Source organism: Zestomonas insulae (genome assembly GCF_016901015.1).
GTDB lineage: Bacteria > Pseudomonadota > Gammaproteobacteria > Pseudomonadales > Pseudomonadaceae > Aquipseudomonas > Aquipseudomonas insulae.
In genome coordinates this window covers 56,164-279,098 of sequence record NZ_JAFEUP010000005.1, presented here as the reverse complement: position 1 = coordinate 279,098, position 222,935 = coordinate 56,164, and the positions used below count along the sequence as shown (strand labels likewise).

Annotated in this window: 204 protein-coding genes, 1 pseudogene and 1 riboswitch (1 of these 206 running past the window's edge); of the genes and pseudogenes, 108 read left to right on the top strand and 97 right to left on the bottom strand. The window is 67.8% G+C overall.

Going from position 1 to position 222,935, the window contains the following annotated elements; translation table 11 throughout:
* Positions 1-104: 104 nt before the first annotated feature.
* Both JQX08_RS17170 and JQX08_RS17165 read left to right on the top strand, forming a co-directional pair.
* A complete protein-coding gene (locus tag JQX08_RS17170; protein WP_205349633.1) occupies positions 105-602 on the top strand; it encodes a 2-thiouracil desulfurase family protein in 498 nt (165 codons plus the stop codon).
* Between the two features lie 80 nt (positions 603-682).
* The gene (locus tag JQX08_RS17165) at positions 683-1,117 is read left to right on the top strand and encodes a DUF4399 domain-containing protein (RefSeq protein WP_205349632.1); all 435 of its coding nucleotides are present in this window, start codon (positions 683-685) and stop codon (positions 1,115-1,117) included.
* 68 nt (positions 1,118-1,185) lie between these two features.
* Here JQX08_RS17165 and serA read toward each other — a convergent pair whose 3' ends face one another.
* Positions 1,186-2,415, bottom strand: a complete 1,230-nt coding sequence (serA, locus tag JQX08_RS17160; protein ID WP_205349631.1) for a phosphoglycerate dehydrogenase — start codon at positions 2,413-2,415, stop codon at positions 1,186-1,188.
* A gap of 182 nt (positions 2,416-2,597) precedes the next feature.
* Between serA and JQX08_RS17155 the strand changes: the two genes are divergently transcribed.
* The 5 genes from JQX08_RS17155 (at position 2,598) to JQX08_RS17135 (ending at position 7,260) form a co-directional block, all read left to right on the top strand.
* The gene (locus JQX08_RS17155; RefSeq protein WP_205349630.1) at positions 2,598-3,992 is read left to right on the top strand and encodes an FAD-binding oxidoreductase; all 1,395 of its coding nucleotides are present in this window, start codon (positions 2,598-2,600) and stop codon (positions 3,990-3,992) included.
* An 82-nt stretch (positions 3,993-4,074) separates the two neighbouring features.
* Positions 4,075-4,740 (top strand): fumarylacetoacetate hydrolase family protein, encoded by a 666-nt coding sequence (locus JQX08_RS17150; protein ID WP_205349629.1) that lies wholly within the window; start codon positions 4,075-4,077, stop codon positions 4,738-4,740.
* Positions 4,741-4,854: 114 nt separating this feature from the next.
* On the top strand, positions 4,855-5,811 hold the full coding sequence (locus JQX08_RS17145; protein WP_205349628.1) for an SdiA-regulated domain-containing protein: 957 nt from the start codon (positions 4,855-4,857) through the stop codon (positions 5,809-5,811).
* A 61-nt stretch (positions 5,812-5,872) separates the two neighbouring features.
* Positions 5,873-6,223 (top strand): NirD/YgiW/YdeI family stress tolerance protein, encoded by a 351-nt coding sequence (locus JQX08_RS17140; protein ID WP_205349627.1) that lies wholly within the window; start codon positions 5,873-5,875, stop codon positions 6,221-6,223.
* 119 nt (positions 6,224-6,342) lie between these two features.
* A complete protein-coding gene (locus JQX08_RS17135) occupies positions 6,343-7,260 on the top strand; it encodes an SdiA-regulated domain-containing protein (protein ID WP_205349626.1) in 918 nt (305 codons plus the stop codon).
* Here JQX08_RS17135 and JQX08_RS17130 read toward each other — a convergent pair whose 3' ends face one another.
* Complete coding sequence (locus tag JQX08_RS17130; protein WP_205349625.1) at positions 7,261-7,593, bottom strand: YegP family protein; 333 nt, start codon at positions 7,591-7,593, stop codon at positions 7,261-7,263.
* Between the two features lie 90 nt (positions 7,594-7,683).
* Positions 7,684-8,355, bottom strand: a complete 672-nt coding sequence (gene rpiA, locus JQX08_RS17125) for a ribose-5-phosphate isomerase RpiA (protein WP_205349624.1) — start codon at positions 8,353-8,355, stop codon at positions 7,684-7,686.
* Between the two features lie 133 nt (positions 8,356-8,488).
* Between rpiA and ilvA the strand changes: the two genes are divergently transcribed.
* The gene (gene ilvA / locus JQX08_RS17120) at positions 8,489-10,009 is read left to right on the top strand and encodes a threonine ammonia-lyase, biosynthetic (RefSeq protein ID WP_346727606.1); all 1,521 of its coding nucleotides are present in this window, start codon (positions 8,489-8,491) and stop codon (positions 10,007-10,009) included.
* A 53-nt stretch (positions 10,010-10,062) separates the two neighbouring features.
* The gene (locus JQX08_RS17115) at positions 10,063-10,512 is read left to right on the top strand and encodes a DUF2269 family protein (protein WP_205349622.1); all 450 of its coding nucleotides are present in this window, start codon (positions 10,063-10,065) and stop codon (positions 10,510-10,512) included.
* Here JQX08_RS17115 and JQX08_RS17110 read toward each other — a convergent pair whose 3' ends face one another.
* The gene (locus JQX08_RS17110) at positions 10,513-11,166 is read right to left on the bottom strand and encodes a histidinol-phosphatase (protein ID WP_205349621.1); all 654 of its coding nucleotides are present in this window, start codon (positions 11,164-11,166) and stop codon (positions 10,513-10,515) included.
* Positions 11,167-11,309: 143 nt separating this feature from the next.
* On the opposite strand from JQX08_RS17110, the gene JQX08_RS17105 reads away from it, so the two are divergent.
* Genes JQX08_RS17105 through JQX08_RS17095 form a run of 3 tightly spaced genes read left to right on the top strand, consistent with a single transcriptional unit; the run spans position 11,310 to position 14,951 of the window.
* A complete protein-coding gene (locus tag JQX08_RS17105; protein ID WP_205349620.1) occupies positions 11,310-11,789 on the top strand; it encodes an RNA pyrophosphohydrolase in 480 nt (159 codons plus the stop codon).
* A gap of 11 nt (positions 11,790-11,800) precedes the next feature.
* Positions 11,801-14,080: a phosphoenolpyruvate--protein phosphotransferase gene (ptsP, locus tag JQX08_RS17100; RefSeq protein WP_205349619.1), complete on the top strand. Its 2,280-nt coding sequence runs from the start codon at positions 11,801-11,803 to the stop codon at positions 14,078-14,080.
* A gap of 13 nt (positions 14,081-14,093) precedes the next feature.
* Positions 14,094-14,951, top strand: a complete 858-nt coding sequence (locus JQX08_RS17095; RefSeq protein ID WP_205349618.1) for a DUF6929 family protein — start codon at positions 14,094-14,096, stop codon at positions 14,949-14,951.
* Here the strand turns inward: JQX08_RS17095 and JQX08_RS17090 are convergent.
* Positions 14,948-15,694 (bottom strand): NRDE family protein, encoded by a 747-nt coding sequence (locus JQX08_RS17090; protein WP_205349617.1) that lies wholly within the window; start codon positions 15,692-15,694, stop codon positions 14,948-14,950. The genes JQX08_RS17095 and JQX08_RS17090 overlap by 4 nt on opposite strands.
* Positions 15,695-15,917: 223 nt before the next feature.
* Between JQX08_RS17090 and JQX08_RS17085 the strand changes: the two genes are divergently transcribed.
* The 10 genes from JQX08_RS17085 to JQX08_RS17040 all read left to right on the top strand — a co-directional run bounded on the left by JQX08_RS17085 (position 15,918) and on the right by JQX08_RS17040 (position 25,724).
* Entirely contained in the window at positions 15,918-16,700 is a 783-nt protein-coding gene (locus JQX08_RS17085) for a sulfite exporter TauE/SafE family protein (protein WP_205349616.1), read from the top strand.
* Positions 16,701-16,711: 11 nt separating this feature from the next.
* Complete coding sequence (gene lgt / locus JQX08_RS17080; RefSeq protein ID WP_205349615.1) at positions 16,712-17,512, top strand: prolipoprotein diacylglyceryl transferase; 801 nt, start codon at positions 16,712-16,714, stop codon at positions 17,510-17,512.
* Positions 17,509-18,303: a thymidylate synthase gene (locus JQX08_RS17075; RefSeq protein ID WP_205349614.1), complete on the top strand. Its 795-nt coding sequence runs from the start codon at positions 17,509-17,511 to the stop codon at positions 18,301-18,303. The genes lgt and JQX08_RS17075 overlap by 4 nt, the downstream gene beginning before the upstream one ends.
* A 4-nt stretch (positions 18,304-18,307) precedes the next feature.
* The gene (locus tag JQX08_RS17070; RefSeq protein ID WP_205349613.1) at positions 18,308-19,165 is read left to right on the top strand and encodes a LysR substrate-binding domain-containing protein; all 858 of its coding nucleotides are present in this window, start codon (positions 18,308-18,310) and stop codon (positions 19,163-19,165) included.
* Between the two features lie 120 nt (positions 19,166-19,285).
* On the top strand, positions 19,286-20,341 hold the full coding sequence (locus tag JQX08_RS17065; RefSeq protein WP_205349612.1) for a putative 2-aminoethylphosphonate ABC transporter ATP-binding protein: 1,056 nt from the start codon (positions 19,286-19,288) through the stop codon (positions 20,339-20,341).
* Complete coding sequence (locus tag JQX08_RS17060; protein WP_430472545.1) at positions 20,341-22,053, top strand: putative 2-aminoethylphosphonate ABC transporter permease subunit; 1,713 nt, start codon at positions 20,341-20,343, stop codon at positions 22,051-22,053. Before JQX08_RS17065 ends, JQX08_RS17060 begins: the two co-directional genes overlap by 1 nt.
* Before the next feature lie 10 nt (positions 22,054-22,063).
* Positions 22,064-22,891 (top strand): phosphonoacetaldehyde hydrolase, encoded by an 828-nt coding sequence (gene phnX, locus JQX08_RS17055; protein ID WP_205349611.1) that lies wholly within the window; start codon positions 22,064-22,066, stop codon positions 22,889-22,891.
* A 37-nt stretch (positions 22,892-22,928) separates the two neighbouring features.
* Positions 22,929-23,951: a putative 2-aminoethylphosphonate ABC transporter substrate-binding protein gene (locus JQX08_RS17050; RefSeq protein WP_205349610.1), complete on the top strand. Its 1,023-nt coding sequence runs from the start codon at positions 22,929-22,931 to the stop codon at positions 23,949-23,951.
* 52 nt (positions 23,952-24,003) lie between these two features.
* The gene (locus tag JQX08_RS17045; RefSeq protein WP_205349609.1) at positions 24,004-25,164 is read left to right on the top strand and encodes a TIGR03364 family FAD-dependent oxidoreductase; all 1,161 of its coding nucleotides are present in this window, start codon (positions 24,004-24,006) and stop codon (positions 25,162-25,164) included.
* Complete coding sequence (locus tag JQX08_RS17040; protein ID WP_205349608.1) at positions 25,161-25,724, top strand: HD domain-containing protein; 564 nt, start codon at positions 25,161-25,163, stop codon at positions 25,722-25,724. Before JQX08_RS17045 ends, JQX08_RS17040 begins: the two co-directional genes overlap by 4 nt.
* A gap of 141 nt (positions 25,725-25,865) precedes the next feature.
* Here JQX08_RS17040 and JQX08_RS17035 read toward each other — a convergent pair whose 3' ends face one another.
* The gene (locus JQX08_RS17035) at positions 25,866-26,777 is read right to left on the bottom strand and encodes a LysR family transcriptional regulator (RefSeq protein ID WP_205349607.1); all 912 of its coding nucleotides are present in this window, start codon (positions 26,775-26,777) and stop codon (positions 25,866-25,868) included.
* Positions 26,778-26,868: 91 nt separating this feature from the next.
* Between JQX08_RS17035 and JQX08_RS17030 the strand changes: the two genes are divergently transcribed.
* Entirely contained in the window at positions 26,869-27,753 is an 885-nt protein-coding gene (locus tag JQX08_RS17030; RefSeq protein WP_205349606.1) for a DMT family transporter, read from the top strand.
* Positions 27,754-27,846: 93 nt separating this feature from the next.
* On the opposite strand, the gene JQX08_RS17025 is transcribed toward JQX08_RS17030, so the two are convergent.
* The gene (locus JQX08_RS17025) at positions 27,847-29,220 is read right to left on the bottom strand and encodes a GTPase/DUF3482 domain-containing protein (protein ID WP_205349605.1); all 1,374 of its coding nucleotides are present in this window, start codon (positions 29,218-29,220) and stop codon (positions 27,847-27,849) included.
* A 156-nt stretch (positions 29,221-29,376) separates the two neighbouring features.
* Positions 29,377-30,762, bottom strand: coding sequence for a DUF2868 domain-containing protein (locus JQX08_RS17020; RefSeq protein WP_346727602.1), 1,386 nt, complete (start codon positions 30,760-30,762; stop codon positions 29,377-29,379).
* A gap of 147 nt (positions 30,763-30,909) precedes the next feature.
* On the opposite strand from JQX08_RS17020, the gene JQX08_RS17015 reads away from it, so the two are divergent.
* From JQX08_RS17015 to JQX08_RS17005, 3 genes are all read left to right on the top strand, one after another.
* Positions 30,910-31,926 (top strand): hypothetical protein, encoded by a 1,017-nt coding sequence (locus tag JQX08_RS17015; RefSeq protein WP_205349604.1) that lies wholly within the window; start codon positions 30,910-30,912, stop codon positions 31,924-31,926.
* A complete protein-coding gene (locus tag JQX08_RS17010; protein ID WP_205349603.1) occupies positions 31,923-32,969 on the top strand; it encodes a hypothetical protein in 1,047 nt (348 codons plus the stop codon). Before JQX08_RS17015 ends, JQX08_RS17010 begins: the two co-directional genes overlap by 4 nt.
* A gap of 64 nt (positions 32,970-33,033) precedes the next feature.
* On the top strand, positions 33,034-33,555 hold the full coding sequence (locus JQX08_RS17005) for a dihydrofolate reductase (protein WP_205349602.1): 522 nt from the start codon (positions 33,034-33,036) through the stop codon (positions 33,553-33,555).
* Positions 33,556-33,562: 7 nt separating this feature from the next.
* Here JQX08_RS17005 and JQX08_RS17000 read toward each other — a convergent pair whose 3' ends face one another.
* The 3 genes from JQX08_RS17000 to JQX08_RS16990 form a co-directional block, all read right to left on the bottom strand.
* Positions 33,563-34,015: a metallophosphoesterase family protein gene (locus JQX08_RS17000; RefSeq protein ID WP_205349881.1), complete on the bottom strand. Its 453-nt coding sequence runs from the start codon at positions 34,013-34,015 to the stop codon at positions 33,563-33,565.
* Positions 34,016-34,252: 237 nt separating this feature from the next.
* Positions 34,253-36,091 carry a dihydroxy-acid dehydratase gene (gene ilvD, locus JQX08_RS16995; protein ID WP_205349601.1) on the bottom strand — a complete coding sequence of 613 codons (1,839 nt, stop codon included), beginning with the start codon at positions 36,089-36,091 and terminating at the stop codon, positions 34,253-34,255.
* 261 nt (positions 36,092-36,352) lie between these two features.
* The gene (locus tag JQX08_RS16990) at positions 36,353-37,693 is read right to left on the bottom strand and encodes a dicarboxylate/amino acid:cation symporter (RefSeq protein WP_205349600.1); all 1,341 of its coding nucleotides are present in this window, start codon (positions 37,691-37,693) and stop codon (positions 36,353-36,355) included.
* 251 nt (positions 37,694-37,944) lie between these two features.
* Here JQX08_RS16990 and JQX08_RS16985 point away from each other — a divergent pair, with 251 nt between their 5' ends.
* Both JQX08_RS16985 and JQX08_RS16980 read left to right on the top strand, forming a co-directional pair.
* On the top strand, positions 37,945-39,780 hold the full coding sequence (locus JQX08_RS16985) for a sensor histidine kinase (RefSeq protein ID WP_205349599.1): 1,836 nt from the start codon (positions 37,945-37,947) through the stop codon (positions 39,778-39,780).
* Between the two features lie 8 nt (positions 39,781-39,788).
* Positions 39,789-41,144, top strand: a complete 1,356-nt coding sequence (locus tag JQX08_RS16980; RefSeq protein WP_346727604.1) for a sigma-54-dependent transcriptional regulator — start codon at positions 39,789-39,791, stop codon at positions 41,142-41,144.
* Between the two features lie 222 nt (positions 41,145-41,366).
* On the opposite strand, the gene JQX08_RS16975 is transcribed toward JQX08_RS16980, so the two are convergent.
* The gene (locus JQX08_RS16975) at positions 41,367-42,563 is read right to left on the bottom strand and encodes a class I SAM-dependent rRNA methyltransferase (protein ID WP_205349597.1); all 1,197 of its coding nucleotides are present in this window, start codon (positions 42,561-42,563) and stop codon (positions 41,367-41,369) included.
* Between the two features lie 65 nt (positions 42,564-42,628).
* Positions 42,629-43,168: a type 1 glutamine amidotransferase domain-containing protein gene (locus tag JQX08_RS16970; protein ID WP_205349596.1), complete on the bottom strand. Its 540-nt coding sequence runs from the start codon at positions 43,166-43,168 to the stop codon at positions 42,629-42,631.
* Between the two features lie 155 nt (positions 43,169-43,323).
* On the opposite strand from JQX08_RS16970, the gene JQX08_RS16965 reads away from it, so the two are divergent.
* The 5 genes from JQX08_RS16965 to JQX08_RS16945 all read left to right on the top strand — a co-directional run bounded on the left by JQX08_RS16965 (position 43,324) and on the right by JQX08_RS16945 (position 48,048).
* Positions 43,324-44,190 carry an HDOD domain-containing protein gene (locus tag JQX08_RS16965; RefSeq protein WP_239482216.1) on the top strand — a complete coding sequence of 289 codons (867 nt, stop codon included), beginning with the start codon at positions 43,324-43,326 and terminating at the stop codon, positions 44,188-44,190.
* Positions 44,191-44,195: 5 nt separating this feature from the next.
* A complete protein-coding gene (mutM, locus tag JQX08_RS16960) occupies positions 44,196-45,008 on the top strand; it encodes a bifunctional DNA-formamidopyrimidine glycosylase/DNA-(apurinic or apyrimidinic site) lyase (RefSeq protein WP_205349595.1) in 813 nt (270 codons plus the stop codon).
* Between the two features lie 125 nt (positions 45,009-45,133).
* Positions 45,134-45,658 carry a lysophospholipid acyltransferase family protein gene (locus tag JQX08_RS16955; RefSeq protein ID WP_205349879.1) on the top strand — a complete coding sequence of 175 codons (525 nt, stop codon included), beginning with the start codon at positions 45,134-45,136 and terminating at the stop codon, positions 45,656-45,658.
* Positions 45,659-45,742: 84 nt separating this feature from the next.
* Positions 45,743-46,108, top strand: a complete 366-nt coding sequence (locus tag JQX08_RS16950; protein ID WP_205349594.1) for a multidrug transporter — start codon at positions 45,743-45,745, stop codon at positions 46,106-46,108.
* A 98-nt stretch (positions 46,109-46,206) separates the two neighbouring features.
* Positions 46,207-48,048 (top strand): Na/Pi cotransporter family protein, encoded by a 1,842-nt coding sequence (locus JQX08_RS16945; RefSeq protein ID WP_205349593.1) that lies wholly within the window; start codon positions 46,207-46,209, stop codon positions 48,046-48,048.
* Between the two features lie 4 nt (positions 48,049-48,052).
* Here the strand turns inward: JQX08_RS16945 and ggt are convergent, their stop codons facing one another.
* The 7 genes from ggt to JQX08_RS16910 all read right to left on the bottom strand — a co-directional run bounded on the left by ggt (position 48,053) and on the right by JQX08_RS16910 (position 55,103).
* A complete protein-coding gene (gene ggt, locus JQX08_RS16940) occupies positions 48,053-49,783 on the bottom strand; it encodes a gamma-glutamyltransferase (RefSeq protein ID WP_205349592.1) in 1,731 nt (576 codons plus the stop codon).
* 186 nt (positions 49,784-49,969) lie between these two features.
* Complete coding sequence (locus JQX08_RS16935; RefSeq protein WP_205349591.1) at positions 49,970-50,221, bottom strand: YfhL family 4Fe-4S dicluster ferredoxin; 252 nt, start codon at positions 50,219-50,221, stop codon at positions 49,970-49,972.
* A 101-nt stretch (positions 50,222-50,322) separates the two neighbouring features.
* Complete coding sequence (gene coaD, locus JQX08_RS16930; protein WP_205349590.1) at positions 50,323-50,802, bottom strand: pantetheine-phosphate adenylyltransferase; 480 nt, start codon at positions 50,800-50,802, stop codon at positions 50,323-50,325.
* Positions 50,803-50,899: 97 nt separating this feature from the next.
* Positions 50,900-51,271 (bottom strand): phosphopantetheine adenylyltransferase, encoded by a 372-nt coding sequence (locus tag JQX08_RS16925; protein ID WP_205349589.1) that lies wholly within the window; start codon positions 51,269-51,271, stop codon positions 50,900-50,902.
* A 15-nt stretch (positions 51,272-51,286) separates the two neighbouring features.
* Entirely contained in the window at positions 51,287-52,879 is a 1,593-nt protein-coding gene (locus tag JQX08_RS16920; protein WP_205349588.1) for a GMC family oxidoreductase, read from the bottom strand.
* A gap of 186 nt (positions 52,880-53,065) precedes the next feature.
* On the bottom strand, positions 53,066-53,611 hold the full coding sequence (locus tag JQX08_RS16915; RefSeq protein WP_205349587.1) for a twin-arginine translocation pathway signal protein: 546 nt from the start codon (positions 53,609-53,611) through the stop codon (positions 53,066-53,068).
* 61 nt (positions 53,612-53,672) lie between these two features.
* Positions 53,673-55,103: a coniferyl aldehyde dehydrogenase gene (locus tag JQX08_RS16910; protein ID WP_205349586.1), complete on the bottom strand. Its 1,431-nt coding sequence runs from the start codon at positions 55,101-55,103 to the stop codon at positions 53,673-53,675.
* Positions 55,104-55,325: 222 nt separating this feature from the next.
* Between JQX08_RS16910 and JQX08_RS16905 the strand changes: the two genes are divergently transcribed.
* The gene (locus JQX08_RS16905; RefSeq protein ID WP_205349585.1) at positions 55,326-55,991 is read left to right on the top strand and encodes a TetR/AcrR family transcriptional regulator; all 666 of its coding nucleotides are present in this window, start codon (positions 55,326-55,328) and stop codon (positions 55,989-55,991) included.
* Positions 55,992-56,060: 69 nt separating this feature from the next.
* Here the strand turns inward: JQX08_RS16905 and JQX08_RS16900 are convergent, their stop codons facing one another.
* The 7 genes from JQX08_RS16900 to JQX08_RS16870 form a co-directional block, all read right to left on the bottom strand.
* Positions 56,061-57,050, bottom strand: coding sequence for a hydrolase (locus JQX08_RS16900; protein ID WP_205349584.1), 990 nt, complete (start codon positions 57,048-57,050; stop codon positions 56,061-56,063).
* 125 nt (positions 57,051-57,175) lie between these two features.
* Positions 57,176-59,257, bottom strand: coding sequence for a molybdopterin-dependent oxidoreductase (locus JQX08_RS16895; RefSeq protein ID WP_205349583.1), 2,082 nt, complete (start codon positions 59,255-59,257; stop codon positions 57,176-57,178).
* Positions 59,258-59,310: 53 nt separating this feature from the next.
* Positions 59,311-59,793 (bottom strand): hypothetical protein, encoded by a 483-nt coding sequence (locus JQX08_RS16890; RefSeq protein WP_205349582.1) that lies wholly within the window; start codon positions 59,791-59,793, stop codon positions 59,311-59,313.
* Between the two features lie 73 nt (positions 59,794-59,866).
* Positions 59,867-61,345 carry a DUF1254 domain-containing protein gene (locus tag JQX08_RS16885; RefSeq protein ID WP_205349581.1) on the bottom strand — a complete coding sequence of 493 codons (1,479 nt, stop codon included), beginning with the start codon at positions 61,343-61,345 and terminating at the stop codon, positions 59,867-59,869.
* A gap of 305 nt (positions 61,346-61,650) precedes the next feature.
* Positions 61,651-62,256 (bottom strand): 16S rRNA (guanine(966)-N(2))-methyltransferase RsmD, encoded by a 606-nt coding sequence (gene rsmD, locus JQX08_RS16880; protein ID WP_205349580.1) that lies wholly within the window; start codon positions 62,254-62,256, stop codon positions 61,651-61,653.
* Entirely contained in the window at positions 62,256-63,779 is a 1,524-nt protein-coding gene (locus JQX08_RS16875) for a M16 family metallopeptidase (protein ID WP_205349579.1), read from the bottom strand. Before JQX08_RS16875 ends, rsmD begins: the two co-directional genes overlap by 1 nt.
* Positions 63,772-65,127 (bottom strand): M16 family metallopeptidase, encoded by a 1,356-nt coding sequence (locus JQX08_RS16870; protein ID WP_205349578.1) that lies wholly within the window; start codon positions 65,125-65,127, stop codon positions 63,772-63,774. Before JQX08_RS16870 ends, JQX08_RS16875 begins: the two co-directional genes overlap by 8 nt.
* A 128-nt stretch (positions 65,128-65,255) precedes the next feature.
* Here JQX08_RS16870 and ftsY point away from each other — a divergent pair, with 128 nt between their 5' ends.
* The 5 genes from ftsY to JQX08_RS16845 all read left to right on the top strand — a co-directional run bounded on the left by ftsY (position 65,256) and on the right by JQX08_RS16845 (position 69,984).
* The gene (ftsY, locus tag JQX08_RS16865) at positions 65,256-66,653 is read left to right on the top strand and encodes a signal recognition particle-docking protein FtsY (RefSeq protein WP_205349577.1); all 1,398 of its coding nucleotides are present in this window, start codon (positions 65,256-65,258) and stop codon (positions 66,651-66,653) included.
* Positions 66,650-67,318 (top strand): cell division ATP-binding protein FtsE, encoded by a 669-nt coding sequence (gene ftsE, locus JQX08_RS16860; protein ID WP_205349576.1) that lies wholly within the window; start codon positions 66,650-66,652, stop codon positions 67,316-67,318. The genes ftsY and ftsE overlap by 4 nt, the downstream gene beginning before the upstream one ends.
* Positions 67,318-68,331, top strand: coding sequence for a permease-like cell division protein FtsX (gene ftsX, locus JQX08_RS16855; RefSeq protein ID WP_205349575.1), 1,014 nt, complete (start codon positions 67,318-67,320; stop codon positions 68,329-68,331). Before ftsE ends, ftsX begins: the two co-directional genes overlap by 1 nt.
* Positions 68,332-68,462: 131 nt before the next feature.
* Positions 68,463-69,317, top strand: a complete 855-nt coding sequence (gene rpoH / locus JQX08_RS16850; protein ID WP_205349574.1) for an RNA polymerase sigma factor RpoH — start codon at positions 68,463-68,465, stop codon at positions 69,315-69,317.
* A gap of 61 nt (positions 69,318-69,378) precedes the next feature.
* Entirely contained in the window at positions 69,379-69,984 is a 606-nt protein-coding gene (locus tag JQX08_RS16845; RefSeq protein WP_205349573.1) for a hypothetical protein, read from the top strand.
* A 7-nt stretch (positions 69,985-69,991) separates the two neighbouring features.
* Here JQX08_RS16845 and mtgA read toward each other — a convergent pair whose 3' ends face one another.
* Complete coding sequence (gene mtgA, locus JQX08_RS16840; RefSeq protein WP_205349572.1) at positions 69,992-70,720, bottom strand: monofunctional biosynthetic peptidoglycan transglycosylase; 729 nt, start codon at positions 70,718-70,720, stop codon at positions 69,992-69,994.
* A gap of 71 nt (positions 70,721-70,791) precedes the next feature.
* On the opposite strand from mtgA, the gene JQX08_RS16835 reads away from it, so the two are divergent.
* The 5 genes from JQX08_RS16835 (at position 70,792) to JQX08_RS16815 (ending at position 74,697) form a co-directional block, all read left to right on the top strand.
* The gene (locus JQX08_RS16835; RefSeq protein WP_205349571.1) at positions 70,792-71,169 is read left to right on the top strand and encodes a DUF423 domain-containing protein; all 378 of its coding nucleotides are present in this window, start codon (positions 70,792-70,794) and stop codon (positions 71,167-71,169) included.
* Between the two features lie 113 nt (positions 71,170-71,282).
* On the top strand, positions 71,283-71,483 hold the full coding sequence (gene thiS, locus JQX08_RS16830; protein ID WP_205349570.1) for a sulfur carrier protein ThiS: 201 nt from the start codon (positions 71,283-71,285) through the stop codon (positions 71,481-71,483).
* A gap of 58 nt (positions 71,484-71,541) precedes the next feature.
* Positions 71,542-72,336, top strand: coding sequence for a thiazole synthase (locus tag JQX08_RS16825; RefSeq protein ID WP_205349569.1), 795 nt, complete (start codon positions 71,542-71,544; stop codon positions 72,334-72,336).
* 109 nt (positions 72,337-72,445) lie between these two features.
* Entirely contained in the window at positions 72,446-73,156 is a 711-nt protein-coding gene (trmB, locus tag JQX08_RS16820; RefSeq protein ID WP_205349568.1) for a tRNA (guanosine(46)-N7)-methyltransferase TrmB, read from the top strand.
* Between the two features lie 200 nt (positions 73,157-73,356).
* Complete coding sequence (locus tag JQX08_RS16815) at positions 73,357-74,697, top strand: DUF1329 domain-containing protein (RefSeq protein WP_205349567.1); 1,341 nt, start codon at positions 73,357-73,359, stop codon at positions 74,695-74,697.
* A gap of 54 nt (positions 74,698-74,751) precedes the next feature.
* On the opposite strand, the gene JQX08_RS16810 is transcribed toward JQX08_RS16815, so the two are convergent.
* The 12 genes from JQX08_RS16810 to JQX08_RS16755 form a co-directional block, all read right to left on the bottom strand.
* A complete protein-coding gene (locus JQX08_RS16810; RefSeq protein WP_205349566.1) occupies positions 74,752-75,006 on the bottom strand; it encodes a hypothetical protein in 255 nt (84 codons plus the stop codon).
* Between the two features lie 40 nt (positions 75,007-75,046).
* Complete coding sequence (locus JQX08_RS16805) at positions 75,047-75,370, bottom strand: DUF3392 domain-containing protein (protein WP_205349565.1); 324 nt, start codon at positions 75,368-75,370, stop codon at positions 75,047-75,049.
* A 15-nt stretch (positions 75,371-75,385) separates the two neighbouring features.
* Entirely contained in the window at positions 75,386-76,582 is a 1,197-nt protein-coding gene (gene hemW / locus JQX08_RS16800; RefSeq protein WP_205349564.1) for a radical SAM family heme chaperone HemW, read from the bottom strand.
* Positions 76,579-77,175, bottom strand: a complete 597-nt coding sequence (gene rdgB / locus JQX08_RS16795; protein WP_205349563.1) for an RdgB/HAM1 family non-canonical purine NTP pyrophosphatase — start codon at positions 77,173-77,175, stop codon at positions 76,579-76,581. The genes hemW and rdgB overlap by 4 nt, the downstream gene beginning before the upstream one ends.
* Positions 77,172-77,591, bottom strand: coding sequence for a DUF4426 domain-containing protein (locus tag JQX08_RS16790; RefSeq protein ID WP_205349562.1), 420 nt, complete (start codon positions 77,589-77,591; stop codon positions 77,172-77,174). The genes rdgB and JQX08_RS16790 overlap by 4 nt, the downstream gene beginning before the upstream one ends.
* A 25-nt stretch (positions 77,592-77,616) precedes the next feature.
* Positions 77,617-78,237 (bottom strand): methionine biosynthesis protein MetW, encoded by a 621-nt coding sequence (gene metW, locus JQX08_RS16785; protein WP_205349878.1) that lies wholly within the window; start codon positions 78,235-78,237, stop codon positions 77,617-77,619.
* Between the two features lie 2 nt (positions 78,238-78,239).
* The gene (gene metX / locus JQX08_RS16780) at positions 78,240-79,379 is read right to left on the bottom strand and encodes a homoserine O-succinyltransferase MetX (protein ID WP_205349561.1); all 1,140 of its coding nucleotides are present in this window, start codon (positions 79,377-79,379) and stop codon (positions 78,240-78,242) included.
* Between the two features lie 116 nt (positions 79,380-79,495).
* The gene (locus JQX08_RS16775; protein ID WP_205349560.1) at positions 79,496-81,478 is read right to left on the bottom strand and encodes a dynamin family protein; all 1,983 of its coding nucleotides are present in this window, start codon (positions 81,476-81,478) and stop codon (positions 79,496-79,498) included.
* Between the two features lie 158 nt (positions 81,479-81,636).
* Entirely contained in the window at positions 81,637-81,930 is a 294-nt protein-coding gene (locus JQX08_RS16770; RefSeq protein WP_205349559.1) for a DUF167 domain-containing protein, read from the bottom strand.
* A gap of 2 nt (positions 81,931-81,932) precedes the next feature.
* Positions 81,933-82,526 carry a YggT family protein gene (locus tag JQX08_RS16765; RefSeq protein ID WP_205349558.1) on the bottom strand — a complete coding sequence of 198 codons (594 nt, stop codon included), beginning with the start codon at positions 82,524-82,526 and terminating at the stop codon, positions 81,933-81,935.
* A gap of 9 nt (positions 82,527-82,535) precedes the next feature.
* Positions 82,536-83,354, bottom strand: a complete 819-nt coding sequence (proC, locus tag JQX08_RS16760) for a pyrroline-5-carboxylate reductase (RefSeq protein ID WP_205349557.1) — start codon at positions 83,352-83,354, stop codon at positions 82,536-82,538.
* A 10-nt stretch (positions 83,355-83,364) separates the two neighbouring features.
* A complete protein-coding gene (locus JQX08_RS16755; protein ID WP_205349556.1) occupies positions 83,365-84,075 on the bottom strand; it encodes a YggS family pyridoxal phosphate-dependent enzyme in 711 nt (236 codons plus the stop codon).
* A gap of 63 nt (positions 84,076-84,138) precedes the next feature.
* Here JQX08_RS16755 and pilT point away from each other — a divergent pair, with 63 nt between their 5' ends.
* Both pilT and JQX08_RS16745 read left to right on the top strand, forming a co-directional pair.
* Entirely contained in the window at positions 84,139-85,173 is a 1,035-nt protein-coding gene (gene pilT, locus JQX08_RS16750) for a type IV pilus twitching motility protein PilT (protein ID WP_205349555.1), read from the top strand.
* Between the two features lie 39 nt (positions 85,174-85,212).
* Positions 85,213-86,358 carry a PilT/PilU family type 4a pilus ATPase gene (locus tag JQX08_RS16745; RefSeq protein ID WP_205349554.1) on the top strand — a complete coding sequence of 382 codons (1,146 nt, stop codon included), beginning with the start codon at positions 85,213-85,215 and terminating at the stop codon, positions 86,356-86,358.
* 51 nt (positions 86,359-86,409) lie between these two features.
* Here the strand turns inward: JQX08_RS16745 and JQX08_RS16740 are convergent, their stop codons facing one another.
* Positions 86,410-86,988 carry a C40 family peptidase gene (locus tag JQX08_RS16740; protein ID WP_205349553.1) on the bottom strand — a complete coding sequence of 193 codons (579 nt, stop codon included), beginning with the start codon at positions 86,986-86,988 and terminating at the stop codon, positions 86,410-86,412.
* A 287-nt stretch (positions 86,989-87,275) separates the two neighbouring features.
* Between JQX08_RS16740 and JQX08_RS16735 the strand changes: the two genes are divergently transcribed.
* The 3 genes from JQX08_RS16735 to JQX08_RS16725 all read left to right on the top strand — a co-directional run bounded on the left by JQX08_RS16735 (position 87,276) and on the right by JQX08_RS16725 (position 90,416).
* Positions 87,276-87,677, top strand: a complete 402-nt coding sequence (locus JQX08_RS16735) for an NINE protein (protein WP_205349552.1) — start codon at positions 87,276-87,278, stop codon at positions 87,675-87,677.
* A 181-nt stretch (positions 87,678-87,858) separates the two neighbouring features.
* Positions 87,859-89,232 (top strand): pyridoxal-phosphate dependent enzyme, encoded by a 1,374-nt coding sequence (locus JQX08_RS16730; protein ID WP_205349551.1) that lies wholly within the window; start codon positions 87,859-87,861, stop codon positions 89,230-89,232.
* Positions 89,229-90,416: a trans-sulfuration enzyme family protein gene (locus JQX08_RS16725; RefSeq protein ID WP_205349550.1), complete on the top strand. Its 1,188-nt coding sequence runs from the start codon at positions 89,229-89,231 to the stop codon at positions 90,414-90,416. Before JQX08_RS16730 ends, JQX08_RS16725 begins: the two co-directional genes overlap by 4 nt.
* A 69-nt stretch (positions 90,417-90,485) precedes the next feature.
* On the opposite strand, the gene JQX08_RS16720 is transcribed toward JQX08_RS16725, so the two are convergent.
* The 7 genes from JQX08_RS16720 to gshB all read right to left on the bottom strand — a co-directional run bounded on the left by JQX08_RS16720 (position 90,486) and on the right by gshB (position 96,371).
* Positions 90,486-91,757, bottom strand: coding sequence for a dihydroorotase (locus tag JQX08_RS16720; RefSeq protein WP_205349549.1), 1,272 nt, complete (start codon positions 91,755-91,757; stop codon positions 90,486-90,488).
* Entirely contained in the window at positions 91,757-92,767 is a 1,011-nt protein-coding gene (locus JQX08_RS16715; RefSeq protein WP_205349548.1) for an aspartate carbamoyltransferase catalytic subunit, read from the bottom strand. The genes JQX08_RS16720 and JQX08_RS16715 overlap by 1 nt, the downstream gene beginning before the upstream one ends.
* A gap of 11 nt (positions 92,768-92,778) precedes the next feature.
* Positions 92,779-93,294: a bifunctional pyr operon transcriptional regulator/uracil phosphoribosyltransferase PyrR gene (gene pyrR, locus JQX08_RS16710; protein WP_205349547.1), complete on the bottom strand. Its 516-nt coding sequence runs from the start codon at positions 93,292-93,294 to the stop codon at positions 92,779-92,781.
* Positions 93,295-93,360: 66 nt separating this feature from the next.
* Complete coding sequence (gene ruvX, locus JQX08_RS16705) at positions 93,361-93,789, bottom strand: Holliday junction resolvase RuvX (protein WP_205349546.1); 429 nt, start codon at positions 93,787-93,789, stop codon at positions 93,361-93,363.
* Positions 93,789-94,355, bottom strand: coding sequence for a YqgE/AlgH family protein (locus tag JQX08_RS16700; protein ID WP_205349545.1), 567 nt, complete (start codon positions 94,353-94,355; stop codon positions 93,789-93,791). Before JQX08_RS16700 ends, ruvX begins: the two co-directional genes overlap by 1 nt.
* A 63-nt stretch (positions 94,356-94,418) precedes the next feature.
* Positions 94,419-95,312 (bottom strand): energy transducer TonB, encoded by an 894-nt coding sequence (locus JQX08_RS16695; protein WP_205349544.1) that lies wholly within the window; start codon positions 95,310-95,312, stop codon positions 94,419-94,421.
* Between the two features lie 87 nt (positions 95,313-95,399).
* Complete coding sequence (gshB, locus tag JQX08_RS16690) at positions 95,400-96,371, bottom strand: glutathione synthase (RefSeq protein ID WP_205349543.1); 972 nt, start codon at positions 96,369-96,371, stop codon at positions 95,400-95,402.
* A gap of 248 nt (positions 96,372-96,619) precedes the next feature.
* Here gshB and pilG point away from each other — a divergent pair, with 248 nt between their 5' ends.
* The 10 genes from pilG (at position 96,620) to JQX08_RS16640 (ending at position 111,990) form a co-directional block, all read left to right on the top strand.
* Positions 96,620-97,027, top strand: a complete 408-nt coding sequence (gene pilG / locus JQX08_RS16685) for a twitching motility response regulator PilG (RefSeq protein ID WP_205349542.1) — start codon at positions 96,620-96,622, stop codon at positions 97,025-97,027.
* Positions 97,028-97,072: 45 nt separating this feature from the next.
* A complete protein-coding gene (gene pilH / locus JQX08_RS16680) occupies positions 97,073-97,438 on the top strand; it encodes a twitching motility response regulator PilH (RefSeq protein ID WP_205349541.1) in 366 nt (121 codons plus the stop codon).
* 45 nt (positions 97,439-97,483) lie between these two features.
* On the top strand, positions 97,484-98,020 hold the full coding sequence (locus tag JQX08_RS16675) for a chemotaxis protein CheW (RefSeq protein WP_205349540.1): 537 nt from the start codon (positions 97,484-97,486) through the stop codon (positions 98,018-98,020).
* Positions 98,021-98,101: 81 nt separating this feature from the next.
* Positions 98,102-100,150 carry a methyl-accepting chemotaxis protein gene (locus tag JQX08_RS16670; RefSeq protein ID WP_205349539.1) on the top strand — a complete coding sequence of 683 codons (2,049 nt, stop codon included), beginning with the start codon at positions 98,102-98,104 and terminating at the stop codon, positions 100,148-100,150.
* Positions 100,151-100,210: 60 nt separating this feature from the next.
* Positions 100,211-101,071, top strand: coding sequence for a CheR family methyltransferase (locus JQX08_RS16665; protein WP_205349877.1), 861 nt, complete (start codon positions 100,211-100,213; stop codon positions 101,069-101,071).
* 24 nt (positions 101,072-101,095) lie between these two features.
* Positions 101,096-108,985: a hybrid sensor histidine kinase/response regulator gene (locus JQX08_RS16660; protein WP_205349538.1), complete on the top strand. Its 7,890-nt coding sequence runs from the start codon at positions 101,096-101,098 to the stop codon at positions 108,983-108,985.
* Positions 108,982-110,001, top strand: a complete 1,020-nt coding sequence (locus JQX08_RS16655) for a chemotaxis protein CheB (RefSeq protein ID WP_205349537.1) — start codon at positions 108,982-108,984, stop codon at positions 109,999-110,001. The genes JQX08_RS16660 and JQX08_RS16655 overlap by 4 nt, the downstream gene beginning before the upstream one ends.
* Positions 110,002-110,032: 31 nt before the next feature.
* On the top strand, positions 110,033-110,503 hold the full coding sequence (locus JQX08_RS16650) for a chemotaxis protein CheW (protein WP_205349536.1): 471 nt from the start codon (positions 110,033-110,035) through the stop codon (positions 110,501-110,503).
* 9 nt (positions 110,504-110,512) lie between these two features.
* Positions 110,513-111,304 (top strand): helix-turn-helix domain-containing protein, encoded by a 792-nt coding sequence (locus tag JQX08_RS16645; protein WP_205349535.1) that lies wholly within the window; start codon positions 110,513-110,515, stop codon positions 111,302-111,304.
* A 74-nt stretch (positions 111,305-111,378) separates the two neighbouring features.
* Entirely contained in the window at positions 111,379-111,990 is a 612-nt protein-coding gene (locus JQX08_RS16640; RefSeq protein ID WP_205349534.1) for a LysE family transporter, read from the top strand.
* A 4-nt stretch (positions 111,991-111,994) separates the two neighbouring features.
* Here the strand turns inward: JQX08_RS16640 and JQX08_RS16635 are convergent, their stop codons facing one another.
* From JQX08_RS16635 to JQX08_RS16625, 3 genes are all read right to left on the bottom strand, one after another.
* Positions 111,995-112,717: a 16S rRNA (uracil(1498)-N(3))-methyltransferase gene (locus JQX08_RS16635; RefSeq protein WP_205349533.1), complete on the bottom strand. Its 723-nt coding sequence runs from the start codon at positions 112,715-112,717 to the stop codon at positions 111,995-111,997.
* Positions 112,718-112,782: 65 nt separating this feature from the next.
* Entirely contained in the window at positions 112,783-114,741 is a 1,959-nt protein-coding gene (locus tag JQX08_RS16630) for a methyl-accepting chemotaxis protein (RefSeq protein WP_205349532.1), read from the bottom strand.
* Positions 114,742-115,051: 310 nt separating this feature from the next.
* Positions 115,052-116,458 (bottom strand): adenosylmethionine--8-amino-7-oxononanoate transaminase, encoded by a 1,407-nt coding sequence (locus JQX08_RS16625; RefSeq protein ID WP_205349531.1) that lies wholly within the window; start codon positions 116,456-116,458, stop codon positions 115,052-115,054.
* A gap of 193 nt (positions 116,459-116,651) precedes the next feature.
* On the opposite strand from JQX08_RS16625, the pseudogene JQX08_RS16620 reads away from it, so the two are divergent.
* The 3 genes and pseudogenes from JQX08_RS16620 to JQX08_RS16610 form a co-directional block, all read left to right on the top strand.
* A pseudogene (locus tag JQX08_RS16620) lies at positions 116,652-118,124 on the top strand (flavin monoamine oxidase family protein); the annotation flags it as partial.
* Positions 118,125-118,259: 135 nt separating this feature from the next.
* Positions 118,260-118,811 carry a cytochrome b gene (locus tag JQX08_RS16615; RefSeq protein ID WP_205349529.1) on the top strand — a complete coding sequence of 184 codons (552 nt, stop codon included), beginning with the start codon at positions 118,260-118,262 and terminating at the stop codon, positions 118,809-118,811.
* Positions 118,812-118,840: 29 nt separating this feature from the next.
* Positions 118,841-119,419, top strand: a complete 579-nt coding sequence (locus JQX08_RS16610; protein ID WP_205349528.1) for a YceI family protein — start codon at positions 118,841-118,843, stop codon at positions 119,417-119,419.
* A 68-nt stretch (positions 119,420-119,487) separates the two neighbouring features.
* Here the strand turns inward: JQX08_RS16610 and rhlE2 are convergent, their stop codons facing one another.
* The 4 genes from rhlE2 to ahcY form a co-directional block, all read right to left on the bottom strand.
* Positions 119,488-121,419 (bottom strand): RNA helicase RhlE2, encoded by a 1,932-nt coding sequence (rhlE2, locus tag JQX08_RS16605; protein ID WP_205349527.1) that lies wholly within the window; start codon positions 121,417-121,419, stop codon positions 119,488-119,490.
* 234 nt (positions 121,420-121,653) lie between these two features.
* Positions 121,654-123,027 carry a nucleotide 5'-monophosphate nucleosidase PpnN gene (ppnN, locus tag JQX08_RS16600; RefSeq protein ID WP_205349526.1) on the bottom strand — a complete coding sequence of 458 codons (1,374 nt, stop codon included), beginning with the start codon at positions 123,025-123,027 and terminating at the stop codon, positions 121,654-121,656.
* A 245-nt stretch (positions 123,028-123,272) separates the two neighbouring features.
* Entirely contained in the window at positions 123,273-124,118 is an 846-nt protein-coding gene (metF, locus tag JQX08_RS16595) for a methylenetetrahydrofolate reductase [NAD(P)H] (RefSeq protein ID WP_205349525.1), read from the bottom strand.
* A gap of 62 nt (positions 124,119-124,180) precedes the next feature.
* Complete coding sequence (gene ahcY, locus JQX08_RS16590) at positions 124,181-125,590, bottom strand: adenosylhomocysteinase (RefSeq protein WP_205349524.1); 1,410 nt, start codon at positions 125,588-125,590, stop codon at positions 124,181-124,183.
* Positions 125,591-125,613: 23 nt separating this feature from the next.
* Positions 125,614-125,764, bottom strand: a riboswitch (S-adenosyl-L-homocysteine riboswitch).
* Between the two features lie 179 nt (positions 125,765-125,943).
* Between ahcY and JQX08_RS16585 the strand changes: the two genes are divergently transcribed.
* The 3 genes from JQX08_RS16585 to JQX08_RS16575 all read left to right on the top strand — a co-directional run bounded on the left by JQX08_RS16585 (position 125,944) and on the right by JQX08_RS16575 (position 127,374).
* Positions 125,944-126,351, top strand: a complete 408-nt coding sequence (locus tag JQX08_RS16585; RefSeq protein ID WP_205349523.1) for an acyl-CoA thioesterase — start codon at positions 125,944-125,946, stop codon at positions 126,349-126,351.
* Positions 126,352-126,442: 91 nt separating this feature from the next.
* Positions 126,443-126,829 (top strand): MAPEG family protein, encoded by a 387-nt coding sequence (locus JQX08_RS16580; protein WP_205349522.1) that lies wholly within the window; start codon positions 126,443-126,445, stop codon positions 126,827-126,829.
* Positions 126,830-126,924: 95 nt separating this feature from the next.
* The gene (locus JQX08_RS16575) at positions 126,925-127,374 is read left to right on the top strand and encodes a c-type cytochrome (protein WP_205349521.1); all 450 of its coding nucleotides are present in this window, start codon (positions 126,925-126,927) and stop codon (positions 127,372-127,374) included.
* 34 nt (positions 127,375-127,408) lie between these two features.
* Here the strand turns inward: JQX08_RS16575 and JQX08_RS16570 are convergent, their stop codons facing one another.
* The 3 genes from JQX08_RS16570 to JQX08_RS16560 form a co-directional block, all read right to left on the bottom strand.
* Entirely contained in the window at positions 127,409-127,798 is a 390-nt protein-coding gene (locus JQX08_RS16570; protein WP_205349520.1) for a DUF1090 domain-containing protein, read from the bottom strand.
* A gap of 163 nt (positions 127,799-127,961) precedes the next feature.
* The gene (metK, locus tag JQX08_RS16565; RefSeq protein ID WP_205349519.1) at positions 127,962-129,152 is read right to left on the bottom strand and encodes a methionine adenosyltransferase; all 1,191 of its coding nucleotides are present in this window, start codon (positions 129,150-129,152) and stop codon (positions 127,962-127,964) included.
* 17 nt (positions 129,153-129,169) lie between these two features.
* Positions 129,170-130,180 (bottom strand): ArsR/SmtB family transcription factor, encoded by a 1,011-nt coding sequence (locus JQX08_RS16560; protein ID WP_205349518.1) that lies wholly within the window; start codon positions 130,178-130,180, stop codon positions 129,170-129,172.
* 230 nt (positions 130,181-130,410) lie between these two features.
* Here JQX08_RS16560 and tkt point away from each other — a divergent pair, with 230 nt between their 5' ends.
* The 6 genes from tkt to fba all read left to right on the top strand — a co-directional run bounded on the left by tkt (position 130,411) and on the right by fba (position 136,539).
* Complete coding sequence (tkt, locus tag JQX08_RS16555; protein WP_205349517.1) at positions 130,411-132,411, top strand: transketolase; 2,001 nt, start codon at positions 130,411-130,413, stop codon at positions 132,409-132,411.
* A 72-nt stretch (positions 132,412-132,483) separates the two neighbouring features.
* Positions 132,484-133,554: an erythrose-4-phosphate dehydrogenase gene (gene epd / locus JQX08_RS16550; RefSeq protein WP_205349516.1), complete on the top strand. Its 1,071-nt coding sequence runs from the start codon at positions 132,484-132,486 to the stop codon at positions 133,552-133,554.
* Positions 133,555-133,558: 4 nt separating this feature from the next.
* On the top strand, positions 133,559-134,722 hold the full coding sequence (locus JQX08_RS16545; RefSeq protein WP_205349515.1) for a phosphoglycerate kinase: 1,164 nt from the start codon (positions 133,559-133,561) through the stop codon (positions 134,720-134,722).
* 78 nt (positions 134,723-134,800) lie between these two features.
* On the top strand, positions 134,801-135,007 hold the full coding sequence (locus JQX08_RS16540; protein ID WP_205349514.1) for a hypothetical protein: 207 nt from the start codon (positions 134,801-134,803) through the stop codon (positions 135,005-135,007).
* Between the two features lie 30 nt (positions 135,008-135,037).
* Positions 135,038-135,370, top strand: coding sequence for an MliC family protein (locus JQX08_RS16535; RefSeq protein WP_205349513.1), 333 nt, complete (start codon positions 135,038-135,040; stop codon positions 135,368-135,370).
* Positions 135,371-135,474: 104 nt separating this feature from the next.
* On the top strand, positions 135,475-136,539 hold the full coding sequence (fba, locus tag JQX08_RS16530) for a class II fructose-bisphosphate aldolase (protein ID WP_205349512.1): 1,065 nt from the start codon (positions 135,475-135,477) through the stop codon (positions 136,537-136,539).
* A gap of 65 nt (positions 136,540-136,604) precedes the next feature.
* Here fba and JQX08_RS16525 read toward each other — a convergent pair whose 3' ends face one another.
* The 3 genes from JQX08_RS16525 to JQX08_RS16515 all read right to left on the bottom strand — a co-directional run bounded on the left by JQX08_RS16525 (position 136,605) and on the right by JQX08_RS16515 (position 138,087).
* Positions 136,605-136,883 carry a PAAR domain-containing protein gene (locus JQX08_RS16525; protein ID WP_205349511.1) on the bottom strand — a complete coding sequence of 93 codons (279 nt, stop codon included), beginning with the start codon at positions 136,881-136,883 and terminating at the stop codon, positions 136,605-136,607.
* A gap of 156 nt (positions 136,884-137,039) precedes the next feature.
* Positions 137,040-137,717, bottom strand: a complete 678-nt coding sequence (locus JQX08_RS16520; protein WP_205349510.1) for a polysaccharide lyase family 7 protein — start codon at positions 137,715-137,717, stop codon at positions 137,040-137,042.
* Between the two features lie 175 nt (positions 137,718-137,892).
* On the bottom strand, positions 137,893-138,087 hold the full coding sequence (locus JQX08_RS16515; protein WP_205349509.1) for a hypothetical protein: 195 nt from the start codon (positions 138,085-138,087) through the stop codon (positions 137,893-137,895).
* 90 nt (positions 138,088-138,177) lie between these two features.
* On the opposite strand from JQX08_RS16515, the gene JQX08_RS16510 reads away from it, so the two are divergent.
* The 3 genes from JQX08_RS16510 (at position 138,178) to JQX08_RS16500 (ending at position 142,458) form a co-directional block, all read left to right on the top strand.
* Entirely contained in the window at positions 138,178-138,672 is a 495-nt protein-coding gene (locus JQX08_RS16510) for a YgjP-like metallopeptidase domain-containing protein (RefSeq protein ID WP_205349508.1), read from the top strand.
* A 160-nt stretch (positions 138,673-138,832) separates the two neighbouring features.
* Entirely contained in the window at positions 138,833-140,557 is a 1,725-nt protein-coding gene (locus JQX08_RS16505) for a methyl-accepting chemotaxis protein (RefSeq protein WP_205349507.1), read from the top strand.
* Between the two features lie 164 nt (positions 140,558-140,721).
* Positions 140,722-142,458 (top strand): methyl-accepting chemotaxis protein, encoded by a 1,737-nt coding sequence (locus JQX08_RS16500; RefSeq protein WP_205349506.1) that lies wholly within the window; start codon positions 140,722-140,724, stop codon positions 142,456-142,458.
* Positions 142,459-142,461: 3 nt separating this feature from the next.
* On the opposite strand, the gene JQX08_RS16495 is transcribed toward JQX08_RS16500, so the two are convergent.
* A complete protein-coding gene (locus tag JQX08_RS16495; RefSeq protein WP_205349505.1) occupies positions 142,462-142,932 on the bottom strand; it encodes a GreA/GreB family elongation factor in 471 nt (156 codons plus the stop codon).
* Between the two features lie 355 nt (positions 142,933-143,287).
* Here JQX08_RS16495 and JQX08_RS16490 point away from each other — a divergent pair, with 355 nt between their 5' ends.
* Positions 143,288-144,673, top strand: coding sequence for an amino acid permease (locus JQX08_RS16490; RefSeq protein ID WP_205349504.1), 1,386 nt, complete (start codon positions 143,288-143,290; stop codon positions 144,671-144,673).
* Positions 144,674-144,836: 163 nt separating this feature from the next.
* Here the strand turns inward: JQX08_RS16490 and JQX08_RS16485 are convergent, their stop codons facing one another.
* Positions 144,837-145,805, bottom strand: coding sequence for an alpha/beta hydrolase (locus tag JQX08_RS16485; protein WP_205349503.1), 969 nt, complete (start codon positions 145,803-145,805; stop codon positions 144,837-144,839).
* A 73-nt stretch (positions 145,806-145,878) separates the two neighbouring features.
* Positions 145,879-148,053, bottom strand: a complete 2,175-nt coding sequence (yccS, locus tag JQX08_RS16480) for a YccS family putative transporter (RefSeq protein WP_205349502.1) — start codon at positions 148,051-148,053, stop codon at positions 145,879-145,881.
* Between the two features lie 213 nt (positions 148,054-148,266).
* Between yccS and JQX08_RS16475 the strand changes: the two genes are divergently transcribed.
* From JQX08_RS16475 to JQX08_RS16455, 5 genes are all read left to right on the top strand, one after another.
* Positions 148,267-149,676, top strand: coding sequence for a DUF2252 domain-containing protein (locus JQX08_RS16475; RefSeq protein ID WP_205349501.1), 1,410 nt, complete (start codon positions 148,267-148,269; stop codon positions 149,674-149,676).
* A 96-nt stretch (positions 149,677-149,772) separates the two neighbouring features.
* Positions 149,773-151,155: an NfeD family protein gene (locus JQX08_RS16470; protein ID WP_205349500.1), complete on the top strand. Its 1,383-nt coding sequence runs from the start codon at positions 149,773-149,775 to the stop codon at positions 151,153-151,155.
* Between the two features lie 2 nt (positions 151,156-151,157).
* Positions 151,158-151,916 (top strand): slipin family protein, encoded by a 759-nt coding sequence (locus JQX08_RS16465; protein ID WP_205349499.1) that lies wholly within the window; start codon positions 151,158-151,160, stop codon positions 151,914-151,916.
* Between the two features lie 209 nt (positions 151,917-152,125).
* A complete protein-coding gene (gene ald / locus JQX08_RS16460) occupies positions 152,126-153,247 on the top strand; it encodes an alanine dehydrogenase (RefSeq protein ID WP_205349498.1) in 1,122 nt (373 codons plus the stop codon).
* Positions 153,248-153,476: 229 nt separating this feature from the next.
* Positions 153,477-154,112, top strand: coding sequence for a dioxygenase family protein (locus tag JQX08_RS16455; protein WP_205349497.1), 636 nt, complete (start codon positions 153,477-153,479; stop codon positions 154,110-154,112).
* A 12-nt stretch (positions 154,113-154,124) separates the two neighbouring features.
* Here JQX08_RS16455 and JQX08_RS16450 read toward each other — a convergent pair whose 3' ends face one another.
* A complete protein-coding gene (locus JQX08_RS16450; RefSeq protein ID WP_205349496.1) occupies positions 154,125-155,309 on the bottom strand; it encodes an aminoacetone oxidase family FAD-binding enzyme in 1,185 nt (394 codons plus the stop codon).
* Positions 155,310-155,487: 178 nt separating this feature from the next.
* Here JQX08_RS16450 and JQX08_RS16445 point away from each other — a divergent pair, with 178 nt between their 5' ends.
* A complete protein-coding gene (locus JQX08_RS16445; protein WP_205349495.1) occupies positions 155,488-156,231 on the top strand; it encodes a substrate-binding periplasmic protein in 744 nt (247 codons plus the stop codon).
* Here the strand turns inward: JQX08_RS16445 and dbpA are convergent.
* On the bottom strand, positions 156,212-157,546 hold the full coding sequence (gene dbpA / locus JQX08_RS16440; RefSeq protein ID WP_239482233.1) for an ATP-dependent RNA helicase DbpA: 1,335 nt from the start codon (positions 157,544-157,546) through the stop codon (positions 156,212-156,214). The two genes, JQX08_RS16445 and dbpA, sit on opposite strands and share 20 nt — an antisense overlap.
* Positions 157,547-157,800: 254 nt before the next feature.
* Positions 157,801-159,225 carry a multidrug transporter subunit MdtD gene (gene mdtD, locus JQX08_RS16435; protein ID WP_205349493.1) on the bottom strand — a complete coding sequence of 475 codons (1,425 nt, stop codon included), beginning with the start codon at positions 159,223-159,225 and terminating at the stop codon, positions 157,801-157,803.
* Between the two features lie 190 nt (positions 159,226-159,415).
* Between mdtD and torT the strand changes: the two genes are divergently transcribed.
* A complete protein-coding gene (gene torT, locus JQX08_RS16430) occupies positions 159,416-160,444 on the top strand; it encodes a TMAO reductase system periplasmic protein TorT (RefSeq protein ID WP_205349492.1) in 1,029 nt (342 codons plus the stop codon).
* A 127-nt stretch (positions 160,445-160,571) separates the two neighbouring features.
* Here the strand turns inward: torT and choV are convergent, their stop codons facing one another.
* From choV to JQX08_RS16395, 7 genes are all read right to left on the bottom strand, one after another.
* The gene (gene choV / locus JQX08_RS16425; RefSeq protein WP_205349491.1) at positions 160,572-161,756 is read right to left on the bottom strand and encodes a choline ABC transporter ATP-binding protein; all 1,185 of its coding nucleotides are present in this window, start codon (positions 161,754-161,756) and stop codon (positions 160,572-160,574) included.
* Positions 161,753-162,601, bottom strand: coding sequence for a choline ABC transporter permease subunit (gene choW / locus JQX08_RS16420; protein ID WP_205349490.1), 849 nt, complete (start codon positions 162,599-162,601; stop codon positions 161,753-161,755). Before choW ends, choV begins: the two co-directional genes overlap by 4 nt.
* Positions 162,602-162,605: 4 nt before the next feature.
* Positions 162,606-163,547, bottom strand: a complete 942-nt coding sequence (locus JQX08_RS16415) for a choline ABC transporter substrate-binding protein (RefSeq protein WP_205349489.1) — start codon at positions 163,545-163,547, stop codon at positions 162,606-162,608.
* Positions 163,548-163,627: 80 nt separating this feature from the next.
* Positions 163,628-163,813, bottom strand: a complete 186-nt coding sequence (locus tag JQX08_RS16410; RefSeq protein WP_205349488.1) for a hypothetical protein — start codon at positions 163,811-163,813, stop codon at positions 163,628-163,630.
* On the bottom strand, positions 163,810-164,370 hold the full coding sequence (locus JQX08_RS16405) for an HdeD family acid-resistance protein (protein WP_205349487.1): 561 nt from the start codon (positions 164,368-164,370) through the stop codon (positions 163,810-163,812). Before JQX08_RS16405 ends, JQX08_RS16410 begins: the two co-directional genes overlap by 4 nt.
* 157 nt (positions 164,371-164,527) lie before the next feature.
* Positions 164,528-166,366 (bottom strand): multicopper oxidase family protein, encoded by a 1,839-nt coding sequence (locus JQX08_RS16400; RefSeq protein ID WP_205349486.1) that lies wholly within the window; start codon positions 166,364-166,366, stop codon positions 164,528-164,530.
* Between the two features lie 486 nt (positions 166,367-166,852).
* On the bottom strand, positions 166,853-168,634 hold the full coding sequence (locus JQX08_RS16395; RefSeq protein ID WP_205349485.1) for a multicopper oxidase family protein: 1,782 nt from the start codon (positions 168,632-168,634) through the stop codon (positions 166,853-166,855).
* Between the two features lie 538 nt (positions 168,635-169,172).
* Here JQX08_RS16395 and JQX08_RS16390 point away from each other — a divergent pair.
* Positions 169,173-170,096, top strand: a complete 924-nt coding sequence (locus tag JQX08_RS16390) for a c-type cytochrome domain-containing protein (protein WP_346727601.1) — start codon at positions 169,173-169,175, stop codon at positions 170,094-170,096.
* 10 nt (positions 170,097-170,106) lie between these two features.
* On the opposite strand, the gene JQX08_RS16385 is transcribed toward JQX08_RS16390, so the two are convergent.
* Entirely contained in the window at positions 170,107-170,724 is a 618-nt protein-coding gene (locus JQX08_RS16385; protein ID WP_205349483.1) for an SCO family protein, read from the bottom strand.
* Between the two features lie 557 nt (positions 170,725-171,281).
* On the opposite strand from JQX08_RS16385, the gene JQX08_RS16380 reads away from it, so the two are divergent.
* From JQX08_RS16380 to JQX08_RS16360, 5 genes are all read left to right on the top strand, one after another.
* Positions 171,282-171,944 (top strand): TetR/AcrR family transcriptional regulator, encoded by a 663-nt coding sequence (locus tag JQX08_RS16380; RefSeq protein WP_205349482.1) that lies wholly within the window; start codon positions 171,282-171,284, stop codon positions 171,942-171,944.
* The gene (locus JQX08_RS16375) at positions 171,934-172,896 is read left to right on the top strand and encodes an HlyD family secretion protein (RefSeq protein WP_205349481.1); all 963 of its coding nucleotides are present in this window, start codon (positions 171,934-171,936) and stop codon (positions 172,894-172,896) included. The genes JQX08_RS16380 and JQX08_RS16375 overlap by 11 nt, the downstream gene beginning before the upstream one ends.
* Entirely contained in the window at positions 172,886-173,848 is a 963-nt protein-coding gene (locus JQX08_RS16370) for an ABC transporter ATP-binding protein (RefSeq protein WP_205349480.1), read from the top strand. Before JQX08_RS16375 ends, JQX08_RS16370 begins: the two co-directional genes overlap by 11 nt.
* Positions 173,845-174,930 (top strand): ABC transporter permease, encoded by a 1,086-nt coding sequence (locus JQX08_RS16365; RefSeq protein WP_205349479.1) that lies wholly within the window; start codon positions 173,845-173,847, stop codon positions 174,928-174,930. The genes JQX08_RS16370 and JQX08_RS16365 overlap by 4 nt, the downstream gene beginning before the upstream one ends.
* Positions 174,931-175,003: 73 nt before the next feature.
* The gene (locus JQX08_RS16360) at positions 175,004-175,555 is read left to right on the top strand and encodes a DUF2780 domain-containing protein (protein ID WP_205349478.1); all 552 of its coding nucleotides are present in this window, start codon (positions 175,004-175,006) and stop codon (positions 175,553-175,555) included.
* Between the two features lie 3 nt (positions 175,556-175,558).
* On the opposite strand, the gene JQX08_RS16355 is transcribed toward JQX08_RS16360, so the two are convergent.
* Complete coding sequence (locus tag JQX08_RS16355) at positions 175,559-177,388, bottom strand: multicopper oxidase family protein (RefSeq protein WP_239482215.1); 1,830 nt, start codon at positions 177,386-177,388, stop codon at positions 175,559-175,561.
* Positions 177,389-177,711: 323 nt separating this feature from the next.
* Positions 177,712-178,608, bottom strand: coding sequence for a 1-acylglycerol-3-phosphate O-acyltransferase, YihG family (gene yihG / locus JQX08_RS16350; protein WP_205349477.1), 897 nt, complete (start codon positions 178,606-178,608; stop codon positions 177,712-177,714).
* Positions 178,609-178,719: 111 nt separating this feature from the next.
* Between yihG and JQX08_RS16345 the strand changes: the two genes are divergently transcribed.
* Positions 178,720-179,961, top strand: a complete 1,242-nt coding sequence (locus JQX08_RS16345; RefSeq protein ID WP_205349476.1) for a DUF3391 domain-containing protein — start codon at positions 178,720-178,722, stop codon at positions 179,959-179,961.
* Positions 179,962-179,992: 31 nt separating this feature from the next.
* Here JQX08_RS16345 and JQX08_RS16340 read toward each other — a convergent pair whose 3' ends face one another.
* Complete coding sequence (locus JQX08_RS16340) at positions 179,993-180,361, bottom strand: DUF4189 domain-containing protein (protein ID WP_205349475.1); 369 nt, start codon at positions 180,359-180,361, stop codon at positions 179,993-179,995.
* Positions 180,362-180,553: 192 nt separating this feature from the next.
* Between JQX08_RS16340 and rloA2 the strand changes: the two genes are divergently transcribed.
* The 6 genes from rloA2 to JQX08_RS16310 all read left to right on the top strand — a co-directional run bounded on the left by rloA2 (position 180,554) and on the right by JQX08_RS16310 (position 185,773).
* Entirely contained in the window at positions 180,554-181,060 is a 507-nt protein-coding gene (gene rloA2 / locus JQX08_RS16335) for a retropepsin-like aspartic peptidase RloA2 (RefSeq protein ID WP_205349474.1), read from the top strand.
* Between the two features lie 68 nt (positions 181,061-181,128).
* Entirely contained in the window at positions 181,129-181,815 is a 687-nt protein-coding gene (gene creB / locus JQX08_RS16330) for a two-component system response regulator CreB (RefSeq protein WP_205349473.1), read from the top strand.
* The gene (gene creC, locus JQX08_RS16325; RefSeq protein WP_205349472.1) at positions 181,815-183,245 is read left to right on the top strand and encodes a two-component system sensor histidine kinase CreC; all 1,431 of its coding nucleotides are present in this window, start codon (positions 181,815-181,817) and stop codon (positions 183,243-183,245) included. The genes creB and creC overlap by 1 nt, the downstream gene beginning before the upstream one ends.
* A gap of 189 nt (positions 183,246-183,434) precedes the next feature.
* Complete coding sequence (locus JQX08_RS16320) at positions 183,435-183,869, top strand: CBS domain-containing protein (RefSeq protein ID WP_205349471.1); 435 nt, start codon at positions 183,435-183,437, stop codon at positions 183,867-183,869.
* Between the two features lie 219 nt (positions 183,870-184,088).
* Positions 184,089-185,444: a cell envelope integrity protein CreD gene (creD, locus tag JQX08_RS16315; protein ID WP_205349470.1), complete on the top strand. Its 1,356-nt coding sequence runs from the start codon at positions 184,089-184,091 to the stop codon at positions 185,442-185,444.
* Complete coding sequence (locus JQX08_RS16310) at positions 185,444-185,773, top strand: hypothetical protein (RefSeq protein ID WP_205349469.1); 330 nt, start codon at positions 185,444-185,446, stop codon at positions 185,771-185,773. Before creD ends, JQX08_RS16310 begins: the two co-directional genes overlap by 1 nt.
* A gap of 59 nt (positions 185,774-185,832) precedes the next feature.
* Here JQX08_RS16310 and JQX08_RS16305 read toward each other — a convergent pair whose 3' ends face one another.
* From JQX08_RS16305 to JQX08_RS16255, 11 genes are all read right to left on the bottom strand, one after another.
* Positions 185,833-186,465: a glutathione S-transferase gene (locus JQX08_RS16305; RefSeq protein ID WP_205349468.1), complete on the bottom strand. Its 633-nt coding sequence runs from the start codon at positions 186,463-186,465 to the stop codon at positions 185,833-185,835.
* A gap of 28 nt (positions 186,466-186,493) precedes the next feature.
* On the bottom strand, positions 186,494-186,679 hold the full coding sequence (locus tag JQX08_RS16300) for a hypothetical protein (protein WP_205349467.1): 186 nt from the start codon (positions 186,677-186,679) through the stop codon (positions 186,494-186,496).
* Positions 186,676-187,809 (bottom strand): PepSY-associated TM helix domain-containing protein, encoded by a 1,134-nt coding sequence (locus tag JQX08_RS16295; protein ID WP_205349466.1) that lies wholly within the window; start codon positions 187,807-187,809, stop codon positions 186,676-186,678. Before JQX08_RS16295 ends, JQX08_RS16300 begins: the two co-directional genes overlap by 4 nt.
* A 69-nt stretch (positions 187,810-187,878) precedes the next feature.
* Positions 187,879-190,254, bottom strand: coding sequence for a TonB-dependent siderophore receptor (locus JQX08_RS16290; RefSeq protein ID WP_205349465.1), 2,376 nt, complete (start codon positions 190,252-190,254; stop codon positions 187,879-187,881).
* Between the two features lie 140 nt (positions 190,255-190,394).
* Positions 190,395-191,363: a FecR domain-containing protein gene (locus JQX08_RS16285; protein ID WP_205349464.1), complete on the bottom strand. Its 969-nt coding sequence runs from the start codon at positions 191,361-191,363 to the stop codon at positions 190,395-190,397.
* A complete protein-coding gene (locus JQX08_RS16280; RefSeq protein WP_430472544.1) occupies positions 191,360-191,884 on the bottom strand; it encodes an RNA polymerase sigma factor in 525 nt (174 codons plus the stop codon). Before JQX08_RS16280 ends, JQX08_RS16285 begins: the two co-directional genes overlap by 4 nt.
* Before the next feature lie 106 nt (positions 191,885-191,990).
* Positions 191,991-192,698 (bottom strand): 3'-5' exonuclease, encoded by a 708-nt coding sequence (locus tag JQX08_RS16275; RefSeq protein WP_205349462.1) that lies wholly within the window; start codon positions 192,696-192,698, stop codon positions 191,991-191,993.
* Entirely contained in the window at positions 192,695-194,632 is a 1,938-nt protein-coding gene (locus JQX08_RS16270) for a DUF294 nucleotidyltransferase-like domain-containing protein (protein ID WP_205349461.1), read from the bottom strand. Before JQX08_RS16270 ends, JQX08_RS16275 begins: the two co-directional genes overlap by 4 nt.
* 179 nt (positions 194,633-194,811) lie before the next feature.
* Positions 194,812-196,368: an alkyl hydroperoxide reductase subunit F gene (gene ahpF, locus JQX08_RS16265; protein ID WP_205349460.1), complete on the bottom strand. Its 1,557-nt coding sequence runs from the start codon at positions 196,366-196,368 to the stop codon at positions 194,812-194,814.
* 255 nt (positions 196,369-196,623) lie between these two features.
* Complete coding sequence (gene ahpC, locus JQX08_RS16260; protein ID WP_205349459.1) at positions 196,624-197,187, bottom strand: alkyl hydroperoxide reductase subunit C; 564 nt, start codon at positions 197,185-197,187, stop codon at positions 196,624-196,626.
* 312 nt (positions 197,188-197,499) lie between these two features.
* On the bottom strand, positions 197,500-199,677 hold the full coding sequence (locus JQX08_RS16255; protein WP_205349458.1) for a malate synthase G: 2,178 nt from the start codon (positions 199,675-199,677) through the stop codon (positions 197,500-197,502).
* Positions 199,678-199,981: 304 nt separating this feature from the next.
* Here JQX08_RS16255 and JQX08_RS16250 point away from each other — a divergent pair, with 304 nt between their 5' ends.
* Together JQX08_RS16250 and JQX08_RS16245 are read left to right on the top strand one after the other, a co-directional pair.
* Positions 199,982-200,434 carry a GNAT family N-acetyltransferase gene (locus JQX08_RS16250; protein WP_205349457.1) on the top strand — a complete coding sequence of 151 codons (453 nt, stop codon included), beginning with the start codon at positions 199,982-199,984 and terminating at the stop codon, positions 200,432-200,434.
* A 29-nt stretch (positions 200,435-200,463) separates the two neighbouring features.
* Entirely contained in the window at positions 200,464-200,982 is a 519-nt protein-coding gene (locus tag JQX08_RS16245) for an ACT domain-containing protein (RefSeq protein ID WP_205349456.1), read from the top strand.
* 517 nt (positions 200,983-201,499) lie between these two features.
* On the opposite strand, the gene rarD is transcribed toward JQX08_RS16245, so the two are convergent.
* From rarD to JQX08_RS16220, 5 genes are all read right to left on the bottom strand, one after another.
* Positions 201,500-202,384, bottom strand: a complete 885-nt coding sequence (gene rarD / locus JQX08_RS16240; RefSeq protein ID WP_205349455.1) for an EamA family transporter RarD — start codon at positions 202,382-202,384, stop codon at positions 201,500-201,502.
* A gap of 89 nt (positions 202,385-202,473) precedes the next feature.
* Complete coding sequence (gene osmE / locus JQX08_RS16235; RefSeq protein ID WP_205349454.1) at positions 202,474-202,815, bottom strand: osmotically-inducible lipoprotein OsmE; 342 nt, start codon at positions 202,813-202,815, stop codon at positions 202,474-202,476.
* Positions 202,816-202,887: 72 nt separating this feature from the next.
* Entirely contained in the window at positions 202,888-203,862 is a 975-nt protein-coding gene (locus JQX08_RS16230) for a serine/threonine protein kinase (RefSeq protein WP_205349453.1), read from the bottom strand.
* Between the two features lie 52 nt (positions 203,863-203,914).
* Complete coding sequence (locus JQX08_RS16225; protein ID WP_205349452.1) at positions 203,915-204,679, bottom strand: TOBE domain-containing protein; 765 nt, start codon at positions 204,677-204,679, stop codon at positions 203,915-203,917.
* A 55-nt stretch (positions 204,680-204,734) separates the two neighbouring features.
* Positions 204,735-205,469: a ComFC family protein gene (locus JQX08_RS16220; protein WP_205349451.1), complete on the bottom strand. Its 735-nt coding sequence runs from the start codon at positions 205,467-205,469 to the stop codon at positions 204,735-204,737.
* A gap of 84 nt (positions 205,470-205,553) precedes the next feature.
* Between JQX08_RS16220 and bioB the strand changes: the two genes are divergently transcribed.
* The 10 genes from bioB (at position 205,554) to JQX08_RS16170 (ending at position 217,933) form a co-directional block, all read left to right on the top strand.
* The gene (gene bioB / locus JQX08_RS16215) at positions 205,554-206,609 is read left to right on the top strand and encodes a biotin synthase BioB (protein WP_205349450.1); all 1,056 of its coding nucleotides are present in this window, start codon (positions 205,554-205,556) and stop codon (positions 206,607-206,609) included.
* A gap of 103 nt (positions 206,610-206,712) precedes the next feature.
* Positions 206,713-207,894: an 8-amino-7-oxononanoate synthase gene (gene bioF, locus JQX08_RS16210; RefSeq protein WP_205349449.1), complete on the top strand. Its 1,182-nt coding sequence runs from the start codon at positions 206,713-206,715 to the stop codon at positions 207,892-207,894.
* On the top strand, positions 207,887-208,612 hold the full coding sequence (locus JQX08_RS16205; RefSeq protein ID WP_205349448.1) for an alpha/beta fold hydrolase: 726 nt from the start codon (positions 207,887-207,889) through the stop codon (positions 208,610-208,612). The genes bioF and JQX08_RS16205 overlap by 8 nt, the downstream gene beginning before the upstream one ends.
* Positions 208,605-209,438: a malonyl-ACP O-methyltransferase BioC gene (bioC, locus tag JQX08_RS16200; protein WP_205349447.1), complete on the top strand. Its 834-nt coding sequence runs from the start codon at positions 208,605-208,607 to the stop codon at positions 209,436-209,438. The genes JQX08_RS16205 and bioC overlap by 8 nt, the downstream gene beginning before the upstream one ends.
* Before the next feature lie 99 nt (positions 209,439-209,537).
* Positions 209,538-210,224 carry a dethiobiotin synthase gene (bioD, locus tag JQX08_RS16195; RefSeq protein ID WP_430472543.1) on the top strand — a complete coding sequence of 229 codons (687 nt, stop codon included), beginning with the start codon at positions 209,538-209,540 and terminating at the stop codon, positions 210,222-210,224.
* A 71-nt stretch (positions 210,225-210,295) separates the two neighbouring features.
* Positions 210,296-210,547 (top strand): hypothetical protein, encoded by a 252-nt coding sequence (locus JQX08_RS16190; protein ID WP_205349445.1) that lies wholly within the window; start codon positions 210,296-210,298, stop codon positions 210,545-210,547.
* Positions 210,548-210,818: 271 nt separating this feature from the next.
* The gene (locus JQX08_RS16185) at positions 210,819-212,624 is read left to right on the top strand and encodes a phenylacyl-CoA dehydrogenase (protein ID WP_205349444.1); all 1,806 of its coding nucleotides are present in this window, start codon (positions 210,819-210,821) and stop codon (positions 212,622-212,624) included.
* A 137-nt stretch (positions 212,625-212,761) separates the two neighbouring features.
* On the top strand, positions 212,762-214,066 hold the full coding sequence (locus JQX08_RS16180) for a diguanylate cyclase (protein ID WP_205349443.1): 1,305 nt from the start codon (positions 212,762-212,764) through the stop codon (positions 214,064-214,066).
* Between the two features lie 106 nt (positions 214,067-214,172).
* The gene (locus JQX08_RS16175; RefSeq protein ID WP_205349442.1) at positions 214,173-215,966 is read left to right on the top strand and encodes an acyl-CoA dehydrogenase C-terminal domain-containing protein; all 1,794 of its coding nucleotides are present in this window, start codon (positions 214,173-214,175) and stop codon (positions 215,964-215,966) included.
* Positions 215,967-216,154: 188 nt separating this feature from the next.
* Entirely contained in the window at positions 216,155-217,933 is a 1,779-nt protein-coding gene (locus JQX08_RS16170; RefSeq protein WP_205349441.1) for an acyl-CoA dehydrogenase C-terminal domain-containing protein, read from the top strand.
* 62 nt (positions 217,934-217,995) lie between these two features.
* Here the strand turns inward: JQX08_RS16170 and JQX08_RS16165 are convergent, their stop codons facing one another.
* Both JQX08_RS16165 and hmpA read right to left on the bottom strand, forming a co-directional pair.
* Positions 217,996-218,652, bottom strand: a complete 657-nt coding sequence (locus JQX08_RS16165) for an endonuclease (RefSeq protein ID WP_205349440.1) — start codon at positions 218,650-218,652, stop codon at positions 217,996-217,998.
* Positions 218,653-218,994: 342 nt separating this feature from the next.
* The gene (gene hmpA / locus JQX08_RS16160; protein ID WP_205349439.1) at positions 218,995-220,176 is read right to left on the bottom strand and encodes an NO-inducible flavohemoprotein; all 1,182 of its coding nucleotides are present in this window, start codon (positions 220,174-220,176) and stop codon (positions 218,995-218,997) included.
* Between the two features lie 176 nt (positions 220,177-220,352).
* Between hmpA and norR the strand changes: the two genes are divergently transcribed.
* Complete coding sequence (gene norR / locus JQX08_RS16155) at positions 220,353-221,909, top strand: nitric oxide reductase transcriptional regulator NorR (protein WP_205349438.1); 1,557 nt, start codon at positions 220,353-220,355, stop codon at positions 221,907-221,909.
* Between the two features lie 78 nt (positions 221,910-221,987).
* Here norR and JQX08_RS16150 read toward each other — a convergent pair whose 3' ends face one another.
* Positions 221,988-222,935 carry the end of a cation-transporting P-type ATPase gene (locus tag JQX08_RS16150; protein WP_205349437.1) on the bottom strand. It continues 1,755 nt past the right edge of the window, so only the last 948 of its 2,703 coding nucleotides appear in the window; the start codon falls outside the window, past its right edge; the stop codon is at positions 221,988-221,990.

Here is a 222,935-nt window from a genome sequence, read left to right as displayed (position 1 = left end):
AGCGGCGGCCCGTTGTGCGCCAATCGACAGCGACCCTACCTTCGGTGGGCGTGCCCGGCGGCAGACTGTTACGGCGGGTGACTCCGCCAGCATGAGGAAACGCGATGCAGAAGATCCTGGTCAGTCGCTGCCTGCTCGGCCATCCGGTGCGCTATGACGGAGGCGCGCACGGGCCGTTCGACCCGCTGAGCCTGTGGCAGGCGCAGGGGCGGGTGGTCGCGCTGTGTCCGGAAGTCGCCGGCGGCCTGTCGACGCCACGCCCGCCGGCGGAAATCCCCGGCGGCCAGGGCGCGGCGGTGCTCGATGGTCAGCAGCCGGTGCTTACCGTGGACGGCGCCGATGTCAGCGCGGCGTTCCTCGCCGGCGCCGAGCAGGCGCTGGCGCTGGTGCGTGCGCACGGCATCCGCATCGCCGTGCTCAAGGCGCGTAGCCCGTCGTGCGGCAATCGCGAGAACTACGACGGCAGCTTCAGCGGCCGCAAGGTCGCCGGCGAGGGGGTCACCGCCGCGCTGCTGCGCCGTGCCGGGGTCCGGGTATTCAACGAAGAGGAACTGGACGCCGCGCTTCAGGCGCTCGCCGCGCTGGACGCCGAAACAGCCTGAAACGCTCAAGCGCGCAGGTTTGCGGAACCGTAGCGGTGATCGCCGGTCTGTGCAGGATCAACCCTGCAAGGAGCACCACCATGTCGCGTCTTCTGTCTTCCCTGGGCCTGGCCGCCGCGCTGTTCGGCGCCGCCGCTGCGGTGCACGCCGAAACGCCGCGCACCGCCGCACCGAAGGAGGCTCAGGTGTACTTCATCGAGCCGGCCGACGGCGCGGTGGTCGGCCAGACCTTCACCGTCAAGTTCGGCCTCAAGGGCATGGGCGTGGCCCCGGCCGGCATCGACGCCCCGGCGACCGGTCACCACCACCTGCTGATCGACCTGACGGAAGCGCCGGCGATGAGCCTGCCGCTGCCGATGACCGACAAGATCCGCCACTTCGGCAAGGGCCAGACCGAGACCGAGCTGACCCTGCCGCCGGGCGAGCACACCCTGCAGCTGCTGGTCGGCGACAAGAACCACGTGCCGCTGGACCCGCCGGTGATTTCCAAGAAGATCACCGTCACGGTGAAATAAGCCGTAGGAGCAACCGCAGCAACGAAAAAGGGAGGCCGAAGCCTCCCTTTTTCATGCCCGCGTTGCGCTTAGAACAGCACGCGGCTGCGGATGGTGCCTTTGACGTGCTGAATCTTCTCCAGGGCCAGGTCGGAGTATTCGGCGTCGACGTCGATCACCACGTAGCCGACCTTGTCGTTGGTCTGCAGGTACTGGCCGGAGATGTTGATGCCGTTCTCGGCGAACACCTTGTTGATCTCGCTCATCACGCCCGGGATGTTCTCGTGGATGTGCAGCAGGCGGTGCTTGCCCGGGTGCGCCGGCAGGGCCACTTCGGGGAAGTTGACCGACGACACCGAGGTGCCGTTGTCGCTGTACTTGACCAGCTTCTCGGCGACTTCCAGGCCAATGTTGGCCTGTGCTTCGGCGGTCGAGCCACCGATGTGCGGGGTGAGGATCACGCGATCCAGGCCACGCAGCGGGCTTTCGAACTCTTCGTCGTTGGACTTCGGCTCGACCGGGAACACGTCGATCGCCGCGCCGATCAGGTGCTCGTCCTTGATCGCGTCGGCCAGGTGATCCAGCTCGACCACGGTGCCGCGCGCGGCGTTGATCAGGATGCCGCCCTTCTTCATCGCGCGGATTTCCTTCTCGCCGATCATCCACTGGGTGGACGGCAGCTCCGGCACGTGCAGCGAGACGATGTCGGCCATGCCGAGCAGCTCGTGCAGGTTGCCGACCTGGGTGGCGTTGCCCAGCGGCAGTTTGGTCACCACGTCGTAGAAGTACACCTGCATGCCAAGCGCTTCGGCGAGTACCGACAGCTGGGTGCCGATCGAGCCGTAGCCGACGATGCCGAGCTTCTTGCCGCGGATCTCGAAGGAGTTGGCCGCCGACTTGATCCAGCCGCCGCGGTGGCAGGAGGCGTTCTTCTCGGGGATGCCGCGCAGCAGCAGGATGGCTTCGGCGAGCACCAGCTCGGCCACCGAGCGGGTGTTCGAGTACGGCGCGTTGAACACCGCGATGCCGCGTTCGCGGGCGGCGTTGAGGTTGACCTGGTTGGTGCCGATGCAGAAGCAGCCGACCGCGATCAGCTTCTTCGCCGCGTCGAACACTTCCTCGGTCAGCTGGGTGCGCGAGCGGATGCCGATGAAGTGCACGTCGGCGATCTTTTCCTTCAGCTCGTCGTCGGACAGCGCGCCCTTGAGGTACTCGATATTGCTGTAGCCAGCGGCTTTCAGAGTGTCCACGGCGTTCTGGTGGACACCTTCCAGCAGAAGGAACTTGATCTTGCTCTTGTCGAGAGAGGTCTTGCTCATCGGAGTACCTGTGAATCCTGGAAGAAAAATCGGAGTGGGGCAGCGCTGCTGCGGGCCCCGCTAATCAGCGCCGGAGCACGATTCATGGGGGGCGTATGCTAGCATACGGACCCCGCGAAACACCCACCCCTGGCCGATGAAGCGTGCTCAGGGTGACCATGAATCGTTTGAGAGTTGCGCCGATGACCCACGCTGCCCAGATCGAAGTGCTGAAGACCCTGGTCGACCCCGGCAAGGTCCTGACCGATGCCGATTCCCTGAACGCCTACGGCAAGGATTGGACCAAGCATTTCGCCCCGGCGCCGCTGGCCATCGTGTTCCCCAAGACCACCGAGCAGGTGCAGGCCATCGTGCGCTGGGCCAATGAGCACGGCATCGCCCTGGTGCCGTCCGGCGGCCGCACCGGGCTGTCCGCCGCGGCGGTGGCGGCCAACGGCGAAGTGGTGGTGGCTTTCGACTACATGAACCAGATCCTCGCCTTCAACGAGTACGACCGCACCGCGGTGTGCCAGCCGGGCGTGGTGACCAAGCAGCTGCAGCTGTTCGCCGAGGACAAGGGCCTGTATTACCCGGTCGACTTCGCCTCCAGCGGTTCCAGCCAGCTGGGTGGTAACATCGGCACCAATGCCGGCGGGATCAAGGTGATTCGCTACGGCATGACCCGTAACTGGGTGGCCGGCCTGAAAGTGGTCACCGGCACCGGCGAGCTGCTCGAGCTGAACCGCGACCTGATCAAGAACGCCACCGGCTACGACCTGCGCCAGCTGTTTATCGGCGCCGAGGGGACGCTAGGGTTTGTGGTCGAAGCGACCATGCGCCTCGAGCGCGCGCCGAAGAACCTCACCGCGATGGTCCTTGGTACCGCGGACTTCGACTCGATCATGCCGGTGCTGCATGCCTTCCAGAACAAGCTCGACCTGACCGCCTTCGAGTTCTTCTCCGACAAGGCACTGGCCAAGATCATGGCGCGCGGTGACGTGCCGCCGGCGTTCGACACCGACTGCCCGTTCTACGCGCTGCTGGAGTTCGAGGCGACCACCGAGGAAGTTGCCAACGAGGCGCTGGCGACCTTCGAGCACTGCGTCGAGCAGGGCTGGGTGCTGGACGGCGTGATGAGCCAGAGCCAGCAGCAGCTGGAAAACCTGTGGAAGCTGCGCGAGTACATCTCCGAGACCATCAGCCACTGGACGCCGTACAAGAACGACATCTCGGTGACTGTCGGCCAGGTGCCGGCGTTCCTCCACGACATCGATGCGATCGTCGCGGCCAACTACCCGGACTTCGAAGTGATCTGGTTCGGCCACATCGGCGACGGCAACCTGCACCTGAACATCCTCAAGCCGGAGAACCTGTCCAAGGACGAGTTCTTCGCCAAGTGCGCGATCGTCAACAAGTGGGTGTTCGAGACCGTGCAGAAGTACAACGGCTCGATCAGTGCCGAGCACGGTGTCGGCATGACCAAGCGCGATTACCTGCACTACAGCCGCTCGGAAGCCGAGATCGGCTACATGAAGGCGATCAAGGCGGTGTTCGATCCCAACGGCATCATGAACCCCGGCAAGATCTTCCCGGTCTGAATCCACCCGATTGGGGTTATCCCCAATATCAACCCGGGGCGGGCTCCGCTACTGTTGGCGTCCGCCCTTCAGGAGTCGCCCCATGAGTTACCAGCACCGCTACGTCGACGGCACGCCGATCCACTTCCCGCTGGGCAAGGTGGTCTGCGTCGGCCGCAATTACGCCGAACATGCGCGCGAGCTGAACAACCCGGTGCCGACCGAGCCGCTGCTGTTCATCAAGCCGGGCAGCTGCACGGTGCCGATGGACGGCGGCTTCGCCATTCCCCACGACCGCGGCGCGGTGCACTTCGAGGCGGAGATCGCCGTGCTGATCGGCAAGCCGCTGTCGCGCCAGCCGAGCGTCGAGGAAGTGCGTGACGCCATCTCCGGCTTCGCCCCGTCGCTCGACCTGACCCTGCGCGACGTGCAGGACGGCCTCAAGGCCAAGGGCTGGCCGTGGGAAGTGTCGAAGTGCTTCGACGGCGCCTACGTGCTGGCGCCGTTCGTGCCGGGCGATGCCTTTGAGGACCTCACCGACATCGGCATTCGCCTGACCATCAACGGCGAAGTGCGTCAGGACGGCAACAGTCGCGACATGCTCAACCCGATCATTCCGGTGATCCAGCACATCGCCGGACACTTCAGCCTGCAGCCCGGCGACGTGATTTCCACCGGCACCCCGGTCGGCGTCGGCCCGTTGCGCAAAGACGACGAATTGTTGCTGGAACTGGTTGGCCACTCGCAGGTTAGTGGCCAAGTGCTGTAAGTTCACTGCAGGCGGCGCACCGATGCGCCGCCCGGTGTTCTTTTCAGGGATGAGGCAAGGGAACTGTCATTTGTGACGGCTAGTCTGACCGTCTTCACTGTCCCGTGGTCTGCCATGTCCCTATCCTTCCTGCCCCGCCCACGCTGGTTGCTGGCCTTGCTTCTGCTGCTGGTGGTGGCCATCTTCGCCAAGAGTTGGCACCTCGATGACCGCGCCTGGTTCTGGCTCAAGGAAAGTGGCGTGGCCCAGGCCGAGCGCGATGCGAGCATCTGGCTGCCGAACTATCAGGCGGTGATCCAGGCCAAGCCGCTGGCCGGCCTGGATGACGACGAGCCCTCCGACCTCACTTACAACCCGCAGACCCGCACGCTGTTCACCGTCACCGGCATGGACCCGCAGCTGGTCGAGCTGAGTCTCGATGGCGAGGTGCTGCGCAACATCCCGCTGCACGGCTTCAGCAATCCGGAAGGGGTGGCGGTGATGGCCGACGGCAACATGGCGATCACCGACGAGCGGCGGCGCACCCTGTCGCTGTTCAAGCTCAGCCCGCTGACCCTCGAGCTGAATGCCCCGGACACCCGCGAGTTCGACCTCGGTCCGTCCGCCTCGGGCAACAAGGGCTTCGAAGGCATCGCCTGGGACCCGGCCCAGCAGCGCCTGCTGCTCGGCAACGAGCGTTCGCCACTGGCGCTGTACAGCTGGCACAGCGACGGCAGCGCCGAGCTGGCCGGCACCATGCAGGCCCTGCCCAGCGACCAGCTGTACATGCGCAACCTCTCCGCGCTCAGCGTCGACCCGCGCACCGGGCATACCCTTGTGCTCTCGGCGCAGTCCAACCTGCTGCTGGAGATCGACGAGCAAGGCGAGCCGGTCAGTTTCATCAGCCTGATCGGCGGCCTCAACGGCCTGGACGCGAAGATCCCGCGCGCCGAAGGCGTGGCCATCGACGAGCAGGGCACCATCTATATGGTCAGCGAGCCGAACCTGTTCTACGTGTTCCGCCCGGAAACCCCGGAGACCCCGGAGACCCCGGCGCTCGAGCGAATTCAGCCTGGTTTAAGCGGCAATTAAGCCTCAGTTCAGCTGCGCTGCCTAAGCTGATCCCGTCAACCACTGTTACGGGAACTCGCCGATGAAACGCCAATTGCTCACCCTGCTGCTCGTACCGCTGCTGTCCACCGCCGCCCTGGCCGCGAACGGCTACACCGGTCCCGGCAGCACCCCGCAGGTGACCACGGTCAGCGCTGCCCAGGCCGCCGCCGACGACACGCCGGTGGCGCTCACCGGGCAGATCGTCAAGCGCATCAAGGGCGACAAGTACGAATTCAAGGACGCCACCGGCAGCATTCAGGTCGAGATCGACGATGATGAGTGGCCGGCCAACAGCGTCTCGGAAACCGCCAAGGTGCGCCTGACCGGCGAAGTCGAGCACGAGCTGACGGGCCGCGAAATCGACGTTGACCGCCTCGAGCTGCTGCAGTAATCAATGGGGGTGGCCGGCGCCCGATTGCCGGCCTGGGGCCCGGGCGACCTGCGTGTCGGCCGGGCCGTCGTTGCTGCGGACCTGCCATGTCTTCATTCTTTGCTGCCCGAGTGCACCCCATGCCGTCATGGTTTACCTTCAAGCGTCTGCTCGCCGTGCTGGCCCTGGCGCTGGTAATGGTGCTGGCCGGGCTGGCCCATGAATTCCGCCTGTTCGAACGCGCCTGGTTTCCGATCCAGGAATGGCGGCATGCCGCGCAGTGGCGCGACAAGTCGCTGTGGCTGCCGGACTACCGGGTGGTGATCGACGCGCAGGCGATCGACGGGGTCAAGGACCTCTCCGCGCTGACCTACGACCCGCAGCGCAAGAGCCTGTTCACCGTCACCAACAAGAATTCGCAGATCATCGAGCTGTCACTGGACGGCCGGGTGCTGCGGCGCATCCCGCTGCAGGGCTTCGGCGACCCGGAAGCCATCGAGTACATCAGCCCCGGGGTGTACGTGATCACCGACGAGCGCGAGCAGCGCCTGATCAAGGTGCGCCTAGGCGAGGGCGAGGCGCCCTTGAGCAGTGAAGCGGCGCAGCAGCTGTCGCTGGGCATCGGCCTGAACGGCAACAAGGGCTTCGAAGGGCTGGCCTACGACGCGGTGGGCAAGCGCCTGTTCGTCGCCAAGGAGCGCGACCCGGTGCGCATCTACGAGGTGCGCGGCTTCCCGCACACCAACCCCGATCTGCCGTTCGCGGTGCACGTGGTCGACGACCCGGCGCGCGACGCCGGGCTGTTCGTCCGTGACCTGTCCAGCCTCGACTACGACGCGCATACCGGGCACCTGCTGGCGCTGTCCGACGAGTCGCGCCTGGTGCTCGAGCTGAACGCCGACGGCCGGCCGATCAGCAGCCTGTCGCTGCTGCGCGGCCAGCACGGCCTGAAGCGCTCGGTGCCGCAGGCCGAAGGCATCGCCAGCGACGACGACGGCAACCTCTACCTGATCAGCGAGCCGAACCTGTTCTACGTGTTCCGCAAGCAGGCCGACTGATCAGCTTTCGTCGACCAGCGTGGCGCCCGGCGCATTGTTGATCACCGACTGGATGCCGGCGGCGCAACTGGCGCTGTTGGCGTACTTCTCGCTGTGGCCGATGACTTGGCCGTTGGTGGCCTTGAGCACGAAGTAGGGCTGCCCGCCGCTGCCTTCCTTGGTTTCGAAGGCGCCTTCGCGGGTGGCGTTCTTGCGCACCGACTCAATGCCGTTGAGCGCGCCATCCTTGCCCTGGTACAGCTCGCTGGTGAGGATGATCTCGCCGTTGCCGGCGTGCAGGTTGAAGTGAAACTGGCCGTCTTTGGCCTTCTTCAGCAGGAATTTGCTGGCCATCGGTATTCTCCTGGCGTGGCGGGGGCGGTGCGCGTTCGCACCGTCCCGCTAACGCTAGCCAGTCGAATCCGCCGGCGCGGCGGCAGCCGATCAGCGGCGCAGGGTCTGCACGCCTTCGGCGGTGCCGAGCAGCAGCAGGTCGGCCGGGCGCGCGGCGAACAGGCCGTTGGTGACCACGCCGACGATGGCGTTGATCTGTGCTTCCAGTTGCGGCGGATTGACGATCGACAGGTTGTGCACGTCGAGAATGATGTTGCCGTTGTCGGTCAGCACGCCCTCGCGGTACACCGGGTCGCCGCCCAGTTTGACCAGCTGGCGGGCCACGTGGCTGCGCGCCATGGGGATCACTTCGACCGGCAGCGGGAAGGCGCCGAGCACCGACACCAGCTTGCTGCCGTCGGCGATGCAGATGAAGGTCTTGGCCACCGCGGCGACGATCTTCTCGCGGGTCAGTGCAGCGCCGCCGCCCTTGATCAGGTTGAGGTGCGCATCGCTCTCGTCGGCGCCGTCGATGTAGAACTCCAGCTCGCTCACCGTGTTCAGGTCGTAGACCGGGATGCCGTGGCCCTTGAGGCGCGCCGCGGTGGCTTCCGAGCTGGCCACCGCGCCGTCGAACTCGGCCTTGTGCTTGGCCAGCGCGTCGATGAAGAAGTTGGCGGTGGAACCGGTGCCGACGCCGATCACGCTCTTGCTGTCGAGGTGCGGGAGGATATGGTCGACGGCGGCCTGGGCGACGGCCTGCTTGAGCTGGTCCTGGTTCATGACGGAGTTCCGGGCGGGAAGGAGGAAGAGAGGCGCGAATTATAGCGGCGGATGCCGCGCCGAGGGCGGATTGCCAACCAACCGGCGTTTGCCTTGCGGTAGACTGCCGGCTCCCCGCCCGACCGTCAGCGATATCGCCATGCTTGAACAGTACGTGAAGAAGACCCTCACCTCGCGCGTCTATGACGTCGCGGCCGAGACCCCGCTGCAACCTGCCCGCCAGCTGTCCGAACGGCTGAACAACCAGATTCTGCTCAAGCGCGAGGATCTGCAGCCGGTCTACTCGTTCAAGATTCGCGGCGCCTACAACAAGCTGGCGCAGCTCAGCGCCGAGGAGCAGGCACGCGGCGTGGTCACCGCCTCGGCCGGCAACCATGCGCAGGGCGTGGCGCTGGCCGCCAAGCACCTGGGCATCAAGGCGACCATCGTCATGCCGCGCACCACCCCGGAGCTCAAGGTCCAGGGCGTGCGTTCGCGCGGCGGCAAGGTGGTGCTGCACGGCGACGCCTTCCCCGAGGCGCTGGCCTACTCGCTGAAGCTGGTCGAGGAAAAGGGCCTGGTGTACATCCACCCCTATGACGATCCGGACGTGATCGCCGGCCAGGGCACCGTGGCCATGGAGATCCTCTGGCAGCAGCCCAGCCAGCTCGACGCGATCTTCGTGCCGGTCGGCGGCGGCGGGCTGGTCGCCGGCATCGCCGCCTACGTCAAGTACCTGCGTCCGGAGATCAAGGTGATCGGCGTCGAGCCGGACGACTCCAACTGCCTGCAGGCGGCGATGGCCGCCGGCGAGCGCGTGGTGCTGCCGCAGGTCGGGCTGTTCGCCGACGGCGTGGCGGTGGCGCAGATCGGCCAGCACACCTTCGACATCTGCAAGGATTACGTCGACGAAGTGATCACCGTCAGCAGCGACGAGATCTGCGCGGCGATCAAGGACATCTACGACGACACCCGCTCGATCACCGAGCCGGCCGGCGCCCTGGCGGTGGCCGGGATCAAGAAGTACGTCGAGCGCGAAGGCGTCAGCGGCCAGGTGCTGGTCGGCATCGACTCCGGCGCCAACATCAACTTCGACCGCCTGCGCCATGTCGCCGAGCGCGCCGAACTGGGCGAGAAGCGCGAGGCGATCATCGCCGTGACCATCCCCGAGCAGCCGGGCAGCTTCAAGGCCTTCTGTGAAGCGATCGGCAAGCGGCAGATCACCGAGTTCAACTACCGCTACCACACCGACCGCGAGGCGCACATCTTCGTCGGCGTGCAGACCCACCCGGAGCTCGACCCGCGCGAGAAGCTGGTCGGCAGCCTGCGCGAGCAGGGCTTCCCGGTGCTCGACCTGACCGACAACGAGCTGGCCAAGCTGCACATCCGCCACACCGTCGGCGGGCATGCCGCGGCGGTGCCGGACGAGTGCGTGTTCCGTTTCGAGTTCCCCGAGCGGCCGGGTGCGCTGTTCAACTTCCTGACCAAGCTCGGCGGGCGCTGGAACATCACCATGTTCCACTACCGCAACCACGGCTCGGCCGACGGCCGGGTGCTCGCCGCCCTGCAGGTACCGGACGACGAGCGTCACCTGATCCCCGCGGCGCTGGCGGAAATCGGCTACCCGTACTGGGACGAGAGCGACAACCCGGCCTACAAGCTGTTCCTCGGCTGAGCCACGCCACGCGGCTCTGCTAGGCTGGGCGGAAAGCCTTACGGAGATCGCCGATGGACAGCTTACAGATGCTCAATCTGGCCTTGATCGGCGGCACCGCCGTGCTGCTGCTCGGCGCCCTGGCGCTGGCCGGCTATCTCTGGCAGGGCTGGCGCAGCGGCGACGCGGCGGGCGTCGAGCGGCAGGTGCGCTGGGTCGGGTGGGGCGGTTGGGCGCTGGCCTCGCTGAGCATTCTCAGCCTGCCGGTGAGTGCCTGGTGGCTGGCTCACCTGCAGCCCTGGCCGCTCAGCGCGCGCTGGCTGCTCGGCGGCGCGCTGCTGTACATCCCGGCGTTCTGCGCCTGGCTGCTGCTCGCCGGGCGCCTGCAGCGCCTGCGCCTGGCGGTGCAGGGCGGCTTCGGCGAAGCGGTGACCGCGCCGCTGCGCGCCACTCAGGTGCTGGCGGCGCTGACCCTGCTGCTGTTCGCCCTGCTGTGGCTGCTGGTGATCCTCAAGCCGCTCTGATCAGCGTAGCGAGATGACCGGCCAGCCGCGCCGTTCGGCTTCGGCACGCAGCTTGGGATCGGGGTCGACCGCGCAGGGCTGGGCGACCAGCTCGAGCAGCGGCAGGTCGTTCAGCGAGTCGCTGTAGAAGCACGCACCGTCCAGGCTCACATCGTTCTCCGCGAGCCAGCGGTTCAGACGGGTCACCTTGCCTTCACGGAAGCACGCCACATCGGTGGTGCGCCCGGTGTAGCGGCCGTCGGCCATCTCGCACTCGGTGGCGAGCAGGGTCTCGACGCCGAGCCGCGCGGCGATCGGCGCGGTGACGAAGCGATTGGTCGCGGTGATGATCAGGATGCGGTCACCGGCGGCGCGGTGCTCGGCGAGCAGCGCCTCGCCCTTGGCGAGGATCATCGGCTCGATGCAGTCGCGCATGAACTCGCGGTGCCACTGGTCCAGCTGGGCCATCTCGGTACGGCCGAGGATCTCCAGGCTGAAGTTCAGGTAGGCGGTGACATCCAGGGTGCCGGCCAGGTAGTCCTGGTAGAACTCGTCGTTGCGTGCCTTGTAGGCGTCGACGTCGAGGATGCCGCGTTGGCACAGGTAGTCGCCCCAGGCGTGGTCGCTGTCGCCGGCCAGGAGGGTGTTGTCGAGATCGAATAACGCCAGACGCACGGTATTTACTCACTGCAGAGACTGAAATCGGCGGTCAGGATACGGGCTTTTGCGCGGCCTGCCCACAAGCCGGGACGTCGCGTTGCCGCTGTCACGAGCTTTATGGAACAATGCCGCGACATGCGCTTGCGAGGTTGTCTGCCGTGATCGATTCCGATGGTTTCCGCCCCAATGTCGGCATCATTCTGACCAATGATGTCGGCCAGGTGCTGTGGGCGCGCCGAATCAATCAGGACGCCTGGCAGTTCCCCCAGGGTGGGATCAACCCCAACGAAACCCCGGAACAGGCCCTGTATCGCGAGCTCAACGAGGAAGTCGGGCTCGATCCGGAGGATGTCCAGGTGCTCGCCTGCACCCGTGGCTGGTTGCGTTACCGCCTGCCGCAGCGCCTGGTGCGCACGCACAGCCAGCCGCTGTGCATCGGCCAGAAGCAGAAGTGGTTCCTGCTGCGCCTGCGCTCCCATGACGAACGGGTGCGCATGGATCTCAGCCCCAAGCCGGAGTTCGACGGCTGGCGCTGGGTCAGTTACTGGTACCCGCTGGGCCAGGTGGTGACATTCAAGCGCGAGGTCTACCGTCGCGCCCTCAAGGAATTGGCGCCGCGCCTGCCGGTGCGCGACTGACGGAAGCCCCCATGCTCAACACGCTGCGCAAGATCGTCCAGGAAGTGAACGCCGCCAAGGATCTCAAGGCGGCGTTGACGATCATCGTGCAGCGGGTCAAGGAAGCCATGGGCAGCCAGGTCTGCTCGGTCTACCTGCTCGACCCGGAGACCAACCGCTTTGTGCTGATGGCCACCGAGGGCCTCAACAAGAAAGCCATCGGCAAGGTCAGCATGGCGCCCAGCGAAGGCCTGGTCGGCCTGGTCGGCAGCCGGGAAGAGCCACTCAACCTCGAACACGCCTCCGAACACCCGCGCTACCGCTACTTCGCCGAGACCGGTGAGGAGCGCTACGCCTCCTTCCTCGGCGCGCCGATCATCCACCACCGGCGGGTGATGGGCGTACTGGTGATCCAGCAGAAGGAGCGCCGCAAGTTCGACGAAGGCGAAGAAGCCTTCCTGGTCACCATGAGCGCGCAGCTCTCCGGAGTCATCGCCCACGCCGAGGCGACCGGCTCGATCCGCGGCCTCGGCCGTCAGGGCAAGGGCATCCAGGAAGCGCGCTTCGTCGGCGTCCCCGGTTCGCCCGGCGCCGCGGTCGGCACTGCGGTGGTGGTGCTGCCGCCGGCTGACCTGGAAGTGGTGCCGGACAAGCCGGTCAGCGACATCGACGCCGAACTCAAACTGTTCAACAACGCCCTCGAGGGCGTGCGCGCCGACATGCGCCAGCTGTCTGCCAAGCTGGCCACCCAGCTGCGCCCGGAAGAGCGCGCACTGTTCGACGTCTACCTGATGATGCTCGACGACGCCGCCCTCGGCAGCGAAGTGACCAAGGTGATCAAGACCGGCCAGTGGGCCCAGGGCGCGCTGCGCCAGGTGGTCAACGAGCACGTCAAACGCTTCGAGCTGATGGACGACGCCTACCTGCGCGAGCGCGCCTCCGACGTCAAGGACCTCGGCCGCCGCCTGCTCGCCTACCTGCAGGAAGAGCGCAAGCAGAACCTGGTGTACCAGGACAACACCATCCTGGTCAGCGAGGAGCTGTCGCCGTCGATGCTCGGCGAGGTGCCGGAAGGCAAGCTGGTCGGCCTGGTCTCGGTGCTCGGCTCGGGCAACTCGCACGTCGCCATCCTCGCACGCGCCATGGGCATTCCCACGGTGATGGGCGCGGTCGACCTGCCGTACTCCAAGGTCGACGGCATCGAGCTGATCGTCGACGGTTACCACGGCGAGGTGTTCACCAATCCCAGCGAGGTGCTGCGCAAGCAGTACGCCGAGGTGGTCGAGGAGGAACGCCAGCTGGCCCAGGGCCTGGATGCCCTGCGCGAACTGCCGTGCGAGACGCTCGACGGTCACCGCATGCCGCTGTGGGTCAACACCGGCCTGCTCGCCGACGTCAAGCGCGCCCAGGAGCGCGGCGCTGAGGGTGTCGGCCTGTACCGCACCGAAGTGCCGTTCATGATCAAGGAACGCTTCCCCAGCGAAAAGGAGCAGCTGGCGATCTACCGCGAGCAGCTCGCCGCCTTCCACCCGCTGCCGGTGACCATGCGCAGCCTGGATATCGGTGGTGACAAGGCGCTGTCCTACTTCCCGATCAAGGAAGACAACCCGTTCCTCGGCTGGCGCGGCATCCGCGTCACCCTCGACCACCCGGAAATCTTCCTGGTGCAGACCCGCGCGATGCTCAAGGCCAGCGAAGGCCTCGACAACCTGCGCATCCTGCTGCCGATGATCTCCGGCACCCACGAACTGGAAGAGGCGCTGCACCTGATCCACCGCGCCTGGGGCGAGGTGCGCGACGAAGGCACCGACGTGCCGATGCCGCCGGTCGGGGTGATGATCGAAGTGCCGGCGGCGGTCTATCAGGTGCGCGAGCTGGCGCGCCAGGTCGACTTCCTGTCGGTCGGCTCCAACGACCTGACCCAGTACCTGCTGGCGGTTGACCGCAACAACCCGCGTGTCGCCGACCTCTACGACTTCCTCCACCCGGCGGTGCTGCAGGCCCTGCGCCTGGTGGTCGACGGCGCGCACGCCGAAGGCAAGCCGGTGAGCATCTGCGGCGAGATGGCCGGCGACCCGGCCTCGGCGGTGCTGCTGATGGCGATGGGCTTCGACAGCCTGTCGATGAACGCCACCAACCTGCCCAAGGTCAAGTGGCTGCTGCGCCAGATCAGCCTGACCAAGGCCCGCGAGCTGCTCGCCCAGCTGATGACCATGGACAACCCGCAGGTCACCCACAGCACCCTGCAACTGGCGCTGCGCAACCTCGGTCTCGGCCGGGTGATCAACCCGGCGGCGACCATCCAGGTCTGAGCGGAGGCGGGCGATGCACCAGCAGCCTGCACCAAGCCTGACCCTCACCCATCTCGCCGACCTGCGCGTGTCGGCCGCCAGCGCGTTGGTCTGCGCCGACGAGCAGCTGTGGCTGGTCGCCGACGACGCCCTGGTCCTGCAGCGCTATCAGCTGAACGGCAATTACGCCGGTGAGCTGACCCTGCTGCCCGGCGCGCTGCCGGCCGATGCCGCGGCGCGCAAGGCGCGCAAACCGGACTTCGAGGCGCTCGCCCGCTTGCCGGACGGCGCCCTGCTGGCGCTCGGCTCCGGCTCCACCGTGCAGCGCCGGCGCGGCTGCCTGGTGCGCGGCGGCGAAGTGCAGGTGATCGACCTTGGCCCGCTGTACCGGCACCTGGAGCAGGCGTTCGCCGAACTGAACATCGAGGGCGCCGTGGTGCGCGGCGAACAGCTGCTGCTGGCCCAGCGCGGCAATGGGGCGGCGGCGCAGAACGCCCTGGTGCTGCTCGACCTGGCGCGGGTGCTCAGCGACCTGGCGGCCGGCCAGCTGAGCGCCGCCGCGGTGCAGCGGCTGATTGCCGTGCCGCTCGGCGAACTGGACGGCGTGCCGCTCGGCCTCACCGACCTGGCGCTGGATGCGCGGGGCCGCCTGTATTGCAGCGCGGCGGCCGAGGCCAGCGCGTCGACCTACCTCGACGGCGCCTGCAGCGGCAGCCTGCTGGCGCGCTTCGACGAGGAGTTCCAGCTGGTCTGGCAGGCGCGCCTGCAGCCGGCGGTGAAGATCGAGGGGCTGGCCTGCCACGCCGATGGCCACTGGCTGCTGGTCGCCGATGCCGACGACCCGCAGCGCCCGGCGTCGCTGTTCCGCCTGGCGGCAGACGCGCTCGGCTAAAGCTCGACACGCACCTCGCCGAGCTGCGCGCCGTAGGGCCCGAAGCTGCGCTCGACCAATACCTGATGACCATCGGCGTGACGGATCAGCGCAGTGCTGGCGCGCGTGCCGTAGTTCGGGCTGGCGATAAACAGGCTGGACAGCAGACGCTCGGTGGCCAGGCCGACGCCGGTCTCCGGCAGACTGCTGTCGCTTGCCGGTTCGGCGTCGCCGAGCAGCGCCAGCAGCGTCTCCGGGCTCGGCGCGGGCAGGCGCTCGGCGAGCGCCGCCTTGACCTTGCGCAGCTTCGGCCAGGGGGTGTCCAGTGCGGCGTTGGACAGCCCGTAGAGCCCCGCGGGGAGCAGTTGCGGCAGCGCCTCGCGGGCGTTCAGGTAGGCCAGTTCGGTGCGCGTGCCGACCAGCAGGTTGAAGCCGGAGTAGTGCCCGGCCTGGTCGGCGATCTGCTGCAGGTAGGCCAGCGGGCTCAGGCTGCCGCGCAGGAAGCCGGCGACCAGCTCGCCGCGCGAGCGACTGCCGAGCTTCTGCCCGGGATCGCGGATGTTGGTCAGCGCGGCGAAGCGTCCATCGCGGGTGACTCCCAGCCAGCTGCCGCCGGCTTCCAGGTCGCGGCCGGCGTACAGACCGGGGGCGTCCGGCCATTCGCCCAGCGGGCGACTGGGGCGGGCATAGAATTCGTCGCGGTTGGCGGCCAGGACCAGCGGCAGGGCGTGGTCGGGGCGCCAGGCGAAGGCGATCAGGCACATCGGGCAAGTTCCCAAAGGGGCAAAGCACTGAGCTTAAAGGCTCGGCCGGCTTTTCTGTAGGCGCGAATTGATTGGCGATGAGCCGCTACCGCGCCACAGCGGTCGCGGATGAATTCGCGCCTAGATGTTTCTGCAGGGGCAAGTGCCAGGGATGATCGACCACCTGCGGTGGAGGGGGTGGGGCGCATCCGTTACCATGCGCCCTTGGTCTTGGGGGGTAGTGATGGAATTCCTGCTGTATCTGTTGCTCGGTGCCGGCGCCGGGGTGCTGGCCGGGCTGTTCGGGGTCGGTGGCGGCATGATCATCGTGCCGGTGCTGGTGTTCAGCTTCACCGCGCATGGCTTCGATCCGCACATTCTCACCCACATGGCGGTCGGCACCTCGCTGGCCAGCATCATCTTCACCTCGCTCAACTCGATCCTCGAGCACCACCGCAAGGGCGCGGTGAACTGGACGGTGTTCGTCTGGATGGCGCTGGGCATCCTGGTCGGCGCCGGCCTCGGCTCGCTGACCGCGGAAGCGATCTCCGGGCCGGTGCTGCAGAAGATCATCGGCACCTTCGCCATCTGCATCGCCATCCAGATGGCCTTCGATCTACGCCCCAAGGCCAGCGGCGGCCTGCCCGGCAAGCCCGGCCTGAGCGCCGCCGGCGGCGTGGTCGGCTGGGCCTCGGCGATCTTCGGCATCGGCGGTGGTTCGCTGACCGTGCCGTTCCTGGTCTGGCGCGGGCAGAGCATGCAGCAGGCGGTAGCCACCTCGGCGGCCTGCGGGCTGCCGATCGCCATGATGGGCGCGGCCAGTTTCATGCTGATCGGCTGGCGCAGCCCGGGGCTGCCGGAGTGGAGCCTGGGCTTCGTCTACCTGCCGGCGCTGGTTGGCATCGCGGTCACCAGCATGCCGTTCGCCCGTGTCGGGGCGCGCCTGGCGCATCGCCTGCCGCAACGTATTCTCAAGCGCCTGTTCGCCCTGCTGCTGCTGTGCGTCGGCCTGAATTTCCTGCTCTGAAGGAGTGATTGATGCTGCCTTATCCGCAGATCGACCCGGTGGCGCTGGCCATCGGTCCGCTGAAGATCCACTGGTACGGCCTGATGTACCTGATCGGCATCGGCGGCGCCTGGCTGCTGGCCAGCCGCCGGCTGCACGCGTTCGACCCGAGCTGGAGCAAGGAGAAGCTCTCCGACCTGGTGTTCTGGGTGGCGATGGGGGTGATCCTCGGTGGCCGCCTCGGCTACGTGCTGTTCTATGACCTGTCCGCCTACCTGGCCAACCCGCTGCTGATCTTCGAGGTGTGGAAGGGCGGCATGTCGTTCCACGGCGGGCTGATCGGCGTGATGCTGGCCACCTTCTGGTTCGGCAAGCGCCACGGCAAGAGCTTCTTTGAGCTGATGGACTTTATCGCCCCTCTCGTCCCCATTGGCCTGGGGGCTGGCAGGATCGGCAACTTCATCAACGCCGAGCTGTGGGGCAAGGTCAGCGACGTGCCCTGGGCCATGGTGTTCCCCACCGGCGGCCCGCTGCCGCGCCACCCGTCGCAGCTCTATCAGTTCGCCCTGGAAGGCGTGGCACTCTTCCTGATCCTCTGGGCGTACTCGCGCAAGCCGCGGCCGACCATGGCGGTGTCGGGGATGTTCGCGCTGTTCTACGGGCTGTTCCGCTTCATCGTCGAATTCGTCCGCGTGCCGGACGCCCAGCTCGGTTACCTGGCCTTCGGCTGGCTGACCATGGGCCAGGTGCTGTGCCTGCCGATGATCCTCGGCGGCATCGCGCTGATCGTGATTGCCTACAAGCGCCAGACGGCGCCAGGAGTTGCCGGATGAAACAGTACCTCGACCTGATGCGCCTGGTGCGCGAGACCGGCACCTTCAAGAGTGACCGCACCGGCACCGGCACCTACTCGGTGTTCGGCCACCAGATGCGCTTCAACCTGGCCGACGGCTTCCCGCTGGTGACCACCAAGAAGTGCCACCTGCGCTCGATCATCGTCGAGCTGCTGTGGTTCCTGCAGGGCGACACCAACATCAAGTACCTCAAGGACCACGGCGTCAGCATCTGGGACGAGTGGGCCGATGACAACGGCGACCTCGGCCCGGTGTACGGCTACCAGTGGCGCAGCTGGCCGGCGCCGAACGGCGCGGCGATCGACCAGATCAGCAAGGTGGTCGAGATGATCAAGCAGAGCCCGGACTCGCGGCGCCTGATCGTCAGCGCCTGGAACCCCGCGCTGGTCGACGAGATGGCCCTGCCGCCGTGCCACGCGCTGTTCCAGTTCTACGTCGCCGACGGCAAGCTCTCCTGCCAGCTGTACCAGCGCTCGGCCGACATCTTCCTCGGCGTGCCCTTCAACATCGCCAGCTACGCGCTGCTGACCCTGATGGTCGCCCAGGTCTGCGGCCTGCAGCCTGGCGAGTTCATCTGGACCGGCGGCGACTGCCACCTGTACGCCAACCATATCGAGCAGACCGACCTGCAGCTGACCCGCGAGCCGCTGCCGCTGCCGACCATGCGGGTCAATCCCGAGGTCAAGGACCTGTTCGCCTTCAAGTTCGAGGACTTCGAGCTGCAGAACTACCAGGCGCACCCGCACATCAAGGCCCCGGTCGCGGTGTAACGCGATGCTGGCCGAGCTGAAGGCCTTCTACACCGTGGCCCGCCTGGGCAGCGTGACCCAGGCGGCGAAGAAGCTCGGCCTCAGCCAGCCGACGGTGACCACGCAGATCCGCCAGCTGGAGAGCCAGTACGGCGTCGAGTTGTTCTACCGCGGCGGCCGCGGCCTGAGCCTCAGCGAGGAGGGCGTGCGTCTGCTGCCGCTGGTCAAGGAGCTGCTACAGCGCGAGGCCGACATCGACTTCCACTTGCGCAACGCCGGCCAGTTGCAGGGCCGCCTGCGCATCGGCGCCACCGCGCCGTACTACGTGCTCGACCTGATCAAGCGCTTTCGCGAGGTGCATCCGCAGATCGTGGTGTCGGTGGAGATCGGCAACTCGCAGCAGGTCATCGAGGCGCTGGAAGACTACCGCGTCGACCTCGCCGCCTCCTCGCAGCCGCTCGACGATGCGCGCCTGACCCGCCTGCAACTGGGCCGCGATCCGCTGGTCCTCGCCGTGCACCGCGAGCACCCGCTGGCGGCCCTGCAGCGCGTGCCGCTGAGCGCGCTGAGTGGGCACTGCCTGCTGCTTCGCGAAGCCGGCTCGACCACCCGCCAGCTCAGCGAGGCGATGCTCGCCAACGCCGGCGTGCAGCCCGGCGCGCGCCTGGAGATCGGCAGCCGCGAGTCGATCCGCGAGGCGGTGCTGCGCAACATCGGCGTGAGCATCATCGCCCGCCACGAAGTGCCGGATCACCCGGCGCTGCGCGTCATCGAACTGGACGACGCGGCGGAGATCGGCGAATACCTGTACTGCCTCAAGGAGCGCCGCCAGGCGCGGCTGCCGGCGGCGTTCCTGGCGCTGGCGCGGCAGGCGACGGGCTAGCCATCTGGGCGCGCAAAAATCCCAATAGCCCTATCGTCAGCTTTTGCCTCGCTGCCACATAGTCTTCGCATTCGCTCCCTAGGATGACCTCGTTGCCCAACGCTGCACGAGGTTGTCCCCATGTCCGCTGCCGTTTCCGCCACGCACCTGCAGGTGCGCGATCTGCACAAGCGCTTCGGCGCCTTCGCCGCGCTCGACGGGGTCTCGCTGGACGTCGCCCAGGGCGAGCTGGTCTGCCTGCTCGGCCCCTCCGGCTGCGGCAAGACCACCCTGCTGCGCTGCATCGCCGGCCTCGAGCGGCAGGACGCCGGCCAGCTGTTCAGCGCCGGCCGCGACATCTCCGGCCTGCCGCCGCAGGCGCGTGACTACGGCATCCTGTTCCAGTCCTACGCGCTGTTTCCCAACCTTACCGTGGCGCAGAACATCGGCTATGGGCTGAGCAATCGCAGCCGCGACGAGCAGCGCGCGCGCATCGCCGAGATGCTCGAGCTGGTCGGCCTGAGTGGCAGCGAGGCGAAGTACCCCGGCCAGCTCTCCGGCGGCCAGCAGCAGCGCGTCGCCCTGGCCCGCGCGCTGGCCCCGGCGCCTTCGCTGCTGCTGCTCGACGAGCCGATGTCGGCGCTCGATGCGCGGGTTCGCGAGCACCTGTGCGGCGAACTGCGTGCGCTGCAGAAGCGCCTCGGCATCACCACCCTGATGGTCACCCACAACCAGGACGAGGCGATGCTGATGGCCGATCGCATCGCGGTGATCAACCACGGTCGCGTCGAGCAGTACGCCCGCGCCGAGGAAATCTACCGGCAGCCGGCCACGCCCTTCGTCGCCGAGTTCGTCGGCCAGGGCAACTGGCTGCCGTTCGAGCGTGACGGCGCCGGCCAGGCTTGCGTCGGCGGCCGGCCGGTGCAGCTCAGCGACCCGCGCGGCGGCATGCGCGGACGGCTGTTCTGCCGCCCCGAGGCGGTCAGCGTGAATCCCGCCGAGGCCAGCGATAACCGCTTCCGCGCCCAGGTGCGCGACATCACCTTCCTCGGCAACCGCTGCCGGATGAGCTTCGAGCTCAACCACCTGCCCGGCCATCCGCTGCTCGCCGAACTGGCCCCCGAGGACATGCCGCGGCTGCTCACCCCGGACATCTGGGTCGCCCTGCCACCGCGCAGCCTGCAGGTGTTCGCCTGATGAGCGTGCTGCTCGGCACGGCCACCCCGATGCTGGCCGCCGCGCCACGTCGCGACTGGGCCGACCGGCTGTTCGTCGGCGGCGGCAAGTGGCTGCTGCTGGTGCTGCTCTGCGGTGCGGTACTGCTGCCGCTGGCGGCGATCTTCTGGCGTGGCTTCAGCGGCGAGGCGGGCCAGGGCGGTGGGCTCGCCGCCGCCAGCGCACTGCTGGGCAGTGCCAACTTCCGCTGGCTGCTCGGCAACAGCCTGAGCACCGCACTGAGCGTCGCCGCCATCGTGGTGCCGCTGGCCTACGCCTTCGCCTACGCCCTGCAGCGCACGCTGATTCCAGCCAAGGGACTGTGGCGCGGCATCTCGCTGCTGCCGCTGCTGGCGCCGTCGATGCTGCCGGGCATCGCGCTGATCTACCTGTTCGGCAACCAGGGCGTGCTGCGCGGGCTGTTCGCCGACAACATCTACGGCTTCTGGGGCATCGTCCTCGGCCAGGCCATCTACACCTTCCCGCATGCGCTGATGGTGCTGCTCTCGGCGCTGGCGCTGGCCGACGCGCGGCTGTTCGACGCCGCGGCGAGCATGGGCGCCTCGCCGTGGAAGCGCTTTCGCAGCATCACCTGGCCGGCCACCCGGCAGGCGGTGTTCGCCGCCGGCTGCCTGGTGTTCACCCTGTGCATCACCGACTTCGGCGTGCCGGTGGTGGTCGGCGGCGACTATCAGGTGCTGGCGCTGGAGGCCTACAAGGCGGTGGTCGGTCAGCAGCAGTTCGGCCGCGGCGCGCAGATCGGCATGCTGCTGTTGCTGCCGGCACTGCTCAGCTTCGCGGTCGACAGCTGGCTGCGCCGCCGCCAACGCGACGCCATGAGCGGCCGCGCGCAGGTCTTCCATCCGGCGCCGGATCGCCGCCGCGACGCCGCCTACCTGCTCCTCGTCGGGCTGCTCTGCGGCGTGCTGCTGCTGGTGTTCGGCATGGCGATCTACTCCTCGCTGGTCAAGTTCTGGCCGTACAACCTCAGCCTGTCGCTCGACCACTACGCCTTCTCCGAGCTGCCCGGCGGCTGGCTGGCCTACCGCAACAGCGTGACCCTGGCGCTGTGCAGCGCGCTGTTCGGCAGCCTGCTGATCTTCGTCGGCGCCTACCTGATCGAGAAGACCCGCCAGGACTGGCTGACCCGCCTGTTGCGTCTGCTCGGCTTCGTGCCGATGGCGGTGCCCGGCTTGGTCCTCGGCCTCGGTTACGTGTTCTTCTTCAACCTGCCGGGCAACCCGCTGCACGGCCTCTACGGCAGCCTGGCCCTGCTGGTGGTGTGCACCGTCGCGCATTTCCTGACCACCGCGCAGATGACCGCGAGCAGCGCGCTGCGCCAGCTCGATGGCGAGTTCGAGGCCGCCGCGCTGTCGCTCAAGGTGCCACTTTGGCGCCACTTCTGGCGGGTCAGCCTGCCGCTGTGCCTGCCGGCGCTGCTGGACATCTGCCGCTACCTGTTCGTCTCGGCGATGACCACGGTGTCGGCGGTGATCTTCCTCTACAGCCCGGACAGCCTGCTCGCCGCGATCGCCGTGTTGAACATGGACGACGCCGGCAACGTCGGCGGCGCGGCCGCCATGTCCACCCTGATCCTGCTCACCTCGGCCGCCGTGTCGCTGCTCCTCGCCGGCGCCTCGCGCGGCGTGCTGCGCCGCGCCCAGGCCTGGCGCGCGGCCACCGATAGACCCTAAGGAGACTGCCATGCACTACCTCACGCCCACCTGCCTCAGCGCCGCGATCCTCGACTGGGCCGGCACCGTGGTCGATTTCGGTTCCTTCGCGCCGACCCACATCTTCGTCGAGGCGTTCGCCAGCTTCGACGTCGAGCTCAGCCTCGCCGAGGCGCGCGGGCCGATGGGCATGGGCAAGTGGGATCACATCCGCCACCTGTGCGACCAGCCGGCAGTCGCCGAGCGCTTCCAGCGCCGCTTCGGCCGGCTGCCCAGCGATGCCGACGTCACCGCGATCTACGAACGCTTCATGCCGTTGCAGCTGGAGAAGGTCGGCGCCCACTCGGCGCTGATCCCCGGCGCCCTCGAGGCGATCGCCGGGCTGCGCCAGCGCGGCCTGCAGATCGGCAGCTGCTCGGGCTATCCGAAGTCGGTGATGGACCGCGTGGTGGCGCTGGCCGCCGCCGACGGCTACCGCCCCGACCATGTGGTTGCCACCGACGAGGTGCCGCGTGGCCGGCCGAGCCCGGCGCAGGCACTGGCCAACGTCATCGCCCTGGGCGTCGCCGACGTCGCCGCCTGCGTCAAGGTCGACGACACCGAGCCGGGCATCCTCGAAGGCCGCAGCGCCGGGATGTGGACCGTGGCGCTGCGCTTCTCCGGCAACTTTCTCGGCCTCGACTGGACGCAGTACCAGGCGCTCTCGGCGGCGCAACGGGCCAGCGAACGCGAGCGCATCGACGCGCTGTTCGCCGCCAGCCGGCCGCACTACCTGATCGACACCATCGCCGAACTGCCGCTGGTGGTCGACGCGATCAACGCCCGCCTGGCGCGTGGCGAAACCCCGCAATCCGCCTGACCCCGTGCTTTGCCCCCTTCGACACAGGAGCCTCACCATGTTCAAACGCACCGCTGCCCTCGCCGCCGGCCTGCTCGCCGCCGGCGCCCTGCAGGCCCAGGCCAACACCGAACTGACCGTCTACACCGCGCTGGAGGTCGAGCAGCTCAAGCCCTACCAGGAGGCCTTCGAGCAGCAGCACCCGGACATCACCATCAAATGGGTGCGCGATTCCACCGGCATCGTCACCGCCAAGCTCCTCGCCGAGAAGGCGCGGCCGCAGGCCGACGTGGTCTGGGGCTTGGCCGGCTCGAGCCTGGCGGTGCTCAAGCAGCAGGACATGCTCGAGCCCTACGCGCCGGCCAACCTCGCGCAGATCGGCGCGCACTACCGCGACAGCGCCAACCCGCCGGCCTGGGTCGGCATGGACGTGTGGGCGGCGACCATCTGCTTCAACACCGTGGAAGCCGAGAAGCAGGGGCTGAGCAAGCCGCACAGCTGGGAAGACCTGACCAAGCCGGAGTACAAGGGCAAGGTGGTGATGCCCAACCCGGCCTCCTCGGGCACCGGCTACCTCGACGTCAGCGCCTGGCTGCAGACCTTCGGCGAGGCGCAGGGCTGGGCCTACATGGACCAGCTGCACGAGAACATCGGCCAGTACACCCACTCCGGCTCCAAGCCGTGCAAGCTGGCCGCCGCCGGTGAATTCCCGATCGGCATCTCCTTCGAGTACCCGGCCGTGCAGCTCAAGCGCAAGGGCGCGCCGCTGGACATCGTGCTGCCCAAGGAAGGCCTGGGCTGGGAGATCGAGGCGACCGGCATCGTCAAGGGCACCAGCAAGCTGGAAGCGGCGAAGAAGCTCGCCGACTTCGCCGCCAGCCGCGCGGCCATGGACCTGTACAAGGCCAACTTCGCCGTGCTCGCCCAGCCGGGCATCGCCGAGCGCTTCCAGGAACTGCCGGCCGACTACGAGCAGCGCCTGATCAAGAACGACTTCGCCTGGGCCTCGAGCAACCGCGACAAGATCCTCGCCGAGTGGCGCAAGCGCTACGACGGCAAGTCCGAACCGGTCAGCCAGTAAGCGGCGTTTTGCTGCGAGGGGCGCGCCCCTCGCCACCACCAGGAGTTTCCCCATGCACCACTACGACTGTGACCTGCTCGTCGTCGGCGCCGGCATGCTCGGCCTCGCCCATGCCTGGGCGGCGGCCAAACGCGGCCTGCGCGTCAAGGTCTGCGAACGCAGCCACACCCCGCTCGGCGCCTCGGTGCGCAACTTTGGCCAGGCGCTGGTCACTGGCCAGGCACCCGGCCCGATGCTCGACCTGGCACGCCAGGCCCACGGCCTGTGGGGCGAACTCGGCGCGGCCGCCGGGCTGGCCCTGAAGCAGCAAGGCTCGCTGCTGTTCGCCCGCAGCGAGGCCGAAGAAGCGCTGCTCGAGGCGTTCTGCGCCGGCCGCGCGCGCGAGCTCGACTACCGCGTCGAGCTGCTCCGCGGCGCGCGGCTGAACCAGCTGTACGACGGGCGCTTCGAGCACCACCGCGCGGCGCTGCACGGCCTCGACGACCAGCAGCTGTACTCGCGCGAGGCGCTGCCGCAGATCATCGCCTACCTGGCCCGCGAGCTGGGCGTCGACTTCCACTTCTCGACCCTGGTGCGCGACGTGGAAACCGGCTGGGCGCACACCACCGCCGGGCGTTTCAGCGCGCGGCAGATCCTGGTCTGCTCCGGCCACGACTACCAGACCCTGCTGGCCGAACCGCTGGCCGCGCTGCAGCCGCAGGTCTGCCGCCTGCAGATGCTGCGTGCGCGCCTCAAGCGCCCGCTCGACCTGCAGCACGCGCTGCTCACCGGGCTCAGCTGCGTGCACTACGGGGCGTTCGCCGACCTGCCGGAATCGGCGGCGATCCGCGCGCAGATCCGCCGCGAACAGCCGGCCCTGGAAGCCCACGGCATTCACCTGCTGATCAGCCCGACGCCGTATGGCGAGCTGATCATCGGCGACTCGCACGACTACGGCAGCGACGCCAGCCCGTTCAACGCCGAGGCGGTCGACCGCCTCTTGCTCGAGCTGGCCGAGCACACCCTGGGTGGCGAACTGGAGGTGCTGGAGCGCTGGCAGGGCGTCTACGGCGCACGCGGCCCGGCGCCGTTCAGCGTGCTCAAGGTGAGCGACGGGGTCACTGCGGTGCTGATGCACACCGGCCTCGGCATGAGCGTCGGCCTGGCGCTCGGCGAACGCACCGTCGCCGCGCTGCTCGGCGACGGCGAATGGCCGCGGGCGCTGGCCGCGTGAGTCCGCAGCAGGCGGTCGCCGAGCTGTTCGCCCTGTGCGCGACGCAGGGCGACGGTGACTACTTCGGCGAACCGCTCAGCCAGCTGGCGCACATGCACCAGGCCGCCGAGCTGGCCGCCGCCGAGGGTGCCGACGAGGAACTGGTGCTGGCCGCGTTCTGCCACGACCTCGGGCACTTCTGCGCGCCGCTGACCGCGCACAACAGCATGGCCGGCCTCGGCCGCCGCGGCCACGAGCGGGTCGGCGCGCAGTGGCTGCTCGACCGCGGTTTCTCCGCGCGGCTGGCCGGGCTGGTGGCGCGGCATGTCGACGCCAAGCGCTACCTGTGCTGGCGCAACCCGTCGTACCTGGCGGGCCTCAGCCCGGCCAGCTGGCAGACCCTCGACTGGCAGGGCGGGCCGATGGATGACCGCGAAGCCGCCGCCTTCGCGACCGACCCGCTGTTCGCCGACAGCCTGCGCCTGCGCCGCTGGGATGAGGCCGCCAAGGTGTCCGGCGGCGCACCGGTCGACCTCGGCAGGTGGCAGGCGCTGGCCTTGCGGGTGCGTGGCGCCGGCTAGGCGCGGCTCGGGTCGCGGTCATGGACCGCTCCTACGGCGCCGGCCGATGGCCGCGCTCGCGGTTGCTGTAGGAGCGAATTCATTCGCGATGCCGGCAGCTCCGATCGCGAATGAATTCGCTCCTACCGTCCAGCGGCTTGCTTAGCCGGCCAGGCGCTCGGCGAGGAAGTCGATCAGCACGCGCAGCTTCGGCGGCAGGTGGCGGGTCGGCTGGTAGAGCAGCCAGGCGGTGCCCTGGTAGGAACCGGTGTAGCGCCAGTCGCGCAGCACCTCGAGCAGCGCGCCGCTGGCCAGCGCCTCGGCGGCGGTGAAGTGCGGCAGGCAGGCGATGCCCAGGTCGCGCAGCGCGCCGTTCAGGCGCACCTCGCTGTGGTTGCTGGCCAGCCGGCCGTGCACCGCCACCACGCACTGCTGTTTGCCGTCGCTGAAGTGCCAGCGCTGGTCGTCGACCACCTCGTCGAGGTACAGGCAGGCGTGGCGCACCAGTTCTTGCGGATGCTGCGGCGTGCCGTGCGCGGCCAGGTAGGCCGGGCTGGCGCACAGCAACTGGCGCACCTCGCACAGCGGCCGGCCGGCGAGCCCCGCTGGCGGCTGGTCGGTGATGCACACCAGCAGGTCGAACTGCTCGGCGATCAGGTCGGGGCGCCGGTCGCTGAGGTTGAGGCTGACGTCGACCTCCGGGTAGCGGGCGAGGAACTCGGCGAGCAGCGGGCTGATCAGGAACTTGCCGAACGCCTTGGGCACCGACAGGCGCACCTGGCCGCGCGGATGGCTCATCAGCCGCTCGCCGACCGCCACCGCCGCCTGCGCCGCGGCGAGCATCTCGCGGCAGCGCTCGAACACCTCGGCACCCGCGGCGCTCAGGCGCAGGCGCCGGGTGGTGCGCTCCAGCAGGCGCAGGCCAAGCGCCTGCTCCAGCGCGGCGATCTGTCGGCTCACCGCCGAGGCGGTGCTGCCCTGCTGGCGCGCGGCGGCGGAGAAGCTGCCGCACTCGACCACGCGGACCAGCTGGGCCATGTGCGGCAGCAGGCTGGCGGGAAGATTCGTGCTCATGGCGAACAAGTCCTGTGCGAAGTGACTGGATTATCACGATCAGCGCGGCAATGGACAATCCATGCCGTCCTTGTCCGTGCCGGAGCCCGCCATGACCACCCTGACCCAGACCACCCGCCTGCGCCTGCTGCAGGGCAGCGATCTGCTGCTGCTCGGCGTCGCGCTGATCTGGGGCACCAGCTACGGGGTGGCCAAGCAGGCGCTGGTCTTCTACCCGGTGCTCGGCTTCCTCGCTGTGCGCTTCTGCCTGACCTTTCTGATCCTCCTCCCGCAGCTGCGCGGCGCCGGGCGCCGCGCCTGGGCGCCCGGCCTGCCGCTGGGCGGCGTGCTGCTGGCGATCTTCCTCGCCGAGACCTACGGCGTGCAGCTGACCACGGCGAGCAACGCCGCCTTCCTGATCAGCCTGTGCGTGGTGCTCACCCCGTTCGTCGAATGGCTGCTGCTCGGCCAGCGCCCGGAGCGCCGCGTGCTGCCGGCGGTGGCGCTGTCGCTGCTCGGCACCTGGCTGCTCAGCGGCGGGGTGAACCTGGCTTTCAACCTCGGCGACGGCCTGATGCTGCTTGCCGCGCTGCTGCGCGCGCTGCTGGTGTGCCTGACCCGCCGGCTGACCGCGGCCAGCGAGGTGCCGGCGCTGGCGCTGACTGCGGTGCAGACCGGGGTGGTCGGCGGCGGCTGCCTGCTGCTCGGCTTCACCCTGCTGCCCGGCGGCCTGCCGCCGCTGCCGCAGGCGCCGGCGTTCTGGATCGGCAGCCTGTACCTGGTGCTGTTCGCCACGCTGCTGGCCTTCTATGTGCAGAACCACGCGCTGCGCCGCAGCAGCCCGACCCGTGTGGCGCTGCTCATGGGCAGCGAGCCGCTGTTCGGTGCGCTGTTCGCGGTGCTCTGGCTGAGCGAGCAGTTGAGTGCGCAGGCCTGGCTGGGCGGCCTGCTGATCGTCGCGGCGACGCTGTGGACCGGGCTGTTGCGCCGCCAGTGACGGTGGCGGGCGAGCGTCGCGCGGCGCCCATGGCGGCCATGGGCCGCGAGAACTGCCTCAGCCCGAACGAAGCGGCAACAGCCTGGCGCGCCGTTAGGCCTGCGCCAGGCTGTCGGCGAGCTGCGCCACCTGCGCCTGGCGTTCGGCCTGGCCGAGCTTGGCGGCCGGGTTGAGCGCCGACCACTCAGGGTGCGCGCGGGCTTTCTTCAGCGCCTCGGGCAGCTGGCCGTCGCGCCACGCCTGGTCGTGCGGCGCGCTCAGCTGGATCGCCGTGGTCGCCGCGTGGCCGCGGCTCTCCAGGGCGCCGAGCAGCTGGCGCTGGCGTAGCGCGAGCAGGCGCAGCACGGCGTCGTCGATGGTCAGTTCGCGCTGCCCCTTGAGCTTGCCGAGCAGCCGTCCGCCGTAGTTGCGCGCGGTCTGCAGGCCGCCGCCGGCCAGCGCGCCGAGCAATGCCGCGGCGCCCAAGGTCACCCCGCCGACCAGCAGGTCGATGCCGGCGCCGGCCGCTGCGCCGGCCGCCATGCCGCCGCCGAGGCTGACGCCGAGCTGCTTGAGGGTTTCCGGGTTGAACAGGTCGTCGCCCCAACGGCCGTCGGCGAGCGGCAGGTCGCCGGCGCGCGCGTCGTCCTTGCGAAACGCATAGAGGCGCAGCAGCGCTTCGACGCACTGCTGTTCGCGCTGGCGGATCGCCTGGTGCAGCTCGCGCACCGCCGACTGCTCGCGACCCGCCTCGGCCGCCACGCTGCGCCGGCACGCCGCGGCATCCAGCAGCAGTTCGGCGATCAGCCGCGCGCCGGCCTGGCGGCGTGCCGTGACCTGCGCCTCGTGGTCGGCGATCAGCCGTTCCAGGCGCGGCCGCGCCGGCTCGATCAGCAGCGCCAGGCTCTCGTACAGGCGCCGCTCGCCGTCCAGCGGCGGCGCCACGGTATCGAAGCGCACCAGCGCGTGCAGGCCCAGGCGGGCCAGCGCCTCGCGCCACTCGCCCTCGCGCTGCTGCGGTGCGGCGCTGAAGTTGAGCACTGGAAGCAGCGGCTTGCCGCAGCCGGCGAGCACTGCCAGTTCGTCGCGGTACTTGGCCAGCACCGGCTCGCGGGCGTCGATCACGTACAGTCCGGCATCGCAGGCGAGCAACTGGCGCAGTACCTTGGCCTCCTGCTCGTAGCGCTGGCGCGCCTCGGCGCCGTCGAGAAATCGACTAAGCCGCGCCGGTCCGTCGAGGCGCTCGCCGGGGCGTTCGAGGCGCTCCAGGTAGTCAAGCAGGGCGATCGCGTCTTCCAGACCGGGGGTGTCGTACAGCTCGAGCAGCGCCTCGCCGTCCACCGACAGCCGCGCGCCCTCGACGTGGCGGGTGGTGCTCGGCCGGTGCGAGACCTCGCCGAAGCCGACGTCGCGGGTCAGGGTGCGCAGCAGCGAGGTCTTGCCGACGTTGGTGTGGCCGACCACGGCGAGTTTCAGCGGCTGGGTCATGGGCGCGGCTCCACCGGGATTGGTGCGGCGGGGGAGGTTCGGTCCCTCACCCCAGCCCTCTCCCGGAGGGAGAGGGAGGTAAAGGCACGCGGCCAAGGGATGGCGCGGAGCAGTTCCCTCTCCCCTTGGGAGAGGGCTAGGGTGAGGGACGGTCTCTCAATCATGCCCACTCTCCAACCACGCCAGCGGCGAGCTGTCGCTCCACGCCAGACCGAGCTTCTCTAGAGCCGAGTGCCAGTCGCCCAGGCGTTCGCTGTCGAGCGCCTCGCCGGGCGGCGGGGTGAGCAGCCAGACCCGCGTGTGCGCGGCGCTGCGCGCCAGTTCGCCGAGCAGCGCCAGGGTGCCGCGGTCCGGCGAGCGGCGCGGGTCGCAGGCGATCACCAGGCGTTCGGCGGGGAACCGCGCGAGCTGCTCGAGCAGGCGCTGGCGCTGTTCGCGGCTGTCGACCACCCCGGCGTCGGCGACCCCCGCGGGCAGCGCCGGCGGCCAGGCGCGCTGCGGGTCGAGTTCGACCGCCACCAGCAGTGCGCCGGCGCTGGGCGCCAGGGTGCCGGCGGCCGGCGCGCCGGCCGGCAGGTCGGGGGCCGGGTCAAGTACGCCGAGGCGTTCGCTGGACGGCAGCAGGCGCTCGCGCAGCAGGCTGTAGCCGGGCAGGCCGAAGTCGAGGCGCAGGCGTTGCTGACCGCGCCACCAGCGCCAGGCGCACAGCGCGGCGAGCAGCAGGCGCGGCAGCAGGCCGTAGACCAGCAGCACGCCGAGCAACCAGCTCGACCAGGCCTGGCGCGCGCCGGCCTCGCCCAGCACCGCGTCGCCGCTGGCGCGGATCAGCGCCGGTTCCGGCACGGCGAAGCCGAGTAGCGCCGGCAGTGCGCCGAGCGCTTGGGTGAGGGCGACGAACACTTGATCGCCGAGGATGGTGGTCTCCCAGACGAAGCCGTAGCGGCGCGTGGCGAGCAGCGCCAGCAGCACCAGCAGCGCGCTGCCCAGCACCAGCAGCCACAGGCCGTGCACCAGGCTGCCGAGCGCCCAGCGCGCCAGGCGCTCGCGCTGCAAGGTGAGCAGCAGCGCCGGGGCCAACTGGGCGACCTGCGCGTCGCGCGCCAGCTTGCCGCTCAGCCACAGCCACAGGCGGCCGAGCAGCGCGCCGCTGTCGCCGAGCAGCACGAAGCTCAGCGCCCAGCCAAGCAGGGTCAGCAGGTGCAGGCCGAGCAGGCTGCCCAGCGCCCAGAACACATTGACCGGCCGCTGTCCGTCGCCGAGCGCGGCGACCGCCAGCCCGGCGCCGCTGAGCAGAGCCAGCACCGCGAGCAGCAGCAGCGCCAGGCGCGCGCCCTGGCGCCAGTGCTGCAGGCCGGCGAGCTGGCCGTCGCGTTCGGCGAGCAGCAGTGCGCGGCGCTCGAGGCGCTGGCGGAAGTCGCCGCCGTCGGCGATCACCCGGCGATTGACCTCGGCGTCGTCGAGCGGCCCGCTCTGGTCTTCGCGCAGGCGGATGGTTTCGCACAGCCAGAGGCGGTCGAGCGGGGAAAGGTGCACAGCGCTCACGAGGTCTCCGCGGGTCTAGGTCGGGCCTTGAGCATAGCCGCTACGGTTTCCCGGTAACACCGCGGCGCCAGCGCCAAACCAAGGGAAGGGCGCGCCGCGGGGGGCGTGGCGCTAGGGTGGCGGGCATAACAACAAGAGGATTTGCCCATGCGCTACTGCCTGGCGTTGCTCCTGGCGCTGCTCGGCGCCCTGGCCGCGGCCGCCGAAAATCCGCCGCCGCGCGCCTCCGACTGGGGCCAGCCGGCGGTCGACCTGATGGCTGCGGTGCCGCCGCGCCAACTCGACAGCACGGTCGGTCCGCGCGACTCGGGCTCGGCCACCTCGCGGCTGTGGATCGCCAACACCGACTTCCGCCTGCACGACGACATCGGCTTCTTCATCCGCCAGATGCTCATCGAGATGCGCCCGCTGAGCGCCGGCACGCCGCTGCTGCTCGACGACCCGACGGCGATGGAGGCGCGCATCGAGGCCGGCGACATCTTCGTCGCCGACGCCACCCTGGCCACCCTGCTCAACCAGGACCTGCGCCGCGCCGCCGCGCCGGTGCGCAACCTGCGCCTGAGCACCCGCCACGACGGCCAGGAAGTCAGCGGCGAGCTGCTGCGCAAGGGGCGCTGGCGGCCGTTGCGGATGCTCACCGGGATCGAGCTGGCCGGGCCGCTGAAGGTCGCCCTGGTGCCGCGGCAGATTTTCGTCGACGGCGTCGACGTCACCCCGTCGCTCTCCGCCGCGTCGATCGACATGAGCGAGGTGCTCAGCCTGCAGACCCGGCACATGCAGCTGACCGGCAACCGCATCCTGGTCGACCTCGACGGGCTGTTCCCGCCACCACGCCTGGATTTCGCGGTGCGCAGCCTGCGCCTGGCCGACGGTGGCATGGACCTGCAACTGGGTGGCGAGCTGAGCGCGCTGCAATGGCCTTCGCTACGCGCGCCGGACAGCTACATGTTCATCGAGGGCGGCGACATCAAGATGGCGCGCACCGTGCTGGTCAAGGCCTACGCGCTGTTCACCAGCCTCAGTCCGCGCGAGCCGCTGCTGTTCAACCTCTACGACTATCGGCGCCAGTTGCAGTACGGCGAAATCCGCCTGCGCGAGGACGGCATGGTGCACATCGCGGTGTCGCCGGTGAAGGCGCCGGCACCCCAGGAGGCCGCGCTATGAAACGACTGATCAGCCTGGCGCTGGGCGCCCTCGGCCTGCTCGGCGGGCTGGCCCAGGCTGACGGCGCGCTGGAGCGCCAGCAACGCGAACTGGCCCTGCTGCGCCACGGCTGGTTCCAGCAGAGCCCGCCGGCGCCCGGCCATGCGGCGCAGCGGCCGGCCGGGGTGCGCGACTCCGGGCAGGACGGCGTCGGCCTGTTGCTGCACAACGTCGACATGTATTTCCAGGGCGGCATCGGCTTCCACGCGCCGCAACTCAAGGGCTGGCTGGTGCCGCTCGAGGCCGGCGCACCGATCGACTTCGACCACCCCGAGGCGATGCGCATCGAGGTAGTCGAGGGCGAGGTGATCCTCAGCCCGCAGCAGCTCGCCAACCTGTTCAACCAGCACATCCTCGCCTACCCGCAGAGCATGCTGCGCGACTTCGCCATGCACAGCGCCGGCGGGCGTCTGCAGGTGAGCGGCGAGGTGCGTCCGCTGGGCGTCGGCCCGTGGCTGCCGTTGCGTCTGGACGGCGCGGTAAGCCTCGACGCGCAGGCCGGGCTGATCGACTACCAGCCGGATCAGCTCAAGGTGCTCGGCGTGCCGAGCTATGGCGCGATGAGCCTGGTCGGACTGCAACTGGCCACCCTGGTCGAGTTGCAGCGCCCCGGCGCGACGCTGGACGGCAATCGCATGCGCCTGGATTACCGTAAGGTGTTCCCGCTGCTCGGCATCGACGGCCAGGTCGACGCCAGCTGGCTCGACGAGCAGGGCCTGCACCTGCGCTTCGCCCCGCCGCCGGGCAGCGCGCCGATGCGCTTCAGCCCGCCGGCGCAGGCCGGGCAGTCGTACATCCGGCTGCAATCCGGCGACCTGAAGATCTTCGAGATCCTTATCACCTACGCCCAGGTGTTGCTCAAGGCGCAGGCCGCCGACACGCCGCTGACCTTCAGCCTGCGCGATTACCGCAAGGTGCTGGCCACCGGGCTGACCCAGGTGAACGAGGACGGCACCTTCTTCATGAGCGTGCCGCCCTATGCGGTGGCGTCGCCACCGTTGTGACGCAGCGGCCGGCGCGGCTGGTATGCTGCGCCGGTCCCGTTTTTTTCGACTTTCTGGAGCCCCCATGACTGCAGCCCGACTGCCGCTGGCGATGATCGCCGCGCTGGCCGAGAACCGCGCGATCGGCATCGACAACCGCATGCCCTGGCACCTGCCGGCCGACCTTAAGCACTTCAAGGCGCTGACCCTCGGCAAGCCGATCATCATGGGCCGCAAGACCTGGGACTCGCTGGGGCGGCCGCTGCCGGGGCGCCTCAATCTGGTGGTCAGCCGCCAGCCGGGCCTGCAGCTGGAGGGCGCCGAAGTGTTCGCCTCGCTGGAGGATGCGCTGCTGCGCGCCGAGGCCTGGGCGCGCGCCGAGGAGGCCGAGGAACTGATGCTGATCGGCGGTGCGCAGCTGTACGGCGAGGCGCTGCCGCTGGCCGAGCGGTTGTACCTGACCCGCGTCGGCCTGAGCCCGGCCGGTGACGCGTTCTTCCCCGAGGTGCCGGCTGGCGAATGGCACCTGGCGTCGAGCATCGAGCACGTCGCCCAGGGCGAAACGCCGGCGTATGCCTTCGAGGTGTGGGAGCGCCGCGCGCCGTAAGGCGCTCCTACAACTCGATCAACTCAGCGCGCAGCTGATCGCCGTCGAGGTGCAACAGCCCTAGCGTGATCGGCAGCTTGAAGCGTCGCGGCCCGGCACTGCCCGGGTTGATGTGTAGCAGGGCGCCGCGCTGCTCGATCAGTGGTTGGTGCGAATGGCCGCAGATCACCACCTGCACACCGCGCGCCGCTAGGTCGTCCGGCACATGCGCCGGTTCATGTACGACGAACAAGCGCACTCCTTCGAATTGCAGGTCCAGGCTATGTGGCAGCGCAGCGGCCCAGTCGCCGTGGTCGTTGTTGCCACGCACCGCATGCAGCGGAGCGATCTCGGCCAAGCTGGCGAGGATTTCCGGCTTGCCGATATCGCCGGCATGGATGATCTGCACGCAGCCGGCCAGCGCCGCCAGCGCCTCGGGGCGCAGCAGGCCGTGGGTGTCGGAAATCAGGCCGATCTTCATGGGCATGGGGCTCGCAATGGGCATGTTCCCTCACCCTAGCCCTCTCCCAGTGGGAGAGGGAGCCGCGCGGTGCCACGCAGTGACATTCGGCCGTCCGCCTGACACGGACAGCTCCCTCTCCCTCCGGGAGAGGGTTGGGGTGAGGGGCGGGGGCACCTGGGGCGCAGCGATAGCCAGGATGGGCGCAACAAAAAGCCCGGCACTGGGCCGGGCTTTCGTTGACGCAGGCGCAGCGGCTTAGCCGTCGAGCAGCGCCTTGTCGCGCACCGCGCCCTTGTCGGCGCTGGTGGCCAGCAGGGCGTAGGCCTTCAGGGCAGTGGTCACCTTGCGCGCGCGCGGGGCGACCGGCTTCCAGCCCTTCTTGTCCTGCTCGACGCGGCGCGCGGCCAGGTCGTCATCGGAGATCAGCAGGTTGATGCTGCGGTTGGGGATATCGATCAGCACCTTGTCGCCGTCCTGCACCAGGCCGATGGCGCCGCCCGCGGCGGCTTCCGGCGAGGCGTGGCCGATCGACAGGCCCGAGGTGCCGCCGGAGAAGCGCCCGTCGGTGAGCAGCGCGCAATCCTTGCCCAGGCCCTTGGACTTCAGGTAGCTGGTCGGATAGAGCATTTCCTGCATGCCCGGGCCGCCTTTCGGACCTTCGTAGCGGATGATCACGATGTCACCGGCCTTCACTTCGTCGGCGAGGATGCCGCGCACCGCGCTGTCCTGGCTTTCGAATATCTTCGCCGTGCCTTCGAACACGTGGATCGACTCGTCGACGCCGGCGGTCTTCACCACGCAGCCGTCTAGGGCGATGTTGCCGTACAGCACGGCCAGACCGCCTTCCTGCGAGTAGGCGTTGGCGACGCTGCGGATGCAGCCTTCGGCGCGGTCGTCGTCGACGGTGTCCCAACGGGTCGACTGGCTGAACGCGGTCTGCGTCGGGATACCGGCCGGGCCGGCCTTGAAGAAGGTGTGGACCTTCTCGTCGCTGGTCTGGGTGATGTCCCACTGGGCGATGGCATCGAGCATCGACGGGCTGTGGATGGTCGGCACGTCGGTGTGCAGCAGGCCGCCACGCGCCAGCTCGCCGAGGATCGAGAAAATCCCGCCGGCGCGGTGTACGTCTTCCATGTGGTACTTCTGGATGTTCGGCGCCACCTTGCACAGCTGCGGCACCTTGCGCGACAGGCGATCGATGTCGCGCAGGTCGAAGGCCAGCTCGGCCTCCTGGGCGGCGGCCAGCAGGTGCAGGATGGTGTTGGTCGAGCCACCCATGGCGATGTCCAGGGTCATGGCGTTTTCGAACGATTTGAAGTTGGCGACGTTGCGCGGCAGCACTGACTCGTCGTTCTCGCCGTAGTAACGCTGGCACAGCTCGACGGCCAGACGCCCGGCGCGCAGGAACAGCTGCTCGCGGTCGCTGTGCGTGGCCAGGGTCGAACCGTTGCCCGGCAGGGCCAGGCCGAGGGCTTCCATCAGGCAGTTCATCGAGTTGGCGGTGAACATGCCGGAGCAGGAACCGCAGGTCGGGCAGGCGCTGCGCTCGTACTCGGCGACCTTCTCATCGGAGCAGGAATCGTCAGCGGCAACGACCATCGCGTCGACCAGGTCCAGACCATGGCTGGCCAGCTTGGTCTTGCCGGCTTCCATCGGCCCGCCGGAGACGAACACCACCGGGATGTTCAGGCGCAGGGCGGCCATCAGCATGCCGGGGGTGATCTTGTCGCAATTGGAGATGCAGACGATGGCGTCGGCGCAGTGCGCGTTGACCATGTACTCCACGGAGTCGGCGATGATCTCGCGGCTCGGCAGCGAATAGAGCATGCCGTCGTGGCCCATGGCGATGCCGTCGTCGACCGCGATGGTGTTGAATTCCTTGGCCACGCCGCCGTGCTTCTCGATCTCGCGGGCGACCAGCTGGCCGAGGTCCTTCAGGTGCACGTGGCCGGGCACGAACTGGGTGAAGGAGTTGGCGATGGCGATGATCGGCTTCTTGAAGTCTTCGTCCTTCATCCCGGTGGCGCGCCACAGGGCGCGGGCGCCGGCCATGTTGCGGCCGTGGGTGGAGGTTTTCGAGCGGTAATCAGGCATGACGGTTTCCTGCGGCTAATCAGGGAAGCATTGATGTGTTGCGAGCGGGTCGGCGGTGGATCGTCGCGCGACACGAGGGGCGTTGGTCGAGACGGGATCACCGTCCGCACCGCCCGGGCTCACAAGCCCGCCGGAGGATGATTGGCGAGAGATAGCCCGATTCTACGCCGCCGGCGGCCACCGGGGAAAGGCTGGCGGTCGGCAAGCCAGACAGCACAACGCCCGAGCGAGTCGGGCGTTGGCGGTAGGGCGAGGGAGGGGTCAGGCCGCTTGCGACAGCGCGGCGTTGACCGGGGTGGCCGGCAGCGCGGCCGGGCGGCGCATGGCGTGGGCCAGTTGGTCCTTGTCCAGCTCGCCTTCCCAGCGCGCCACGACGATGGTCGCTACGGCGTTACCGACCAGGTTGGTCAGTGCGCGGCACTCGGACATGAAGCGGTCGATGCCGAGGATCAGCGCCATGCCGGCGACCGGCACCGCCGGCACCACCGAGAGGGTCGCGGCGAGGGTGATGAAGCCGGCGCCGGTGATGCCCGCTGCGCCCTTGGAGCTGAGCATGGCGACCAGCAGGAGGAGGATCTGGTCGCTCAGCGCCAGCGGCGTGTCGGTGGCCTGGGCGATGAACAGCGCGGCCAGGGTCATGTAGATGTTGGTGCCGTCGAGGTTGAACGAGTAGCCGGTGGGGATCACCAGGCCGACCACCGAGCGCTTGCAGCCGGCCTTCTCCATCTTGTCCATGAGGGTCGGCAGCGCCGCTTCCGAGGAGCTGGTGCCGAGCACCAGCAGCAGTTCTTCCTTGATGTAGCGGATCAGCGCGAAGATCGAGAAGCCGTTGTAGCGCGCCACCGCACCGAGCACCACGACCACGAACAGCAGCGCGGTGAGGTAGAAGGTGGCGATCAGCATGGCGAGGTTGGCCACCGAGCCAATGCCGTACTTGCCGATGGTGAAGGCCATGGCGCCGAACGCGCCGATCGGTGCGGCTTTCATGAGGATCGCCACCAGCTTGAACACCGGCGCGACCAGGGCCTGGAGGAAGTTCACCACCGGGGTGCCCTTGTCGCCGACCAGCGCCAGGGCGATGCCGAACAGCACCGAGAAGAACAGCACCTGGAGGATGTCGCCGGAGGCGAAGGCGCCGACGATGGTGGTCGGGATGATGTTGCTGAGGAAGCCGACGATGCTCTGCTCATGCGCCTTGGCGGCGAAATCGGCGACCGCCTTGGGATCCAGCGAGGCGGCGCTGATGTGCATGCCGGCGCCCGGCTGCACCACGTTGCCGACCACCAGGCCGACCACCAGGGCCAGCGTCGAGAAGGTCAGGAAGTACAGCATCGCCTTGCCGGCGACGCGACCGACCTTCTTCATGTCGCTCATCCCGGCGATGCCGGTGGCGATGGTCAGGAAGATCACCGGGGCGATGATCATCTTCACCAGCTTGATGAAGGCATCGCCGAGCGGCTTCATCGCTTCCCCGAGCTGCGGGTAGAAATGCCCGAGCAGGATGCCGATGAAAATGGCCAGCAGGACCTGGAAGTACAGGTGGGTGTAGAGAGGCGCTTTCTTGGCCGGCGGAAGGTCGGCAGCGAGTTGCACAGGGCTCATTGTTATATCTCCGGGGGCCTGCCAGGCCCAGGTAGTCGAACGGTGACGAAGCCGCAGACTTCGTTGCCCAAGCCCAGAGCAAGCCGCGCGCCAGCTTTGCGCTAATCACATAACTGATTGATAAATAACGATAAGTATTCGTCAGGAAGACTGCTTTGTCGGGGCGTTTGGGCGAATATCCGCACAGGGCAGTTGAGCTGTGTGCGGAATTCGGCGCAGACTTTCCTTCCCCCATCCACGGCGGCAGGCGCATGAGCGGATTCGACCCGAGTACCCGGCACGGGCGCCGACGCGCCTGGTGGCTGTTCGGCCTGTTCGCCGTGCTGCTCGCCGTGCTGAGCCTGTGGCTGGCCGGCGAGCACGGCCGCCGCCAGGCCTACGACGAACTCGCCGAACGCGCGCGTCGCGATGCCGACCTCAACAGCGTGGTGCTGCGCACCGTGCTGGAGAAGCAGCGCTCGCTGCCCTTCGTGCTGGCCCAGGACCGCGACATCCGCGATGCCCTGGTGTCGCGCAACGCCGCCGCGCTGCGGCGCATCGACCAGAAGTTCGAGAGCCTGCTGGCCGGCACGCGCGCCTCGGTGATCTACCTGCTGGACGCCGGCGGCCTGGCCGTGGCGTCGAGCAACTGGCGCGAGCCGACCAGCTTCGTCGGCAGCCGCTACGACTTCCGCGCCTACTACCGCCAGGCCGCCGCCGAAGGCAGCGCCGAGCACTACGCGCTGGGCAGCGTCAGCAAGCGCCCCGGGCTGTACATCTCGCGGCGCGTCGAGGGGCCGGCGGGGATGCTCGGCGTGGTGGTGGTCAAGCTCGAGTTCGACGACGTCGAGCACGACTGGCAGCGCGCCGACGACAGCAGCTACGTCACCGACACGCGCGGCATCGTGCTGATCACCAGCCGCCCGGCGTGGCGCTTCATGACCCTGGCGCCGGTGGCCGCCGAGCAGCAGGGGGCGATCCGCGAGAGCCTGCAGTTCGGCGACGCCTCGCTGGCGCCGCTGCCGATCGAGCCGCGCACCCCGCAAGGCGAGCCGGATGTGGTGCGCGCGCAGCTGCCGGGCGCCGCCGCGCCGGCCGAGTTCCTGCGCGTCAGCACTGCGGTGCCGGCCACCGGCTGGCGCCTCAACCTGCTGGTGCCGACCGCCCAGGCGGTGCAGGGGGCGATGCGCGAGAGTCGCAGCCTGGCGCTGTTCGGCCTCGGCCTGCTGCTCGGCCTCGCCGCGTTCGTCCTCTACCGCCGGCAGAAGGCGATTCAGCGCGCCACCGAGCAGGAGCAGGCGCGCCTGGAACTGGAGCGCCGGGTGATCGAGCGCACCCAGCAGCTGAGTCGCGCACGCGACGAGTTGCAGGAGCAGATCGACGAACGCCTGAAGGCCGAGGCCAGCCTGCAGTCGGTGCAGCAGGAGCTGGTGCAGGCCAACCGCCTGGCGATCCTCGGGCAGGTCGCCGCCGGCGTGGCGCACGAGATCAACCAGCCGGTGGCGGCGATCCGCAGCTACGCCGACAACGCGCGGACCTTCCTCAGCCGCGACAACGGCGAGCAGGCCGGGCGCAACCTGGAACAGATCGCCAGCCTCACCGAACGCATCGGCACCATCACCGACGAGCTGCGCAGCTTCTCCCGCAAGGGCCAGCGGGCGATCGAGCCGATCCCTTTGGTGGAAGTCATCGACGGCGCGCTGCTATTGCTCGGCAGCCGCTTCCGCCAGCGCTACGGGCGCATCGACGTGGTTAAGCCGGCGGCCGAGTTGCGCGTGATGGGCACGCGCATTCGCCTCGAACAGGTGCTGATCAACCTGCTGCAGAACGCTTTGGAGGCGGTGGAGAACCATCCGGACGGGCGCGTCGAAGTCAGCGTCAGCGAGCAGGAAGAGGGTGTGGCGCTGATCGTCAGCGACAACGGCGGCGGCATTCCCGAGGCGATCATGGCGGCGCTGTTCACCCCCTTCAACACCTCCAAGGAAGGCGGTCTGGGCCTCGGCCTGGTGATCTCCAAGGACATCATCGGCGAGTTCGGCGGGCGTATCGAAGTTGCCAGCAGCGTCGCCGGAACCCGTTTCACCGTGTATTTGCAGAAGGCCGTCTAAGCATGGAAATTCGCCCCCCCGTGGCCTTCGTCGACGACGATGCCGAGCTGCGTGCCGCCAACCAGCAGAGCCTGGAACTGGCTGGCTTCGAGGTGCTGCCGTTCGCCGACGCGGAGAGTGCGCTGGCCGCCCTGGATCGCGACTTTGCCGGGGTGGTGGTCAGCGACGTGCGCATGCCGCGCATCGACGGCCTGGAATTGTTCGCCCGTCTCAAGGCGCTGGATCCCGACCTGCCGGTGATCCTCATCACCGGGCATGGCGACATCCCCATGGCGGTGGAAGCGCTGCACAACGGCGCCTACGACTTCATCGCCAAGCCCTACGGCGCCGAGCGTCTGGTACAGAGCGTGGCGCGCGCCGCCGAGAAGCGCCGCCTGGTGCTGGAGAATCGCGCCCTGCGGCTGGCCGCCGAGAGCGCCGAGGAGAGCCTGCCGCTGCTCGGCCAGACCCCGGCCATGCAGCACCTGCGCCGTACTTTGCGGCACATCGCCGACACCGACGTCGACGTGCTGATCGCCGGCGAGACCGGCAGCGGCAAGGAGGTGGTGGCGCGCCTGCTGCACGACTGGAGCCGGCGCAGCCGCGGGCACTTCGTCGCGGTGAATTGCGGCGCGCTGCCGGAGACCATGATCGAGAGCGAGCTGTTCGGTCACGAGGCCGGCGCTTTCACCGGCGCGCAGAAGAAACGCATCGGCCGCATCGAGCATTCCAGTGGCGGCACGCTGTTCCTCGACGAGATCGAGAGCATGCCGGCGGCGGCGCAGGTGCGCCTGCTGCGCGTGCTCGAACAGCGCGAGGTGGTGCCGCTGGGCAGCAACGAGCACCGCGCGCTGGACCTGCGGGTGGTCGCGGCGGCGAAGATCGACCTCGGCGACCCGGCGCAGCGCGGCGATTTCCGCGAGGACCTGTACTACCGGCTGAACGTGGTGACCCTGAGCATCCCGCCGCTGCGCGAGCGCAAGGAGGACATCCCGCTGCTGTTCGCGCATTTCAGTCAGCGCGCCGCGGCGCGCTTCAAGCTCGGTGCCCCGGAGCTGACCGCCGACCTGCGCCGTCAGCTGTTCCAGCACGATTGGCCGGGCAACGTGCGCGAGCTGGCGCATTTCGCCGAACGCTGCGTGCTCGGCCTCAATCCCAGCGAGGCACCCAGCGCGGCGCTGCCGCTGGCGGCGGTGGAAGCCAGCTTGCCGGAACGCCTGGAAGCCTACGAAGCCGAACTGATCCGCCAGGCGCTGGCCGCCAACGCCGGCGACGTGCGCGCCAGCCTGGAAGCGCTGGGTATCCCGCGCAAGACCTTCTACGACAAGCTGGCCCGCCACGGCATCGACCGCGCCGAGTATGCGGCGCGCAAGGATGGCGAGTAGGCCGTCAGTGCGGAATGCTGACGGCGGTAGGAGCGAATTCATTCGCGATGGCGGAGGGGCGGAATCGCGAATGAATTCGCTCCTACACAGGCCGGCGCCGACCATGTAGGAGCGGCCCATGGCCGCGAATGGTGAGTAGGGTGGAAAACCGCGCAGCGTTTTCCACCGGGGGGCCATCTCGGTGGTGGATGGATAAGGCGCCATCCACCCCGCGATGCGCCGTCAGGCGTTAGGCAGCAAACGCACGGTCAGGCTCTTGATGTAGCGCGTCTCCGGGATCGCCGGGTGCACCGGGTGGTCCGGGCCCTGACCGCCGCGTTCGAGCAGCTGGATGTTGCGGTCGAGGTGGCGCGCGCTGGACAGCAGGATGTTCTGCAGGTCGTCTTCCGGCAGGTGCATCGAGCAGCTGGCGCTGACCAGGATGCCGTCCTTGCTGAGCAGGCGCATGGCCTGTTCGTTGAGACGCCGGTAGGCCGCCTCACCGTTCTTCAGGTCCTTCTTGCGCTTGATGAACGCGGGTGGGTCGGCGATCACCACGTCGAAGCGCTCCTCGGCGGCCTTCAGCTCCTTGAGCGCCTCGAACACGTCGCCTTCGATGCAAGTGACCTGCTCGGCCACGCCGTTGAGGGTGGCGTTGCGCTCGACGCCGTCGAGGGCCAGCGCCGAGCCGTCGACGCAGAACACTTCACTGGCGCCGAACGCCGCGGCCTGCACGCCCCAGCCGCCGATGTAGCTGAACAGGTCGAGCACGCGCTTGCCCTGCACGTAGGGCGCCAGGCGTGCGCGGTTCATGCGGTGGTCGTAGAACCAGCCGGTCTTCTGCCCGCCGACCACCGGCGCCTCGAACTTCACGCCGTTCTCTTCCAGCGCGACCCACTCGGGAACCACGCCGAAGGCGGTCTCGACGTAGCGCTCGAGGCCCTCGGCGTCGCGCGCCGCGGAGTCGTTCTTGAGCAGGATGCCGCGCGGCTGGAGGACCTGGATCAGCGCGGCGAGCACGTCGTCCTTGTGGCGTTCCATGGTCGCCGAGGCGAGCTGCACCACCAGGATGTCGAAGAAGCGGTCGACCACCAGGCCCGGCAGCAGGTCGGAGTCGCCGTACACCAGGCGGTAGCACGGCTGGTCGAACAGCCGCTCGCGCAGGCTCAGAGCGACGTTGAGGCGGTGCACCAGCAGCGACTTGTCGAGTACGTGCTTGAGGTCGCGCGACAGCAGGCGCGCGCAGATCAGGTTGTTCGGGCTGATGCCGACGATGCCCAGCGGCTTGCCGCCGGCGGCCTCGAGGATCGCCTGGTCGCCGGCCTGGAACGCCGCCAGCGGGGTGGCGGCGACGTCGATCTCGTTGCTGTAGATCCACAGGTGGCCGGCGCGCAGGCGGCGGTCGGCATTGGCTTTGAGGCGCAGGCTGGGCAGGGTCATGGCGACGCTCCGGAAAAATAGCGCGCGAGTATAGCCCAGTGCGCCGCCGCGCTGGCGCCGGCCGGTCAGGCGGCGAGCAGCTCCAGCAGGGCCTGGTTGAAGGCCGGCAGGTCGTCCGGTTTGCGGCTGCTGAGCAGCGTGCCGTCGCGCACCACCACCTGGTCCTGCCAGTGGCCGCCGGCGTTGCGGATGTCGTCCTGCAGCGACGGCCAACTGGTCAGCGTGCGGCCCTTGAGCAGCCCGGCGGAGACCAGCAGCCAGGCGCCGTGGCAGATCACCGCGATCGGCTTGCCGGCCTTATCCGCCGCCTGCACCAGGCGCAGCGCGCCGGGCAGGCGGCGGATGCTGTCGGCGTTGACCACCCCGCCGGGCAGCACCAGCGCGTCGTAGTCGACGATGCGCGCCTGGTCGAAGGTCGCGTCGACGGCGAACTGTTCGCCCGGTTGCAGGTGGTTCCAGCCCTGCACCTGGCCGAGTTCGGCGGACAGCAGCGTGGTGCGCGCGCCGGCCTGCTGGAGGGCGTGCCGTGGGGCGGTCATCTCGACCTGCTCGAAGCCGTCGGTGACCAGCAGGGCGACGCGTTTACCGTGCAGGGAAAGGCTCATGGCGGCGGCTCCATCGGACGAATGCGGGGGCTTACTGAATTTCCGACCGCAGCCGCCGATAAAGTTTCAGCCTGTTTTTCCACCGCTGGCCGGCACGGCCATGCCGGCCGAATCGCGTGCGGGTTACACTGCGCGCTCAACGTTGAGCAGTCGTTATGAGCCAGGAAATCTCCGCGGAACAGATTCAACAAGTGCTGCAGGGCATCAGCGTGCCGCCGCAGCCGCAGATCATGGTCGACCTGCAGATGGAGCAGGTCATGCCCAATCCCGACCTCAAGGCGATTGCCCGCCTGATCGGCCAGGACCCGGGGCTGTCCGGGGCACTGCTGAAGATCGTCAACTCGCCGTACTTCGGCCTGGCCAACAAGGTCAGTTCGATCCAGCGCGCGGTCAACCTGCTCGGCAGCCGCTCGGTGATCAACATGATCAACGCGCTGTCGATCAAGGGCGAGATGAGCGACGAGACCATCGTCACCCTCAACCGCTTCTGGGACAACGCCCAGGACGTGGCGATGACCTGCCTGACCCTGGCCAAGCGCATCGGTTGCGAGGCGGTCGACGAGGCCTACACCCTCGGCCTGTTTCACAACTGCGGCATCCCGCTGATGCTCAAGCGCTTCCCCAACTACATGACGGTGCTCGAAGAGTCCTACGCCAGTGCCAGTGACGAGCGGCGCATCGTCGACACCGAGAACCGCCTGCTGAACACCAACCATGCGGTGGTCGGCTACTTCACGGCGAAGTCGTGGAACCTGCCGCAGCACCTCTGCGAGGCGATCGCCAGTCACCACAACTGCCTGTCGCTGTTCACCGACGATTCATCGCGCGATATCTCGCTGAAGAACCTGCTGGCGATCCTCAAGATGGCCGAGCACATCTGCGAGTCGTACCGCGTGCTGGCCGACCAGGAAGTCGACCTCGAGTGGGAAACCCTGCGCGCGCCGGTGCTGGAATACGTCGGCCTGTCCGGCTACGACTTCGACAACCTCAAGGAAAGCATCCGCGACCTCGGCCGTTACTGATCCCCATGCCTGAACTCCCAGAAGTCGAAACCACCCGCCGCGGCATCGAGCCCTACCTCAAGGGCCAGCGGGTCAGTCGCGTGGTGGTGCGCGAGCGCCGCCTGCGCTGGCCGATCCCCGAGGACCTCGATGTGCGCCTGTCCGGGCAGCGCATCGTCAGCGTCGAACGGCGCGCCAAGTACCTGCTGATCGGCGCCGAGGTCGGCACACTGATCAGCCACCTGGGCATGTCCGGCAGTTTGCGGCTGGTCGAGCAGGGGTTGCCGGCGGCCAAGCACGAGCACGTCGACATCGAGCTGGAGTCCGGCCTGGCGCTGCGCTACACCGATCCGCGACGCTTCGGTGCGTTGCTGTGGAGCCAAGACCCGCTCAACCACGAACTGCTCGTGCGCCTCGGCCCCGAGCCGCTCGGCGCGCTGTTCGACGGCGAGCGCCTGTACCAGCTGTCGCGCGGCAAACAGGTCGCGGTCAAACCGTTCATCATGGACAACGCGGTGGTGGTCGGGGTGGGCAACATCTACGCCAGCGAGGCGCTGTTCGCCGCCGGCATCGACCCGCGCCGCGCCGCCGGCTCGATCTCGCGGGCGCGCTATCTGCAGCTGGCGCTGGATATCAAGCGCATCCTCGCGCATGCCATCGAACGCGGCGGCACCACGCTGCGCGACTTCGTCGGCGGCGACGGCCAGCCCGGCTATTTCCAGCAGGAGCTGTTCGTCTACGGGCGCGGCGGCGAGTTCTGCAAGAGCTGCGGCAGCACCCTGCGCGAGGTCAAACTGGGCCAGCGCGCCAGCGTCTACTGCCCGCGCTGCCAGCGCTGAGAACCTCCCTCGAGACGCGGTCCTGCGCCGCGCCTCGCGTATTCACTTCAACCGACAAGAACAAGATCGTGGACAACTCCAACTACCTGCCTCCCAACCCCTTCGCCGAATGGGTCGGCCACAGCATGCTCAAACTGCTCGGCTGGCGCATCGAAGGCGCGCTGCCGCCGCTCGACAAGTTCGTGGTGATCGGCGCGCACCACACCTCCAACTGGGACTTCGTGCTGTTTCTCGCCGCCAAGTTCGTGCTGCGCCTGAACGCCCGCTGGTTCGCCAAGCACAGCATCTTTTGCTGGCCGTTCGGCGCGCTGCTGCAGCGCTGGGGTGGCGTGCCGATCCGTCGCGACCGCCAGGGCAACATGGTCGAGCAGGCGGTGCAGCAGTTCCGCGAGCAGCGCCAGTTCATGCTGGTGATCTCCCCGGAAGGCACGCGCAGCAAGGTCGAGCGCTGGAAGATGGGCTTCTACCACATCGCCCGCGGCGCCGAGGTGCCGGTGGTGCTGGCGGCGCTCGACTATGTGCAGCGGCGCATCGTGCTCGGGCCGCCGTTCACCCCGAGCGGTGACGAGGCCGCCGACCTGCGGCAGATGCTGGCGTTCTACCGCGAGTTTCCGCCGAAAAAGCCGCAGTACGCCTTTCACGGCGATTGATGGCGATCACGCTGACATCTGCCAAGGCGCTGTTATAGTTATCGGCACTGCCATCCAATAAAACCAACTCGAAGGACCGCTTCCATGAACCTGTTCCGTGCAACCGCTGTTGTCCTGGCTCTGACCACTGGCCTGCTGGCGTTGCCGGCGCAGGCGCAACAAGGTGTGCAGAACACCAGTGGCGATCCGTTCTACACCGCAGACGCGCCACCGGCCTACGCGATGGTCGGCGACCTGCTGATTGCCCGTCCGCTGCTGATCGCCGGCACCATCATCGGCGCCGGGCTGTTCGTGGTCAGCCTGCCGTTCAGCGCGCTGGGTGGCAACATCAAGGAAGCCGGCCAGGCACTGGTGGTCGATCCGGGCAAAGAGGCCTTCGTGCGCTGCCTGGGCTGCACCATCAGCGGCTACCAGCACGGCGACAGTTACCAGGCGAGCAGCAGCTACTAAGCTCCCCCGGCTCCACGAAGCCCCTGCCGCACCAGCGCCAGGGGCTTTTTCATGTCCGCTATGCTCAGGGCTGAGCCGCAGCTGCAGGGAGCAGGGACGTGAAGCAGTATTCGCGCATCATTCTGGTGGCCCTGCTCGCGACAGGGCTGTGTTACTCGTTCTGGGCCAGTGCCGGCTGGCTGCAGCTGTGCGCCGGGCTGGCGCTGTTCCTGTTCGGCATGCAGTGCCTGGAAGAGGGCCTGCGCCAGTTGGCCGGCAGCAAGCTCGAGCAGTTGCTTGGCAGCAGCACCGCGACGCCGGGCAAGGCGCTGCTGTTCGGCATCGGCGGCACCATGCTGTTGCAGTCGAGCACCCTGGTGTCGCTGCTGACCATCGCCTTCATCAGCACCGGGCTGATCCAGCTGGCCGGCGGCATTGCCATCCTGTTCGGCGCCAACCTCGGCGCCACCAGCGGCATCTGGCTGCTGGCGCTGGCCGGGCAGAACCTCAGCCTCAGTCCGCTGGCCCTGCCATTGCTGGTGCTCGGCGTGCTCGCCGCGTTCAACGGGGCAAAGAGCAAGGCGGCCGGGCGCATCGTGCTGGGCGTGGCGTTCATCTTCCTCGGCATCGACCAGATCAAGGAGGGCTTCTCGGCCTTCGGCGGCGAGCTCGACCTGAGCCAGTACCGGCTCGACGGGGTGGCCGGCGCGCTGCTGTTCACCGCGGTCGGCCTGCTGGTGACCGTGGTGGTGCAGTCCAGCCATGCGGCGCTGATGCTGACCCTCGCCGCGCTGGCCGGCGGGCAGCTGGAGCTGGTTCAGGCGCTGGCCATCGCCATCGGCTCCAACGTCGGCAGCAGCGTCAGCACCGCGGTGGTCGGCTCGCTCGGCGGCAACCGCAGCGGCCAGCGTCTGGCGCTGGCGCACGTGCTGTTCAACGTGGTCACCGCCAGCCTGACCCTGCTGTTGCTGGCGCCGCTGACCTGGCTGGTGAAGTGGCTGACCGCGCAGGTCGGCATCGGCGACAACAGCCTGCTGCAGCTGGCGCTGTTCCACACCCTGTTCAACGCCGGTGGCGTGCTGCTGTTCTGGCCCTGGCAGGCGCGCCTGGCGCAATGGCTGACGCGCTGGCTGCCGGACCGCCCTGAGCCGCAGGTGCTGATCACCGAACTGGCCGCCGACCCGCGCGAGCCGGAACGCACCCGCGCGCGCTACCTCAACGAACGCGCGCTGGACTCCGCCGACGCCGCCGCCGGCGCGGTGGTCCAGGAGCTGCGCCATCTCGGCCGGCTGAGCCTGGAGGTGATCTGCCACGCGCTGTACCTGCCGGTCGACCAGCTCGGCAAGGTGCGCGGCGACGAGGCCCTGCTGCAGGCTCCGCCGGAGGACCACAGCCTCGACGCCGAGGCGCTCTATCAGCGGCACATCAAGGGCGTGTACGGTGACCTGCTGAGCTTCATGGGCCGCCTCGACGTGCCGCTCGACGAGGCGCACCGCGCGTTCTGGGTGGCCTGCCAGGTCGCCGCGCTGCAGCTGGTGGATGCGGTGAAGGACGCCAAGCACCTGCAGAAGAACCTCGGCCACTACCTGCGCGAGCCGCCGTCGACCGTGCGCCAGGCCTACGTCGAGCTGCGTCGGCAGCTGCTGGTGCTGCTCCACGAGGTCTACGAGTTGGGCCGCAGCGGGCTCAGCGACGAGGCCTGGAATGCCCAGCTGCAGCGCATCGACGAGCAGGCCGCGGCGTTCGACGCGGCGTTCCGCGATCGGCTGTTCGCCCAGGTGCGCCTGCGCGAACTGGACGGCCTGCAGACCAGCTCGCTGATGAACGACCTCGGCTACGTCAGCCGCATCTTCCAGAGCCTGCGCAACGTGCTGCTGCTCGGCGAGGGCCAGGAGCCACTGCGCGCGCTGCGGCGCATCGAGTCGGGAATCGAGGCGTCGATTCTGGTCGAGCCGCGCTGAGCCCTCAGGGGCGTGCGGCGGGGGCCGCGGGGGCGGTGCGTGCCGGCGCGCTGGTGGTCGGCGGCCAGGACAGCAGCACGCTGGCCTCGCCGATGCCGCGCGGGTCGCTGGCGGCTTCCAGGTCGCCGCTGCGCTTGTCCCAGCGCAGCGCCTGCAGGTTGCCGTAGCGGTTGGTCAGCTTCTCCAGGGTGTAGCCGCGTTGGCTGAGGGCCTGGGTTTCGGCGACGCTGAAGGTGCCCGGTTCGTACTGCACCACGTCGGGCAGGTACTGATGGTGGTAGCGCGCGAGCACCGGCCACTGGCTGGTCGGCTGGCCGTCGAGGTAGGCGAGCATGGCCAGCAGCACCATGCTCGGAATGCGGCTGCCGCCGGGGGTGCCGAACACCGCGAGCTGCTCGGCGCTCTCGATGAAGCTCGGGCTCATGCTCGACAGCGGCCGCTTGCCACCGGCGATCAGGTTCGGCTGGCTGCCGCTCAGGCCATAGGCGTTGACGCCCTGCGGCTCGGCGGCGAAGTCGTCCATCTCGTCATTGAGCAGCACCCCGGTGCCCGGCACGGTGAAGGCCGCGCCGAACGGCAGGTTGACCGACAGGGTGGCGGCCACTGCGTTGCCGTCGCGGTCGATCACCGCGAAGTGGGTGGTGTGGTCGCCCTCGTGCCAGGCCGGGGCGCCGGGCAGTGCGCTGCTCGGCGTGGCGCGCTGGGCGTCGATGCTGGCGGCCAGGCGCTTGAGGTAGTCGGGGGCGAGCAGTTGCGGCAGCGGGTTGGCGACGAAGTCGGGGTCGCCGAGCAGGCCGCGGTCGCGGTAGGCGCGGCGCAGGCTTTCGATCACGTAGTGGGCGCGCTGCACGCGGTCGGCCTCACGCCAGGGCAGCTGCTCGAGCATCGCCAGGCTTTGCGCCAGGGCCACGCCACCGGCCGAGGGCGGCGGCGCGCCGATCAGCTCGCGGCCGTCGGCGAGGGCGAAGCGCAGCGGCGCGCGTTCCACCACCTTGTAGCTGGCCAGGTCGGCGAGGGTCCAGATGCCGCCGGCGGCGCGCACGCCCTTCACCAGCTTCTGCGCCGTTTCGCCTTCATAGAAGCCGCTGCGCCCGTAGCGACCCAGGCGTTCGAGGGTGCGCGCCAGCTGCGGCTGGTGCAGGAAGCCCCACTGCTCGGGGACCTCGCCATTGTCGAGAAACAGCCGCGCGCTTTCCGGGTCGGCGCGCAGCGCCTCCATGCGGGCGAGGGCGCGCTCGCGGTACACCCGGTCGATCGACACGCCGTCGCGGGCCAGGCGGATCGCCGGGCCGAGGCTGTCGATCAGCGGCAGCTTGCCGTAGCGCGACGAGAGGTGCACCAGGCCGGCCGGCAGGCCGGGAATCGCCGCGGCCAGCGGGCCGTTCAGCGACAGTTCGCGCACCACCTTGCCCTGGCGCACGTAGAGGTCGGCGTGGGCGGCCTGCGGCGCGCGTTCGCGGGCGTCGATGAAACGGTAGCTGGGTGGCGAACCGGCCTGGCGCAGGAGGAAGAAGCCCCCGCCGCCGAGGCCGGAGCCGTAGGGCTCGGCAACCGCCAGGGCGGCGGCGATGGCCACCGCCGCGTCGAAGGCATTGCCGCCGCTGCTCAGCGCTTCCAGGCCGGCCACCGTGGCCGCCGGATGGGCGGTGGCCACCGCGGCTTTGCCCGGTGCCTCGGCGGCCCAGGTGGTGGCGGTGGTCAGCAGCAGGAGGAACAGCGCGCAGAGGACTTTCATCGTCGATCCGTAACGGGCAGGTCGTTGCAGTATGGTCGATGAGGACTTCGTGAGGGTGAAGTTGGGAGGTGTAGCCGTTTATGTAGGCGCGAATTTATTCGCGAAAGGGAGCGTCTCGAGCTGGCCGGCTATCGCGAATGAATTCGCTCCTACAACAAAGCGCTGCGCAAGCGGGGGGGCGGCCAATCAGGCCTTGCCGGTGAGCTTGCGGTACTTCTCCAGCAGCTCGTCCTTGCTCTCGACGTGCGCGTCGTCGAGCGGGATGCAGTCGACCGGGCAGACCTGCTGGCACTGCGGCTCGTCGTAGTGGCCGACGCACTCGGTGCACAGGTTGGGGTCGATCACGTAGATCTCCTCACCCTGGGAGATCGCCGCGTTCGGGCATTCGGGTTCGCAGACGTCGCAGTTGATGCAGTCGTCGGTGATTTTCAGGGACATCGAACAACTCCTGCCTGGCCGCTGGGGCCGGGCAACCGGTACACAATGTGTGAATTGTGCCGTATCGGGGCCCGGCTTGCACGCCGGGCCCGCCGTGCGGACTAGCCCTGGAAGCGCTTGGTCAGCGCTTCGGCCACCGCCGGATGGACGAACTTGGTGATGTCGCCGCCCAGTGCGGCGATCTCGCGCACCAGGGTCGAGGAGATGAAGGAGTACTTCTCCGACGGGGTGAGGAACATGCTTTCCACATCCGGCGCCAGCTGGCGGTTCATGTTGGCCAGCTGGAACTCGTACTCGAAGTCGGAGACCGCACGCAGGCCACGCAGGAACACGTTGGCGTTCTGCTCCTTGACGAAGTGCGCGAGCAGGCTGGAAAAGCCCACCACTTCGACGTTGGGCAGGTGCTTGGTGACTTCGCGGGCCAGCTCGACGCGTTGTTCCAGGGGGAACAGCGGGTTCTTCTTCGGGCTGGCGGCGACCGCAATGATCACCGTGTCGAACAGCCGTGCGGCGCGTTCGATCAGATCGCCATGACCCTTGGTGATCGGGTCGAAGGTACCGGGGTAAAGCACTCGATTCATCGTGACGTCCTGGCGGAGTCCCTGGGGGAGTCGGATGGTAGCGCAGCCGGGCGCCAGCGGCCAAGCCGTGGCGGAAGCGGTGTTTCCGCCAATCGGCTCAGCGCCGCAAGCAGTACAGCGGCACGGCCAGCAGCAGGCAGGCCAGCGCCACCCAGTCGGCCAGCACCACGCGGCGCAGCGCTTCGTTGTAGCCGGGACTGAGCCAGGCGAGGAGCAGGAAGCTGCTGACGCTGAGCAGCCCGCCGAGGATCGCCAGTGGCTGCAGGCTGCGCTGGAACGCCGCGTAGACCAGCAGCGCGCCGAGCAGGCCGAACAGCACGGCGCGGCTGCGCATCAGCAGGAGCAGATTGGGTTCGCGGAAATCCAGGCCGTACAGCGCGGCGAGCCGCTCGGCGCCGAGCACGCCGCTCAGCGGCAGCAGGTGGATGATGCCGGCGATCAGCAGCAGGACGCAGAGCAGGCGCTCCATGGGGGCCTCCGAGAATCAGCTTTTCAGGCGCTCGGCCAGCGCGCTGGCCAGCTGCGCGGTCAGCCCGTATACCGACAGCTGCGGGTTGGCGCCGATGCTGGTGGGGAACAGCGAGCCGTCGTGGATCGACAGGTTCTGCAGCTGGTGATGGCGGCCGAGGCTATCGGTCACCGCCAGCTTGGCGTCCTCGCCCATGGCGCAGCCGCCCATCACGTGGGCGCTGCCCAGGCGGGTGCGGTACAGCTCCAGCGACAGGCCGTCGATCACCTGCTTGGCCTCGCCGAGGCTCTTCACGTAACCGGCGTCGTTGTGCAGCGGCATCACCGCCTTGGCGCCGGCGGCGAACTGGATCTCGGCCATGGTGTGGAAGGCGCGGCGCACCCCGTCCCAGGTGTAGTCGGTCATCCGGTAGTCGAGCACCGGGCTGCCGTCGTCGCGCAGTTCCACCGTGCCTTCGGCGCTGTCCGGGTGGAAGCCGTCACGCATCAGCGCGAGGATCACGTTGGTGTGCGGCAGCTGCTCCATGCGCAGCGCATTGTCGACGCCGAAGCGGCCGAGCAGGGTGCTGGTCAGCGCCGGTTGCAGCGGTGGTACCTCGAGCTTGTAGGACATCCGCCCGGTGGCGCCGTCGTCCCACTGGAAGTGGTCGGAATAAATCGACTGCGGCGCGCCGTAGAATGGGTTGATGACCTGCTCGAACAGCCCCGCGGAGAAGTTCACCACGTGCAGGAAGGTGCGCTTGCCGACGCGCTGGTGCGGGTCCGGCGCCTGCGAGCGGAGCAGCAGTGCCGGGCTGTTGATGCCGCCGCCGGCGAGCACGTAGTGCTTGGCCTTGACGGTGATCTTGCGCCCGGTCGGCGCCACGCAGCGTTCGTCGAGGCCCAGGCACTCGATGCCGCTGACCTTGTCGCCATCCAGCAGCAGGCGTTCGGCGCGCGCCAGGTAGAGCAGCTCGCCGCCCTTGTCGAGGGTCGCCGGGATGGTGGTGACCAGCATCGACTGCTTGGCGTTGGTCGGGCAGCCCATTCCGCAGTAGCCGAGGTTCCAGCAGCCGCGCACGTTGCGCGGGATGACCTTCCAGTGCAGGCCGAGCTTCTCGCAGCCGCTGCGGATTACGTCGTTGTTGGGGTTCGGCGGGATCACCCAGGGTGCCACGCCGAGGCGCTGTTCCATCTTCTCGAACCACGGGGCCATCTCGGCGACGCCGTGACCCTTGACGTTGTGTTCCTTGGCCCAGTGTTCGAGGGTCGGCTCCGGGGTGCGGAAGCTCGAGGTCCAGTTGACCAGCGTGGTGCCACCCACCGCGCGGCCCTGGAGGATGGTGATGGCGCCGTCCTTGCTCATCCGCCCGATGCCTTCCTGGTACAGGCTCGGGTAGGCCTCGGCCTCCTGCATCTTGAAGTCGGAGCTGGTCTTCAGCGGCCCTTCCTCGATCAGCAGCACCTTGAAGCCGGCGGCGCTGAGAATCTCCGCGGTGGTGCCACCGCCCGCGCCGCTGCCGACGATGGCGACGTCCGCCTCGAGGGTCAGGTCGCTGTCCAGGCGCGAGCCGTTGTGGGTTTTCCAGCCGCGGGCGAGGCCGTCGCGGAACAGATCAGGTACGGGCATGGTGGGCTCTCAGGCAGATTCTTCTTGGAACCTGTTTACGATCTCCTGACTCGCGACCAGACCGCGTTAAAAGTGGCCTCAAATTGCTCATTTACACCTCGTAAACTGCGCTTTTTCGGCCACTTTTGCCTTGTCTGGCTCTAATTCAGAAGATATTAAACAGGCTCTTATAGGGGTGGGGCGGCGTCAGACGGTCGGCGGGCCGGGATAGCCGCAGTGCGCCCAGGATTCCGGGCGGCCGTACCAGGCCATCATCACCAGTTGCAGCAGGGCGGCGTGGCCCTGGCGCAGCAGGCCGATCGAGCTGTGCTCCCAGCGATTCAGGAAGGCCTGCAGGTCGGCGGCGGAGGCGTTCTCCCAGCTGCCCCACACGCCGGTCAGCGGCCCGCGGGTGACCGGCAGGGCGAGCAGGTCGAAGAGCTGCTGGGTCTGCTTGAGCAGCGCCGGGGAGACGTGGTTGAGGCTGGCGTCGAGGCTGCTCAGGGTGCCCTGCACGGCCTGCGGCAGCTGCTCGGCCTTGACCGCGCCGGTGAGCATCACCGGGATCAGCGCGCGGAGGAACGGCAGGTCGGAGTCGCGCAGCACCGTGAAGCCGTTGGCCGGGGTGCTGGCCGAGCAGCCGCTGAGGCTGGCGGTGAGCCCGGCGGTGGCGAGGACCGCCGTGCCGAGCAGGCCGACCTTGAGCAGGCCGCGTCGCGACAGGCCGGGCGCGGCGAGAGTGGTGTCTGTCATTGTTGTATTCACCAGTGATGAGCGAAAACGCGGGCGCCGGCCGGCGCCCGCCGGTTGTTCCTTAGCGGATGAACATCTTGAAGACCAGCTTCTGCAAGGCCTTGCCGTACGGCGGGTAGATGGTCTTGGCGGCGTTGAAGCGCTGCTTGACCAGCACGCCCTTGGCCTTGCTGAAAGTCAGGAAGCCTTCGTGGCCGTGGTAGTGGCCCATGCCCGATGGGCCGACACCGCCGAACGGCATGTCGTCCTGCGCCACGTGCAGCAGGGTGTCGTTGAGGCACACGCCGCCGGAGTGGGTCTGCTCGAGGACATGTGCCTGCTCGCGCTTGTCGTAGCCGAAGTAGTACAGCGCCAGCGGCCGCGGGCGGTCGTTGATGTAGGCCAGCGCCTCGTCGAGACGCTCGTAGGGCACCACCGGCAGCAGCGGGCCGAAGATCTCGTCCTGCATCAGCTTCATGTCGTCGTTGACGTTCAGCACCAGGGTGTGTGGCAGGCGGCGGCCCTGGGCCTGCGGGTACAACGGCACCAGCTTGGCGCCCTTGCCCTCGGCATCGCTCAGGTAGCTCTGCAGGCGCTGCACCTGGCGCTCGTTGATGATCGCGGTGTAGTCCGGGTTGTCGGTGAGCTGCGGGTAGAAGCCCTGCACCGCCTGGCGGTAGGCCTCGACGAAGCCGTCGACGCGGTCCTTGGGCACCAGCACGTAGTCGGGTGCCACGCAGGTCTGCCCGGCGTTGACCGTCTTGCCGAAGGCGATGCGCTCGGCGGCGTCGGCCAGCGGCACGTCGGCGGAAACGATGGCCGGCGACTTGCCGCCCAGCTCGAGGGTCACCGGGGTGAGGTTTTCCGCGGCGGCACGCATCACGTGCTTGCCGATGCTGGTGGCGCCGGTGAACAGCAGGTGATCGAACGGCAGCTTGGAGAAGGCCATGCCGACTTCCGCCTCGCCGAGGACCACGCTGACCAGGTCCTCGGGGAAGATCTTCGCCATCAGCTGCTTGAACAGCAGCGAGGTGGCCGGGGTCGACTCGCTCATCTTGATCATCACCCGGTTACCGGCGGACAGCGCGCCGACCAGCGGACCGACGGCGAGGAACAGCGGGTAGTTCCACGGCACGATCACCCCGACCACGCCGAGCGGCTGGTAGATGACCTTGGCGCTGGCCGGCTGGAACGCCACGCCGACCGCGCGCTTGGACGGCTTCATCCACTTCTTGATGCGTTTGCTGGCGTAGTGGATGCCGAGCATGCTCGGCATCAGCTCGGCGAGCAGGGTCTCGTCGGCCGAACGGTTGCTGAAATCGCTGGAGATCGCATTGATCAGCGCCTGCTGTTCGCTCTTGAGCAGCTGGCGCAGCGACTGCAGCCACTGGATGCGCTGCTCGGCGCTGGGCATCGGGTTGGCGCGGAACGCAGCGCGCTGGCGTTGGAACTGCTCGTCCAGCTGATTGATCTGCTGCTGGTTCTGCTGCAGGTAGGCGATATCGGCAACCATGGCGCGGCTCCTCGGTGGACCGTCGGATTGTTGTTGGGCTGCTGGATTTTTAGAGCAATTACTCTAATGTGTCAAACAGGATGCCGGTCTGCGCGACATCTGGCAGCCCAACGAACGGTGGGCGACAGTGCCGCGCGCTTCCGGGAGTAACACCCCAACGCTGAGAAGCGGTACCTTTGCCGCCCTCTCCGAATCGCCGTATTTCCGTACAGAAGCACGCCTATGGCCGCCCAGATCAAGACCCGAGAGCGCATCGTCCAAGCCAGCCTGGAGCTGTTCAACACCCAGGGCGAACGCAACGTCACCACCAACCACATCGCCGCGCACCTAGGCATGTCGCCGGGCAACCTGTACTACCACTTCCGCAACAAGCAGGCGATCATCGCCGAGCTGTTCAGCCAGTACGAATCGCGGGTCGACGTGGTGCTGCGGGTGCCTGAGGGGCGGCCGATGACGGTGGAAGACAAGACCTTCTACCTCGAGGCGCTGCTCGCCGCGATGTGGCAGTTCCGCTTCATGCACCGCGACCTCGAGCACCTGCTGGAGAGCGATCCCGAGCTGGCGGCGCGCTACCGGCAATTCGCCCAGCGCTGCCTGAGCCATGCCACGGCGATCTACCAGGCCTTCGCCGAGGTCGGCATCCTGCGCATGAGCGCCGCGCAGATCGAGGCGCTGACCCTCAACAGCTGGATCATCATGACCTCCTGGGTGCGCTTCCTGTGCACCACCCGCGGCGATCCCGGCGACCTCAGCGAGGAGATGCTGCGCCGCGGCATCTACCAGGTGCTGGCGCTGGAAGGCGGCTACCTGACGCCGGACGCCGAGGCGGCGGTGCAGGCGCTGTACGCCAGACTCTATGTGCCGCTGGAGCAGATCATCACGCCCTAAGCGTGCGTCGTCTCGTAGGAGATGGGTATCGTCGCTGCGCTGCTCAACCCATCCTACTCACCCCGGTTGCTAGGCCTGGGTGCCGAGCCACTGCGGAATGCGCCGTTCCAGGTAGTAGCCGGGCTGGCGCGGCGAGCCGTCGATGAAGCCGACGTGGCCGCCGTGGGCGTGCAGCTCGAAGTCCACGCCCGGCGCCAGTTCGCTGGCCTCCGGCAGGCTGTGGCGGAACACGAAGGGGTCGTCGGCGGACTGGATCAGCAGGGTCGGCACGCGGATGCCGCCCAGGTAGTAGCGGCACGAGGCGCGCCGGTAGTAGTCGTCGGCATCGCTGAAGCCGTGCAGCGGCGCGGTGATGCGCCCGTCGAAATCCCAGAAGGTGCGCATGCCGTCCAGCGGCCCGAGGCGCTGCAACGTGGCCAGGTGGCTGTCCTCGCGCAGCTGCTGGAAGCGCTGCTGCTTGCGCCGCACGTAGGCGACCATCTCGCTCATGAAATGCCGCTGGTAGACCCGCGAGAAGCCGATGCCGATGCGGTCGGCGCAGTGGTCAAGGCGGAACGGCACCGACACCGCCACCGCGCCGCGCAGGCCGCAGTCCGCACCGCTCTCACCGAGGTGCTTGAGCAGCACGTTGCCACCCAGCGAATAGCCCACCGCATACAGCGGCGCCAGCGGCCGGCAGGCGCGCAGGTGGGCGATGGCGGCCACCAGGTCCTCGCTGACCCCGGAGTGGTAGCCGCGCGGCAGCAGGTTCGGCTCGCCCGAGCAGCCGCGCCAGTTCAGCGCCGCGCTGGCCCAGCCCTGCGCGGCCAGACGCTGCTGCAGACCGAGCACGTAATGCGAGTCGGAGGAGCCGGTCAGCCCGTGCAGCACCAGCACCAGCGGCGCCGCGGCCTCGTGCGGGCCGTGCCAGTCGAGGTCGAGGAAGTCGCCATCGGCCAGCCACAGCCGCTCGCGCTGGCGCTGGCGCTGCAGGCGCGGGGCCGCGCGCAGGAACGGCGCCCAGAGGGTTTGCAGGTGCGGGCCGGGTAGCCACCAGGCGGGTTGGTAGGGGGTGGACATGGGTGGGCTTGGCTCGTTGGATCGGTCTATGCCGAGGCTAGAGCCTTTGCGGGAAAAGCTGAAGCACCATTGGCTGGCCGAATGCCCGACGGTCGCCGGGCAGACATTCAGCCGAGCTGCTCACTTCAAGTCGGGCACTTCTCCACTTGCACCAGCACGTCGTAGAAGGTCGCGCCGTTGCCCATGTCGGTGACCCGCTGGCTAGTGACTTCGTTGGCGTTCTTGCCATCCTCGGCGAACTTCTTCCACCAGATCGACAGGCCCACCACCAGCCCCGGCCGCGCGCGGTCGCTGACCCGTGCCTTGGCCTCGAAGGAACCGCGGTCGTTGTAGATGCGTACCCGCTGGCCGTCCTCGATGCCACGCGTGGCCGCATCGCTCGGATGGATGTCCAGGTGCGGCTCGCCTTCGGTGCTGCGCAGGCTCTGCACATTGACGAAGGTGCTGTTCATGAAATTGCGCGCCGGCGGCGAGATCATCGCCAGCGGATACTGCTGCGCCAGCTCCGGGTTGCTCGCCACCGATTCGTAGGGGGCGATGAAGGTCGGCAGCGGGTCGAGGCCGGCAGCCTGCATGCGCGCGGAGAAGAACTCGCACTTGCCCGACGGCGTCGGGAAGCCGCCGTTGGCAAACGGCGCATCCGGCACGTTCATCTTCTGCCAGCCGACCAGCTTGAGCGTTTCCCAGTCGAAATGCTGGGCGCGCACATCCTGTTTCTTGAACGCCTGGGCGGCGATCTGGTCGTCGCTTTCCTGGAAGCACGGATCGTCGAAACCCATGCGGGCCGCCAGCAGGCGGAAGATTTCCGCGTTCGGCTTGGCTTCGCCGAGCGGGGCGATGGCCGCGTTGTTGGCCAGCATGTAGTGGTGCCCGTAGGCCATGTGCACGTCGACGTGCTCCAGCTGGGTGGTGGCCGGCAGGAGGATGTCCGCGTAGTCGGCGGTGTCGGTCTGGAAATGCTCGAGCACCACGGTGAACAGGTCGTCGCGGGCGAAGCCCTCGGCGACTTTCGGCGACTCCGGCGCCACCGCGACCGGGTTGGAGTTGTAGACGATCAGCGCCTCGACCTTGGGGCCGAACTCGGGCGACGTCTCGCGCAGCAGGTTGTCGCCGATGGTGCTCATGTTGAGGGTGCGTGGTCGCCCACCGGTACGCAGGTCGGAACGCTGCAGGGCCCGGTTATTGACCGGGAAGGCGTCCGCCGAGGCCAGCAGCACGCCGCCCGCCGCCTGCCGCCAGGCGCCGACCAGGGCTGGCAGGCAGGCGATGTTGCGCACCGCCATGCCGCCGCCGCGCACGCGCTGCAGGCCGTAATTGAGGCGGATCGCCACGGCATCGCCGCGCTGGGCGGTGGCGCCATATTCGCGCGCCAGTTGCAGCACCTCCTCGGCGCTGATGCCGCAGGTTTGCGCGGTGCGCTCCGGGGTCCAGTCCTGCACGCGTTCCTTCAACTGGTCAAAGCCCAGCGTGTGCTCGGCGATGTAGTCCTCATCCAGCAGATCTTCGGCGATCAGCACATGCATCATGCCGAGTGCCAGCGCCGCGTCGGTGCCCGGCAGCAGGGCAATGTGCTGGTGGCATTTTTCCGCGGTGAGCGAGCGGTACGGATCGATGGCGATGAGCTTGGCGCCGCGCCGCTTGGCTTGCTGCACACGGGTCCAGAAGTGCAGGTTGGAGGCGATCGGGTTGCCGCCCCAGATCAGGATCAGTTTCGAATGCTCGAACTGTTCGACATCGGTGCCCAGCTGCGCGCCAATGCTGTAGGCGTAGCCGACGCTGCCGGCGGTGCTGCAGATGGTGCGATCCAGGTAGGAGGCGCCGATCTTGTGGAAGAACCGTGCGGACATCGAGTCGCCCTGCACCAGGCCCATGGTGCCGGCGTAGCTGTACGGCAGGATGGCCTGCGGCGCGCGTGCGGCGATCTCGGTGAGGCGCGCGGCAATGGTGTCGAGTGCCTCGTCCCAGCTGATGCGCTCGAACTGGCCTTCACCCTTTTTGCCGATCCGCTTCATCGGGTACAGCAGGCGATCCGCGTGATAGGTACGCTGGAGGTAACGCGCCACCTTGGTACACAGCGCGCCGCCGGTGGTGGGGTGCTCGGGGTCGCCGCGCACTTCGGTGGCGACCCCGTCCTGCACGGTGATCAGCATCGCGCAGGTGTCGGGACAGTCATGCGGACAAGCCGCGCGAACGATGGAAGCAGTCACTGGCGGATCTCCAAAAAATCCAAGACGCGAGGGGCGGACGATTGCGGCCTTGATTAACCGTGGAGCGGCTTGTCCAGCAGCGCCTGGATCGCGTCCAGCGATTCCTCGCCGCGCCCTTCCAGCTCGCGCACCACGAAGGCCAGCAGGGCCTGCTCATGGTGGGTGATGTAGCGCAGCAGGGTGCGTTCGCGGCCGTCTTCGGTAGCCAGCTTTTCGCCGGCGCTGTATTGCGCCACGAACTTTTTCAAGGACGGCTGGAATGCGGTCAGAAACTCCAGCCACGGCAGGCGGGAAAATTGCTCGGCCAGTTGCGCACCGCGTTCGACGTTATGGCGTTGCTCGCTCACCTCGATGTCCAGCTCGCGCATGGCGTCGCGGATGCGCTCCTTGGTTTGGGTTTCCAGTTGGGCGAGCACCTGCCACTTGCGTTGGTGCTCCGGGTCCGCGGCGCGTTGCGACAAGCCGGTGAAGAACGCTTCACCCTCGACTTCTTCGGCAAAAACGCTGCTCAGGTACTGTTGGTAATCGGTGCTCATGATTTCTCCTCGGCTTTTTCTTGTATTTGTTGTGTGGTGTGGCTGCGGGCCGGTCAGTTGCCCAAGGCGCGGATCATTGCGCTGTCTCGACCGCCGGCGGGGTCCAGCGCCCCTGGACAATGGCCTCTTCCGGCCAGTAGGCGCGCAGGAACAGTGAGAAGTCCGCATCCTTCGGCGCGGGCAGCCAGTTGCTTTGCTTGTCCGCGCCGGGCGACTCGGCCTGCACGTAAAGGGTCAGCGAACCGTCGGCATTGGTCTTCAGATCCTTGTTCTTGGTGCCCAGCGAATAGCGTTTAAGCGGGTTGGGCACGAAGAAGTGCGCCGCGTCATACACCGTCAGCGACCAGAAGCCCTTCACCGGCGGCACTTGGCCCTTGGCGAAGGTGACGGTATAGGCCTGCGCGCCATTGAGGCGGGCTCCAGCGCCATCCAGGTCCTGATAGAAATACTTGGTCTCGCTCGGCGCGTTGACCAGGATGTTCGAGCGGGCCACCGCGGTGCGGGTGAAGTAGTCGGTACCGAAGCGCGCGCCGTTGTTGATGGTGGTCCAGTGATGCGGCAGCGGCACGCCCCAGTTGCGGAACTGCAGCAGCGGATCGACCAGCTCCCGATCGGCTTTTTCCGCCTCGTCGATCATCGCCTGCTTCAGCGCCGGATCTTTCTGCGCGGCGGCGATCACCGCGCGCACTTGTGCGTAGCGGGCCTCTTCGCCGGCCTGCGCTGGCGCCAGGTCGAGCACTGCTGGCAGTTGATCGAAGAAAGCATCGGGGCGTACCCAGCGGGTTTCGCCCGCGCCGTCAGCCCGTTTGGGGAAGATCGGCAGCTTGCGCCAGTCGATGCGTTTCAGGGTGCCGTCGTACTCGGCGAGCGGGTAGACGTTGATGCCCTGAATCACCTCCTGCACGGCTTTCTTGTCCTCTGGAGTGTCGTCCTGGAAGACGCGCGGGCCGACGAACGCGGCATTCGAGTGGGTGCGGATCACCTGAGTGATGCCTTTCGGCACCTCGCCTTGCCAATCCGGCCCGACGGCCAGGTAAAAACCGGGCTGGGTGCCATGCATCGAGCCCAGGCCGGTGATGCTGTCGGTACGCAGGTCGGAGAATTGATAGACCCAGAAGCGCTTGCCGAAGTCCGGCACCTGGATCACCACCGGACTGACGTCGAGGGCCAGGTAGCCGGCGCCGTACACCACATCCTGGTTCGGGCAGGCGATGGAGCGCTGCTCCGGCTGGATGTAGTCGCTGAGCATGGTCAGGCGATTGTGTGGCGCCAGCGGCAACGTGCCGCCGATCAGGCCCTGCTCGGGTGCCTTGGCGTAGGCCAGGCGACGGTTGTACATGTTGACCATCGGCCAGGCCCAGAACCAGGCGTCGCGCGCCACCAGGCGGGCGTAGGATTCGGTGATCCGGGTGTTGGCGTCCGGGCCGGGCGGCAGGGCGGTGGCCTGGGCGGCGGTCGTTTCGGTCTGGGCGAAGGTGGGGGTGGCAGTGCCGAGCAGGGCGGCAAGCCCGAGCGGTAGCGCCAGGGCAATCGTCTTGGATGTTCGTAGCATCTCTCTCTCCCTCGACTGGTTTCGCAGGTGGACGAATCGTTCTCTCAATGGGGTGTAGGCGGCGTAGGCGCTGCTGCGCACGTCGTCACGCAGGCCTTTCGTCGGCCTACGGCGTGGGTACGGGCTGGGTTGCGTCAAGCAAGCCGCAGCGGCGTGCCACGGACCGACGCACACACAGGCGCGACGACCGCTGAAACGGCGCGTCGGCTATGGACGGGACGCTCGGCTGCTCGCGCGAGCGCTGGACCTGGAGGCGCGCGTTGGTCTCCAGTCTGGGCGGGAAAGCGCTGGGCGAACCCCCCCTTTTAGAGGTGACGTTCCCAGAGCGAGTAGTGCACCTGGCCGGCCTGCTTCTCGCGGTGCAGGCGCCAACTTTGCGGCAGGCCGAGGGCCGAGGGGACGGCCTCGCTTTCGCAGTAGATCCACGCGCGCGGGGCCAGCCAGCCGCGACTTTCCAGCAGCTCGCAGGTCGGCAGCAGCAGGTTCTGGTGGAACGGCGGATCGAGGAACACCAGGTCGAACGGCGTCGCCGGCTGGTTCTCCAGGTAGCGCAGGGCGTCGCCGTGCTGGATCTGCCCGGCGAGGCAGTTGAGCACCTGCAGGGCGTGACGCAGGGCGGCGATGGCCGCGCCGTTGGTGTCCAGCGCCAGGGCCTGGGCGGCGCCGCGCGACAGCGCTTCGAGGTACAGCGCGCCGCTGCCGACGAAGGGGTCGAGGACCTTGGCGCCTTCGATGTGCGGGGCCAGCCAGTTGAACAGGGTTTCCCGCACGCGGTCGGGAGTCGGGCGCAGGCCGAGACCGTCCGGCACCGGGAAGCGCCGGCTGCGCCATTCGCCGCCGATGATGCGCAGCTGGCCGTTGCCGCCGTGCGGGCGGGTGGGTTTCGCGGGTTTCGCAGGTGGCCTGGCCATCAGTGCTCCGGTACGCCCAGCGGTTGCTCGGCGGGTTGCTCGGTGGGCGGCGGCAGCGGTTGCTGCGCCACGGTCGGGCCGGCGCTGACGATCACCAGCGCCTGCGGATCGACATGCTTGGCCATCGCGCTGCGCACCTGCTCGACGCTCAGGCCCTGGACTTGCTGCATGAAGTCTTCCAGATAAGTCAGCGGCAGGTTGTAGAAACCGATCGAGCCGAGCTGGCCGACGATGTCAGCGTTGCTCGCGGTAGATAGCGGGAAGCTGCCGGCCAGCTCGCGCTTGGCGTCGTCGAGTTCCTTCTGGGTCGGACCCGTCTTCAGGTAGTCGGCGAGCAGCTGCTGGATCAGCTCGAGGGTGCCGGCGCTCTGCTCGGCGCGGGTCTGCACGCTGATCATGAACGGGCCGCGCGCGGCCATCGGGCTGAAGCCGGAATAGATGCCGTAGGTCAGGCCGCGCTTCTCGCGCACCTCTTCCATCAAGCGGGTACCGAAGCCGCCGCCGCCGAGGATCTGGTTGCCCAGGCTGAGCGCGGCGTAGTCCGGGTCGCGGCGGTCGATGCCGAGTTCGGCGAGCAGCAGGTGGGTCTGCTTGGAGGGGAACTCGATGTGCGTCAGCCCCGGTGCCGGCGCCTGCGGCTCGGCCAGCGCGGGCAGTGCCGGGCCCTTGGGCAGCGCGGCGGAGACCTGCGCGGCGATCGCTTCGGCTTCCGCGCGGTCGAGGTCGCCGACCAGGGCGATCACCGCGTTGCCGGCGGCATACGCCGAGGCGTGGAAGGCGCGCAGCTGGGCGATGCTGATCGGCGGGATGGATTTTTCCGTGCCTTCGCTGGGGTGCGCGTAGGGATGGGTGCCGTAGAGCCGCTCGAACAGCTTCAGGCCGGCGAGCTTGCCGGGGTTCTGCTTCTGGTACTCGAAACCGGCCAGCACCTGGTTCTTGATCCGCGCCAGCGAGTCGGCGGGGAAGGTCGGCTGGCCGATCACCTGGGCGAACAGCGCCAGTGCCGGTTCGCGCTGCGCCTTGGCGCTCAGGCTGCGCAGGCTGGTGACGGCCATGTCGCGGTAGGCGCCGTTGCCGAAGTCGGCACCGAGGTCCTCGAAGCCCTCGGCGATGGCGGTGACGTCCTTGCCCGGCACGCCCTCGTTGAGCATGGCGTTGGTCAGCATGGCCAGGCCGGGGGCCTCGTCGTCGCGGCTGCTGCCGGCGGCGAAGGTCAGGCGCAGGTCGAACATCGGCAGCTGGCGGGCCTCGACGAACAGCACGCGGGCGCCCTCGGCGGTCTGCCAGCTCTGGATCTGCAAGGCGCGGCGGCTCGGCGCCTTGCCGTCGAGGGCGGCCAGCGACTCCAGCGGCGCGGCGGCGCTGCTCGCTGCCGGTGCCGCAGCCGGGGCGGCCGGGGCCGGCTCAGCCGCGGCGGGGGCGGGACTCGGCAGCGGGCGGTTGATGAACAGCGCCAGGGCGCCGATCAGGATCAGTACACAGAGGCCGAGCAGGCCATAGCGCAGACCGTTGCGCTCACTCATGGCGGGTCTCCTCGGGCAGGATGTGGGCGACGCTGAGGCGCTCGCGGGTGAAATAGGTGCGCGCCGCTTGCTGGATGTCGGCCGGGGTCACCGCCTCGAGGGCGGCGAGGTCCTGGTCCATGACTCGCCAGGACAGCCCAACGCTTTCCAGCTGGCCGATGGTGCTGGCCTGGCTGCTGATCGAGTCGCGCTCGTAGACCAGTCCGGCGATCACCTGAGCGCGCACGCGCTGCACTTCCGCGGCGCTCGGCGGGCTGTGCTTGAGTTCGTCGAGCTGGCGCCACAGGCCGGCTTCGGCCTGGGCCAGGGTCTTGCCCTTCTGCACGTTGGGGGTGGCGGACAGCAGGAACAGGCTGTCGCCGCGGTTGAACGCGTCGTAGCTGGCCGAGGCGCCGGAGACCAGCTCCTCGCCGCGCTCCAGGCGGGTGGCCAGGCGCGCGCTGTAGCCACCGTCGAGCAGTGCGGCGATCAGGCGCAGCGCGTGCACTTCGCGGGGCTGCTCGGCGGTGCTCAGCGCCGGCACGTTGAAGGCTAGCATCAGGCTCGGCAGCTGGGTGCGCAGGTGCAGGGTGAGGCGTCGCTCGCCGGGCTCGGCGAGTTCCAGCGGCAGCTTGGCCGGCGGCACGGTGCGCCGCGGGATGGGCCCGAAGTAGCGCTCGGCGAGACCCTTGACCTCGTCGACGCTGACATCGCCGACCACCACCAGGGTGGCGTTGTTCGGTGCGTACCAGCTTTCGTACCAGTGGCGCAGCTCGCCGACCTGCATGCGCTTGAGGTCGGCCATCCAGCCGATGGTCGGCGTGCGGTAGCCGCTGCTCGGGTAGGCCAGCGTCTTGAAGCGCTCGAAGGCCAGCGCGTTGGGCTTGTCGTCGGTGCGCAGGCGGCGTTCCTCCTTGATCACCTCGATCTCGCGGCTGAACTCTTCCGGCGGCAGGCGCAGGCTGGCCAGGCGGTCGGCCTCCAGCTCGAAGGCCACCGCCAGGCGGTCGCGGGCCAGCACCTGGTAGTAGGCGGTGTAGTCGTCGCTGGTGAAGGCGTTTTCCTCGGCGCCCAGTTCGCGCAGCACGCGCGAGGCTTCGCCGGGGCCGAGCTTGGCGCTGCCCTTAAACATCATGTGTTCGAGGGCGTGGGACAGGCCGGTCTGCCCGGGCGTCTCGTAGCTGGAGCCGACCTTGTACCAGATCTGCGAGACCACCACCGGGGCGCGGTGGTCCTCGCGCACGACCACCTTGAGGCCGTTGTCGAGACTGAATTCGTGGGTCGCCTGCGGCTCGGCAGCGAGAGCGGCGAAGGGCAGGCAGAGGCTGGCGAGGAGCAAGACGGCCGTGCGGCGGGCGAAGATTTTCATCGGTGGGGCGACCTGTCGGGCGGGCCGCGCAGGCTTAGCGCCGGCGGGCGAGGAGGTGCTAGGATACTCATCCGTTTTCCTGGCGGCCACGCCTGATGGCGCGTCGCTCCCTTGAGATAGCCGTCTCCATGTTTGGTTCCAACGACGACAAGAAAGCTCCGGCTGCGCCGGGAGAGAAGAAAGGCCTGTTCGGCTGGATGCGCAAGAAGGCGCCCGAGGCGGCCGCGCAACCGGCGGAGCCATTGCCGGAGACGAGCGATAGCGTCGCGTCCGAGCCGCCCAGCGAACCCGCCGCCGTCCCGCAGGTCAGCCCTGTTGAAGCCGCTGCGCCTACGCCCGTCGCCGAGGTCACGGCGCCACCAGTGGCCGAGACGCCGCTGAGCGCTGCGCCGCAACCGGCCGCTGAGCCACAGCCCGAGCCCGTCGCGCCGCCGCCCGGCGCAGACACCGCGGCCCCCGCGCCGTCGCGTTTCCGCCTCAACCTCGGCGAAGCCCCGCTGGCACCGACCGAGCCGCCGCTCGCCCTCGAGCCGGTAGCGCCTGCGCCGCCCGTCGAAGTGCCTGCGCCGGCGCCGGTGGCTACCGAAGCGGTGCGCCCGAGCTTCTTCGCCCGCCTCAAGCAGGGCTTGTCGAAGACCAGCGCCAACCTCGGCGAGGGCATGGCCAGCCTGTTCCTCGGCAAGAAGGCGATCGACGACGACCTGCTCGACGAGATCGAAACCCGCCTACTGACCGCCGACGTCGGCGTCGAGGCGACCACCGCGATCGTGCAGAACCTCACCAAGCGCGTGGCGCGCAAGGAGCTGGCCGACAGCGGCGCGCTGTACAAGGCGCTGCAGGACGAGCTGACCGCGCTGCTCAAGCCGGTCGAGCAGCCGCTGCTGATTCCCGCCGACAAGCAGCCCTACGTGATCCTGGTGGTCGGCGTGAACGGTGCCGGCAAGACCACCACCATCGGCAAGCTGGCCAAGAAGCTGCAGCAGGACGGCAAGAAGGTCATGCTCGCCGCCGGCGACACCTTCCGCGCCGCGGCGGTCGAACAGCTGCAGGTATGGGGCGAGCGCAACCAGATCCAGGTGATCGCCCAGCACACCGGCGCCGACTCCGCCTCGGTGATCTTCGATGCGGTGCAGGCCGCCAAGGCGCGCGGCATCGACGTGCTGATCGCCGACACCGCCGGACGTCTGCACACCAAAGACAACCTGATGGAAGAGCTGAAGAAGGTCCGCCGGGTGATCGGCAAGCTCGACGACAGCGCGCCGCACGAAGTGCTGCTGGTGCTCGACGCCGGCACCGGGCAGAACGCCATCAATCAGGCCAAGCAGTTCAACCAGACCGTCAACCTCACCGGTCTGGCCCTGACCAAGCTGGATGGCACCGCCAAGGGCGGGGTGATCTTCGCCCTGGCCAAGCAGTTCGGCCTGCCCATCCGTTACATCGGCGTCGGCGAAGGGATCGATGATCTGCGTACCTTCGAGGCCGAGGCCTTCGTCCAGGCACTGTTCGCGCAACGGGAGCATGCATGATTCGATTCGAGCAGGTCGGTAAGCGCTACGCCAATGGCCATGTCGGCCTGCATGAACTGAGTTTCCGCGTGCGGCGCGGCGAGTTCCTGTTCGTCACCGGCCATTCCGGCGCCGGCAAGTCCACGCTGCTGCGCCTGCTGCTGGCGATGGAGCGGCCGACCACCGGCAAGCTGCTGCTCGCCGGCCAGGACCTGTCGCAGATCACCACCGCGCAGATTCCCTTCCTGCGTCGGCAGATCGGCGTGGTGTTCCAGAATCACCAGCTGCTGTTCGACCGCAGCGTGTTCAACAACGTCGCGCTGCCGCTGCAGATCCTCGGCCTGTCCAAGCCGGAGATTGCCAAACGGGTCGGCGCGGCGCTGGAGCGCGTGTCGCTGTCCGACAAGGCCGAGCAGTTCCCCGCCGACCTGTCCACCGGCCAGCAGCAGCGCGTCGGCATCGCCCGCGCGGTGGTGCACCGCCCGGCGCTGCTGCTCGCCGACGAACCGACCGGCAACCTCGACCCGCGTCTGGCCGCCGAGATCATGGGCGTGTTCGAGGACATCAACCGCCTCGGCACCACCGTGCTGATCGCCAGCCACGACCTGGCCCTGATCGCGCGTATGCGCCACCGCATGCTGACCCTGCAACGCGGCCGCCTGATCGGCGATGGGGAGGCGGCCTGATGAGTGCCTCGCGTACCCCGCAAGAGCAGCCGGCCGAGCGCATCGGCGCCGCGCCGAAGAAGGCCGACAGCCGCAAGCACGACGGCCCGACCTTCCAGGAACTGTTCCACGCCTGGCTGGAAAGCCACCGCGCCAGCCTGATCGACAGCCTGCGCCGCCTGGTGCGCCAGCCGATCGGCAGCTTCTTTACCTGCCTGGTGATGGCCATCGCCCTGTCGCTGCCGATGGGCCTGTCGCTGCTGCTGAGCAACATCGAGCGCCTCGGTGGCTCCTGGCAGCACGCCGCGCAGATTTCCCTGTACCTGCAGATGGACGCCAGCGACGCCGCCGGCGAGCAGCTGCGCGAACAGATCGCCGCCATGCCGGATGTCGCCGAGGCCGAATGGATCAGCCGCGAGCAGGCGCTGGCGCAGTTCCAGCAGCAGTCCGGCCTCGGGCAGGCGCTCAAGGAGCTGCCCGACAACCCGTTGCCCGGCACCGTGCTGGTGACCCCCAAGGAGATCGACAAGGTCGGCCTGGAAGCCCTGCGTCAGCGCCTCGCCGAGCTGCCCAAGGTGCAGCAGGCGCAGCTCGACCTGGTCTGGGTCGAGCGCCTCGGCGCGATTCTCAAGCTCGGCGACCGCTTCGTCTTCGGCATCACCCTGCTGCTGCTGCTGGCCCTGCTGCTGGTGATCGGCAATACCATCCGTCTGCACATCGAGAACCGCCGCAGCGAGATCGAGGTGATCAAGCTGGTCGGCGGCACCGACGGCTACGTGCGCCGGCCGTTCCTCTATATGGGCGCGTTCTATGGCTGCGGCGCCGGGCTGCTGGCCTGGGCGGTGCTGTCCTACAGCCTCGGCTGGCTGAATGCCGCGGTAGTGCGCCTGGCCGGCCTGTACGGTAGCGACTTCGCGCTGGCCGGCGTGCCGGCCAGTGATGGCCTGTCGCTACTGCTGGGGGCGGTATTATTGGGTTACATCGGCGCGTGGCTGGCGGTCGCCCGGCACTTGAGTGAATTGGCGCCAAAGTAGTAACTTCTTGCTCCGCTTGTTCGAGCCTCGGGCAAATTGCCCGGCTCACGTTGCTGTTTCTGAACTCTTGGTCAGCTTTTCTGTCATACTGGGAATACTGAACTGAAGAGTTCATGAATCGGAGGATTCATATGACCACATCGTTGCAACCTGTCTATGCCCTGGCGCCGGGAGCCAATCTCGAAGCCTACGTGCACACGGTGAACAGCATTCCGCTGCTGAGCGTCGAACAGGAACGCGAATTGGCAGCGAGCCTCTACTACCAGCAGGACCTCGAGGCCGCCCGGCAGATGGTGATGGCGCACTTGCGCTTCGTTGTACACATCGCCCGCAGCTATTCCGGTTACGGTCTGGCCCAGGCCGACCTGATCCAGGAAGGCAACGTCGGCCTGATGAAGGCGGTCAAACGCTTCAACCCGGAAATGGGTGTGCGCCTGGTGTCGTTCGCCGTGCACTGGATTCGCGCCGAGATCCACGAGTTCATCCTGCGCAACTGGCGCATCGTCAAGGTCGCCACCACCAAGGCGCAGCGCAAGCTGTTCTTCAACCTGCGCAGCCAGAAGAAACGCCTGGCCTGGCTGAACAACGACGAAGTGCATGCCGTGGCCGCAAGTCTGGGTGTCGAGCCGCATGAAGTGCGCGAGATGGAGAGCCGCCTGACCGGTCAGGACATGGCCTTCGACCCGGCCGCCGACGCCGATGACGAAAGCGCGTTCCAGTCGCCGGCACACTACCTGGAAGACCACCGCTACGACCCGGCCCGCCAGCTCGAGGATTCCGACTGGAGCGACAGCTCCACGGCCAACCTCCATGAAGCGCTGGAAGGCCTCGACGAGCGCAGCCGCGACATCCTCCAGCAGCGCTGGCTGGCCGAGGAGAAGGCGACCCTGCACGAGCTGGCCGCCAAGTACAACGTCTCCGCCGAGCGCATCCGCCAACTGGAGAAGAACGCGATGAACAAGCTGAAAGGCTCCATCGCCGCGTGAACCTCGCCCTCATCCAAAGCCCGCGCTTCGTCGCGGGCTTTTTTCTGCCCGGAGTTCTGTGATGTCGCCTGCCCTGCGCCGCTTTCGCTGGCTGATCTACCTCGGCGTGCTGCTGGTCTGCGCCTGGAGCCTCTGGCAACAGTGGCCGCAACGCCCCGCGGCGCCGCTCGGCTGGCTGCAGCAGTGGCAGAGCGAGCTGATCGCCCCGCTGGCCGCCGAGACGCTGACCGTGCAGCAGCTGCAGGCACAAGTGCCCGGTCAGCTGTGGCTGCTGCCGCAGGGCGAGAGCGGACCGCGCCTGGTGTACCGCGCCGACTGGCAGGACGGCGAGCTGCACGGCCGAGTGGAGGTCGAACTGGCACTGAGCGACAAGGAACGCGCCAGCCTGCTCGCTGCACTCGGTGCGAGTGCCGAGGCGCCGGAGCAGGCGCTCAGCGACACGCTGCTCGAGCAGCTTGGCGCGCACCACTTGGCGACCTTGCTGTTCAAGCCGGATGGCGAGTTGCCGGCCGTGCGCCTGACTGCCAGTCTGGGGGCGCCGCGGGTGCGCCTAGGCCTGCCGGAAGGTGGGGAAGCCTGGTTGTACCCGGAGCAGGGCATGACCCTGTTTGTTGCCGAGGAGCGCTTGAGGCTGCTGCAGGTGGTACCGCGGCGCAGCTTCAAGTAACGGCGGGTCAGTTGCCCAGCGCCGACAACCAAGCCGGACGGCCGCCGGACAGCCGGCTCAGGTAGTCGCTGCCGCCGAGCTGGCGCATCTGCTGGCGAATCCAGCCGGCGCGCCGGCTGACATAGGCGCCGGGATGCCCGGCACTCCACTCGCGCGGATTGGGCAGCACCGCCGCCAGCAGGCTGGCCTGGGCGGTCGACAGGTACGGCGCGCCGATGCCGAAATGGTGCTTGGCCGCCGCCTCGGCGCCGAACACGCCGTCATCCCATTCGACGCTGTTGAGGTACACCTCGAGAATCCGCTGCTTCGGCCAGAGCAGCTCGATCAGTGCGGTGAACCAGGTCTCGAAGCCCTTGCGCAGCCAGCTGCGCCCGGACCACAGGAACAGGTTCTTGGCCACCTGCTGGCTGAGCGTGCTGGCGCCGCGCAGCGAGCCGCCGCGCTCGTTGTGGGCCATGGCCTTCTGGATCGCGGCGACATCGAAGCCCCAGTGCTCGGCGAACTTCTGGTCCTCGGCGGCGATCACCGCCACCTTGAGGTTGTCCGGCAGCTCCTTCCACGGCCGCCAGCTGCGCTGCAGGTCGATCGGCTTGCCATCGAGCCACGACTCGATCTTGCGCTCGACCATCAGCGCGCTGCCCGGCGGCGGCACCCAGCGCAGGACCAGCACCCATACGGCGCTGGCGGCCATGGCCCAGAGCAGGAATTTGACGAGACGGCGGAGCAGGAGTGGCATGGATGGCTTGGCCCGGGCGCAATAGGCGGCCATTATAGCCACCGCTCATCGCCCGACTGGAGAACTGCTCGATGCTGCGTTCCTTGCTCTTGCTCGCCGCTTTCTTCGGCTTCACCGCCGTGGCCCTCGGCGCCTTCGCCGCGCACGGCCTGAAGAGCCAGCTGAGCGCCGACCTGCTGGCGGTGTTCCAGACCGGCGTGCACTACCAGATGGTCCACGCCCTGGCCCTGCTCGGCGTGGCGCTGCTCAGTCTGCATGTGCCGGGGCGGGCGCTGCTGCTGGCCGGCGGGCTGTTCGTGCTGGGCATCCTGCTGTTCTCCGGCAGCCTGTACCTGCTCAGCCTCACCGGCGTACGCGGCCTGGGCATCGTCACGCCGTTCGGTGGCCTGGCGTTTCTCGGCGGCTGGGTCAGCCTGGGCGTGGCCGCCTGGGGCCTCGGTGCTCGCTAGCGGGTCAACCTGACCTGCGCGTCAATTTCGGGACGAATGGGCGGCCGTTGGCCTTGGTCAGCCAGCGGCGATGGGGCTAGAATGCCGGCCCCTCTCCCGTGCGATCGTCTGCCATGCGTATTCAAGTGAATGGTGAACCTTTCGAGCTGCCCGACGGCGGCAACCTCGCCGATCTGCTCGCGCGCCTGGAGCTGACTGGCAAGCGCGTGGCGGTCGAGCTGAACCTCGACATCGTGCCGCGCAGCCAGCACGGTGCTACCGCCCTGCGCGAAGGCGACCGGGTGGAAGTGGTCCACGCCATCGGCGGCGGCTAGTCCGCGCCTGTCCCGTTCGCGCTTTGCCCCGCCTATCCGTCCAGCAAGAGGATTCCCGATGAGCCACGTTCGCAGCGACAAGCCCTTCACCCTGGCCGGCCGCACCTACCAGTCGCGCCTGCTGGTCGGCACCGGCAAGTACAAGGATCTCGACGAGACCCGCGCGGCCATCGAGGCCTCCGGCGCGGAGATCGTCACGGTCGCCGTGCGCCGCACCAACATCGGTCAGAACCCCGGCGAGCCAAACCTGCTCGAGGTGATCTCGCCGGAGCGCTACACCATCCTGCCGAACACCGCCGGCTGCTATAACGCCGAGGAAGCAGTGCGCACCTGCCGCCTGGCCCGCGAGCTGCTTGACGGCCACAAGCTGGTCAAGCTGGAAGTGCTGGCTGACCAGAAGACCCTGTTCCCCAACGTGATCGAGACCCTCAAGGCCGCCGAAGTGCTGGTCAAGGACGGTTTCGACGTGATGGTCTACACCAGCGACGACCCGATCATCGCCCGCCAGCTGGCGGAGATGGGCTGCATCGCGGTGATGCCGCTGGCCGGCCTGATCGGCACCGGCCTGGGCATCTGCAACCCGTACAACCTGCGCATCATCCTCGAAGAAGCCACCGTGCCGGTGCTGGTCGATGCCGGCGTGGGTACCGCCTCGGACGCCACCATCGCCATGGAGTTGGGCTGCGAGGCGGTGCTGATGAACAGCGCCATCGCCCACGCCCAGGACCCGGTGCTGATGGCCCGTGCGATGAAGCACGCGATCGAGGCCGGGCGCCTCGCCTACCTCGCCGGGCGCATGCCGAAGAAGCTCTACGCCAGCGCCTCGTCGCCGCTGGATGGCCTGATCCAGTAACCCACCGCCACCGCTTCCGTAGGAGCGAATTCATTCGCGAAAACCGGCAACTCTGCGCTGCCAGATCGCGAATGAATTCGCTCCTACCTATTTCACACCGAGTTTTGCCATGACCGACACCCAGACCCCCGCCGAACCGCAACGCCACCTGCGTACCATCAAGAGCTTCGTGATGCGCGCCGGGCGCATCACCGAGGGCCAGCAGCGCGCCATCGACGAAGGCTGGCCGAAGTTCGGCCTGGAGCTGGCCGACGGTGCCCAGGACTTCGACACGCTGTTCGGCCGCCAGGCGCCGCGCACCTTCGAGATCGGCTTCGGCATGGGCCATTCGACCCTGGAAATGGCCGCCGCCGCGCCGGAGCAGGACTTCATTGGCGTCGAGGTGCACAAGCCGGGGGTCGGCGCGCTGCTCATGGGCGTACAGCAGCAGGGCCTCAGCAACCTGCGGGTGTACAGCTGCGATGCCCTCGACGTGCTGCGCCAGTGCGTCGCCGACGCCAGTCTGGATCGCGTGCTGCTGTTCTTCCCCGATCCCTGGCACAAGGCCCGCCACCACAAGCGGCGCATCGTCCAGCCGGCGTTCGCCGAGCTGATCCGCCAGAAGCTCAAGATCGGCGGCGTGCTGCACATGGCCACCGACTGGGAACCCTACGCCGAGCACATGCTCGAGGTGATGAACGTCGCGCCGGGTTACCGCAACCTGGCCGCCGACCGGCGTTGCGTCGAGCGTCCCGAGGAGCGCCCGAGCACCAAGTTCGAGCGCCGTGGTGAGCGTCTCGGGCATGGCGTGTGGGACCTCAAGTTCGCCCGCGTCGACTGACCGCTCGGTCACTACGCCGCACTTCGCAGTTGCGCACGCCGGCCCGCGACAGCACCGGCGGACTGGCCTACCATGCCGCCCCGATCGTTCTGGCGCGCGGCGGCAAGGCCGGCCCGGACGGTCATGGAACGACAAGCACAACAACGCATCGCCCACGGTGCCCAGCGACGCCCCGGCGTCGCCGCGAAGGAGTATTCGCCTTGAGATCGCTCGCCATTTTGCTGCTCGCGCTCGCCGCGCTGCCGGTACAGGCCAAGGTCAACAGTCTGCAGGCCGCCCGTCTCGGTCAGGAGCTCACCCCGCTCGGCGGGGAACGCGCCGGCAATGCCGCCGGCAGCATCCCGGCCTGGGACGGCGGCCTGGCCGCGCCGATCGCCGGCTACCAGCCGGGCATGCACCACCCCGACCCGTATGCCGCCGACGCCGTGCAGTTCGTCGTCAATCAGGCCAACCAGCAGCAGTACCAGGCGCAGCTCAGCCCCGGTCTGCAGCGCCTGCTGGCCAGCCAGCCGGACTACCAGCTACGCGTCATGCCCAGCCATCGCAGCGCCGCGGCGCCGCAGCGCATCTACGACGCCACGCGCTTCAACGCCGAGCAGGCCGAACTGATCTCCGGCGGCAACGGCGTGCAGGGCGCCGCCGCGGGGATTCCCTTCCCGCTGCCGCAGAGCGGCCAGGAAGCGATCTGGAACCACATCATGCGTTATCGCGGCGACCAGATTCACCTGGTCACCAACCAGGCCGCGGTGCTCGCCAACGGCAGCTACAACCTGCTCAAGCTGGATCGCGACATTTACTTCGTCTACGGCCGCGAGGGCATGACCCCCAAGGGCCTGGACAACACCCTGTTCTATTACAAGTACAAGGTGGTGGCGCCGGCCAAGGTCGCCGGTTCGGCGCTGGTGGTGCAGGAGACCCTCGACCAGATCCTCTCGATCCGCAAGGCCTGGCGCTTTAACCGCGGCGAGCGCCGCGTGCGCCGTCTGCCGATGCTGGCCTTCGACACCCCGCAGCCGGACACCAACGGCATGGCCACCGCCGACATGGTCGACTCCTACAACGGCGCGCCGGACCGCTACGAGTGGAAGCTGCTCGGCAAGCAGGAAATGCTCGTGCCGTACAACAGCTACGCGGTGCACCAGCAGGGCCTCGCCTACACCGACATCCTGCAGCGCAAGCACGTCAATCCTGCGCTGCTGCGCTACGAGCTGCACCGCGTCTGGGTGGTCGAGGCGCACCTGCGCACCGGCTTCAATCATCCCTATGCGCAGCGGCGCTTCTACCTCGACGAGGACAGCTGGCAGATCCTCGCCGTCGACCTGTACGACAAGAGCGGCGAGCTGGTCGGCCTGCAGGAGAGCCACCCGATCAGCTACTACGATGCGCCGATGTTCGGCAGCACCCTGGAGACCATCTACGACTTCCCCGGCGAGCGTTACTTCGCCGACGGCCTGGACAACAACGAGCCGATGTACGACTTCAAGGCCGACCTCAGTCCGCGCGACTTCACCCCGCAGGCACTGCGCCGCGAAGGCAACTGAGCCGCGCCGCCTGAGCAAAAAAGCCGCCCCACGGGGCGGCTTTTTCATGGGCGTTCAGTCGACCACGGTGGCGCCGAGGATGCACGGGTCGGGCAGCACCGCCGGGCCCGGGCAGATCTGCAGGTAGCGGATGCTCTCGCGCGGGATCATCAGCAGGTCGCCGTCCACCTCGATGCTCAGGAACGGCGACTCCAGCTGTTTGCGCAGGCCGCGGGCGATGCTCGCCACGTCGTCGGCCTGCTGCGGGAAGCGCAGCACCATGCGCTGTCCGTCCTGGAAGTACAGGTAGAGATACTTGAGTGGCTTCATAGCGGCTCCTCGGCTGGGCGACAGCCGGGGAGCCGTCAGCCTAATTGCGGTCGGCGATCACGCCGATCAGGAAGAAGACTAGTAGCAGGACCGGCGCCAGGGTGTAGTTGTTGAAGTAGCCGAGGCCCTTGGCCAGCCAGGGGGTGAGGAAAATCATCGCCAGGCCGTAGCCGACCGCGCAGAGCAGGACGAACAGCAGGGTGCGGAAGACGAAGTTGAGGCCGCCGATCTTCTGCTGGATCCAGCTGTTGATCCCCGGGCCGAACAGCACCAGCAGGGTGGCCATGACGGCCAGGGAGATGTCGTAGAGGTGACCGCGGGTCCAGCGAGACAGGGTGGCAATCAGGTCGAGTAGCAGATCCATGCGAGTCCTTAGCGCTTAGCTCAGAAAGAGTTGCAGCAGGTCATTGAGGAACAGTTGGCCCTTGGCGGTGGCCACCAGACGCTCCGGGTCGGCCTGCAGCAGGCCGCGTGCCTCGGCCTCGCGGCGTGCCGCAGCGAGGCTGGCCAGCGGCAGGCCGGTGCGTTCGGTATACAGGCTGGCGGCGGCGCCGTCGCTGAGGCGCAGCACGTTCATGAGAAATTCGAACGGCAGTTCGCCGCGTTCGAGCAGCCGTTCGCCGGCTTGGAAGCGCTTGGCCGGGTCGAGGTAGTCCTTGGGCAGGCGGGTCTTCCAGGTGCGGCGGATGCGCCCGTCCGGGTCGCTGAGCTTGGCGTGCGCCCCGGCGCCGATGCCGAGGAAGTCGCCGAAGGTCCAGTAGTTGAGGTTGTGCCGCGCGCGACGGCCGTCGCGTGCGTAGGCGGAGACTTCGTACTGCGCGTAGCCCTCGGCGGCGAGCAGCGCCTGGCCGGCCTCCTGGATGTCCCAGAGGATGTCGTCTTCGGGCAGCACCGGCGGCTGGTTCCAGAACACCGTGTTGGGTTCCAGGGTCAGCTGGTACCAGGACAGGTGGGTCGGCGCCTGGGCGATGGCGATGCGCAGGTCATCGAGCGCATCCTCGACGCCCTGCTCGGGCAGGCCGTGCATCAGGTCGAGGTTGAAGTTGTCGAAGCCGGCGGCGCGCGCCATGTCCGCCGCGCGGATCGCCTCGTGGCCGTCGTGGATGCGCCCCAGCGCGCTGAGCTGGCTGGTCTGGAAACTCTGCACGCCGATCGACAGGCGGTTGATGCCGAGCTGGCGGTATCCGCGGAACTTGGCCTGCTCGAAGGTGCCGGGGTTGGCCTCGAGGGTGATCTCGATGTCGCGGGCGAAGCGCACGCGTTCCTCAACGCCATCCAGCAGGCGCCCCAAGGCGCTGGCGGAGAACAGGCTGGGGGTGCCGCCACCGAAGAAGATCGAGGTCAGCTCACGGCCGTGGACATGCGTCAGGTCGGCGTCGAGGTCGGCGAGCAGCGCGTCGACATAGGCGTCTTCCGGCAGCTCCGGGCCGGCGGCGTGCGAGTTGAAGTCGCAGTACGGGCATTTGCGCACGCACCAGGGAATGTGGATGTACAGCGCCAGCGGCGGCAGCAGGAAGCCGCCGGGGTGGCCCCCGCCCTCGGGCAGCGGGGCTGAGGGCGCGGGCTGGCGGTTCATGCCAGGTCCAGGCGCTGTTTCAGCTGCGCCATGGCGCGCGCGCGGTGGCTGAGCTGGTTCTTCTCGGCAGGCGACAACTCGGCGCTCGAGCAGTCGCGTTCCGGCACCCAGAACAGCGGGTCGTAGCCGAAACCGTGGGCGCCGCGTGCGGCGTGCAGGATGCGCCCGTGCCAGAGCCCTTCGCAGAGGATCGGTAGCGGGTCGTCGGCATGTCGCAGCAGGGCCAGGGCGCAGACGAACTGCGCGCCGCGCTCGGCGTCCGGGACGTCCTTGAGCACTTCGAGCAGTTTGGCGTTGTTGGCCGCATCACCCTGGCCGTCGGCATAGCGCGCCGAGTAGATGCCGGGGGCGCCGCCGAGGTGATCGACCGCCAGGCCGGAGTCGTCGGCCAGCGCCGGCAGGCCGGACACCCGCGCGGCGTGGCGGGCTTTGAGGATGGCGTTCTCGATGAACGACAGCCCGGTCTCTTCCGGCTCGTGGCTGCTGAACTCGGCGACCGAGCGGACCTGCACGCGGTCGCCGAGCATGGCCTGGAGTTCCTTGAGCTTGCCGGCGTTGTGGCTGGCCAGCACCAGTTGGGTGAGCGCGATCATGGGTCGGGGAAGATTTCCTGGGTGAAGTCGAGGTTGTTCACGGTGCCGTCGCCGACCTGCACCTTGACGGTGAAGCGCAGCACTTCCTGCTGCTCCACCGGGAACTGTGCCAGGTAGTACAGCGCGCCGCCGTCGTTGACCTCCTTGAAGGCCAGCGGCGCGGCCTTGCCGAGCAGGTCGGTGACTTCCCCACTGACCTTGGCCGGCCCGGTCTTGCCGGCCTTGACCACCGCGATGTTGAGCACGCCCTGGGTCTTGCTGCGGGTCAGGCCGGTGGCGCTGGCGACTTCCGGCTGCAGGAAGCTGGAGTTGAAGGCGCTGTAATGCACGTCCAGGTCGCCGAAGGTGACTTTGCGTTCGGCCAGTGCCGGCAGGGCCAGGCACAGCGCGCAGAGAAACAGGACGAAGCGACGCATGGGGATTCTCCTTGTTCGGGGCAGGTCAGACGGCGATGCGGTGATCCAGCACGCCAGGGCCGCTGACGCGATAGATGCCGATCTCCCCTAACAGATTAGGCCAAAGCCGGCTGGCGAAACCGTCGCGGTGCTGCTGGTCGACGGCCAGACGGTCGAGCACCCGCACCTGACGCTCGCGGCACAGCGCCTCGAAGTCCTTGAAGGTGCAGAAGTGGATGTTCGGCGTGTTGTACCAGGTGTACGGCAGAAACTCCGAGACCGGCATGCGCCCGTTGCGCGCCAGGTACCAGCGGCAGCGCCAGTGGCCGAAGTTGGGGAAGGTGATGATGCAGGTGCGCCCGACCCGCAGCATTTCCTCGAGAATCCGGTCCGGGTAGTGCACGGCCTGCAGCGCCTGGGTCATCACCACCACGTCGAAGCTGTTGCTGGCGAAGTTGCCGAGGCCTTCGTCGAGGTTCTGCTCGATGACGTTGACGCCTTTTTCGATGCAGCGGGCGATGTTCTCCGCGTCGATCTCCAGGCCATAGCCGGTGACCTGCTTGTGCTCGCCGAGCCAGGCCAGCAGTTCACCGTCACCGCAGCCGAGGTCGAGCACCCGGCTGCCGGCGGGAATCCAGTCTTGGATGATCTCCAGATCCGCACGCATGCTCATACCTCGATCCGTTGCATGTAGCTGCCGAACGCCTGCAGGTAGCGCGGGATCGGCATGAGGAAGGCGTCATGGCCTTGCGGGGCGTCGATTTCCAGGTACGACACGTTCTTGCGCGCGGCCAGCAGGGCATCGACGATTTCCCGCGAGCGCGCCGGCGAGAAGCGCCAGTCGGTAGTGAAGGACATCACGCAGAAGTCCGCCTTGACCCCGGCGAGGGTCTTGGCCAGGTCGTCGCCGTGGGCGGCGGCCGGGTCGAAGTAGTCCAGCGCCTTGGTCATCAGCAGGTAGGTGTTGGCGTCGAAGCGCCCGGAGAACTCCTCGCCCTGGTAGCGCAGGTAGCTTTCCACCTGGAACTCGACGCTGTGGAAGTCGTAGTTGAGCTTCTCGCTCTTCAATCCGCGGCCGAATTTCTCGCCCATCGCGTCATCCGACAGGTAGGTGATGTGGCCGACCATGCGCGCCAGCATCAGCCCGCGCTTGGGGATCACGCCCTGTTCCTGGAAGTGCCCGCCGAAGAACTCCGGGTCGGTGAGAATCGCCTGGCGCGCGACTTCGTTGAAGGCGATGTTCTGTGCCGACAGCTTGGGCGCGGTGGCGATCGCCAGGCAGTGGCGGATGCGTTCCGGATAGGTGATCGCCCACTGCATGGCCTGCATGCCGCCGAGGCTGCCGCCGATCACCGCGGCCCATTGGCCGATGCCGAGCTGGTCGGCCAGGCGCGCCTGGCTGTGCACCCAGTCTTCCACGGTCATCACCGGGAAGTCGGCGCCGAATGGCTTGCCGGTCGCGGGGTTGAGGCTGGACGGGCCGGTCGAGCCGTTGCAGCCGCCGAGGTTGTTGAGGCTGACGACGAAGAATTTGCGCGTGTCGATCGGTTTGCCCGGGCCGATGCAGCTGTCCCACCAGCCCGGCTTGCGCTCTTCTGTGCTGTGGTAGCCGGCGGCATGGTGGTGGCCGGACAGCGCGTGGCAGATCAGCACGGCATTGCTGCGGCTGGCATTCAGCTCGCCGTAGGTTTCGTAGACCAGTTGGTAGTCGGCCAGGCTGCGCCCGCAGGCCAGGGCCAGGGGTTCGGCGAACCGGGCGACCTGGGGGGTGACCAGGCCGACGGAGTCTGCGGCAAAGACAGTGGGCATCGACCCTGCTCTCGATCGGGGAAGGGCGCCAGTCTAAAGAGCGCAGTGCTGAGCGGCAAGCCGCTCGGGGCGGGGCTAATTGCTTGAAATTACGGGACTAACGCGGGCGCTCGCGATTACTCGAGAGCGCCCTGCTGACGGCTCGCCACCGGCAGGGTGACGACCTTGCCCTGGCGCTGGATCGGCGCCGGACGGCGCAGGGTGCGAAGGATCTCGCTGGCCTGCTGCAATTGTGCCTGCAGATCGCTGGCGTAGCGCTGCAGTTGTTCGCCGCGCTGGCGCGCCTGCTGGGTGTCCTGGGCCAGGGCCTTGAGACGCAGCATGTGGCTTTCCAGCAGCTGCTTGTGTTCCAGGGTGTGCTGCATCAGCGGCATCAGCGCGTCGTGCGCCCATTGCGCGGCTTCCTGGCGCAGGCGCTGGTGCAGACCGACCACTTCCTGGACCAGGGTGGCGAAGAAGCGCCGGGTCAGCACGCGCTGCTCGGTGAGCAGGGTCTTCAGGTGCAGGCGGAACTGGTCGCCCTTTTCGCGCAGGCCCTGCAGCTCGCGCAGGTAGGGGCGCAGGTTGAACAGTGGCGCGTCGATGCCGTGCAGCGGGTTCTCCTCGTTGTGCCGGCGGTAGATGGCCGCGACCATCTTGTTGCCCATCTCGGCTTCCTGCTCGAGGTCGTGCAGGTCGCCCTCCACCGAATGGAAGAAATGCAGGATCGCCTGGTGGATGCCGAAGGTGGTCCAGCTGCCCTCGAGGTTGCCGCGCAGCTTGTCGAGGTGCAGGTCGAGGCGCTCGCCGCGCACCGCGGCGCACAGCAGGTCGCCCTGACGCTGCAGCAGGCGCTGATTGGTGCGCAAGTTGAGCAGGCGTTTGTGGTGTTCGCTGTGGTCGTGCTTGGTCTTGGCGGTCAGTTCGAACAGCAGCTGGCCGTTGTCCTGCTGGTGGTTGGACAGCTGGCCCTGCTGCTCGGTGACCTTCTCCAGGCGCAGGTTGAGCACGTGCTGGCTGTTCTGCACCAGGGCCAGCACCTGATTGACCACCCGGCTTTCCAGCAGGCGTTCCTTCTGCGCGACGATGCGTTCGCATAGCAGGCTTTCCAGTGCTGGCATCTGGCTGCGCAGCAGCAGCGCGTCGTCGTTGCGCACCTTGGCCAGCAGGGCCTGCTTGGCCGACAGCGGCAGCACGTCGGCGGGGTTGATGCCGAGCTGTTTGGCGGTGGCGCTCTGCACCTGGGCGATGGCGTTCTGCACGAAGCTCTCGCCGGCCAGGTCGTCCCACAGCACGTCGATCTTGTTCAGCACGGCGAACAGGCTGGTCTGGGTGTCTTCGTCGAGCTGGCGGATATGGTTGCGCCAGATGTCCATGTCGCTGGCGGTCACCCCGGTGTCGGCGGCCAGCAGGAACAGGATCGCCTGGGCGTTGGGCAGCATCGACAGGGTGAGTTCCGGCTCGCTGCCGAGCGCGTTCAGCCCCGGCGTGTCGAGGATGCGCAAACCCTGGCGCAGCAGCGGGTGGTCGAAATTGATCAGCGCGTGGCGCCACGCCGGCACCAGTACCAGGCCGGGCTTGCCGGCGTCCTCCAGCATGTCCGGATGGAAGCCGAACTGGATCGCCTGCTCGACCGGCATCGGTTTGGTCTTGGCCACCTGGGCGAAGGCCTGGATCATGTTGCTCGGGTCGCTGAGGTCGAGCGGGATGTTCACCCAGTGCCGCGGAATGCGCTTGAACTGCGCGACGCTGGCGTCGGCCAGGCGCGTCTCGATCGGTAGCAGGCGGATGTACGGGCGTTCCGAGCGGGGGTCGAAGAACAGCTCGGTGGGGCACATGGTGGTGCGCCCGGCCTGCGACGGCAGCATGCGCTGGCCGTAGGAGGAGAAGAACAGGCTGTTGATCAGTTCGGTCTTGCCGCGCGAGAACTCGCCGACGAAGGCCAGGGTGATGTGGTCGGTGCGCAGTAGGCGCAGCGCGGCGTCCAGGCGTGCCTCGATGGCATCGGAGCTCAGCCGGCTACTGGCCAGCCAGCTGCGATAGCGGGTGATCTCGCGCATCAGCTCGCGTTTCCAGGCCGTGTAGGCCTCCACCTGCTGACTGAGACGTTCCATGCTCATCCAGACTCTCCTCTCGGTGCGCATCCTGCGGTTGGGGAAGGGAACCACGCGAGGACGGCGGGATGCGCCCCTCTCGACGCATTATGCGTGAGCCACCGGCAGCGTCAATTGGCCATCCTGCCCGACCCGCCTTGCGGTGGGGCCAGTGGGTCGGGCGGTCAGTCCGGCGGGCTCAGCGACAATTCCAGCGGCAGGCGGGTGGGCGCGTGGATGCGCACCCGCTTGTGCCGATTCAGCTCGCCGCTTTCCAGCTGCACCTGGGTTTTCGCCACGCCGAACGCGGCGGCGAGGAAGGTCAGCAGCTGGGCGTTGGCCTTGCCCTCCACCGGCGGCGCGGTGAGGCGGATCTTCAGCCGCTCACCGTGCAGCCCGGCGAACTCGTCGCGGCTGGCCTTGGGCTGCAGGTGGCAGGCGAGGATCAGGTCGGCGCCGTCCCAGCGGAACCAGCTCATGCTCAGAGAAACGGGCTGAGCAGCTTCGGCATGCCGGTATAGGCGGCCAGGTTGCCGATCACGAAGCGGTCCAGCAGGTTGATCGCGATGAAGGCGAAGATCGGCGAGATATCCAGGCCACCGAGGTTCGGCATCAGGCGACGGAACGGCGCCAGCAGCGGCTCGCAGATCTGGTTGACCAGTTGCGCGCCGGGGTTGTAGCTGCCCGGGGCAACCCAGGAGAGGATCACGCTGACGATCAGGGCGAAGAAGAACACCTTGAGGAACAGCGAGGTCACGCCGATCAGCGACCAGGCCAGCAGCTGCAGGATGAAGCCGGCGACGTTGTAGCCCATCAGCGTGAGGGTGACGACCATCAGCACCAGCTGGACCAGCACGGCGAGCACCAGCGAGGCCAGGTCGAGGCCGGCGAAGCCGGGGATCACCCGGCGCAGCGGCTTGAGCAGCGGCTGGGTGGCCTTGACCACGAACTGGCTGAGCGGGTTGTAGAAGTCGGCGCGCACCAGTTGCAGGATGAAGCGCAGCAGCACGATCAGCAGGTACAGGCTGCCGAGGGTCTGGATGATGTAGATCAGGGCTTCGACGAATCCGGACATAACTACTCCTTATTGACCCAGTTGCTCGGCGAGTTCGGCCGAGCGGTTGGCGGCGGCGTCCAGCGCCTGTTGTACCAGTTTCTCGAAGCCGCCGGCCTGGAAGGTCTTGATCGCGGCTTCGGTGGTGCCGGCCGGCGAAGTTACCCGGCGGCGCAGTTCGGCGGCGTCGACATCGCTCTCCACCGCCATGCGCGCCGCGCCGAGCGCGGTCTGCAGGGTCAGCTGGGCGGCCGTCGCGCGCGGCAGACCGAGCTGTTCGCCGGCCGCGGTCATCGCCTCGATGAGCAGGAAGAAATATGCCGGACCGCTGCCGGACACCGCGGTGACCGCGTCAATCAGCTGCTCCTGTTCCAGCCACAGGGCCAGGCCGACCGCCGAGAGCAGCTGTTCGGCCTGCGTGCGCTGCGCCGCCGACACCTGGGCGTTGGCGTACAGGCCGCTGACGCCTTGGCGCAGCAGCGCCGGGGTATTGGGCATGCAGCGCACCAGCGGCTGCACGCCGAGCCATTGTTCCAGGCTGGCGCAGGTGATGCCGGCAGCGATCGAGACGATCAGCTGATTGCCGCTGAGGCTCGGCGCCAGCGCCTGGCAGACCGCTTTCATGACCTGCGGCTTGACCGCCAGAACGATCACGTCGGCACCCTGGATGGCTTCGGCGTTGTCGGCGAACACTTCGATGCCGTGTTCGGCGGCGACCTTGGCGCGTTGCTCGGCATAGGGTTCGCTGGCGCGGATCGCGTCGGCGGCGACGCCCTGGGCGCGCAGCCCGCCGATCAGGCTGGCGGCCATGTTGCCGGCGCCGATAAAGGCGATGCGAGTGGATGGCATGTCGGGTTCCTTATAAAGAAGAGGGCGGCGGCGCATAGTCGCGCGCGCCAAACAGGGCAGTGCCGATGCGCACCCAGCTGGCGCCTTCGGCGATGGCGGCCTCCAGATCGTGGCTCATGCCCATGGACAGGGTGTGCAGGTCGAGGCCGAGGCGGGCGCGCAGCTCTTCGGCGAGGCCGCGCACGCGGGCAAAGGTCGCGCGCTGCAGTTGCGGGTCATCGGTGGGTTCGGGGATCGCCATCAGCCCGCGCAGCTTCACGTGCGGCAGCTGGGCGACCGCGCTGGCCAGCGCCAGCAGTTCCTCCGGCGCGCAGCCGGACTTGCTGGCTTCGCCGCTGATATTGACCTGCAGGCAGATGTTCAGCGGTGGCAGTCCCTCCGGGCGCAGCTCGGAGAGGCGCTGGGCGATCTTCAAGCGGTCCACCGAATGCACCCAGGCGAAGTGTTCGGCGATCGCCTTGCACTTGTTCGACTGGATCGGTCCGATGAAGTGCCAGGTCAGCGGCAGATCGCGCAGTTCGAGCTGCTTGGCCAGGGCTTCCTGCAGGTAGTTTTCGCCGAAGTCGTTGAGCCCGGCGGCATGCGCCGCGCGGATGTCCGTCGCCGGCTTGGTCTTGCTCACCGCGAGCAGGCCGACCGAGGCGGCATCGCGCTGCGCGGCTTGCGCCGCCTCACGGATACGCTCGCCGACCTTTGCAATATTCTTTGCTATGTTGGACATTACTTGCGCCCGCCGCTCTGGGTCAGCGGCATTCTACCTGCTTGCTTGTATTTGGGGAGTTCCATGGACATCACAGAGCTGCTGGCCTTCAGTGCCAAGCAAGGCGCGTCCGACTTGCACCTGTCGGCAGGACTGCCGCCGATGATCCGGGTCGATGGGGACGTGCGGCGCATCAATCTGCCGCCGCTCGACCACAAGCAAGTGCACGCGCTGATCTACGACATCATGAACGACAAGCAGCGCAAGGATTACGAAGAATTCCTCGAGACCGACTTCTCCTTCGAAGTGCCCGGCGTGGCGCGTTTCCGGGTCAACGCCTTCAATCAGAACCGCGGTTCCGGCGCGGTGTTCCGGACCATTCCCTCGAAAGTGCTGAGCATGGAAGAGCTCGGCATGGGCGAGGTGTTCCGCAAGATCACCGACGTGCCGCGCGGCCTGGTGCTGGTCACCGGACCGACCGGTTCGGGCAAGTCGACCACCCTGGCGGCGATGCTCGACTACCTGAACAACACCAAGTACCACCACATCCTCACCATCGAAGACCCGATCGAATTCGTCCACGAATCGAAGAAGTGCCTGGTCAACCAGCGTGAAGTGCATCGCGACACGCTCGGCTTCTCCGAGGCGCTGCGTTCGGCGCTGCGGGAAGACCCGGACATCATCCTGGTCGGTGAGATGCGTGACCTGGAAACCATCCGCCTGGCGCTGACCGCCGCGGAAACCGGTCACCTGGTGTTCGGCACGCTGCACACCACCTCGGCGGCGAAGACCATCGACCGGGTGGTCGACGTGTTCCCTGCGGAAGAGAAATCCATGGTCCGCTCGATGCTCTCCGAATCGCTGCAGGCGGTAATCTCGCAGACCCTGATGAAGAAGATCGGCGGCGGCCGGGTGGCGGCCCACGAGATCATGATCGGTACCCCGGCGATCCGTAACCTGATCCGCGAGGACAAGGTGGCGCAGATGTACTCGGCGATCCAGACCGGCGGCTCGCTGGGCATGCAGACCCTCGACATGTGCTTGAAGAACCTGGTCGCCAAGGGCCTGGTCAGCCGCGAAATCGCGCGGGAAAAATCCAAGAACCCGGAAACCTTCTGATTCGGCCGGCGCCGCGCAGGATAAGCGAGAGACAACTCCATGGAATTCGAGAAGCTACTGCGCCTGATGGTGGAAAAAGGCGGCTCCGACCTGTTCATCACCGCCGGCGTGCCGCCGTCGATGAAGGTCAACGGCAAGATCATGCCGGTCACCAAGAACGCCATGTCGCCCGAGCAGACCCGCGAAACCGTGCTGGCGGTGATGAACGAACAGCAGCGCCACGACTTCGCCAAGAACCACGAGTGCAACTTCGCCATCAGCGCGCGCGGCATCGGCCGTTTCCGGGTCAGCGCCTTCTACCAGCGCAACCTGGTGGGCATGGTGCTGCGCCGCATCGAGACCAACATCCCGACGCTGGACGACCTCAAACTGCCGGAAGTGCTGAAGAAGCTGGCGCTCACCAAGCGCGGCCTGGTGCTGTTCGTCGGTGCCACCGGTACCGGTAAGTCGACCTCGCTGGCGGCGATGATCGGATACCGCAACAAGAACAGCAGCGGCCACATCATCTCCATCGAAGACCCGATCGAGTACATCCACCAGCACCAGAGCTGCATCGTCACCCAGCGCGAGGTCGGCATCGACACCGAGTCGTTCGAAGTGGCGCTGAAGAACACTCTGCGCCAGGCGCCGGACGTGATCCTCATCGGTGAGGTGCGGACCCGCGAGACCATGGACCATGCCGTGGCCTTCGCCGAAACCGGCCACCTGTGCCTGGCTACCCTGCACGCCAACAACGCCAACCAGGCGCTGGACCGGATCATCAACTTCTTCCCGCCGGACCGGCACAACCAGGTGTGGATGGACCTGTCGCTGAACCTCAAGGCGATCGTCGCCCAGCAATTGGTGCCGACTCCGGACGGCAAGGGCCGCCGCGCGGTGATCGAGGTGCTGATCAACACCCCGCTGGCCGCCGACCTGATCCGCAAGGGCGAAGTGCACGAGCTCAAGGGCCTGATGAAGCGCTCCACCGAGCTGGGCATGCAGACCTTCGACCAGGCGCTCTATACCCTCTACACCCAGGGCGAGATCACCTACGAAGATGCGCTGCTGTACGCCGACTCGGCGAACGACCTGCGCCTGATGATCAAGCTCGGCTCGGAAACCGATGGCGACCACCTCAGCCAGGTCGCCGGTGGGCTCAGCCTGGAAATCAGCGAAGACGACCCCGGTCGACGCTTCCGCTGAAACGCAAAACGGCGCCCAAGGGCGCCGTTTTCATGTGCGGTGTTCAGCGGCTCAGCGCTGCGCCAGGCTCGGTTGGCCGGCCGGCAGCACGCGCTTGGCCAGCGCGTAATGCTTCTTCCAGTACGGCTTGCTGAGGTCGCTGATGGTGACCTTCTTGCCGCGCCGCGGGGCGTGGATGAAGCGGTCGTTGCCGAGGTAGATGGCGACGTGGTTGACCCGCCGGCTCTTGATGTTGAAGAACAGCAGGTCGCCGGGCTGCAGGTCGGCACGGGCGACGCGCTGGCCCTTGCCGCTGGCCATCGCACTGGAGGTGCGCGGCAGGCTGACTTCATCGATGTCGCGGAACGCGTAGCGCACCAGGCCGCTGCAGTCGAAGCCTTTCGGCGTGGTGCCGCCCCAGCGATAGGGCGTGCCGAGCGCATTGACCGCGCGGCTGAGCACCTGGCTGCTGTGGATGGCCGACAGGGTGCGGGTCGGGGTGAAGCTGTGCACGCGCGCGGTGCCGGCGCTGCCGGATTTCGCGGTGAAGCCGGAGGCGCCAGCCGGGAGGGGCTGGTAGCGGTTGCTTGCCTGGGCGCTCACCGAAAAGGAGAGGCAAATGGCTAGCCATGTCAGGTAAATCAGACGCATCTTGGCAGGGCTCGTCGTTCAGATCGCGAAACTTTATAACAGCTTTTTTGCGCATTTTTTGACCACCTGTCGGCTCTTCCCCCTGGCTTTGCCGCTTACGTCTGAGACAAATTCCTGCTTTTTGCCCGGTTTAAAGGGAGAAAACCTGGGTGGCTAAGAAATCGCCATCGCTGCTGTGACGCGGCTTTGCGCGCGGTCGTCGAGCCGCGCCCGCCTTCAGCCGGTGCGCCGCGCTGGGGTAGAGTGGCGGTCACATCGTTTCGGCAGTTACCCGACAGGAGGCATGCATGCAAAACACCCAGGACACCCACAGCAAGGTCATCGGCTACTTACTGTGGATCTTCGGATTCCTTGGCGCGCACCGCTTCTACTACGGCAAGCCGGTGACCGGGACCATCTGGTTCTTCACCCTCGGCCTGCTGTTTGTCGGCTGGATCATCGACCTGTTCCTGATTCCGGCGATGGACCGCGAGGCCGACCTGCGCTTCATCGCCGGGCCGACCGACTACAACGTCGCCTGGATCCTGCTGACCTTCCTCGGCATCTTCGGCGTGCACCGCATGTACCAGGGCAAGTGGCTCAGCGGCATTCTCTACCTGCTCACCGGCGGCTTCTTCTTTATTGGCGTGCTCTACGACTTCTGGACGCTCAACGACCAGGTCTCGCTGGTCAACGCCCGCCGCGTCTGAGGCTGGTGCGTCTGCGCCGCCGGTGAGACCGGCGGCGCCGGGGGCGACTGCCGGCGGTTGCCTGGCTGAGTTGCGCCGCCTATGGTCCAAGTAGGCCGCAGCGGCGACCGCGTTCCCCGTGGTGATGGCGCGAAGCACTCGCACCTGCTCCTGCCGTAGCGTGCCGTCAGGAGGAGACGACATGCCGAACGACACCCGCCCCGCCGTCCTCGAACTGATCGGCAACACCCCGCTGGTGCGCGTCAGCCGCTTCGATACCGGGCTGTGCACGCTGTTCCTCAAGCTCGAATGCCAGAACCCCGGCGGCTCGATCAAGGACCGCATCGGCCTGGCGATGATCGACACGGCCGAGCGCGACGGGCGCCTCAAGCCCGGCGGCACCATCGTCGAGGCGACCGCCGGCAACACCGGCCTCGGCCTGGCCCTGGTCGGTCGCGCCAAGGGCTACCGGGTGGTGCTGGTGGTGCCGGACAAGATGTCCACCGAGAAGATCCTCCACCTCAAGGCGATGGGCGCCGAGGTGCACATCACCCGCTCGGACGTCGGCAAGGGCCACCCCGAGTACTACCAGGACGTGGCCGCGCGGCTGGCCGCGGAGATTCCCCAGGCGTTCTTCGCCGACCAGTTCAACAACCCGGCCAACCCGCTGGCCCACGAGTGCAGCACCGCGCCGGAACTCTGGGCACAGACCAACCACGATCTCGACGCCATCGTGGTCGGCGTCGGCTCGGCCGGCACGCTGACCGGGCTGACCCGCTTCTTCCGCCGCGTGCAGCCGAACCTCGGCATGGTGCTGGCCGACCCGGTCGGCTCGGTGATGGCCGAGTACAGCCGCAGCGGCACCCTGGGCACGCCGGGCGCCTGGGCGGTGGAAGGCATCGGCGAGGACTTCGTACCGTCGATCGCCGACCTGTCCAGCGTGCGTTGTGCCTATTCGATCAGCGACGAGGAAAGCTTCGACCATGCTCGTCAGCTGCTGCGCGCCGAAGGCATCCTCGGTGGTTCGTCGACCGGCACCCTGCTGGCCGCGGCGCTGCGCTACTGCCGCGAGCAGACCACTCCGCAGCGGGTGGTCAGCTTCGTCTGCGACACCGGCACCCGCTACCTGTCGAAGGTCTACAACGACCAGTGGATGACCGACCAGGGCCTGCTGCAGCGCGCCCGCTACGGCGACCTGCGCGACCTGATCGCGCGGCGTTTCGCCGAGGGCGGGGTGGTCAGCGTCGGTCCCGGCGACACCCTGCTGACCGCCTTCCAGCGCATGCGCCTGGCCGACCTGTCGCAACTGCCGGTGCTGGTCGATGGCCAGCTGGTCGGCCTGATCGACGAATCCGACCTGCTGCTCAGCGTGCACGCCGATGCCAGCTGCTTCCGCGCGCCGGTCAGCAGCGCGATGACCGACACCCCGGAAACCCTGGCGCCGGCGGCCAGCCTGCACGAACTGGAGGCGGTGCTGGATCGCGGCCTGGTGGCGATCGTCGCCGACCACAGTGGCTTCCACGGCCTGATCACCCGCTTCGACCTGCTCAACCACCTGCGGAAGACCCTCACATGAGCCAGCACGATGAGTCCGCCGCGCCGCGCGGCTTCGCCACCCGGGTGATCCATGCCGGCCAGGCGCCCGACCCCTCGACCGGCGCGCTAATGCCGCCGATCTACGCCAACTCCACCTACGCCCAGGACAGCCCGGGGGTACACAAGGGCCTCGACTACGGGCGCTCGCACAACCCGACGCGCTGGGCGCTGGAGCGCTGCGTGGCGGACCTGGAAGGCGGCGCCCAGGCGTTCGCCTTCGCCTCCGGGCTGGCGGCGATCTCGACCACCCTCGAGTTGCTCGATGCCGGCGCGCACATCGTGTCCGGCAACGACCTGTACGGCGGCACCTACCGGCTGTTCGAGCGGGTGCGGCGGCGCAGCGCCGGGCACCGCTTCAGCTTCGTCGACCTGGCCGACCCGGCCGCGCTGCAGGCGGCGCTGACTCCGGAGACGCGCATGGTCTGGGTGGAGACGCCAAGCAACCCGCTGCTGCGCCTCACCGACCTGGCCGAAGTCGCGAGGCTCTGCCGCCAGCGCGGGATCATCGCGGTGGCCGACAACACCTTCGCCAGCCCCTGGGTGCAGCGCCCGCTGGAGCTGGGCTTCGATGTGGTGGTGCACTCGACCACCAAGTACCTGAACGGCCACTCCGACGTGATCGGTGGAATCGCCATCGTTGGCGGTGCGCCGCGCCAGGCCGAGCTGCGCGAACGGCTGGGTTTCCTGCAGAACGCGGTCGGCGCGATCGCCGGGCCGTTCGACGCCTTTCTCACCCTGCGTGGGGTGAAGACCCTGGCGCTGCGCATGCAACGGCATTGCGAGAACGCCCTGGAGTTGGCGCGCTGGCTGGAGCAGCAGCCGCAGGTGGCGCGCGTGTACTACCCAGGCTTGCCCTCGCACCCGCAGCACGCGCTGGCGCAGCGGCAGATGCATGGCTTCGGCGGGATGATCTCGCTGGATCTGAACTGCGACCTGGCCGGCGCCAAGCGCTTCCTCGAAAGCGTGCAGATCTTCGCTCTGGCCGAGAGCCTCGGCGGGGTGGAAAGCCTGATCGAGCACCCGGCGATCATGACCCACGCCAGCATCCCCGCCGAGACCCGCGCGCAGCTGGGCATCGGCGACGGCCTGGTGCGCCTGTCGGTCGGGGTCGAAGAGCTCGAGGATTTGCGCGCCGATCTGGCCCAGGCGCTGGCGCGCATCTGACCTGGCAGCGCGGCTGAATGAAAAAAGCCCGCTCAACTGAGCGGGCTTTTCGTGTCCGGCGGACGGGACTCAGGCCTGGTAGCTGATATGCCCGTCGACCAGGGTGTAGCGCACCGCTGCCGGCAGGCAGTGGCCGATGAACGGGCAGTTCTGCCCGCGCGAGTACCAGGTTTCCCCGGCCAGGGTCGAGGCGGCCGCATCGAACAGCAGCAGGTCGGCCGGCTGCCCGACCGCCAGTTGGCCGGCCGGCAGGTGCAGGGCCTGGGCCGGGCCGTGGCTGAGGCGGGCGAGCAGGGTCGGCAGGTCGAGCAGGCCGTCCTGCACCAGGGTCATGGCCAGCGGCAGGAGCAGTTCGACACTGCTGATGCCCGGCTCGGTGGCGGCGAACGGCGCCAGCTTGGCGTCCGGCTCGTGCGGCTGGTGGTGGCTGGCGATGGCGCCGATCACCCCGTCCTTCAGCGCCTGACGCAGCCCCTCGCGGTCGGCGGCGCTGCGCAGCGGCGGCTGCACGTGGTAGAGGCTGGAGAAGTCGATCAGCGCCTCGTCGGTGAGGATCAGCTGGTACAGCGCCACGTCGGCGGTCACCGGCAGGCCGCGCGCCTGCGCCTGGGCGATCAGCTCGGCGCCACGCGCGCTGGTCAGCTGGCTGAAGTGCGCGCGCACGCCGGCCTGCTCGACCAGCAGCAGGTCGCGGGCCAGGGCCACGGTCTCGGCGCTCTCGGGAATCCCGGCCAGGCCGAGGAAGCTGGCGGTCGGCCCTTCGTGGGCCAGGCCGCCTTCGGCCAGGGCGCGGTCCTGCGAGTGGAACACCACGGTCAGGTCGAAGGTCGCCGCGTATTCCAGTGCGCGGCGCAGGGTGCGGTTGTTGTCGAACTGGGTCAGACCGTTGCCGAACGCCACGCAGCCAGCGTCGCGCAGGGCGACCAGCTCGGCCAGCTGCTCGCCGGCCAGGCCCTTGCTCAGCGCGCCGATCGGGAACACCTTGGTGTGCCCCGCTTCGCGGGCGCGGTCGAGGATCAGCTCGGCGACCGCCGAGGTGTCGAGGATCGGTTTGGTAAGCGGCGGGCAGCACAGGCTGGTGACGCCGCCGGCGGCCGCGGCGAGGGTCTCGCTGGCGATGCTGCCCTTGCGGCTGTAGCCCGGTTCGCGCAGGGCGACGGACAGGTCGACCAGGCCCGGCGCGGCGACCAGGCCCTGGGCGTCGAGCGTGCGTTCGGCAACGAAGCCGGCGGGCGCCTGGCCGATGCCGGCGATCTTGGCGTCCTGGATATAGAGGTCGGCGACCTGGTCGAGGCCGCTGGCCGGATCGATGACGCGGGCGCCGAGGATGTGGGTGCGCATCAGTTCTGCTCCTCGGAATCTTGATTCAGCTGGCGTTGCGCGGTCTGCCCGCTCATGGCCATGGATAGCACCGCCATGCGCACGGCGATGCCATAGGTGACCTGGTTGAGGATCACCGACTGCGGGCCGTCGGCCACCGCCGACTCGATTTCCACGCCGCGGTTGATCGGCCCCGGGTGCATCACCAGGGCATCCGGCTTGGCCAGTTGCAGGCGCTGCTCGGTGAGGCCGAACAGCTTGTAGAACTCGCCCTCGCTGGGCAGCAGGCCGCCCTGCATGCGCTCGCGCTGCAGGCGCAGCATGATCACCACGTCGACGTCCTTGAGGCCTTCGGCGAGGTCAGTGAACACCCGCACGCCGTACTGCTCGATGCCGATCGGCAGCAGGGTCTTTGGTGCCACCACGCGGATATCCGGGCAGCCGAGCGTCTTCAGCGCCAGCATGTTCGAGCGCGCCACCCGCGAATGCAGGATGTCGCCGACGATCGCCACCGAGAGGTTCTCGAAGCCGCCCTTGTGGCGGCGGATGGTCAGCATGTCGAGCATGCCCTGGGTCGGGTGCGCGTGGCGGCCGTCGCCGCCGTTGATGATTGCCACGTTGGGGCAGACGTGCTCGGCGATGAAGTGCGCAGCGCCGGAGTCGGCGTGGCGCACCACGAACATGTCGGCGGCCATCGCCTCGAGGTTGCGCAGGGTGTCGAACAGGGTTTCACCCTTGCTGGTCGAGGAGGTCGACACGTTGAGGGTGATCACGTCGGCGGACAGCCGCTGGGCGGCCAGCTCGAAGGTGGTGCGGGTGCGCGTGGAGTTCTCGAAGAACACGTTGCACACGGTCTTGCCGCGCAACAGCGGGACTTTCTTCACCGCGCGGGCGCCGACTTCGAGGAACGAGTCGGCGGTGTCGAGGAGTTCGGTCAACAGCTCGCGGGACAGGCCGTCGAGGGTCAGGAAATGGCATAGCTGGCCCTGTTCATTGAGCTGCAGCGGGCGCTTGGCGGCGGTCGGCGTCATCGCGGGGTTTCTCAGTTGGCGGCGGAGGCGAGGGTTTGGCGCTCCAGGCGGAGCGGCGCGGGGCCGAGCAATTTTATCCGCTCGTCGGCGCCGAGCGACAGGGTGGCACCGACCACGTCGGGGCGGATCGGCAGCTCGCGGGCGTCGAGGTCGAGCAGGCTGACCAGGGTCACGCTGGCCGGGCGGCCGTAGTCGAACAGTTCGTTGAGTGCGGCGCGGATGGTGCGCCCGCTCATCAGCACGTCATCGATCAGCACCAGGTGCTGGCCGTCCACCTCGAACGGCAGCGCCGAGGGGCGCACCTGCGGATGCAGGCCGTTCTGGGTGAAGTCGTCGCGGTAGAACGACACGTCGAGCAGGCCCAGCTCGTCAGTGCGGCCAAGGGCCTGCAGCAGCGCCTGGGCGACCCACACGCCACCGGTATGAATGCCGATGAAGCGCGGTGTGGCGATCTGCCGGCGCGTCAGGTGCTGGTTCAGCGCGCTGGCCATGGCGGGCAGCAGGTCGGCGGGATTCGGTAGGTTCATGGGCACTCCTTGGGTGGCGCACTCAGCTTAGGCGCTTGGCCGCGGCCGGCTAGTGTCCTGGGTCAATTACAGGTGCTGCTCCAGCCAGCCCTGCAGCAGCAGGGCGGCGGCCAGGGCGTCGACCGGGTTGTCGCGGTAGCTGCCGCGCTGGCCCTGGGCGAGGCGATGGCCTTTGGCCTCGAAGGTGGTCAGGCGTTCGTCGTGGGTGTGCACCGGCAGGTTGAAACGGCCGTGCAGGCGGCGGGCGAACTTCTCCGCGCGCTCGCTCATCTCGCTGCGGCTGCCGTCCATGTTGAGCGGTAGGCCGACCACGATGGCGTCGGGCTGCCATTCGTTGATCAGTGCCTCGACGCGGCTCCAGTCCGGCACGCCGTTCTGCGCCTTGAGCACGCACAGCTCGCGGGCCTGGCCGGTGATTGCCTGGCCGACGGCAACGCCGATCTGCTTGCTGCCGTAATCGAAGCCGAGCAGCAGGCGTGGGGCACGGTCGTTCATTAGGCGTGCCCGGCCTGGGAGGTCAGCAGGCTGAGGTTGATGCCGAGGCGGGCGGCGGCCGCTGCCAGGCGCTGGTCATGCGGCTGGTCGAAGAGAATCTGCGGGTCGGCCGGGCAGGTCAGCCAGGCGTTGTCGACCAGCTCGTGCTCCAGCTGCCCGGCTTCCCAGCCGGCATAGCCGAGGGCGATCAGGTACTTGTCCGGGCCCTGGCCGTCGGCGATGGCGAACAGCACGTCCTGCGAGGTCGACAGCGACAGCTCGCCGAGCTCGAGGGTGGCCTGGAACTGCGGGCCGGCGTTGTGCAGGACGAAGCCGCGGTCGGTCTGCACCGGCCCACCGGCGAAGATCGGCAGGCTCTGGCACAGGGCCGGCGGCGTGTCGTCGGGGCGCAGCTGCTCGAGCACGTCGGCGAGGTTGAGGCCGTTGGGGCGGTTGATGATCAGGCCCATGGCGCCCTGCTCGTTGTGTTCGACCAGGTAGGTGACGGTTTGCGCGAAGTTGGGGTCGGCCATGTGCGGCATGGCGATCAGGAAGTGGTGCTTGAGGTAGCTGGGTGCGCTTTTCATAAGCGCTAGTTTCAAGCTTAAAGCGGTGCGCTTCAAGCGCGGTGGCGCGTCGGGCGCCGCCGATCAGTTGCTCGACAGTCGGTCGCCGCGCTCGAAGCGCCAGGTGCGGATGATTTCCAGGCGGTCGATGTCCGCCAGGTCGCCGGTGAACGGGGCGAACGGTGCGGCCAGGCGCACGATGCGCTGCGCGGCCTGGTCGAGCAGCGGCTGTCCGGACGACTCCAGCACCTGCACTTCATACAGGCTGCCGTCGCGGTTGATCGCCACGAGCAGCCGCAGGTGGCCGTAGATCCGCTGGCGACGGGCCTCGTCGGGGTAATTGAGGTTGCCGACCCGCTCGACCTTCTTGCGCCACTCGTCCTTGTACCAGGCGCCCTTGTCGCGCATGGTCGAGGCGGCATTGAGGCGGTGGATCTTCGGCCGTTTGGCGTAGCGCTGCTGCTCCTGGGCCAGCTCCGCTTCGAGACTGGAGATCTGCGCCGACAGCTGTTCGCTGTCGAAACTCGGCGCGGCTTGTGGCTGCGGCTCCGGTTTGTCCTGCTCGCGCTTCACCGGGGTCTTCTGCGGCTGCGGCTTGCGCGTCGCCACCGCGGCCTTCGGCGCGGCCTGCTTGGCGCTCTGCTTGGGCGCGGCGGGCGGTGCCACCTTGCGGATCTCGGTGTCCTGGAACGGCGCGAGCTCGGTGGTTTTCGGCGCTGCCTTGTGCTCCAGGGTGCCGCTGCCTTGCTGGTTGTCCTGAGCGAGGAAGTCGGCGTCCTTGGGTTTCTCCTGGCTCTTGAAGGTCGACAGGGTGATTTCCAGGGTTTTGCTGATCTCGCTGCTCTCCGGCAGGCTGAAGCCGATGCCGAGAATCAGCGCCAGGTGCAAGGCCGTGGCGACGAACAGGGTAAAGCCGAGCCGGTCCGCCGGGCGCACGCGCGTGGCGGGAAAGTCGGGATAGGTGGCGGCTGCGTTCATCGGAAATCGGGTCGGCCAAGGTTGCGGCGCAGTCTGCCGGCTCGGGTGCTCAGGCTGCAAGCCGGCAGCAGCAAGCTGCTGAGTGGATCAAGCTTTCGGCGTCCAGCCCTGGGCGGTGAGCTTGCCGTGGATGGCGTCCATCAACTGCTCGCCGATGCGCGTGTCGTAGGCATTGTCGATTTCGCGGATGCAGGTCGGGCTGGTCACGTTGATCTCGGTGAGGTGGTCGCCGATCACGTCCAGGCCGACGAACAGCAGGCCCTTCTCGCGCAGCACCGGGCCGACTTCCGCGGCGATCCAGCGATCTCGTGCGGTCAGTGGACGGGCCTCGCCGCGCCCGCCGGCGGCCAGGTTGCCGCGGCTCTCGCCCTCGGCGGGGATGCGCGCGAGGCAGTAGGGCACTGGCTCGCCATCGATCATCAGGATGCGCTTGTCGCCTTCCTTGATTGCCGGCAGGTAGGCCTGCGCCATGATCTGCTGGCTGCCGTGGGCGGTCAGGGTTTCGAGAATCACTGAGAGGTTGGGGTCGTTCTCGCGATGGCGGAAGATCGACGAACCGCCCATTCCATCCAGGGGTTTGAGAATGATGTCACGCTGCTGTTTGGCGAACTCACGCAGAATGTCAGGCCTGCGGCTGACCAGGGTTGGCGGCATGCAGTGCGGGAACAGCGTGGCGAACAGCTTTTCATTGCAGTCGCGCAAGCTTTGCGGGCGGTTGACCACCAGCACGCCGGCGCGCTCGGCTTGTTCGAGCAGGTAGGTGGAGTAGACGAACTCCATGTCGAACGGCGGATCCTTGCGCATCAGGATCACGTCCAGGTCGGCAAGGGCGATGTCGCTTTCCCCGCCGAGCTCGAACCAGCGCTGCGGATCGGCGAACACCTTGAGCGGACGCACACGGGCACGGGCTTCACCGCCCCCCTGGTAGAGGTCCTGCTGCTCCATATAGTGCAGCGACCAACCGCGGGCCTGGGCGGCGAGGAGCATGGCCAGCGAGCTGTCCTTCTTGAAGGAGATGCGCGCAATCGGGTCCATGACAATGCCAAGGCGAACGCTCATGGGGGTGAATCCTCCGCAGGGAAAAGGGGCGGCAGGGGCTCTGCCAAGGGGTCGATATCGATGCGCCAGAGTGGCGCCGAGTCGGCTCCGGGTCAAGGAGGAGCGCCGGTTTTCGGGGCTTATAGCGTGCTTCTGGAGACTGTGTTAAAAAGGCCCGACGATTGGGTTTCAGCCCATCGGTGACAGGGCCTGAAAGGCGCTGGTATAAAGCAAGAATAACGACTCACCGAGGCGACAATAGGGCAGACATGGAACAGCATTCCGATGGTTTGAGGGTCATGGTGATCGACGACTCCAAGACGATTCGTCGCACCGCGGAGACTCTTCTCAAGAAAGTGGGTTGTGATGTCATCACTGCGGTGGATGGCTTCGACGCCCTGGCCAAAATTGCCGATACCCATCCCAGCATCATCTTTGTCGACATCATGATGCCGCGTCTCGATGGCTATCAAACCTGCGCGCTGATCAAGAACAACAGCGCCTTCAAGTCCACGCCAGTGATCATGCTGTCCTCCAAGGACGGCCTGTTCGACAAGGCCAAGGGCCGCATAGTCGGCTCCGACCAATACCTCACCAAGCCTTTCAGCAAGGAAGAACTGCTCGGCGCGATCAAGGCCCACGTGCCTGAATTCAGCCCGGTAGAACACGCTTCCTGATGTCCGGCCGCCTGGCTGGCGATCCTTTTTTGTATGGGGAAGAACATGGCTCGAATTCTGATTGTTGATGACTCGCCGACCGAGATGTACAAGCTGACCGCGATGCTGGAAAAGCACGGTCATCAGGTGCTCAAGGCGGAAAACGGCGCCGATGGCGTCGCCCTGGCGCGCCAGGAGCTGCCGGATGCCGTATTGATGGACATCGTCATGCCTGGCCTGAATGGCTTCCAGGCGACCCGTCAGCTGACCAAGGACTCCGAGACCGGGCACATCCCGGTGATCATCGTCACCACCAAAGATCAGGAAACCGACAAGGTTTGGGGCAAGCGCCAGGGGGCGCGCGACTACCTGACCAAGCCGGTGGATGAAGATACGCTGCTGAAAACCCTGAACGCGGTGCTGGTCGGCTAAATAGCGACCGCGGCGCGACACTAATAAGAAGAAACCGGGGCCCGCATGGCGGACGCACAGACTCCTTTCCAGCTTCTCCTCGAGATCGACCAGCGCTGCCGTGTGCTGGCCGCCGGCTTGCCGTCGCAGCAAGTGGTGGTGCAGACCTGGAGTGGCATCGGCTTTCGCATGGGTGAGCGCTATTTCGTCGCGCCCATGGGCGAAGTCGGGGAAGTCCTGCACGAACCGCGTTTCACCTTGCTGCCCGGCGTCAAGAGCTGGGTCAAGGGCGTGGCCAATGTGCGTGGGCGGCTGCTGCCGGTGATGGACCTGTGTGGGTTCTTCGGTCAGGACCTGTCGCCGCTGCGCAAGCAGCGCCGCGTGCTGGTGGTCGACCATCAGGAAGTCTTTGCCGGCCTCACGGTGGATGAGGTGTTCGGCATGCAGCATTTCCCAGTCGACAGTTTTTCCGAACAGGTGCCGCCGCTCGATGGCGGCATCGAGCCGTTCATTCATGGCGTGTTCCAGCGTGAACAGCCATGGCTGGTGTTCAGCCCGCATGCCTTGGCATTGCACCCGGGCTTTCTCGAAGTAGCGGTATAGCAACTCGGCGGGGTCGGCAGTGCCGACCTTTTGGCGTTAGATGGGACTAGTAGTGCGGTAGGTCCAGGCGGGGGCCAGATAATGAAAAAATTCAACGCAGGCAATATTTTGGCAGGTATGCGCAGCAGCACGCTGATCGCCGGACTGTTTATCGTCCTGATCGTCTCCATCGTGCTGTTGTTCGCCAACTTCGCTTACCTCAACACCCAGTCGAACTACGACAAGGAATACATCAGCCACGCTGGTGAGCTCCGCGTCCTGTCGCAGCGGATTGCGAAGAACGCCACCGAAGCGGCGGCCGGTAAGGCGGAAGCCTTCGCCTTGCTGAAGGACGCGCGAAACGACTTCGAGAAGCGCTGGAACATCCTGGTCGGTGGCGACGAGTCGACCGGTCTGCCGTCGGCACCGGCTGCAGTGCAGGCGGAAATGGCCGCCGTGCAGCAGGACTGGGACAGCCTGCGCAAGAACTCCGACGCCATTATCGCCAGCGAACAGACAGTACTGTCGCTGCACCAGGTGGCCGCGACCCTCGCCGAAACCATCCCGCAGCTGCAGGTCGAGTACGAGGAAGTGGTCGACATCCTGTTGCAGAGCGGTGCGCCGGCGGCCCAGGTGTCGGTGGCGCAGCGTCAATCGCTGCTCGCCGAACGGATTCTCGGCTCGGTGAACAAGGTGCTGGCCGGTGACGAAGACTCGGTGCAGGCCGCCGACATGTTCGGCCGCGACGCCAGCCTGTTCGGTCGCGTACTGAAGGCGATGGTCGAAGGCAACGCGGCGATGAACATCTCCAAGGTGACCGACACCGAAGCGCTGGAGCGCCTCGGCGAGATTTCCGAGCTGTTCGAATTCGTCTCCGGCTCGGTGGACGAGATTCTCGAGACCTCGCCGGAGCTGTTCCAGGTACGTGAGTCGGCCAACTCCATCTTCACCGTTTCGCAGACTCAGCTGGAGAAGGCGTCGAGCCTCGCCGAAGGCTTCGAGAACCTGGCCGGTGGACGTCATCTGAATACCCTGGCCGGTTACGTGCTGGGCGCGCTGGCGCTGGGATCGATCATCCTGATCGGCCTGGTCATGGTGCAGAGTACCCGTCGTCGTCTGGCGGAGACCGCCGAGAAGAACGAGCGCAACCAGGCGGCGATTCTGCGCTTGCTCGACGAAATCGCCGACCTCGCCGACGGTGACCTGACGGTGGCGGCAACGGTGACCGAAGACTTCACCGGGGCCATCGCCGACTCGATCAACTACTCCATCGACCAGCTGCGCGACCTGGTGGCAACCATCAACCAGACCGCCGTGCAGGTGTCCGCGGCGGCCCAGGAAACCCAGGCGACCGCCATGCACCTGGCCGACGCGTCCGAGCACCAGGCGCAGGAAATCGCCGGGGCCTCCGCGGCGATCAACGAGATGGCCGTGTCGATTGACCAGGTATCGGCGAACGCCTCCGAATCCTCGGCGGTAGCGGAACGTTCCGTAGCCATCGCCAACAAGGGCAACGAGGTGGTGCACAACACCATCACCGGCATGGATAACATTCGTGAGCAGATCCAGGACACCTCGAAGCGGATCAAGCGCCTCGGTGAGTCGTCCCAGGAGATCGGTGACATCGTTAGCCTGATTAACGACATTGCCGACCAGACCAACATTCTCGCCCTCAACGCCGCGATCCAGGCGTCGATGGCCGGTGACGCAGGCCGCGGCTTCGCGGTGGTTGCGGACGAAGTACAGCGCCTTGCGGAACGCTCCTCGGCGGCGACCAAGCAGATCGAAGCGCTGGTGAAGACCATTCAGACCGACACCAACGAGGCGGTGATCTCGATGGAACAAACCACCTCCGAGGTGGTACGCGGTGCGCGCCTGGCGCAGGACGCCGGTGTGGCGCTGGAAGAGATCGAGAAGGTATCCAAGACCCTCGCGGCGTTGATTCAGAACATCTCCAACGCTGCCCGCCAGCAGGCCTCGTCGGCCGGCCATATCTCCAACACCATGAACGTGATCCAGGAGATCACCTCGCAGACCTCGGCAGGTACCACCGCTACCGCGAAGAGCATCGGTAACTTGGCCAAGATGGCCAGCGAGATGCGTCGATCGGTGTCCGGTTTCACCCTGCCCGACGCCGCGGAACAGGCCTGAGCATAGGGGCGCGGCGATCACGGCGATCGCCGCATGACAGCCATGAGCGAGGGCGAGGGCATGCAGCCAGGCGTAGTCTGGGCCTTGAAGCCGTCGGCCGACATGTCGGAGGCGGAGTTCCATGATTGGCGGGTACTGCTCGAAGAACGCACCGGCGTAGTGATCAGCGAGCAGCGCCGCGCGTTCATGCAGACCAATCTCAGCGCGCGGATGCGCGAGCTGGGCGTTGCCGACTATGCCAGCTACTACCGGCAGGTCATCGACGGGCCGCGCGGTGCGGTGGAATGGTCGAACCTGCTGGATCGACTGACCGTGCAGGAAACCTGCTTCTTCCGCCATCGTGCATCGTTCGATCTGCTCGAACGCTACCTGCCCGGCCGCCTGGCGCACCTCGACGGTCGTCCGTTGGCGTTGTGGAGCGTCGGTTGCTCCAGCGGTGAGGAGGCCTATTCGCTGGCCATCAGTGCCGCCGAAGCGCTGCGCGCCGCGGAGCGGGAGGCGCATTTCGGCGTCACCGCGACCGACATCAGCCTCAACGCACTGAACAAGGCGCGTAGCGGCACTTACACCGCCCGTCGTCTGGAACTGCTGGACGGCGAGCTGCAGCAGCGTTATTTCGAGCCGATGGCCGACGATCGCTTCAAGGTGGTGCCGAGTTTGGCGGCGCATCTGTGCTGTGCGCGCATCAACGTGCTGGACCTGGCCAAGGCGCCGCTGTCCGGCATGGACGTTATCTTCTGTCAGAACTTGCTGATCTATTTCCGCCGTTGGCGCCGCCGCGAGATTCTCAATCGCCTGGCTGAGCGTTTGGCGCCGGGTGGCCTGCTGGTCATCGGTGTCGGGGAAGTGGTCGGTTGGCAACATCCGGAGCTGGTACCGGTGGCCGACGAGCGAGTGCTGGCTTTTACCCGGAAGGGGTAACACAAGGTTATGAGCGGAGTGGCTATGGGTGATCGGCACGATTATGTCGCCCTCGAATGGGTCAAAGGCGAGATTGCGGAAACGCTGAAGCAGGCGCGTCAGGCGCTTGAGGCCTTCGTCGAGAGTCCCCAGGATTCGACGCGCATGCGCTTCTGTCTGACCTATGTGCATCAGGTCCACGGCACTCTGCAGATGGTCGAGTTCTATGGTGCGGCGCTGCTTGCCGAAGAAATGGAGCGCTTGGCCCAGGCCCTGATGGAGGGGCGCGTCAGCAACCAGGGCGAGGCACTGGAAGTGCTGATGCAGGCGATCCTGCAACTGCCGGCCTATCTCGAACGGGTACAGACCGCGCGCCGCGACCTGCCGCTGGTGGTGTTGCCGCTGCTCAACGACCTGCGTGCCGCACGCGGCGACAAGCTACTCTCGGAAACCAGCCTGTTCGCCCCGGACATGTCGTCGACCCTGCCGCAGCTGTCGCTGGACGCGCTCGAGCAACTGCGCACCGCCGAGCTGCCGGTGCTGCTGCGCAAGCTGCGGCAGATGCTGCAGATGGCCTTGGTTGGGGTGATTCGCAACCAGGACCTGGCTACCAACTTGGGCTATATGGCCCGCGTGTTCGCCCGCCTCGAAGTGCTCTGCAAAGAGGCGCCCCTCGGCCCGCTGTGGCAGATCGCCTCGGGCATCATCGAAGGCCTGGCCAATGGCAGCGTGGTCAACGGCACGTCGGTGCGAACCCTGCTGCGGCAGATCGACAAGGAACTCAAGCGCCTAGCCGAGCAAGGTGCCGACGGCATCAACCAGGCCGCGCCCGACGAGCTGATCAAGAACCTGCTGTTCTACATCGCCAAGGCACCGGCGCAATCGCCGCGAATTCGCGCACTCAAGGAGCAGTACCGCCTCGACGACGCGCTGCCGGCCACCGAAGTGGTTGACGAGGAACGCGCGCGGCTCGCCGGCCCGGATCGCGACGCGATGCGCTCGGTGGTTGCCGCGCTGTGCGAGGAGCTGGTCCGCGTCAAGGACAGCCTCGACCTGTTCGTGCGCAGCGACCGGCACAACGTCGCCGAGCTGGACAGCCTGTTGGCGCCGCTCAAGCAGATTGCCGACACCCTCGCAGTGCTCGGCTTCGGCCAGCCGCGCAAGGTCATCCTCGACCAGATCGACATGATCCACGGCCTGTCCCTCGGCCAGCGTGAGCCGAGTGACGCGCTGCTGATGGATATCGCCGGCGCCCTGCTGTACGTCGAAGCGACCCTGGCCGGCATGGTCGGGCCCGCCGAGGACGGCGGCAGCGAGCAGGCGCACCTGCCGACTACCGATGTGGCGCAGATCCACCAGTTGGTGATCAAGGAGGCGCGCACCGGCCTCGAGCAGGCCAAGGACGCGATCATCGAGTTTATCGCCTCGCAATGGAATCACGAGCACCTGGCCCGCGTGCCCGAGTTGCTGACCCAGGCGCGGGGCGGTCTGGCGATGATTCCGCTGAGCCGCGCCGCCGACCTGCTGAATGCTTGCAATCGCTATATCCAGGAGCAGCTGCTGGCGCGCAAGGCCGTGCCCAACTGGCAGAGTCTGGATACCCTGGCCGATGCGATCACCAGCGTGGAGTACTACCTCGAGCGGCTGAGCGACGATCACGCCAGCCAAGGCGACCTGATCCTCGACGTCGCCGAGGAAAGCCTCACCAGCCTCGGCTATCCGCTGAAGGAAAAACCGTCGATTCTCGATCGCCCGGCCGAAGAAGCCCTGCGCGTCGAAGAGCCGCTGCAGAGCGATCCGCTCGACGAAATCGTGGTCTTGGATGACGAACTGCCGGCAGCCAATGAGACGTTGGCGGATGTCGAGGCCCCGTTGGCGCCGGGCGACGAAGAGGTCGCGCTGTTCGAGGCCGAACTGCTGCCAGACAGCGAGGCGCTGGACGTTGCGTCGGCAAGCTTGCCGCTGGCCGAGTTAGAGTCGCTCGACGACGGCTGGAAACTGGTCGACGGCGAAGGTCTGGATGCGCTGCAGCTGGAGCCGCAGGCAGCGGAAGAACCGAGTGCCGTCGCCGACGAATCGCTCGAGCTGAACTGGGATTTGGACCACCTGCTGCCGGAACCAGCGGTTGCCGAACCGAGCGCCGATCTGCTGCCATTGGCGGACGACGTGCTGCCCACGCCGGAAGAATGGAGCGTCACCTCGGCGGCGGACGACCTGTCGTTCGAGCTGCTCGAGCCGCTGGCGCTTGAGCAGCCGGCCGAGTCGACCTGGGAGCTGGGCAGCGAGACGCCGCTGCTTGATCTCGAGCAGACCTTGCCGCTGGAGCCGGAAGACACCTTGGCATCCGCCGTCGAACTGGCGCCGGAGGCGCTGCAGTTCGAGGTGAGCGAACCGCTGGTCACGGCGGAACCGAGCGAACTGGACTGGGCGCTGCCGGATGCGCCGCTCAAGTCGGCGCCCGACGCAGAGCTGGTCGTTGAGGCTCAGGCCGTGCTCGGCGAAAGCCCGGTCGAGCCGGAAGACTGGGACGGCGAGCTGAGCCTGGAAGAACTGAGCCTGGACGACGCCGCTTCGATGTGGGACGACGTCGATCTGGGTGGGCTGGAGCTGCCGGAAGTTGAGCTGCCGAGTGCGCCGCTCGAGGCCGTCGCCGAGCCGGAAGCCAAACCGCTGTCGGTCGCCGAAGTGATGGCCGCGCCGGTACAGGCGATAAATCCGCCGGCGCAGAATGTGCCGCCCAGCCTGCTGCCGCCGCCGGCCGACGAAGAGCCGATCGACGAAGAGCTGCTGGAAGTCTTCATCGAAGAAGTCGGCGAGGTGCTCGACACGCTCGCCGAGCAGCTGCCCCGCTGGCGAACGCAGCGCGATGACCGCAACGCGCTGACCGAGATCCGTCGTGCCTTCCACACCCTCAAGGGCAGTGGCCGCATGGTGCGTGCGCTGATCATCGGCGAGCTGGCCTGGTCGGTGGAAAACCTGCTCAACCGCGTGCTCGACAACAGCATCGAGGCCGACGACGAAGTGCTCGACTTGGTCGAGGCGGTGGTCGCGCTGATGCCCGAGCTGCGCGACGAGTTCGCCGCCAAGGCGCAGCGCCAGCGCGACGATGTCGACCAACTGGCCGCCGATGCCTACGCCCTGTCCCGCGGGGAATCGCGCCCAAAATCTGAGCCCGAGACCACTGAGCCGGTAACCGACGCCGCGGCCGAGCCGCCGGTTGCCGAGGTCGAGGACAGTCTGGACGACGCGCTCGACCCGCAACTGATCGACATCTTCCGCAACGAAGCGGAAACCCACCTGGATACCCTGGCGGCGTTCCTCGCCGCCTGTGCCGAGGAGCTGCCGCAGCCGGTCACCGACGACCTGCAACGCGCCCTGCACACGCTCAAGGGCAGCGCCTACATGGCGGGCATCCTGCCGGTGGCGGAAATCGCCAACCCGCTGGAAAAGCTGGTCAAGGAATTCAAGGCCAACCTGCTGCGCATCGACCTCGCCGAGGCCGAGCTGCTGACCCAGGCCGAAGGTCTGTTCCGTCAGGGCCTGGCACAGCTGGACAGCCAGCCGCTGGCGCAGATCCCCGGCGCCGCCGAACTGCTCGAGCGCCTGCAGGTGCTGCACCAGGAACGCCTGGATGCCGCCCAGGCCAAGCGCCAGGACGCCCACGGCGACCAGCGTGACCCGCAGCTGATCAGCATCTTCCTCGCCGAGGGCATGGACATCCTGCTCGACGCCGAAGACCTGCTGCGCAGCTGGCACGAGCACCCGGCCGAGCGCCAGGAGCTCAGCGCACTGCTGGAGGAGCTGACCACCCTCGGGCGTGGCGCGATGATGGCCGAGCTGCCGCAGATCGACGAGCTGTGCGAAGCGCTGCTCGACCTCTACGGCGCGGTCGAGGAAGGTCGCCTGCCGGTCAGCGAGCGCTTCTTCAGCGAGGCCGAGCTGGCCCACGAAGCCTTGATCGGCATGATGGATCAGGTGGCCGCCGGCCTGCAGGTCAGCCCGCAGCCCGAACGCGTCGCCGCTCTGCGCGCACTGCTTGATGAAGCGCTGGACCCGAATACCCTGGCGCTGCTGACCCGCGATCTGGATGGCGGCATGCAGATCATCGATCTGGAGCAGGCCACTGCCGAGCTGGAACTGGCCGCCCCGCTGGCCGCCAGCGAAGGCGAGGGCCGCAGCAGCGCCTGGGAAGTGCCGTCGGCCAGCGCGCCGATTGCCCTGGACGATTCGCTGGACGAGGAGATGGTCGCCATCTTCCTCGAGGAAGCGGTGGATATCCTCGAAAGCGCTGGCCAGGCGCTGGAGCGCTGGCTGCTCGAGCCGGACAACCACCTGGCACTGTCCTCGCTGCAGCGCGATCTGCACACCCTCAAAGGTGGCGCACGGATGGCCGAGATTCGCCCGATCGGCGACCTCGCCCATGAACTGGAATCGCTCTACGAAGGCCTGGTCGACCGGCGCTATGCCTATACCCCGGCGCTCGCCAGCCTGCTGCAGCAGAGCCATGACCGTCTCGCGCTGCTGCTCGAACAGCTGCAGGCCGGCCGCCCGCTCGCCGAGCCGGACGACCTGGTGCAGGCGATGAAGCAGTACCGGCAGGGCGGCGGACAGGGCTTGCCGGCGCCGCTCGCCGAACCACATCCTGAAGCCGAAGCCGAAGCCGAAGCCGAAGCCGAAGCCGAAGCCGAAGCCGAAGCCGAAGCCGAAGCCGAAGCCGAAGCCGAAGCCGAAGCCGAAGCCGAAGCCGAAGCCGAAGCCGAAGCCGAAGCCCCAAGCGAAACGTTGCTGCTCGACGAAACGCTCGATGACTTGCCGCTGATGGCGGTCGACGGCGACCTCGATGTAGTCGAGGCGGAGCTGCTGCTGGAACCCGCAGTCGAGACGCCGAGCGCGGCGGATGCCGATGAGGCGCTCGAGGAGCTGTTCGTGCTCGCCGAGGAAGGTTTGCACGACGACGCGGTAGACGCATTGGACAGCGAGCCGGAGTCCGTCGAGGTCGCCGCCGAGCCCATCCTGGCTGCGGAGCCGGAGCCGGAGCCGGAGCCAGAGCCAGAGCCAGAGCCAAAGCCGGAAGTGCCGGCCCCGGCACTGGTCGAGTCACCGGCCGCGCTGGCGGTGGTCGACGACCGCGACCCCGAGTTGGTGGAAATCTTCCTCGAAGAAGGTTTCGACATCATGGACAGTTCCGGCGCCGCGTTGCAGCGCTGGATGAGCAACAGCGACAACACCCTGGAGGTCGAATCGCTGCAGCGCGACCTGCACACCCTCAAGGGTGGTGCGCGGATGGCGGAGATTCGCGAAATCGGCGATCTCGCCCACGAACTGGAATTCCTCTACGAGGACCTCGGCAACGGCAAGCTGCGCGCCAGCGCCGGCCTGTTCAATCTGCTGCAGGCCTGCCACGACCGCCTCGCCGCCATGCTCGATGCGGTGCGTGGCCAGCGCGCGTTGCCGGAAGGCGACAGCCTGATTGCCGCGATCCAACGCTTTCGCCTCAACCCGGACGAACAACTGAGCGTACCGCTCGGCGTACCGCTCAAGGCGGTCGAGGTGGCCGACGACGAAGCCGAGGCGGACATCCTCGATATCTTCCTCGAGGAAGCCGACGACCTGCTCGAAGAGATGGAAAGCGCCATCGGCCGCTGGGAACAGGAGCGTGATGACGCCGCGCCGATCGACGACATGCTGCGCATCCTGCATACCCTCAAGGGCGGTGCGCGCTTGGCCGGGCAGAAGCGCCTCGGCGACCTGACCCATGACCTCGAGCAGCACCTGAGCGACGCGCAGAATCAGGGTGCGCCCTGGCCGGAGAGCCTGTTCCTCGACGTGCAGTCCGGATTCGAAGGGCTGCAGCACGAGCTCGGCGAACTGCGTCAGCGCCTGCAGGCCAGCCTGTCCGGCGAAGAGGCCGAGGTGGCGGCGCCGCCAGTCGAGTTGCCGGCGCAACCGCTGCCCAACCTGAACAGCCCGATCGTCGCCGCCAGCAGCCTGCCGGCCCAGGCCCGTGAACTCAAGGTGCTGCCGTTCGTGCAGCGCGCCCAGGAAGCGGCACAGGAAGCTGCCGCGCGGCGCGCGCCGCAGGAACTGGTCAAGGTGCCGGCCGAGCTGCTCGAAGGCCTGGTCAACCTGGCCGGTGAGACTTCGATCTTCCGCGGCCGCGTCGAACAGCAGGTCAGCGACTTCAGCTTCACCCTGAGCGAGATGGAAGCCACCATCGACCGGGTGCGCGACCAGCTGCGTCGCCTCGACACCGAGACCCAGGCGCAGATTCTCAGCCGCTACCAGGCCGAGGCCGAGCGCGCCGGCTACGAGGACTTCGACCCACTGGAGATGGACCGTCACTCGCAGCTGCAGCAGCTGTCGCGAGCACTGTTCGAATCGGCCTCCGACTTGCTCGATCTCAAGGAAACCCTGGCCGCGCGTAACCGCGACGCCGAGACCCTGCTGCTGCAACAGGCGCGGGTCAACACCGAGTTGCAGGAAGGCCTGATGCGCACCCGCATGGTGCCGTTCGATCGCCTGGTGCCGCGTCTGCGCCGGATCGTCCGCCAGGTGGCCAGCGAACTGGGCAAGCAGGTCGAATTCCACGTCGGCAACGCCGATGGCGAGATGGACCGCACGGTGCTCGAACGCATCGTCGCGCCGCTCGAACACATGCTGCGCAACGCCGTCGACCACGGCATCGAGCCGCTTGAGGCGCGGCGTGCGGCGGGCAAGGGCGAAGTCGGCAACATCCGCCTGAACCTCGGCCGCGAAGGTGGCGACATCGTCCTCACCCTCGCCGACGACGGTGGCGGCATCAAGCTCGAAGCGGTGCGCCGCAAGGCCATCGAGCGCGGCATGATGGACGCCGATTCCGACCTCACCGACTACGAAGTGCTGCAGTTCATCCTCGAGCCGGGCTTCTCCACGGCGGAGAAGGTCACGCAGATTTCCGGGCGTGGCGTGGGCATGGACGTGGTGCACTCCGAGGTCAAGCAACTCGGCGGTTCGATGAGCATCGAATCGGAAGTCGGCACGGGCACCCGCTTCGTCATCCGCCTGCCGTTCACCGTGTCGGTCAACCGTGCGCTGATGGTGCTCTCCGGCGAAGACCTCTACGCCATTCCGCTGAACACCATCGAAGGTATCGTGCGGGTCTCGCCCTACGAGCTGGAGGCTTACTACCAGCCGGGCGCGCCGCGCTTCGAATACGCCGGGCAGAGCTACGAGCTGCGCTACCTCGGCGACCTGCTGAACAACGGCCAGCATCCCAAACTGGTCGGCCAGAGCCTGCCGTTGCCGGTGATCCTGGTGCGCTCCAGCGAGCACGCGGTGGCGGTGCAGGTCGATGCGCTGGCCGGTTCGCGGGAGATCGTGGTGAAGAGCCTCGGCGCGCAGTTCGCCGGGGTCCACGGCATCTCCGGGGCGACCATCCTCGGTGACGGTCGCGTGGTGGTGATTCTCGACCTCTTGGCGACCATCCGGGTGATCCACGCCCGTCAGCTCAACCTGACCCAGGCGCGCACCGTCAGCCTGCCCGGCCACAGCGCCGAGGCGGATGTCGAGCGGCCGCCGCTGATCATGGTGGTGGACGACTCGGTCACCGTGCGCAAGGTCACCAGCCGCCTGCTCGAGCGCAACGGCATGAACGTGCTGACCGCCAAGGACGGGGTCGACGCCATCACCCTGCTGCAGGAACACAAGCCCGACATCATGCTGCTCGACATCGAGATGCCGCGCATGGACGGCTTCGAAGTGGCCGCCCTGGTGCGCCACGACGAGCGCCTCAAGGATCTGCCGATCATCATGATCACCTCGCGAACCGGCGAGAAGCACCGCGAGCGGGCGATGAACATCGGCGTCAACGAGTACCTGGGCAAGCCGTATCAGGAATCCCTGCTGCTTGAAACCATCGCGCAACTGGTGGATCGCCACCCGGCCAAACGGATATGACGGACAAGACCGCAGGACGCATTGGGGTAATCGCCGACACTTCGCTGCAGCGCCACGTGCTGCAGCAGGCGCTGGCCGGCAATGGCTACGAAGTGGTGCTCAACAGCGACCCGGCGCGCCTCGACGATGAAGCCCTGGCGGCGCACAGCGTCGACCTGTGGCTGGTCGACCTGGCGCAGCTGGAAGACTCGCCGCTGGTCGATCGCCTGCTCGAGCGGGCCGACGCACCGGTGCTGTTCGGCGAAGGCCATGCTCCGGAGCGCCATTCCGAGCATTACCCGCGCTGGGAGCGACGCCTGGTGGCCAAGCTGAAGAAGCTGGTCGGCGATCCGTCGCAGGCGGTCGGCCCCAGCCTCGAGGCGTTGCTCGCCGAGGCGCAGCGCCCCAATCGTCTGGAATTGCCGCAGGCACTGGCCGACACCCCGCTGGTCGCTGGCGAACCGGCGCGCCAGGTGTGGCTGCTGGCCGCCTCACTCGGCGGCCCGGCGGCGGTCAAGGCATTCCTCGATGCCTTGCCGGGTGGCCTGCCGCTCGGCTTCATCTACGCCCAGCACATCGACGCCAGTTTCGAGACGGCGCTGCCGCAGGCCGTCGGCCGCCACAGCCAGTGGCACATCAATCCGGCGCGCCACGGCGATCCGGTGCGCTGCGGCGAAGTGGTGGTGGTGCCGATCCAGCGCGAGCTGGGCTTCGCCGACGACGGCGCGATGCACATGAACGGCCGCGGCTGGCCGGAACCCTACAGCCCGTCGATCGACCAGATGATGCTCAACCTCGCCCAGCACTACGGTGCGCAGTGCGGGGTGATCGCCTTCAGCGGCATGGGCAGCGATGGCAGCGCCGCGGCCGCCTATGTGCGCCGCCAGGGCGGCGCGATCTGGACCCAGCGCGCCGACAGCTGCGCCTGCCCGAGCATGCCGGACAGCCTGCGCGAGGGCGGCTACAGCGCCTTCAGCGGCGACCCGCGCGAGCTGGCCGCGGCGCTGGTCGACCACCTGGCCGGGCAGTGCGCCTGAGCCTCACCCGAATAGTCTTAGCGGAGTTGTCATGAGCCAAGCCGTCGCCACCCAGAACAGCGCCTCCAGCCTCACCGGGCTGCTCCTGCCGCTGGCCGACCGCACCCTGCTGCTGCCCAACGTGGCGGTCGCCGAGATGATCGCCTACCGCGCGCCGCAGGCCACCCCGGGCATGCCGGCCTGGTTCCTCGGGCAGATCGCCTGGCGCGACCTCAACCTGCCGCTGCTGTCCTTCGAGGCCGCCTCCGACGGTCAGCCGCAGATTCGCTCTGGGGTGCGCGTCGCGGTGCTCAACGCTCTCGGTGGCCGCCCGCAAGTGAAGTTCATCGCCCTGCTGGTGCAGGGCATTCCGCGCTCGCTGAAGCTCGATGAACACCTGCCGCGCGCCGATGTGCCGCTTGCGCCGCTGGAGCTGGAGGCGGTGAGTTTCGGCGATGGCGTGGCGAAGATCCCCGATCTGGTAGCCCTCGAGCAGAAGCTGGCGGATGCCGGCCTGATCTGATTGGCTGCCGTGGAACAGTTGCGCCTGGCGCGCCTCGGCGGTTTCGAGGTGGCCAGCACCCAGGCCAGCGGCCAGCAGTTCGACAAGCACAGCCACGACGAATTCGTCATCGGCGCCAACCTGCTCGGCGAGGAGCAGATCTGGCTGGATGGCCGCACCTTCAGCGCCGCGGTTGGCGCGATCACCACCTATAATCCCGGCGCGATCCAGGGCGGTGGCGCGCGTGCTGGTCAGCCCTGGCGCTACGTCAGTCTCTACCTGCCGGCGCCGCTGCTGGCCGAGAGCCTGGGCCTGGCGCAACTCGAGTTCGCCCAACCGCTGCAGCACAACCCGGTCCTCGCCGCTGAGCTGGCGCAGGCCATCGAGCTGGGTTTGAGCGACGATGCGCACCGCCGCGAACGCGGCGAAGAGGCGTTGATCGGCCTGCTCGGTGCGGTCGCCAGCGGCGCGCGGGCGCGCCTGCCGGTTGCTGCGGACTGCGGGCAGGGGCCAATCACGCGGCTGCAGGAACTGCTTGCCAGTCACCTCGCCGAGCCACCGAGCCTGGACGCCATGGCGCTCAGCGTGGGCTTGTCGAAGTTCCACCTGCTGCGCGTCTTCAAGCGGCGCACCGGACTCAGCCCGCGGCAGTGGGCCATGCAGCTGCGCACCTGCCGCGCCCAGGGCCTGCTGCGCCAGGGCCAAGCCGCCGGCGCGGTGGCGCACGCCTTGGGCTTCGCCGATCAGAGCCACCTTAACCGACATTTCCGCGCCGCCTATGGCCTGACGCCGGGACGCTATCAGCGCCTGCTCGGCAGCTGAGCAATCCGGTTCAAGTCGGCAGCGCCTGCGCCTCGGATACTGCGTCGCTCGATCCCGCTGCAGGCGCTAAGTCCATGTTGTCGATCTTTCTTGCGGCCGTGCTGTTCGGCCTGGCGTTCTGCGCGTCACCCGGCGCGGTGTTCAGCGAAACCCTGCGGCGCGGCCTGCAGGGCGGCTTCCGTCCGGCGCTGCTGGTGCAACTCGGTTCGCTGATCGGTGATGCGCTGTGGGCACTGATCGGCCTGTCCAGCCTGGCGCTGCTGTTGGCGCAGGACGCGGTGCGCCAGCCCCTGACCCTGGCCAGCGCGGCCTACCTGGCCTGGCTGGGCGTGCAAGGCCTGCGCGATGCCTGGCGACCGCCGCAGACGTTGAGCGCTAGCAGTGAGCAGGGGCGCCAGGCGTTTGCCGCCGGCGCGCTGCTGTCGCTGTCCAATCCGAAGAATCTGGTGTTCTGGGGCGCGCTGGGCAGCGCCTTGAGCGGCCTGGTGGCCGGGCCGCCAAGCCCGGCGCAGCTTGGGGTGTTCTTCACCGGCTTCATGCTCGCCGCGCTGCTCTGGTGCTTCGTCTGCGCGCTGCTGGTGGACTGGCTGCGCCGGCACACCTCGCCGCGCTGGCAGCAGGTCAGCTACGCGATGTGCGGCCTGCTGTTGCTGGGCTGCGCCGGGCTGGCGCTGCGCGGCCTGTAAGGCCTCAGGCGAAGTCGCCCCACAGCTGCTGGGCGACGCTCAGCGCCACCACCGGCGCGGTCTCGGTGCGCAATACCCGCGGGCCGAGGCGCGCGGCCTGGAAGCCCTGGGCCTTGGCCTGCTCGACTTCGGCGTCGCTGAGGCCGCCTTCCGGGCCGATCAGGAACGCCAGGCTGGCTGGTTTGGCATGGCTGGCCAGCGGTGCGGCCACCGGATGCAGGACCAGCTTGAGGTCGGCCTCGACCTGCTGCAGCCAGTCGCCCAGCGCCAGCGGCGCATGCAGCAGCGGCAGCACCGAGCGGCCGCACTGCTCGCAGGCGCTGATCGCCACCTGGCGCCAGTGCGCCATGCGCTTGTCGGCGCGCTCATCCTTGAGGCGCACTTCGCAGCGCTCCGAGACGATCGGCGTGATCGCCGTGGCGCCCAGTTCGGTGGCCTTCTGGATCGCCCAGTCCATGCGCTCGCCGCGCGACAGACCCTGGCCGAGGTGGATGTGCAGCGGCGACTCGGCGAGCCCGGCGAACTGCTCGCGCAGCTCGACGCGCACGGCCTTCTTGCTGACCTCGACCAGCTCGCCGAGGAACTCCTGGCCGCTGCCGTCGAACAGCTGCACGGCATCGCCGGCGGCATGCCGCAGCACGCGGCCAATGTAGTGGGCCTGCGCCTCGGGCAGGTCGTGCTGGCCGAGGGCGAGCGGGGCGTCGATGAAGAAGCGAGATAGGCGCATGGGGAGTCGGTCAGGGCTGGTCAGGTGCGCAGTTTAAGGCCTGGCACCTGCAGCGTGTAGACCGCTCAGTGGCGGAACTGACCTAGTTGCTGACTCAGGGAATTGGCCTGGTCACGCAACTGGTTGGACTGATCCAGCAGACCGCGGATGGCCTGATCGTTCTGCTCGGAGATGCCGCGCACACCCTGGATCGAGATCGACAGCTGCTCGCCAGTGGCCGACTGGCCCTGGGTCTGGCGCGCCACCTCGCTAATGCGCGCGAGAATATCCTGGGCGTGCTGGCGGATCTGTTCCACCCCGGCTGCCGAAGCGGAGAGCTGCTCCACCCCCTGATGCATGGCTTGGCCGACCTGCTGCACATCGTCCACTGTTTGGCTGATATCGCTGCCGATGGCGCCGATCATCTCGCCGATCTCACGAGTGGAGCGGCTGGTGCGTTCAGCCAGGCTGCGTACCTCATCGGCGACGACGGCGAAGCCACGGCCCTGCTCACCGGCGCGCGCGGCCTCAATGGCGGCGTTAAGGGCCAGCAGGTTGGTTTGTTCGGCGATGCTGCGGATCACGTCGACGATCCCGGCGATCTGCTGCGAGCGTTCCTCCAGGCGGCCGACCGAGTCCGCGACCGCCCCCATCGTCTGGTTGACGTGGCCGATCTCGCCGACGGTCTGGCCCATGTCACGGGCGATGCGCGAGGTCAGCGCCTCGGTGTTGCGCGCCAGGTGCTCGACCTCTTCGGCTTGCTGGGCCATTTCGGTCACTGACTGGGCGAGCGCAGTTACCCCGCCGGCCATTTCTTCGGTGGCGGTGTGTTGTGCGGAGGAGCGCTCCGCCACCGCTCGGGTGGTGTGATCGAGGTGCTGTGAGACATTCATCAGCGTGCCGCTGCTGTGGCGGATCGAGCCGACCAGGTCGCTCAGGCGCTGAATGAACTGATTGAAGGCACCGGCCAGTTTGCCGGTCTCGTCGCGGCCGCGCTGCTCAAAGCGCAGGCTCAGCTCGCCCTGCCAGCCCTGGATGCCATTGGCCAGACCGACCAAGGGTCGGATCTGCCAGGCCAACAGGAACCACAACAGCGCAGCCATCAGCAGCAGGGCCGTGACGCCGAGGCTGATGGTGATGGTGATCAGCTTGTAGATCTGTGCCTGGGCAGCCTCTTGGGAGTAGCTAACCAGCAGGGCCCAGGGATTGGCGGTGTTGCCAATTCTCACCGGCTGTAGGCGATAGGCTTGGCCATCGCGGTTGAAACTGTAGGGCTGGCCTGCCTCAATGGCGTGCATCGCCTCTGCGGGCAGGTCGTCGGCCAACTGGCCCAGGCGCTGGGTATCCGGGTGGCTGGCATAGTGGCCTGCGGTAGAGATCAGCGCGGCATAACCACCATATACGTCGATCTGAGCCAGTTGCCGGGTGATGGCCTGCAGGGGCAGATCGACGGCGGTGACACCGAGAGCCTGGCCACCCTGCTGCAGGGGCAGCATGATCGACAGCAGCATCTCTGGTTGGCCGCCGGTGGTAGTGCGGCGGTAAGGCTCGCTGACCCAGGCCTGGTTCGAGCGCGGCGGACGATAGTCTTGATGGGCTGTAGTAGTGTCGGCCTGCACTGCACCTGTGGTCCGGCTCCAGTGGCTCATGTAACGGCCATCGGCATCGCTCCCGGGTTGCCCGACATGTGCCGCGTCATTGCCGTCGTAGGTATTCGCGTGCCAATAGTGGCCGAGGCCGAGTAACTGGGGATTGCTCTCCAGCATCCGCCGGGTCACGGCGTCTGTCTGGGTTCGCTCGGCGTGTTGGGATTGCAGCGCCAGGGCTGCGTCAGTCAGCGAAGCCGCGACACTCCAGGCCTTGTCCAGTTCGGCTTCGACTTGTCTGGCGTTGACTTCCACGGTGCGTTCAACGTACTTGGCCGCGTTGCCGGTAGCCATCTTGTAGCCGGCGAAGGCGACGAAGGCGAGGAGTAGGGAGAGAACCAGGGCAGCGCCCAACTGGGCGGTCACGAACAGCTTGGAGTGCAGGGACTGGCTAGGCATGGGGGTCTCACGACAGGCTACCGATGGAGTGCGCAGGGCACCGCTCAGGGCTCTTGTTGTAGGGCCAAATTTTGGCTGGCGCGACAGGTTAGGTAGCAGCAATGCGATATCACAATAGGCAGAAGTAGTGATATTCCGGGCCTGTGCCGGTGGTTTCATGCCAGGTATTGCAGTGCCTTGCGCGGTTCGCGGGAATCCGCTGAGTGCCGCGCGCGGCAAGGCTCGGCGGCGGTGCGGCGCGCATCGACAAGGCGGGGCCACGGCGCGACAGATGTGCCGCGCGGTTGGGTACTCGGGAGGGACGCGATGCCTAACCCGGGTCGCGGTGGTTGGGATAGAGGTCGGAAGCCACCGCGACGCTCAGCGAGCTGCGAGTGGCCAGGTCGATGCCTTCGCTGGCGACTTCGGCGAGGAAGTCGATCTGCTCGGGGGTGATCACGTACGGCGGCAGGAAGTACACCACGTTGCCCAGCGGGCGCAGCAGCGCGCCGCGACTCAGGGCGTGCTGGTAGACCTGCAGGCCGCGGCGCTGCTGCCAGGGGTAGGCGGTCTTGCTGGGCTTGTCCTGGACCATCTCGATGGCCAGGGCCATGCCGGTCTGGCGCACTTCGGCGACGTGCGGGTGGTCGACCAGATGCGCGGTGGCGCTGGCCATGCGCGCGGCCAGCGGCTTGTTGGCCTCAATCACCTTGTCCTGCTGGAAGATATCCAGGGTCGCCAGCGCGGCGGCGCAGGCCAGCGGGTTGCCGGTGTAGGTGTGCGAGTGGAGGAAGGCACGCAGCGTCGCGTAATCGTCGTAGAACGCCGCGTAGACGTTGTCGGTAGTGAGCACCGCGGCCATCGGCAGATAGCCGCCGGTGAGCGCCTTGGACAGCACCAGGAAGTCCGGGGTGATGCCGGCCTGTTCGCAGGCGAACATCGTCCCGGTACGGCCGAAGCCGACGGCGATCTCGTCGTGGATCAGGTGCACACCGTAACGGTCGCAGGCCTCGCGCAGCAGCTGCAGGTACACCGGGTGGTACATGCGCATGCCGCCGGCGCCCTGGATCAGCGGCTCGACAATCACCGCGGCGACCTCGTGGGCGTGCTCGGCGAGGGTCTGCTCCATGGCCGCGAACATATTGCGCGAATGCTCTTCCCAGCCCATGCCCTCTGGGCGCAGGTAGCAGTCCGGGCTGGGCACCTTGATAGTGTCGAGCAGCAGTGCCTTGTAGGTGTCGGTGAACAGCGCCACGTCGCCCACCGACATCGCCGCCACGGTTTCGCCGTGGTAGCTGTTGCTCAGGGTGACGAAGCGCTTCTTGCCTGGCTGGCCGCTGTTGATCCAGTAGTGGTGGCTCATCTTCAGCGCCACCTCGATGCCCGACGAGCCGTTGTCGGCGTAGAACACCTTGTTCAGCCCGGCCGGGGTGAGCTGCACCAGACGCTCGGACAGCTCGATCACCGGCGAATGGGTGAAGCCGGCGAGCATCACGTGCTCGAGCTGGTCGAGCTGCGCCTTGATCGGCCCGCTGATGCGCGGGTTGGCGTGGCCGAACACGTTGACCCACCAGGAGCTTACCGCGTCGAGGTAGCGCTTGCCGTCGAAGTCCTCGAGCCATACGCCCTCGCCACGCTTGATCGGGATCAGCGGCAGGCGTTCGTGGTCCTTCATCTGCGTGCAGGGGTGCCAGAGCACCGCGAGATCGCGTTGCATCCACTGGTCATTCAGGCCCATGACGGTACTCCTCGGCAGCGGGTGGATGGCCACCCGGAAAACGGTGGCGCAAGCCTATGCAAAGGGCGGGCGCAGGACAACCGCGAGATGTCCGACAGAGGTGTCTGGCCGGCCTCCGGGCGCTGGCGTATCCTGCTGCGCCACGGCGGGCAAGGCGTCCGCCGTACAGAACAAGCAGCGTGGGAGAGGTGTCATGGCCGGCCGATGGGTACGTGCGGGAACGTGGGTTTTGCTGAGCGTGCTCAGCCTGTCGGCAGCGGCGAAGGACAAGCAGCCCAGCGCCATCGTGGTCGGTGCCGGCGTGGCCGGGTTGAGTGCCGCCTACGAGCTACAGGCCAAGGGCTGGCAAGTCACCGTGCTGGAAGCCAAGGCGGTGGCCGGCGGGCGCAACGGCCTGGCGACCAGCGAATGGATCGGCAACAGCAAGGCGCAGCCGGTGCTCAACCACTACGTCGACAGCTTCAAGCTGAAGACCCTGCCGGCGCCGGAGTTCGTGCGCACGCCGAGCTACCTGATCGGCGGTCAGTTCTTCAGCAGCAGCGACCTCAAGGACAAGCAGCCGGCTACCGCCGAGGCGCTGGCGCGCTTCGAGAAGTCGCTCGACGACCTCGCCGCGTCGATCGACGACCCGGCCAACCCGGCCGCCAACAACACCCTGTTCGCCCTCGACCAGATCACCGTGGCCAAGTGGCTGGACAAGCTGCAGCTGCCGGAAACCGCGCGCCTGCTGGTCAACCAGCGGATTCGCAGTCGCTATGACGAGCCGTCGCGGCTGTCGCTGCTGTATCTCGCCCAGCAGTCGCGGGTCTACCGCGGCGTCGACGACCGCGACCTGCGTGCGGCGCGCCTGCCTGGCGGCAGCGCGGTGCTGGCCGAAGCCTTCGTCAAGCAGCTGAAGACCCTGAAGACCAACGCCAAGGTCACTTCGGTCAGCCAGGACAAGGACGGCGTCACGGTCAAGGCCGGCGCGGTCGGCTACAGCGCCGACTACGTGGTGCTGGCCGTGCCGCTCAAGGCGCTCGGGCAGATCCAGCTGACCCCGGCGCTCGACGCCAAGCACCTGGCGGCGATGAAGAGCACCAACTACGGTTGGCGCGACCAGATCCTGCTGAAGTTCAAGCAGCCGGTGTGGGACAGCAAGGCGCGCCTGTCCGGCGAGATATTCAGCGACAAGGGCCTCGGCATGCTGTGGATCGAGCCGGCGATGAAGGGTGGCGCCAACGTGGTGATCAACCTGTCTGGCGACAACGCGCGGATTCTCCAGGCCTTCGGCGACCGGCAGATGGCCGACCAGGTGTTGATTCGTCTGCACCAGTACTACCCGAAGGCGCGTGGCGCCTACAGCGGCTACGAAATCCGTCGCTACAGCACCGACCCGAGCACCGGTGGCGCCTACCTGGCCTTCGGGCCCGGCCAGGTGACCCGCAACTGGCGCCTGTGGGAGCAGCCGCTGCAGCGTGTCGCCTTCGCCGGCGAACACACCGACACCCTCTACCCCGGCACTCTGGAAGGCGCGCTGCGCAGCGGCCAGCGCGCCGCCAAGCAGGTCGAGGACCTGTATGCCGGCAAGACCATCGATGTGCCTGGCACTCTGGTGGCGAAGAAGACCGCGCCGGCCGGTGCGGCGGAGAAGGGCGACAAGCCAGGCTTCTTCTCCAAACTGTTTGACTGAGTGGCTCGGGGCGCCGCGTGCGCCCCACCATCCAATCGTATATCTCGATATTTCATAGCGAAATTTTCCGCTTTATCTCGATAGTTTTGCCGCTAGTCTTATCCCACTACGTTTTCGGGATACGTCTTCATGCAGTGGCGCAATTCTTCCGCTCGCTATGGCCTGGTCAGCATGCTGCTGCACTGGGGCGTAGCCGTGGCCGTGTTCGGCCTGTTCGGCCTGGGCTTCTGGATGGTCGGTCTCGACTACTACAGTGCCTGGCGACAAACCGCGCCGGCGCTGCACAAGGACATCGGTCTGCTGCTCTTGGCGGTGATGCTGCTGCGCGTGCTGTGGCGCTTCCTCAGCCCACCGCCGCCGGTGCTGGCCAGCTACGGCGCGCTGACCCGCCTGGGCGCCAAGCTCGGCCATGGCCTGCTGTATCTCGGGCTGTTCGCCGTGATGATCTCCGGCTACCTGATTTCCACCGCTGACGGCCGACCGATCAGTGTCTTCGGCCTGCTGCAGGTGCCGGCGCTGATCACCGGGATTCCCGACCAGGCGGACGTCGCCGGTGCCGTGCACAAGTACCTGGCCTGGGGCCTGGTGATCTTCTCCGGCCTGCACGCCCTGGCGGCGCTCAAACACCACTTTCTCGACCGCGACGCGACCCTGTCCCGCATGCTGGGCCGCGCACGCTGATGACTTCCACCTCACAAGGAACGATGACCATGCTGAAGAAAACCCTGGCCGCCCTGGCCCTTGGCGGTGCCCTGCTGGGCGCCGGTCACGCGATGGCTGCGGACTACATCATCGACAAGGAAGGCCAGCACGCCTTCGTCAACTTCAAGATCAGCCACCTCGGCTACAGCTGGCTGTACGGCACCTTCCGCGATTTCGACGGCAGCTTCAGCTTCGACGCGAAGAACCCCGAGGCGAGCAAGGTCAAGGTGACCATCAACACCGCCAGCGTTGATTCCAATCACGCCGAGCGTGACAAGCACCTGCGCAGCAAGGACTTCCTCAACGTCGACAAGAACCCGACCGCGACCTTCGAGTCCACCGCGGTGAAATCCACCGGCCAGGGCACTGCCGACATCACCGGCAACCTGACCCTCAATGGGGTGACCAAGCCGGTGGTGATCGCCGCCAAGTTCGTCGGCGAAGGCAAGGACCCGTGGGGCGGCTACCGCGCCGGTTTCGAGGGCAGCACCACGCTCAAGCTGAAGGACTTCGACGTGCAGAAGGATCTCGGCCCGGCGTCCCAGGACGTGCAGCTGATCATCTCGGTGGAGGGTGTGCGCCAGTAAGCGCGAACGCTACACAGCAAAACGCCGGCATTTGCCGGCGTTTTGCATTCTGGGGCAGGCCCGAGTGATCAGCTCTCGGTCTGCTCGCTGCGGTTGCGCGTCAGCAGCGCCGGCTTCTCGCCGCCGCGGTTGTTGCGCGCGTCGAGTTGCTCGAGCTGTTCCGGGGTCAGCGAACGGTCGATACGCGACTCCTTGTGCACGATCACCGGCTGACGCGTCGGCTTGTTGATCGGCCCGGAGCCTTCCGGACGCAGCGGTGCGTCGCTCATCAGGCTCTTGTACTCCGGACGTCGACCGCCACGCTTACCGCCGCCGTTACCGCGCGGCTGGCCCTGACCACCCTGGCCGCCGGTGCGACGACCCTGGCCGGCTTGACCGGCGCCCTGGCCGCCGGCAGCGCGCGGGGCACCGCCGGTGCGCGGCTGGCCCTGACCCTGACCTTGGCCCTGACCCTTGCCACGCGGGGCCTGAGCCTGGCCGCCCTGGTTGGTGCGCGGCTGACCGCCACCACCACCGCTACGCTGGCCGCCGCCGGAGCGCTTGTCGCCCTTCTGGTAGGGGCTGACGTAGTCGGCGCGGTTACCGAAGTTGTCCACTTCGTCATCGAGGAACTCGTCCGGCGCGCGGTTCTGCGGCACTTGCGGGACACTGCTCGGCTGGCTGGCGGCGGCACTGTGGCGCTGCTCGGACTTGGCTTTCTGGTGCGGCTTGTTACGCCCACCGCGGTCCTTGCCCTTGTCCTTGCGGCCACCCGGGTGCTCTTCGGTCTTGCCTTCGGGCTTCTTGCGCGCCTGCTGCTGGCCGCGCGGTTGGCGTGGCTCGCGGGTCTCCGGTTTTTCCGCCTCGACCGTGCTGGCGTCGAAACCGAGCAGGTCGCCGTCGGCGATCTTCTGCTTGGTCATCCGCTCAATGCCCTTGAGCAGCTTCTCTTCATCCGGGGCGACCAGCGAGATCGCCTCGCCGCTGCGCCCGGCGCGGCCGGTGCGGCCGATGCGGTGCACGTAGTCTTCCTCGACGTTGGGCAGCTCGAAGTTGACCACGTGCGGCAGCTGGTCGATGTCCAGGCCGCGCGCGGCGATGTCGGTGGCGACCAGGATGCGCACGGAGTTGGCCTTGAAGTCGGCCAGTGCCTTGGTCCGCGCGTTCTGGCTCTTGTTGCCGTGGATCGCCAGGGCCGGCAGGCCGTGCTTGTCGAGGTACTCGGCAAGGCGGTTGGCGCCGTGCTTGGTGCGGGTGAACACCAGCACCTGTTCCCAGGCACCCTGGGTGATCAGGTGCGCGAGCAGGGCGCGCTTGTGGCTGGCGGCGACGCGGAACACGCGTTGTTCGATGCGCTCGACCGTGGTGTTCGGCGGCGTCACTTCGATGCGCTCGGGGTCGTGCAGCAGCTTGCCGGCGAGGTCGGTGATGTCCTTCGAGAAGGTCGCCGAGAACAGCAGGTTCTGGCGCTTGGCCGGCAGGCGGGCGAGGACTTTCTTGACGTCGTGGATGAAGCCCATGTCGAGCATGCGGTCGGCTTCATCGAGGATCAGGGTTTCCACGTGACCGAGGTCGACGGCGCCCTGGCCGGCGAGGTCGAGCAGGCGGCCCGGGCAGGCGACCAGCAGGTCGAGGCCCTTGGCCAGTGCCTGCACCTGCGGGTTCATGCCGACGCCGCCGAAGATGCAGGCGCTGACCAGCGGCAGGTCGCGGGCGTAGATCTTGAAGCTGTCGTGGACCTGCGCGGCGAGCTCGCGGGTCGGGGTCAGCACCAGCACGCGGGTCTGGCGCGGACGGCGCTGTTGAGTCTTGTCCGGGTGACCGTTGGGGAACAGTCGCTCGAGGACGGGCAGGGCGAAGCCTGCGGTTTTACCGGTACCCGTCTGGGCGGCGACCATCAGATCGCGGCCTTGCAACACGGCGGGAATGGCCCGCTGTTGCACCGGGGTGGGTTCGGCGTAGCCGGCAGCTGCGACGGCAGCGGCCAGAGCCTCGGAGAGACCGAGGGAGGCAAAGGACATGAGTCATCCTGTCTAGTTAGGGCGTGGCCCAGGGAAATAGGCCTGGCTTGAAGCACGCTTGGGGCGTGGTCCCGACCGGTTCAGCATGGCCTCTGCGGGCCGCGTGTCCGGGCGTAAGCCTGGCGGGGAAGCCGGAGTATAACAAAACCTGGCGGTTGTGCGTTTTTTCACCGCTCGACGTCCGACGTTCGCCGATCGGCGCGCATCCCGGCGGGTGCGCGCCGACCACCGGACTCAGCTGAGGACTCGGTAGCAGGGCACGTAGGCGCTGCCGCCGGGCAGCTTCATGCGGTGCTGTTCGACGAAAGCATGCAGCAGGCGATCGAGCGGCTGGAGGATGGCTGGGTCCCCGGTGATCTCGTACGGACCGTGCTGCTCGATCAGGCGGATGCCGTTCTCCTTGACGTTGCCGGCGACGATCCCGGAGAACGCCCGGCGCAGGTTGGCGGCCAGCTCGTGCAGCGGCAAGTCACGCGACAGGCGCAGCGCGGCCATGTTGGCGTGGGTCGGCTCGAACGGGCGCTGGAACGTCTCGTCGATCTTCAGCAGCCAGTTGAAGTGGAAGGCGTCGTTGCGCTCGCGGCGGAAGCGGGTGACTTCCTTGACCCCCTGGGCCATCTGTCGCGCCACCTCGGCCGGATCGTTGAGGATCATGGTGTAGCGCTGCTGGGCGGCTTCGCCGAGCGTCGCACCGATGAAGTTGTGCAGCTGCTGCAGGTACGGCCCGGCGCTCTTCGGCCCGGTGACGATCACCGGGAATGGCAGCTCGCAGTTGTCCGGGTGGGTGAGGATGCCGAGCAGGTAGAGGAATTCCTCGGCGGTGCCGGCGCCACCGGGGAAGATGATGATGCCGTGGCCGACGCGCACGAAGGCCTCCAGGCGCTTCTCGATGTCCGGCAGGATCACCAGCTCGTTGACGATCGGGTTGGGCGCTTCGGCGGCGATGATCCCCGGCTCGGTGAGGCCCAGGTAGCGGCCGTTGAGGATGCGCTGCTTGGCGTGGGAGATGGTCGCGCCCTTCATCGGCCCCTTCATCACCCCCGGGCCGCAGCCGGTGCAGATGTCCAGGGCGCGCAGACCCAGCTCGTGGCCGACCTTCTTGGTGTACTTGTACTCGTCGGTGCTGATCGAGTGACCGCCCCAGCACACCACGATCTTCGGCTCGACGCCGCTGCGCAGGGTGCGCGCGTTGCGCAGCAGGTGGAAGACGTAGTCGGTGATGCCCTGCGAGCTGTCCAGGTCGATGCGCTTGTTCTCCAGCTCGCTCTGCGTGTAGACGATGTCGCGCAGCGCGCTGAACAGCATCTCGCGGGTGCTGGCGATCATTTCGCCGTCGACGAAGGCATCGGCCGGTGCGTTGAGCAGTTCCAGGCGGATGCCGCGGTCCTGCTGGTGGATGCGCACCTCGAAGTCCGGGTAGGCCTCGAGGATGGTCTTGGCATTGTCGCTGTGCGAGCCGGTGTTGAGGATCGCCAGCGCGCACTGGCGAAACAGTCGGTAGACGCTGCCCGAGCCGGTTTCGCGGAGTTGCTGCACTTCGCGTTGGGAGAGGGTTTCCAGGCTGCCCTTGGGGCTGACCGAGGCGTTGATCTTCAGGCGTGTGACCATTCTTTCTTCCTGAAAGCGGCGTCGGCGCGGGCGCGCGGACGCGGGACGGGCGAACGGCGCGGCGGAGGCCGCAGCGTTGGCGATTGGGGGTAGTCTTGACCGCCGCTTTGCGTCGGGTCAACGACGGCGCGGCGCTACGGCATTCGACCGGCGTGCCGGGCCGGGGTTTCCTCGCCGGGCCTGACGGCGGGCATAAAAAAACCGGGCTTGCTGCGCCCGGTTTCGTGGTTCCCGCAAACTGCCGCTCAGCGCGGCAGTTTGAGGTTGTTCCAGATCGCCAGACTCGGCTCGGCCTGGTTCAGGGTGTAGAAGTGCAACCCCGGTGCGCCGCCTTGCAGCAGGCGTTCGCACATCTCGCTGATCACCTGCTCGCCGTAGGCCTGGATGCTGGCGATGTCGTCGCCGTAGGCTTCCAGCTGCTTGCGAATCCAGCGCGGGATTTCCGCGCCGCAGGCGTCGGAGAAGCGTGCCAGCTTGCTGTAGTTGGTGATCGGCATGATGCCGGGGACGATCGGCAGTTCGACGCCCAGCTTGCGCACGCGCTCGACGAAGTAGAAGTAGCTGTCGGCGTTGAAGAAGTACTGGGTGATCGCGCTGTGCGCACCGGCCTGGGCCTTGCGGACGAAGTTGGCGAGATCGTCTTCGAAACTGCGCGCCTGCGGATGCATCTCCGGGTAGGCGGCGATCTCGATGTGGAACTGCTCGCCGCTCTCGGCGCGGATGAACTCGACCAGTTCGTTGGCGTAGCGCAGCTCCCCGCTGGCCATGCCCATGCCCGACGGCAGGTCGCCGCGCAGGGCGACGATGCGGTTGATGCCGGCGGCCTTGTACTGGTTGAGCAGGTCGCGCAGGTCGTCCTTGCTGTCGCCGACGCAGGACAGGTGCGGCGCGGTGGCCACGCCGACGTCGCCATTGAGTTGCAGCACGGTACGTAGGGTGCCCTCACGGGTCGAACCGCCGGCGCCGTAGGTGCAGGAGAAGAAATCCGGGTTGTAGCCGGCCAGCTGGCGCGCGGTGGCGATCAGCTTGTCGTGGCCCGCTTCGGTCTTCGCCGGGAAGAATTCGAAGCTGTAACGGCGTTCTTGAGACATGGATCAATCCCTGTGGCGGCAGGCCGGCGACGCGCCCCGTGGGGCGGCCGCCGGCGTGCGGCTTAGTAGCGGTAGGAGTCCGGTTTGAACGGACCTTCCACGGTCACGCCGATGTACTCGGCCTGCTTGCCGGTCAGCTGGGTGACCACGCCGCCGAAGCCGCGGACCATTTCCAGGGCGACTTCTTCGTCGAGTTTCTTCGGCAGCACTTCCACGGTCAGGCGCTCGGCCTTCTGCGCGGCGGAGAGGCTGGCGAACTTCTGCTCGTAAAGGAAGATCTGCGCCAGCACCTGGTTGGCGAACGAGCCGTCCATGATCCGCGACGGGTGGCCGGTGGCGTTGCCCAGGTTCACCAGGCGGCCTTCGGCGAGCAGGATCAGGTAGTCGTCGTTGGCCGGATCGAAGTCACCAGCGCCGGTGCGGTGGATCTTGTGCACCTGCGGCTTGACCTCTTCCCAGGCCCAGGATTTGCGCATGAAGGCGGTGTCGATCTCGTTGTCGAAGTGGCCGATGTTGCAGACCACGGCACGCTTCTTCAGCGCCTTGAGCATGCCGGCGTCGCAGACGTTGACGTTACCGGTGGTGGTGACGATCAGGTCGATCTTGCCCAGCAGGGCGGCGTCGACGCTGGCTTCGGTGCCGTCGTTCAGGCCGTTCTTGTACGGCGAAACGACTTCGAAGCCGTCCATGCAGGCCTGCATGGCGCAGATCGGATCGATTTCCGAGACCTTGACGATCATGCCTTCCTGACGCAGCGACTGGGCGGAGCCCTTGCCCACGTCGCCGTAGCCGATCACCAGGGCCTGCTTGCCGGACAGCAGGTGGTCGGTGCCGCGCTTGATGGCGTCGTTGAGGCTGTGGCGGCAGCCGTACTTGTTGTCGTTCTTGCTCTTGGTCACAGCGTCGTTGACGTTGATCGCCGGGACTTTCAGGGTGCCGGCCTTGAGCATGTCGAGCAGGCGGTGCACACCGGTGGTGGTTTCTTCGGTGACGCCGTGGATGCGCTCGAGCATCTGCGGGTATTTCTTGTGCAGGATCTCGGTCAGGTCACCACCGTCGTCCAGCACCATGTTGGCGTCCCACGGCTGGCCATCTTTCAGGATGGTCTGCTCGATGCACCACTCGTACTCCTGCTCGGTCTCGCCTTTCCAGGCGAACACCGGGATGCCGGCGGCGGCGATGGCGGCAGCGGCCTGGTCTTGAGTCGAGAAGATGTTGCAGGACGACCAGCGCACTTCGGCGCCCAGGGCGGTCAGGGTCTCGATCAGTACGCCGGTCTGGATGGTCATGTGGATGCAGCCGAGGATCTTCGCGCCTTTCAGCGGCTGCTCGCCGGCGTACTTGCGGCGCAGACCCATCAGGGCCGGCATCTCGGATTCGGCGATGATCAGCTCGCGGCGGCCCCAGGCGGCCAGGGAAATGTCGGCGACTTTGAAGTCGGTGAAGCCGGCAGGCGTCATGACAGCGCTCATGCAATGAGTCTCCATTCGTTGTGTGCGAATGGGCGCCGTTGATGCGTATGGTTAACGCCCCATCCGAGCCTGACAGGCGAAAACCTGCTTTGAATCCACCCGTGGCCTTGCCTGAGTGCAGAGGCTGCGGGATTCAAAACAGGCTTTTCGTCCGCTGCAGCGCCCCTCGGACAGGTGGCGGGCGCGGTCGGGCAGAGCCGGCCGCGGAAAAGCCCGGCGATTATAGCGAGGCGCATCGCCCAGCCCAAGCTTTCCGACACCGCCTATCGGATCGATTGAAACGCTTGCTGGGACAGCACTGCGGCGGGCTGCCATGCTCAGTCGCGAACCTGACCAGATAGACAGGAGTGCGTATGAATTTCCACACCCGCAAATGGGTCAAGCCCGAAGATCTCAACCCCAACGGCACGCTGTTCGGCGGCAGCCTGCTGCGCTGGATCGACGAAGAAGCGGCAATCTACGCCATCGTCCAGCTCGGCAACCAGAAGGTGGTGACCAAGTTCATCTCGGAGATCAACTTCGTCAGCTCGGCGCGCCAGGGCGACATCATCGAACTGGGCATCACCGCCACCGAGTTCGGCCGCAGCTCGATCACCCTGACCTGCGAAGTGCGCAACAAGATCACCCGCAAGAGCATCCTCACCGTCGACAAGCTGGTGTTCGTCAACCTCGGCGCCGACGGCCTGCCGGCGCCGCACGGCAAGACCGAGATCACCTACATCAAGGACCAGTTCAAGGACGACGACGCGCTGGCTGATTGACCGGCGAGCACGGCAAGGCGGCGCGCCGGCCATGGCCGGAGGCGACTGAGACGGTCAGGCTGGCGGCTCCTTCTCAAGCTGCGGAGCTGTCATGACCCTCGCCTTCTGGTGTGTCCTCGTCGCCATCATCCTGCCCTACCTCGCCACCGCGATCGCCAAGTTCAGCGGCCGCGACTACGGCCCGCACGCCAACCAGAATCCGCGCGCGTTCCTCGCCGGCCTCGAAGGGCGGCGCCAGCGCGCGCACCATGCGCAGCTCAACGGCTTCGAGGTGACCCCGGCGTTCGCCGCGGCGGTGATCATCGCGCACCTGGCCGGTGGCGCCAGCCAGGCGCTGATGGATGCCCTGGCGGTCGGCTTCATCATCACTCGAGTGCTCTACCTGGCCTGCTACCTGGCCGACTGGGGCCCGGTGCGTTCGCTGGTGTGGTTCCTCGGCATGGGCCTGATCGTCGCGCTGTTCGTGGTTTCGGCCTGACGCGTCCGGCAGCGGGCTGCGGCAAAACACCGCGTTTGGCATTCACCGGCGAGGCGCGGATACTTGGCGCCCCGCCGTAGAGTCCGAAGCCTGAGATGACCGTGAAAACCCTGAGCGTCGCCCTGCTGGCCAGCCTGCTGCTGACCGGTTGCGGGCAGATCGACCCGAATTCGCCGCTCGGCCAGCGCAAGGCGCTGTTCAAGCAGATGCTGCACACCAGCGAAGACCTCGGCGGCATGCTGCGTGGGCGCCTGCCGTTCGACGAAGCGCGCTTCGCCAGCGGCGCGGTCGAGCTCGAGCAGTTGTCGCTCAAGCCCTGGCAGCATTTTCCGCAGGTCAAGGAAGCCGACAAGAGCAACGCCAAGGACGAAGTGTGGCAGCGTCAGGAGCGCTTCCAGCAACTGGCCCGCGAGCTGGAAAGCAGCACCCTGGCACTGGCCGAGGTCAGCCGCAACAAGCCGCTCGATCCGGCGCGCCTGGCCGCGCCGGTGAAGAAGGTGGAAGACGCCTGCGAGGCCTGTCACCGCGAGTTCCGCGACTTCTGACCTCCGTGCCGCGCCTGGGCTGGCGCGGCCGCGCTCAGCGCTTCAGTTCTTCCTGCGCCGCGCGCAATTCCTCGCGCGCTTCGGCGAGCTTGGTCTTGCGCTTGTCGATCTTGGTCTGATCACCCTGGTTCATCGCCTTGCGCAGGTCGGCCTCGCGCTGGGCCACTTCATGCTGGGCCTCCAGCACTTTCTCTTCGCGACTCTTCTGTAGTGTGGCGTCGTCGCAATGCTGTTCGACCTGGCTCAAAGCCGTCTGCAGGCCGCTGAGGCGCCCGGCGTTGCCCTGCGCGCGAGCGGCTTCGATCTGGGTCTGCAGTTCGGCGCGCTTGGCGGCACAGCCGACCGCCTCGGCGGCGAAGGACGGCAGGGCCAGCGCGGTGCAACTGGCGAGGAGGGTGATGCGCAGCAGGTGACGCGAGTTCATGGGTCAATTCTCCAGCGACTGACCTTGAGTCGACCCGGCTGGGCCGGGAAAGTTTGCAGTATGGCGGAGATGCGCGGCGCTGCCGTTGCTGCAGGTCATCTGCCGCGGGCATAAAAAAACGCCGCCTGCCGCAAGCGGCAGACAGCGTTCTTTCGAACGGGACTTACAGGCCGGCAGCGGCGCGCAGGGCAGCGGCTTTGTCGGTCTTTTCCCAGGTGAAGGCGGTGAAGGTGTCGCCGTCGTAGGTCATCTCGAACGGGTTGCGGCCGAAGTGGCCGTAGGCCGCGGTCGGCTGGTACATCGGGTGCAGCAGGTCGAGCATCTTGGTGATCGCGTACGGACGCAGGTCGAAGTGCTCGCGAACCAGCTGGACGATCTTGTCGTCGCTGATCTTGCCGGTGCCGAAGGTGTTGATCGAGATCGAGGTCGGCAGCGCCACGCCGATGGCGTAGGAGACCTGGATTTCGCAACGCTCAGCGAGGCCAGCGGCGACGATGTTCTTCGCCACGTAGCGTCCGGCGTAGGCTGCCGAACGGTCGACCTTGGATGGGTCCTTGCCGGAGAACGCGCCGCCGCCGTGACGGGCCATGCCGCCGTAGGAGTCGACGATGATCTTGCGGCCGGTCAGGCCGCAGTCACCCACCGGGCCGCCGATCACGAAGTTGCCGGTCGGGTTGATGTGGAACTGGGTGTCCTTGTGCAGCAGCTCGGCCGGCAGCACGTGCTTGACGATCAGCTCCATCACGCCTTCGCGCAGGTCGGCGTAGGAGACTTCCGGGTTGTGCTGGGTGGACAGCACCACGGCGTCGATGCCGACCACTTTGCCGCCTTCGTAGCGGCAGGTGACCTGCGACTTGGCGTCCGGGCGCAGCCACGGCAGCAGGCCGGACTTGCGCGCTTCGGCCTGGCGCTCGACCAGGCGGTGCGAGAAGCAGATCGGTGCCGGCATCAGCACGTCGGTTTCGTTGCTGGCGTAGCCGAACATCAGGCCCTGGTCGCCGGCACCCTGGTCTTCCGGCTTGCTGCGGTCGACGCCCTGGTTGATGTCCGGGGACTGCTTGCCAATGATGTTCAGCACGCCGCAGGTGGCGCCGTCGAAGCCGACGTCGGAGCTGTTGTAGCCGATGTCGATGATCACCTTGCGCACCAGCTCTTCCAGGTCGACCCAGGCGGAGGTGGTGACTTCACCGGCGATGATGGCCACGCCGGTCTTGACCAGCGTTTCGCACGCCACGCGGGCGTACTTGTCCTTGGCGATGATGGCGTCGAGCACCGCGTCGGAGATCTGGTCGGCGATCTTGTCCGGATGGCCTTCGGATACGGACTCGGAAGTAAACAGGGAGTAATCGCTCATCTATCGGTTCCTATTTTTTACCGGTGGAGAGTGGGGCTGGTGGGCCCGTTGAGGGTCGGTTTGGCGAAGTGCCTTACCTGAATCTGAAAACCGTTCTTCAAGCCGATGTACAGGCTTTCGCCGGGGATCAGCCCGGCGTGTTTGGCCCAGCGCGCCAGGTCGTCCTGGTCGAAGCCGAGCCACAGGTCACCGCAGGCCTCGCGGGCCCAGCCCTGGTCGTGGCTGCACAGCTCGGTGACCAGCAGGCTGCCGCCGGCCTTGACCAGACGCGCCAGCTGGCCGAGTGCCTCGGCCGGCGCGGCGAAATGGTGCAGGACCATGTTCAGCACCACGCAGTCGGCGGGGAGCTGCTCGTCGTGCAGGGCGTCGGCGAGTTTCAGCTCGACGTTGCCCAATTGTTCGTCGCTGCAGCGCGCGCGGGCCAGCTCGAGCATCGCCGGGCTGTTGTCCAGCGCGGTCACCCGGCTGAAGCGCCGCGCCAGCTCGACGAGGAAGCCGCCGTCGCCGGGACCGACTTCCAGCGCGCTGGCCGTGGCATCGAAGCTCAGCGAGTCGAGCAGCGCCAGCACGCTGTCGCGGTATTGCGGCAGGCCGGCGATCAGGTCTTGCTGCGCCTGCAGCTTCTCCGCCGCGCGGGCGAAGAAGTCGCGGCTGGCGGTGGCACGCTGCGCGTGCACGGCGGCGATGCGCTGTCGCACCTCGTCCGCCAGCGGCAGGCCGTCGACTTCCTCGAGCAGCGCCGCGTGCAGCGTGCCACCGAGCAGCTCGCTCTGCGGCAGCGCGCGACGGTAGAAGATCGCGTTGCCTTCGCGGCGCGTCGCCACCAGCCCGGCCTGGGCCAGCACCTTGAGGTGGTGGCTCATCCCCGACTGGCCGATGGCGAAGATCTGCGCCAGCTCGAGCACGCCGAACGAATCGTTGGTCAGCACGCGCAGCACGCTGAGGCGCAGCGGGTCGCCGCCGGCCTTGCACAGGGCCGCCAGTTCATCGCTGGGCTCGAAACGCACTTGAGGGACGCGCAGGTTCATAGGGGCGGCAGTCTAGTCGGTCATTTTTCATACAGCAATGCCTGTATCAAAAGTTTTTGATATTGGCCTGCGGGCGGCCTTTTGCTGCCCTGGATCAACGCCGACAGCCGAGCTGTCATTGCCCCGCGCCCCGCGCTGGGGGAAAATGGCCGCCTTTTTCGTGCAGGTGCGCCCTTTTCCGAGGGGCCGATGCCTGCCAGCCGTGAACACAGTCCGTAGGAGATTCAGCGATGCCCAGCCGTCGTGAGCGTGCCAATGCCATCCGTGCCCTCAGCATGGATGCCGTGCAGAAAGCCAACAGCGGCCATCCTGGCGCTCCGATGGGTATGGCCGACATTGCCGAAGTGCTGTGGCGGGACTACCGCAAGCACAACCCGCTGAACCCGAACTGGGCCGACCGCGACCGCTTCGTGCTGTCCAACGGCCACGGCTCGATGCTGATGTATTCGCTGCTGCACCTGACCGGCTACGACCTCGGCATCGACGACCTCAAGCAGTTCCGCCAGCTGGACAGCCGCACCCCGGGCCACCCGGAGTTCGGCTACACCGCCGGGGTGGAGACCACCACCGGTCCGCTCGGCCAGGGCATCGCCAACGCGGTCGGCTTCGCCATCGCCGAGAAGACCCTCGCCGCGCAGTTCAACCGCGACGGGCACAGCGTGGTCGACCACTACACCTACGTGTTCATGGGCGACGGCTGCATGATGGAAGGCATCAGCCATGAAGTCTGCTCGCTGGCCGGCACCCTCGGCCTCGGCAAGCTGATCGCCTTCTACGACGACAACGGCATCTCCATCGACGGCGAAGTGCACGGCTGGTTCACCGACGACACTCCGGCGCGCTTCGAAGCCTATGGCTGGCAGGTGATCCGCAACGTCGACGGCCACGATGCCGACGAGCTGAAGATCGCCATCGACACCGCGCGCAAGAGCGCCGACCGGCCGACCCTGATCTGCTGCAAGACTACCATCGGCTTCGGTTCGCCGAACAAGGCCGGCAAGGAAGAGTGCCACGGCGCGCCGCTGGGCAACGACGAGATCGCCCTGACCCGCGCCGCGCTGGGCTGGAACCATGCGCCGTTCGAAGTGCCGGCGGACATCTACGCCGAGTGGGACGCCCGCGAGAGCGGCGCCGCCGCCGAAGCCGAGTGGAACCAGCGCTTCGCCGCCTACGCCGCTGCCTACCCGGAGCTGGCCGCCGAGTTCAAGCGGCGCATCGCCGGTGAGCTGCCGGCCGACTTCAGCGCCAAGGCCGCCGCCTACGTGCAGGAAGTCGCCAGCAAGGGCGAGACCATCGCCAGCCGCAAGGCCAGCCAGAACGCGCTGAACGCCTTCGGCCCGCTGCTGCCGGAATTCCTCGGCGGTTCGGCCGACCTGGCCGGCTCCAACCTGACCCTGTGGAAAGGCTGCAAGGGCGTCAGCGCCACCGACGCCAGCGGCAACTACCTGTTCTATGGTGTGCGCGAGTTCGGCATGAGCGCGATCATGAACGGCATTGCCCTGCACGGCGGCTTCATCCCGTACGGCGCGACCTTCCTGGTGTTCATGGAATACGCCTGCAACGCGGTGCGCATGGCTGCGCTGATGAAGCAGCGCGTGCTGTTCGTCTACACCCACGACTCGATCGGCCTCGGCGAAGACGGCCCGACTCACCAGCCGATCGAGCAGCTGGCGAGCATGCGCTGCACGCCGAACCTGCACACCTGGCGTCCGGCCGACGCGGTGGAATCGGCGGTGGCCTGGAAGTTCGCCATCGAGCGCAACGACGGCCCGTCGGCGCTGGTGTTCAGCCGCCAGAACCTGCCGCACCAGCCGCGCGACGCCGCGCAACTGGCCAACATCGAGCGCGGCGGTTACGTGCTCAAGGACTGCGCCGGCGAGCCGGAGCTGATCCTCATCGCCACCGGTTCGGAAGTCGGCCTGGCCGTACAGGCCGCCGACCAGCTGAGCGAGCGCGGCCATCAGGTGCGCGTGGTGTCGATGCCGTCGACCAACGTGTTCGACGCCCAGGACGCCGCCTACAAGCAGGCCGTGCTGCCGGTGCAGGTCGGTGCGCGGATCGCCATCGAGGCCGCGCATGTCGACTTCTGGTACAAGTACGTCGGCCTCGAAGGCCGGGTGATCGGCATGACCACCTTCGGCGAGTCGGCCCCGGCGCCGGCGCTGTTCGAGCACTTCGGCTTCACCGTCGAGAACGTGCTGTCGATCGCCGACGAACTGCTCGACGCCTGACCCTGGCCATGCACGGGGGAGGGCTGGCGCGCCGCGCCGGCTCTCCCACGCTCGCTCCCCATCGAGACCACCATGCCCAACCGCCCCTTTAAAGTCGCCCTCAATGGTTACGGCCGCATCGGCCGTTGCGTGCTGCGCGCGTTGTACGAGCGCGGCGCGCGGGCCGGCTTCGAGGTGGTGGCGCTCAACGACCTGGCCGACCTGGCGAGCATCGAGTACCTGACCCGCTTCGACTCCACCCACGGCCGCTTCCCCGGCGAGGTGCGCGCCGAAGGCGACAGCCTGCGCATCAATGGCGAGCGCCTGCGCGTGCTGCGTGAAGCCACCCCGGAGGCGATCGACTGGGCGGCGCTGGATATCGACCTGGTGCTGGAGTGCTCCGGCGCCTACCACACCCGTGCCGATGGCCAGCGCTTCCTCGCCGCCGGCGCGCCGCGCGTGCTGTTCTCGCAGCCGATGGCCAGCGAGGCGGACATCGACGCCACCGTGGTGTACGGCGTCAACCAGGCCTGCCTGAGCGGCCGCGAGACGCTGGTGTCGAACGCTTCGTGCACCACTAACTGCGGGGTGCCGCTGCTCAAGTTGCTGAATGAGGCGGTCGGCCTCGAGTACGTGTCGATCACCACCATCCACTCGGCGATGAACGACCAGCCGGTGATCGACGCCTACCACCACGAGGACCTGCGCCGCACCCGTTCGGCGTTCCAGTCGGTGATTCCGGTGTCCACCGGTCTGGCGCGCGGCATCGAGCGGCTGCTGCCGGAACTTGCCGGGCGAATCCAGGCCAAAGCCATTCGGGTGCCGACGGTCAACGTCTCGTGCCTGGACATCACCCTGCAGACCGCCCGCGACACCTCGGCCGAGGAAATCAACCGGGTGCTCCGCGAGGCCGCCACGCATGGCCCGCTGCAGGGTCTGCTGGCCTACACCGAACTGCCCCACGCCAGTTGCGATTTCAACCACGACCCGCATTCGGCGATCGTCGACGGCAGCCAGACCCGCGTGTCCGGCCCGCGCCTGGTCAACCTGCTGGCCTGGTTCGACAACGAATGGGGCTTCGCCAACCGCATGCTCGACGTCGCCGATCACTATCTGCGCGTCGCCAACCCAACCACCGTTCCACCAGCCCCCGTGAAGGACTGATGCCATGACCGTTTTGAAAATGACCGACCTCGACCTCCAGGGTAAGCGCGTGCTGATCCGCGAAGACCTTAACGTGCCGGTGAAGGACGGCCAGGTGAAGAGCGATGCACGCATCCTCGCCTCGCTGCCGACCATCAAGCTGGCGCTGGAGAAGGGCGCGGCGGTGATGGTCTGCTCGCACCTGGGCCGCCCGACCGAGGGCGAGTACTCCGAGGAGAACAGCCTCAAGCCGGTCGCCGACTACCTGAGCAAGGCACTCGGCCGCGACGTGCCGCTGGTCGCCGACTACCTCGGCGGCGTCGCCGTGCAGCCGGGCGAGCTGGTGCTGTTCGAGAACGTGCGCTTCAACAAGGGCGAGAAGAAGAACGCGGACGAGCTGGCGCAGCAGTATGCCGCGCTGTGCGACGTGTTCGTCATGGACGCCTTCGGTACTGCGCACCGCGCCGAGGGCTCGACCCACGGCGTGGCCAAGTTCGCCAAGGTCGCCTGCGCCGGCCCGCTGCTGGCTGCCGAGCTGGACGCCCTGGGCAAGGCGCTGAAGAGCCCCGAGCGGCCGCTGGCGGCGATCGTCGCCGGCTCCAAGGTGTCGACCAAGCTCGACGTGCTGAACAGCCTGTCGCAACTCTGCGACCAACTGATCGTCGGTGGCGGCATCGCCAACACCTTCCTCGCCGCCGCCGGCTACAAGGTCGGCAAGTCGCTGTACGAAGCCGACCTGGTCGACACCGCCAAGGCGATCGCCGCCAAGGTCAGCGTGCCGCTGCCGGTCGACGTGGTGGTGGCCAAGGAGTTCGCCGAATCGGCAGAAGCCACCGTCAAGGCGGTTGCCGACGTCGCCGACGACGACATGATCCTCGACATCGGCCCGCAGACCGCTGCGCAGTTCGCCGAGCTGCTCAAGGCGAGCAAGACTATCCTGTGGAACGGCCCGGTCGGCGTGTTCGAGTTCGACCAGTTCGGCAACGGCACCAAGGCCCTGGCCCTGGCGATCGCCGAGAGCCCGGCGTTCTCCATCGCTGGCGGTGGTGACACCCTGGCGGCGATCGACAAGTATGGCGTGGCCGAACAGATTTCCTACATCTCCACCGGCGGTGGGGCCTTCCTCGAGTTCGTCGAGGGCAAGGTGCTGCCGGCCGTGGAAGTGCTGGAGCAGCGCGCCAAGGCCTGAAGGAGCGCGCCGGGGCAACCAACCACGGCGCACCACGGTCTTAAGCCTGGGTCCTTGTGAAACCCCGGGAGTCAGGCGATGACCATTCAGCAGCAGTACCGAACTTACCTGTTGTGCGTCCTGTTGGGACTCGCCGGGTGTGCCGGCGGCGGCAAGCCGTCGAGCACCTGCGAAGTGTTCAGTCCGGCGGAGATTCCGCTACCGACCACGCAGGACGACCAGCGGGTGGAAACCCAGAGCAGTGGTGACCCGACCGGCAGCGCCGCGGAGCAGCACTGCCCCTGAGGCGGCCCGCGGGTCGTGCAAGGAGAGGCGATGAAAGCATGGATGGGCGTGGCCAGCGCACTGCTGCTCGGCGCCTGCGCCAGCCAGCCGGATACGCCGCCAGCGGCGAGCGACGGGCAATGGACGCGCTGGGTCTGCGACAGCCAGGCCGAAGTGCTGTGGCGCTTCGCCGACGACAGCCGCGAGACGGTCGATCTGCGCATCGCGGGCGGCGACATCGTCTACCGCCTGCGCCAGGCCCCGGCCGGCTCGGGAACGTTCTACAGCGACAACGTGATCGCCTTCCGCACCCAGGGTGAGGAAGGGCTGGTCTACTGGGTGAACAACGACGACCTGATCGGCCGCGGCTGTCAGGCGCCATAAACGACACGGCGGGGCGCACCGCTCCTCGCGTAAAACTTGAACCGGGTCTGCCGCTGCGGCAGGCTTGGCACGATTAACGAACTCCAATCGGGAGACAGGAAACCATGGCACTCATCAGCATGCGCCAGATGCTCGACCACGCCGCCGAATTCGGCTACGGCGTGCCGGCCTTCAACGTCAACAACCTCGAGCAGATGCGCGCGATCATGGAAGCCGCCGACAAGACCGATTCGCCGGTCATCGTGCAGGCCTCCGCGGGTGCCCGCAAATACGCCGGCGCGCCGTTCCTGCGCCACCTGATCCTCGCTGCCATCGAAGAATTCCCGCACATCCCGGTGTGCATGCACCAGGACCACGGCACCAGCCCGGACGTCTGCCAGCGCTCGATCCAGCTGGGCTTCAGCTCGGTGATGATGGACGGCTCGCTGAAGGAAGACGGCAAGACCCCGGCCGACTACGACTACAACGTGCGCGTGACCCAGCAGACCGTGGCCTTCGCGCACGCCTGCGGCGTCTCCGTGGAAGGCGAACTGGGTTGCCTGGGCTCGCTGGAAACCGGCATGGCCGGTGAAGAAGACGGCGTCGGCGCGGAAGGCGTGCTCGATCACAGCCAACTGCTGACCGACCCGGAAGAGGCCGCCGACTTCGTCAAGAAGACCCAGGTCGACGCCCTGGCCATCGCCATCGGCACCAGCCACGGCGCCTACAAGTTCACCAAGCCGCCAACCGGTGACGTGCTGTCGATCGCGCGCATCAAGGAAATCCACCAGCGCATCCCCAACACCCACCTGGTGATGCACGGCTCCTCCTCGGTACCGCAGGAGTGGCTGAAGGTGATCAACGAGTTCGGCGGCGACATCAAGGAAACCTACGGCGTGCCGGTCGAAGAGATCGTCGAAGGCATCAAGCACGGCGTGCGCAAGGTCAACATCGACACCGACCTGCGCCTGGCCTCGACCGGTGCGATCCGCCGCATGATGGCCGAGCAGCCGAGCGAGTTCGACCCGCGCAAGTTCTTCGCCAAGACCATCGTCGCCATGCGTGACATCTGCATCGCCCGCTACGAAGCGTTCGGCACCGCCGGCAACGCCTCGAAGATCAAGCCGGTGTCCCTGGAAGGCATGTTCCAGCGCTACGCCAAGGGCGAGTTGAACGCCAAGGTCAACTGAGTCCACTGCGCCAAACAAAAAAGCCCCGCGAATGCGGGGCTTTTTTGTTTTTCGGGTGGCCGGTGCTAGCTGGCGTCACCGACCAGCACGTCCGCCGAACTGCTGACCAACTGCCCGCCGTGCGCGGTGGCGCTGCCCAGGTGGGCGATCGGCCGGCCGTTGACCAGGATGCTGGCGATACCGGTGGCGACCTGGTCGCCGCAGACTGTGGCGTCGCCGACCCGGGCGGCGGGAAGGTGGTTGATCTGAACGTCGGGTGAGCCGCTGATCAGCGGGTTGAGCGCGTGGCCGCTGTGCGGGCAGGCGTTGCGGTCGGATACGCGGGCGGCGGGTTTGCCGGACATGGCCAATCTCCTTATCGGCGGGGGGGCAGGGCGGCGACTGTGCCGCATCGCGGCACCGCGAGCCAGGTGCACGCGGCGGATTCTTGCGTCGCTTCACGGCCCGCGCGGCGGTTGCGCAACACCTGGCGCAACCGCACACGACCCGACAGGCACGGGTTACTTGGTGGTGAGTGCGCGGTGCTCCGGCTTGAGGTTGTAGAAGGTCGCGCTACCGGCTTCGCCGGCGCCGGCGTTGTCCTGGGCGTAGACTCCGACCTTGAAGTACAGCGGCTTGGCCTTCCAGGTAGTGCTCAGCGGTTTGCTCCACTGCGTGTCGTTGAGCAGGATGCTCAGCAGGCCGGTGGGCGACAGATTGATCACGTACGTGAAGCGCTGGTTGAGCTTCACGCCGCTGAGCAGGGTGTACACCGTGCCTTCCGCGTCGGTCGGCTTGGCGCGCACCTTGGCGACGATGTTGGCGGTGCCGGTCTTGACCTTGTACTGGTACTCGAGCTTGAGCAGCGGGCTGGTGCTGTCCTTGGCGTGGATCTGGCCGATCACCACCTTGCCGGTCGACGGCACCTGGGTGACCGCCAGATTGGCGCTCAGGTAGTTGTCGGCGCTCGGGTAGGTCCAGTTGCGCAGCTTGCCGTCGGCGAAGGTCTCGCGCAGCTCGCTGCGCGGATACACCGCGTTGGCGGTGGTGCTGCCGTCCACCGGGACCCAGAAGAACAGCGCGCCGGACTCGGCGTGGAAGTAGTTGTCGCGATAGCCGCCGAGCAGTTGCGCGGTTTCGATGGTCACTGCCGGTTCGCCGACGGGCAGGGTGAGGTTCCAGGTAGCAAGGTCGATCATGGCGCGGAGCGTCTCGTGTGGGCACTTTCAGCCGGGCGCATGCCGCTACGACGTTCTCGGGCAGGCTGCCGAGCGCACGGGCCAAAAGGGAATTCAGGGAGTGGCAGGGGTGCTGCCGTATCGTCCGTCGACCCGGGTGGGCCGACTCGCGAAATGACTTATACGGCCACTCTGGTCACTTGTTAATCAGATTTAGACGACCTGCTGACGTCAAAAAATTGAAGAAAACCGCGCTGGCCAGCGCTTCGCCAGTATCCTCGGGGCGGTCCGACGACTGCTGAAAAACGATTTCATTGGCGTGCGCTTCGCTTGCCTGCGGCGGTTTTTTGAACAGCGCTCGCCGGCAGTGGGCTGCGGCGGCGGTTTTCATCCGACGGACGGTAGGCCGACCACAGGATGCCGGCGGCCCGGGCGTGGCGGGTTACACTGCGCCTTCGCCCTCCCGCTATTTCGGACGCCCATGCTCACGCTGCGATACCTCGCGCACTACTCCACCTCGCTGCAGGCGCAGATCCGCCAGCTGATCGCCGAGGACCGCCTGGGCGAGTACGTGCAGCGGCGCTACCCGGGCCGCCATCAGGTGCAGAGCGACCGCGCGCTGTACGACTACGCCATCGGGCTCAAGCAGCAGTACCTGCGCAGCGCGCCGAACCTCGACAAGGTGCTCTACGACAACCGCCTCGACCTCACCCACCGCGCCCTCGGCCTGCATACCGCGATCTCCCGCGTGCAGGGCGGCAAGCTCAAGGCCAAGAAGGAAATCCGCGTCGCCGCGCTGTTCAAGGAGGCCGCCCCGGAGTTCCTCAACATGATCGTCGTCCACGAACTGGCGCACCTGCGCGAGGCCGAGCACAACAAGGCCTTCTACCAGCTCTGCGAGCACATGCTGCCCGGCTATCACCAGCTCGAGTTCGACCTGCGCGTCTACCTGACCTGGCGCGATCTGGCCGCCTGAAGGGCGTTGACATTCCGCTTGAAAAGGCCGTTCTAGAGCGCTGCGTGGCCAAAACCACCCGTTTGGGTAACATCAAGTCCTGCCCCTTTGCGCCGATCCTAGGCATACAGGCCCAAAGCCATTGGTCCTGACAAGAACAAGAAATCCTAGGGTGCCCCGCATGTCTGCATATGAGTCGTTGCCAATCGGTCGGCCCGTCGCCGCTGCCAATCTCCGTTCCTCTCGCAGCGCCTGGCCGGCGGCTCAGGTTGGCCTGTTCGCCTGCCATCTGCTGACCTCCGGGTTGCTGTGCTACCTGGCCAGCGGCGGCCTGCGTCTGCTCGCCGGGGCGCTGGCCGCTGGCGGCGTGGTGCTGCTGCTGGCGCGCGCACGGCCGGATGCCGAGCTGCGCCGGCTGGCCGATGAACTGGCGGCCATCGATGGCGAGCAGCTCGACCTGCGCGTCCTGCCGCGGGTCGCCGCGGACGGTCCGTATGCCGAGGTGACCGGCCAGCTCGCCCACCTGCTCGGCCGCCTGCGCGACCTGCTGCAGGACATGCGCCAGCGCAGCCTGGATAGCGGCGTGGCGGCCAACCGCGCGCGGCTGCTGGCGGAAAAGGCGGCGGGCAATGCCGGCCGCCAGGAAGAGTTCTCCGAACTGGTGTTCCACTCCAGCGAGCAGTCGGCCACGGCGGTCCAGGAAGTCTCGGCGCGCACCAGCAGCATCGCCCAGATGAACGAGCGCAACCTCGAGGTGGCGCGTAGTTCGCAGCAGGAGATGGCCGAAGTCAGCCGGCAGATCGCCGGGATCAGCGAGGTGATGGGCACCTTCCAGAACGAAGTGGTGCAGTTGCAGAGCAGCTCGGCGAACATCCGCAGCATCCTCGGCACGGTGCTGGATTTCGCCGCACAGACCAACATGCTTGCCCTCAACGCGGCGATCGAGGCGGCGCGGGCCGGCGAGCAGGGCCGTGGCTTCGCGGTGGTTGCCGACGAAGTGCGCAACCTGGCCGGCAAGGTCGGCCAGGCCGCCGACCAGATTCAGGGGCTGCTGAAGGACATGACCCAGGCCGTCGAAGGCGCCGGCGAGAGCAGCACGGTGATGGTCGACCGGGCCAGCCGCGCCAGCGTGTCGGTGAAGGCCTCGGCCGAGCAGTTCGAAGCGATGGTCAAGGATTTCGAGCAGGTCAACGGCGACCTGATGATGGTCGGTGCGGCGCTCGAGGAGCTGTCGGTGACCAACCGCGAGAGCCACCAGCACAGCAACGGCATCCGCGAGCTGGGCCTGGAGATCGGCGCCAACATGCGCGACTCGTTCGTCCAGGTCGATGCCATGCGCAATGGCGTGAACCACGGCATGCAGCACCTGGCCGGCTTGCGCCTTGGTAATGGGCAGCTGGAAAGCGCTTGCGTCAGCATGCTGGAGTACCGTGACCGCATCCAGGCGATCATGCAGCAGCTCAGCGATCGCGGTGTCGACCTGTTCGACCAGAACTACCGCATGCTGCCCAGCAGTGGTCTGCCCAAGGCCGACGTGAGCTGGGCGCGACCGATGCGCGAGGCGCTGCAGGGCCTGATCGACGAGGCGGTGCGGGTGATTCCCGGGGTTGCGGCGTTTGTGCCGATCGACTGTCGCGGCTATGTTTCGGTCAATCGCAGCGAACAGTCGCAGCCGGAAACCGGTGACCTGTCGGTGGACATGCGCCAGAGCCGCTTCATGATCATGTCCGTCAAGGACAAGCACGACCTGGACAACATCGTGAACTGCCGCGCGCTGCAGCTGGTGGTGTCGGCGTCGCCAGCGGTCGGGGTGATGATCGCCGCGTCGATGCCGATTCGGATCGGCGGCCGCCATTGGGGCGTAATCACCGGCGCGATCATGCCGCAGGCCCTCGGCATCAACTGACCTCCGCGCCGCCGCCTCGCGCAGCGCCAGGCGGCGTTGCGCGCGGCGCGGGAAAATTCACTCCTTCGACTGATATTAAGCAACCCCCGACTCGGCCGATCTTCTGAAGGCGCTGGCCACTGGCCGGCAACCCAGCCCAAAGAACAAGAATGTCGGGGTTTGTCATGACTGCTTTCCAGTCCCTGCCGTTGTCGGTGCCGCACGCTAGCCAGGCGCCGCGCAGTGGTCTCGCGTTGTCCGGCGGCACGCTGTGTGCCGCGCTGATCCTTACCCAACTGCTGACCGGCGCCGCGCTGCTGCTGGCGGCTGGCGAATGGCGCCTGCTGGCGGCACTGCCGGCGGTTGCCGGCGTGTTGCTGGCCCTGCGTCTGCTGCGCCCGTCTGCCGAGCTGCAGCGCCTGGCGCGCAGCCTGGCGGCGGCCAACGGCGAGCGCCTCGACCTGTCGCAGGACCTGCAGGTGGCACCGGGCAGTGCCTGTGCCGAAGTCGCCGAGCAGTACAACCGCCTGCTCGGCCGCCTGCGCAGCAGCATCGAGGACATCCAGCAACGCACCCTGCGCATCAGCCTGGCCTCGGCCAACGGTCGCGTGCAGGCCGAGCTGGCGGCGGCCAACGCCGGCAGCCAGGAGGCGTTCTCCGAGCTGGTGTTCCACTCCAGCGAGCAGTCGGCCACCGCGGTGCAGGAAGTCTCGCGGCGCACCACCAGCATCGCCGCGATGAACGCGCGTAACCTCGAAGTGGCGCGCAGTTCGCAGCAGGAAATGGCGGAAGTGGCGCGGCAGATCACCGGCATCAGCGACACCCTGGAAGCCTTCACCGGCGAGGTCGGCCAGCTGCAGCACAGCTCGACCAGCATCCGCAGCATCCTCGGCACGGTGCTCGACTTCGCCGCGCAGACCAACATGCTCGCCCTCAACGCGGCGATCGAGGCGGCGCGCGCCGGCGAACAGGGCCGCGGCTTCGCGGTGGTCGCCGACGAGGTGCGCAGCCTGGCCTCCAAGGTCGGCGCCGCCGCCGATCAGATCCAGGGCCTGCTGCAGCAGATGAGCGAGGCGGTGGCCGGCGCCGGCGAGAGCAGTGCCGCGCTGATCGAGCGTTCGGCGCAGGCCGGCGTCTCGGTGAAGGCCGCCGCCGAACAGTTCGAGCACATGGTCGGCGACTTCGAGAGCGCCAACGGCGATCTGCTGATGGTCAGCAGCGCGCTGGAACAGCTGTCGGTGACCAACCAGGAGAGCCACCAGCACAGCATCGGCATCCGCGAGCTGGGCCTGAAGATCAGCGACAGCATGCAGAAATCCCTCGGCCAGGCCGACACGCTACGCATCGACGCCAACGAGGCGAGCAAGCTGCTCGGCCACTTCCGCCTTGGCGACGGCCAGCTGGAGCGCTCCTGCGACACCCTGCGCGACTACGCGCGGCGCTTCCAGGCGGAGATGGAGCGCCTCGCCGAGCGCGGCGTAGACCTGTTCGACAACAACTACCGGGCGCTGCCCAACAGCGTGCCGGCGAAGTTCGACGTCAGCTGGCAGCGTCCGCTGCAGCAGGCGGTGCAGGGCATCGTCGACGAGGCGGCACGCAACATTCCCGGGGTGCTGTCATTCGTGCCGATCAACCTGCGCGGCTACGTGCCGGTGAACCGCTCGGAGCTGTCGCAGCCGATGACCGGCGATCCGCAGATCGACACCCAGCGCAGCCGCTACATGCTGTTCTCGGTGACCGCCGAGAGCGACCTCAAGGACCTGGCCAAGTGCCGCGGCCTGGACATCAGCTCGGCGATCCTGCCCAACAAGGTGGTGGCGCTGGCCGCCTGGCTGCCGCTGTCGGTGCAGGGCCGCCACTGGGGCGTGCTCGGCGTGATCGTCGCGCCGCAGGGCATGGGGGTGAACGTCAGCGCCGTCTGACGCTCACTCGATGTGCACCAGCTCCAGGCTCTGCGCCTGGCGGCCGCTGCCGAGCTGCACCGCGTCGCCGAGGCCCTTGCCGAGCAGCTGCTGGCCGAGCGGCGCGTGCGGGCTGATCACCCGCACGTCCTGCACCTTCAGGCCGGCGCCGTCCGGGCCGAGGAAGAACTGCTGCTCCACGCCCTGCGCATCGGCCAGGGTCACCCAGGCGCCGAGCTGCACGCCGCGCGCTTCGTCGAACGGGCGCAGCACCAGGCTGCGGTAGGCGCCCAGCGCCTGCCGCAACTCCGCCGCACGGCGTGCCTGGCCGGCGGCCAGGTAGGCCGCTTCCAGGCCCAGCGTGTCGTACTTGTTCTCCGCGACGTTCTCTTCGTGGGTCGCGGTCTCGTGCGCGGTGCGCGCGGCCTGCTCGGCGTTGTCGAGGTCGGCCTGCAGCGCGGCGATGATCAGCTGGAGCAGTTCGGTCTTGGGCATGGTCGCGAAATCGCAGAGGGATGAGCGATTGTAACGGGCTGGCGCCGGCACCGTGAGATCACTGTCTGAACGCGCGTGCCAATCAAGACTGTCCTGTCGATCGCCGTTCTGGCGGGGCTATTTCCTGCAAATAATTGCTACAGCGACAGGATTTCCTGTTTTGAAAGTTCTTGTCGCGTCCGTGGTTGCGCCGGGTTGCACCCTTCCTTAAAACGCCCGATCACTCAGGGAACGCCCTTGCGCACCCTGGTCGAACCGCAAGCCCGAGGTCGCTCGATCAGCCACCGACGGCGCAACACCGACCGGATCACCCGTCCGGCCCGGATTAAACCTTTACAAAAATAAAAGGTTCCACATGACCCAGAAAGATGAACTCCAGCGCGGGCTGGGCGAACGGCATATTCGTCTCATGGCCCTCGGCGCGTGCATCGGCGTCGGCCTGTTCCTCGGTTCCGCCAAGGCCATCCAGATGGCCGGCCCGGCGATCATGCTCTCCTACCTCATCGGCGGTCTGGCGATCCTGGTGATCATGCGCGCCCTCGGCGAGATGGCCGTGCACAACCCGGTGGCCGGCTCGTTCAGCCACTACGCCAAGGAATACCTCGGCCCGCTGGCCGGCTTCCTGACCGGCTGGAACTACTGGTTCCTGTGGCTGGTGACCTGCGTCGCGGAAATCACCGCGGTGGCCATCTACATGCAGATCTGGTTCCCCGAAGTCCCGCGCTGGATCTTCGCCCTCGCCGCGTTGGCGAGCATGGGCGCGATCAACCTGGCCACGGTCAAGGCGTTCGGCGAGTTCGAATTCTGGTTCGCGCTGATCAAGATCGTCACCATCGTTGCGATGGTCGTCGCCGGCGCCGGGATGATTGTCTTCGGCCTCGGCAATGACGGCATCGCCACCGGCATCAGCAACCTCTGGGCGCACGGCGGCTTCATGCCGAACGGCATCACCGGTGTGCTGATGTCGCTGCAGATGGTGATGTTCGCCTACCTCGGCGTGGAGATGATCGGCCTCACCGCCGGCGAAGCGAAGAACCCGCAGAAGAGCATCCCGGGCGCGATCAACTCGGTGTTCTGGCGCATCCTGCTGTTCTACGTCGGCGCGCTGTTCGTGATCATGGCGATCTACCCGTGGAACGAAATCGGCACCCAGGGCAGCCCGTTCGTGATGACCTTCGAGCGCCTCGGCATCAAGACCGCGGCCGGCATCATCAACTTCGTGGTGATCACCGCTGCGCTGTCGTCCTGCAACGGCGGCATCTTCAGCACCGGGCGCATGCTCTACAGCCTGGCCCAGGACGGTCAGGCACCGAAGGCCTTCGCCAAGACCTCGAAGAACGGTGTGCCGCGCAACGCGCTGCTGCTGTCGATCGCCGCCCTGCTGCTGGGCGTGGTGCTCAACTACCTGGCGCCAGAGAAGGTGTTCGTCTGGGTGACCTCGATCGCCACCTTCGGTGCGATCTGGACCTGGGCGATGATCCTGATTGCCCAGCTGCGCTTCCGCCGCACCCTGAGCGCCGCGGAAACCGGCAAGCTGCAGTTCAAGATGTGGCTGACGCCGCTGAGCAACTACCTGGCGCTGGCGTTCCTCGCCCTGGTGGTAGGCCTGATGGCGTTCTTCGAGGACACCCGCATTGCGCTGTTCATCGGCCCGGCGTTTCTGATCCTGCTGGTGGTGCTGTACCGCACCTTCAAGCTCGGCGACAAGGAGCCGCTCGGTCAGCTGAGCGCGGCGTCCTGAGGCGTCTGAGTCAGTGAAAAAGCTCCGCTTCGGCGGGGCTTTTTTATGCCCGTGGATTGTCTCGGCTGGGCTACCGACCTGTAGGAGCGGATTTATCCGCGATGAGCGTCCGCAGTGCGCCGCCGGGTTCGCGAATGAATTCGCTCCTACAGGCCGCGCATCGTTAACCCTGGGCCGGCAGGGTAGCGAGAAAGGCGCGGATCTGTGCCTCGATCGCCGGCGTGTCGTCCGGCGCCAGAATCCGCCCGGCCAGCACGTGGTGCGCCGGGTCCTGGGACTCGGGGCGGGCGATCAGCTGCTTGTGCGGCGAGCCGAAGCGGGCGAAGGCCTGCTCGGTGCGTCGCGGGTCGACCACCTGGTCGTTCGGCGAGTAGATCACCAGCAGCGGCAGGCGCAGCTGCTCCAGCGGGCGCGCCTCGACATGCCGCACCAGTGCCATCATCGGCAGCAGCGCGGTGCTCGGGTAGCGGTGGCTCCAGTAGCGCGCCTGCTCGGCGTTGCGTGGCGTCCACTGGTAGTCGGCGCCGAGGATCAGCGGCACGAACTGGCGCGCCCAGGGCCAGGTCAGCACCGTCGAGGTCGGGTCGTGCGGGGCGAAGTTCGGCGAGATCAGCACGCCGGCGAGCAGCGCCTCGCTGCCCGGTTCGCCGGCCAGCCAGGTGGCCAGGGTGGCGCCGGTAGAGGTGCCGACCAGCAGCACCCGCTCGCCGAGCCGGCGGCCGATCGCCAGCGCCTCGCGGGCGTCGCGCAGCCAGGCGCCGGCAGTCGCCTCGGCCATCGCCGCCTCGCTGCGGCCGTGGCCGCTCAGGCGGGTGTAGAACAGATTGGCGCCGAGCTGGCGGGCCAGGTCGTCGGACAGCGGCGCGGTCTCCTGGCGGGTGGCGGAGAAGCCGTGCAGGTAGACCACCGCCAGCGCGGTGCGGCGGTGGTCGGGGTGGGCCCAGACGATGGTCTTCTCGGCACCGGGGACGATGTCGGGGAAGCGCGCTTCCTCGGCGGCCAGGTGGGCGTCGAGGTCGGCCGGCAGCGCCGCGGGTTGCAGCTGGGTGTCGACCGGCTCGCGCGGGCCGATGAAGAAGGTCAGCAGCAGGGCGGCGAGCAGTGGCAGGGTCCAGCGCAGGGAGCGACTCATGGCGTACCGGCAGTAGTGGCAAGGGGCCTCATGGATAGCCGGTTGCCGCGCCGCTGTCCATCCGCGCGCGCTGCTAAGTGCGCGCCTTCTGCACGTGGGCGAGCAGGCTGCGCAGCGGCGCCAGCTGCCGGCAGATCAGCGCCAGCTCGCTCTGCACCAGGCGGTGGCTGTCGTCGAGCTCCTCGGGCAACTGCTCGAGCTTGCGCGCCAGCGCTTCTTCCTCGTCTGACTGCACCGCCACCGGGGTCGCATCGCCGAGGTTGCTGGCCAGGCTGTCGAGGGTCGCGGCGAGGCGTTCGGCGGCGCTCAGCAGCAGCGTGTCGCTGGCGTCGGCGGCCAGGCTGGCGCGGTGCGCGCCGAGCGCCGAGAGATAGCCGAGCAGGGTGTGCGAGAGGACCAGGAAGCGGAAGCCGAGGTCGGCGTCGCGACGGAAGTGGCCGGGCTCCATGAGCATGCTGGCCAGGCTGCTGGACAGCGCCGCGTCGGCGTTGTGCGCGTTGCGCCGGGCCAGCCGGTAGGCCAGGTCGTCGCGCTTGCCGCTGGCGTACTGCAGCATGATCTGCCGCAGGTAGCGGGCGTTGCAGCTCAGCGTGTTGGCCAGCACGTTGGGCAGCTGGCGGCTCTGCCAGTCGGGCAGCACGAGGAATACCGCGAGGGCGGCGATCAGGCTGCCGAGCAGGGTGTCGACCAGCCGCGGCCAGAGCAGCCCGTAGCCGTTGCCGACCTGGTTGAAGCAGAACAGCACCATCAGGGTGATCGCCGCGGTGGCCAGGGTGTAGCGGCTGGTGCGGTTGGCGAAGAACACCACCCCGGCGATCAGGGCGAACAGCGACTGCAGGCGCGGGTCGGGGAACAGGTCGAACAGCGCCCAGCCGGCGGCCAGGCCGAGCACGGTGCCGACGATGCGCTGCGACAGCTTACGGCGCATGTCGCCGTAGTTGGGCTGGCAGACGAACACCGTGGTGAGCAGGATCCAGTAGCCCTGCTCAGCGTGAATCCAGTGCAGCACGCCGTAGCCGGCGGTCAGCGCCAGGGCCATGCGCAGCGCGTGGCGGAACTGCCGCGAGCTGGGCGTGAGCTGCAGGCGCACGCGTTCGAAGGCGTCCTTGAGGCTGCGCGGCGAACGGTCGAGCAGGCTGACGTCCTGGTCCTCGGCCAGCGCGTCCGGGTTGTTCGCCGCGGCGAGCTGCTGCTCGAGGGTGGCGAGGTTGGCGGTCAGCGCGCGCAGCGCGCGCAGCAGGTCGCGCCAGGCCGGGTTGTGCTGTGCGCGCAGGTGTTCGAGCGAGGCCTGCAGGTCGCGCATCGCCTGCGCGCTGTCGGCGCCGTAGTCGAACGGCTGGCGCAGCTGGATCGCCTCGCCGAGCTGGAAGCAGGCGCGCGCCTGCAGGCCGAGCAGGCGCTGGCAGCGGAACATCACGTCGCTGTGGAAGAACGCATCGGCCAGCGCGTGGTACGGCGAGTGCGAGGAACTGGCGCGCTCGTGGATGTCCTGGGCCATGAAGTAGAGCTTCAGGTAGCGGCTCACCTGCGGCCCCGGGCGGCCATTGCCGATGCGGTGCAGGAGGATTTCCTTGGCCGCGTTGAGCGCCGACACCAGCCGGCCGTTCTGCCGCGCCAGCTCCAGGCGCCGCGGCTCGAGGTCGAGGCCGCGCACCGGTTCGAGCAGCTGGGCCTTGAGGCGCAGGTAGCGGCCGAGTTCCTCGAACACCCGCGCCAGGCTGTGTTGCACCGGCTGGTGGGCGAACAGCGCGTTCCACAGCACCGAGAGCAGGCCGTACCAGGCGGCGCCACCGACCAGCAGCAGCGGCTCGCGCCAGAACTCGTCGAGCACCCCGCCGCGCTGGTCGACGCCGATCATGCTGTAGATCGACAGGATCAGCGTCGCCGAGGCGATCGCCGCGTAGCGCTCGCCGAGCGCGCCGAGCATCACCAGGCAGAACGCGGCCAGCGCCATGCTGGCGACGAACAGCGCGGGGTAGGGGAACAGCAGTTCGACGGCGACCGCCGCCACGGCGAAGCAGGCGAGGGTCACCAGCAGCGCCTGCAGGCGGCCGAGCCAGCTGTCGTCGGTCTCGGCGATGGCGCTGGCGATGATGCCGAGGAACAGCGGGATGACCAGGTTCGGCTGCTGCCACCACCAGCCGACCGCCATCACCCCGGCGAGGGCGATGGTCACCCGCAGGCTGTAGCTGAACTTGTCCTGGGCCCACAGGCGGCGCAGGGAGTGGCGAAGATCACGGGTGCGCATGGGCGAAAGCAGCCTGCCTTGGCGAACGGGATGAAGCTGATTATCGCCGCTGGCGCCGCCGTGGTTGAACTGTTTCGCGCGAAAGCGTGCGGTTAGCGCGCCGTTCCGCGCACTCGTATGCGCAAGCCGCGAAGCTCCACCAGACGCACGCCGACACGCCAGGCGAACAGCTTCTAAGCTCGAAGCAGGAATCGCCATCGGGGGAGGGGCAACATGGTCACACTCAAGGATCGCCGCAAGCTGGGCAAGGCCGCCCGCGACAAGTGCCCACGCAGCGCGCATGCCCAGCTCGGGCGCATCGACCGCGACCCGCTGCCGCTGATCGAGCAGTCCAGCGACGGCCGCGTCGGGCCGCTGGTGGCGCTGCGCTACGGGCGCATGCTGGTCTCGCCGTTCACCTTCTACCGCGGCAGCGCGCTGCTGCAGGCCCATGACTTGTCCGGCACGCCGAACATGGGCCTGCTCGCGCCGATCTGTGGCGACGCGCACCTGATGAACTTCGGCGGCTTCGCCACCCCGGAACGCAACCTGCAGTTCAGCGTCAACGACTTCGACGAAACCCACCCCGGCCCTTGGGAGTGGGACCTCAAGCGCCTGGTGGCGAGCTTCATGATCGCCGCCCAGGACCTGCGCCACAGCGCCGAGGACGCCGAGCGCCTGTGCCGCGAGGTGGTCGCCAGCTACCAGCAGGGCATGGCCGGCTACGCCGAGCAGGGAGCGCTGGAGGTCTGGTACGACAGCCTGGAGCTGCAGGAGCTGCTCGAAACCGCGCCGAGCAAGGCCGCCCTGGCGCTGGTCGAGCGCACCATCGCCAAGGCCGGGCGGCGCACCCACGCCGAGCTGCTGCCGAAGATCAGCCTGCGCGACGAGCAGGGCCGCCTGCTGATCCGCGACGACCTGCCGGAGATCTTCCACCTGCACGAGCAGAGCACGTTGCTCGACAAGAACGACGACTGGATGAAGCTCAAGCACTGGCAGCCGCTCTACGACGGCTTCATGCGCGACTACCGCAGCACTCTGCAGGGCGACCGCCGCGAGCTGCTGGCGCGCTTCGAGGTGCAGGACCTGGTGTTCAAGGTGGTTGGCGTTGGCAGCGTCGGCACCCGCTGCCTGGTGGCGCTGCTCACCGATCACCTCGAGCAGCCGCTGTTCCTGCAGTTCAAGGAGGCGCGCGCCTCGGTGCTGGCCGGCTTCGTCAAGGCCAAGAGCCGCCTGCGCCACCAGGGCCAGCGTGTGGTCGAGGGCCAGCGCCTGATGCAGTCGGCCAGCGACCTGTTCCTCGGCTGGACCACCGGCCCCAGCGGCCGGCACTTCTACGTGCGCCAGCTGCGCGACATGAAGGTCTCCGCCGAGCTGGAGACCTTCGATGTGGAGAGCTTCGTCGGTTATGCGCAGGTCTGCGGCAGCTGCCTGGCGCGCGCCCACGCCAAGGCTTCGGGCGCGGCGGCGGAAATCAGTGGCTACATCGGCAAGAGCGATGCGTTCGCCGATGCGCTGGTCGACTACGCACGGGCCTACGCCAAGCACAACGAGCTGGATTTCGAGCGTTTCCAGCAGGCCTGCCGGCAGGGCAAGCTGCAGGCGCGCACCGAGGCGGACTTTACCGCCGACCATTTGCCCTAGGCCGTCCGGCCCGCGGGCCGCCGGGTGCTGTCGGCTATCCTTCTGGTATCAGCCACCGTTGCAGGGAGGCGGGTGGCCCGGTTGGCAGGAGGGCCCATGAGCAAGCACCCGCTGTGGAGTGCGCTGCTACTGTTGCTGCTGGTCAGCGTGTCGGGCGCCGCGTTCGGCGCCGCGCCGCCGGTCGCAGTGCTGACGGTCGACGACGCGATCGGCCCGGCCACCGCCGACTACCTGGTGCGCGGCCTGGACAAGGCGGCGCAGGAGCAGGCGCAGCTGGTGGTGATCCGCATGGACACCCCTGGCGGGCTGGACAGCTCGATGCGCGCGATCATCAAGGCGATCCTCGCCAGCCCGGTGCCGGTGGCCACCTTCGTCACCCCCGGTGGCGCGCGGGCGGCCAGCGCCGGCACCTACATCCTCTACGCCAGCCACGTCGCGGCGATGAGCCCGGGCACCAACCTCGGTGCGGCGACTCCGGTGCAGCTCGGCGGCGTGCCCGGTGCGCCGGACAAGCCGGCCGGCGACAAACCCGCCAAGCCGGACAGCAAGGCCGACGACTCCAACGAAGCGACCCTGACGCGCAAGCAGGTCAACGACGCCGCCGCCTACATCCGCGGCCTCGCCCAGTTGCGCGGGCGCAACGCCGAGTGGGCCGAGCGCGCGGTGCGCGAGGCGGTCAGCCTGCCCGCCGAGGAAGCGCTGAAGCAGCGGGTCATCGACCGGGTGGCCAGCGACCTGCCGGCGCTGCTCAGCCAGCTCGACGGCCAGACACTGAAGACCGCGCGCGGCGAGGTCGTGCTGCATACCGCCGGCGCGCCGCTGGTCGAGCACGCGCCGGACTGGCGGGCCCGCCTGCTGGCGGTGATCACCAATCCCAGCGTGGCGCTGATCCTGATGATGATCGGCATCTACGGGCTGATCTTCGAGTTCGCCAACCCCGGCTCGGCGATCGGCGGGGTGGTCGGTGGCATCTGCCTGATCCTCGGCCTGTACGCCCTGCAGCTGCTGCCGGTGAGCTACGCCGGCATGGCCCTGGTGCTGCTCGGCCTGGCGCTGATGGCCGCCGAGGCGTTCATGCCGAGCTTCGGCGCGCTCGGCCTGGGCGGCGTGGTGGCCTTCGTGGTCGGCGCGGTAATCCTCATCGACACCGAGGTGCCCGGCTTCGGCATTCCGTTGCCGCTGATCGTCGGCCTGGCGCTGGCCAGCGCGGCGCTGATCATCGGCGTGGTCGGCGTGGCCCTGCGCGCGCGGCGCGATGCGCCAGTCAGCGGCGACGCCGGGCTGGTCGGCAGCCTCGCCGCGGTGGCCGCGGTGCAGGCGGACGACCCGCTGGGCGGCTGGGTGCAGTTGCAGGGCGAGCGCTGGCAGGTGCGCAGCAGCGCGCCGTTGTGGCCCGGCCAGCGGGTCCGCGTGGTGGCCCGCGAGGGCCTGCGTCTGGCGGTCGAAGCGGCGGATAACCCGGCGCACACAGGAGAATGACCATGGGTTTCACACTGACGTTCGCACCGCTGCTGGTCATCGCGCTGGTGCTGCTGGTCTCGGCGTTTCGCGTGCTGCGCGAGTACGAGCGCGGCGTGGTGTTCCAGCTCGGCCGCTTCTGGCGGGTCAAGGGTCCGGGGCTGGTGCTGCTGATCCCGTTCATCCAGCAGATGGTGCGTGTCGACTTGCGCACCGTGGTACTCGACGTGCCGCCGCAGGACGTGATCACCCGTGACAACGTGTCGGTCAAGGTCAACGCGGTGATCTACTTCCGCGTCCTAGATCCGCAGAAGGCGATCATCCAGGTCGAGGACTTCCTCGGCGCCACCAGCCAGTTGGCCCAGACCACCTTGCGCGCGGTGCTCGGCAAGCACGAGCTGGACGACCTGCTCGCCGAGCGCGAACGGCTCAATGCCGACATCCAGCAGGTGCTCGACGCGCAAACCGACGCCTGGGGCATCAAGGTCGCCAACGTGGAGATCAAGCACGTCGACCTCAACGAATCGATGATCCGTGCCATCGCCAAGCAGGCCGAGGCCGAGCGGGAACGGCGCGCCAAAGTGATCCACGCCGAGGGCGAGCTGCAGGCCTCGGAGAAGCTCATGCAGGCCGCCGAAATGCTCAACCGCCAGGCCGGCGCCATGCAGCTGCGCTACATGCAGACGCTGAGCAGCATCGCCGGCGACAAGAGCTCGACCATCGTCTTCCCGCTGCCGATCGAGCTGTTGCAGGGCATGACCGAGATGAAGGGCAAGAGCTAAGGGCGCGGCTGTAGGAGCGAATTCATTCGCGATGCGCGGCGCCGTCGATCGCGAATGAATTCGCTCCCACGGAAGCACACGGCGCCACTGTGCGCCCTGGGATGGCCGCGATTTTCAGGGAAATCCCCCAAAACCCGGGCGATCTTCAGGGCAGGCGGCGGGCTGGGCTTCCTAGACTTTCAGGCACACCCGTCCACGGGAGCTTCGCCATGCGCATCGGTATCCCCAAGGAAATCAAAGTCCACGAGTACCGCGTCGGCCTCACCCCGCAGTCGGTGGCCGAGCTGGTCGGCCACGGCCACGAGGTGTGGGTGCAGAGCCACGCCGGCGCGGCGATCGGCTTCAGCGACGCCGACTACCAGAGCGCCGGCGCGCGCATCGTCGGCGAGGCCACCGAGGTGTTCGACGCCGCCGAGCTGATCGTCAAGGTCAAGGAGCCGCAGGCCAAGGAACGCGCCATGCTGCGCGCCCACCACACGCTGTTCACCTACCTGCACCTGGCCCCGGACCGCCCGCAGACCGACGAGCTGCTGGCCAGCGGCGCCACCTGCATCGCCTACGAAACCGTCACCGACGCGCAGGGCCGCCTGCCGCTGCTGGCACCGATGTCCGAGGTGGCCGGACGCATGTCGATCCAGGCCGGCGCGCACTGTCTGGAAAGCGCCCAGGGTGGGCGCGGCGTGCTGCTCGGCGGGGTGCCCGGAGTGGCGCCGGGCAAGGTGGTGATCCTCGGCGGCGGGGTGGTCGGCAGCCACGCGCTGGCCATGGCGGTCGGCCTCGGTGCCGAGGTCTGCGTGCTGGACAAGAGCGTCGATGCGCTGCGCCGCCTCGACACCCAGTTCGGCAACCGCATCGCCACCCTGTACTCGACGCGCACCGCGGTCACCGAGCAGGTGCTGGGCGCCGACCTGGTGATCGGCGGCGTGCTGATCCCCGGTGCCGCCGCGCCCAAGCTGATCACCGCGGAGATGGTCGCGCGAATGAAGAGCGGCGCGGTGCTCGTCGACGTGGCCATCGACCAGGGCGGCTGCGCGGAAACGTCGCGGCCGACCACGCATGCCGAGCCGACCTACAAGGTCGACGGCGTGGTGCATTACTGCGTGGCCAACATGCCCGGCGGGGTGGCGCGCACCTCGACCCTGGCGCTCAACAACGCCACCCTGCCGTTCGTCCTGGCGCTGGCCGACAAGGGCGTGCGCCGTGCGCTGGAGGACGACGTGCACCTGCGCCACGGCCTCAACGTGGCCAAGGGCGCGCTGACCTACAGTGGCGTCGCCGAGGCGCACGGGCTGACCTATCGGCCAGCGGAAGAGCTGTTGGCGCGTTTGTAGGGTGGTTGGCACGCGGGCACTGGTTGTCGGGCAGCGCTGGAGCGTCCGTGCCGCGCAATCCACTGGCGAAGTTGGCTCGGCCGCGAACGATGGGTATCGCTGCGCTCAACCCATCCTACGTCCCTGTTGTAGGAGCGAATTCATTCGCGATGCAGGCGGATCGGAGGCCATCCATCGCGAATGAATTCGCTCCTACAGAGAGTGCCTAGGCCGCAGCCGGGAGGTGGCTATGCACAGTGTGTTGTACAGCCGGCGTCGCTTTCTCGGCGGCTGCCTGAGTGCCGCGGTGGTCCTGGGCGCGCCGCTGGCGGTGGGGGAATTGCTGACCACGCCACCGCAGAGCCTCGGACCGTTCTACCCCGCGCAGCTGCCGCTGGATCGCGACAACGACCTGCTGCGCGTCGCCGGCCAGACGGTCGCTGCGCTTGGTGAGCCGGTGCAGTTGCACGGGCGCATCCTCGATGCGCGTGGCGAGCCACTCGGTCGCGCGCTGGTGGAAATCTGGCAGGCCGACAGCCACGGCGTGTACCTGGCGCAGGGCGGCAATCGCCGCGATGCCGGCTTCCAGGGCTATGGCTGTTTCGAGACGGCGAGCGGCGGCGAGTACCGCTTCCGCACCCTGCGCCCGCGGCCCTACCCGGGGCGCACCGCACACATCCACATGGCGGTGACGCTGCCCGGCCAGCCGCGCTTCGTCACCCAGTGCTACGTGCGCGGCGAGCCGGGCAACGCCGGCGACTACCTGCTCAGCGCGGTGGCGCCAGAGGCGCGTGAACGGCTGCTGGCGGATTTCCTGCCGGCCGGCGACGGCGAGCTGGCGGCACGCTTCGACATCGTCCTCGGCCTGACCCCGGCGGATGCGTAGCGGCGTGCGCCGCTAGACATACTGCGCCGCGGCGAATGCCGAGGCCCAGGCCCACTGGAAGTTGAAGCCGCCGAGGTGGCCGGTGACGTCGAGCACTTCGCCGATGAAGTACAGCCCCGGCGCCTTCTGCGACTCGAAGGTCTTCGACGACACCTCGCGGGTGTCGATGCCGCCGAGGGTCACTTCCGCGGTGCGGTAGCCCTCGGTGCCAGCCGGCACCAGGCGCCAGGCGGCGAGCCGCTCGGCGACCGCCTGCAGCTCGGCGGCGCTGTACTGCTTGAGCGGCTTGGAGTCGAACCACTGCTCGGCGAGCAGGCCGGCCATCTTCTTGGTGAACAGCTCGGCAAGCAGGGTCTTCAGCTCGGTGTTCGGCCGCGCCTGCTGCTGCTCGGCCAGCCACACGGGCAGGTCGATGTGCGGCAGCAGGTTGATCTCGATGGCGTCGCCGGCCTGCCAGTACGAGGAGATCTGCAGGATCGCCGGGCCGCTGAGGCCGCGGTGGGTGAACAGGATGTTCTCGCGGAACGTCTGGCCGTTGCAGCTGACCAGGCAATCCTCCACCGAAGTGCCGGACAGCTCGCCGCACAGCGCCTTGAGCTGCGGTTCGGTGATGGTGAACGGCACCAGTCCGGCGCGGGTCGGCAGCACGTTGTGGCCGAACTGCTTGGCCACCTGGTAGCCGAAGCCGGTGGCGCCGAGGGTAGGGATCGACAGCCCGCCGGTGGCGATCACCAGCGACTGGCAGGCCATCGGCCCGGCGCTGGTGTGCAGCCGGTAGCCGCCGTCGACCTTGTCGATCTGCTCGATACTGGTATTCAGGCGCAGCTCGACGCCGCTCTCGTCGCACTCGATCAACAGCATCTCGAGGATGTCGCTGGACTTGCGGTCGCAGAACAGCTGGCCGAGTTTCTTCTCGTGGTAGGGCACGTCGTGCTTGACCACCAGCTCGACGAAATCCCACTGGCTGTAGCGCGCCAGCGCCGACTTGCAGAAGTGCGCGTTGTGCGAGAGGAAGTTGCCCGGCTCGGTGTACATGTTGGTGAAGTTGCAGCGCCCGCCGCCGGACATGAGGATCTTCTTGCCGGCCTTGTTGGCGTGGTCGAGCAGCAGCACGCGGCGGCCGCGCTTGGCGGCGTGCTGCGCGCACATCAGGCCGGCGGCGCCGGCGCCGAGGATGATGACGTCAGTGGTGAGCACGGGAATTCCCTGGACAGAAGGCGGGAGCGCCAGCGGCCACTCCACGAAGGCGCGCAGTTTACTCCAGGCGGGCGGCGTGCGGCGGCGGCCACCGGGCGGAGAGTGACGCTCGTGCCAACTCGGTGCTACAACGTCACTAACCCACGGCGACTCTGTGGGCACCACAAGGAACGAGCAGATGTCCCGTATTCTTCTGCTGTTGCTCTGCATGGCGCTGGGCCTGGCGGCCCGCGCCGAACCGCTGCGTCTGGTGGCCGACCCCTGGCCGCCGTTCACTGACATCCACCTGCCCAACCGCGGCCTCGCCGGCGACCTGGTCAGCAGCGCGCTGGACCGCGCCGGCTACACCCTCGACTACAGCGAAAAGCCCTGGGCGCGCGCCCTGCACGAGTTGCAGAGCGGCGCCTGCGACGTGCTGGTCGACGCCTGGTACAGCCCCGAGCGTGCCGCCTACGCGCTGTATTCCGAGCCCTATCTGGTCAACCGCATCCGCCTGTTCCAGCGGCGTGGCGCGGCGATCCCGTTCAGCAGCCTGGCCGATTTGCGCGGTCGCTCGATCGCGGTGGTGCGTGGCTACAGCTACGCGCCGGCGTTCGACAACGACCCGGCGCTGCAACGCGTGCCGGTGATCGACTTCGAGATGGGGGCGCGGATGCTCGCCGCCGGGCGCGTCGAGCTGTTCGTCGAGGATGAGTGGGCCGCGCAGTTCCACCTGCAGCGCAGCCTGCCGGAGTTGCGTGAGCAGTTCGACACGCTGCCGCGGCCGCTGGCCGAGAACGGCCTGCACATCCTGGTGCGCAAGAGCCACCCGCAGGCGGCGCAGATCGTCGCGGCGTTCAACCGCGCGCTGCAGGCGATGCGCGACGACGGCAGCTACGCGCGCATCGTCGCCGCCCACGAGGTTACAGCGCGCGCACCTTGAACGAGCGGCCCTTGATCTTGCCTTCGCGCAGGCGCTGCAGGGCGACCTGGGCGATGCCGCGCTCGACCGCCACATAGGCCTGGTAGTCGAACAGCGCGATCTTGCCGATCTGCGTGCCGGCCAGGCCGCCTTCGCCGGTCAGCGCGCCGAGGATGTCGCCGGGACGCAGCTTGTCCTTGCGCCCGCCGGCGATCACCAGGCTGTGCATCGGCGGCAGCAGCGGCTCGCCGTTGTCCTTCAGGCCGCCGAGCGGCAGCCAGGTCAGTGGGTTGCCTTGCAGCTCCTCGATGGCCTGCGCGCGTTTGGCTTCGGCCGGCGCCACCAGGCTGACCGCCAGACCGGATTCGCCGGCGCGGCCGGTGCGGCCGATGCGGTGGATGTGCACTTCCGGATCGCGGGTCAGCTCGACGTTGAGCACCAGCTCCAGGCCGGCGATGTCCAGGCCGCGCGCCGCCACGTCGGTGGCCACCAGCACGCTGAGGCTGCGGTTGGCGAACATGCTCAGCACCTGGTCGCGGTCGCGCTGTTCGAGGTCGCCGTGCAGCGCGGCGGCGGAAATTTTCTCGGCATCCAGGCGCGCGGCCAGCTCGTCGCACTGCTGGCGGGTGGCGCAGAAGGCCACCGCCGGCTGCTTGCGGAAATGCCGCAGGACGCGCACCGCGGCGTCGAAGCGCTGCTTGCCGTCGATCTCGTAGAAACGCTGCTCGATCTGGCTGTCGGCGTGCTGCGCCTCGACTTCGACGCGCTGCGGTTTCTTCATGAAGCGCGCGGCGAGCTGCTCGATGCCGGCCGGGTAAGTGGCGGAGAACAGCAGGGTCTGCCGCTTGGCCGGGGTCTGCTCGATGATCTCGGCGATGCTGTCGTAGAAGCCCATGTCGAGCATGCGGTCGGCTTCATCGAGCACCAGGGTGTTGAGCCCGTCGAGCTTCAGGGTGCCCTTGCGCAGGTGCTCCTGGATGCGTCCCGGGGTGCCGACGATGATGTGCGCGCCGTGCTCCAGCGAGCCGATCTGCGGGCCGAACGGCACGCCGCCGCACAGGGTCAGCACCTTGATGTGATCGGCGGCGCGCGCCAGGCGGCGGATTTCCTTGGCCACCTGGTCGGCCAGTTCGCGGGTCGGGCAGAGCACCAGCGCCTGGCAGCCGAAGTAGCGCGGATTGAGCGGATCGAGCAGGGCGATGCCGAACGCCGCGGTCTTGCCGCTGCCGGTCTTGGCCTGGGCGATCAGGTCGTGGCCCTTGAGCATCAGCGGCAGGCTCTGCGCCTGGATCGGGGTCATCTGCTCGTAGCCGAGGGTGGCCAGGTTGCTGAGCATGGCGGCGGAGAGCGGCAGGGTGGCGAAGGTGGTGGTCACGGCGAACGGCCTGGGGAAGCGGAAATGGCGCGTAGTTTAACAGGCCGGGCGTGTCTGGCTTGTCTCCGTCCCTCACCGGAACGCCGGCCGCCCCAACCCTCTCCCGAGGGGAGAGGGAGCTGCACTGTGCCAGTTGCGGTCAACGAGCCAGCCGGCAACTCCGTCAATGCCCTCTCCCTCCGGGAGAGGGCTAGGGTGAGGGGCGGCCTTTCCCGTTACTCCTCGCCCACCGCCTCGACCTTGCGCGCGCTGCGCCCGTCCTCGCCGGTCAGCTGCAGGAAGATCGCCGCGGCCAGCATGGTCAGCAGGCCGACGCACAGGAAGGTGGCCTGGAAGGCGCCGAGCACGCTGTCGACCTCCTGACCGATCGACGCGGTGAAGCCGCCGAGCAGCGCCGCCGCGCACGCCACACCGAGGCTCAGCGACAGCTGGGCGACCACCGACAGCAGGCTGTTGCCGCTGCTCGCCGAGCGGTCGTCGAGGTCGATCAGCGTCACGGTGTTCATCGCGGTGAACTGCAGCGAGTTAATCCCGCCGAGCACCGCGAGCTGGAGCAGCAGCAGCCAGTACGGATGCTGCGGGTCGATCAGCGCCAGACTGCACAGGCCCACGCCGAGCGCCAGGGTGTTGCCGGTCAACACCGCGCGGTAGCCGAAGCGTTCGATCAGCCGCCGCGCCAGGCCCTTGGCGACCATCGCCGAGATCGCCAGGGGAATCATGCTCATCCCCGCGGTGGCCGGCGAGTAGCCGAGCGCCACCTGCAGCAGCAGCGGCACGAGGAACGGCAGGGCGCCGCTGCCGAGGCGGGCGAACAGGTTGCCGAGGATGCCGACCGCGAAGGTGCGGGTGTGGAACAGTCGCGGGGCGAACAGCGGTTGTTCGAGGCGCCCGGCGCGCAGCCAGTAGGCGGCCAGGCAGGCCAGCCCGGCGAACAGCAGGAGCAGCACGCGCAGGTGCGGCAGGTGCAGCTCGCCGAGGCCTTCGAGGGCGATGGTGATCAGCACCATGGCGGCGCCGAACAGCAGGAACCCGGGGGTATCGAAGCGGCTGCGTTCCGGACCGCGCAGGTCGGGCATCACACTCAGCGCGGCGACGCAGCCGAGCGCGCCGACCGGCAGGTTGATCAGGAAGATCCAGTGCCAGCTGGTGTACTCGACCAGCCAGCCGCCGAGGGTCGGGCCGATCAGCGGGCCGAGCAGGCCGGGGATGGTGACGAAGCCCATGATCCGCACCAGCTCGGTCCGCGGGTAGGCGCGCAGCACCATCAGCCGGCCGACCGGCAGCATCAGCGCGCCGCCGAGGCCCTGCACCACGCGCGCGCCGACCAGCTGCGGCAGGCTGTGCGACAGCGCGCAGAGCAGCGAGCCGAGGCTGAACAGCAGGATCGCGCCGAAGAACACCCGCCGGGTGCCGAAGCGGTCGGCGATCCAGCCCGAGGCGGGGATCAGCAGTGCCACGGTGAGCATGTAGGAGATCACCACCGACTGCATGCGCAGCGGGTCTTCGGCGAGGTCGCGGGCCATCGACGGCAGGGCGGTGTTGAGGATGGTGCCGTCGAGGGTCTGCATGAAGAAGGCGATCGCCACGATCCACGGCAGCAGGCGGGCGGTGCGGGCGTCGAGCGGGAGCGAGCTGGGCATGATGATCCTTGAGGCGGCGTCCGAGGGCACTGTAGGCCGGCGTAGAGCGGCTGGCCAGTATTACGCGGCGGCGACTGGACAAGCCGCGGCCTGGCGCCGCAAGGTGAGCGGGCTTTAATGGAATGGCCGTTCGGGTCGCTTGTCTGCAGCAGCGGACGCGTCCGTCCTCCCCTCTGCCGTGAGACTGTCGATGCGCACGCTGTGTACCTTGCTCTGGCTGATGCTCGCGCCCGTCGCCGTGGCGGCGCCGTGGTACCCGGTGCCGCTCGAGGTCGACGGCCAGCTGCGCCCCTATCAGCCGCTGGCGAATGCCAGCCAGCCCTGGCGCGTGTGCGCGCTGCTGCCGCAGGGCAAGGACCGCTACTGGTGGGGGGTGGCCTGGGGGCTGGCCGAGGAGGCCAAGCGCCAGGGTGTGCAGCTGGGTATCTACGAGGCCGGCGGCTACCAGTACGCGAACATGCAGCAGGCGCAACTGGCGCGCTGCCGGCAGCTCGGCGTGGATGCGGTGCTGGTCGGGGCGATCAGCGCCGATGGCCTGTGCGCCGACATCGACCAGTTGCGCCGGCGTGGCGTGGCGGTCATCGACCTGATCAACCGCACCGATTGCGCCGGGGTGCGCGCCCACTCGCGCGGCGACTTCGCGCAGATGGTCAAGGCGGCGTTCGCCTACATCCGCGAGGACAGCGGCGAGCGGCCGATTCGCGTCGGCTGGCTGCCGGGCCCGGAGGATGCCGGCTGGGTGCTGGACGGCGAACGGGGCCTGGCCGAGGCGCTGGTCGGCAGCCAGGTGACCCTGGTGGCGGGCGGCCACGGCGCCGCGGACCGCGCCACCCAGGCGCGTCTGGTGCGCGAGCTGCTGGCCCAGGCGCCGGATCTCGATTACCTGCTGGCGAATGCCGAGGCGGCGGACTTCGCCGCGCAGTTGCTGCACGGCGACGGCGGCAAGGGCGGCCCGCAGGTGGTGGCGGTGTATGCCAACGACCGGGTGCTGGAGTCCATCATCGCCGGGCGCATCCTCGCCGCGCCGACCGACTCGCCGGTGCTGCAGGCACGCGTGGCCATCGACCTGGCGGTGCGCGCGCTGGAGCGTCGTGACCTGCCGAGACTGGTCAGCCCGCCGATCCAGATGCTCGACCGCCACAGCGTCGCGGGCTTCGACCGCACGCGGTTGATCCAGCCCGACGGGCAGTGGATGGTGCGTCAGGAGTTGCCGGAGTGAGGGCGTGGGGTACGCGGCGCTAGCCTGTGGGCAGTGGCACACAGCGCTGGTCGGGCGACACTCTGCCCCTCACCCCGACCCTCTCCCGAAAGGAGAGGGAGTTTCCGTGTGCAGCGCGCAGCACCACCTAGGACACCACCGCCGGCGCCTGGCCGAGCAGCGCGTGGTACAGCTCGTGATCATCCAGCAGGCCGACGATGCGTCCCTGCTCCTGCAGCACCAGCGGGTGGCGGGTACGGTAGCGCACCTGCAGGGCGTCGCGCATGACGATGCGCGCATCGACCAGGGTCGGCTGGTGCAGCAGTTCGCTGAGCGGCTGGCCGGGCGCCCACTGCTGCAGGGTCAGCGGCTGGTCGCCGCGTCGCGCGCCAAGCGGTTGCTGCTGGCTGTCGAAATCCACCCAGCAGTCCTGTTCGTGATCCAGGCAGATGGTGCCGAGGCTCGCCTCGCCATTCAGCGGGCGCATCAGGCTGCGCCCGCTGAGCACGTCGAGCGGGTTGGTGTGGGCGACGAAGTTGCGCACGTAGTCGTCCGCCGGGCTGAGCAGGATGTCCTCCGGCCGGCCATGCTGGACGATCCGCCCGTCCTTCATGATGGCGATGCGGTTGCCCAGCTTGAGCGCCTCGTCGAGGTCGTGGCTGACGAACACGATGGTCTTGTGCAGACGACGCTGCAGGTCGAGCAGCTCGTCCTGCAGCTGCTGGCGGATCAGTGGGTCGAGCGCCGAGAAGGGTTCGTCCATCAGCAGGATGTCGGCGTCCATGGCCAGTGCGCGGGCCAGCCCGACGCGCTGCTGCATGCCGCCGGACAGTGCGGCCGGGCGTTTGTCGCGCCACTGGCCGAGGCCGACCAGCTCGAGCTTGTCGGCCACTCGGCGACGCCGCTCGGCCGGCGCCACACCCTGCAGCTCGAGACCGAAGCCGATGTTCTCGGCCACCGTCAGCCAGGGCAGCAGGGCGAACTGCTGGAACACCATGGCGATGCGCCGGGTGCGCAGCGCCTTGAGCTCGGCGCCGCTACAGGCGGCCAGGTCGAGACGCCGACCGTCGTGTTCGATCAGCAGGTGACCGCGGCTGATCCGGTTGAGGCCGTTGATGCAGCGCAGCAGGCTGGATTTGCCCGAGCCGGAGAGGCCCATCAGCACGCAGATTTCGCCGCGCGCGATGCCCAGGCTGACGCCGGCCACCGCCACCAGCTGGCCGCTGCGGGCGAAGATCGCGTCGCGCGAGTGGCCGGCGTCGAGCAGTTGCAGGGCACGGCGCGGGCGCTTGCCGAACACCAGGTCGACCTGCTCGAAGCGGATCAGGCTCATGCGCCGACCTCCCGCACCCGCGGTGCCGGCGGCTTGCACACGCGGTCAAGGAGGATCGCCAGCAACACGATGGCCAGCCCCGCCTCGAAGCCGAGGCCGACGTCGGCGGTGTTCAGCGCATTGACCACCGGCCGGCCGAGGCCGTCGGCGCCGACCAGCGCGGCGATCACCACCATCGACAGCGACAGCATGATGCACTGGGTGATGCCGGCGGCGATGCTCGGCATGGCGTGCGGCAGCTCGATGCGGGTCAGCAGCTGGCGCCGCGAGCAGCCGAACGCACGACCGGCGTCGAGCAGCTCGTGGGGCACGCCGAGGATGCCCAGGCAGGTCAGGCGGATCGGCGCGGCGACGGCGAACACCACGGTGGAGATAAGCCCGGGCACCACGCCGAGGCCGAACAGGGTCAGGGTGGGGATCAGGTAGACGAAGGTAGGCACGGTCTGCATCAGGTCGAGCAGCGGCCGCAGCAGGGTGTAGAAGCGCGGCCGGTGCGCGGCGAGGATGCCCAGCGGCACACCAATGGCAACGCACAGCAGGGTGGCGAACAGCACCAGGGCGAGGGTTTCCAGGGTCTCCTGCCAGTAGCCGAGGTTGCGGATCAGCAGCAGCGCCAGCACGCAGAACAGGGTCAGCCCCCAGCGCCGCTGCAGCCAGTGGGTGAGCACGGCGAACAGGCCGATCAGCAGCAGCGGCGGGAACCACAGCAGGCCGTCGGTGACGCCGCGGATCAGCCATTCGAGGGTGCTGGAAATGGCGTCGAAGTAGGCGGCGCCATGCCGGGTCAGCCAGTCGACGCCGGCGGTGACGCGGTCACCGAGGGGCAGTTTGTCGTCGAGGGTCATCGGCTCACGGCGCCAGTTTGGCCTGGGCGATGCCCAGCGCCGGCTGGCCGTCGCGGCTGCTCACCCCGCTGAGCCAGGCTTCCAGCGCCTGCGGATTGGCCTGCAGCCAGGCGCGCGCGGCGTCGCGCGGCTTCTGCTTGCCGTCGAGCACCGCGCCCATCAGCTGGTTCTCCATGTCCAGGCTGAACACCAGGTTGCTCAGCAGCCGCCCGACGTTCGGGCATTCGGCGACGTAGCCCTTGCGCACGTTGGTGTACACCGTGGCGCGGCCGTAGTCGGCGCCGAAGAACTCGTCGCCGCCGGTCAGGTACTTGAGCTGCAGCTGGGTGTTCATCGGGTGCGGTTCCCAGCCGAGGAACACCAGCCACTCCTGCTTGCGCTGCGCGCGGCGCACCTGGGCGAGCATCGCCGCCTCGCTGGATTCGACCAGCTTGAACTTGCCGAGCTGGAAGGCGTTCTTGTCGATCATGCTCTGGATCAGGCGGTTGCCGTCGTTGCCCGGCTCGATGCCGTACAGCTTGCCGTCGAGCTTGTCCTTGAAGCGGGCGATGTCGGCGAAGTCGTGCAGGCCGCCGTCATACACGTAGGCCGGCACCGCCAGGGTGTACTTGGCGCCTTCCAGGTTGGCGCGCAGGGTTTCCACCGAACCCTGGTCGCGGTAGCGCTTGATGTCGTTTTCCATGGTCGGCATCCAGTTGCCGAGGAACACGTCGATGTCCTTGTTGGCCAGCGAGCGGTAGGTCACCGGCACCGAGAGCATGCGCGTCTTGGTCTGGTAGCCGAGCGCTTCCAGCACTTCGCTGGCGACCGCGGTGGTGACGCTGATGTCGGTCCAGCCGACGTCGGCGAAGCGTACCGTGGCGCAGGACGCCGGTTCGGCCGCGCCGGCAGCCAGCGGCGACAGGCCGAGCAGTGCGGCCAGCAGAAGCGAGACAGCGGATTTCATCGAGGGACTCTCCTGTCACGGTGGACCGCACGGTGCTGATCATCTGACCGGCCGGCGGGCGGATGGTTTGTACGGCGGCGTCAGTCGGCGCCGGGGCGTTGGGCCTGCACCCAGTAACTCTGCTTGTGGCCGCGCGCGCTGAAGTCGCGGGCCAGCGCCTCGGCGACCTGCCGTGACAGGCCGTCACGGACGAGGAACTGGTTGCCGTTGTCGTCCAGGCGCAGCACGCACCAGCGCTGCGCGGCGGCGTGCGGCGCAGCGTTCATGCGCCGAGGCTGACGGTGCGGCGCAGGCGCCAGGCGAGCATCACCAGCAGCACGCCGAAGATCACCGCGTAGACGCCGATCAGCCAGACCATGGCGATCGCCCCGGCACCGGGGAACACCAGCAGGAACAGGCCGAACAGCAGCGACACCGCACCGGACAGGCCCAGCCACCATTCGTTTTCCAGCAGCATGCGCACGCGCAGCGCGGCGATGATCTGCAGCGCGCCGATGGCGATGGCCCAGATGGCGATCAGCATCAGCAGGCCCAGCGCGGTGAGCGCCGGCCAGAACAGCGCCGCCAGCCCGGCGACCACGCCGAGCAGGCCGACCACCAGCAGCGGCCACAGCGGTTCGCCTTCATGGCGCATGCGCCAGGCACCGATCAGTGAGAACACTCCGTCGACCAGCGCATAGGCACCGAAGATCACCACCAGCACGGTCAGTGCCAGGCCCGGCCAGCTCAGTGCCAGCAGGCCGAACAGCACAGCGGCGACGCCGCGCAGGGCGATCCATTTCCAGTGTTGGCCCAGATCGAGCCACAGCGGGTGATAGGTCATGGTCGTTCTCCTCACGAGCCCTTCCTCCTATCAACGATAGTCGCTCGCCCCCGGCCCTGCGTGCGCGGCGGCGCAGCGGTCGGCGGGCCACAAAAAAGCCCCGCGTGCCGAGGGCCGCGGGGCTGCTGGGTGGGTGGCCGGATGCCCGGCCGGACGCTCAGGTGATGTCGAAGCGCAACATCATCGCGTGGTCTTCGTGGATCAGGTTGTGGCAGTGCATTACGTAGCGGCCCTTGAAGTCGCGGAAGCGCAGGAACACCCGCACGTCCTCGAACTCATGCAGCACGTAGACGTCCTTGCGCCCACCCTCGTAGTCGGGGATCGGCGTGCTCACCCCCTTGGTCTTGCGACTGATGATCCGGCCTTCCTCGAAGTGGATGTGCACCGGGTGTTCCCAGCCGTCCTCGAGGTTGGCCAGCTCCCAGATCTCGCCGCTGCCGATCGGGATGTCGGCGCGCGACTGGGCGACGTTGACGATCTTCTCGTTGATCGCCCACAGCCCGCCGGACCGGGTGAACTCCCAGCGCCTTACCGGCAGCGCGGCCAGCTCGGCGGCAGTCGGCAGCGGCGGCAGCGGCCGCAGGTTGTCCGGCACCTTGCTCTTGTCCTTGGCGACGCCGGTGGGGATGGGCCGGTCGACCTTGAACTTGAGCACCTTCGGCCCGCTTTCCTGGACGTCCTTGGGATTGCGGGTGTCTTCCTGGCGCATGCGGTTGATCAGGTACAGCTCGGTGCCCACCGGGAACTTCGAGAAATCGACGACGATATCGCCGCGCTCGGCGACGCCGAGGATCACCACGGTTTTGTTGCGCAGGGTCTTGGGCAGCAGGTTGCCGTCGTTGGCGATGTAATCGAAGGTCACCAGCTTGTTGGTGCGCCCGTCGAGCAGGGAGAAGGCGTAGAAGCGGCTCGGCCCGGCATTGAGCAGGCGGAAACGGTATTTGCGCGCGGTGACCTTGAGCAGCGGCTCGATCTTGCCGTTGATCACCACCTTGTCGCCCAGCGTGCCTTCCGGGTTGAACTGGTCGAACACCAGGCGACGGTCGGCGTCGAAGCGCCGGTCGATAAAGGCCAGCGGGTAGTCGTAGTCGCCGCTCGGCAGGCACAGGCCGGTGGTCTCGTCGCCGCTGTCGAGCTCGTCGTGCAGCAGGTAGAAGCCGAACAGGCCCTTGTAGGTATTCGACGCGGTGAAGTCCAGGCAGTGGTCGTGGTACCACAGGGTGCCGAGCGCCTCGCGCGGATCGCCCTTGGTCGCCGGGTACTGGTCATAGCCGGCATACACGTTGGGGTAGAAGTGGTCCTTGAACTGCCCGGCGCCGAGCAGGGTCGGCCCGGACTTGGTGGCGCTGTAGAAGTCGCCGGGGAAACCATCGCTTTCCGAGGGCGCATGCAGGTTGTGCAGGTGGGTGGAAATTTCCGGGCTGCCGAAGTTGCGCAGCGCCTGCGCCGGGCTGTTGGTCGGGTCGGTCGGGGTGGCCGGCAGGTCGTTGTAGATGCGGCAGATGCACGAGCGGCCGTAGCGCTGGGTGATCAGCGGCCCGGGGATGCTCGGCGCGCTGAAGCTGCCGTCCGCCTTGCGGCCGGAAAAACCCCAGATTTTCTGGTCGAACGGGTACTGCTGGTGGAATTGCCAGTTGCCTTCACGGGCACGCAGTTCGTAGTACAGGGGATCGATACACAATTCGTCATAGCGCTGGTGGCTGTCGCGTCCAGCCTCGTTGCGCGCAGTGTTGCGATCCTTCTGCGGGTAGGGGTCGAGGCTCGCGCCGTCCAGCGCCTCGAGGCGGTTGGTCCAGGCGCGCGGCAGTTCGTCCAGCCAGGGCGTGGTCGCCGGGCTCGGCGGCAGGTTCAGTGGCGGGAGTTCGGCGGCCTGGCTCGGCCGGCTGCGCAGCAGCCACGGCGCGGCGAGGGCCGCGCCGCCAAGTTTGAGGAAGGTGCGGCGATCCCCCGGCTGAATGGCCGGGGCCTTGGGTGTTGTGGGCTTTCTGAGTTTCATGGCGATGGCTCTCTGCAGGAGGCTTTCGCTGACCACATCGACGTGCTCTTGAATGGCTGCTGTCAGCTTGGAGAATCGACACGGGCGGTTGCCGGGCGGGGTGCTCGGCCGTTCGGCAACCGGGGTGGTTGCTAGCGGGGTGGCGCGTGGAAATGCTCCAGGAACGGGGGCGACACGCTGGGGTGGACCTGGGCCGGCTTCATGCTCTGCTCCTGGTCTGGCCATTGGGCACACGCTGATCGGCAGCCCTGTCCATGGCGAGAGAAAGTCAAAAAAATGCCTTGTCTTAATAAAAGACTGTTCTCGTTATGTAAGCAATTGTTTGTTAAGGGATTGCTAGATCGTTGTGGCGTAATGAAATAAGACTTTAGTCTTAAACGATCTGCTGTCCAGTGGTGCAGAGGTCTTAATCGCCGAGTTTTTTCGGTGCGTTGCCAAGCGCAGCGGCCGGCCCACTAGGGATACCGGCCGCTGCAGGGGAGTGCCTCAGACTTTCTGAATGTCCCAGCGCAGCATCATCGCGTGGTCCTCGTGGATCATGTTGTGGCAGTGCATGACGTACTTGCCGTCGAAATCGCGGAAGCGCATGAACAGCCGCAGGGTGGTGTTCTCTTCGAGCAGGTAGACGTCCTTGCGCCCCTGCTGGCGCGGCGGAATCGGCACCACTTTGTTACCCAGGCGTTTCTCGAGAATCTGCCCTTCCTCGAAGTGAATGTGGATCGGGTGCTGCCAGCCCCCGCCGGGGTTGACCAGCTCCCAGATCTCGCCGCTGCCCTGGGGAATGATCGCGCGTGGCTGGGTGACGTCGACCAACTGATCGTTGATGGTCCACATGCCGCCTTTGCGGGCGAACACCCAGCGCCGCACCTTGGCGCGCTTGAGTTCGGCGGCGCTGATCGGCGGCAGTTCGCGCAGCGTGTCGGGCACCTGGCTGAAGTCCGGGGCGCTGGCGCCGACGATGAACTTCAGCACCGGCGTGCCGGGGATTTCCAGGTCATCGGGCAGGCGCGTCGAGGTCTGCCGCAGGCGGTTGAACAGGTACAGCTCGCGGCCTTCGAAGCCCTTGAAGTCGACCACGATATCGGCGCGTTCGGCGGTGGCGATCGACACCGACGTCTGCTGGCGCAGCGGCTTGGGCAGCAGGTTGCCGTCGTTGGCGATCAGGTCGAAGGGCAGCAGCTGGCGGCCGCCGGCGTCGGCGATGACGAAGCTGTAGAAGCGCGGCGGGCCGGCATCCAGCAGGCGGAAGCGGTACTTGCGCGCCTTGACCCGCAGGTAGGGTTCGATCTTGCCGTTGACCACCACCTTGTCGCCCAGCGTGCCTTCCGGGTTGAACTGGTCGAACACCAGCCGCCCGCTGGCGTCGAAGCGCCGGTCGATGAAGGTCAGCGGGTAGTCGTAGTCGCCGCTGGGCAGACGCAGGCCGGTGCTTTCGTCGCCGCTGTCGAGGTCGTCGTAGAGCAGGTACAGGCCGAACAGGCCCTTGTAGGTATTCGGCGCGGTGAAGTCCAGGCAGTGGTCGTGGTACCAGAGGGTGCCGAGCGCCTCGCGCGGGTCGCCGAGTGGCGGGTACTGGCCGTAGCCGGCGTACAGGTTGGGGTAGAAGTGGTCCTTGAACGAGCCCGGGCCGCCCAGGGTGGGGCCGGATTTCCCCGCGCTGTAGTAGTCGCCGGGAAAGCCGTCGCTCTCCGACGGACTGTGCAGGTTGTGCAGGTGGGTGCTGATTTCCGGGGTGCCGATGCCGTCGCTGGCGGTGGCCGGCAGGTCGTTGTAGATGCGGCACATCGCCGGCTTGCCGTAGCGGGCGATGAACAGCGGCCCGGGGATGCTTGGAGGCTCGATCAGGCCGCGGCGTGCGTCGCGCGTGCAGTAACCCCAGATCGGCTGCGGCGGATATTCGCTGTGGAACTGCCAGAGACCCTGGCGCGCGTGCATCTCGTAGTAGCTGATGCCGAACTGCGCGGTGATCGCCTCGTAACGCTGGTGCCGATTGCGTCCGGCCTCCGGGCCGCGGCCGCCGTGATTGTTGGCGTCGAGGGTCGGCGCCGGGTCGAAGTCGTCGAGGTTCAGCGGCAGCAGGCGGCGCAGCGGCGGCAGCTCGTCGAGCCAGGGCGTGGTCGGCGGGCTCGGGGCGACCTTGCCCGGGCCGCTGGCGGCCTGCACCGGCAGGCCGCGCAACAGCCAGGGGCTGGCCAGCGCGGCGGCGCTGTAGCGCAGGAAGGCGCGGCGACTGGGTGGCGGTTCGCGTTGGTTGCCGAGGTTTTTCATGGCGGGACTCCTAGTGGCAGATTTCTGGCGGCGCACGCGGCCCTGCACCGACCGCAGGGGTGGGCGCCACAGGCACGCATGGCGAGGGCCGCCGCGTGGGCGGCTTCAGGCGGGGCGCTGCGGTGGAGCGTGGAAGTGCGCGAGAAATGCGGGCGCCCGGGTCCATTGCAGGAACCGCTGGTACAGGACCGGGAACATGGTCTGCTCCGGAGTTGCTCTGGCCGATGGCCTCTTCTGCGGACGTACAACCCGATTCGCGGGCAGGAAGGGTCTGGTTAACGTCTGGACTTCATTAGGCGCGCCGGCTGATTTGTAATCAATTGTTTCATGGCCAATGGCTAGATTGATGTGACGCAATGACATCCTGTTTTTAGCAGTGATGGCTATTCCCTATCAAAGTGCCCAGGGTAGAGCTGCCGGCCACGCCGCGCGCGGGGTTAAGCGCAGCGGCGCAATTGCGCGATCCGGGCTTGCCGGGATGGTGCGAGACGCTAGGGTCTAAGCGATGGCGGCGCGAGAGCTGCGACGGGGAGGTGGCGTGAGTCGATTTCCTTGGCGGGTACTGGGCGCGGTGCTGCTGATCAATGGCGCGGTGCTCGGCGAGGCAGCGGGCGGGTCGGCCGGCGAGGTGCTGACGCTGTTGCGTGCGCGCTGTGTGATCTGCCACAGCGGTCCCGGTGCGCCGTCGGGCCTGCAGCTGGACAGCCTCGACGGCCTGCTGGCGGGCAGCCGCAATGGCCCGGTGGTCAAGCCCGGCCAGCCGCTGGACAGCGAACTGCTGCGCCGCCTGAAAGGCCTCAGCCAGCCGCGCATGCCGCTGACCGGTCCGCCGTTTCTCAGCGATGCGGAGATCGCCCTGGTCGAGGCCTGGATCGTCGCCGGTGCGCCGCTGGAGCTCGCCGCCGACACGGCGCCGGTTGCCGCGCCAGCGGCCGAGGCGAATCCACCGCCGCCTGGCGCGCCGGTCACCTATGCGCAGGTCGCACCGATCCTGCTGTCGCGCTGCGCCAAGTGCCACACCGAAAGCGGTCTGATGGGCGCCGCGCCGGAAGGCTATCGGTTGGACTCCTATGCGGCGACCGTCGCCAGTGGGGAGCGCGCGCGGGTGGTGCCCGGCCAGGTGGCGGCCAGCGAGCTGGTGCGGCGCATTCGGGGCCAAGCGCGACCGCGCATGCCGTTCGACGGCCCGCCGTACCTCAGCGACGCACAGATCGCGCTGATCGAGGCGTGGATCGCCGACGGCGCGCGCGACGTGCAGGGCATGCCGGCGCCGGTGCCGGTCGGCGCACGCCTGCGCCTGCATGGCCAGTTGGCTGCGGATGGGCGGCTGGATGAGTTGCCGTTGACGATTGGCGCGCGCACGCGCCGGGACAAGGCGCCGCAGCCCGGCGACTATGTCCAGGTACGCGGGCGCCTCGCGGCTGACGGTCGGGTGCTGGTCGAGCGCATCCGGCCGCGCTGACGCGGCGGGTTCAGACTGTCATCACCATGTCGGGGTCGATGTGGTTGAGGACGGCGAGGATCTGCTTGGGTTCGGCCAGCGCCGGGGCCATGGTCCAGCGATTGAAACGATCGTTGCCGATGCGCACCATGCCGGTGTGGTTGGTCTTGTTGGCGTCGACCTCCGGGTTGACGTCGTAGAAGCCCAGCCGATAGCGCAGCCGCTCCATGTCGTCCGGGTCGCCGGTGAGGAAGCTCCAGCCGCGGCCAATACGGTACTTCTCGGCGTATTCCTTGAGCACCGCCGGGCTATCCAGCAGCGGCTCGAGGGTGATCGAGTAGAGGAACACATCGCGCCCGGCGCGCTCGCCGAGCAGCTGCTGCACCGCGCGCATGTTGGCGGTCATGGTCGGGCAGCGCTTGCCGCACGAGGTGTACATCATGTTGATCGCGACGATCTTGTCGCGCACCAGGTCGTCATAGAAACGCACGGCCTTGCCTTCGTGGGTGTACAGCTTGGTGTTCGGCAGGTAGGCGTCGCCGTCATCCTGGGCGCGGTCGGAGGCGACCGGGTCCTGGCCGGCGCGCCAGGCGAGCAGGCCGAGGGCTGCGGTGCCCAGGCCGGCGATGATGTTTCTGCGAGTGTTCATGTGCTGTGCTCCATTCATCCTGAAAGTGACCATCTGGACGGCGCGACGCGACAGCGGGTCGCGCGCCGGCGCCTGGGCGCAAAGGCATAGGCGGCTTGGCGGTAAGGGCGCTATGGGCGCGAAGATTGCCCCGGGGCAGGCGATGCGTGACGGGCGTGCGGCGGGCAGGGCGCCTTGGCTAGCCGTCGCGGGGTGGACCGTGCACGCGGAGGGCGAAGCAGTGCGCGCGGGTGCTGCTGTCCATGTTGGCGATCTCCTGACGCGGAAACACGGGCGCCGGTTGCCCTGTCCTCTCCTACATGGCCTGCCGCGCCCGACTGTTGGCGTCTCACTCAGTGATAGGCCTTTAGTCTGAGGGCGTCAATAGAACGGCATATTTGGCGACAAGCGGTCCGAGTTGATTAACTCGCTGTAAATAAAGGCATTTGTTATCTGCTGATAGCCTTGAGGAATTACTTTGCCGTCACTGAGAAGAATTCCTTGCCAGCACTGCTGCGCGACCGTCCGTTCGGCGGCAGCCCCTTGCGGATAATTAAATATGTATTTAAATAAACCCCATGAACCGCCAGCCAGCTCCCTCGCCCAAGCGTGCCCGCGGTCGGCCCAGCGCCGACGGTAGCGAGCCACGCGAGCGCCTGCTCGACACCGCCCTCGCTCTGTTCGCCCGCGACGGCATCCGTGCCACCAGCCTGCGCGGCATCGCCCAGGGCGCCGGGGTGACGCCGGCGATGCTCAACTACTACTTCGGCGACAAGCCGCGGCTGCTCGATGCGCTGCTCGACGAGCGCCTGCTGCCGCTGGTGCACACGCTGTCCGCGCGCCTGCAGGACGCCGGCGAGGCGCCGCTGGCGCTGGCCAGCGCGCTGGTGCAGGGCATCGCCAGCACGGTGCGCAGCCACCCCTGGCTGCCGCCGCTGTGGGTGCGCGAAATCCTCTGCGACGGCGGCATGCTGCGCGAGCCGCTGATCAGCCGCGCTGCGCCGCTGGTGCCGTTGCTGCTCGCCGAACGCTTCGCCGTCGCGCAGCAGCGCGGGCGCCTCAATCCGGCGCTCGACCCGCGCCTGCTGGTGGTCTCGCTGATCGGCCTGAGCCTGTTGCCCTACGCCGCCGAGCCGCTGTGGCGGCCGCTGTTTGCCGACCCCGCGCTGGGCGACGACGCGCTGCTGCGGCACACCCTCGGCCTACTCGAACACGGCCTGGAGGTCCCCGATGCGCCTTGATCGTCTGCTGGCTGTGCTTCTGTTGGGCGCCCTGGTCGGCTGCAACCCAGGGCGTGACGAACGCCTGCTCGGTACCCTGGAATGGGACCGCATCGGCCTGCCGGCGGAGGCTTCGGAGGTGATCCTCGACTGGGACGTCGCCGAGGGGCAGCGGGTCGCCGCCGGCCAGTTGCTGCTGCGTCTCGACCCACGCCGTCTCGATGCCGAGGTCGCCGAAGCCGCCGGCCAGGTCGCCGAGGCCGAAGGCCGCCTGCGCGAGCTGAGCAACGGCGCGCGTGCGGAGAATATCGACGCGGCGCGCGCCACCCTGGCCCAGGGCCGCGCCGACCTGACCGATGCCGAGCGCAACTTCACCCGCATCGACGCGCTGTACGGCCGCAAGCTGGTGGCCATCGCCGAGCTGGACAAGGCCCGCGCGAGCCGCGACCAGGCGCGCGCCACGGTGGCCAACGCCGATGCGCGGCTGCGCGAATTGACCAACGGCACCCGACCGGAACAGCTCGACCAGGCCAGCGCCGCGCTGGATGCCGCGCGCGGCAACCTGACGCGCCTGCAGGTCAGCCGCGAACACCTCGACGTGCGCGCACCGCGCGCCGGGGTGGTCGACGCGTTGCCGTTCCGCCCCGGCGACCAGCCGCCGCAGGGCGCCGAACTGGTCAGCCTGCTGGTCGGCGCGCAACCCTACGCGCGGGTCTTCGTGCCCGCCGATCAGCGCGCCGCGCTGGGAATTGGCGACCGCCTGCGGGTCAAGGTCGAGGGCGTCGACACGCCGTTCGACGCGCACGTGCGCAGCATCCGCAGCGAATCGAGTTTCACCCCGTACTTCGCCCTGGTCGGCGACGACGCCAGCCGCCTGGTGTACCGCGCCGAACTGCTGCTCGACGGCGACGCGGCGCAGCGCCTGCCGGCCGGTCTGCCGCTGAGCGCCGAGCGGGTCGCCGATGAGCACTGAGGCGCCGCGCGCCGGCGAACAGGTGATCCGCGCGCGCGGCCTGAGCAAGCGCTTCGGCGCGCTGACCGCGGTCGATCACCTCGACCTCGACGTGCGCCGCGCCGAGGTGTTCGGCTTCCTCGGCCCAAACGGCTGCGGCAAGTCGACCACCATCCGCATGCTCTGCGGCCTGCTGCGCCCCAGCGAGGGCGAGATCGAGGTGCTCGGCTGCCACATCCCGCAGGACGCCGAAGCGCTGAAGCGGCGCATCGGCTACATGACCCAGAAATTCTCGCTGTACGAGGATCTCACCGTCGGCGAGAACCTCGAATTCCTTGCCACCGTGCACGGCCTCGCCCCGCGCGCGGCCAAGGCGCGCATCGACGAACTGCTCGAGCGCTACTGGCTGGCCGACCGCCGCAAGCAGATGGCCGGCACCCTGAGCGGCGGGCAGAAGCAGCGCCTGGCGCTGGCCGGCGCGGTGCTGCACAAGCCGGCGTTGCTGCTGCTCGACGAGCCGACCAGCGCGGTCGATCCACAGTCGCGCCGCGAGTTCTGGGATTCGCTGTTCGAGCTGGCCGAGGCCGGCACCACGCTGCTGGTGTCCACCCACTACATGGACGAGGCCGAGCGCTGCACGCGGCTGGGCATCCTCGATGCCGGCCGGCTGGTCGCCGACGGCAGCCCGCAGGAGCTGATGGCCGGCTTGCCCGGGCGCCCGCTGCTGGTCGACTGCGCGCAGCCACGCCAGGCCCAGCGCGCCCTCGAAGGCTTGCCCGAGGTGCTCGCCCAGGCGCAGATCGGCGCGCACCTGCGCGTGCTCAGCGGCGCCGCCGACGGTCGCCAGCGGGTCGCCGCGCACCTGCAGCGCGCCGGCATCGTCGCCACGGTGGAGGACACCGAGGCCAACCTCGAGGACGTGTTCGTCAGCGTCACCCGCCGCCCGGCGACCGCGCCGGAGACTGCCCCATGAACCTGCGCCGGATGGCCGCCATCGTCATCAAGGAGCTGCGCCAGCTGCGCCGCGACAAGCTGACCTTCGTGATGATCGCCGGCGTGCCGATCCTCCAGCTGGTGCTGTTCGGCTACGCGATCAACATGGATGTGCGCGGCCTCGACGCGGCGCTGCTCGACCAGGCCAACACCGCACGCTCGCGCGAGGCAGTGGCGGAGATCGCCTCCAGCCAGGTGCTCAACCTCAGCTATCGGCTGAATGCCGCGGCGGACATCGATCGCCTGCTGCGCGAAGGCCGGATCAGCGCGGCGCTGGTGGTGCCCAGCGACTTCGAGGCGCGCCTGGCCCGCCAGGACCCCGAGCGGCCGCCGCTGCAGCTGGTGGTCGACGGCTCGGACCAGACTGTGCAGGCCTCGGCGCGTCAGCTCGCCGGCTACCCGCTGCCCGGCTGGACGCGGCTCAACGGCGTCGAGGTGGTCAACTACTACAACCCCGAGCGCCTGGCGCCGCTGAACACCGTGCCGGGGCTGATCGGGGTGATCCTGACCATGACCATGGTGCTGTTCACCGCCATCGCCCTGGTCCGCGAGCGCGAGCACGGCAACATGGAAATGCTCATCGCCACGCCGGTGTCGCCCTGGGAGCTGACCATTGGCAAGGTGCTGCCCTTCGTCGCCATCGGCCTGGTGCAGGTCACGGTGATCCTGCTGGTCGGCGACCTGCTGTTCGACGTGCCGGTGCGCGGCTCGCTGTTCGAGCTGTACCTTGCCTCGCTGGTGTTCATCTGCGCCAGCCTGGTGCTCGGCGTGTTCCTCTCGACGCTGGCCAGCACCCAGTTCCAGGCCATGCAGATGGCCTTCTTCACCTTCCTGCCGCAGATCCTGCTGTCCGGCTTCATGTTCCCCTTCCAGGGCATGCCGCGCGTCGCGCAGTGGATCGCCGAGGCCATGCCGCTGACCCACTACCTGCGCCTGGCGCGCGGCATCATGCTGCGCCAGGCCGGGCTGCTGGAAATGTGGCCGGAACTGCTGGCGCTTGGCGCGTTCACCGTGGTGATGCTGGCGCTGGCGGTGACCCGCGTGCACAAACGCCTGGATTGACCCACGCGGCCGGGAACCGGCGGCGCGGACGACGGTCGAATCGGCGCTTTGTCGTCCTCACCGGAGTCGTCCCATGTTGCGCCGCGCCGCCTGCCTGCTGACCGCCAGCCTGTTCTTTTCCGCCGCCCCAGCGTTCGCCATCAACCTGCAGGAGGTCGCCGGGCTGCTCGCCGCCAACCCCGAATCACAGGCCTTGCTGCCGGCCGACAGCGGGCTGATCCAGGCGCTCACCAGCCAGCTGCAGGTCACCCCGCAACAGGCTGCCGGCGGCAGTGCCGCGCTGCTCGGCGTGGCGGAGCAGCAGCTGGCCAGCGGCGACTACGCGCAGCTGCTCGGCGTGCTGCTCGGCGGCCACCAGCCCACCGGCGGCGAGGGCCTGGGCGGGCTCGGCGGACTGGTCGGCGCGCTCGGCGACGAGTCCGCCGAGGAGGCGCCGGACGCCAGCAATGTGCAGGGCGAGCTGGGCAACCGCTTCACCACGCTGGGCATGGACAGCCAGCTGGTCGCGCCGTTCGCCCAGGTGCTGCTCGGCTACTTCGGCCAGCAGGGCCTGGGCGGCGGGGTGCTCGACAACCTCAGCCAGGTGTGGGGCGTCGGCGCCGCGCCGAGCGTCGCCGGGCGCTGAGGCTCAGCTGGGCAACAGGTCCCAGCGCAGCATCATCGCGTGGTCCTCGTGGATGGTGTTGTGGCAGTGCATCAGGTACTTGCCGTGGAAGTCGCGGAAGCGCAGGTAGATGCGCAGCGTCTCGAACTCCTCGAGCACGTAGACATCCTTGCGGCCACGCTCGTGCGGCGGGATCGCCACCACCTTGCCCTTCAGGCGTCGCTCGATGATCCGTCCTTCCTCGAAGTGGATATGGATCGGGTGTGACCAGCCGTCTTCCAGGTTGGCCAGCTCCCAGATCTCTGCGGCGCCCTGGCGAATCTGCGCGCGTGGCCGGCTGACGTTGACCAGCTGCGCGTTGATGGTCCACAGCCCGCTGTCGCGCTCGAACACCCAGCGGCGCACCGGCAGCGCGGCCAGCGCGGCGGCGCTGGGCAGCGGCGGCAGTGGACGGAGCAGGTCGGGGACGCGGCTCTGGTCGTCGGCTACTCGGTCGACGAGGAACTTCAGCACGCGCGGCCCGGTGTCCTTGATGTCCTTCGGCCCGCGGGTCTCGATCTGGCGCATGCGGTTGATCAGGTACAGCTCGGTGCCCGGCGGGTACTTGGCGAAATCCACCACGATGTCGGCGCGCTCGGCGACGCCGAGCACCACGTTGGTCTGCTCGCGCAGTGGTGCCGGCAGCAGGTTGCCGTCGTTGGCGATGTAGGTGAAGCGCTGTGTGCGGTTGCGCGCATCGACCAGGAAGAACGCGTAGAAGCGGCTCGGCCCGGCATTCAGCAGGCGGAGGCGGTACTTGCGCGCGGCGACGCGCAGCACCGGTTCGAGCTTGCCGTTGACGGTGATCTTGTCGCCGAGCAGGCCTTCCGGGTTGAAGGCGTCCCACACCTGGTAGCCGGCCTCGTCGAACTGCCGGTCGGCGAACGCCAGCGGGTAGTCGTAGTCGCCACTCGGCAGGCGCAGGGCGCTGTCGAGCGGATCGAGCTCGTTGCCGGAGTCGAGTTCGTCGAACAGCAGGAAGAAGCCGAACAGCCCGCGCTGCAGGTTGGCCGCGGTAAAGTCCAGCGTGTGGTCGTGATAGAACAGCGTTCCCAGCGCCTCGTTGGGGTCGCCCTTGCCGTTCTGCAGCTGGTCATAACCGGCGAGGATGTTCGGGTAGAAGTGATCCTTGAAACGCCCCGGCGCGGTCAGCGTCGGCCCGGCCTTTACCGGGCTGTAGTAGTCGCCGGCGAAGCCGTCGCTTTCCGAGGCGGTGTGCGCGTTGTGCAGGTGGGTGGAAATCTCCGGCGAGCCGAACAGCCGCAGGTTGCGGTACGGCCCGGCCGGCCCCTGCGGTTGCTGCGGGGTCTGCGGCAGCTCGTTGTGGAAGCGCACCAGTATCGGCTGGCCGTAGTGCGCATGCAGCAGCGGCCCGGGGGCGACGGTCACCCCGTCGTTGGCGGCGTAGCCCCAGATGCGCTGCGGCGGGTAGTCACGGTGGAACACCCAGTCGTCGCGCTGCCGCGCGCGCAGCTCGTAGTACAGCGCCGCATTGCCGCCCAGCTCGGCGAAGCGCTGGTGCGGATCGCGGCCGGCTTCGCCACGCGCGGTGTTGGCGGCGATGGTCGGCGCCGGATCGAGCGCCGCGCGCGGCGTCACCGGGGCAATGTGGATCGGCAGTTCCTCGACCCAGGGGGTGGTCGGCGGGCTGGGTGGCAGGAACAGCTGCAGGGCATTGCTCGAACTGCCGCTCACCGCGGCGGTGGCGGGCAGGCCGGGCAGAACGAACGGCACGCCCAGCGCCATGCCCAGTTTGAGCACGCTGCGGCGATCGGTGGAGGGGTTGTCGGCGGTGTTCGGGTGCAGTGCTTTCATGACAGGACTCCTCTGCGGGAGGATGTATCGGGCAGCGCAACGGCACGCTGCTAGCCGGTCGGTGAGGGTGAAGGAAGGGCGCCCGCATGGCGGCGCTGAGGGATTGCGAATGGGCGCGCTCGCGCGCCGCAGGCGTGCCGGGATGCGCAGGCGCCAGGCCACGCTGGAGGGCGCCAGTGGGCAGGCTCATTAGGCGCCCCGCGGCCGCGCCGCGCCAAGCCTTTCCGGCCGAAGGCTAGACGGATGTAGCGCAACGGCCGGGGTGCTTAGCGTCGGCTGATATAGCACTGCGCCATGCTTCTGCTGGCGCTGCGCCAGACCCTTCAGGCGTCGCCGAATTCGGTCCGTAGCGCGGCCAGGCGCGCGTCCTTTTCCGTCCACAGACCGCTGACCCAGTCCTGCATGGACTGGCGGAACAGTGCGTCATCCTCGTAGTCGCCGGCCCACAGCGCCGGGTCGAGCGGGCGGGTCTGGATGTCGATCACCACGCGTGCCACCTGGCCGCTGGCCAAGTCCCAGAACCCCGGAACGCGCCCGCCGGGGTAGTACACGGTGACGTCGAGCAGCGCGTCGAGCTGCTCGCCCAGCGCGGCGAGCACGAAGGCCACGCCGCCGGCCTTGGGTTTCAGCAGGTAGCGGTACGGTGAGTGCTGCGCCGCCTGCTTGGCCGGGGTGCAGCGCGTGCCTTCCAGGTAGTTGACCACGGTGACCGGCTGGCGCTTGAACATCGCGCAGGCCTGGCGGGTGATCAGCAGGTCCTGGCCCTTCTTCTCCGGGTGCTGGGCCAGGTAGGCCTTGCTGTAGCGCTTCATGAACGGGTAATCGAGCGCCCACCAGGCCAGGCCGAGCAACGGCACCCAGCGCAGTTCCTGCTTGAGGAAGAACTTGAAGAACGGCGCGCGGCGGTTGAACACCTGGACCAGCGCCGGGATGTCGACCCACGACTGGTGGTTGCTGACGATCAGGTAGGAGGTGTCGCGGCGCAGGTGGGCGGCGCCGCGGATGTCCCAGCGTGTCGGGGTGAAGCTGGCGAAGATCAGCTTGTCGATTTCCGCCCAGGTCTCGGCGATCCACATCACCGCCCAGGAGCAGGCGTCCTTGACCCGTTGCCCGGGCAGCACCAGCTTGAACACGGCGATCAGCAGCATCGGGCCGATCAGCACCAGGGTGTTGAGGAGCAGCAACAGACTGACGACGAGGCCGGTGAGCAGACGGCGCATGGTGATCCCCCCGTGGCAAAACGCCGGCCATGATAGCAGCCGGACGGATGCCCAAGCCGCAGTCGGGATGTTAGTCTGCCAGCACTGTTCCGGGCCCCACACAGGTCGATCGTGCTCAAGCGCATTCCCGTCTCCAACCTCGTCACCGGCATGTACATCCATGAGTTCTGCGGCACCTGGATGGAGCACCCGTTCTGGCGCACGCGCTTCCTGCTCGACAGCGGCAAGGACCTGCAGCGCATCCGCGACAGCGGCATCGCCGAGCTGTGGATCGACACCGCCAAGGGCCTCGACTTACCGAGCGGACGCAGTGTCGAGGAGGTCGAGGTGGAGACCGACGCCAGCCTGCAGGCGGTCGCCGAGGCGCCGGTGCGGCCGGCCAAGCGGGTCGCCCTGGAAGATGAGATCGGCCGCGCCACGCAGCTCTGCGCGCGCTCCAAGAAAGCCGTGATGGCGATGTTCAACGACGCACGCATGGGCCAGGCGGTGGACATCGCCCAGGCCGGCGAGCTGGTAGAGGCGATCTCCGCCTCGGTGCTGCGCCACCCCAACGCGCTGATCAGCCTGGCGCGCCTGAAGAACTCCGACGAGTACACCTACATGCACTCGGTGGCGGTCTGCGCGCTGATGATCGCCCTGGCGCGTCAGCTCGAACTGGACGAGGAACAGGTGCGCGAAGCCGGGCTCGCCGGCCTGCTGCACGACATCGGCAAGATGGCCATGCCGATGGAGGTGCTCAACAAGCCGGGCAAGCTCACCGACCCGGAGTTCGCCACCATGCGCGAGCATCCGCAGGCCGGTGCCGACATCCTGCTCGGCGGCCAGCAGGTCAGCGCGCTGGTCCTCGACGTCTGTCTGCACCACCACGAGAAGTTCGACGGCAGCGGCTACCCGCACCGCCTGGCCGGCGAGCAGATCAGCCTGTTGGCGCGCATGGGCGCGGTGTGCGACGTGTACGACGCAATCACCTCGGAACGCCCCTACAAGAGCGGCTGGGCGCCGGCCGAGGCGATCCGCAAGATGGCCGAATGGAAGGGCCATTTCGATGAGCGGGTATTCCATGCGTTCATCAAGACCGTCGGCATCTATCCGCTCGGCTCGCTGGTGCGCCTGGAAAGCGGCCGCCTCGGCGTGGTGGTCGAGCAGGACGCGCGGGCGCTGCTGACTCCCAAGGTCAAGGTGTTCTTCTCCAGCAAGTCCAAGGCGCCGATCCCCCAGCAGGTCATCGACCTCGGCAAGCCGAGCAGCCAGGACAAGATCGTCGGCCGCGAGTCAGCCGAGCAGTGGGGCTTTCGCAACCTCGACGAACTGTGGAGCGGCCTGCCGGCGCGGCGCGGCTCGTACTTCGACTGAGCGTCACGCCGCCCGGCTGTTCAGCGGCGACTTAGTTGGAGTTGCAGCCCCAGGTGCGCACCTGGCAGCTGTTGCCACCCTGGTTGCTGCACTCCTGCAGGGCGCGTTGCTGCGCGCCACCGGACGACTCGGCGGTACCCCAGCCGTAGACGGTCGAGCCGTTGCTCTGGTCGGCGGCATAGGCGGCGCAGCCGCTGTCGAAGTCGAGCACTACCTGGCAGTTGCCACCGCACTCGCCGAGCGCGCGCTGCTGCGCTTCACCGAGGGTCGCGTAGTCGTAGGCGAAGCCGAACTGGTCGCCCTGATTGCTATCGATGGCCAGGGCGCCGGCGGCCCAGGCCTGGCTGCTGGTCACGGCCAGGGCCAGACTCAGGGCCAGGGTCGTTGCGAGTGTGCGCATGTGATCTCCTTGAGGGTGCGTGTACGCCGCGCGTCCTTGAGTGGCCACGGTCGAGCGGGCAACGCTATTGTTTTGCCATCATTTTGTCCATGGCGCCGCGGCGACGGGATTTTCACCTCGCAACGGCTATACCGAACCAATCCCGGGCCGTGTCGGTCCGAGGCATGACATGCCCGATTCGAGGAGTTCCGCGTGAAATTTGCTGCTGTCGCTCTGCTGAGCCTGATCACCCTGCCGGCGCTGGCCGCCCAGCCGACCCTCTACGGGCGCTACGAGTACATCAAGCTTCCCGAGCTGAAGCAGACCTTCAAGGCAAAGATGGACACCGGCGCGCTGACCGCCTCGCTGTCGGCCAAGGACATCGAGACCTTCACCCGTGATGGCGAGGAGTGGGTGCGCTTCAAGCTGGCCACCAAGGACGCCGACGACACCGTGTACGAGCACAAGGTGTCGCGCATCAGCAAGATCAAGACGCGCTCCGACGAAGAGGAAGACGAGGAGGAGCCGGTGGCCGCCAAGCGCCCGGTGGTCGACCTGGAAATGTGCCTGGACGGCGTGACCCGCACCATCGAGGTCAACCTCGCCGACCGCAGCCACTTCAACTACCCGTTGCTGATCGGCGCGCGCGCACTGCGCGAGTTCGACGCCGCGGTGAACCCGGCGCGGCGCTTCACCGCCGGCAAGCCAAAATGTGACTGACACCGAGCGTGATTGACGCCTGAGCGGCCATCCGGCACTTTCCCGGGATTCTCCGCGGGAGCGCACGGATGGCCGCACACATTCTGATCGTCGAAGACGAAGCGGCGATCGCCGACACGCTGATTTACGCCCTGCAGGGTGAAGGCTTCACCACCACCTGGCTGAGCCTCGCTGGCGCGGCGCTGGAGTTTCAGCGGCAGACCCCGGCCGACCTGCTGATCCTCGACGTCGGCCTGCCTGACGTCAGCGGCTTCGAGGCCTGCAAGCAGCTGCGGCGTTTTTCCGAGGTGCCGGTGATTTTCCTTACTGCGCGGGATGCCGAGATCGACCGGGTGGTCGGCCTGGAGATCGGCGCCGACGACTACGTGGTCAAGCCGTTCAGCCCGCGCGAGGTGGCGGCGCGGGTCAAGGCGATCCTCAAGCGTGTCGCCCCACCGGTGTCGGCACCGGCCGACGCCGTCGGGCCGTTCGAAGTCGACAGCCTGCGCCAGCGTATCCGCTACCACGGCCAGGCGCTGAGCCTGACCCGCCACGAGTTCCGCCTGCTCGAACAGCTGCTCGGCCAACCGGAGCGGGTGTTCTCCCGCGAGCAACTGCTCGATGGTCTCGGCGTGGCGGCCGACGCCGGCTACGAGCGCAACATCGACAGCCACATCAAGAGCCTGCGCGCCAAGCTGCGTCAGGTCGCCGCCAGCGCCGAGCCGATCCAGACCCATCGCGGCCTCGGCTACAGCTATGCGCCGGAGCACGCCTGATGCCGCTCGGCATACGCATCTTCCTGGTCTACTTCCTGTTCGTCGGCCTCACCGGCTGGTTCGTGCTGAGCACGGTGATGGACGAGATCCGCCCCGGCATGCGCCAGTCCACCGAGGAAACCCTGGTCGACACTGCCAACCTGCTCGCCGAGCTGCTGCGCGACGACGTCAAGGCCGGCACCCTGGCGCAGAGCCGTCTGCCCGAGCTGCTGCGCGCCTACGGCGAGCGCCGCCCGCAGGCGCAGATCTGGGGGGTGACCAAGCGCGAGGTCAACCACCGCATCTACGTCACCGACGCGCGCGGCATCGTCCTGCTCGACTCCAGCGGGGTCGGCGTCGGCCAGGACTACTCGCGCTGGAACGACGTGTACCGCACTCTGCGCGGCCAGTACGGCGCGCGCTCGAGTCGCGAGGACCCCAGCGACCCGGATTCCTCGGTGATGTACGTGGCGGCGCCGATCATCGCCGACGGGCAGATCCTCGGCGTGGTCTCGGTGGCCAAGCCGAACCGCACCCTGCAGCCCTACATCGAACGCTCGCAGCGCCGCCTGGCGTGGCTCGGCGCCGGGCTGATCGGCCTCGGTCTGCTGATTGGCGGCCTGCTGTCCTGGTGGCTGAGCCGCGCGCTCGGTCGCCTGACCCGCTATGCGGAGGCGGTCAGCGCCGGCCAGCGTGCCGAGCTGCCGGTGTATCGCGGCGGCGAGCTGGCGCAGCTGGCGGCGGCGGTCGAGGCGATGCGCACCCAACTGGAGGGCAAGGCCTACGTCGAGCGCTATGTGCACACCCTGACCCACGAGCTGAAGAGTCCGCTGGCGGCGATCCGCGGCGCCGCCGAACTGCTGCAGGGCGAGATGCCAGCCGAGCAGCGCGCGCGCTTCGTCGGCAACATCGACAGCGAGAGCGCGCGCCTGCAGCAGCTGATCGAACGCCTGCTGGCGCTGGCCCAGGTCGAACAGCGCCAAGGTCTGGAAGAGCGCAGCGCGGTGCCGCTGCGCGCGCTGGTCGAAGAACTCTGCCAGGCCCAGGCGGCGCGCCTGCAGCGCGCCGGGCTGCTGGTCGACAACCGCATCGACGCGGCGCTGGCGGTCAGCGGCGAACGCTTCCTGCTCGGCCAGGCGCTGGCCAACCTGCTCGACAACGCGCTGGACTTCACCCTGCCCGGCGACACCCTGCGCTTCAGCGCCGAGCGCACGGGCGAACGCCTGCGCCTCGCCCTGTTCAACCCCGGCCCGGCGATTCCCGACTACGCGCTGCCGCGCCTGACCGAGCGTTTCTACTCGCTGGCGCGCCCGCAGACTGGGCGCAAGAGCACCGGTCTGGGGCTCAACTTCGTCCAGGAAGTCGCCGAGCTGCACGGCGGGACGTTGCAGGTGAACAACGTCGCCACGGGCGTCGAGGCCGTGCTAGAGCTGCCGGCAGTGCCCGACTGAAGGGCAGGGGGCGGATCGGCACGCGGCATGCTTGAGTGGCAGTACGGGCCCCATGCCCGCCCACAAAAACCTGTCTCGGATCTGCTGCGCGTCGGAAAAACTGCGTTGAAGATGGCTTCGCCTTGTTTTTCTCTAGTTCGCGAGTTCCGAAACAGGTTCTAAGAATCGCCTGTGTCGAGGAGCGCCCCGATGAAAACTGTCAGCGACATTCTGCGCAGCAAGGCCAACCCCAGCCTCTATGCGGTCAGCCCGGACACCACGGTGCTGGAGGCCGCCGAACTGATGGCGGCGAAGGGCATCGGCGCGCTGCTGGTGCTCGATCGCGGCGAGCTGGCCGGCATCGTCACCGAACGCGACTACGTGTGCCGCGTGGTGCTGCTGGAACGCTCGGCGTACGCCACCAGCGTCGAGGAGATCATGACCCGCAACCTGTTCGTGGTCAGCCCGCGCGACAGTAACCAGTACTGCATGCAGCTGATGACCGAGAAGAACCTCCGTCACCTGCCGGTGCTCGAGCAGGGCGAACTGATCGGCCTGCTGTCGATCCGCGACCTGGTGCGCGATGTGACCAGCGAGCAGGAAAGCCTGATCGAGCAGCTGCAGCACTACATTCGCGGCGACTGAGCGGCGCCGGCCGCGCGCGCCGGTAGGATGGGTTGAGCAGCGCAGCGCCGATACCCCTCGCCACCCTGCCGATGGGTATCGCTGCGCTCAACCCATCCTACGAGGGTTGTGTGGTGGCGGCGCCGCCACACGCTCTCCATCGAAACTCCATCCACGCCCCATAAAGCCCCCACGGGCGCTGCGCAGACTGCCGCCATTCATCCCGAATGGAGAGTCGCCATGAGCCGTACCCTGGGTTTCAAGCTGGGCATCGTCGCCCTGCTGATCGTCCTGCTAATGATTCCCCTGCTGCTGATCGACGGCCTGGTCGACGAGCGTCAGCAGTTGCGCGAGGGCGTGCTTGACGACATCGCGCGCAGCTCCAGCTACAGCCAGCAGATCACCGGGCCGATCCTGGTGGTGCCGTACCGGCGCACGGTGCGCGAGTGGAAGACCCACGAGAAGTCCGGCGAACGCTTCCTGGAGGAGCGCGAGGTGCGCAGCCGCCTGTACTTCCTGCCCGAGCGCTTCGCCGTCGACGGCGCGGTGAAAACCGAGCTGCGCTATCGCGGCATCTACCAGGCGCGGCTGTTCCACAGCGACGCGCAGCTCAGCGGGCGCTTCGAGCTGCCGGCGCAGTTCGGTATCCGCGAGAACTTCGCCGACTACGTGTTCGAGCCGGCCTTCCTCGCCGTCGGCATCAGCGACATCCGCGGCATCAAGAACGACCTCAAGCTGCGCCTCGGCACGCAGACCCTGAGCTTCGCCCCGGGCAGCGGCGAGGCACGTCTGGGCAACGGCGTGCACGTGCCGCTGGCGGTGCTCGACGGCAGCAGCGCGCAGGCCTTCGACTTCGCCTTCGAACTCAAGCTGCAGGGCACCGGCCAGCTCGGCGTCAGCCCGGTGGGCCGCGACACGCGCGTCGAACTGCGTTCCGACTGGCCGCACCCGAGCTTCGTCGGCGCCTACCTGCCGAGCGAGCGGGAGATCAGCGCCCAGGGCTTCGTTGCCCGCTGGCAGACCAGCTTCTTCGCCACCAACCTCGAGGAAGCCCTGCGCGACTGCGTGCGCCACGAGCGCTGCGAGGCGTTCAACGCGCCGAGCCTGGGGGTCAGCTTCGTCGACCCGGTCGACCACTACCTGAAGAGCGAGCGGGCGATCAAATACGCGCTGCTGTTCATCGCCCTGACCTTCGCCGCGTTCTTCCTCTTCGAGGTGCTCAAGCGCCTGGCCGTGCACCCGGTGCAGTATGGCCTGGTCGGCCTGGCGCTGGCGCTGTTCTACCTGCTGCTGCTGTCGCTCGCCGAGCACCTCGGCTTCGACCGCGCCTATGGCATCTCGGCCAGCGCCTGCGTGCTGCTGATCGGCATCTACGTCAGCGGCGTGCTGCACAGCTGGTGGCGCGGCGGCGGCTTCACCGCGCTGCTGGCGGCGCTCTACGCGATGCTCTACGTGCTGCTCAGCGCCGAGGACTACGCGCTGCTGATGGGCTCACTGCTGGTGTTCGGCCTGCTCGCCACGGTGATGCTGCTGACCCGCAAACTCGACTGGTACGACCTCGGTCGCGGCGAGCCGCTGCGCCAGGAGGTACGTTGATGGCCCGCGTGATCCTGCAGTTCGGCGTGTGTCTGGCGATGGGCCTGGTGCTGGCGCTGCTCGGCCTGGTGCTACTGCTGCTAAGTGGCGAGCGCGGGGTGATCGACGGCCTGCTGCTGAGTGGCAAGCCGCTCGCCCAGTTGGCCCTGCAGCTGCTGCCGGACGCCTTCTGGCTGCGCCTGAGCGGCGTGCACGAGGCGTCGCGCAACGCCAACGTGGCGTCGTTCCTGCAGTTCTGCGCGGCGCTCGGGCAGGTCGCGCTGCTGGTCGCGCTGGGCTTGTACTGTCTGCTGTGCCGGCCGCAGGAGGCGGCCGCGCATGCTGCGTGAGGAACGCGCGCTGGGCGCACGCCTGGCGCGGCGCATCGCCCGCTTGTTTCCGCCGCGGCTCAGGCCGCCGGCGGCGCGCTGTGGGTCATCGACGGGCGCTGGCTGACCTCGGCGTACCAGGCCGCCAGCTGTGGACAGGCGGCGCGCCAGGCCAGCTCGGGCTGGCGCAGGTCGAGGTAGCCCAGTGCGCAGGCGGCGCCGATCGCGGCGACGTCGAAATGGCTGGCCAGCTCGGCCACCGCGTTGCTCTCCAGTTCGGCGAGGCCGCGGCTGATCTTGCCCTGCTGGCCGTCGAGCCAGTCCTGCCAGCGCTTGTCGGCCGGACGCAGGAAGCTCTCGTAGCGAATCAGCACCGCGGCGTCGAGGATCGCGTCGGCCAGTGCGGCGAGGGTCAGGCGCCGCCAGCGCGCATGGCCGTCGCGCGGGATCAGCGGTTCGCCGACGTGCTGCTGGTCGAGGTAATCGAAGATCACCCGGCTGTCGTACAGCACGCCGCCGTCGGCCAGGCGCAGCGCGGGAATCTTGCCGGCCGGGTTGCTGGCGTTGACCGCCGCGCTGGGTTGGGTGGGGGCGAGCTGCACCGACTCGATGGCAACGCGGCCGAGCTGTCCGGTCTCGTGCAACAGGACCATGATCTTGCGCACGAAGGGCGAGGCGGGGTTGTGGAACAGGGTCATGGTCGGGCTGGACATGGCGGTTCTCCGGGCGCTTTGTCGCAGTCTAGCCGCGCGGCCCGCGGCGCGGCAGCAGCGCCCGGTAGCCGAGCACGGCGGCCAGGCCGAGGCCGAGCCAGGCCAGCGCGTCCCACGCGCCGTCGCCGAGCAGTGCGGCGAACAGCCCGGCAAAGCCGAGCAGGGCGATCGCAAGAGGCACGGCGAATACCCGCCACAGGTTCTGCCGCTTCATCGCTGCACCTCGCGCGCCGCGTGCGGGGTGCCGGGCAGCGGGCCGCGGCGGCTCCACCATAGGTACAGGCCGCTGCCGAGGACGATGATGGTCAGCACGTCGAGCAGCGCCCAGAGGATCTGCATCGGCCGGCCGCCGTAGTCGCCGAAGTGCAGCGGCTGCGACAGCGCCAGCGCGTCCATGTACCACGGCCGCGTGCCGACCGCGGTGACCGCCAGGCTCTGTGCATCGATCAGCACCGGCGTCCACAGGTGCGCGGTGAGGTGCGTGTTGCCCTTGAGGAACACCGTGTAGTGGTGCTCGCTGGAGAAGCGCGTGCCGGGGAAGGCGATGAAGTCGGGCTGCATGCCCGGCGCTGCGCCGGCGGCGATGCGTAGGACGTCAGTGGCCGGGGCGCGCTGGGTCAGCGGCGGCGCGGCGCGGTACGGCGCGGTCAGCGCGGCCAGGGTATCGTTGCGCCAGGCGGCGATCACCAGGTCGGCGCAGGCGCTGATCACCCCGGTCACGCCGACCACCAGCGCCCAGCTGAGGGTGACGATGCCGATCAGGTTGTGCAGGTCGAGCCAGCGCGTGCGCGGGGCCTTGTCGCGGCGCACTTCGGCGAAGCGCAGGCGGCGCATGAACGGCGCGTAGAGCACCACCCCGGAGACGATGGCGACCACGAACAGCACACCCATGAAGGCCAGCAGCAGCTTGCCGGGCAGGCCGGCGAACATGTCCACGTGCAGGCGCAGCATGAGCATCATGAAGCCGCCGTTGGCCGCCGGCATGGCCACCGCCTCGCCGTTGCGCGCGTCGAGCATGAAGGTGTGCGAGGAATTCGGCTCGGTGCCGGCGGTGGCGGCCATGATGGTCACCACGCCGTTCGGTTCGTCGTCCTCCCAGCCGAGGTACTGCACCACCTCGCCAGGGCGATGCCGCTCGGCGGCGGCGACCAGCTGCTGCAGGTCGAGGTGCGGGGTGCCCGGCGGCAGCTCGCGCAGCTCCGGCGCGTCGCCGAGCAGGTGCTCGAGCTCGTGGTGGAAGATCAGCGGCAACCCGGTCAGCGCCAGGAGCAGCAGGAACAGGGTGCAGATCAGGCTGGTCCAGGTGTGGACGAAGGACCAGCGGCGGATCGTGGTGGCGTTCATGGTTCGTCCCAAAAGCCGAAGGCCGCCCATCAGGCGGCCTCGGTGGTGCGTCGATAGCGACCTAGTGACTTACCACTGGTAGGTGGCGCTGGCGACTACCTTGCGTTCGTCGCCGTAGTAGCACCAGGTGCTGTTGCAGGCGGACAGGTAGTCCTTGTCGAACAGGTTGGTAGCGTTCACGGCCAGCGAAGCACCCGCCAGTTCGCTGCTCACACGACCCAGGTCGTAGTGCACGGCGGCGTCGTACAGGGTGTACGAGCCCACGTGACCGGTCTCGGTGTTGCCGCGGTCGTCGTAGATGTCGCCAGTGTAGCGACTGCCCAGACCGATGCCGAAGCCGTCCAGCAGGCCGCTGTTCCAGGTGTAGTCGGCCCACAGCGTGGCCTGCTTGTCCGGCGTGCGTTGCAGGCGGCTGCCTTCGAACTGGCCGTCCATCTCTTCGCTGAGCGTGCGAGTGAAGGTGGCGATCAGCTTGAGGTTGTCGGTGACGTTGCCGGTGGCTTCCAGCTCCAGACCGCGGACCTTGACCTCGCCACTTTGCGAGGTGATCGGGACCCCGCCGATAACTTCGCTGACCGACACGTTTTGCTGGCGCAGGTCATACACGGCGGCAGTGAACATCAGGTCCAGGTTCTGCGGTTGGTACTTGGTGCCCAGCTCCCACTGCTTGCCTTCGGTGGGCTTGAACGAGGTGTTGGACAAGGCATCCGCGCCAGTGATGGCCTGAAAGGATTCGGCGTAAGACAGGTAGGGCACCACGCCGTTGTCGAACACGTAGCTCAGGGCGGCGTTGCCGCTGAAGGCCTTGTCGCGCTCGGTATTGGATGCGTCATTTTCGTCGTAGAACTCGGTGCCGGTGTGCACCCAATCTTCACGTCCACCGAGGGTCAGGCGCCAGTTGTCCAGAGCGATCTGGTCCTGCACGTAGAGGCCGGTGCGGCGGGACTTCTGGTCGAAATCCTGCAGGACAAAGCTCGGGGAGAAGCTCTGGCCGTAAACCGGGTTGAGCACGTTGATCGGTGGGGCAAAACCGAACTGCCAGTTGTAGTTGTTGTTGATGCGCTGGTGATCCAGGCCCAGCAGCAGGGTGTGGGTCAGCGCGCCGGTCTGGAAGTCTGCCTGGAAATTGTTGTCCACGGCGAACTGACTGATGTCTTCGTTGACGAAATCGACGAAGCGACCCACGTCGCCGTTGGCGGCCACAGTGCCGAACGGGTAGGCAGTCTGAAATTCCAGATCGCTCTTGGTGTAACGCAGGTTCTGGCGGAACTGCCAGGTGTCGTTCAGGCGGTGCTCGAACGCATAGCCCAGGGCGTAGTAGGTGCGATCGTAGTAGTCGGAATCCGGATCGCCGAGGTTCTTGTGGTGAGAAATATCACCGACCGGCGATGGCAGCTTGGTGCCCTGCAGCGGCAGGAACTGGCTGGTAACGCCGGTATCGTCGCGGGTGAACTGGCTGATGAAGGTCAGCTTGGTGTCTTCGTCCGCCACCCAGGTCAGGCTGGGCGCAATGTTGTAGCGCTTGTCCTCGATGTGGTCGATGGCGGTATCGCTGTCGCGTACCACGCCGCTGAGGCCATAGAGGAACTGACCCTGTTCGTCGACTTTGCCGGTGCTGGCGAAGTTGATCTGGCGGTGGTTGTCGCTGCCGTACTGCAGTTGCACTTCGTTGCTCGACTCGGCCTGCGGGCGACGGCTGACCATATCCAGCATCCCGCCGGGTGGGGTCTGGCCATACACCGAGGACGCCGGGCCACGCAGCAGGGCGACGCGCTCGAGGTTCCAGGTTTCGATCTTGGGATTGACGAAGGCGCCGTCCGGCAGCGGCAGGCCGTCCAGGAACTGGGTCGGTTCGAAGCCACGCACGCGCAGCCAGTCGGCACGGGCGTCGCTGCCATAGCTGCTGGCGGTTACGCCGGGCATGTAGCGCACCGCATCATCCAGGCTTTGCACGCCGCGGTCTTCCATCTGCTCGCGGGTGGCGACGGAAATCGAGCGTGGCGCTTCGACCAGTGCCGTATCGGTCTTGGTGCCAGCGGCAGTGCGCTTGGCCAGATAGCCAGTCACCGGGCCCCAGGCGCTTTCGCTGTCGCCTTTGGCGTCGATGTTGGTGGCCGGCAGGGCCATGGCGTCGGTCGGCAGGGCGGCCAGGCTGTAGGTGCCGGCACCGCTGCGCAGCAGTTGCAGGCCGCTGCCTTGCAGGGCGGCGTTGAGCGCGGCTTCCGGCGCGTAGTCACCTTGCACCGGCTGGGCGGTTTTGCCGGCGGTCAGTGCCGGGTCGATGCTCAGGGCGATGCCGGCGTCGCTGGCGATGCGGTTGAGGGTGCTCGACAGCGGCGCGGCCGGCAGCTGGTAATGCTCGGCGCTGGCGTGCAACGGCAGGGCGGCGAGGGCGATGGCGGCGGCCAGCAGGCGGGGGCGGAACGACGAAAGATGGTGCGGCATTGCGAGCATCTCCTAAGTGTAAATATGTCTCAATGCCCTAATGCCGAAGGAGAAATGAAAAGTGTCAGGGGTGAATGAAAATATTCTTCATCCTCGCGACCAAGCCCCCGCCGTCGCGCCAGGCGCGCATTTATGCGCGCCTACGGTGTGACTGTCGCTTGTGGCACCACGCGCACCCACCAGTCGGTATGCCGTTCGATACGTACCGGCAGGCTCGGCGGCAATGCGGCCAGGGCGCGCTCGCTGTCGTACAGCGGGAAGCTGCCGCTGATGCGCAGGTCGGCGATGCTCGGGTCGACGCCCAAGTAGCCGTGGCGGTACTCGGCGAGGCTGGCGAGCAGGTCGCCGAGGCGCTGGTTCTCGACCACCAGCATGCCGCGGCTCCAGGCGTCGGCGCCGACCGGTGCGCTGGCCACGCCATCGAGGCTGGTGTCGTGCATCAGCACCTGCGAGCCGGCGTTGATCACGCGTTCGTCGGGGCTGCCGGCGGGGTGCGCGGCGACCGCCGATTGCAGGACGATCAGGCGCGTCGCATCACCCTCGCGACGCACCAGGAAGCGTGTGCCGAGGGCGCGCAGGCGGCCCTGGGCGGTGTCGACGACGAACGGCCGCGGATCGCCGTGGCCGGTCTGCACGAGGATTTCGCCGCTGCGCAGGAACAGGCGCCGCTCGGCGCCGGAGAAGTCGATGTCCACCGCGCTGCGGCTGTTCAGGCGCACCTGGCTGTGGTCGGCGAGGGTCAGGTCGCGCTGCTCGCCGCTGGCGGTCATCTCGTCGGCCAGGTAATCGCCGAGCGGCCGCTGCTGATGCAGCAGACCGAGCAGCAGACCGCAGCTGAGCACCACCCCGAGTGCGCTGCCGCCCAGGCGGCTGCGCTGCTGGCGGCGTGCGGCGGCGCTGTGCAGCAGGGCGCGGCGCGCCGCCGGGGCGTTGACGCTGGCGAGCTGCTGGTCGACGCCGCCGAGTTGCTGCCAGACCCGCGCGTGGTCGGGGTCGGCGGCCAGCCAGCCGGCGAAGGCCTGGCGCTCGCGGGAGGTGGCCTCGCCGGAGTCCAGGCAGAGTTGCCAGGCGATGGCTTCGTCGAGCACGCGGGCCGACACGGCGCTCATCGCGGCTCACCGTACAGCGCGATGTAGCACTGGCGCAGGCCCTGGGCGAGGTACTGGCGCACGCGCGACACCGAGACGCCGAGGCGCTCGGCGATCTCCGCGTGGCCAAGGCCATCCAGACGGTTATAGAGGAAGGCGGCGCGCGCCTTGCTCGACAGTTGGCCGAGCAGGCGGTCGACCTGGCGCAGCGCGTCGAGCGCCAGCGCCTGTTCCTCGGGGCTCGGGTGCAGCTCCTCGGGGAGCAGGGTGAGCTCGTCGAGGTAACTGCGCTCCAGCGCGCTGCGGCGGAAATGGTCGATCAGCAGGCCGCGGGCGATGGTGGTCAGCAGCGCGCGCGGCTCGCGTGGCGTGTGCAGGTCAGGGCGGCCGAGCAGGCGCACGAAGGTGTCCTGGCTGAGGTCTTCGGCGCGCTGCGGGCATTGCACGCTTTTGCGCAGCCAGCCGAACAGCCAGGCCCGGTGGTCGCGATAGAGCAGATCGACCAGCTCGTGATTCGTGGAGTCGCCAACCGACACTGTCACCTCCAACCGACTGTGCGGCGGACGAGATAAATCGAGAATGATTCCCAGATGATCTCAAATCGCAGCTGATAACTGCAATCGCTCTAGTGACGAGCCTGACGAGAGGTTACAGCGAGGGCGCCTGCGCGCGGTGGCGCCAGACGTGCAGGCGGCGATTCAGCGCGGCCAGGCTGTCGAGGCCCTGACGGCGGGCGCGGCTGAACAGGATCAGGGCGATCTCCGCGGTGACCAGCGCATCGGCGCTGGCGTGGTGGCGCTCGGCGACCTGCAGGCCGAAGTGGCGGGTCCAGTCGTCCAGCCCTGCGTGCGTCAGTTCGGCCTGTGGACAGAGCAGCGGGGCCAGTTCGGCGACGTCGAGGAAGCCGTGGCGAAGGCGCAGGCCGAGATGTTGCTTGACCGCGCGAACCAGCACGTGGCGGTCGAAGCCGGCGTGAAAGGCCAGCAGCGGACTGGCGCCGAGGAATTCGAGAAAGCCCAGCAGCGCCTCGCCGGGCGGCGCACCGGCCGCGATGGCGCTCGGCGCCAGGCCATGGATCAGGGTGCTGGCGCCGGCACGGTGCGCGGCGCAGTGCAGGGTGCATTCGTACTGCTGGGCGAGGTCGATGGCGCCGTTCGCGATGACCACCGCGCCGATCGACAGCAACTGGTCGCGACGCGGATCCAGGCCGCTGGTCTCCAGGTCGACGACCACCAGGCGCTGGGCGGCCAGCGGCTGCTCGTCAAAGCCTGCAGCGCTCGGCAACGCGGCCAGGCGTGCCTGCTGGGCGGCATCCAGCTGTGGGCCGCGGCGCTGCAGCCAGGCGAACGCGCTCATAGCTGGTAACGCAGCGCCAGGCTGCTCTGCAGGCGCTGCGCCTGGCGGAACGACTCGCGCAGGATGCGCCGGTCGAGGTGGTTGAGCGTGTCCGGGTCTAGGCGGTTGGAGTAGTCCTGCTGCTGGCGCGCCTGCCACTGATGCTGCTGCATGCGCATCTGCTGGATGAAGTGGTAGGCCTCCTCGTAGGCGGCGCCATCCTGGGCGTCGATCACCTCGTGCTCGATCAGCGCGCGCAGGCGCTCGAGGGTGCCGGTTGCGCTGATGCCATGCGCCAGGGCGAGCAACCGCGCGCCATCGACGAACGGGGTGAGGCCCTGCACCTTGAGGTCGAGGGTGGCGCTCGCCTCGCCGCTGCGGCGTTTGACCACGAAGTCGCGGAAGCGCCCGACCGGCGGGCGCAGGCGCAGTGCGTTGGCGGCCATCAGGCGCTGGAACAGCGGATTGTCGGCGACCTCCGCCAGCAGCCGGTGACGCAGGCGCTCGCCGCCCTGTTCGGCCCCCCACACGGTGCGTAGGTCGAAGTAGATGGTCGAGCCGAGCAGGCTTTCCGGGGTCGCCTCGCGAATGAACGTGCTGAAGCGCCGCGCCCACTCTTCCCAGGACAGGCACAGCTGCGGGTTGCCGGCCATGATGCCGCCCTTGCACAGGGCGAAGCCGCACTGCGCCAATGCCTCGTTGATGCGCTCGGCGAGCGGCAGCAGGCGGCCGCGGATTGCCGCCGCCTCGGCGGCGTCCTCGGCGTCGAACAGCAGGCCGTTGTCCTGGTCGGTGTGCAGGGTCTGCTCGCGGCGTCCCTCGCTGCCGAAGCACAGCCAGGCGAACGGTACGCCGGGGTCGCCGACCTCCTCAAGGCACAGCTCGATCACCCGGCACACGGTGTGGTCGTTGAGCTGGGTGATCAGCTGGGTGATCTGCGTCGCGCTGGCGCCGTGGGCAAGCATGCTGTCGACCAGCCGGCGCACCTCGTGGCGCAGCGCGACCAGGGTGTCGAGGCGTCCGGCGTGGCGGATGGTGCGCGCCAGGTGCACCAGGTCGACGCGCTGCAGAGAGAACAAATCGCGCTCGGAGACCACCCCGGTCAGTTGGCCGTCGTCGACCAGGCAAACGTGGGCGATGTGCCGTTCGGTCATGGCGATCGCCGCGTCGAAGGCGCTGGCCTGCGGCGGCAGGTGGAACGGCTGCTGGATCATCACCGTGGCGATCGGCTGCTCCAGGTCGGCGCTGGCCTCGCCGATCACCCGGCGCAGGTCGCGCAGGGTGAAGATGCCCAGCGGCCGTTGCCCGTCGTCGACGATGACGATGCTGCCGACATGGCTCTCGTGCATGCGCCGCACCGCCTCGCGTAGCGGCGTGTACGGTGGGCAGCTGACCGGCTGCTGCATGGCCAGTTGGTGCAGCGGGGTGTCCAGCGAATACTGCGCGCCGAGGCTGGCCACGGCGTCGAGCTGCACCTGCTGGTTGACCTGGTCGAGCAGGCTGCTGACCCCGCGCAGGGCGAAGTCGCGGAACGGCGCAGACTGGGCGATCAGGCGGACGAACTCGTCCTTGCCGAGCAGCAGGCAGAAGGTGTCCGCGCCGGCCAGGTGCTCGGTGCGCGTGGCGCGTTCGCCGAGCAGCGCTGCGAGGGGGAAGCACTCGCCGCTGGCGATCTCGAAGGTGGTTTCGGTGCCGCGTTTGGCGGAATGCGGGCGCTCGCCGACCACCCGGCCCTGCTTGACGATATAGAAGTGCTGCACCGGGCCGTCGGTGGGTTTGAGGATGCTCTCGCCTTCGCCGTAGAAGCGCAGCTGGCAGTGCTCCACCAGGTAGGCGAGGTGGGCGCTTTCCATCTGGTTGAACGGCGGGTACTTGCGCAGGAACTCCATCAGACCGTGGATGTTCTGCAGCACCGCCGTCTTGCCCGCTTCGGCGAGATCGTCGCGCTTGCTCATGCTGGTTGCCGTGAAGACCGATCCGCGAATGGTCCGGGCTGGCGCCCGGCTTGCACATTGGACGTAAGTCTAGGCGTGTCGCCAGACCGTGACGGGCCGGCGGACAACCGGGCGGCGGACAGCAAAAAGCCGCCGTCTGCGCGGGGCAGACGGCGGCTCGGGGTGCCGCGCAGGGGCGATCAGGTGGTGCGGATCAGGTGGTCGAAGGCGCTCAGCGAGGCCTTGGCGCCTTCACCCACGGCGATGACGATCTGCTTGTACGGCACGGTGGTCACGTCGCCGGCGGCGAACACGCCCGGCACCGAGGTTTCACCGCGCGCATCGGCGACGATCTCGCCACGCGGCGACAGCTCGATAGTGCCCTTCAGCCAGTCGCTATTGGGCAGCAGGCCGATCTGCACGAAGATGCCTTCCAGCTCGACGGTCTTCAGTTCCTCAGTGACGCGGTCCTTGTAGACCAGGCCGGTGACCTTCTGCCCGTCGCCCTTGACCTCGGTGGTCAGCGCGCTCTTGATCACAGTGACGTTGGCCAGGCTGGCGAGCTTCTTCTGCAGCACGGCGTCGGCACGCAGCTTGTCGTCGAACTCGATCAGCGTGACATGGCTGACGATGCCGGCCAGGTCGATCGCCGCTTCCACGCCGGAGTTGCCGCCGCCGATCACCGCCACGCGCTTGCCCTTGAACAGCGGGCCGTCGCAGTGCGGGCAGAAGCACACGCCCTTGGCCTTGTATTCCTTCTCGCCGGGCACGTTCATTTCGCGCCAGCGCGCGCCGGTGGCGAGGATCACGGTCTTGGCCTTGAGGCTCGCACCGCTTTCGAATTTCACTTCATGCAGACCGCCGGCGCCGCTGGCCGGGATCAGCGCGCTGGCGCGCTGCAGGTCCATGATGTCGACGTCGTACTGACGCACGTGCTCTTCCAGGGCGCGCGCCAGTTTCGGCCCTTCGGTCTCCTGCACGGAGATGAAGTTCTCGATCGCCATGGTGTCGAGCACCTGGCCACCGAAGCGCTCGGCGGCCACGCCGGTGCGGATGCCTTTACGCGCGGCGTAGATCGCCGCGGCCGCGCCGGCCGGGCCACCGCCGACCACCAGCACGTCGAAGGCGTCCTTGGCGTTCATCTTCTCGGCGTCGCGGTTGGCCGCGCCGGTGTCGATCTTGGCGAGGATTTCCTTCACCTCCATGCGACCCGAGGCGAACACTTCATCGTTCAGGTAGATGCTCGGCACGGCCATGATCTGCCGGCGCTCGACTTCTTCCTGGAACAGCGCGCCGTCGATGGAGACGTTGCGGATGTTGGGGTTGAGCACCGCCATCAGGTTCAGCGCCTGGACCACGTCCGGGCAGTTCTGGCAGGACAGCGAGAAGTAGGTTTCGAACTCGAAACGGCCTTCGATGCTCTTGATCTGCTCGATGGTCTCGGCGTCCAGCTTCGACGGGTGACCGCCGACCTGCAGCAGCGCCAGCACCAGCGAGGTGAATTCGTGACCCATGGGGATGCCGGCGAAGGTCAGGCCGATATCCGCACCCGAGCGGTTGAGCGAGAACGACGGACGACGGGCGTCGCTGCCATCGGTCTTCAGGGTGATCTTGTCGGTCAGGCCGACGATGTCTTTGAGCAGGGCCAGCAGTTCCTGGGATTTCGCGCTGTCATCGAGGGAGGCGACGATCTCGAACGGCTGGGTGACCTTCTCGAGGTAGGCCTTCAACTGGGTTTTCAGATTGGCGTCCAACATGACTGCAATTTCCTCTGCAAAAGTACGAATTTCAGGAACAAAAACGCCCGGACGGTTGGCGCCCGGGCGTTCGGGCACTTGTAGCGGGTCGGGTGACGACCCCAAGCGCGTAAACAAAATGGGATGTAGCGCGTCGCGAGCGACGGCAGTGCAAGGCGAACTAAGGCGAGGGCGCGGAGTTTACGAGCTGTAAATGAGCAGCCCGAGCCTTAGTTCAACGCAGCAATGCCTAGCGCAGCAGCGTTACGCCCATTTTTAGATCTTGCCAACCAGGTCCAGCGAAGGAGCCAGAGTGGCTTCGCCTTCTTTCCACTTGGCCGGGCAGACTTGACCCGGGTTGGCGGCGGTGTACTGGGCAGCTTTCAGCTTGCGCAGGGTTTCCGACACGTCACGGGCGATTTCGTTGGAGTGGATTTCCAGGGTCTTGATCACGCCTTCCGGGTTGATCACGAAGGTGCCGCGCAGGGCCAGACCTTCTTCAGCGATGTGCACGCCGAAAGCGTTGGTCAGCTGGTGAGTCGGGTCGCCGATCAGCGGGAACTTGGCTTTGCCAACGGCCGGCGAAGTTTCGTGCCAGACCTTGTGCGAGAAGTGGGTGTCGGTGGTGACGATGTACACCTCGGCACCGGCCTTCTGGAACTCGGCGTAGTTGTTGGCGGCGTCTTCGATCTCGGTCGGGCAGTTGAAGGTGAAGGCCGCCGGCATGAAGATCAGCACGGACCACTTGCCCTTCAGGCTCTGCTCGGTGACTTCGATGAACTCGCCGTTGTGGAAAGCGGTGGCTTTGAACGGCTGAACTTGAGTGTTAATCAGAGACATTGGGTGAACTCCTTGTGGGGTTTGGAAATTTGATGGGGCCATCCTAATGCAATCCGGCTATATCGCTAAATTGATTGAAGGCATCGAATTGATTGCCTCGCTCTATAGGGATGGCCCGCGCAGGGCTCTAAGTGGGGTGATGGCCCGGCGAAATCAACCCATTGCGGTTGATGAACAGCTTACGACCACGACTATGACGGTTTGTTGAGGTAGATCAGCAGAGCGGCGTGCGGGAGCCTCGCGACTCGATCAGTGGCGCGCGGGCATAAAAAAACCGCCCCGGAGGGCGGTTCTTTTCACAGCAGTGGCGAATTACAGACCGTTCTTGGCCTTGAACTCGCGACGGCGGCGGTGCAGCACCGGCTCGGTGTAGCCGTTGGGCTGCTTGGTGCCTTCGACGACCAGTTCCAGCGCGGCCTGGAAGGCCACGTTGTCGGCGAAGTTCGGCGCCAGCGGACGGTACAGCGGGTCGCTGGCGTTCTGCCGGTCGACTACTACAGCCATGCGCTCGAGGCTCTCGACGATCTGCGCTTCGCTGACGATGCCGTGGCACAGCCAGTTGGCCAGCAGCTGGCTGGAGATGCGCAGGGTGGCGCGGTCTTCCATCAGGCCCACGTCATTGATGTCCGGCACCTTGGAGCAGCCGACGCCTTGGTCGATCCAGCGCACCACGTAGCCGAGAATGCCTTGGGCGTTGTTGTCCAGTTCGTTCTGCAGCTCGTCGGCCGACCAGTTGGTGTTGGCCGCCAGCGGGATGGTCAGGATGTCGTCCACCGAGGCGGCGGCACGCTTGGCCAGCTCGGCCTGACGGGCGAACACGTCGACCTTGTGGTAGTGCATGGCGTGCAGGGTGGCGGCGGTCGGCGACGGGACCCAGGCGGTGTTGGCGCCGGCCAGCGGGTGAGCGATCTTCTGCTCGACCATGCCGGCCATCAGGTCGGGCATCGCCCACATGCCTTTGCCGATCTGCGCTTTGCCCTGCAGGCCGGTGGCCAGGCCGATGTCGACGTTGCTGTTCTCGTAGGCGCCGATCCACTTCTCGGTTTTCATGTTGGCCTTGCGCACCATCGCGCCGGCTTCCATGGAGGTGTGGATTTCGTCGCCGGTACGGTCGAGGAAGCCGGTGTTGATGAACACCACGCGCTCTTTCGCAGCCTGGATGCAGGCCTTGAGGTTGACGGTGGTGCGGCGCTCTTCGTCCATGATGCCGACTTTCAGGGTGTTGCGCGGCAGGCCGAGGACGTCCTCGACGCGGCCGAAAGTCTCGACGGCGAAGGCCACTTCTTCCGGACCGTGCATCTTCGGCTTAACGATGTACACGCTGCCGGTGCGGGTGTTCTTGCGGCTGGTGTTGCCGTTCAGGTTGTGCACCGCGATCAGGCTGGTGAACAGCGCGTCCTGGATGCCTTCCGGCACTTCGTTGCCTTGCGCGTCGAGGATCGCCGGGTTGGTCATCAGGTGACCGACGTTGCGCACGAACAGCAGCGAACGACCATGCAGGGTCAGCTCGGAGCCGTCGGCCTTGGTGTACACGCGGTCCGGGTTCATGGTGCGGGTGAAGGTGCTGCCACCCTTGGCCACGCTTTCGGCCAGGTCGCCCTTCATCAGGCCCAGCCAGTTGCGGTAGACCACGGTCTTGTCGTCGGCATCGACGGCGGCCACGGAGTCTTCGCAGTCCATGATGGTGGTCAGCGCGGATTCCATCAGCACGTCTTTGACGCCGGCGGCATCGGTCTGGCCGATCGGGCTGGACGGGTCGATCTGGATTTCGAAGTGCAGGCCGTTGTTCTTCAGCAGCACGGCAGCCGGTTGTGCGGCATTGCCCTGGAAGGCGATGAACTGCGCCGGGTTCTGCAGGCCGACGCGGTTGCCGTTCTTCAGGCTGACCACCAGCTTGCCGGCGTCGATGGCGTAGGCGCTGGCGTCGACGTGCGAGGCACCTTCCAGCGGCGCGGCTTCGTCGAGGAAGGCGCGGGCGTAGGCGATGACCTTGTCACCGCGCACCTGGTTGTAGCCCGGACCCTTGTCCGCGCCACCTTCGGTGCTGATCACGTCGGTGCCGTACAGGGCGTCGTACAGCGAACCCCAGCGGGCGTTGGCGGCGTTCAGGGCGAAGCGCGCGTTCATCACCGGCACTACCAGCTGCGGGCCGGCCATGCGGGCGATTTCTTCGTCGACGTTCTGGGTGGTGGCCTGGAAGTCAGCGGCTTCCGGCAGCAGGTAGCCGATTTCCTGCAGGAATGCCTTGTAGGCCACGGCGTCGTGGGCCTGGCCGGCACGCGCCTGGTGCCAGGCGTCGATTTGCGCCTGCAGGGCATCGCGCTTGGCGAGCAGGGCTTTGTTCTTCGGGGCGAGGTCATTGATGACCGCTTCCACACCGCCCCAGAACTTGTCGGCAGCAATGCCGGTACCGGGGATGGCTTCGTTGTTCACGAAGTCGAACAGGACTTTGGCGACCTGCAGGCCACCGACTTGAACGCGCTCAGTCATTGCTTGCCTCACTCTGCTCTAGATCCGCACGGACCGGGCTTTTCCCGTTATGTAGTCCGAGGCGCGGCATACTACATGAAGCCGCCGTAAAAATCAGCGCAGGCGTCGCGGGGCGACCGGAATGTGCGTTGCAGTCACGGCGGGAGCGGAATGTTCTCAAAAAACACCAAGATTGTTCCAGATAAATCTAGAAAACGTACACGATTAATTCGGTGGGCGGTCTGCGACCCGCCGTCGCAGGCGCGGCTGCCGCCCGCCGGGCGGCTTTCCTATACTTGCCCTGCATACCCACAAGGAGTCCGTTATGCCCGTGCTTGCCGCCACTGCCGCCGATCTCGACACGCTCAGCGAGCTGTTCGCCGGCTACCTGCAGTTCTACCAGGTGCCGAAAGAGCCCGCGGCGATCCGCAGCTTCCTCGCCGCGCGCCTCGAACGCGGCGACTCGGCGCTGTTCCTCGCCCGTGACGCCGAAGGCCGGGCGCAGGGATTCGTGCAGCTCTACCCGCTGTTCGCCTCGCTGGAGCTGCGCCCGTCGTGGCTGCTCAGCGACCTGTTCGTCGCGCCGACGGCGCGGCGCCGCGGGGTTGGCGAAGCACTGATGAACGCCGCCCGCGATTTCGCCGTGGCCAGCGGCGCTTGCGGCCTGATGCTGGAAACGGCGAAGACCAATCTGGCCGGACAGGCGCTGTACGAGCGCCTAGGCTATGTCAGGGACGAAGCCTTCCACACCTACTGGCTGAGCCTGGCGTCGCGCTGAGCCGGGCCCGATTCGAACAGGAGTCACGCGTGAATCATCTCGTAATCACGGTCATCGCCCAGGACCAGCCCGGCCTGGTCGAACGCATCGCGCGCTGCATCGCCGAGCACGGCGGCAACTGGCTGGAGAGCCGCATGTCGCGGATGGCCGGGCAGTTCGCCGGGATCCTCAAGATCAGCGTGCCGGCGGAGTCCTACGACGAACTGGTCGACGGCCTACAGGCGCTCAACGAACAGGGCATCCGCGTGCTGCTGGCGGAGAGCGGCATCGATCCGTCCTGCACTTGGAAGCCGATCCACCTCGATCTGGTCGGCAACGACCGTCCCGGCATCGTCCGCGACATTACCCGCCTGCTCAGCGAGCACGGCATCAACATCGAGAGCCTGACCACCGAGGTGGTGCCGGCGCCGATGAGCAGCGAGCCGCTGTTTCATGCCGAAGCAGTGCTGGCGGTGCCGCTGACGCTGTCCCTCGACCTGCTGCAGAACCGCTTGGAAACCCTCGCCGACGACCTGATGGTGGAGCTGAATCTGCGCAGCGACGCCTGAGCGCAGTTACCCCCGAAACGCGTGGACAGGCTTGTGGATAACCTGGGGAGCCCCGCCGCATCAGCTAGTGCGCCGGGGCTTTTGTTTGTCTGGCGAAAAAAGTAGCGGCGCCAGCGGCTTTGTGCACAAAGTCCGGGGATGATTGTGTGGATAAGCGTGGGATGATCGGCTGCAGGCCGCGTCGGCCGTGGCCTGTGGCGGTGCGCTGATTTTTTGTGCAGGCTCGTGCGCTGCGCCACCGCGCTCGCGCCAGTGCGCGGCCAGCCCACGCCGAGGGCCGCACGCGCGGCGGCGAGTTGTCCCCGAAAGCCGTGGACAATTGTGTGGATAAGCTCTGGAGCGCCGCCTGCAGCTCAACCCCGCTGCGGCCTCGGAGGGGGCGGTGAAAAACTGAGCAGGCCGCGCGGCGGACGTCGGGCTTGTGCACAAACTCCGGGGACAGATCTGTGGACAAGCTTGGGATGCCCGGCGCCACGCCAGCGCCGGCGCGGCCTGGCGGCGCGTGGCGAAAAACTGCTCAGTTGCGCCGCAGGGTCAGCCAGGCGTCGATGCTATAGAGCGCCAGGCCCGCCCAGATGCACAGGAAGGTCAGCAGCTGACCGCTGTGCAGCGGTTCGCCGAACAGCAGCACTGCCTGCAGCAGCACCAGGGTCGGCGCCAGGTACTGCAGAAAGCCCAGGGTGGTGTAGGGCAGGTGACGCGCCGCGGCGTTGAAGCACACCAGCGGCACCAGGGTGATCGGCCCCGCGGCGATCAGCCACCAGGCCTGCGGGGTGCTCCAGAAGCTCGCCTGGCTGCTCACCGCGCCGGGGTGCAGGAGCAGCCAGCCGAGCGCCAGCGGCACCAGCAGCCAGGTCTCCACCACCAGCCCGGGCGCGGCGGCGACCGGCGCCTGCTTGCGGATCAGCCCGTAGAAGCCGAACGACAGCGCCAGCGCCAGTGACACCCACGGCAGGCTGCCGACTAGCCACACCTGCTGCGCTACGCCCAGCGCGGCGAGGCCGACCGCCAGCCACTGCAGGCGGCGCAGGCGTTCGCCGAGCAACAGCATGCCGAGCAGCACGTTGACCAGCGGATTGATGTAGTAGCCGAGGCTGGCTTCGAGCATCCGCCCGTTGTTCACCGCCCAGACGTAGACCAGCCAGTTGCTGGCGATCAGCGCGCCGCTGGCGCCGAGCACCAGGAAACGCCGCGGGTTCTCGCGCAGCTCGCGCCACCAGCCGGGGTGCTTCCACACCAGCAGCAACAGGGCGCCGAACAGCGCCGACCAGAGCGCGCGGTGCACGACGATTTCCAGCGCAGGGACTTGCTGGATGGCTTTGAAGTACAGCGGGAACAGGCCCCAGATGGTGTAGGCGGTGAGGCCCAGCAGATACCCGCGGCGCGGGTTGGCGGTAGCCATGAACGATCCTTGGCTTGAACGGCAGACGAAGCGCCCAAGTTTAGCCGGCGCACCGCAGAGTTGTCCGATCGCTCAGGTTTGGGCGCGGCTCAGTAGCCGCCATGGTCGGGGTTGGCGCGGTCGTATTCGGCGTGCTCGAAGCCGTTGCAATTGGTGAAGCCGGTGCTCTGCACCTTGCCGCTGGCGTCGTAGGCGACGTAGTAGGTGGTCGCCGCGCCGCTGCGGCCCAACTGATAGTCGTCACAGGTGCCGGCGGCGATTTTGCGCGGCACGCTGGCCAGCGGCGCGCCGCCGAGCTGGTGGACTTGCTCGCGGCTCATGCCCGGGCGCACCTGGGCCACCAGTGGTTCGTTTTGATAAGTGGATTGCAAGTTGGTGCAGGCGGCGAGGCCGGCGAGGGCGACGACGCCCGCCGATAGCAGCCTGGACATGGCGTCACCTCGGCGGCAGGGGCTCAGTGCAAGCGTAGCCCCTCAAGCGTCGGCGGCGGTGCCGCTCGGCGCCTAGAACAGGCGCAGCGGCTCTTCGTCGAGGGCCGCCAGCTGCTCGCGCAGCACCAGCACCTGCTCGCCCCAGTAGCGCTCGCTGCCGAACCAGGAAAAGCTCTGCGGGAACGCCGGGTCGTCCCAGCGGCGCGCCAGCCAGGCGCTGTAGTGGATCAGGCGCAGGGCGCGCAGGCCCTCGATCAGCGCCAACTCGCGCGGCGCGAAGTCGTGGAACTCCTGGTAGCCGTCGACCAGCTCGGCGAGCTGGCTCTGCCGCTCGTGGCGCTCGCCGGCGAGCATCATCCACAGGTCTTGGATCGCCGGGCCGCTGCGGCAGTCGTCGAGGTCGACGATATGGAACAGCTCGTCGCGGCACATCAGGTTGCCCGGATGGCAGTCGCCGTGCAGGCGGATGCTGGTGAAGCTGGTGCGGGCGAACAGTTCGTCGAGGCGCCCGAGCAGGTCGCGCGCCACCGAGCTGTAGGCGGGCAGCAGGCTCTTCGGCACGAAGTTGCCGTCCAGCAGAGTGGCCAGCGAGGCGTGGCCGAAACTGGCGACGTCGAGCGTCTCGCGGTGGGCGAACGGGCGGCTGGCGCCGATCGCGTGCAGACGGCCGAGCAACTGGCCGAAGCGGTACAGCTGGTCGGGATTGCCCGGCTCCGGCGCGCGACCGCCGCGGCGCGGGAACAGGGCGAAGCGGAAGCCGGCGTGGCTGAACAGGCTGTCGCCGTCGTGCAGCAGCGGCGCCACCACCGGCACCTCATGCTCGGCCAGCTCGAAGGTAAAGGCGTGCTCCTCGCGGATCGCCGCATCGCTCCAGCGGGCCGGGCGGTAGAACTTGGCGATCAGTGGCTCGCCCTCGTCGATACCGACCTGATAGACCCGGTTCTCGTAGCTGTTCAGCGCCAGCACGCGGGCGTCGCTGACGAAGCCGAGGCTTTCCACGGCGTCGAGCACCAGGTCGGGGGTCAGCTCAGCGAAGGGATGGGACATGGGCGACTCCGGCACAGGGGCGCCCAGTGTACGCCGATCTGCGCGGCCGGGCTCAGAGCTGGGTGCCGAGCAACACCTGCTGCGGCGAGAACAGCGCGCGCACCGCGTCGCGCGGTTGCAGGCCGAAGCCGGCCAGGCGCTCGGCGTCGATCAGCGCGTAGAGGGTCTGGCCACTGGGCAGGCCGATGCGCACCTCGCTGGGCCCTTCCGGGTCGGCGACGATCTGCTCGATCCAGCCTTCCAGCTGATTGAACTCCTCCGGCGCCGTGGCGGTGAACGGCTGCAGCTTGATCCAGCCGGCCTTGATCAGTGCCACCACGGTGGTGTCCGCCTGCAGTTCGAGGCGTTCGGTGCTGTGGTGGGTGATCTGCGCGGTCAGCCGGCAGCCGCCGGCCAGCTCGATCTCGATCAGGTCGTTGCGGCCCTGCGCGCGGATCGCTGCGACCCGCCCGCTGAGCTGGTTGCGCGCGCTGGTCTTGAGCATCAGGCGGCCGAGCAGCTGCAGGTCGCGGTCGTCTTCGGCGGCCTGCAGCACCTGGGCCTGCAGCGCCTCGAGACGCTTGTACAGGGCGAGCAGGCGCTCGCCCTCGGCGGACAGCCGCGCGCCGCCACCGCCGCGGCCACCGACCGTGCGCTCGACCAGTGGCTGGTCGGCGAGGTTGTTGAGTTCGTCGATCGCGTCCCAGGCCGCCTTGTAGCTCAGCCCGGCAGCCTTGGCGGCACGGGTGATCGAGCCTTGCTCGGCGATCTGTTCGAGCAACGCCATGCGTTGCGGGCGGCGGGTGACGTGTTGGGCGAGGGCGGTGAGGGCGGACATGGGCGGCGTCATGGTGTTGGCTATACAGCGAGGGTTCCGTAAAGCGGCGCCGCCGTCAATCGCCGGGCTGCGGCGTGCGCGCCAGGCAGTACAGGTCGATCTCTGCGGCGCCGGCGCGGCGCAGCAGGCGGGCCAGCGCTTCGGCGGTGGCGCCGGTAGTGACCACGTCGTCGACCACCGCGACATGCCGGCCGGCCAGCGCCACCCCGGGCGCCAGGGCGAAGGCCTCGCGCAGGTTGCGGCGCCGTGCGGCGGCATCCAGGTCCTGCTGCGCGGGCGTGTCGCGACAGCGGCGCAGTGCGTCTTCGTCGAGTGGCAACTGCAACGCTGCGCTCAACCAGCGCGCCAGCAGCGCGGCCTGGTTGAAACCGCGCTGACGCAGACGGCGGGTCGCCAGCGGCACCGGCAGCAACAGGTCGGGGCGCGGCAGGCCCTGGGCGTAGGCCTGCAGCAGGTGCTCTGCGCATCGTGCGGCGAGCAGGTGGCCGAGCGGCCATTTGGCCTGGTGCTTGAAGCGGGTGATCAGGCTATCGAGGGGAAACTCGTAGCGCCACGGCGCGATCACCCGGCTGAAGCTCGGTGGACGGCGCAGGCAGGCGCCGCACACCTGGTCTTCGACGACGAGCGGCACTGCGCACTGCCGGCACTGCGCGCCGAGCCAGGGCAGCTCGAGCTCGCAGGCATGGCACAGAGGCTGCTCAGCGCCACTCGGTTCATCGCAGAGCAAGCAGAATTGGTTGTTTTTTGTCCAGATGTAAACCGCTTTTCGGAAACCCGGTTGACAGCGCATTGGCCTTCCCTAAATATCCCCGACATCCGTGTCGTGCCGTCGACTCTAACAGTCCGGCGCGAGCCAACAACAAGGAATAACCGTATGAATGCATCCGCCGTTCAGGCCACCCGTCACGATTGGTCGCTCGCCGAAGTCCGCGCCCTGTTCGAACAGCCGTTCAACGACCTGCTGTTCCAGGCGCAGACCATGCACCGTGCGCATTTCGACCCTAATCGCGTGCAGGTCTCGACGCTGCTGTCGATCAAGACCGGTGCCTGCCCGGAAGACTGCAAGTACTGCCCGCAGTCCGGCCACTACAACACCGGCCTGGACAAAGAAAAGCTGATGGAAGTGCAGAAGGTCCTGCAGGCCGCGGAAGAGGCCAAGGCCATCGGCTCAACGCGTTTCTGCATGGGCGCGGCGTGGAAGCATCCGTCGGCCAAGGACATGCCTTACGTGCTGGAAATGGTCAAAGGCGTGAAGAAGCTCGGCCTGGAAACCTGCATGACCCTCGGCAAGCTGACCCAGGAGCAGACCCAGTCGCTGGCTGAAGCCGGCCTCGACTACTACAACCACAACCTCGACACCTCGCCGGAGTTCTACGGCAACATCATCACCACCCGCACCTACAGCGAGCGTCTGCAGACCCTGGCCTACGTGCGTGAGGCGGGGATGAAGATCTGCTCCGGCGGCATCCTCGGCATGGGTGAATCGGTCGACGACCGCGCCGGCCTGCTGATCCAGCTGGCCAACCTGCCCGAGCATCCGGAGTCGGTGCCGATCAACATGCTGGTGAAAGTGAAGGGCACGCCGCTCGCCGAAGAGAAGGACGTCGATCCGTTCGACTTCATCCGCACCCTGGCCGTGGCGCGCATCATGATGCCGAAGTCGCACGTGCGCCTGTCCGCCGGCCGCGAACAGATGAACGAACAGATGCAAGCCCTGGCCTTCATGGCTGGCGCCAACTCGATCTTCTACGGCGAGAAGCTGCTGACCACCGCCAACCCGCAGGCCGACAAGGACATGCAGCTGTTCGCCCGCCTCGGCATCAAGCCGGAAGAGCGCGAAGAGCACGCCGACGAAGTGCACCAGGCGGCCATCGAGCAGGCGCTGGTCGAACAGCGCGATTCCAAGCTGTTCTACGACGCAGCCGTTTGATCGACCAGCGGGCGGGACGGGCCGAGATGCCAACCGCCTGCTGCCTCACCTCTGTTTCTCGACAGGTGGCTAGTCGCTGCGCGGTTGGCCATCGGGCATCGCCATGAGTTTTGACCTCGCTACTCGCCTCGCCGAACGCCGCGCCGCGCACCTGTACCGCCAGCGCCCGCTGCTGGACAGCCCGCAGGGCCCGGAGGTGCAGGTCGACGGCCAGCGCCTGCTGGCGTTCTGTTCCAACGATTACCTGGGCCTGGCCAATCACCCCGAAGTGATCCGCGCCATGCAGCAAGGTGCCGAGCAGTGGGGCGTCGGCGGTGGCGCCTCGCACCTGGTGATCGGCCACAGCACGCCGCACCATGCGCTGGAAGAGGCGCTCGCCGAGTTCACCGGACGGCCGCGCGCGCTGCTGTTCTCCACCGGCTACATGGCCAACCTGGCGGCGGTCACCGCGCTGGTCGGGCAGGGCGACACGGTGCTCGAGGATCGCCTCAACCACGCCTCGCTGCTCGACGCCGGGCTGCTCTCCGGAGCGCGTTTCTCGCGCTATCTGCACAACGATGCCGAAAGCCTTGGCAAGCGCCTGGACAAGGCTGAAGGCAATACCCTGGTGGTCACCGACGGGGTGTTCAGCATGGATGGCGACCTCGCCGACCTGCCGGCGCTGTGCGCCGCGGCGCGGCGCAAGGGCGCCTGGCTGATGGTCGATGACGCCCACGGCTTCGGCCCGCTGGGCGCGACCGGCGGCGGCATCGTCGAGCATTTCGGTCTGGGCATCGATGATGTGCCAGTGCTGGTCGGCACCCTCGGCAAGGCGTTCGGCACCGCCGGCGCCTTCGTCGCCGGCAGCGAGGAGCTGATCGAGACCCTGGTGCAGTTCGCCCGCCCGTATATCTACACCACCAGCCAGCCGCCGGCCGTGGCCTGCGCCACGCTGAAGAGTCTCGAGCTGTTGCGCCGCGAAAGCTGGCGCCGTGACCACCTCAACCAGCTGATCGCGCGCTTCCGTCAGGGCGCCGCGGAGATCGGCCTGACCCTGGTCGACAGCCCGACGCCGATTCAGCCGATCCTGATCGGCGACAGCCAGCGCGCGCTGCGCCTCACCGCGCTGCTCAAGCAGCGTGGCCTGCTGGTCGGCGCGATCCGCCCGCCGACCGTGCCGGCCGGCACCGCGCGGCTGCGCGTCACGCTGTCGGCGGCACACACTGCGGCGCAGCTGGAAACCCTGCTGGACGCCCTCGCCGAATGCTGGGCGCTGCTCGGCCAGGAGGACAGCGGCCGTGCGTGAACACCTGATCCTGCTGCCCGGCTGGGCGATCGGCGCGGCCGCCCTGGAACCCTTGCGCGAGGCACTGCTCGAACGTGCCCCGCACTTGCAGGTGGACATCGAGGCGCTGCCCGAGCTGGGCCAGTCTGGCGCCTGGCTCGACGCGCTGGATGCACGCCTACCGGCGGATTGCTGGCTGGCCGGCTGGTCGCTCGGTGGCATGCTCGCCGCCCAGCTGGCCGCGCGGCGCGGCGATGCCTGCCGCGGCCTGGTCGGCGTGTGTAGCAACGCCTGCTTCCGCGCCCGCGAGGACTGGCCGACGGCGATGCCCCAGGCGGTGTTCGCCGCATTCCACGAAGCCTGCCGGCTCGATCCCGTGCAGACGCTGAAACGCTTCAGCCTGCTGGTTGCCCAGGGCGCGCGCGATCCGCGCACCCTGGCGCGGCAGCTGCAGGTCACCCAGCCGGCACTGCCGGCCGAGGTGCTCGACGCCGGGCTGCGCCTGCTCTCGGTGCTGGACACCCGCGCCGCGCTGCAGGGCTATGCCGGCCCGCAGCTACACCTGTTCGCCGAGCACGACGCGCTGGTCCCGGCCGCGGCGGCGCAGGCGCTGCTCGACTGGCTGCCGGATGTCGAAGTCAACGTTTTGCCGGGCAGCAGTCACGGCCTACCGCTGGAACAACCCGACGAGGTGGCTGCAGCCATACTCGCCTTCATGCGGGAGGGCAGTGATGTCTGAGCCGGTACTGCGCCTCGCCACCGCCGCGGTGCTCGACCGCGACGGCTATCTGCCCGACAAGCGCCAGGTCGCCGCGTCGTTTTCCCGCGCCGCCGGCAGCTACGACAGCGTCGCCGCGTTGCAGCGCACGGTCGGCAGCGACTTGCTGGCGCGTCTGCCGGGCAGCCTCGCGCCGCAGCGCTGGCTCGACCTCGGCAGCGGCACCGGGCACTTCAGTCGCGCCCTGGCCGAACGCTTTCCCGCCGCCGAGGGGCTGGCCGTGGATATTGCCGAAGGCATGTTGCAGCACGCCCGGCCGCTCGGCGGGGCGCGCGGCTTCATTGCCGGCGACGCCGAGCGCCTGCCGCTGCAGAGCGAGTGCGTCGACTTGCTGTTCTCCAGCCTGGCGCTGCAGTGGTGCGGCGATTTCCCTAGCGTGTTGGCCGAGGCGCGCCGCGTGCTGCGCCCGGGCGGCGTGCTGGCGTTCAGCAGCCTGTGCGTCGGCACCTTGCAGGAGCTGCGCGACAGCTGGCAGGCGGTCGACGGCTTCGTCCACGTCAACCGCTTCCGCCGTTTCGAGGACTACCAACGCCTGTGCGGCGCCAGCGGCCTGCGCCTGCTCGGCCTGCAGCGCCAGCCGCAGGTGCTGCATTTCCCCGACCTGCGCTGCCTGACCCACGAACTCAAGGCGCTCGGCGCGCACAACCTCAATCCGGGACGCCCCGGCGGCCTGACCGGGCGGGCACGCATCCTCGCGCTGATCGAGGCCTACGAGCGCTTCCGCCAACCGCAGGGCCTGCCGGCCACCTACCAGGTGGTCTACGGCGTGCTGCACAAGGACCGTTGAGATGGCCCAGGCCTGCTTCGTGACCGGTACCGATACCCTGCAACTGGTTAGCGAGCCGGCAAGACCCAGTGGTCGTCGGTCGTGTGGAGCACGATGCCAATGAGTAGCGCCTATTTCGTCACCGGCACCGACACCGAAATTGGCAAGACCACCATCGCCGCCGGCCTGCTGCACGCCGCGCGGCGCGCCGGGCTGAGCACCGCCGCGGCCAAGCCGGTGGCCTCCGGCTGCGAGCCAAGCGCCGCGGGGCTGCGTAACAGCGATGCGCTGGCGCTGCTCGGCGAGTGCACGCTGCCGCTGCAGTACGCCGAGGTCAATCCGCTGGCATTCGCCCCGGCCATCGCTCCGCACCTGGCGGCGCGTGAGGCGGGCGTGACGCTGAGCGTCGAGGCGTTGCGGGCGCCGGTGCAGGCGGTGCTGGCCAAGCGTGCGGATTTCAGTCTGGTGGAAGGCGCCGGCGGCTGGCGGGTGCCGCTGGCCGGTGCGGAGACGCTCTCCGACCTGGCGATCGCCCTCGGTCTGCCGGTGATCCTGGTGGTGGGCGTGCGCCTCGGCTGCATCAATCACGCGGTGCTGAGCGCTGAAGCCATCCTCCGTGATGGCCTGCCGCTGGCCGGTTGGGTGGCCAATGTGGTCGATCCGGCGACCTCGCGGCTGGACGACAATCTCGCCACCCTGGCCGAGCGCCTGCCGGCGCCCTGCCTCGGTCGGGTGCCGCACCTGCCGGCCGCGACTCCGGCGGCGGTGGCCGCGCACCTTGATCTGAGCCGCCTGCTGCCGCTATAAGGGATGTGCCGTTGCCGGTAGATGTCTGCCGGCTCCTCGGGCTTCACGCCCTTAATGCGAGAGCACGCAGCATGCAGATCAGCGCCTTCACCGCCGGATTGAGTTCCCTGCACAGCGGCCAGCAGCGCACCGAGCGTGCCGCCGGCGAGATCGCCGGGGCCAGCCTGGCGCATGCTGAAGTGGCGGCCGTCGCGCCGACCAGCGCCGACCTGGCGGTGCAGCTGGTCGAACTGCAGCAGGGCAAGATCGAGGCCGAAGCCGGCGCCAAGCTGATCAAGACCACTGACGAAGTGCTCGGCACCCTCATCGATACCCGCGCCTGACCCTGCGCCCGTCTTTCGGCGGGGCCTGTTGCCGTAACGTATGCGCCAGCCTGGCGCGCCGTGACCATCCAGATTGCCAACTCCCCAGCACAAAGTCGCGAAAGTGACTGACGGATAGCTGTTGGTCACGGCTTGACAAGGTTCAGACCTAAACGTATGTTTCAAACAACTGTTTGACGGTCATTCTTTCTGAGTGGCCGGCGGGTTGCTCCCGCACCTTGACCGCCTTCCGGTCGACACACCCAGGAACCCACCGTAGAGGTTTATCGCTATGCCTGATTACAAGGCCCCCTTGCGTGATATTCGCTTCGTTCGTGACGAACTGCTCGGCTACGAAGCGCACTATCAGAGCCTGCCTGGCTGCCAGGACGCCACCCCGGACATGGTTAACGCCATCCTCGAGGAAGGTGCCAAGTTCTGTGAGCAAGTGATCGCGCCGCTGAACCGCGTGGGCGACCTGGAAGGCTGCACCTGGAGCGCCGAAGGCGTGAAGACTCCGACCGGCTTCAAGGCTGCCTACGAGCAGTTCGTTGAAGGCGGCTGGCCGAGCCTGGCCCATGACGTCGAGCACGGCGGCCAAGGCCTGCCGGAATCCCTTGGCCTGGCGATCAGCGAAATGGTCGGCGAGGCCAACTGGTCGTGGGGCATGTACCCGGGCCTGTCGCACGGCGCGATGAACACCATCTCCGCGCACGGCACCCCGGAGCAGCAGCACACCTACCTGACCAAGCTGGTGTCCGGCGAGTGGACCGGTACCATGTGCCTGACCGAACCGCATTGCGGCACCGACCTCGGCATGCTGCGCACCAAGGCCGAACCGCAGGCCGACGGCAGCTACGCGATCTCCGGCACCAAGATCTTCATCTCCGCCGGTGAACACGACATGGCCGACAACATCGTCCACATCGTGCTGGCCCGCCTGCCCGACGCGCCGCAAGGCACCAAAGGCATCTCGCTGTTCATCGTGCCGAAGTTCAACGTCAACGCCGACGGTTCGGTGGGTGAGCGCAATGCCGTGTCCTGTGGTTCGATCGAACACAAGATGGGCATCCACGGCAACGCCACCTGCGTGATGAACTTCGACGCGGCCAAGGGGTACCTGATCGGCGCGGCGAACAAAGGCCTGAACTGCATGTTCACCTTCATGAACACCGCTCGCCTGGGTACCGCGCTGCAAGGCCTGGCCCACGCCGAGATCGGTTTCCAGGGCGGCATCGCCTACGCTCGTGAGCGTCTGCAGATGCGTGCGCTGACCGGCCCGAAAGCCCCGGAAAAAGCCGCTGACCCGATCATCGTCCACCCGGACGTGCGTCGCATGCTGCTGACCATGAAGGCCTTCGCCGAAGGCAACCGCGCGATGGTGTACTTCACCGCCAAGCAGGTCGACATCGTCCAGCGCAGCGAGAATGAAGAAGAGAAGAAAGCCGCCGACGCGATGCTGGCTTTCCTCACTCCGATCGCCAAGGCGTTCATGACCGAAGTCGGTTTCGAGTCGGCCAACCACGGCGTGCAGATCTATGGCGGCCACGGTTTCATCGCCGAGCACGGCATGGAGCAGAACGTCCGCGACAGCCGCATCTCCTGCCTGTACGAAGGCACCACCGGCGTGCAAGCGCTCGACCTGCTCGGCCGTAAAGTGCTGATGACCCAGGGCGAAGCGCTGAAAGGTTTCACCAAGATCGTCCACAAGTTCTGCCAGGCCAACGAAGGCAACGAAGCGGTCAAGCCGTATGTTGAGCAGCTGAACAAGCTGAACAAAGAGTGGGGCGAGCTGACCATGAAGATCGGCATGGCGGCGATGAAAGACCGCGAGGAAGTCGGTGCCGCTTCGGTGGACTACCTGATGTACTCCGGCTACGTCTGCCTGGCCTACTTCTGGGCCGACATGGCCCGTCTGGCTGCCGAGAAATTGGCTGCCGGCACCGAAGAAGCCGCCTTCTACAAGGCCAAGCTGCAGACCGCGCGCTTCTACTTCGGCCGCATCCTGCCGCGTACCCGCACCCACGTGGAAGCCATCGCCTCCGGCGCCGGCAACCTGATGGACCTGGCGGAAGAGGACTTCGCCCTGGGCTACTAAGCCCTACGGCGCGTCACGCAGAACGCCGCGTACCTCCGGGTCCGCGGCGTTTTTGTTTTTTCGCGGACAACCCGCAGGATTTGTCGGCGAGTTGAGGCAAAATGCCAGCCTTCGCCCCTGCTGACACCGGAGCCCGCGTGTCCCGTCTTGCCGCCTTCCGAATCGGTCATTTCCTGCCGTCGCTGCTGCTGTTGGCGGCCGGCTTGTTGGCAGCCACGCTCGGTGGTCTCAACGAGTTCTTCGTGTCGCTGTTCAACGTCCTGCCGACTTTGCTGCTGCTGCTCGGTGGCGCCTTCTGCCTGGCCTATTCGCGGCAGCGCGAAGCCTTCCTGCTGCTGGTCGTATACCTCGGCTACTTCGTCCTCGACACGCAGGCCGACTACTACCGGGCGCACGGCAAGCCACTCGCCGATGCGGCGCTGATGTTCCACCTGGTCAGCCTGCTGCTGCCGTTGCTGTATGCCGTGCAGGGACTCTGGCAGGAGCGCTCGCACCTGGTCCAGGACTTGGTCGCGCGCAGCGCGGTGCTGCTGGCAGTCGGCGCGGTATTCGCAGGGCTGGCGCAGCGTTACCCGCAGGCGCTGTTGGAGTGGCTCAGCAGCACGCGATGGGAGCTGCTGCAGGCCGGCTGGATGAGCCTGGTGCAACTCGCCTACGCGGCCTTCCTGCTGGCCGGCGTGGCGTTGCTGGTGCAATACCTGCGTCGTCCACGGCCGCTGCACGCAGCGTTTCTGGTCGGCCTGGCTGGCCTGCTGTGGATGCTGCCGCGCACCTTCAACGTGCCGCTGGCGCTGAACATCCTGTGTAGCCAGGTGATGCTCATGCTGATGGTCGCGGTCGCCCACGAGGCCTACCTGATGGCCTTCCGCGACGAACTCACCGGCCTGCCCGGGCGCCGCGCGCTGAACGAGCGTCTGCAGCGTCTGGGGCGCAACTATGTGATCGCCATGGCCGACGTCGACCACTTCAAGCAGTTCAACGACACCCACGGCCACGACGTCGGCGACCAGGTGCTGCGCCTGGTCGCCAGCCAGCTGCGCAAGGTCGGCGGCGGTGGCACCGCGTACCGCTACGGCGGCGAGGAATTCACCTTGCTGTTCCCCGGCAAAAGCCTCGAGGAGTGCCTGCCGCACCTCGACGCGGTGCGCCAGGCGGTGGAGGGCTATCCGCTGCAGCTGCGCGACAAGGGCCAGCGCCCGCGCAACGACCGCCAGGGGCGCCAACAGCGCAGCGGCGGCAAGCGTGGCAGCGTGTCGGTGACGATCAGCATCGGCGTCGCCGAGCGCCGTCAGGAGAAGGGTTTCGAGGACGTCATCCGCGCCGCCGACAAGGCGCTGTACACGGCCAAGTCGGCCGGGCGCAACTGCGTGCGGGCGCACGGCCAGCAGCGCAGCGGGGCGGTGCGCGAGCGCGCCAGCGAGGCCCCGGTCAGCGCGCGCTGATAGCGCTCCATTCAGCCGGTGCAACGTGATTGTCGCTCCCCGGTATCGGCAGTAGCCTGAGGTTTTCCCCCGCTGCGCGTGGCGCAGCCGTCGACGGAGACCTGCCATGCCTGACTACAAAGCTCCCCTGCGCGATATGCGCTTCCTGTTCGATGAAGTCTTCGACTTCCCCGCCACCTACACCGCGATCGGCGCCAACGACGCGAGCCCGGATATGGTCGGCGCGATCCTCGAGGAAGGCGCCAAGTTCTGCGAGCAGGTGCTGGCGCCGCTGAACCGCTCCGGCGACGAGGAAGGTGCGCAGTGGCACGACGGCGTGGTGACCACGCCGAAGGGCTTCAAGGAAGCGTTCGCGCAGTACGTCGAGGGTGGCTGGAACGGTCTGGCCGCGGACCCGGCCTACGGTGGCCAGGGCCTGCCGCATTCGCTGGGTCTGGTGATCGCCGAGATGGTCGGCACCGCCAACACCTCCTGGGGCATGTACCCGGGGCTGACCCACGGCGCCATGTCGGCGATCCACGCCCACGGCAGCGCCGAGCAGAAAGACACCTACCTGACCAAGCTCACCGAAGGTCGCTGGACCGGCACCATGTGCCTGACCGAGCCGCACTGCGGCACCGACCTCGGCATCATCAAGACCCGCGCGGTGCCGCAGGCCGACGGCAGCTACGCGGTGTCGGGGACGAAGATCTTCATCTCCGCCGGCGAGCACGACATGAGCGAGAACATCATCCACCTGGTGCTCGCCAAGCTGCCCGACGCGCCGGCCGGCACCAAGGGCATCTCGCTGTTCATCGTGCCGAAATTCAACGTCAACGCCGATGGCGAACCCGCCGAGCGCAACGGCGTGTCGTGCGGCTCGATCGAACACAAGATGGGCATCAAGGCCTCGGCCACCTGCGTGATGAACTTCGACTCCGCCAAGGGCTTCCTGATCGGCGAGGCCAACAAGGGCCTCAACTGCATGTTCACCATGATGAACCACGCACGCCTGGGCACCGGCATGCAGGGCCTGTGCAACGGCGAGGCGAGCTACCAGGGCGCCGTGCGCTACGCCAACGACCGTCTGCAGATGCGCGCGCTGACCGGGCCGAAGGCGCCGGACAAGCCGGCCGACCCGATCATCGTCCACCCGGACGTGCGCCGCATGCTGCTGACTATGAAGGCGTTCAACGAGGGCAACCGCGCGCTGGCCTACTTCACCGCGCAGCTGCTCGACCTGCTGCACAGCCCGGACGCCGAACAGGTCGCCGAGGCCGAGGGCCTGCTGGCCTTCCTCACGCCGATCTGCAAGGCGTTCATGACCGACACCGGCCTCGAGGTGACCAGCCTCGGCATGCAGGTGTTCGGCGGCCACGGCTACATCCGCGAGTGGGGCATGGAACAGCTGATGCGCGACTGCCGCATCGCGCCGATCTATGAAGGCACCAACGGCATCCAGGCCCTCGACCTGCTCGGCCGCAAGGTGCTCGGCAGCCAGGGCAAGGCGCTGCGCAGCTTCACCAAGATCGTCCACAAGTTCTGCCAGGCGCAGGCCGAGCACCCGCAGCTCAAGGCCCAGGTCGCCGAGCTGGCGCGCCTCAACCAGCAGTGGGGCGAGCTGACCACGCGCATCGGCATGGCGGCGATGAAGAACCCCGACGAAGTCGGTGCCGCCTCGGTGGACTACCTGATGTACTCCGGCTACGTCACCCTCGGCTACTTCTGGCTGCGCATGGCCACTGTCGCCCAGGCCAAGCTGGAGGCCGGCAGCGCCGAACAGGCCTTCTACCAGGCCAAGCTGGCCACCGCCGAGTTCTACTTCAAGCGCCTGCTGCCGCGGGCCGGTGCACACCTGGCCGCCGCGGACGCCGGCAGCGAGGTGCTGATGCGCCTGTCCGCCGAGCACTTCACGCTCTGACGAGCGGTTCGGCGCCCGGAGAAGCCCGCCTTATGGCGGGCTTTTTCATGCGCGCGCCTCGCCCTTCGTGAAATGACCGGACGGTCTCAACATGACGCTACATATCAAAAAAGTTGTTCGCTTAAACTCCGCCGCACCTGCGCAATCCTGGCTGGCAGGCCCTGTTTTGTTCGCTCGAGGAATCCACCATGGCTGACTACAAAGCTCCCCTGCGCGACATGCGCTTCGTTCTCAATGAAGTATTCGACGTCGCCAAGCTGTGGGCCGAGCTGCCAGGCCTGGCCGAAGTGGTCGATGCCGACACCGCCTCGGCGATCCTCGAAGAAGCCGGCAAGGTCACCGGAGGCGTCATCGCCCCGCTGAACCGCAGTGGCGATGAAGAAGGTTGCGCGTGGACCGACGGCGCGGTGAAAACCCCGGCCGGTTTCCCGGCGGCCTACCGCACCTATGCCGAAGGCGGCTGGGTCGGCGTCGGCGGCTCACCAGAATTCGGCGGCATGGGCATGCCCAAGGTGATCGGCGCCCAGGTCGAGGAAATGGTCAATTCGGCCAACCTGTCGTTCGGCCTGTACCCGATGCTGACCGCTGGCGCCTGCCTGTCGATCCTCAACCACGCCAGCGAAGAGCTGAAGGAACAGTTCCTGCCGAACATGTACGCCGGCGTCTGGGCGGGTTCCATGTGCCTGACCGAGCCGCACGCCGGTACTGACCTGGGCATCATCCGCACCAAGGCCGAACCGCAGGCGGACGGCAGCTACAAGATCAGCGGCACCAAGATCTTCATCACCGGCGGCGAGCACGACCTGACCGAGAACATCGTCCACCTGGTGCTGGCCAAGCTGCCCGACGCCCCGGCTGGCCCGAAAGGCATCTCGCTGTTCCTGGTGCCGAAGGTCATGGTCAACGCCGACGGTTCGTTGGGCGCGAATAACTCGCTGTCCTGCGGCTCGATCGAGCACAAGATGGGCATCAAGGCCTCGGCCACCTGCGTGATGAACTTCGACGGCGCCACCGGCTGGATCGTCGATGCGCCGAACAAGGGCCTCAACGCTATGTTCACCATGATGAACTACGAGCGTCTGGGTGTTGGCATCCAGGGCCTGTCGCTCGGTGAGCGCTCCTACCAGAACGCCGTCGAGTACGCCCGCGACCGCATCCAGAGCCGCGCGCCGACCGGTCCGGTGGCCAAGGACAAAGCCGCCGATCCGATCATCGTGCATCCGGATGTACGCCGCATGCTGCTGACCATGAAAGCGTTGAACGAAGGCGGTCGTGCCTTCTCCAGCTACGTCGCCATGCAGTTGGACACCGCCAAGTACAGCGAAGACGCCAGCACCCGCAAGCGTGCGGAAGAGCTGGTTGCCCTGCTGACCCCAGTGGCCAAGGCGTTCCTCACCGACATGGGCCTGGAAACTACCGTCCACGGCCAGCAGATCTTCGGCGGTCACGGTTACGTCCGCGAGTGGGGCCAGGAGCAGCTGATCCGCGACTGCCGCATCACGCAGATCTACGAAGGCACCAACGGCATCCAGTCGCTGGATCTGATGGGCCGCAAGATCGTCGGCAGCGGCGGTAGCTTCTACAAGCACTTCGCCGATGAGATCAAAGCCTTCGTCAGCAGCGCGGACGCCTCGCTGGCCGAGTTTGTCGAGCCGCTCAAGGCAGCCGTCGCCAACCTCGATGAGCTGACCGCGTGGGTCATCGACAGCGCCAAGGCCAACCCGAACGAAATCGGCGCCGCCTCGGTCGAGTACCTGCAGGTGTTCGGCTACACCGCCTACGCCTACATGTGGGCACTGATGGCGCGCGCCGCGCTGGCCAAGCAGGGCGACGACGAGTTCTACGTGAGCAAGTTGGGCACCGCGCGTTTCTTTTTCGCCCGCCTGCTGCCGCGCATCCACTCGCTGAGCGCCTCGGTCAAGGCCGGTAGCGAATCGCTGTACCTGCTCGACGCCGAGCAGTTCTAAGGCGTTTCGCCCGGCATGAAAAACCCCGCCTTGGCGGGGTTTTTTTATGCGCGGGAAACGGCTCAGTCCTGGGTCAGTTTGGCCGCCAGCGCCGGGTCGTCGATGAACGCGTTGCGGTTGCCCTGCAGCTGTTCGATCTGCGCGTTGCGTGCCTTCTCCGCCGCATCCGGCGGGTCCAGTTCGTTCCAGCGCTGGTACATCTGCAGCTGCCCGGCGATCGGCAGGCCGTATTCCTTGTGCATGTAGAAGATCGCGCGGGCCACGTTGCCCTTGGCGGCGTCGCGCGGCTCGACGAGCTGGAAGGTGGCTTTGAAGTCGCAGCCGATGTCGGTGAACTTGCTCGCCACGTCCGGGCCGACCGTGCCGAATTGCGCGTTGCGCCGGGTCAGCTCGACGCGGGTCAGTTCCGGATAGAGGTTGTGCAGGTCGGCGAGCATGTAGTCGAACTGCGGGTTGACCACCTGGCACTGGTTCTCGGTCATGCAGCGCAGCGCCGACTTGATCTGCTTGCTGCTGTACACCGCGCTGGCCGTGTACTCGCTGCTCGCCGCGGTGAACGGCTTGTCGCAGTACAGGGTGCTGCCGCCATTGGCGTACAGCTTCGGCCAGAACACCTGGTCGATCGCCACCTTGGCGTTGGGAAGTTGATCCTGGCCGGCGGCCAGGGCGGGTACTGCAGGCACTGCCGCTAAGGCCAGGGCAATCACCATTCCGCGCATTGCGTCACCTTGTCGAGCGTTCTTGTTGGATTGTTGGACAAGCCCGAGTCTAGCAAGCCGTCCACAGCCAGGGAACCAGCCTGCTGGTGGGTGTAAGCCATGGCTTACAGGGACTGGTGGAGATCGCTGCTGTCGCCGCCGCGCCGGCGCGGCTACTCTGCCGTCCATGGATCCCGCGCAGGAAGCGCCCAGACCAACACGGACCTTTGGGATACCGCCAGGATGGCGGATGGACTAGGACGTCGCGAAACGGATATCAGGATTCAGTCTGCAAAACCCCGCCTCGGCGGGGTTTTCTTTTTTCCGCTTCCGGCAGCCGCGTGGCTGCCGGTGCGTTGCCCGTCAGGCGTCCAGCGAACCGGCGGGGCCGAAGAACTCGTAGTGACACTGTTCCTGCGGCACGCCGAGCGCGCGCAGCTGGCGTTTGACCTGGGCCATGAACGGCTGCGGGCCGAGGAAGTAGGCGTCCAGGTCGCGGTTGGCCGGCAGCCAGCGGTCGAGCAGTTCCGGGCTGAGGAAACCCTCGGCATGCGCTTCGTCACCGTCGCGTGGCTCGCTGTAGCAGAAGTAGTGGCGCACCTGCGGATACGCCGCGCTCTGCGCCTCGGTCCAGTCGCGGAACGCATGCACCCCGGCATGCCGCGCGCAGTGAATGAAGTGGATCGGCCGCCCGCTGTCGCGCGCCTGCTCGAGCATGGCCAGCGCCGGGGTGATGCCGACGCCGGCGGTGATCAGCGCCAACGGCTTCTGGCTGCTGCGCAGGACGAAGTCGCCGGCCGGCGGGTACAGCTCCAGCACATCGCCGACCTGCACTTGATCGTGCAGGTGATTGGACACCCGCCCGCCATGCTCACGCTTCACGCTGATCCGGTAGTGACGGCCGTCGCCGCGCGCCGACAGCGAATAATTGCGGCGCTCCTCGCCGCTCGGCAGCACCACGCGCAGGCCGATGTACTGGCCGGGGGCGAACTCGAGCAGCGCGCCGCCATCCACCGGCGCCAGGTAGAACGAAACGATCTCCTCGCTCTCGGCGACCTTGCGCGCCACGCGGAATTCACGAATGCCGCGCCAGCCGCCGTCCAGCTGCTCGTTGCGCGCGTAGACCTCCTCCTCGGCGCCGATCAGCAGCCCGGCCAGTTGCCCGTAGGCGGCGGCCCAGGCGGCGATCACCGCATCGTTGGCCAGCTCGGCGCCGAGCACCTCGCGAATCGCGCGCAGCAGGCAGCCACCGACCAGCGGGTAGTGTTCCGGAAGAATCTGCAGCGACACATGCTTGTTGACGATCTGCCCCACCAGCGGGCCCAGTTCGTTCAGGCGGTCGATGTGCCGGGCATACATCAGCACCGCGTTGGCCAGTGCCTTGGCCTGGTTACCGCTGGCCTGGTGGGCCTGGTTGAACAGCGCGTGCACCTCGGGATGTTCGCTGAACAGCAGCTGGTAGAAGTGGCGGGTGAGGGCTTCGCCGCCGCTTTCCAGCAACGGGACGGTGGCTTTGATCAGGGTGCGTTGTTCGGCTGACAGCATAAGGACTCCAAGGCGGGAATGACCGAAAGGCGCAGCGACGTGCTAGCGTTGCTGCATGGCCTGGCTATTCCAGATTTCGTGCCAAGTATTTTTCCTTTTATTTTCAATGCCTTGTGTTTATTCGTGTCGTAATGACTCGGGCAGCGCTTTGGTCTAAATGACTCGGTATGGTCGATATGACAGCAACAACCCCGCTCGCCATCTTCACCCCGTTGATGGCCGATCTGTCCCGTGAACTGCCCGAGCAGGAGCGCTACCAGCGCCTGTTGCAGGCCCTGCAGCAACTGCTGCCCTGCGAGGCGGTGGCGTTGCTGCGCCTGGACGGCGAGTTCCTGGTGCCGCTGTCGGTAATCGGCCTGAGCGCCGACACCCTTGGGCGGCGCTTCAAGGTCAGCGAGCACCCGCGCCTGGAGCAGTTGCTGGCCAGCCGCGCGCCGACGCGTTTCCCCGCCGACAGCGAGCTGCCGGACCCTTACGACGGCCTGGTCGAGGGTCATCAAGGCCATCTGGAAGTCCACGACTGCCTGGGCTGCCCGCTGTACTTGCAGGACCAGCTGTGGGGCCTGCTGACCCTCGATGCGCTGGATGCCGGTAGCTTCGGCAGCGTCGAGCTCGACCAGCTCGGCGCGTTCGCCAGCCTGGCCGCGGCGACGGTGATGGCCGGCGAGCGGATCAAGCTGCTGACCCGCAAGGTCGAGGACGAGCGGCGCATCGCCGAGGCCTACAAGCAGGCGGCTGGCCAGCAGCTGTCGCGCGAACTGATCGGCAGCAGCCCGGCGCACCGCACCCTGCTTGGCGAGGTCGCGCTGGTCGGCGACAGCGAGCTGACGGTGCTGATCAGTGGCGAGACCGGGGTCGGCAAGGAGCTGGTCGCCGAGGCCATCCATGCCGCGTCGCCGCGTGCAGGCCAGCCGCTGATCAGCCTCAACTGCGCCGCGCTGCCGGACTCGCTGGTGGAGAGCGAGCTGTTCGGCCACGTGCGCGGCGCCTTCACCGGCGCGCTCAGCGAACGCAGCGGCAAGTTCGAACTGGCCGACGGCGGCACGCTGTTCCTCGATGAGGTCGGGGAGTTGCCGCTGACGGTGCAGGCCAAGCTGCTGCGCGTGCTGCAGAGCGGTCAGCTGCAGCGCTTAGGTTCCGACCGCGAGCACCGCGTCGACGTGCGCGTGCTGGCGGCGACCAACCGCGACCTGGCCGAGGAAGTGCGCGCCGGGCGCTTTCGCGCCGACCTCTACCACCGCCTCAGCGTCTACCCGCTGCGCGTGCCGGCGCTGCGCGAGCGCGGCCGCGACGTGTTGCTACTGGCCGGTTATTTCCTCGAACAGAACCGTGCGCGCATGGGCTTGCGCAGTCTGCGCCTAGGGGCCGCGGCGCAGAAGGAGCTGCTCGCCTACGACTGGCCGGGCAACGTGCGCGAGCTGGAGCACCTGATCGGCCGCGCGGCGCTGAAGTCGCTGGCGCTGAATCCCGAGCGCCCGCGCATCCTCACCATCGAGGCTGCGGCGCTGGACCTGGCGCCCGCCGCGCCGGCAACGGCCACCCCGGCACTGCCGAGTGCCGCGCCGGCCAGCGCGGCCGGATTGAGCCTGCGCGATGCGGTGGACCAGTACCAGCGCCAGGTGATCGGCGAGGCGCTGACCCGTCATCAGCAGCAGTGGGCCACCGTGGCCCGTGAGCTGGGCCTGGACCGCGCCAACCTGAGCCGCCTGGCCAAGCGCCTCGGCCTCAAGTAATCGTCCGGCAACGCAACAGCCGCGCACTGCGCGGCTTTTTGTTGGGGCGGCCGGCGGCGTGGCGCGCCGGCCGGCGGGTTAGTGGCGGGCTCGCCAGCGGCGGATCACCAGCTTCTCCAGCTCGACGACGAAGAACACCAGTACGCCGATGCCCAGCGCGGCCAGCCAGTTGCCGAACGACAGCGGCACGGTGTGGAAGGCTGTCTGCATGAACGGCACGTACAGCACCAGACACTGCAGCAGGACCAGCGCCAGGGTCACGGTAAGCAGCGCACCGTTGCGCAGCAGCGCGGCATTCAGCGAGAAGCGCTCCTGCAGGCGGCAGTTGAACAGGTAGGCCCACTGCGCGGTGACCAGGGTGTGCAGGACCATGGTGCGGATGTGGTCGGTGTCCTGGCCCTGGCCGAGCATCCAGGCCTCGACCAGGAACGCCGCCGCCGCCAGCAGGCCGCCAACGAAGAACACTCGCCACACGGCGAAGCCGTTGAGGATCGACTCGTGGGCGTTGCGCGGTGCGCGACGCATCATTCCCGCCTCGCCCGGTTCGAACGCCAGGGCGAACGACAGGGTGGTCGAGGTGGCCATGTTCATCCACAGGATCTGCAGCGGCGACAGCGGCACCACCGCGCCGGCGAGGATCGCCATGACGATGATCAGGCCCTGCGCCAGGTTGGTCGGCAGGACGAACAGCACGGTCTTCTTCAGGTTGTCGTAGACCCGCCGGCCCTCGCGCACCGCGTTGGCGATGGTCGAGAAGTTGTCATCGGTGAGCACCATGTCGGCGGCCTCCTTGGTCACCTCGGTGCCCTTGATGCCCATGGCGATGCCGACGTCGGCCTGCTTCAGCGCCGGCGCGTCGTTGACCCCGTCACCGGTCATGCCCACCACCTGCTCGTTGGCCTGCAGGGCACGCACCAGACGCAGCTTGTGTTCCGGGCTGGTGCGGGCGAACACCGAGTACTGCATGGCCACGGCCTTCAGCGCCTCATCGTCGGTGGCCTCCAGTTCCTGGCCGGTCATCGCGCG

Coding starts and splice junctions, on each gene's coding strand:
- JQX08_RS16700 (WP_205349545.1), bottom strand. CDS start 94,355: ATGAAAAGCGCACCCAGCTACCTCAAGCACCACTTCCTGATCGCCATG.
- JQX08_RS16900 (WP_205349584.1), bottom strand. CDS start 57,050: ATGTCCACCCCCTACCAACCCGCCTGGTGGCTACCCGGCCCGCACCTG.
- JQX08_RS16935 (WP_205349591.1), bottom strand. CDS start 50,221: ATGTCCCTGAAAATCACCGACGACTGCATCAACTGCGACGTCTGCGAA.
- JQX08_RS16310 (WP_205349469.1), top strand. CDS start 185,444: ATGGCCCGCGTGATCCTGCAGTTCGGCGTGTGTCTGGCGATGGGCCTG.
- JQX08_RS16615 (WP_205349529.1), top strand. CDS start 118,260: ATGCAGTGGCGCAATTCTTCCGCTCGCTATGGCCTGGTCAGCATGCTG.
- JQX08_RS17140 (WP_205349627.1), top strand. CDS start 5,873: ATGAAACGCCAATTGCTCACCCTGCTGCTCGTACCGCTGCTGTCCACC.
- ptsP (WP_205349619.1), top strand. CDS start 11,801: ATGCTCAACACGCTGCGCAAGATCGTCCAGGAAGTGAACGCCGCCAAG.
- JQX08_RS16410 (WP_205349488.1), bottom strand. CDS start 163,813: ATGAACGCTGCGCCGCACGCCGCCGCGCAGCGCTGGTGCGTGCTGCGC.
- JQX08_RS16725 (WP_205349550.1), top strand. CDS start 89,229: ATGAGCCAGCACGATGAGTCCGCCGCGCCGCGCGGCTTCGCCACCCGG.
- JQX08_RS16965 (WP_239482216.1), top strand. CDS start 43,324: ATGAGCCAGGAAATCTCCGCGGAACAGATTCAACAAGTGCTGCAGGGC.
- JQX08_RS17050 (WP_205349610.1), top strand. CDS start 22,929: ATGTTCAAACGCACCGCTGCCCTCGCCGCCGGCCTGCTCGCCGCCGGC.
- pilH (WP_205349541.1), top strand. CDS start 97,073: ATGGCTCGAATTCTGATTGTTGATGACTCGCCGACCGAGATGTACAAG.
- JQX08_RS16455 (WP_205349497.1), top strand. CDS start 153,477: ATGCACAGTGTGTTGTACAGCCGGCGTCGCTTTCTCGGCGGCTGCCTG.
- JQX08_RS16560 (WP_205349518.1), bottom strand. CDS start 130,180: ATGAACCTGCGCGTCCCTCAAGTGCGTTTCGAGCCCAGCGATGAACTG.
- tkt (WP_205349517.1), top strand. CDS start 130,411: ATGCCCAGCCGTCGTGAGCGTGCCAATGCCATCCGTGCCCTCAGCATG.
- JQX08_RS16475 (WP_205349501.1), top strand. CDS start 148,267: ATGGTCACACTCAAGGATCGCCGCAAGCTGGGCAAGGCCGCCCGCGAC.
- JQX08_RS16950 (WP_205349594.1), top strand. CDS start 45,743: ATGAACCTGTTCCGTGCAACCGCTGTTGTCCTGGCTCTGACCACTGGC.
- JQX08_RS16395 (WP_205349485.1), bottom strand. CDS start 168,634: ATGAAAAACCTCGGCAACCAACGCGAACCGCCACCCAGTCGCCGCGCC.
- JQX08_RS16305 (WP_205349468.1), bottom strand. CDS start 186,465: ATGTCCAGCCCGACCATGACCCTGTTCCACAACCCCGCCTCGCCCTTC.
- JQX08_RS16445 (WP_205349495.1), top strand. CDS start 155,488: ATGTCCCGTATTCTTCTGCTGTTGCTCTGCATGGCGCTGGGCCTGGCG.
- JQX08_RS16535 (WP_205349513.1), top strand. CDS start 135,038: ATGAAAGCATGGATGGGCGTGGCCAGCGCACTGCTGCTCGGCGCCTGC.
- JQX08_RS16915 (WP_205349587.1), bottom strand. CDS start 53,611: ATGACAGACACCACTCTCGCCGCGCCCGGCCTGTCGCGACGCGGCCTG.
- JQX08_RS16835 (WP_205349571.1), top strand. CDS start 70,792: ATGCTGCGTTCCTTGCTCTTGCTCGCCGCTTTCTTCGGCTTCACCGCC.
- choW (WP_205349490.1), bottom strand. CDS start 162,601: ATGACCCTCGACGACAAACTGCCCCTCGGTGACCGCGTCACCGCCGGC.
- phnX (WP_205349611.1), top strand. CDS start 22,064: ATGCACTACCTCACGCCCACCTGCCTCAGCGCCGCGATCCTCGACTGG.
- JQX08_RS17010 (WP_205349603.1), top strand. CDS start 31,923: ATGAAACGACTGATCAGCCTGGCGCTGGGCGCCCTCGGCCTGCTCGGC.
- JQX08_RS16985 (WP_205349599.1), top strand. CDS start 37,945: ATGAGCGGATTCGACCCGAGTACCCGGCACGGGCGCCGACGCGCCTGG.
- JQX08_RS17135 (WP_205349626.1), top strand. CDS start 6,343: ATGCCGTCATGGTTTACCTTCAAGCGTCTGCTCGCCGTGCTGGCCCTG.
- JQX08_RS16825 (WP_205349569.1), top strand. CDS start 71,542: ATGAGCCACGTTCGCAGCGACAAGCCCTTCACCCTGGCCGGCCGCACC.
- yccS (WP_205349502.1), bottom strand. CDS start 148,053: ATGCGCACCCGTGATCTTCGCCACTCCCTGCGCCGCCTGTGGGCCCAG.
- serA (WP_205349631.1), bottom strand. CDS start 2,415: ATGAGCAAGACCTCTCTCGACAAGAGCAAGATCAAGTTCCTTCTGCTG.
- rdgB (WP_205349563.1), bottom strand. CDS start 77,175: ATGATCGCGCTCACCCAACTGGTGCTGGCCAGCCACAACGCCGGCAAG.
- JQX08_RS16270 (WP_205349461.1), bottom strand. CDS start 194,632: ATGAGCAAGCGCGACGATCTCGCCGAAGCGGGCAAGACGGCGGTGCTG.
- JQX08_RS16380 (WP_205349482.1), top strand. CDS start 171,282: ATGAACCGCCAGCCAGCTCCCTCGCCCAAGCGTGCCCGCGGTCGGCCC.
- JQX08_RS16775 (WP_205349560.1), bottom strand. CDS start 81,478: ATGAGCATGGAACGTCTCAGTCAGCAGGTGGAGGCCTACACGGCCTGG.
- norR (WP_205349438.1), top strand. CDS start 220,353: ATGACAGCAACAACCCCGCTCGCCATCTTCACCCCGTTGATGGCCGAT.
- pilG (WP_205349542.1), top strand. CDS start 96,620: ATGGAACAGCATTCCGATGGTTTGAGGGTCATGGTGATCGACGACTCC.
- JQX08_RS17015 (WP_205349604.1), top strand. CDS start 30,910: ATGCGCTACTGCCTGGCGTTGCTCCTGGCGCTGCTCGGCGCCCTGGCC.
- ftsY (WP_205349577.1), top strand. CDS start 65,256: ATGTTTGGTTCCAACGACGACAAGAAAGCTCCGGCTGCGCCGGGAGAG.
- JQX08_RS16385 (WP_205349483.1), bottom strand. CDS start 170,724: ATGAACACTCGCAGAAACATCATCGCCGGCCTGGGCACCGCAGCCCTC.
- osmE (WP_205349454.1), bottom strand. CDS start 202,815: ATGTCCAGGCTGCTATCGGCGGGCGTCGTCGCCCTCGCCGGCCTCGCC.
- ftsE (WP_205349576.1), top strand. CDS start 66,650: ATGATTCGATTCGAGCAGGTCGGTAAGCGCTACGCCAATGGCCATGTC.
- JQX08_RS16290 (WP_205349465.1), bottom strand. CDS start 190,254: ATGCCGCACCATCTTTCGTCGTTCCGCCCCCGCCTGCTGGCCGCCGCC.
- metK (WP_205349519.1), bottom strand. CDS start 129,152: ATGAGCGATTACTCCCTGTTTACTTCCGAGTCCGTATCCGAAGGCCAT.
- JQX08_RS16845 (WP_205349573.1), top strand. CDS start 69,379: ATGTCGCCTGCCCTGCGCCGCTTTCGCTGGCTGATCTACCTCGGCGTG.
- JQX08_RS17170 (WP_205349633.1), top strand. CDS start 105: ATGCAGAAGATCCTGGTCAGTCGCTGCCTGCTCGGCCATCCGGTGCGC.
- JQX08_RS16675 (WP_205349540.1), top strand. CDS start 97,484: ATGGCGGACGCACAGACTCCTTTCCAGCTTCTCCTCGAGATCGACCAG.
- metF (WP_205349525.1), bottom strand. CDS start 124,118: ATGTCTCAAGAACGCCGTTACAGCTTCGAATTCTTCCCGGCGAAGACC.
- bioC (WP_205349447.1), top strand. CDS start 208,605: ATGTCTGAGCCGGTACTGCGCCTCGCCACCGCCGCGGTGCTCGACCGC.
- JQX08_RS17095 (WP_205349618.1), top strand. CDS start 14,094: ATGCACCAGCAGCCTGCACCAAGCCTGACCCTCACCCATCTCGCCGAC.
- rsmD (WP_205349580.1), bottom strand. CDS start 62,256: ATGGCCAGGCCACCTGCGAAACCCGCGAAACCCACCCGCCCGCACGGC.
- metW (WP_205349878.1), bottom strand. CDS start 78,237: ATGCGTGCGGATCTGGAGATCATCCAAGACTGGATTCCCGCCGGCAGC.
- mtgA (WP_205349572.1), bottom strand. CDS start 70,720: ATGCCACTCCTGCTCCGCCGTCTCGTCAAATTCCTGCTCTGGGCCATG.
- JQX08_RS16610 (WP_205349528.1), top strand. CDS start 118,841: ATGCTGAAGAAAACCCTGGCCGCCCTGGCCCTTGGCGGTGCCCTGCTG.
- ftsX (WP_205349575.1), top strand. CDS start 67,318: ATGAGTGCCTCGCGTACCCCGCAAGAGCAGCCGGCCGAGCGCATCGGC.
- torT (WP_205349492.1), top strand. CDS start 159,416: ATGCGCACGCTGTGTACCTTGCTCTGGCTGATGCTCGCGCCCGTCGCC.
- JQX08_RS16655 (WP_205349537.1), top strand. CDS start 108,982: ATGACGGACAAGACCGCAGGACGCATTGGGGTAATCGCCGACACTTCG.
- JQX08_RS16805 (WP_205349565.1), bottom strand. CDS start 75,370: ATGGATCTGCTACTCGACCTGATTGCCACCCTGTCTCGCTGGACCCGC.
- JQX08_RS16185 (WP_205349444.1), top strand. CDS start 210,819: ATGCCTGATTACAAGGCCCCCTTGCGTGATATTCGCTTCGTTCGTGAC.
- JQX08_RS16730 (WP_205349551.1), top strand. CDS start 87,859: ATGCCGAACGACACCCGCCCCGCCGTCCTCGAACTGATCGGCAACACC.
- JQX08_RS16220 (WP_205349451.1), bottom strand. CDS start 205,469: ATGCGCTGTCAACCGGGTTTCCGAAAAGCGGTTTACATCTGGACAAAA.
- JQX08_RS16910 (WP_205349586.1), bottom strand. CDS start 55,103: ATGGTTGCCGATATCGCCTACCTGCAGCAGAACCAGCAGCAGATCAAT.
- JQX08_RS16465 (WP_205349499.1), top strand. CDS start 151,158: ATGGGTTTCACACTGACGTTCGCACCGCTGCTGGTCATCGCGCTGGTG.
- pyrR (WP_205349547.1), bottom strand. CDS start 93,294: ATGAACCTACCGAATCCCGCCGACCTGCTGCCCGCCATGGCCAGCGCG.
- JQX08_RS17000 (WP_205349881.1), bottom strand. CDS start 34,015: ATGAAGATCGGCCTGATTTCCGACACCCACGGCCTGCTGCGCCCCGAG.
- JQX08_RS16875 (WP_205349579.1), bottom strand. CDS start 63,779: ATGAGTGAGCGCAACGGTCTGCGCTATGGCCTGCTCGGCCTCTGTGTA.
- JQX08_RS16500 (WP_205349506.1), top strand. CDS start 140,722: ATGACTGCTTTCCAGTCCCTGCCGTTGTCGGTGCCGCACGCTAGCCAG.
- JQX08_RS17090 (WP_205349617.1), bottom strand. CDS start 15,694: ATGTGCCTGATCGCCTTCGCCTGGCGCCCCGACCACGCCCTGCCGCTG.
- JQX08_RS16490 (WP_205349504.1), top strand. CDS start 143,288: ATGACCCAGAAAGATGAACTCCAGCGCGGGCTGGGCGAACGGCATATT.
- pilT (WP_205349555.1), top strand. CDS start 84,139: ATGGACATCACAGAGCTGCTGGCCTTCAGTGCCAAGCAAGGCGCGTCC.
- JQX08_RS16250 (WP_205349457.1), top strand. CDS start 199,982: ATGCCCGTGCTTGCCGCCACTGCCGCCGATCTCGACACGCTCAGCGAG.
- metX (WP_205349561.1), bottom strand. CDS start 79,379: ATGCCCACTGTCTTTGCCGCAGACTCCGTCGGCCTGGTCACCCCCCAG.
- thiS (WP_205349570.1), top strand. CDS start 71,283: ATGCGTATTCAAGTGAATGGTGAACCTTTCGAGCTGCCCGACGGCGGC.
- bioF (WP_205349449.1), top strand. CDS start 206,713: ATGAGTTTTGACCTCGCTACTCGCCTCGCCGAACGCCGCGCCGCGCAC.
- JQX08_RS16720 (WP_205349549.1), bottom strand. CDS start 91,757: ATGCGCACCCACATCCTCGGCGCCCGCGTCATCGATCCGGCCAGCGGC.
- lgt (WP_205349615.1), top strand. CDS start 16,712: ATGCTGCCTTATCCGCAGATCGACCCGGTGGCGCTGGCCATCGGTCCG.
- hemW (WP_205349564.1), bottom strand. CDS start 76,582: ATGAACCGCCAGCCCGCGCCCTCAGCCCCGCTGCCCGAGGGCGGGGGC.
- JQX08_RS16360 (WP_205349478.1), top strand. CDS start 175,004: ATGTTGCGCCGCGCCGCCTGCCTGCTGACCGCCAGCCTGTTCTTTTCC.
- trmB (WP_205349568.1), top strand. CDS start 72,446: ATGACCGACACCCAGACCCCCGCCGAACCGCAACGCCACCTGCGTACC.
- JQX08_RS17150 (WP_205349629.1), top strand. CDS start 4,075: ATGAGTTACCAGCACCGCTACGTCGACGGCACGCCGATCCACTTCCCG.
- hmpA (WP_205349439.1), bottom strand. CDS start 220,176: ATGCTGTCAGCCGAACAACGCACCCTGATCAAAGCCACCGTCCCGTTG.
- JQX08_RS16640 (WP_205349534.1), top strand. CDS start 111,379: ATGTTGTCGATCTTTCTTGCGGCCGTGCTGTTCGGCCTGGCGTTCTGC.
- JQX08_RS16510 (WP_205349508.1), top strand. CDS start 138,178: ATGCTCACGCTGCGATACCTCGCGCACTACTCCACCTCGCTGCAGGCG.
- JQX08_RS16525 (WP_205349511.1), bottom strand. CDS start 136,883: ATGTCCGGCAAACCCGCCGCCCGCGTATCCGACCGCAACGCCTGCCCG.
- JQX08_RS16735 (WP_205349552.1), top strand. CDS start 87,276: ATGCAAAACACCCAGGACACCCACAGCAAGGTCATCGGCTACTTACTG.
- choV (WP_205349491.1), bottom strand. CDS start 161,756: ATGAGCCTGATCCGCTTCGAGCAGGTCGACCTGGTGTTCGGCAAGCGC.
- JQX08_RS16570 (WP_205349520.1), bottom strand. CDS start 127,798: ATGAACTCGCGTCACCTGCTGCGCATCACCCTCCTCGCCAGTTGCACC.
- JQX08_RS16165 (WP_205349440.1), bottom strand. CDS start 218,652: ATGCGCGGAATGGTGATTGCCCTGGCCTTAGCGGCAGTGCCTGCAGTA.
- creD (WP_205349470.1), top strand. CDS start 184,089: ATGAGCCGTACCCTGGGTTTCAAGCTGGGCATCGTCGCCCTGCTGATC.
- JQX08_RS16695 (WP_205349544.1), bottom strand. CDS start 95,312: ATGAACGCAGCCGCCACCTATCCCGACTTTCCCGCCACGCGCGTGCGC.
- ppnN (WP_205349526.1), bottom strand. CDS start 123,027: ATGGTCACACGCCTGAAGATCAACGCCTCGGTCAGCCCCAAGGGCAGC.
- JQX08_RS17085 (WP_205349616.1), top strand. CDS start 15,918: ATGGAATTCCTGCTGTATCTGTTGCTCGGTGCCGGCGCCGGGGTGCTG.
- JQX08_RS16625 (WP_205349531.1), bottom strand. CDS start 116,458: ATGGGCCTGAATGACCAGTGGATGCAACGCGATCTCGCGGTGCTCTGG.
- JQX08_RS16505 (WP_205349507.1), top strand. CDS start 138,833: ATGTCTGCATATGAGTCGTTGCCAATCGGTCGGCCCGTCGCCGCTGCC.
- JQX08_RS16665 (WP_205349877.1), top strand. CDS start 100,211: ATGCAGCCAGGCGTAGTCTGGGCCTTGAAGCCGTCGGCCGACATGTCG.
- JQX08_RS16905 (WP_205349585.1), top strand. CDS start 55,326: ATGGCCGCCCAGATCAAGACCCGAGAGCGCATCGTCCAAGCCAGCCTG.
- JQX08_RS16575 (WP_205349521.1), top strand. CDS start 126,925: ATGACCGTGAAAACCCTGAGCGTCGCCCTGCTGGCCAGCCTGCTGCTG.
- JQX08_RS16990 (WP_205349600.1), bottom strand. CDS start 37,693: ATGAGCCCTGTGCAACTCGCTGCCGACCTTCCGCCGGCCAAGAAAGCG.
- JQX08_RS16520 (WP_205349510.1), bottom strand. CDS start 137,717: ATGATCGACCTTGCTACCTGGAACCTCACCCTGCCCGTCGGCGAACCG.
- ggt (WP_205349592.1), bottom strand. CDS start 49,783: ATGAAAGTCCTCTGCGCGCTGTTCCTCCTGCTGCTGACCACCGCCACC.
- mutM (WP_205349595.1), top strand. CDS start 44,196: ATGCCTGAACTCCCAGAAGTCGAAACCACCCGCCGCGGCATCGAGCCC.
- JQX08_RS16275 (WP_205349462.1), bottom strand. CDS start 192,698: ATGAGCGCGTTCGCCTGGCTGCAGCGCCGCGGCCCACAGCTGGATGCC.
- mdtD (WP_205349493.1), bottom strand. CDS start 159,225: ATGCCCAGCTCGCTCCCGCTCGACGCCCGCACCGCCCGCCTGCTGCCG.
- JQX08_RS16790 (WP_205349562.1), bottom strand. CDS start 77,591: ATGCGTCGCTTCGTCCTGTTTCTCTGCGCGCTGTGCCTGGCCCTGCCG.
- JQX08_RS16295 (WP_205349466.1), bottom strand. CDS start 187,809: ATGAACGCCACCACGATCCGCCGCTGGTCCTTCGTCCACACCTGGACC.
- JQX08_RS17155 (WP_205349630.1), top strand. CDS start 2,598: ATGACCCACGCTGCCCAGATCGAAGTGCTGAAGACCCTGGTCGACCCC.
- JQX08_RS16635 (WP_205349533.1), bottom strand. CDS start 112,717: ATGCGCCTATCTCGCTTCTTCATCGACGCCCCGCTCGCCCTCGGCCAG.
- rhlE2 (WP_205349527.1), bottom strand. CDS start 121,419: ATGTCCTTTGCCTCCCTCGGTCTCTCCGAGGCTCTGGCCGCTGCCGTC.
- JQX08_RS16630 (WP_205349532.1), bottom strand. CDS start 114,741: ATGCCTAGCCAGTCCCTGCACTCCAAGCTGTTCGTGACCGCCCAGTTG.
- JQX08_RS16255 (WP_205349458.1), bottom strand. CDS start 199,677: ATGACTGAGCGCGTTCAAGTCGGTGGCCTGCAGGTCGCCAAAGTCCTG.
- JQX08_RS17145 (WP_205349628.1), top strand. CDS start 4,855: ATGTCCCTATCCTTCCTGCCCCGCCCACGCTGGTTGCTGGCCTTGCTT.
- ald (WP_205349498.1), top strand. CDS start 152,126: ATGCGCATCGGTATCCCCAAGGAAATCAAAGTCCACGAGTACCGCGTC.
- JQX08_RS16285 (WP_205349464.1), bottom strand. CDS start 191,363: ATGAGCGCCGTGTCGGCCCGCGTGCTCGACGAAGCCATCGCCTGGCAA.
- JQX08_RS17060 (WP_430472545.1), top strand. CDS start 20,341: ATGAGCGTGCTGCTCGGCACGGCCACCCCGATGCTGGCCGCCGCGCCA.
- bioD (WP_430472543.1), top strand. CDS start 209,538: ATGAGTAGCGCCTATTTCGTCACCGGCACCGACACCGAAATTGGCAAG.
- JQX08_RS16540 (WP_205349514.1), top strand. CDS start 134,801: ATGACCATTCAGCAGCAGTACCGAACTTACCTGTTGTGCGTCCTGTTG.
- JQX08_RS16755 (WP_205349556.1), bottom strand. CDS start 84,075: ATGTCCAACATAGCAAAGAATATTGCAAAGGTCGGCGAGCGTATCCGT.
- JQX08_RS17070 (WP_205349613.1), top strand. CDS start 18,308: ATGCTGGCCGAGCTGAAGGCCTTCTACACCGTGGCCCGCCTGGGCAGC.
- JQX08_RS16740 (WP_205349553.1), bottom strand. CDS start 86,988: ATGCGTCTGATTTACCTGACATGGCTAGCCATTTGCCTCTCCTTTTCG.
- JQX08_RS16400 (WP_205349486.1), bottom strand. CDS start 166,366: ATGAAACTCAGAAAGCCCACAACACCCAAGGCCCCGGCCATTCAGCCG.
- ahcY (WP_205349524.1), bottom strand. CDS start 125,590: ATGAGCGCTGTCATGACGCCTGCCGGCTTCACCGACTTCAAAGTCGCC.
- JQX08_RS17035 (WP_205349607.1), bottom strand. CDS start 26,777: ATGAGCACGAATCTTCCCGCCAGCCTGCTGCCGCACATGGCCCAGCTG.
- JQX08_RS16975 (WP_205349597.1), bottom strand. CDS start 42,563: ATGACCCTGCCCAGCCTGCGCCTCAAAGCCAATGCCGACCGCCGCCTG.
- rpoH (WP_205349574.1), top strand. CDS start 68,463: ATGACCACATCGTTGCAACCTGTCTATGCCCTGGCGCCGGGAGCCAAT.
- JQX08_RS16515 (WP_205349509.1), bottom strand. CDS start 138,087: ATGAAAACCGCCGCCGCAGCCCACTGCCGGCGAGCGCTGTTCAAAAAA.
- fba (WP_205349512.1), top strand. CDS start 135,475: ATGGCACTCATCAGCATGCGCCAGATGCTCGACCACGCCGCCGAATTC.
- JQX08_RS16810 (WP_205349566.1), bottom strand. CDS start 75,006: ATGAAGCCACTCAAGTATCTCTACCTGTACTTCCAGGACGGACAGCGC.
- JQX08_RS16365 (WP_205349479.1), top strand. CDS start 173,845: ATGAACCTGCGCCGGATGGCCGCCATCGTCATCAAGGAGCTGCGCCAG.
- JQX08_RS16405 (WP_205349487.1), bottom strand. CDS start 164,370: ATGACCTATCACCCGCTGTGGCTCGATCTGGGCCAACACTGGAAATGG.
- JQX08_RS16870 (WP_205349578.1), bottom strand. CDS start 65,127: ATGAAAATCTTCGCCCGCCGCACGGCCGTCTTGCTCCTCGCCAGCCTC.
- JQX08_RS16745 (WP_205349554.1), top strand. CDS start 85,213: ATGGAATTCGAGAAGCTACTGCGCCTGATGGTGGAAAAAGGCGGCTCC.
- JQX08_RS16715 (WP_205349548.1), bottom strand. CDS start 92,767: ATGACGCCGACCGCCGCCAAGCGCCCGCTGCAGCTCAATGAACAGGGC.
- JQX08_RS16370 (WP_205349480.1), top strand. CDS start 172,886: ATGAGCACTGAGGCGCCGCGCGCCGGCGAACAGGTGATCCGCGCGCGC.
- proC (WP_205349557.1), bottom strand. CDS start 83,354: ATGCCATCCACTCGCATCGCCTTTATCGGCGCCGGCAACATGGCCGCC.
- JQX08_RS16225 (WP_205349452.1), bottom strand. CDS start 204,679: ATGTCCGCCCTCACCGCCCTCGCCCAACACGTCACCCGCCGCCCGCAA.
- JQX08_RS16660 (WP_205349538.1), top strand. CDS start 101,096: ATGGGTGATCGGCACGATTATGTCGCCCTCGAATGGGTCAAAGGCGAG.
- rpiA (WP_205349624.1), bottom strand. CDS start 8,355: ATGAACCAGGACCAGCTCAAGCAGGCCGTCGCCCAGGCCGCCGTCGAC.
- JQX08_RS16300 (WP_205349467.1), bottom strand. CDS start 186,679: ATGAAGCGGCAGAACCTGTGGCGGGTATTCGCCGTGCCTCTTGCGATC.
- JQX08_RS16415 (WP_205349489.1), bottom strand. CDS start 163,547: ATGAAATCCGCTGTCTCGCTTCTGCTGGCCGCACTGCTCGGCCTGTCG.
- JQX08_RS16585 (WP_205349523.1), top strand. CDS start 125,944: ATGAATTTCCACACCCGCAAATGGGTCAAGCCCGAAGATCTCAACCCC.
- JQX08_RS17030 (WP_205349606.1), top strand. CDS start 26,869: ATGACCACCCTGACCCAGACCACCCGCCTGCGCCTGCTGCAGGGCAGC.
- JQX08_RS16650 (WP_205349536.1), top strand. CDS start 110,033: ATGAGCCAAGCCGTCGCCACCCAGAACAGCGCCTCCAGCCTCACCGGG.
- ahpF (WP_205349460.1), bottom strand. CDS start 196,368: ATGTTGGACGCCAATCTGAAAACCCAGTTGAAGGCCTACCTCGAGAAG.
- JQX08_RS16670 (WP_205349539.1), top strand. CDS start 98,102: ATGAAAAAATTCAACGCAGGCAATATTTTGGCAGGTATGCGCAGCAGC.
- JQX08_RS16470 (WP_205349500.1), top strand. CDS start 149,773: ATGAGCAAGCACCCGCTGTGGAGTGCGCTGCTACTGTTGCTGCTGGTC.
- JQX08_RS17115 (WP_205349622.1), top strand. CDS start 10,063: ATGGACAGCTTACAGATGCTCAATCTGGCCTTGATCGGCGGCACCGCC.
- rarD (WP_205349455.1), bottom strand. CDS start 202,384: ATGGCTACCGCCAACCCGCGCCGCGGGTATCTGCTGGGCCTCACCGCC.
- JQX08_RS16495 (WP_205349505.1), bottom strand. CDS start 142,932: ATGCCCAAGACCGAACTGCTCCAGCTGATCATCGCCGCGCTGCAGGCC.
- JQX08_RS17130 (WP_205349625.1), bottom strand. CDS start 7,593: ATGGCCAGCAAATTCCTGCTGAAGAAGGCCAAAGACGGCCAGTTTCAC.
- JQX08_RS16770 (WP_205349559.1), bottom strand. CDS start 81,930: ATGAGCTGGTTCCGCTGGGACGGCGCCGACCTGATCCTCGCCTGCCAC.
- JQX08_RS16885 (WP_205349581.1), bottom strand. CDS start 61,345: ATGCTACGAACATCCAAGACGATTGCCCTGGCGCTACCGCTCGGGCTT.
- epd (WP_205349516.1), top strand. CDS start 132,484: ATGCCCAACCGCCCCTTTAAAGTCGCCCTCAATGGTTACGGCCGCATC.
- JQX08_RS16320 (WP_205349471.1), top strand. CDS start 183,435: ATGAAAACTGTCAGCGACATTCTGCGCAGCAAGGCCAACCCCAGCCTC.
- JQX08_RS17045 (WP_205349609.1), top strand. CDS start 24,004: ATGCACCACTACGACTGTGACCTGCTCGTCGTCGGCGCCGGCATGCTC.
- JQX08_RS16230 (WP_205349453.1), bottom strand. CDS start 203,862: ATGTCCCATCCCTTCGCTGAGCTGACCCCCGACCTGGTGCTCGACGCC.
- dbpA (WP_239482233.1), bottom strand. CDS start 157,546: ATGCTCAGCAACCTGGCCACCCTCGGCTACGAGCAGATGACCCCGATC.
- JQX08_RS17025 (WP_205349605.1), bottom strand. CDS start 29,220: ATGACCCAGCCGCTGAAACTCGCCGTGGTCGGCCACACCAACGTCGGC.
- JQX08_RS16190 (WP_205349445.1), top strand. CDS start 210,296: ATGCAGATCAGCGCCTTCACCGCCGGATTGAGTTCCCTGCACAGCGGC.
- ruvX (WP_205349546.1), bottom strand. CDS start 93,789: ATGAACGACCGTGCCCCACGCCTGCTGCTCGGCTTCGATTACGGCAGC.
- creC (WP_205349472.1), top strand. CDS start 181,815: ATGCCGCTCGGCATACGCATCTTCCTGGTCTACTTCCTGTTCGTCGGC.
- JQX08_RS16485 (WP_205349503.1), bottom strand. CDS start 145,805: ATGAGTCGCTCCCTGCGCTGGACCCTGCCACTGCTCGCCGCCCTGCTG.
- JQX08_RS17065 (WP_205349612.1), top strand. CDS start 19,286: ATGTCCGCTGCCGTTTCCGCCACGCACCTGCAGGTGCGCGATCTGCAC.
- JQX08_RS17165 (WP_205349632.1), top strand. CDS start 683: ATGTCGCGTCTTCTGTCTTCCCTGGGCCTGGCCGCCGCGCTGTTCGGC.
- JQX08_RS16765 (WP_205349558.1), bottom strand. CDS start 82,526: ATGTCCGGATTCGTCGAAGCCCTGATCTACATCATCCAGACCCTCGGC.
- JQX08_RS16355 (WP_239482215.1), bottom strand. CDS start 177,388: ATGAAAGCACTGCACCCGAACACCGCCGACAACCCCTCCACCGATCGC.
- JQX08_RS16175 (WP_205349442.1), top strand. CDS start 214,173: ATGCCTGACTACAAAGCTCCCCTGCGCGATATGCGCTTCCTGTTCGAT.
- JQX08_RS17075 (WP_205349614.1), top strand. CDS start 17,509: ATGAAACAGTACCTCGACCTGATGCGCCTGGTGCGCGAGACCGGCACC.
- gshB (WP_205349543.1), bottom strand. CDS start 96,371: ATGAGCGTTCGCCTTGGCATTGTCATGGACCCGATTGCGCGCATCTCC.
- JQX08_RS16170 (WP_205349441.1), top strand. CDS start 216,155: ATGGCTGACTACAAAGCTCCCCTGCGCGACATGCGCTTCGTTCTCAAT.
- ahpC (WP_205349459.1), bottom strand. CDS start 197,187: ATGTCTCTGATTAACACTCAAGTTCAGCCGTTCAAAGCCACCGCTTTC.
- JQX08_RS16375 (WP_205349481.1), top strand. CDS start 171,934: ATGCGCCTTGATCGTCTGCTGGCTGTGCTTCTGTTGGGCGCCCTGGTC.
- JQX08_RS16925 (WP_205349589.1), bottom strand. CDS start 51,271: ATGGAGCGCCTGCTCTGCGTCCTGCTGCTGATCGCCGGCATCATCCAC.
- JQX08_RS16890 (WP_205349582.1), bottom strand. CDS start 59,793: ATGAGCACCGATTACCAACAGTACCTGAGCAGCGTTTTTGCCGAAGAA.
- JQX08_RS16545 (WP_205349515.1), top strand. CDS start 133,559: ATGACCGTTTTGAAAATGACCGACCTCGACCTCCAGGGTAAGCGCGTG.
- bioB (WP_205349450.1), top strand. CDS start 205,554: ATGAATGCATCCGCCGTTCAGGCCACCCGTCACGATTGGTCGCTCGCC.
- JQX08_RS16970 (WP_205349596.1), bottom strand. CDS start 43,168: ATGAGCCTTTCCCTGCACGGTAAACGCGTCGCCCTGCTGGTCACCGAC.
- yihG (WP_205349477.1), bottom strand. CDS start 178,608: ATGCGCCGTCTGCTCACCGGCCTCGTCGTCAGTCTGTTGCTGCTCCTC.
- JQX08_RS16340 (WP_205349475.1), bottom strand. CDS start 180,361: ATGCGCACACTCGCAACGACCCTGGCCCTGAGTCTGGCCCTGGCCGTG.
- JQX08_RS17005 (WP_205349602.1), top strand. CDS start 33,034: ATGACTGCAGCCCGACTGCCGCTGGCGATGATCGCCGCGCTGGCCGAG.
- creB (WP_205349473.1), top strand. CDS start 181,129: ATGGCCGCACACATTCTGATCGTCGAAGACGAAGCGGCGATCGCCGAC.
- JQX08_RS16580 (WP_205349522.1), top strand. CDS start 126,443: ATGACCCTCGCCTTCTGGTGTGTCCTCGTCGCCATCATCCTGCCCTAC.
- coaD (WP_205349590.1), bottom strand. CDS start 50,802: ATGAATCGAGTGCTTTACCCCGGTACCTTCGACCCGATCACCAAGGGT.
- JQX08_RS16955 (WP_205349879.1), top strand. CDS start 45,134: ATGCTCAAACTGCTCGGCTGGCGCATCGAAGGCGCGCTGCCGCCGCTC.
- ilvD (WP_205349601.1), bottom strand. CDS start 36,091: ATGCCTGATTACCGCTCGAAAACCTCCACCCACGGCCGCAACATGGCC.
- JQX08_RS16920 (WP_205349588.1), bottom strand. CDS start 52,879: ATGCCCGTACCTGATCTGTTCCGCGACGGCCTCGCCCGCGGCTGGAAA.